Consider the following 230,686-nt stretch of genomic DNA (forward strand, 5'->3'; position numbering starts at 1 on the left):
TCCGGCTTCAAGACTTGCGAGTGATACGCTCATATATAACCCTTCAGATCGCGATTCAACCGTTGTAATTGTATTTGCTCCTTCTACAACTTGTGCTTCATCTTGCCCTGTCGCAAGAAACATTGCAGCAACCACATTTGCAGCATGTGCGTTGAATCCCAGTGACCCAGCCTTTGCAGATCCAACTAAATTCTTTCGTGTATTTGCTTCCTCAATTGCGTCCGATGTCGTTCCAAGTTGTTCTTGCACTTGGTCTTCAGGAATAAGTACTTCTGCAATTACTGTTTTCCCTCGTCCTTCAATTGCGTTGATCGCTGCTGGTTTTTTGTCGCTACAGAGATTCCCGGAAATAGCGACAAGTCGTGCTGGTGTTTCTTCTTCAATAAGCTCGCTTGCCTTTCTGGTTGCAATTGTCGCCATGTTCATCCCCATCGCATCCTTTGTATCATAAATAAATCGGGGGTAAATTGAATCGCCAACAACATATGGATCAATATCAAGCAGTTCACCGTGACTTGTTGTTGATTCAGCTGTCTCCTGTAGTTGATCCATATTTGTCTTGATCCAGTTGACGACTGTTTCTGCTTCTGCGACGCTTTCTACTTGAAATACTGGCGCCCTTGTCATCCCTGATTGCATGACGCGCGTTGTCGCTCCGCCAGCCTTGTCAATCACAGAACACCCTCGGTTAACTGATGCAACAAGTGCTCCCTCTGTTGTTGCGAGCGGTAGATAGTACTCTCCACTTGCATAATTCCCGCTTATCGAAACGGCTCCAGCCACACCAATCGGAATCTCCGTTCCTCCAATTGCATTCTCGATATTTGGCTCAATCTCTTCTTCAGAAAAGCCATACCTATCAATTGCGTTTACACTTGTGCCAGTTTGCTCTTTGATCACTTCCTGCCGGACTGCAATCGCCGTTTCACGATCTGTGTAATCCTCTAACTCGTGTAACCGGAGGTCCCCATTAAGCACTCGATCTCTGAGAGCCTCTGTGTCTTCCATGTTCAGGCCTTGACGAGAACACGCTTGAGACTTCCTTTCCATCTTCATGTTCTCTGAATTGAAGAACAGGCAACATTTACATAATTTTTCCCCGAAGCATGTTTTTGAAGAGAAAATCTTTTCATAGTACCGCTCTATGATAGCATAAGCCATAATGTCTGACCTTGAGACAGCCGAGACTGAATCCGAACTAAGTCTCTTCAAATATGATCATCTTGCACAGCTTCCTGAAGAGTATCAATCTTTGTCACAAGAAGAACGCCACAACCGTATCCAATCAGCATTAGACGGATTAGGTGATGACGTAGTCGTTCTTGGTCATAATTATCAACGCCAAGAAATCGTTGAACACGCTGATTTTGTTGGCGACTCCTATGAACTATCGAAGAAGGCAGCCTCAGCTGATGCCCCATATGTTGTGTTTTGTGGCGTTACTTTCATGGCTGAATCAGCAGATATTATCACTGATGACAGTCAGAATGTTCTGTTACCATCCATTGAAGCTTCCTGTCCAATGGCTGGGATGGCTGAAGCAATACAGGTTGATGCTGCTTGGGAACAACTTGCCGCCGCTGCTCCGGAACGGAATATCATTCCAATCACTTACATGAATTCCTATGCTGATCTAAAAGCATTTACAGCCGAAAACGGCGGTGCTGTGTGTACCTCATCAAACGCGAAAAATGTCTTTGAATGGGCTCTCTCAAAAGGGGATGCAGTTCTGTTTATGCCAGATAAACACCTCGGACGTAATACAGCCTATCAGTTAGGACTAGAAGAGGAAATTACTGTCTTCGACCCATGGAACCCGGAAGCGACAGATATGTCCGAACTGGCATCCGCCAAAATTATTCTCTGGGACGGTTATTGCCAAGTCCATGACCGATTTCAAGCCAAACACATAGCTGAAGTCCGTGAGAAACACCCTAATGCACAGGTTGTTGTTCATCCTGAATGTCGTCGTGAGGTTGTTGAAGCAGCCGACGTTGTTGGGTCGACTAGCACTATTCGGAATACTGTTAGCACTGCAGATCCGGGCGAAACGTGGGCTATCGGAACAGAGGTTCATCTCGCTAAGCATCTAGATCGATGGCATTCAGACGTTAATGTCGTGCCACTTTGTGGCGATGCCTGCATGGATTGTAATGCTATGCGCCAGATCGATCCCAACTATCTGACGTGGATTCTTGAGGAATTACAGCAAGACACTGTACACAATGTCATTGATGTTCCAAAAGATACCTCAAACGAAGCGGAATTGGCGCTTGACCGGATGCTTGAACTAACTGGGTAAGCTAAACATGAGCACAACTGAATCAACGAACGTCCTTGTTATAGGTAGCGGAATCGCTGGTTGCGCAGCCGCACTTAGTGCGGCGCGTAACGGAGATAATGTGGCTCTTGTAACTAAGGCTACTCACGCTGATGAAACTTCGACCGGCTGGGCGCAAGGCGGAATTGCGACCACCCGACATGATGCAGATCAATTTAAGCAAGATATCATCGATGCCAGTGACAACACTGCCGATCCAAATGCTGTCGACATCTTGGTTAATGAAGCTCCGAGCGTGATCGAAGATGTCTTGATCGAAACTCTTGATGTGCCGTTCGATAAGGAGAACGACGAGTTTGCATATGGACAGGAAGCAGCCCACTCTACTCGACGCATCCTGCACGTTGGAGCCTCCACCGGAAAACACATTCTTCGTCCATTTTTTGAATATCTTCAAAACCACCAATCCGTGCGCATCTACGACGATAGTACAGCACTAGAGTTGATCACTGAACATGACACTGTACATGGGGCAATAGTTGAGGACTCAAACACATCCCGAGTCATATTTGCAGGTAATACGATTCTTGCAACCGGTGGGATCGGGACTCTTTATCCGTACTCCACAAACCCTTCAGCTGCTACTGGCGATGGTATTGGTATGGCTTCGCTTGTCGGTGCTCAAACTGCGGATATGGCTTTTGTCCAGTTTCACCCTACCGCCTATGCAGCTGATGATCCTGACGAGTTATTTTTGATCAGTGAAGCTGTCCGCGGTGAAGGTGCTGTTCTACGAAATGGAAACGATGTACGATTTATGCCTGATTATCATGTAGATGCTGAACTTGCTCCTCGTGATGTCGTTGCCCGAGCTGTTTCAAGCGAACGTTCACAGACTGGAACAGTTTACCTTGATGTCTCGTCTTTTGATTTTGAGTCGACGTTTCCTGACTTAGCAGCAAAGTGTGAGCAACACGATGTTGATATTGATGCTGGTATTCCTGTTGCTCCCGCCCAACACTTCCTCTGCGGAGGTGTTGTAGTTGACACCCATGGACGAACAACTGTTGATGGACTATACGCTGTTGGTGAATGTGCCCGTACCGGAGTACATGGCGCTAACCGCCTTGCCTCTACTGGGTTACTTGAAGGTCTTGTTTGGGGCGTTCGAGCAGGCAATGATGCTGCCGGTAAATCAGCTACTGCCGTTGAAACACCTGACGTAACGACCATTGACCCCCAACTACCAGATCAGTTTACTGATGCCAAGTTTAAGCGTATTCAGCAGATAGTGGGTAGGTCTGCCGGGATCACGCGTACACGTGATGATCTACAGAACGCCCAGGCAGAGCTTCGTCGAATCAAAGGAGAAATTGATGCTTACGCACGCACACGGACCTCTCGATCACTGTATGAACTTCGAAATGCCGCCGTGACAGCTCTACTTATCACGCAGGCAGCCAGTGAAACTGATTCGGTTGGCTGTCATCAACTTGTTGAATCTGCAGATCCTGCGCCTCAAATGTGACTGATATGCTGATCACTGATACGCAGATTGAACGGTGGTTACGTGAAGATCTCGGGATGAACGACGTAAATAACAAGATTTCCGGCTCTACAACCGGACAGGTCGTTGTAAAGGAATCTGGAACCATTGCTGGAGTCGACGTAGCAACCGCTGTGTTTGAATACCTTGATGCAGATGTCACCCAACATGTTTCTGATGGTGACGTTGTTGATGAGGGTGATGTCGTTGTGACTGTTGAAGGGGTCATATCAGCCCTGCTTCGTGCTGAACGGGTTGCACTTAATCTCCTCGGTCACGCTTCTGGGATTGCCACAAAAACCAGCAAAGCTGTCTGTCGTGCTCGCGAACATAACCCGGATATCACAATTGCAGCAACCCGCAAAACGACGCCTGGACTGCGTGAAATTGAGAAGCATGCTGTTGTGGCTGGAGGAGGCGACACACACCGACTTAATCTCTCACATATGGTCATGGTCAAAGAAAACCATATCTCCGAAATGGGACTGGAACACGCTGTCGAACACTTCCAGGAGCGCACTTCATTTACAACGAAGATCGAAGTCGAGACAGAAACATATGAAGAGGCTCTGATCGCAGCTGATACTAGTGCTGATATAATTCTTCTTGATAACTTTTCTCCAAATGAAATTGAACGTGTTGTCGAGGACACTGACCCGTCTGTTATTCTTGAAGCAAGTGGAGGAATAACGGTTGAAACTGTCGATGAATATGCAAATACCGGCGTAGATGTTATCTCAATGGGGTCCCTTACACATAGTGTCAATTCACTTGATGTCTCTTTTTACACCGGTGATATCCCCGCGGAATTATAGTCGTTGATGTCATGACCATTTTATATGGACTTAGGTATTGAAAATAATGCAGCACTCGTTACTGCAAGTACCAGTGGCCTTGGCTTGGCAAGTGCTAAATCTTTGGTTCGTGAGGGTGCAAATGTTACTATCTGTGGTCGAACAGAGGATCGTCTGGCAACGGCAGAAGAGGAACTTCTGGCAATTGACGGTGGAGATGTCCTCGCCGTACAAGCAGATATCACACAAGATGAAGAAATCGCTGCTTTAGTTGAGGAAACTGTCGACACCTTTGGTAGTCTCGACCATGTTGTTACGTCTGCTGGCGGCGTTCCAAGTGGACCATTCCTTGAGATGAATGATGATAACTGGTACTCTGCATATGACTTATTGGTCATGAGTCACGTCCGTGCGGTTCGAGAAGCCTATCCCTATCTTGCAGAGAGTAACTCAGGATCAATAACTGCAATCACCTCAACAAGCGTTAAGGAGGCAATTGATGGACTTATCCTTTCTAATGCTGTGCGCCGTGCTGTCATTGGAGTTATCAAGACTGTCTCTCGAGAACTTTCACCGGAAGTTCGTGCAAACGCTGTACTGCCCGCTGCACATGAGACACCCCGTATTGAGGATCTTATTACTCAAGCCCTTGACCGTGGAGAGTATGACAATTATGGAGAAGGTCTTGATGATTGGTCAAGTGATATCCCAATGAATAGAATTGGTGATCCAGCTGAACTTGGTGATGTCGTAGCATTCCTTTCTAGTCCTCGAGCTAGCTTTGTGAATGGGGCCTCCATACCAGTTGACGGTGGACGAATGCGTTCCTGACTGTAGCCTCATTTGTCACGCTGATTTACTAATACTATTTGCTTATCTCCAATAACAGCACTTGTAGACTCTCTATGTCATAATCTGAATTAACTACCAAATACTCTTATACGAGAATGCCGTAGTTATATGCACCTCCCACTTGACACACACGCGGAGGCAGGAGACAGCTATGACTAATTTGCAAGAGCACGCGGAGCAAGTCCGCGATCGACTAGATGATCATGTAGATCTCTCGATTGAAGAGGTCCACAACCGATTGCAAACCTTAACTGATGAATACAAGGTACCCATCGAAGAAGCACGCCGTAGCCTCATTGCACGGTATGTCGAAGAGGCGGGAATAGACCGGGCAGAATTAGATGAACAGGACTCTGTCGTTGACATCGGATCCATTGACTCTGCTGAAGAGTGGATTACTGTCGAGGCCAAAGTCATCGATCTCTGGGAACCACAGAGTGATGCCATTGGTCAGGTCGGCCTATTAGGTGATGAAACAGGAACAGTTAAATTCACTAAATGGTCAAAATCCGACCTACCCACACTGGATGAAGATCAAGTTTATCGCCTTTCTAATGTTGTGACTGACGAGTATCAGGGGCAGTATTCAGTGAAACTCAACCGAACAACAACCATCGAAACATTAGACAAAGACATTACTGTTGGTGATGGTACACAGGAAATCGAAGGTGCACTTGTTGACATCCAGTCCGGATCCGGACTTATCAAGCGATGTCCCAAAGATGACTGCACACGTGTCCTGCAAAACGGACGATGCTCAGAGCACGGTGACGTAGACGGCGAATTTGACCTCCGTGTCAAGGCTGTCATCGATGATGGTTCTACTGCACATGAGGTCATCCTCGACAAGGAGACGACCGAAGAAATTACAGGCATCACGCTAGAGGAAGCAAAAGATATGGCAATGGATGCGCTTGACACTACGGTCGTTGTCGAAGAAATATCACAGAAAATCCTTGGCCGATACTATCGAGTTTCAGGCCCCGTCATTGGTCGGTACCTCTTAGCTGATAATCTTGAAGCGCTTGGAAAACCAGAAACAACAGAAGATCTGCTTATTAAAGCGAGGTCGATATAAATATGAGTCAGACACCTACCCGAGAAGTTGCGCGCCGCGTATTTGCGGATGAGTTCAATAATGCAACATATACGTTCAAAGAGTCAGATGATGAACGCGCACCACTTTATGCACTCCTGCCAACCGGAGCCCGCGCAAATCGTGTCTTCATTGTTGGTACATTAACCGAAAAAGAGGATGTTGGTGATGAAAGCGAATACTGGCGAGGGCGAATTGTTGATCCGACAGGCGCATTCTATGTCTACGCCGGTCAGTATCAGCCTGATGCTGCATCGATGCTCCGAAACTTAGAGCCACCTGAGTATATTGCCGTCTCTGGTAAACCCCGTACGTATGAGACTGACGAGGGGCAAGTCAATGTTTCTGTCCGACCAGAGTCAATTACCGTTGTTTCAGAATCTGTTCGTGATCGATGGATTGCCGAAACAGCGGAACAAACACTCGATCGAATCACATCATTCGATCCTGATGTCGATGAGTATGCGAAACTCGCAGTAGATCACTACGGTAACGACCTCAGTGCGCACAAAGATACAGTTATCACGGCGCTTGAGGATCTTGAATCCGCACAAGAACAAGTGCAACCCTCTGAGTGACCTGCTCCTGGATCAGGTCACGAGAAACTCGGATTCCTATCTCTGTAGAGCGTTTCATGCAATGACTCATCAAAGAGTATACCATCTATTACGAAGCTCCGATGTATCGGCGGGCAGAATATGCCTCCCAAGTTTTGATCCCACAGAATGGTAAAGTGATCGTAGGCATCATATCGACATAATTCTCTACCGGTTCTTTTAGGTATCTTTGTGACTGTTGTACACACGCTTTATGGTCCCTCATCGACCGGATATCTCGGACCCAGACCTCCTTCAGCAAGCGATTGATGAGTTATCGAGCATATTCTATATCATCAAGCCGGATGGTAGCTTGTACTGGTGGAATGACCATCTCGCTGATGTGACTGGATACTCTGAGGCGGAGTTGGCAGACATGAAAGCAATGGAGTTTGTTCCGGAATCTGAGCGTGAACTTCTCAGGGATGCAATTGAACAAACACTTGAATCCGGTCAGATTCGTATTGAAACATATCTTGAAACAGCTACCGGAGCACAATACCCGTATGAACTGACTGGAAAACGTCTTTCATCTAGCGAACGTGATTTTATTGGTCTGGTTGGTACTGGACGCGATATCTCTAACCGGCATTATGAGAAATCAGTACAAGATATTCAAACGCCAATACAGTCAGCAACCAAAGCAGGAGCCATTAGCACATGGAACTGGTATGTTCCTATCGATCGGTTTATTGCAGATGCAGAATTTGCGCGGCTGTTTGGGATTGATCCAGAAAAAGCTCGCCATGGGATTCCACTTGATGACGTTACTGCTCGTATACATGAGGATGATATAGAAGATATCAGAGAAGCAATCAACACAGCTATAAATAATTGCGGTAGCTATGAAGAAGAATACAGAGTGTATGCTCAGAACGATGATGTCCGGTGGGTCATGGCCCGTGGAGAAGTTAGATGTAATGATGACGGCGATCCTGTGCAATTTTCTGGTGCACTTACTGACATTACTACTCAAAAACAATACGAGCAACAACTTGAAGCACAACGTGATGATCTTCAACTGCTGAACCAAGTCCTTCGACACGACATCCGAAATGAACTTCAACTTGTCTCTGCATATGCGGACTTCTTAGCTGACAATCTTCCTGAGGAAGACGAAAATCACAAATACGCTGAAATTAGTGAACTACCCCTGCCTACTTACTCACCGCTGACGCGGGTCGTTCCTCGAGGCAGGGGCTTCCTGGTTCAACGACGCGCTTTGGAGACACCTTATCGGATGGGTCCTCAGTCTCCCCAGCGAGCGCAGTCTCCGCAGGCGCTGATTCGGCCATGTCCTGACCTACTGTCTGCATAGGTGCTTCCACTCCAAGTTGCTCCAACCCCAGACGTTTGATTTCGAGTGCTGAATTATAATCCCGATCAACTTCAAAATTACACGCCGGACAAGAATGTTCACGTACCCATAATGGCTTGTCCGTCTCACAGCCACATTGTGAACAGCGTTTCGTCGTGCCTTCCGGTGGCACTTCAATCACGTGACACCCGTTTTTCTTCCCATGGCGTTTGAATGCTTGAATCGTTTGCCGCCATGACATCGATGCAATGTTCCGACTGGTCCCATCATCTTCTGCCATCGCTTTCACGTCTAAATCTTCGAGAAAGACTGCATCATACTCCATCGTGTATTCGTGAGCAAGTTTCTCTCGGTAGTCTTCACGCCGGTTGTGCAACCGGTCGTACGCTTGAGCGAGTTGCTGTCGGGCTTGCTCCCAGTTGTTTGAGCCGTGCTCTTTGCGGGAGAGATTCCAATGGCGACGTTCAATACGGTCACAGTCACGCTGTTCGTTAAGTGATTCGAACGACCGACCGTCTGAGTCGTGAATGAACGTTGTGATGCCGAGATCAATCCCAACTGTCTCTTCTGGTTCAATACCTTCGACAGGCGGTTTCTCCGGATATTCTGGGTCGTACTCGACAACGATGCTGACGGACCAGTCACCGGTTTTTTCTTTTTTCAGGATGATTTGTGTAATCTCGCCGTCGTCGGGGAGTGGGCGGTGGTAGGTGAGATGAAAGTCACCAACTTTGGAGAAGTTCACGATTGCGTGGTCAGTCCGGTCCGTGTTATGATCCACGTCGAAACCGGACTGGTTGTACACAATGCTGCGGAACTCTTGCGGGGCTTTCCATTTCAACCGGCCAACCTCATACCCTCGGTCTTGGAGTGATTCAAGCACGCTTTCGCTTTGCTTGATACGGCGGATCGCCATTTGCAGGCACTTGGAATACACGTTTTGCCACTCTGGCCAGCGTTGTTTCCATCCATTGGGGCCGGTGAGGTTGTTCTGCAGTTCTGTATAGGATGGTTTGTTGTAGTCTGGACGGGGCCGATATTCTTGTGTGAGCGCGTGATTGTATACTTCTCGACATGTCTGAATATCGGCCCATGCAGCAGTAGCTGTCTCGGCGTCTGCCGGCGTTGCAGCGTACTTGAACGTCTCCTCAACCACTACTGACTTATTGGGTTGACTGTCACTTGAACGTTCGGAAAATCACGGAGTGTACGGCTGTATCCCCGCCCTACTCACTCCCGTTGGTCGCTCCTTGAGGACGGGGATATAGTCTGTAAGAGTTAAAAATAGTGCCATCCGCGCCGTTGGTCTTACAGAAACGGCACGAGATGTGGCTGATACAATGCTTTCAACAACGGAGGAACCAACTGAACTCCACCTTCCTTCTGTCCTTGACCAGGTTATCGATAATCTTCGAACTGCCTACTCGAATGCTGTTATCCAAACAGATGGTGGTGTCCCCGATATACACGTCAAATCTAGCGATATGCTCGATTCTGTGTTCCGAAATCTCATTTCCAATGCGGTAGAGCATAATGACAAAGAAATACCTCGTGTCAGCATTTCCACAGAATATAGTGATAGCACTGTTTTGGTTAAGATCGTCGATAATGGCCCTGGTATCCCCGATGATTGCAAAGAAACGATCTTTGAACGTGGTGAAAAAGGACTTGAAAGCTCTGGGACTGGACTTGGGTTGTATCTTGTAAAGACGCTTATAGACTCACACAATGGCAAAGTGTGGGTTGAAGATAACGAACCAGACGGGGCTGTCTTTGTTGTACAACTTCCATGTGCCTGATGCTTTACAGCGGTAGCGAGGCAAACGCCCACAGCTGAAGCCGTGGGCGGATGTCAAGTATAGTGCGAAGCACATACTCACTCCGCTATTGATGGGAAAGAATCAACCTCTACGCTATGGCATTTTTTCTGTTTTCGACGTGCATCAGCAACTTAGCTGCTGATCGCTCTGGCCAAAGGAATAAAGAAATTGTGCTCCAATGTAACTTACATGAGTAATAAAAACAAGACTGTCTCGTTCCGAGTCAACCAAGACTCATTTGAGAAACTCCGTTCCATCGCGGAAGAACGAGATCTTTCACTGTCTGCGCTTTTTCGTGATTATGTCGACATGCTCATCGCTCACGATGGCAAAGTTGAAGTCGTTCCTGAGCACGAGACAACTGTTTCTGACCGATCTGGTTCTGACGAATTTCCTCCGACAGTTGAAGTACCGACCAGCTTTGTACGTGAACATGAGCGTCTGGAACTTGAGGCAAAACATCTCAGAGAACAACTAGATGAGTACAAAGAATACGTGACACATCTGCAAGACCGTATCGACAACGAAGAACAGAAAGATGTTATCCAATTGGAGGACCTTGACCGCGATCTCCACACGGCTGATGACGATAATGAACTTCGGCCAGACCGCTCTGACTATCGATAGTCCCCTTTCATTACGTTATCGTGCCAGTTCTTTTGCCGCCTGTCGTGCCTTTTGTTCTATTTCGTCATTGTGCTCAACGCTTGCTAGGTCTCCGGTCGCTTCAAGCGTTCGTACAGCGTCATCAAGAAATGATAAAATGTCTCCCGGATACGCATATAGCATATAATCTGATGTCATGACATCGACAATTTCCTCAGCATTCAATCCCTGCGCTCGAAGCTCAAGCAGGTACCGGATAAATTTCCGCTCTGGACACCCACAATACGGATTATTATCACAACTACAGTCAAGGAAATCTTCGGCAAAATCTAAAATCCGATCTCTTGTTGTGTCGTCGAGCTTCTGTAGATTTTTCCCCCTATAAAGCAGGTCCATCGTTGCACCTTTGAACGCCCCTTTAGGGATGTCAGCATCAAGTTGCGCTCCAATCTGTCGATGGTTCTTAACGTATATTTTATCCGTGATTGCCACTGTAAGTTTGTTTTGTACTTTGTCGCTTAAAAATCAGCTCCTTTTTTTGCCATGATCTCCCCAAGTCGTAACGTATTTTAACGCCACTGTTGTATTTTACAGTGCGTGTCCGGGCTGGGGTAGTGGTATCCTACGGCCCTGTGGCGGCCGTGAGGTGGGTTCAATTCCCACGCCCGGACCTCGACTAAAGGTTTACATCCCACTCTTTTATACTACTTATCTACCCCTCAGTTTCATCTGGAAACCTTTCTCTGTCCCCTGCGCGTTACTCTTGCACCCACGCTATTTACTCTTGCCTCCCGAGCAGGGGGTGATGCTGCATGACCTCGCAGTGTCAACACTGCGGGGCACAGGTCACCGAACAATACGCCCGCGTCTTCGGTGATGAAGACAATGTTGTTCATCGGTGCTTAGCCTGTGATTGTAAGAACCGGCTGCAGAAAGGCTCGGCAGCTGGGAAAGAACTGACACAACCAGATCCAGCAGAACACCCTAACCGCAACCGGGGGCACCTTGCTGATGACTCAATCGACTACGGGAAAGGTCCAGTCCCTGATGGTGGCCATAAGGTTGTTCCAGTCACGCAAGCAATGCAGGATGCCCTAGTCACTGGGCGTGCCAAGGTTGTTCTAACAGAAGATACAGACTTTTTCAATCCATTTGCTGACTGGCTATTGATCCGCGGACCAGATGGCATCTTTGCGAAAGGGAGATACGCTGGCCAAGTCCTCGAATGCACTGCAGAAAGCGTTCGACAGCGATTCTTAGACCGTCGCATCGATCACATTGCAGACTTCAAGTCACTTGCACTCGAGGATCCACTGCCAGAACTCGACTCGTTTGAAACACTCCAGGAATACGTCCCTGTCGAGTCGAAATACGAGGAATTCAGTTGCTACGTGCTGCAGGGCATCGGGCCAGCTCCTGAGGACGTTGCCAGTGAGTCAGTCGCAACTGACGGCGGCAACAGAGGTGGGGCAGCTGATGAGTGAGTATCGCCATCAGACAGACCTCCAAAAGACAACCCTAATTGTTGGGTGTCCGAACGCTGATGGATCTGGCGAGCACCTGGCAATAACAGCCGAATTTACGGAATCACAAAAGGGAGCAAACGACGAGGCAGTTGAGACACTACTCGACAAATTTCCATGCTGCCACTGTGGGCGTGATCTGCAGTGGATCCGACAGGACGAGCCAAAAGAAGTAATTGGAGGTGGGGCTGCCGATGACTGAGTTCCGCTCGCCGACAGAGCGAGAATACGAAGCAGGCAACTGCGAAAAACCAGAGTGGCGTCGTCGGCTGTATGAAGAAATCGGCGAGGATCCAATCGAGCTCCTTGACAAACCTGCTGTCGCAACTGACGGAGAAGATAATCTCGCGCATGCCCGAGCTCGTATTCGCGGGATTGCATACTTAGATGTACTACGAGCCTGGAAGGCTGCAGAGCGTCGACACGATCAGGGCCCTCGCGAACAGGTCATGGGCTGGCTCGAAGAGCGTGAAGCCTTCCTGGAAGAACACGGAGATCGCAACGAACGATACACGGCAGAAGATCCTGAGGAACTCCGAAAACGAGCCGATGAAAAAGCAGACCAAGAAAATGAAAGCAAGACAGCCTATCAGTGCTGTGAATGTGGGACACTTGTCCGAGAAACTGGACAGGCGTACTTCTGTCCAATCTGTGAGCATACCACCCGAAACGTTGAGAAAGCGGAGGGGATGCCGGCGTGACACAAAACGAGGAGTTCTGGGATCAATACGACGCTGCTATCGAAGACAAACGCGAGGAATACGAAGAAAAACAACAGGAAAAACTCGATGAAGAGGAACTGGACATCGACTATGCAGATCTCCGCGAGCAGTCGATGGAAAAACACCTCGAAGATCGCGAACTGACAGGGACACAAACCCACGAATTCCGAGCGCATCTCCTGTTTGCAGATCCGAACGATAAATTAAGTCCATACCATGGTCTTCGTCGGCAGTTTAATGATGAGTACTTCGAGTACTGGTACGACGAGGAGGACCACGTCTGGATAGAGGATGTTTGCGGTGACGACTGGATTATCAACGATTCGAAGAAAGCCTACTGGAACGGTGGCATTGCAGCAGAAGACGAAGGATACGATACATACGACGAGTATCAGATAGCCATCTACGCCGATGATGATATGGCCGAAGAGAAAACACGGAAGGCGACGCTTCAGTTCCGACCTTCTGTGCCTGATGCCACAAAACCAGATGGCTCTCGAATCCAGAGTATGCCCGAAGATCTGCCATATGGCATTCGTGTGCAAGTGAACTCATCGAATGTTGCACTCGAAGAGATTGTTCCACTCATTCAGGCTGTCGCCGATCGGCTTGGATTACAGCAGCATTACTTCGCTTCTGGAAAGATTCACGAGTGGAGCCGCGTCTATTCGTTCGCAGTCTACGTTCGGTTGCTTCGTGAGATTAGTGAAGAGAAGATTGTCGGTGCTGGAAAACTCCTTGATCGATTGACGGCATTCGGACGCTCAAGAAAGGGGTCCCGAGGTATGCTCAAGTGGGACAATGAAGAGATTATGGGACACTACACTGCAGTGACGCTCTGCCAGAGCTCCTGGAGCAAACTCATTCCTGGAAGAATGGCCGGGATGCGTTTGAAGTCATATCATATGAAAAATCCAGAGAAGGCAACGCGAGAAGCGACTAGCCACCCAAAGTTGGAACTGCAATATACGACCGATAACGAGTACACAGATGAGTATGTCAGTTGGGAGGACGTCGACCAGCTGAAGAAACAACTCGAGGAAACGCTTCTTAATTGTCTGCAGTGGGCTGACGTGAACTTGGATCCAGCAAACGAGTCGTTCGTCGAGGATGCTTACTTCGACCCACAAGAGAATGATCGCGACGAAGATCTTGACCTCTTGGCTGATCCAATGGAGCAAGTCCAAGAGCACGAGGAAAACATCGCAACACTCCAGCTGGCCCAAGCTGATCTAAGCGACGGTGAAGAGGAAGTTGTCAAAGCAATGTCTGATGGTGGCCAGATGCATTATGAAAAGCTAGCAGAGATAGCAGATGTATCGAAGTCGACGGTTTACCGAGCTATTGAGAAAATTGATACCATTATTGAGCAAGTCGACGGGAAGATCGGGCTTGCTGATGAGTATATCAAAGACCGTATTCAGGACTTTTACACAGCAATTGCAAACTGGTCTGACAAGGTCGGTCAAACTGCTGAAGATATTGTTAATAATGCCATTCACGCTCCAGAAGGCTCGCCATTCGCTAAGTGGATTAAAACCTACGTTGGGTCGATGCGTGATCTAACGCCACGCGAGTCTCCTGGTGTCGGCTCGATGCAGCATGCTGAGGGCTGGACGGAGTTGGTTCTGAACGTCCAAGGAACAAAAGACGAGATTACGCGGATCTTACGAGCCGGAGGGCTGGCAGCACTGGAGACTGATAACGGTATTCTCCAGGAGCTGCGAAAGACGGTCGTCAAGTTCACCGATCGGCGTGGCAAGGAACAGGAGATCGTCGCAGGTGCCAAGCACGGTGACGCCATCAAAGTTGGTGGCTTCCAGATCTGGTAGCGGGTGACTGGCCAGAGGCATCACTATCATTCGCTCTATTTTCCTGAAATTATTACCGCTAATTGGACAGATTTCTGCCTAATTTTGTTGTATTAGTGGCAACATTACAATCTGTTTAGTAGATATTGTGACTGTCTCCAGACAGTATTTTCAGGATCTGGGAAAGCACCCCTTAGGGAGTGTTTCTAAGGAAACAACTAAACAAATACAGGAGTCTGCTTCGCAGACTCCACATGATCCACATGAAACGGAGGTAAATACAAGAGCAAAGGGTAATCAAGTGCAGTCGACAGCCATGACTTCTCAGCTGCTAGTATCTTGAATACAAGGTGTTCGACAACTCGCTGGAGATCCTACTGAAGTGCGTCAGGAAGTGATTTACCAGATGTGTTTCTCTCAGGATCAATATCAGCCGCTTTAAGCTCTCCCTCAGTTGGTTTGTGACCAGCAGTGCCTTTGTAAGCGGCTACGGCCTCATCCAGATGTTCTAAAGCTGCCTCTCGGGACTTGCCTTGACTTGTTACGCCGGTTTTGGTATCTTTGGCCATCCACCACTCACCCTCGTTAGTAAGTGTAATCGTAGGCTCAGCTGTTGGACTCATAATGTAAATGGATACGCCAACAAAGAATAAAGATATTCCTTACCACTGTGTAGTCGTTTTAGAGTAGTTATTCAAGTGTATCTTATAGATCACTTCACGGGATAGTTGGTTTCTATGACATCTCGCGTGAATTATTCTCCGGATGAGTCTGTGCATCGGTCGGAAAAAGCTACCAGAAAGAACTGATATTTGAGTTGGTATGTAAGACTTAGCGCATGAGTTCAGCAGTTGGCTACCTCTGGTCTCACGTATTCGGGGGTGAATAAACAGTCAGTGGCGATGTGTATAGACCGCTAATTACCGATCTAGAAGATCATCCAAGTCACCGGAAGTTAGCGAATTATTGGCCTCAAGATACGCTTCAATATCTTCAACAGATTCAAGATCTGTAACGTTTTCCAATTTCTGTTGAGCTTGTTGGCTAAATCTCCCTAACTTCCCATCGTCATATTCGTGATCCTCGTCGACGTAGAGAACATAAATAATGTGATACTTCGGATTTATCTCAGGTACAAAAGTGACTACTTTTGAGTAAATCCGCCCGTCTTTAGAGAACTTGAATATGTCTAAGTTCCCGATTTTCTCATAAGTATATGCATCCGGTGACGCATCTTTATTTGCGATATTACTGAGTTTTGTCAGCAGATCTCGCTGTTCGGAAGCATTCAGAGTATCAAGATGACCCGGGATGTTACCCTCAAATATAATATGGGTCTCCTTTGAACCATCCAAAGGTATACGTTTCACACGTACTCAAAGCAGCGCCGGTTTTAAAAATTTAAAACTTGAGAACACTTTTAATTTCTTCCTTGCTAGCGGTGTTACCATCCGCAAGGTTATCAATCGCTTTGAGCACTTCCTCCGGAACGCGTGGCTCGTCGTCCACATGGTGTTGGGAGGATTCTCGGACAGATTCAGTCGGCATACACACTATTTGATGAGCCATCGGTATAAATCTGACTGACAAAAATAGGGACTAAGACAGAAAGCGTGTGTACGGAGTGTTCTGCACTAGGTAGCCGCACCAATCTCAATCAACCCAATCTCTCGTGCAAGACTTGCGCCCTGCATCTTGCATAGCATTTCTGATGCATATCTGAGAAGGGATACACATCACCAGTCACTACTTGCCTTTGGTGTTGAACGATTGTAGGGATTGATGGAGGTGTATTGTATATTAACCGTTTTATGAAAACTCTCTATTTAAGTTTAGCAGCTACAACCAGCGTACCTTATTGCGTTCTCTTTTTCTGGCTTCTGGTGAGTATTTGCCTTGATAGTGATCAAGAAACGTCTGGAGGTCATCCCACCCGCCCCACTCAATTGCAACCATTGGATCAACGTCAGCAGACGCCAGTAGTGTCGCCCATGTTCGACGGAGATCGTGAAATGAGAGAAATTCCCAGCGGTTGTTCTCCGTTTGTTCGGCCAACTCATTGGCAGCAGTGTTGATCCAGCGTCGGAGCGTTCGCGTGCTTTCGGTCCCCACCACAGTCGTATCTTCACCTTCGTACTGGCCGATGGTCCGGATCTGTCCAGCTAATCCATCGGGGATTGGTGTTTCCCGATACTTGTCACCCTTGCCTGCCGGCACTTCAAGCACTTTACCGATTTGGGTATCTCGAACATGTGCTGGTTTGACGTTAACTACTTCTGCACTTCGGAGTCCACAGTACCCTCCGAGCTTCAGTGCGAGTTGCCGTTGTACGTCATCGGGACAGTCGACCAGTTGCTTCAACTCGTCTGTAGACAACCAGACCATCATGGCACTGCTATTCTTGTGTTCCTGTAAATTCATCGTGACCGGAAACTGGTCAACCGGACAAAAACGTGTCGATTAGGCAGGGTTCAGCCCTCGATCAGCACTGAAATCGGGCTGATTTTGACCGACTTCCCAATGCTTCCCGGACACTCAAATAAACACAGAAAAATATCAGATACATGTCAGAAAACAGGAATACACATACCCCTACACCCCCGTACCACACGCGCGCGCGTGACTTCGTATCTCATTGTTGAAACTAATCGAGTTCTGCTTTTATTTTATGAACCCGTTTTGGATTGATCGAAACAACGCGCGTACCTCGTCCCTTAATTGGATCGTAACCCACAGAACGAACGGAGATTATATCAATAGCGTTTGCTCAGGCATCTTGATATCGCGGGTCAATCTCACCAGCCCATTGTTCACGATGCCACTGGCAGTATCCCGACTTGTGATCAGTCATGGCATTACAGTCTGAGCCGTCGCTTTTATTCCCGCGACACTTAACTGGATCTCGCGTATTCTGGTTTTCATCCTGGTATTCTCGCCAATTCTCAATGAGTTGGCCTTTGTGAATCTGTTTCTTTGGCCGGTCGAGGTCGATATCAAACGTGGCAAAATAATTTGTTGAGGCAGCCCACTGACTCTCCTCTGGTACATCCAAAAGCCCACGAACTCGAAACCACTGATCATCTTGCTGGTAGTCTTCCCAGCCGCGATAGACAGTTGCTTGGTCAATCTTGCCCTCTTTTTTCTTCCCGTCGGCCTGCACCACAACGTCAGATTGTGTTCGCAGAATCTTCGCAATATCACTATCATGCTCGTGGCCAATTACGAGCAGCCGTGTTGAACCCCCCTGACCCTTCCGCAACGCATTGATAAACTGAGCGAAGGTTTCTCGCACGGATCCATCAGCATACGAATGACTGTTTACCTCTGTCGACCACTCGTCTCCAATCACAAGCTTTTCCCCTGACGTGTCTCTGACCCATTCAAGCATTCCAGATAGACTATCGGCATAGTCAACTGCAGGATGCCTGATTGGCTCATCTTCCGATCGCCGAATATTCGTCAGGACACGAAGCTCACCATCGAACTCGCGATACAAGTTCCTCGCAATATCTAAAGCTTTGGTTGTTTTGCCACTGCCTTTCGGGCCTTTGATCAGCATCTGCTGCGCCGCTGGCTTGATTGCATCCATAAGTAAATCGTATCCAGTTGCCTCAACAGATGACTCACTGAGCCCAACGGTGGCATTCATCGTTGTGAGATCCGATCTTTTGCGGGCTCTGCGCAGCGTATCAGTTGAGGTTTGTCGTGACAACATGCGATATAGTGGGCTCTCATCAGAATCTAGTTCAGCTCGCTCAGCAGCCATCAACACGTCTCCAATCCGTTGGTCATCAGACAGTACTGCCTCAACATGCGCATCAACTTCTCCGTCTCGAAGGTCATCGCCAAGTTTTGCAGGTGTATATCCATCAGTCATTGTTCTTTTGCGATCGTGATATCTGCTATTGCCAGACCGTGTTTACTGATAAACGGTATCAGGACCATTGCTACCGGCGCTGCTAACAACTCTCCACCAGTATACCACCACACTACAGGATACAAAACCCACGTGCCTGCCGTGATCCAATACAGCAACTCAAGATCTTCAGAGATGAGCTCTCGTAGTGAAAGGAGAACATATACAAGCAATCCACACGACAACAAGAACATCATAGCCATCCCGTCACCAGCATCAACCGCAAGGTATCCGGTCGTGATCACGCCACCCTGAGCAACTGCTGCCTTCCAGGCGCGTTCGGAAATCTCTCCCGTTGCGGTAACTGCCAGTGCCAAAACCAGCATTGGCGTTGTCAAGATCCAATCAGCATAGTACGTGAGTTCAACTACATACCATTCAGTTTCAAAGTTGAGATACATCAGACCAGACCAACCAAGGATCAGTGCATGCAGCGTCTGGATCCGTTCATCAACTCCCCAATCATACAGATACAGTGCTGCAGCTCCGAGTAGTGACACGAGTGCATACAATTGCTTTGGATCAGTTAGAAGCTCCATAGTTTCCTCCGTCAGTTGCTGCTGTCTGTTGGTTCGGTTGATCTATTCCATCAAAATCGAGATCGTCCTTTGATGGCTCCTGCTCGTAATGCTCTTCGTATCGGGTTCCCTGTGCAATCTCAGTCAATACCTCGTCCATTGTTGAGGCATCAACAGTCATCTGATCGCGGAGGACTTTATCGACATCTCGCACTGCTGCAGTCTCTGAGGCAATTTCTATTGCACTCATGGCAGTTAGGAGATCTCTGCCTATCATTGCCTCATCTTTCAGAATCTCCCTATTTGCGTCAATTTTTCCTTTCTCAATAGCCAGCTCTCGATCATTGGCAAGTCCTGGCCATGTGCCATTTGCAGTGTTTGATTGTGGATCAAAATCTCGCACTAAATGCGCTCTCCCTCCAGGAGTCATAAGTGACACAATACCTCCATCAACCTCCAACTCCTCAATGCGCTCTGGAGGCCCACTGTATGCTGCAATTGATCCAGTACCATTTTGAGCTGCATCAATAACCTCTGAGGCATCCAGATCAATGATCCACTCTCGATGTGGATCATACACTCGATTAACCAGAATATACACGGGGATAAGTGCCAACACTGTTGCAGCAATTGATCCTGCAACTAACAATCTCTGGAGGTCTGAAAGAGCACTCCACATCTCTGGAGGAGTTGGAGCATATCCAACAAGCGTAGCCAGCACATACAACGATGCAACAAACCACACGAATACCTTAGATCTGCTGTCAGCAGCTGATTTTGCTCCTCTGATAACTCTCTCTCGAACTCCCTCAACAGGATCAGATTCAATCTCGATTTTCTTCTCACTAAATAGCTCTGTCCAATTATTGTGATGCTTCCGTCGCAGATTACCAACAACCAATCCTAATGCTAAGATAGATCCAAGGATGCCAGAGGCAGCTGCAAGTTGCACCAATTGCGTTGTTGGCTGCTCAGTCAAAATTGTAATGCCAGTATCTCCTTCATACGTGTAGGCATCTCCCTCAGAGGCAACGAAAATTTGTTCTTCAGAAATTGGTATCTCAACAGTTAGCTGCTCTCCAGGAGATACTCGAACGGACTCAAATCCAAATGATCCAGTATCATCTGCCAGCTCTCCAACGGAGGCAGATTCTGGCTCATCTGCCTGCAGCGTGATCTCTGCAGTGCTATCATCAAACTCAACAGCAACCAATTCAAGAGTTGAATCATCAAACTGGTAGATAATTTCCTGCGTATCTCCAGCAGGATCATCATCAGCTGCAGCTGTGCCAACTCCTGATAAGCAAACTACTACAATCATCAAAACAGTTGCTGCTCGATGCATGACTAATCACTCAGTAATGCATATGCAAGTGCTCCTCCAGGGACAAGCCACGCCCACCGTGGAATGTCTGGTATAAGATCATCTGATCCTGGCACACCAGGGAGATCTGGAGGTGACCAATATTGATCCTGTTGCAGTGACTCTTGATATTCTTCGCTATCTTCCAGATATTCGAGGAACTCATCAACATTGTACTGGTCATATTCAGGGTCGTCCCAACCTTCGGACTCTTCGATTTCTTCCCCGTCTGTATCTGTCATTTTCTCAATTGAAATAGAACCTAATGTCATGTTAACTTCCTCAGACTCCAGAGCATCGTAAAATGTTGAGAATCGGGGAATAATTTGATCGTATTGATCTGGATATACCAGTGGTTCAAAACCCTCATTATCGATAGATACATCACTTGATAACTTGTTTCCTTCAAAATCATAAACTCCACCCACATCGCTTAGAGGGCTATCTATTCGGATTTCCTCATTTATCAAGTCCATCTCAGTATGTACTGTTTCATTCTGGAAACTCTCATCAACAATTGTCTCAACAGTATTGTATAGCTCCCCGTTCGGTTGAATCCACCCAGTTGTTATGCAACAGGTGTGTGATATTCCCGCACCTCCAGATGACCAACCATGATCAATTGCGTATGTGAATCGTCCAATAGAACCAGTCTCGAATTCTATCTGAGAATCATCATTCTCACTGACTCCTAAACTATCAACTATCCCCGAATTGTCGAACGTTGTCAAATGAGCCTCGAAATTATGAGTAGCACCGTCATCTGCATAGACAGTTGCGATGGGCACTGCGTGTTGATCTGTCAGGTATCCTATCTCCACATCGGCATACTCAGGTTCAGGGACATCGTGAGAGTATTGCTTCTCACCCTCAATATTCCAAACAGTCAAATCATTATCAACTATCCCAAAGCCATTATGATTTATTGTGGTATCTTCAATATTGCTATATCCGTGTTCTGCTAGCTCGTTAATAGATTCTCCATCAAATTCGAACAAACTAGTGCTGCTTATCCACAGCAGTCGGTCTTGGGTCGAATGAGAATCTATCACATCACCGACATAATCAAATTCTTCAATTTCGTCTCCGTCTAAATCAATCTGATATGATTGTCCATCTCCAAGATAATACAGAGTTCCATCCAGAAACTCAACAGCATCAAATTCATCAATGTCTGGATCATATGGCTCTCTATCCTCATCTAAACTATGCTGGATTTGCCCGGCGGTATCATGGTAAAGCTCTCCAACTAAAATGCGTTGACCAACCTCTATATTGTCGATCTCTCGTGCGAATAGCAAGCCGTCCATAGGGCGATTGTCCACATGATCTTGCGGATATTGAGCAACAATATTGCCGCTGTCGTCGGGCTCTCTAAACCAATCCGTGAATCCCGAGTATTCAACAGTCATCGAAGCTATTTCCTCTAAATCTGGTTGATCCATGTTGAGCTGCTGATATAAGGCTAACTGATAAGAGTCGGACGCAACGTCAGCATCCCCCGACAAAAACCGGGCCTGACCGTCGACACCCCGAAGCTCATTCGGAGAAATGTTTCCAGCATCAAGAGCTTGGTAAATGTCTTCCACGAAACTCTCATCATAGTTCCCGATAACGGAAGATGCTTGTGAAGATATTTCTTCTTCTCTAATATACTCTAAATGTCTGTCAAATCTCAATACTGTGTATCCAGATAAGCCTGCCTCCGGAATATTCGGGATAATGATACTCCCGCTCCATGTTGCGGTATATCCCTCATCCGTCTCAAATTCGAAGACATCGAAGCCAGTTCCTCCTTGATAGTCCATATCTGCAATTGTTCCCTTCCATTCATCGTTTTCCCATTCAAAGAGTAATTCAGGTAAAGTGGTTGTTAGAGTCTCTCCGTTTACCAATTCAAACTCAGCTTCAACACGCGAATCGGTTAGTTCGATCCATTCAAGATCATAATCTTCGGGATGACTGGGCGACGCGACGAAATTCCACAGAGCCATGTCTGTGTCGTCTAGATTACGATCACCATCTATGATATGATCTAATGCTCTTTGACTGAGATAACTATGTTGTATTGCGGATTTGGCGATTGTCTGAATATGGTTGCGCTCAACCCTCTCAGCATAATAATCATTGATTGCTGAGAGTGCATCTGTATAGGCATCTCCAACATCTTTACCATCTTCCCATGCACGCGCAATGGCTTCTCTCGCCTCCAGATTTGCCATAGTGTTGGTATCTGTGAGTGTGTTATCCAGATTGACTAGATGAGCGTCCAAACTCTCCAGCTCACTTCTCGCTTCAGCATGCAAAATAGCAAGGTCTTCTGCATTAGAATCACTTACCCAATCTAACACGCTTCCTATGCCTTTTGCTGCTGCTAAACCAACTCGATTAGGAGCAGTTGGAGCATAGACAAAACTCCCTGTATCTGCCTTAACTGAGTCTGCAGATGCTGCTGCTCCAGCTCCTCCAGCAGCTGCAGCAACTGATCCTGCTGCTCCAACTCGCAATGCATCTCTCCTCGATAATCCTATACTGTTGTCTTTGTTGTCCTGATTTTCACTCATTGTGTTAATATTGGAACGGAGATTCAGCTATCTTCTCGAAGCAATGCAGCAATCCCGATAAGCACAACTAAGCCAACAATTACTCCAAGTACGGAACCATCGTCAGTTAGTCCAATGCCAGTTGGCTCCTCAACAGAGATCTCTGTTTGATTGATGAGATCTGCTGTTGACTCATCAACCTCAACATCAACTGTTAGTGTCTCGTTGGCATCCAGATCAGCATTAAGATCAACTCTCTCAAACTCTGTTGTTGTCCAATTGCCAGCATCAGCATCAACAACAGACTCATTTAGCTGCTCATCTGCCTCATTCTCGAACACAGTAATTGTTGCTGACTCAGTTTCCTCGATCTCCTCAGCAAACTCAATATCAACAACCAGTGTCTCATCCTCATCGAGATCTTTCGTTTCTTCTGCTACTGCTGCAGCTGCAGCAGGAGCTGCAAACAGGAGCATCAATGCAACTGCAAGTGCCGTAAGTGTGGATTTCCGTATCATTGGTCTATAATTGTCGTGTAGTCAGTGATGCCGAACGTTTCCAGAATATCAATCACTCCAAGCAGGCCGATAACCCCACCAATCACAGTATACCACTGAGCGGATAAGCCAAGCCAGGCCGTCCAGATGTTGAGATCAAACACTGCAAACATGCCGGTGTTAACTGCTCCAATGGCTACCAAAAACCAGATCAACACAATGCCAGGATGATATTCCTCCCACTTGCCGGCATCAATCATTGTTATAGCATCCACCCCACAACGAGTTGTGCCGTTGTAATCAATGCGACAAAGATCAATCCAAAGAAGTCCTGACCTCCAATTGCTGCAGCTAAACCAGGGATCAAAATCCAGCCAACTAAGAGAGCAGCAGTGCCAATTACCGCTCCTGCATAATACTGTGGCAAGTTTTCAATATCTCCTCGCAGCTCACTCAACTCTGTATTGTCATTTGTAATGACTGTGCCAACTAACGAGATCACTGCAACCAGCCAGGCCATTGACGGATCAACCGGCAGTGCGCTTACATGAAACACTGGATCAGCAAAGTCAAACCCGAAAATCTCCAGCGTACCAAGGCCAGCCATTACGATAGTCATAAGGACGGTAGCAACCAGCAACCCAACGTCAAGCGGATTAAACGACAACTCGGTATCGCCCGCGACGAACGTATTTGTCGCCATATATCGACCCAACTACTCAAACGCGCATAGAAGGACGGAAAAGAGTGATTCTACCCAACATCATGAGAATACAAAGACTTTAGAGAATCAGACCAGTGACACCGCACATGGAAATCCGCAAACTCTCATCAACTGGTGAAGGCTCCTATGGCGTCACGCTCCCAAAAGACGATCTCCGCGAACGTGGGCTGATCGATGACACAGAAGACTCGCTTGAACAAGATCAGTTTCTAAAAATCAAAACCGATGAAGACGGTTGGCTGATTGAGCTAGTCTGAATTTAGCGTTCTTCTCCTAATTTGTACACCAGTATGCGGAGCTATAAGCAAGCACTGGGAGTACGCAGTTGATCGTCTGTCTTTTCTGTCGTGTATAATTGTTCTCGCCATCGGATATTGTTCTCTTCAAAAATCTGGTCAAGAAGGCCATCATCTCGCTTGGCTACATATGGAGTTCCTTCAATGTGCTTCTCGGTCACAGTCACAATGTATTTTTCATAAACTTCCAGATCAAGTGTATCAGACTCAGCACTCCATCCTTGTCGGGGGACTTTGCCTTGAAAAACTAAATGAAACCCAGTTTCAGAAGGGGAAAGCTCTGCGTACGTGTTGGCCTGTTCGAGATACTTACGAGCTGGCTCATCAATTCGCTTTGTATCTGGATCAATGCAGTCGTCAAAATCAACGATTACAAACGGATCTTTGGCGTCGTTTATCACCACTTGCTTGCCTTCAATTTGGTCGTATGTCGTGACCAGTTTCTTTGCTTCTTGATACGTATACCAGTGACCAGGCTCTTTGTAAGTAACTCTGTATACGCTTTCGCTATTGGGATTAACATCAACTGGAACTTTTTTTATCCGATCTCCATCTCTCTCCTTACGCCAACAAAGCCACCGGTCCATGCGTTTCAGTCGCGGAAGTAGATTATGTGATTTATTATTCGAAGGGTACACCCGCCGCATTGGTAGTCAATGCCATTTGCAACTCTTATTAACATTACGGAGATGACTCACTTAGCCTATGCTCCACAACCGATTCAGGCAGACTCCGCGAAAGTTGTTCTTTAATCACTGATATTTGCTCTTCATGTTCTTTCGGGCGAAGTGGCGTTTGTTCAATCGTGTAGCCTGAACTCGAAGCAGTTGTTGGTGTTGTTCTCTCGCCTACGTACAGGATCGTTGCGGTGGCCTTACCGTGCGCTGGCATTAAATCGACAGTATAGCTCAAGAGTCGCTGGTAATCTTCTAATCCGATGTTGTCTGCTAAACTGTATTTTGCATCACCGATCCAAACAATATCATTTCCAACGCTGATCGCGTAATCGGGGCGTCCGGGGTTAGAATTAAATCTTGGCGAAAGGATTCGACTGTACTCTTCAAGCGAACGATTGTAGTGCAGTGTTATTTTCGGTGTAAACTCAAACGTTCGTAGCTCATCACCGGGACGGGTTGGTTCGAGCCCAGTCAAGTCTTTGAGACAGTCTAAGATAATCGTAAGCCCCCACAATTCGTATAGTTTTTCTACTGGTTTGATCCCAATAGTTAGTTGTTGCTCAATACTCACGCCGAGCGCTTGTTCAGCCTGATATGCCTCCCAGAGATCAATTATTTCCGCAAGTTGCGTCGGGGACTCACGCTGTGCTTGCGCTATCAACGATGGATCTGAGAAATCGAGTTGCAGCGCTTTGTCAACAAGTTCCGGGGAGAACCGCGATTCAACAAATTGCTGATGATATTCTTTGTTTTTTCGTACTGCTGATTCTGTTAGTACACTATCGTCGATGAGCTGATCCAACTCTTGACTGAGTTCAATATGAAACCGGAGAAGAAGAAGGTTCAGTGGGTGGTTAAATGAGAACTGGAGGTCATAATAGGCAATCGATCGTGAACCAGTCGCCCGCTCCTGTACCGTTCGATTGATATCAAGCGTTCCACCGGGATTCGAATCTACACGTCGTTCTCGATTAATCGCAACTGGTGGACGGTTGGCTACAGCTTCTTCAGAAAATTCTATTAATGCATTACTGTAGCCAAGCAAAATTCGACGGCGTTCAAGCGCTTTGCTTTGAACTAAAGGCAACACGTTCATAGCCGTTGGGAGGTCCCATAATTCTATCCACCCTGCAAGTTCAGAAAGTAAAAACTCGTACTCATAACGATTAAGCTTGTCAGGGCGTGGGCGCACGGTAATTCCACCAGGGTATCGTCCAGCCCAACCGCCGGGAGAGAATCTGGTAACCTTTGATGAATCGTTATCGACAAAATGCGGCGGCGAAGACTCGATCGGCTCATTCTCAGTTTCCTGCTGAATAATCGGTTGGATCTCTTCGACAAACTGTCTAAGATCCTTCCACTCATCGACTGTTAGTCCAACCTTTTCCCGTGACAGTGTTTCGTAGGTGATCATCAGCCGATGATCTCGTGTGTATTCAATGCCTGCTCAAGTTTTTTCTTTGTGTTCACGAACCCGACCTTCTCAGCATATTCAATCACTCGTTTAAATTGGTCCTCCGCTTCTGACTCTGCGGCGACAGTTCCGGAACGGCGGAGTTCAGACATATATGGCTCAATCTGCGGGAGAATATATGCAACAACTGCTTGGTCAACTGTGGACCAATCAGCATCGTCAGGAAACAGCATGTGGTACACTATAATGTATTTATATGCATCAATAACGATTCCTTGGCCGATGGCAGCAACATTTTCTTTATCAAGTTTTTGAACAAACCCGTGGATGGCTCGGTCAAAGCTGAGGTCACTTCCCACTGGTGAAATATTCTGTCGTGCCTGCTGGAATTCCTTGTCGGTTACTTCGGAAACATTCTTATCAACTTCAAATACGTCCTCGAGGTATGGAATTGCGAGTGAGCTATCAGCGTCGAATGGTGAACTGTGATCAAAGTCGTTGATTGCCGCACGTTCTACAATGTAAGTGGACTTTTCATAGTCTGGATCGAGATTAACATTATCAATATCGGCCTCAGGCTGATTTGATTCCGGGCGTTGGTACACAGGTGGCACTTCTACAAACGCAAACCGCCTTCGAAATGCATACCCTAACGCAAACAACTGTGATTGATCCTCGCTATTCATGGTCCCAAGGATCCGAAACGCAAGTGGTACCGCTTGCTTTTCTCCATCTGCGTACTCTAGTTCTGAATTTTCACGATGAGAGAGGTCAAGCAGGGTAAACACTTCGCCAAAGGCTTCATCAAGATTAGCCCGGTTGAGTTCGTCAATCAGTAGCCACTGTGGGTGAGGTGGATCAGTGGACGTGAGTGAGTCAACACACGATGCTGCAGCCTTTGTTAGGATCCCAGGCGTTGGTGTAAATCCGTTGTTTTCTGGACGGTAACCGCCGACAACATCTTGATTTGTCCACTCAGCGTTAGCCGTCTCAACGTGAAGATCAGAACATAACGCCTCGCTCAGCCGCTCTGCAATCCGAGTTTTACCACTTCCGGGAGGCCCATAGAAGATAACATTCTTTCCAGCAACCAAGTGTACGAGTGCTTTATCATATATTTCTGGTCGAGGCTCTCCCCCTTTGACTGCTGGTCTTATCATTGCAGCACCCGGGTTGGGATCCTGTCTAATGACTTCCTTGTGTGGAAGCGGATCGGCTATCTCCCGGAGTTCCACAATATCCCTAATTCCTTCGGGTTCATCCTTTTCATCTGGGGAATTAGGTTCATTCTCGTTGTTGTCTTCTTCGTCACGATCTTCTTCATCATCGTCGACTTCCTCAATTGACTCGACATTTCCATTCTGTGTGACCTGAACTTTTGTTCCTCTCTCGGTGAGAGTATCTATCAGGTCTTGAGCGTCTTCTTCTTCGAGTACGGAGTTCCCCCACGGCCTCACTGGCGCCTCATCTGCAGATAATCGGTAGAGTTGGTCCCAAGACACCTGAACCTGATTAGGGAACTCGCCATCCCAAGCCTCTGGCACAATCTCTTCCTCAACTTCACTTTCAGCATAAAACGGTCCATATATGAATTTATCATCTGTCCCTGAGATATTCTTGTTACCGTAATCGTAGAGAACAAGAATATCTCCCGGTTGTGTATCTCGATCATCCGAATTTTCGGGATAGCCAAACAACTCTCGCGTGAAGCACTCTTGACACGTGCTTTGATTTTCCCCTTCACCTTGGCCGCAAACGTATATCTCAACCGAATCTATGTCGCTCATGTCATTCGAATTTAGATTTTGTTGCGTACTTTCTTCGTTTTCTGGATATCGATGCTTCACCGATACTGTTAATTCATTTGTCTGGTCTTCAGGGTCAACATCCGATACGGGATCTCGATCGTCTTTAATCTTATATATCTCTGTCTTGGACTCTAACCATTGGTATAATCTTTCTTCAGCAACTGATTCAGAATTATACTCTCCCAAAAGACGGATAAAACGCACCTCGTCGTCTGTGTTAATCTGTTCTTTAATCTCTCCAAGTGAGACATCAGCAGGACAGTGCATATAATAAATCGCAAACGGATCGCGGTCAATTTCCAGTTCTCTGCGGTCTGACCCCGATATCAAGCCCACTGTGCAGGGATAATTCAGCTCTTTGCTCTTACGCCACATAGCTTCGGTTGGCCCAGCAACGTACACGTCTGGGCCATTGGAAGGAGTATACTCCTCGGAAGTCTGTGCAGGTGTGGTATCTAGTAGCAGTGTATCAATTTCTACGTCCGTCGCTTCACGAACCTCGTCTATATTGAAATCAGGTCTAGTTGTCACTGGTGGCCGTACACTAAATGGACCAGCAACGACTCTGTTATCGGCATCGACATCATTGAGTACTTTTAGATTATCAAAAATTTGTATAGAGTCTCCTGGAGGGACTGTCATAATAGCTGTCGAACCAACAATGGCTGGGTTGTTGAGTGGCCGTTTAATAAGACCATCCCGTTCTAACTTATCCGGAATATCCATATCCATATCCATATCTCGCTCAGATCCAGCGTGAATAAACTGAATCCCTGACTTTTGTAACTCCTCAAGCTTGGATCGCAGTGTCTTGATGTCTTCAGAACTTGGACGGCGCGTAGCCCACAACTTACCTGTTTGTACGACAGCGTCAACATTTCTATCGAGAGCCTTATCTATCGCTTTACGAAATGCATTGCGAAACTCTGGTCTTCTTTTTGAGGATACGTTTGATGAAGAAAGATAGGTAGGACCGATATGAAGTATTGTTATATCGTGCTCTGTAGTCTCCAGCGAGGTATCAGCTTGATCTACCATTTCCTTCAGTTATCATGAACGATACAGTTGATTGTTATTTTATCGATTACAACACCCAGCTGATATTTGTACAGGCCGTCATAGAACGGTTAGCATACCAGCGAGGGCGACAATCTTACTGAAATCTTCCAAGAACGGCGTGGAAGATATAGAGGATCTATTCATCAGTTTCGACATTGGTAATTTCGAACCGTGCCCCACCGGCAGAGCTATCGGTCACACGGATCGTCCAGCCGTGTGCGTTAGCTATTTGTTTGACGATATTCAGTCCAAAGCCGAACCCGTCTTCCCCCGTCGAATATCCGATGTCGAATATCTCCTCCCGTTCGTCTTCAGGGATGCCGATCCCATCGTCCTCTACATAGAACCCGTTAGCCAGTTCCCCGACCGTGATTGTCACGTCGTTACCGCCGTGTTTGATCGCGTTACGGATCAGGTTCTCAAGGAGTTGCTGGAGGCGATCCTGATCGGCTTGGACCGTTTGATCAATCTCGATGCGAATCGCCGCATCGGCTGTTTCGATGTTCTGCCAGCATCGTTCGGACAATTCCGCAAGCTCAACCGCTTCTAACTCGATTCCATCATCCCCCTCGCGGGCCAGCGTGAGCAAACTCTGAATGAGATTGTTCATCCGCGTGAGCGCAGATTCAATCGAGACGAGATGCTCGCTGTCGCATTCATCTTTGGCGAGTTCCAACCGTCCTTGTGCAAGGGTCAACGGGTTTCGTAAGTCATGCGAAACCACACTGGCAAACGCATCAAGACGTTCGTTTTGGCGCTGCAGCCGCTGTTCCCGTTGCTTTCGGTCGGTGATTTCGATCCCGATGCCGACCATACGCGTCTCGTCGTCAACGACCTGACCGCGGACATCTAACCAGCGGTACTCACCGTCTTCGGCCTTGATTCGATGTTCGACTCTGTACGGTTCACCGGCCTCGATTGCCTCTTCCATTGCCGTCTTGACCCGTTCGCTATCATCCGGATGCAATCGCTCTTCGAAGGCATCAGTGCAGCCGTCGAATGTCTCCGGGGTGAGCCCCAACAGTTCCAGCAATTCGTCACTCCAATAAAGGTCATCAGTTTCGAGATTCCATTCCCAAACGCCACCATCGGCTTGCTGGAGTGCTAAATCCAATCGGCGCTTCGCCGTTTGCAGTTCCTGTTCCTGATACTTTTGTTCTGTGATATCCTGAATTGCCCCTCGAACAGCGGTTATTTCGCCGGATTCTCGTACTGGTTCACCGCGTGTTCGAACCCAACGATCTTGCCCTTCAGCGGTGACGAAGCGTGACTCTTCCACATAGGGGATCCCGTCAGAAATGCATTGCTCGACAGCTTGTCGGATGGTTTCTTGATCGTCGGGATGATAAAATTCGATTCCATCGTCAATAGTCGGATCGAAGTCTCCATCCGGATCGAGATCGTGGATTCGATATGTTCCGTCAGTCCAACGCTGCTGGCCGGTTTTTGCATCTGCTTCCCACCCTCCAATTTGTGCGAGTTCTTCTACATGGTTATAGCTCGCGGTTTCGCCTGAGTTCCAGTTCCTGCTGTTTTTTATCCGTAATTTCTTTGGAGATGATTGTGAGTCCCTTCTCGGAGGGATAAATATACTCTCGATACCATTTGTCCCACGGTTCAAATGGTTCTTCGATGGTTCGGGGGTCCCCCTCAGCAAGTGCTTCATGATAGTGTTCGTAAAGCGGCGTTTCCTTGGCTTCAGGAAACGCTTCCCAGATATTGCTGTTAAGCAAATCCTTTCGATCTGCTCCGAATAGGTCTTCTGTAGCCTGATTAAGATAGGTAAATTGCCAATCTTCGTCGAGAGCAAATAATGCATCAGACAGACGGTCGATTAGCCTCAGCGGATCGTGCTGCATATCCCGCCGAGATACTCGCAATCGACTTTCGGTGACGGCGCGATCGATCCGATTTGCTAACAGAGTGTATTTTTCCGTCCCTCCTTTTTGTAGATAGTCGGTAACACCAGCAGAGATGGCTTCACTTGCGATGTCTTCGCTTCCTTTGCCGGTAAAAAGAAGAAACGGGAGATCCGGATAGGTTTCGCGAACAGTTTTGAGAAACGCGATCCCGTCCTGCCCGGGCATATCGTAGTCTGAAACGACACAATCGAATTCCTGCTCGGCAAGGCAGGTCAGTCCGTCGTTCGCACTTGTCGCCGTCTCGATGTCAAACCGCTTGTCTTCTCGTTCGAGGAAGGTAGCAGCCATCTCTGCGAAATCCGGCTCATCATCAACATGAAGCACACGGATAGTCTCTTCTTTTGTTTGCATCCTTTGCCACTCCCCATAAATTTCTCATTCAAGCATTATAAACTCGTACCTGATCAACACAACTCGGTCCATCTGTGATGACCGATACGCGCTGTGCATCTTGTATAACAGCAAAAATACTATTTTCATCTGGTGGTTTCCCATTCGTTCTAGTTTAGGCAGCGAACCAGCAGACGTGGCTACGGAAATCGCTGAAGCTACATGAGTAAGGAACCCGGTAGGAGATATGACCTACTCTCCACCGGATTCGGTAGTAGTTGAGCGAATCAAAAGAGCGTTTCCCTCCGATGAATTGCGCGACCGCGGTCGCGCAATGACAGAACGTGACCGGAAATTCGACTTCGTCGCACTGTTCTACACACTCTCGTTTGGATTTGCTGCTGGGTCAGATCGGTCTCTTCAGGCGTTTCTTGAACGCTACGTGGAGATGGCTGACTGTGATTCTCTCTCATATCCCTCCTTCTACGAGTGGTTCTCACCAGCGTTCGTTGCACTCCTTCGAGAGATCCTCGATGACGCTATCGAGGATCTCGACCCCGGCAGAAACGACTTGAGAGGGCGTCTCGAACACTTTCGAGACGTTCTCATCGTTGACGCAACATTCATCTCACTCTACCAAGACGCTAAAGATGTCTACAGAGCAACTGGTGATGACCAAGCTGGGCTGAAGTTACACTTGACCGAGTCGCTTTCGACCGGCCTTCCAACCCGGTTTCGAACCACCGATGGAGCGACCCATGAACGGAGTCAGCTACCCACCGGCGAGTGGGTAGCTGACGCCCTCATCCTGTTCGATCTCGGGTTCTACGATTTCTGGCTGTTCGACCGTATAGACGCCAATGACGGGTGGTTTGTCTCCCGCGTCAAGTCCAATGCTAACCCGAAGGTCGTCGAAGAGTTACGAACATGGCGGGGCAACAGTATCACGCTGGAAGGGAAGTCGCTGAAGGGCGTCCTCGACGACCTTCAGCGACAGGAGATCGACGTTCTCGTGGAATTGGAGTTCGACCGCAAACGTGGTTCTTCAGCCACTGCACACGTCAGTTCAGATTGGTTGGGCTGCTCAACGAAGACGAAGACGAGTACCATCTCTACTTCACGAATCTACCGCGTAACGAGTACTCCGCGCCCGATATCGCGCAACTCTATCGGGCGCGGTGGGAAGTAGAGCTACTGTTCAAAGAGCTGAAATCGCGGTTTGGACTCGATGAGATCAACACGACTAAACCTTACATCATCGAGGCATTGGTGATCATGGCGGCGATTTCGCTGATGATCAGCCGCGAGATTGTCGATGAACTCCACAAGCTGGACGCGAAACGACGTGAGGCCGCGGACGCCGACGAGTCGGCGTCGCGGCTTCCTCCTCGTCGTGGTTCACTGGCGGTTGAGCGACATTCCCATCTGATTCAGTTGTACTTGATGCTTGAGCTGGGCTACGAACTGCCAGATCTGGACGAATTATTGTTGTGGGCGTCGCAGAATCCAAATCCACACAGGGAACGGTTACGCAGAGAGGTTGAATCGGGTGAGTTCGCCTTTGACCGCGACTAAACTAGAACGAATGGGTGGTTTCCTCACCGGTTAATACGCAAGCTCAACAGAACGGCTCTTGCACACTCACCTCACCGAAAACAAGTCATTGTGAACAGTTCTATGACACCCTCGATATTTATATACCCCGCATTTCCAGATAAAGTGATAATCAAGTGTAACAATATTTGTTTGTCCATCTGAATCGTTCATAATATGGCAGGCATCTCAGAAGAACATCTCGAAAAAATTGTGGAGGAACGTGCCTCTGATCTGCGTTGGACGAAGACCGGTTATTTTAAAATGGAAGAATATATGAAACGTATCTCTTCATTGATAAGTCTTATTACGATCGCGACGGCAGGAGGATTGGGTGTTTCTATAGCACAAGGGTTGTTTGAAGGTGTAGGCCAGATCATCATTGCTACTATCGCTGCAAGCACCGGACTGGTTAATCTCGCTTTTAATCCAGGACTCAAATCATATAAATACTACAGCAGCGGAGAGAAGTATAATTCGCTGCTAAAAGAGTATGAAGAGTATTATTATCAGACTCTATTGGACGATTCACAACCCTTCGAAAAAAGACAGGAAAAGTTAAAACAACTAAACGAACGAAAACGCGACATAGACAAGATGACTCCGCCTATACCCGATTTTGTAATGAACCGCATAGGTGAAGACGATCTTGGAGGAACAATGGATTTTACCAAAATTAGAAGTAAGTCAGAATGATGACTAAGGGAAGGTGTTTCGATCTCTGGGGGTTTCCTCACTAGTATTCGTGTAGTGATATCTGATACTGGTCCTCTGTCCAAGTTGTGATTGCCGTTTTATCCTCATTCTGTTGATTGACAGTCTTTTTCAGCTGATCGACCGTCGCCTCCGGTAGACTCTCCGCTGCCTGTTTACTGTCTGCCATTTTGAACAACGTAATATGAGGGGTAACCGGCTGATATACAATATGTCCGCCAGCAGCACGTATGGTTCTGATCAGCGTCTCACGCAGATTCTGAAGATTAACAGACACCTCTAAGCTGATAACAAACGGATCATCTTCAGGATACAAGCCTAACTGGTCAACACAGATTTTTTGACCCGGCAATTCAGCGTTTTCAACCTTCTCTTCGAGCGTATCATACTCTTCACCCGGGATTTCTGCACCCGGTAAGACCGAAATATGTGGATCAGTCTCTTCATCAAATTGCGAAGGAATCCTGTCGACGAGATCTTCTCGAAGGCACCGTATCTTACTCTCAGATTCAGATGAGAGGCGCAGTGCAACCCAAATATTCATTATCTAATATTATTGCAATCGTATGGTTCAACCTTTGCATCGCAGGACCGAATTCGATCGCACTTCTGGAAGAAAAATCATCAACGATGTCTTTCCAACTCGATGATAGGAAACTGCGTAATCACCGTACTGTTCTGGAATATTATAATCGCAAAACAACATAATATGGTTAACCATTATCACATCACTTGGCATCGTTAGGTGTGTTAGTCCCCAATACGTCGGATATCGTCTGACAGTTGTTCGAGTTCTTTTGATAGTGCCTTAGCACGGTCAGCAACCTCTTCAACACGTAGAGGTGCAATAGCAAGTAACGTTTCCGTAAGCTGTTTGTAGATCGTTCTGTGAATTTCTTCAGTGTTACCTTCGTGTGCCTGTTCTCCAAGAGTGACAGCAACAAATCCACTCGCCTCGAGGGCCTTTTTAGCGTCTTTGTTGAGACTTCCAACAACAAGGATGCGTAACTGTGGAACTTTTCGTAGGTTCGTTCATCTGTAGAACCCAGTACTTGCGTCAATAGCCGATTCTGTTTGGAATAATGAGAACCTCTCGCTCATAGAATCACAAAGTGGATTCGCCGAGTATTCGCTTCTACAGATGAGCGTAAAAAGATACGTCGGACGATGCTGTTCATCGGATTCCACCAGACTGCTGAACTTGCCACAACTCCCGCGACAGGTCAGAAACTACACCGTGAAGCACCGGTCTGGTGAACACCACGATTTTTGTGGTCGGTCAACTACACACTCGTATGCCATTCACGACGACATGGCACAACCTCCTTGACAATATCGACGAACTTCCCCCTGACGCCACACTGGTTACGCCACTCTCGAACAAGGCGTTTCAGATCACCGACAACCAGGAACATCGCGTCCTGATACAATACCGCGACGACGATGAAACGATCCCACTCCAGAAAGACCAGTTTGAGACACTGTACCAGCGGATTCAAGATACCCACGGCGAGTTCGAGCTTGATCGGCTCCCGCGGGGTGCAGAACCATATGCGACAGTTCTCTCCCTGCATCCTCGCTTCGAGATCGACGACCGCGAAGCCACGATTACCGAGAGCGAGCAGTCCACAGGCTCGCCACTGGTCAAAGCCCAAGAGACAACCGACGACGCCGACCAGGAACGCGAAGAACCCGACGTGGACGTGTACACTGACGCACTCCTGCTCATCGACGCCCTCGAACGACACGATCTCGCTGCCCTCGAAGACACCGAAACACCCGCACTCGTTAATCTCTACACGCTGCTGTCGGACGTGCAGCGCAATGCCAACGAACTACGCAAAGAGATTCGGAGCCTCCTGCTCGACCGTCTCCATCACGATCAGCCCGTCAGCGGGCAGTTCGGCTCCGTCCAGCGCACCACCCGCCGCAATCGCTCGCTCAAAGACGATGAGCTGGTGCTGGATGCTTTCGAGTCGGCTGGCATCGAGCGCGAACGCCTCACCACCGTCGATGCCGACAAAGTTGATGACGCCCTCGACGTGACCCAACTCTCCGAAACCGACGTGTACGAAATCGACGAACGTGAGTACGTTCGCAAAGCCGACGTTAACGAAGACGAGAAAGAAACCCGCCTCCAGGGACTCAAAGACCAACTCGCCGCCACAGAGGGCGAGGAAGCCGACCAACTCCGCGACGAAATCGACGAACTCGAAGACCAGATCGCAGAACTCACAGAATTCCGTTCCGGGCGCTCATTCCGCGATTCAGAAGCCAGTGGATGAAACGATGCTGACGGTGCTCAGACAATGGCTTACCGGTCAGTACAGGACAAGTAGTGACCGGTGAGGTGTGCTTCTTACCAGATGTTCATCAGAAGTGCCGTCCAAGATGCACAGCGCGAATGTGTCACCAATCTCGGGCAGAGATGAGGCATAGAAAGGCAGTAACAGGTATGAAACCCGCTGAGTGACACCCTTGCCAAATGGGATTACCAGACCTCTCTAAAGGCATGTGCACCTGCGCTGTAGGAATATATGCTCGCCTTATGTTACAAGACGGCCACTCACGTCCATTATGATACATAAGGCTACTATCTTCGGATCTATGAACAGAGCTAAGCGACACATTGGGGAGAAAACTCAACAACGCTCATCTGTAGAAGTCAGTACTTAGGATTTTCTCGAACCAACGGTCTGTGTTGAGTGTGAGGCTGAAGAAGTTCAGATAGCCCTGTAAATGGTGTTTTGAGACGCCTCGGAACCTTCGCAACCAGTTGCGAAGGAAGCTGTGGCGATTCTCACAGCTGTTTGTATGAGCATCACCAACGACGTAGTGTTCGTCGTGATTGATGGCGAGATGGCCATCAATCTCGTCGTACTCGTCGATTCCGTTGTAGATGCTGTACTGATCTGTGCAGAGGATCGCCGGATCGTCTTCATCGCCGTATTCAACGATGTCCTCGTCTACGTCTTCGAGATTCTCACGAACGAGGAACCGAACTCGTCCGTCGGAGCGACGGACGAGTGTCACGACTGGCGGTTTGTCTGACTCGAAGGTTCCGCGTCCCTTTTTTTGAGCCCACGATCACGCGGTTCATCTTGATCGAGACCTTTCTCACCAGCCACGACGTAGACCTCATCAGCTTCGCAAACACCGGTGAGATCAAACTCTGGATCGTCGTCGAGAGCGTCTTGGACTTCATGTAATGACTAAGATAACTTTTGAAAGTCAAGGAACTTCTCACACCACTTCTTTGCGAAGCTGACACGGTTCGTTATTTTCTCGAACGTTCTCTGAACAAGGGTTTTGAATTCACTTTCGTTGTCAACGACAATCGGTGCCATCGTCCACTTGAGATGTTTCCAGACCTGTTCGATTGGGTTGAGGTGCGGTGAGCCTGATGGAATGAAAATCAGGTCGATTCCGAGTTCATGCGCACGCTTGCGCGTGTATTTACATCTATGAGCTCCGTGCTTATCCAAAACGAGCAGAATCCGCTTGCCGGGATTCTGCTCGCGAACCATTTCTAATACACCACAGATTCGTTCCTTCTTTTCGTCTTCAGTGAACTCAACCAAGCTCTCGCCGTTGAGCGCGTAGAATCCAACCGCAGAATCGTGTGTCTTGACTAACTCCCGCTCAATGTGTGGATCGTCTACGTACCAGACACGTCGTGAATTATCGTACGGTTGTGGCTTCGATGCGTCAAAAAATCCGAGGACTGTACCACCATCGGTGCAGATATCATCGTCAACAGTCCATCCTTTCTCGTCTTCTCCCTCACGTTTGTTGTGTGGCTGGTTGCCCTCGTCGAGCGCGTCATCGACGCGCTCTTCGAGGATTTCATCAGGATTCTCTGGTCGATGTGGACGTTTTGGCCGTGGTTTCGCGTATGAGAGACCGAGTTCCCGAAGGAAGGTACCAAGGTAATTTGGACTGTAGGAAACGCCGAATTCCTCCTGGAGAAGATGCTGAATCTCCTGTGATTTCCACGGTTGGCCGTCACGAAGCATCTCGACCAGCTCTTCTTGCTCATCCTCGTCGAGTTTCGGGGGCCGGCCGCCCCCGAAACTCGGCATCAGTCCATCTAAGCCGTCCTCGTTCCAAGCGTCGGCCCAGCGACCACCGGTGGTGGCCGACCGACCTTCTCGGTCGGCGGCCTCCGGGATCGAGTCGCCTTGGTAGAGATTTTTCAAAAATCCAAGCCTGCGGAGGTGGTGATCGTCTTCGGTCTCACGCAGTAATTTATCGATTTCTTCCTCAGTCAAGTGACGCTTAATTTCTTTTCGACGTGAGCGCTCCATTACTCTTCTATCGAGCTTAGCTCACAAAAGTTTTCATACTCATTAGACGAAGTCCAAGACCGTCTTGTATGTTCGGTCAAGTTCTCGAGTTATCTCTGCTGTCTTGTCTTCTTCCATTCCGCGAATGATATGGAACATCTCCGGGAGTGAAAGCCTGTGCTCGGAAAATATAGTCTCGGTAAGATCGTTGAAAATGCTGTCACAGTTGTGACAGCGATAGCGTTGAGCGCCCTTTCTCGTCGTCCCCTTCTTGATCGTGTCCGCACTCTCGCAGTGCGGACACGTCACCTCATCTGGCCATCGTTGCTCACGGAGATACTCCAGACAATCCTCCTTGTCAGGCAGAAAAACCTCGTCCACGCTCTCTCTGCTGACCATCTTGGAGCCAGTTACGAACTCCACTCACAAAGTATTCACTGCTACAGATGAGCGTCGTAGGTTAATCACCCGACCAACTTCCTCATCTACCGTTGGTCGTCCCACTTCAGAATTCCAGTTTTTACAGGATACATAGATTGAAAAGTTTTCCTGTGGATTCTCAGCCCAGACATCAACCTCTGCTTTTGGTCCTTCTCTTGTTGTTCGATAGTCATTCGTTGTTGTCGTGTAGCCGAGCGAATCTAGTACATTCGCCGTGATACTTTCCAATAACTCTCTGGAAGGTTCCCCCGTATAATCAGTACCTATCGACGGTTCTGTCGTTGATCTGTCTGCTTCTGAAGGCTCCGACCCCGACTGTTGAGCTGCAGAGAATGTTTTAACATCGGTGCCATTGCTCGTGATTTTTCGGACATCAAAGACAGCACTGTCGACGTGTTTTGGAAGGCTCTTCCGAAGATACATAGGGATATCTTCAAGTTTTATATACCGATCTGATACGCTTTTTACTTCTAAAGACAGCGGCTCGTCAACGTGTTTCGTTTCATCGTCTTTTGAAACCTGAACAAGGTTAAATTCAATTCTGTATCCCTCAAATGCCTCTCTGCTTATCTCCCTTCCGAGTGGGGTTCTGGCTGAGATCCGTGGTTCCCATCCAGAAAAACTGCCTTTAGCTTGTGCCATAGTTGAACAAGTAACTGTTCATTCAATAAATCTCTACGATTTATTACTTCATATTCGACTTTTCAGCTATTATCAAGACGTAGATTTGTTATGACAGAACAGCTTAGCGATGAACTGAGATATTGATCTGCGCTATAGTGGTGACTGCGCTGAGAAAATCCATCGAGTGGATCCATCACTTTTGATTTACAGGCTGTCGAGGCGAATGCCACGGGGCTTGACCCCGAGGCGGTTCACCATACCTTTGGAACACAAAGTCAACTATGATCATACTTCTGCCAAAAGGTCATCAACGATCTCTTCTGCACTCGATTTGATAGATCCCACATAATCATCGTACCGCTCTGAAATACTATCTGTCTCTTGCACATCTAATGACCTGACGAGTAACGGTCCACGTCGGGCAGCACTTTCTGTATAATCGTATGCTCGTGTCTCTGTCTCAGTCCCATCAGGATAAACAAAAACACCAGGCGTCTCCTCCTGTGCTTGATATACAGCAAGCTGATAGAAGTCGCCCCGGGAAGGACTATCATCTGTCTTCCACTTTGCATCACCAACGGCGACAACGCAATCGTCTGTCGTCCGATCACGGAGCACCAAGTCGGGTTCAAGTGAGCGAGTTTCATCCCCTGATCGTGATTCCGCTAAATCCCCGAGGTCATTTTCAGTAATACGGTATGTCTCTTGATCGATGGTAGACCGAATCGCTCTGACAGTAATCGACTCAAACACATTTGGCATGTTAAATACTAAGGAAGGGAGAGGCTGATCCGGTCGATCAAGGCCTCCAATTAGTTGCTCTTTAAGAATAAGCTCGGCCAGAGCAACGATTCGTCGATAGTGTCGGTCAAGGCGTGTAAGTGTGAGGTCATCAAGAACAGATTCTGAAATTGGTTGCTCAGATACCTGTCGTCGAAGTCGTCCTCGGTGCTGAAGAAGCTTGGATCGAAGATTTGATGGCTGTAACCATGAGCACAAGCAGGATGTCGCCGCCAGAATAACCCGATTAAGTGGTGTATCATGAGTAAGCTCAGCGTATCTACACTCAAATGCAGTTGGCGCTACTCCCTGTCGTTCAAGTTGCTGCTGGATGCGTAACTGTCCACGTAACTGCTTTTCAGTGCGCTCGTGCTGTTGATATTCCTGCTGGAGCCCTCGTTGAAGCACGCGCTCAAGCTCAGTCAAAAACAGTTGAGCCAGAATCTGCTCAAGATCGTCGCCTGGTTCGAACCCTGCATCCTCAGCGTCATAGACAAGATCTTCATCAATGTGGCCAGAATACGCCAACAGATATAATAAATTACAGTCTATTTTCGGCTTGATTGAGAGCGAGTCACCGCTCGGAAGCCCGATAATTCCAACGTAATTTTTGACTTTTACGCGCGCCGTCTGTCCATCGTTGGATATATCGACTTCATCCCACTCCGATCGCAAATACTCGATATCCTCTCGTTCAAGAGAACACGTTGTGGTTTCCGACTCTCGAACATGATGCGTTTCTCCTGGAGTGATGTCCCTACTACTGTCGACCGCAGTAGCTGCTTCTGGTTGCTCGGGGGGATTAGCATGTTGACTCATGAGAACTCGTGATTATCGACAAACGTTGAAAGAGCCTGTTCAAGATCATCTGCATCGACTCGTGCAATCTCATGATTATCCTGATCGAACAGCCGAGAATCAACTTCTGTCTCAGCAGTCATGTCAACTTCAAACACTTCTTTCCGAAGGCGATTGAAGTCACCAAAGTAATACTCCTCAAGCAGTGGAAGGATATCGTGTTGCCAAGCAGCCACCAGTTCCTTCTCAGACTCGATTCCGAGCAGGTATGAATGACCAATCCGCTTGCCCTTGGTTAAGTCACTCTTATCAATGATGTTTTCATTAATTGCCCGCAGTGCTCGAATTGAAAGTGCCAGTAATGGGTAGTAACTCGGTTTATTCGGAGGTACAGCTTGTTCTCGGTCACCGGAAATAACATCTTCAGCGAGATCTTCAATCTCTTGTGCTGAATCGAAGTCATATACCCGAGGGAATACACCGTAGTCGGGAGGAAATGAGAGGAAGCCAAAGCGACGACGTAGAGCTGCATCAATAAGAGCAATCGACCGATCAGCAGTGTTCATGGTGCCAATAATGTAAAGATTCGGTGGGAGAGCTATCGAATCGCCAGAGTGTGCCCACTGCACCGTCACAGCATCATCTTGTCCAAGCCGTTTGTCCATCTCAAGTTGAGTAATCGCTTCGCCAAATATCTGGGAGAGATTCCCCCGATTAATTTCGTCGATGAGAAGAACATATCGTGGCACATCGTCAGGATTGTTCGCCTTCAGATAAGCCGATCGCGCTTCTTGAACAATCTCCTTGAACGTCCCGTCCTTGTAGTTGTACTCAACCTGTCCTTCATCTGTAGCCTCTGCAGTAAGTCCTTCCATGAAATCTTCATACGAAAATGAAGGGTGGAAAGTGACTGTCCGGAATCGAGTTGTCTTTGGTCGATCGGTCTGTTCATGGATCCACCAGTGTGCAAATCGAGTAGCGGTGAACGTTTTTCCGGTCCCCGGTGGTCCAAACAAAACAACCTGACCTGTACGTTCGAGTTCAGTCTCAAGTTCGCGACGGTCCTCGCTTGGAAGTGATTTCGGGGCAGGCAACATAGCGGGCAAATCGTCTGTCCGTGTCACTTCCTGTAGGTTCGGAACCAACTCTTGGAACAAGGGTTGCATAAGATTAGACACATCATGCTGGCTATCAGTCAAACTGGTGTAATCATCAGCGCCTGGTGAAAGCGTAGTGTTGAGTTGGATCTGTTCGACTCCAGGAACGTTCGACCATGAAATACTGTTCTGCATTAGTGCATCGATCTCGTCAACAAGATCGCTGTGTTCCATTGCAAAGAGTGGTTCTTCAAAGTTAATCTGGCTAAGATCACCAGTGGCATGCAATTCATCAAGGGTAATCAAATATGGATACCGAAGCGCCTCGTGCTCGTCATACCACCACCGATCTGACTTCTGATCGTGATCCTTCACAACCGCAACTCCAACAATGCCGCCATTCGAATCAATATCAATTGACTCAAAATTTCGTTCTTCGGAGTCAGCCTGTAAGATGACGACGTCTCCTTGCTTGGTATTGATCCACTCGTCCCGTTGATCAGTTGTCCCATCGGTTCCATCTGGAAGAGGAAGACTACCGCGCCGAAGCACTGTAAGCAGCGTGCTTGGGCTCGCTGTGAACTGCCAAACAGCACAATCTTCCTGCTCTCTGTACTGGTTAATCACTGGGTTGTCTAGTGGCTCTTTTACACCCCCTTCTTCAAGCAGATACTCTCCTGCATCCTCAGAGAGATTGAAAAGATATCCCTGGTTAATACCAGCTTCATTGACCGGATAGTAATGCTCCAAAGCCACATCAGATCGTGCCAGCCGCCTGAATACATCAGCAAACGCAATTGGAGGATTAAATTTTGTCAGTGAAACCTCAACTCGACATGCAGGCCCATCACCAGTAGCAGTAAGCGTCGCAGATTCGGTTACTTCCGAATAGCCAATGATTTCCCCTCCCGCAAAATGGAATACAGTATCGCCTTCCTCAAGTCGGCTGAGATCATGCCCTGGAGCATTGTCTGGCGTTGCCTCAAGATACCCCTGTTCTATCTCGTCAGGGCTGTTTGTCTGATTTACCCAGTAGTATGGTGCAGATGGAACCTCATTGGAACAGGCGTCTGAAGGAGGGAGCTCGAACTGGTGGTCTCCGAAATGCTTTGCAAAGAGATAGTCGGCAGTATCAAACTTGGTCGCCCAGTCTGGAATCGGCTTATCAGAGACTTCTGCAGCTAGTTCAGGCAAGTCGAATAACTCAATTGCCTCCTGAACATACTCAACAAACTCTTGATACGATTCATCTGATTCCGTCTCCGAAACCGGGTAGCCCAGAGCCTTCATTCCAACTTTGGAGCGTTCTGTGAACATGGCGTGTGTGTCTGGCTGATACAGACGGAGTAGTTCGCTCGCCTTCGTCACCCCGACTCCATGTATCTGATCAAGAGTTTCTGGGGACTGATTCTCTGCTGCCGTCTGGATGGCTTCAGCGATCTCCTCAGGGCTGTGACGCTGGAGCATGCCCGCAATAGTTTGCTTAACATTGAGTGGAAGTTGTGTGGACAAGAGCTCATTATCAATAAGGCTCCTGAGCGTCTCCTCACTGGGATTCTGAACAAAATCAGCCATCCTCTCACGCCCGAGCTTCAAGTTGTCCCAATAGTCGGAGGTTGCTGGAGTATCGTCGGAACCTTCAGACTTTTCTGCGGTTTGAACATCAAGAGAGCTCCGAATGATCGCATAATCATCAGCTTCGATCGATGTGATAGGATCCTGAGCTGGACGGATTATGCCAGAACCATCAGCGGCACTCATGAAGCTGATATCCAGTTCTGATCCAACATGGTCTATTTGACCCGTTGCTTCGTGCCAATCGATGATGTTAGCTAGCTTGTAGTTGCCGTCATCTCGCCGCTCACCCTCAAAATTACCGAGCCGACCATACCCGAGAATAGTCCCGTTTTCGTGGATAACTACGTTCCCATCGTTCTCAGCGTCTTCTACCTGTTGCCAGTTGTCTACCTCGGTCTGTTTCATCACAAAGAACTGGTCATCTGTAAACTCAGTTCCCTCATCGCCAGCATTGAGAAGAAAATGATTCTCCGTGTTCGGTTCGCGGAGTTGGCCGTCAAATTCGTTGATAAGCCGTTTTAGGAAGGACTTCTGACCGCCCAGTTCCATCAACACATCGTCGTCAATACGGGTAAAATTCTTTCCCTGACTCGGAAACCAGTCTTCAATTTCGAATCCCTCAATTGCTTCACTAACAATCTCCTCAAACTCTTCTTGTGGGCAATGCAAATCGGCTATCTTACTTTCTGAAAACCAGATATACTCATAATCAGAACTGGTCCAAATCCGATCAGACAGCTCTTTTCGCAAATCAAGAGGCACCTCTTCACCGAGAAGTAAGTCTACTTCCTGAATGTAACGGACCTCACTCGGTTGCCCAGTCCGCATTATGAACCGATCGCCGACCTTCATCTGTTCGAAGAGTTCCACATCCTCTGTTTTGTCTTTCGTTCCCCACGCTGTCACCGTATCTGAATCGAGAAGCTCAAAAATCTCATCCGTATCAAATGAGAGTTCCTGCTGTTCTTGATACTGATCAATCATCTGCTTGAGCTCAGAGCGTTTTGATTCAGAGAAGTAATTTGCTAAACTGCGGGCTACGTGCCGATGGAATGGGTCGTCTTTGTAGCCCCGGGCCATGAACACGGAGGGTGACTGATTAGTGGAGTCATCACTTCTGCTGGATTCTGATGGATCCAGCCGTTTAAAATCGCCACCGTCCGGAATCATAATATCCCCAACAGGGGCGAGTGAGAAACGAATTGCGTCTCGTTCATCACCGTGTGTATCTGGAAGTCGTACCCACTCATGAGAGACATACTCAAATTGGCCCAAATACCTGACCATTCCTTCTCCTTCCTGCCAGAAGAGGTGAAGTTCATCGTCATTGGCCTGGTGATTACGAATCGCTCGATTTCCTCGAATAAACTCCATATCACCTTCCTGTCCTTCACCGGTGTATTTGAACGTCCCATCAGAAAGAAACTCGTCTTCGTATCCGTGATACTCCCCGCTTGAGCCTGCAAAAAGGAAGATCACCGGATAATCGGCAACTGGAGCAATACCGGATTGTCGATTACCGCCGTACTCGTCATGCAGGTCACTCCGAGCATATTGCTTATTCAGCTCAAACGAAACCTTTGCGTCTTCGCTACCCTGTTCTGACGATTTAGTTTCTTGATAGATATCTTCACCCTGTTCGGTGAGCGTGTATTCATTCCCTTCATTAGACTCCTCAATGATACCAAGCATCTGTAACCACTCACGATGCTGAACAGCGACACCAACATTTTCGTCAAAATCACTATTTTCGGCCAAGATTTCATGACACCGTTCATTCGTAAGTGGCCCTCTAGTTGCTGCCTTGATAAGGTTGTCAAATCCAGTAATATTGATCCGGAGTCTCTCAAAGATAATAGTAGAATCACCAGTTTCCAGAAATTCTTGACTGTGTTCTGTTAGTCGGTAGCTGCTGTCAGACTGTTCCAGCAGTTGTATCGATTTGAGAAATCGAAGCCGTCTGTTCACTGCATCCTCAGTTTGTGCATTTGTTGTTTCCAACACCCACTCGACAAGTGACTCCTCAGTTGGGTTGTTCGCGTCGACATGTTCAAATGTTCTCCGCAAGTGATCAAGTCGATCGTCAATTTTTCCAAACCATCGGTCAGCCGTGAGACGTTTGTCATTTTGCATATTAGGTAGTCCTCAGAGGAAATATGAGTATATCTGAACGTTTCAATTTAGAATAATAAAGCCAGAGAGTCTGTTTATAAATTGTGGTTGATATTTGGGCCAACGGAGAATCTGAATTCAGTAAGACGACTTCTCTCGTTTCAGCTCTAGCACGCTGAATCAATTATTTACTGACCATGTCTAATTTGTGGCCTTTGACACCAGATTCAACTTTTGCAGGCGATAAGCCCCCGTCTTCAAGGATCCAGCGAAGGCGGCGAGTAGGCAGGGGTAGTTCACTATCCGATTTTACCCAATCTGGCGAAACACCTATCGGCTGTATTATATTGTCACGGAATGCCGCGCAAGGTATGACACGCGAGTGTTGCACGAAGCGAGAATCAATCTACGAAGGCCGCTAATTTCTCAGTGCAGAAACTTCGTTAAATATCAGCATAGAATAGCTTGGAATGAAAAAAGATGTTAAGATCGAAACCCGCGTATAAATCCATCAACACTACCATACTTTTTCCTAAGTTTTTGTTGTCGAAAAGTTGCAACTCTCGAAAACCCTGGAAAATCGTAATTCGAACTATATCCAAGCTCTTCACGAAGCTTGCCTGCAGTTAGATCTAGAGATTTGCGTTCGGAAAGATGGATTAAGTAATCCCAGGGTTCGGTCGGATGGTCGCTACCAGTTGGATGAAGATAATCGTCCCAAAGAGCCTGTGACAGGTCTGGGTTGTGTTCTGTGGCGGATACCTTAGCAGCACACTCAATTTGATTATCGCTTACGTAGAAAAGAATCCAGTCATTAGGCTGAATTTTGTTCCAATGGTCAATTTTCCCGGAGGTAACACCCCAAAGTCGCGACGCTGCTTTATCACCCAGTTTCGTGTGGTTCTTTACTATATTTTTATCAACCTGGCTATTAACTGTCATCTGAAGATGTTGATAAGGTGTCTCGGTACCCTTACTTGCTGGAGCGATGAACAACTGAGTCATGCTTCCATATGTGAGCGGGATAATGTTAAAGATTGAGGAGACCACCATTGGATACACAGATTTGCTGACGTCTGATCCGGCACCAACCGCTCAGATCAAACAACCTTGTTTTGCTGCACTCATACTCTGTATTTTGCATTGACCAACTTATTAGTTTCCAGACATATACTGCTGTTTTACTGCGTTCAGCAAGAACCTTAATTGCCTAATACTGTCATAGAGTGAGGTAGTCCACGGTACGTCTCTTGTTGAACGGCAAACCTGAATCGCCCACCGCTCGGGGTTTCTCCAGCTTTCGAGTCCGTAAAGATGTCAATACTTATTGATAGAGCACTGTTGGATTCGACAATGGATGAGCTAAACGAAGAAGTCCGAGAGTTCTGTGAAGCACGTAACTGGAAACAGTACCACACGCCAAAAGAACTCGCCATTGGACTGAGTACTGAATCAAATGAATTACTGGAACTGTTCCGTTTCAAGGACCAAGATGATCAAGATGCACTTTTAGCGGACCCGGACACACGCGAGGACGTTGAAGAAGAAATTGCAGATGTGCTGTTTTTCATTCTTCGATTTGCTGACCTATATGATGTCGACCTTGAGAATGCACTCGAATCCAAACTTGAAAAGAACCGGGAGCGGTACCCGAAAGATGAATATCACGGCAGTAACAGAAAATACAATGAATAGCGACAATGCTGATCTATGAGAATACTGTCGAAGGCCTGCTAGATGATATTGATGCCGACCAACTGGTAGAAGAAATCGATGCTGCATTTGCCGAACAGGAGATCGGTGGCGTCAGCCCCGGCGAACGCCAAGCATGGCGAAACTCATTCCAGTTTATTTACCGCACTCTTCTGCGAAGTGATGTCCCAAATGATGTCGGAGTAGCTATCGAATTTAAGATCCCACTCACATCCAATCGCGTTGATCTCATGCTATCCGGGCGTGATGAAGAAGGAAACGAGAACGTTGTCGTAATGGAGTTGAAACAGTGGGACGGCGAGACGACCCAGCGAGTAGAAGGAAATGATGGCATCGTGGAAACATACCTTGGCGGTGATATCCGAAAAACAACGCATCCAAGCTATCAGGCCTGGTCGTACGCAAACTTTCTCCATGACTTCAATGTAGAGATTCAAGAACGTCCGATTGACCTCCATCCAGTTGCGTATCTCCACAACTACGAGCCAGAATATCGGGATGAACTGGAAAATCCAATCTATGCAGAGTATACCGAAGAAGCTCCAGTGTTTCTTAAAGGTGAAGTTCCTGAGCTGCGTGCGTATTTAGAGGACCGACTTGCACACGGCGATGAGGGCGAACTTCTCCGCACTATTGCCGAGAGTGAACTTCGTCCGAGCAAGTCGCTGCAGGATGTTATTCTCAGTATGATCGAAGGAAACGAAGAGTTCACACTACTGGGCTCGCAGAAGGTTGTTTTCGAAGAAGCCATCGAACTGGCTCGGCAGGCAAACGAAAACGACGAGAAACACGTTCTCATTGTTGAGGGAGAGCCCGGAACTGGGAAGACGGTCGTTGCAGTCAACATTCTCGTTGAGTTGCTTCAGCACGATCTCACTGCTCAGTATGTCTCAAAGAACCAGGCCCCTCGAGAGGTGTACGAGCAGAAGCTTCGACAAGGAGATCTTCTTGTCAAAGAGATCAACCACCTGTTTACTGGGGCTGGAAGTTTCGTTGATGCTGAGCCAAATGAGGTGAATGCACTGATCGCAGATGAAGCACATCGACTTAACGAAGAGTCGAATTTCTTCGGACGTGGCGAAAACCAGATTATGGAAATCATCAACGCATCTCAGTTTAGCGTCTTCTTCATTGACGAAAGCCAGCGTGTGCACATCAAGGATATCGGATCACGAGAGGAGATTCACAGACATGCAAATGATCTCGGAGCGGAGATCACTGAAATGACACTGGACTCCCAGCTCCGGTGTACTGGCTCCGCAGACTACATTACGTGGGTCGATGATCTACTGGAGATTGAACCAGCACCCTCTGTTCGTGACGGACAAATAGACTATGACATCCAGTTGTTTGATGATCCACAGACACTTCATCAGGCTATCGAGAGAAAAAACGAACAGGAAGGACTCTCACGCGTTGTTGCAGGGTATTGCTGGGATTGGAACACAGACCATCAAGATGACCCAGAGTACGTTGACATTGAGATCGGAGACTACGGACGAAGCTGGAACCTTCAGGTCGACGATCCATGGGCGATTGATGAAGGATCAATCGATGAAGTCGGGTGTATTCACACCTGTCAGGGATTGGAGTTCGAGTATGTTGGGGTAATCATTGGTCCAGATCTTCGCATGGAAGATGGCGAACTTGTCACTGACTTCCGAGAACGAGCTGGACAGGACTCATCAGTACATGGCATGAAGAAGATGTCCAGAGAGCAGCCAGAAAAAGCGCAAGAGCTTGCTGATGAGCTAATCAAGAATACATATCGGACACTACTGACTCGAGGAATGCAAGGCTGTTACATCTACTGCTGTGACGATGACCTACAGGAATACGTTCGAAGACGAATCTCGCGGCTGCACAAACAAGCAAAAAGCAGACTACAATCTCAACAGTAACAAGTCGATGTGTGCGCCTCTGTGATTTTATTAAGAACAAGCACAATAATGGTTACAACTATATTCGGTAAGATTTCTAATCCATCAAGATGCGTCAGGAACGCCTGAGTCACGACGATGTTTCAATTTCTGTTGAATTTACTTTGTACTGAGACGCGAAGACTCAGTTACCGTCGATCTGGAGGAGGGAGAATCGTTTCAATTTCTGTTGAATTTACTTTGTACTGAGACTCTGTGGTTGTGTTTGGACCTGCGACGAAGCCAATCCGACGTTTCAATTTCTGTTGAATTTACTTTGTACTGAGACTGTGGCTTCACCCACGAGGACAACCGCCCGTCGCAGGTTTCAATTTCTGTTGAATTTACTTTGTACTGAGACTGACGGCTTTGGTGGGTAGGTGTCCATATCAGTACGTTTCAATTTCTGTTGAATTTACTTTGTACTGAGACACGCAAAGCATATCGCAGCAACTGGGCATTAGCGAGTTTCAATTTCTGTTGAATTTACTTTGTACTGAGACCGTCTGCCAGGTGTTCCGCCGTTATCTCTCTGTCCCGAGTTTCAATTTCTGTTGAATTTACTTTGTACTGAGACACTATTGGTGTGTCCGTACCGCTAAGAAAACCTGTTTCAATTTCTGTTGAATTTACTTTGTACTGAGACAAGAGCCTCCCGAGCATTTCAGGCAAGTCTTCAAGCAGTTTCAATTTCTGTTGAATTTACTTTGTACTGAGACATTCCGGCGTACAGACGACGAGGGCGTGTTCCGAGGAAAGGTTCAGGATTCACACCCTGATTCGTAGGAACCAACATCCTTTCGCTACCTGAGAGGGTAACAGATATTATGAGTACAGAACACGAGTACCGACTACCGGAAGATCGGCATGTTGAACAGCCTGAGATGATAACCAAGCCACTCGATGTCAGAGACAACGGAAAGTCAAAGTACGTTGTCCTTCCAATGCCTTTCGTCAGGGATCTTGAGTTGATGGATACGTTGGTTGACTGCTCAGTTGTGTTGAAAGATGGCACTATAATCGAGATGCGGGATAGACCAATCTCCACACAACAGTTCGTTATCCCGTATCACCGAACAGTTCACTATGGCATCGAGGAAGGTGACGAGGTTCGAGTAGCTATTGAGGGTATTGTCACCCGTGATCGAGATGACTGAGATCGAACCGCCGGAATGGACGGACATCTTCGAGCATCCAAGTGTGCTGCTGATCCTCGGTTCCAGAGGTTCAGGAAAGACCGCACTTGGACATCGGCTGCTTGAGGTGTTCGCCCACGGGAACGACGACATAGATGCGTACATCATGGGCTTTCCAGCAGAAGAGGCTGACCGCCTTCCTGACTGGATTGATCCGCTACCCTCGGCAATTTCGATGGATGACTGGCCGGAAGACTCTGTAGTGTTGCTACACGAGGCTCACCAGATCATGCACGCTCGACGGTCGATGGACGTGGAGAACTTAGAGATTGACCAATTGCTCACTGTCTCCCGACACCGTAACACCACGGTTATCACCGAGACACAGCAATCACAACGGCTGGATCGGAACGCTGTTACTGCGGTTGACGGCGTTATTGTTCGAGAGCCAGCCCTTCTCCAGTCCGAGTTCGAGCGCAAGCAGGTTCGGAAGATCATCAAGCGGGCTGATGACGTGTTCGATCAGTATGTAGACACAATCGAGACAGAACAGTACACATGGAGAGAGAAATCCGAGGCTGCTCAGAAGACAGCGTTCATCCACTCAGAGCGGTTTGTCGGAGAGTACCCACACGACATTCAGTTGGCCGACCACTGGTCAGAGAGTATCAGCACAGTCTTCTCTGACGCTGCTGCGGTAGATGAAGAGGAGTCTGGTAGTGGTCAAGACCTAAACGACGGTGATAGAGAGACGCTTGAGACAATGGCCGAGAAGTTGGCTGATATGGCTCCGTTACAGGACTATGAAGGGATCGAACACGATGATATTCCACGACAGTATGCGTGGAACAACCTGACTTCATTATCTCAAGAAGGATTAGCTGAGAAGACACTGGATACAAACTCAGTTACGCTATATGTGTTGACAGACGAAGGGTGGGCGAAGAGTTCCGTCGAAAAACCCGACAATCTCTACGAAGAATAGTATCCGACGTTACAGCGTGCCGTAAGCACGCTTGAGATCACGACTGACATCTTCTGCCTGAGCAACGACCTTGAGACACTGTTGGTACGTGTCGATTGAGTCGAACTCAAAGATGTCGAAGTTGGCATTAATCTCGCCTTCTACGTGATCGAACTGGTGATTAGCACATGCAGTATTCAGTTCACTGATTTTTCCATAATCGACAACAGACCTAATCTCGTCTGCAACATTTTTATCCTGAGCGAGCTTCCGGCCAGTCTGTCGAAGGCTGGCGATAAGGTCTGGATTTCGACGGACAATACGGCGGAGTGCCTCGCTCTTGTTAACACCGTTTCAATTTCTGTTGAATTTACTTTGTACTGAGACCCTCAAGCGACCACTGACTCTCGCCAAAGTCGTCCTCCCGTTTCAATTTCTGTTGAATTTACTTTGTACTGAGACAAATTGAGTTACGAGATACACTGCCGTCAGACCCCGCTGTTTCAATTTCTGTTGAATTTACTTTGTACTGAGACCCGACGACGGCCAGCCGCTCAATCGGTGGGTGGCCGAGGTTTCAATTTCTGTTGAATTTACTTTGTACTGAGACTATTGGACTGAGGTCGACGACGGCAACACAACCAGCGCGGTTTCAATTTCTGTTGAATTTACTTTGTACTGAGACTATTGGACTGAGGTCGACGACGGCAACACAACCAGCGCGGTTTCAATTTCTGTTGAATTTACTTTGTACTGAGACCTAGCACTACCCGACGGATTGCTGGATGAGACTGATGTGTTTCAATTTCTGTTGAATTTACTTTGTACTGAGACAACTAACCATGGACTTAGACCACACACTCTTGGACGACATCGTGTTTCAATTTCTGTTGAATTTACTTTGTACTGAGACAGCGGGGACCAGTCACGAACTCCCCGGCTGGATATTGTTTCAATTTCTGTTGAATTTACTTTGTACTGAGACTTCGAGCATCCCGTCCTCAACAGGATCGTTTGTGTCGTTTCAATTTCTGTTGAATTTACTTTGTACTGAGACGGTCACTTGGCAGAGTCAAGGACTATATCACGGATCATGTTTCAATTTCTGTTGAATTTACTTTGTACTGAGACGCTTCGTTCCAATCGGGAAGCGTCGCCAGCGTGACGTTTCAATTTCTGTTGAATTTACTTTGTACTGAGACGCTTCGTTCCAATCGGGAAGCGTCGCCAGCGTGACGTTTCAATTTCTGTTGAATTTACTTTGTACTGAGACCACCGCGATCACCGTATCGTCCCGCGAACCCGAATAGTTTCAATTTCTGTTGAATTTACTTTGTACTGAGACCACAAAGCGATTCTGAGCCCGAGAAACACCGCTCACGTTTCAATTTCTGTTGAATTTACTTTGTACTGAGACCCCCCCAACACCAGCGGCGCCGCGGCCGCCGCCCCGGTGTTGTTTCAATTTCTGTTGAATTTACTTTGTACTGAGACACGCCCGCTATAATATGGTATGGAGAAATGCCCTCCAACAGGTTTCAATTTCTGTTGAATTTACTTTGTACTGAGACGCTCAAACACAACCACAGACGGATGCAGTCGGGCAGTTTCAATTTCTGTTGAATTTACTTTGTACTGAGACGGCGTAACCGACCACTGAGCTGCGCGTTTCGTCAGCATCGTTTCAATTTCTGTTGAATTTACTTTGTACTGAGACTGTCGCGCTCGTACTGGATGCCGAATGGGACGAACAGGTTTCAATTTCTGTTGAATTTACTTTGTACTGAGACAACTCTGTCATTGTCACATCAAGCGTCCCGGCAACGCCGTCGTTTCAATTTCTGTTGAATTTACTTTGTACTGAGACCCGTCAACAGAACACCAGGTAAGTCAATTGAACGTGGCAGTTTCAATTTCTGTTGAATTTACTTTGTACTGAGACGAGCCAGTGGTATAGCACCAATCCGTCCGGATGCGGGTTTCAATTTCTGTTGAATTTACTTTGTACTGAGACGGTATGTGCAAATTGCTGTAGCAACGTTATAAAGTTTTTTCAGGTAGTCTAAGCATCTCAGTTTGTCGTGACCGGGGGCTGTCAACTTCATTTATAAACCTCCACTATCTTTAGACAATATTTGCTGGCTTCAGCCAGCTGCTCTGAATATAGTCCGTTTCATGGTGCAGCTCAAGAGTTCCGAATCAGAAGCTTTCCGGTTGGCGTTGGTGCCACCACCTTTCGTTTACTTGCCTGTTCAGATCTGACTAATCCGCTTTCTTCTAGCATCTGTACGTGTCGACTGGCAGTACTCTCAGAAATCGAAGCTTCCGTAGCGATATCTGATATGGATAGTGGTGCTTTTTGAGTGCCAAGAATTTGGAATGTGTCCTGTGCACGAGGTGGGACGGCGGCTGTCAGTTGTGGAAGGTCAACCGGTTCTGCTGCGTTTTGTGTATCTCGAAAGAGTAATACATCATTTAATTTGTCAGCATGTGCTGACACTGCAATAATAAACGGGACATGGATGTCCGTCGCCCCACCCCCAATACAGGCAACTGGTGGTTCTCCAGTGGTAAGGATCTCGCTACATTGTTCGACAGTATGTGAAAACCCGTCAGTCATAAGAGTACGATGTGTCACTTCAATATTTGATGCCACTCCGCGAAGAGTTGATTTAACATCACTAACTGCACTTTCTGCGCGATGTTGTGCTGTTGAATCGGGTTGTTCTGGTTGAAGCAGTACCAACTGGTCTCCCTGCGAGAAGCCATGTGCGATAACTGGCTGAGTTACTCGATGGCTACTGAATCCCAGTGGTGCTACGAACCGTGTCATGTTCTACAAAAAGATAATTCTTCTATAATAAATATTTTAGCCATGTAGTGACAGCCAGAACAATCTAAAAATGTAATATCCCTGCAAATCAGACGGATATACACGGTTAGTTTGCATCGCAGTGCAACTCAATGGAAAATATACCGATTTCATAGTAGAGTTTATTGCTTATTTGTCCCTAATTGCAATAGTATTAGATATCCATAATTTTTATTTGACAAGAAGAAAGTATGTACACATGAGGTCATGTTGATATGCACAGACTGACCCTGACACTTCGTCCGAAGAATGGAACGTTTCCCGTTCCATTCTCAACTGGGCCACAGGTTTATTCTGGACTATTATCGGTGTTAGATGCGGTTGACGAGGAGTTAGCACAAACCATTCATGATGATCCTTTTTCATCGCTTGTAAACAGTGGCCTGCAAGGACACTTTGATCCACATGGTGTGGAACATGATTATCACCAGTTGTTATTGGATAAACCATACCGGCTGCACTTGGGGATCACCCATCCGAGTGACGATGAGTTGTTCGAGGCGCTCGTCCGAGCTTTTGTGATTGAAGATCGTTGTCTTCCGCTTGCTCACGGTGAATTGTCTGTAGAAAGCGTACAGTCAGACTCTACAACGCCAAATGAGCTTCTTAACCATGCGAGTGAACTCGTTGACGGAGGAGCAGCCGGGGTTCGATTTCAGTTTATCTCACCAACCTGTTACCAGCGATACGGTAATGTCTGGGATGTATATCCCGACCGGACAGAATTGTTCCCCCATCTTGCAGATCGCTGGAATGCTATGGTGACATCAGAAGATCTTGAAATAACACCGACAGCTGAAGCAGTTGGACGGGAATTGTACACAGACGTTGACACTGGTGCATACGATATTCACAGTGTCGTTGTTCATCGATGGAAACGTAATTCAGCGGAGTCTGAAGGCCAAACCGCCGCTACAGACGGTGGGGAACCCAGTAATGCCAAACAGTGTCAGGGGTTTGTTGGATCGTGGTCGTATCGATTCAAACAGGCCTCCACCGCGACAAAACACGCAGTTGTTTTGCTTGGCTTATTTGCTGAATATGCTGGGGTCGGCCGACACAATGCTCGTGGTGCTGGAACAGTGCAAACTGATATTATAGGGGTCGATGGATCATGAGTGAGCAACAATCAACGCTGTCTGTCGAGAGTCATAATGCAGATGCACTTCAGAAGGCTGCTAATACCACTGAACGGGCTCATCGGCTAATTGTTGGGGTTGACGATGACACTGGATCAGGAATTGCCGGACGGTTGATCAAGCATACAGGCTCACATCCAGGAAAATATAATCCGCCTGTTGCGCTCTCGACGCACATCATCAATGCAATGATTGCTGGTTCGACGACGTACATCTATGATCGGATTGTGCGAGACGGTGAGTCAATTGATATTGAAAAGCTCAGGCTACTCATTGGAGCTCTTGCGCTACACGATGCGAATAAGATTGTTCAGGCGTTATATGATCCCCCGTTTGACACAGACCAGAATACAGAGGATGTTATTGACTATTACTTCGACCAAGGCGATGTGCTAGGTGTACAGCAGATCCTTCCTGGTGAGAAACAGTCTGAGCAAAAGCGGGATCGGATGGATCTTAAATGGTTGATCCAGCGAACAGAGACAAATGATCAACGGAGAGGGACCCGGATGGAATCAACCCCACGGGCTCGCTCACTGGAGAGGTATTGTCGGATAGGTGATGGACTTGTCTCAAAAGTGGGAGTTGATGGAATCGGGTCCGGAGCAGACTGGCTAAGTAAGTTTTTCAGCGATGAGAAAGGTCACGTCCATCTGTTAGAGTTCACTGAGATCGAGCAGCCGATCCTGAACGATCACCTGATAGCCACGGTCAAACAGGTCATCGAAAAAGGAGTGTCTGCCGGGCAGCAGGATATTCCTACCCAGGGTGTCGTTTTAGGAAGCAGTCCAAGTGGCGTTCTGTATCTTGGATCTCCAATTGATCGCGATGCGCTGAAACATGTTGTTGAAGACCACGTGATGAAGCGGATCACAGATATGCATGATTTCAGTGCCAAAACAAACTGGAATGCATTTGAGTACGATATTTTGTCAGAAATCGACATTCCGTTCGATGACAAGCGAGAAACTATAGCAGAAGGATATGCTGAGACGCTTAGACAGGGCAGCGGAACAGATCACGAATTTGAAAATATTCCTGATAACTTTAAGTCCACGTTGCCAGAACTTGCTAAACTAGTATTCCGTGATCAAAATTACGAGGACGCATTTGCTGACTATCCTGCCATGGAGAATCTCTGGCAGCAGATCATTGAAGGCGACGAGTATAATGCATTCAGCCGAAAGATCGGATTTATTGCAGAGTTGCTCCGACACTGGGAAGGAAGTGTTCAAGACGCGGCTGATGCTGATACAGTCCGTGATGAACTAACAGATTTTGCAGAAGATCACCGTGAAGGACTTAAAGAAGATCTCACGCCTGATTCCGAAGCCGGTTCAGTAATCGTTAGCCGGTTCTTTGGAGAACTTGAGACAGACATATCGACCCCAAGCGGGGGTGAGATGTGCTTCCTCTGTGGCAGAGCTGCGTCACGAGAGTTTAAGAAGGGTAACAATGCATTCTACAAAACGAACAGTTTTTCAAAGCGAGTGGCTCCAGAGGAAGCATATAAGCGGATCTGCCCCGTGTGCAATCTTGAACATGCATTACTACGAGATGCTGTCGAGGATCATGACTACTCTGTTGGACCGGATATCGAGATTGCATTCGTATATTACGATGAATTTATCGGAAACTTGTCTGTCGGAACTGGTGGAACCCCGAACCGGCTTGTTCGGTCTTTACTATCACCAGATGATAGTGAAGAAGGGACAGACAGGCTCACGAATCCTGACCTGGTAGCCTCTTCGTTTGAGGCTCAGTATCATTTACAGCCGTTGTACATCGATAGTGAAAATACTCGCCTTCGATCAGTCCGCGAACTGCTCGAAGAGGTTGTTTCAGCGGGATTCAAAGTGGTGCTTGGAAAGCCATTTACTCGGTTTAAACCACAGGATGCACTATTCGTTGATTTTAATTCAACTCGAAGACAGACAGCCTTTGGAGCAGACCGTGTTGAGTCGTATCAGGAATTGCAGCGGGTCTGTCGGCTTTTTGATATCCTTCGAACTGTTGCTGAAAGCAGTGATTACAGTGGGGGCAGAGAGCTAATCAGCATTCCAGAGGACAGTTTTGTCCCGATTGCTGATCTGGTCGCCAGAGAAAGCGCAGCCCCAATGTCGGTCAGAGAACAGGCACACAAACATTTCCTTGAAAATCCACATCACGATCAATATATGCAAATGCGAAATGTCGCCCAGGAAGGGATTGACCTGTACGGGCACGAGTACGATAGCAGACACAAGAAAACCAAGATTTTCAGACTAGCAGTTGACGCAACACTCGACGGCCTAAACCGTGGGATGGAAGTTGATGAATTACAGGAACATGTTGCTGGACAGATATACAAAACAGCACAGGAAGACGCTGGATTTGCGAAGACAGAGCAGGCAACCGCATTTACTGAAGCATTATTCGAGTATCTAAAGGTTAATGACTCCTTCGACAAGGCATCGCTGAGTCAACGTCGGAACACATTAGCAAATACATACTTGTTTGCATATGATCGGCTGTTATCCGAATACCACGCAGATGACGAAGGAAAAGATGAATCGAATAAAGAACCAGCATAAATTCCAACACTCAATAACATATCCATGACTATAAACACAGTCTCAGATCTTGAAATTCCGGAGAAAGGCTTCATCGACCAGTACGACTTCTACATGCGGCGACGCCCATCGGTGACGTTAGCTGTTGAACGAAAAGTTGTTGATCCACTGCTGATTCGTAATACCGAACAGGACCGTGCAGAGACGCAGGTTATCGCAGGCAAGACTCGTGCACAGTCAAATCCTGAAAAGTTTACCACCAAAGAACGATTGACAGGACTTGATCTTCTTCGGCGCATTGACGAGGATGACGACTTGATACATGAAGAGTATACATATAACGAGCCACCAGCTCTGGATCATGCAATCAACATGGATGCTCTCACATACGGGATCACCGGAACTGGTGACCAAGACTATGGGATGAAATCGCGTCTGTTTACGGGCTATACGTATACAATCGGTGAGTATGATATTATGAATGAGGAAGTCCGGAACAAAGCATACGAGTCTGGCACGATGACCGATGAGGACGGAGAGCATTCACAGGGCTTATTCAGTCAGGTTCGAGTTCAGCCGGGGAACTCGTTTATGCACTTTTTAACGATTGAGGCAGGCACACCTGCGATGTTAGCCTACGTGCTTCACAATGTACTCAATACGCACGGATACGGCGCTCGAGAGACTCGAAGTGGTAAGACCGTCGAGAATCACATTCGAGCAGTTATACTCTCAGATCATCCAGCACTACTTTCAGTTGGCGAGTTCATCGATCAGTTTGATCCGGATCCAGAAAGCGAAGATATCGGTCGACACCTCGGAAACTATTTACGTGCAAATGAGAGGGCCGACTGGGAAATCTACGGCGACGGCGTGGTCCGTGACACTGATCCGTTCCCAGACTGGTTTAAGCAATTAAAGGCAATCGCTGGCCGAAATCGCGCAGACTCTACCGAGATTTTAGCTGAGTCACTTGCCGAGGAGACTAGCGCAGCAAAAGAGAACATTCCAGAGGCATAAGACGGATTTCAGAATCCATGTCAGCAGCGATTAACGCGTATACGTACGACGCTACTCTCTATGCACCCCTGTTTTACGCCAGTAAAGAGGGGAGTGTGATAGAAACAGATCCCACCATTGCGGCGACAGCACTGATGCATGCCATTGGGTATGACTACTACGATCTCGAGAAACGATATGCTCTCGTCGGGGATGATGCAACATCGCCTGCCTACGAGCGATTACAGTCTCTTCCCTTCCTCGTCAGCGAAATGGTTCCAACTGAAGAAGTACAGGCAGAGGAGCGAACATTTCGAACGGTCTCGTACGCTACTGAACGAACGGTTGTCTCACAGGATGGCAGTGTTGGTGAGTTCATTAGAGGAACAAAAAAACCAGTTCCACGAAGAATTGAAGGAAGTAACTCAGGGTGGCATAAAGTTCGGAAATACATCGGATTACCTCCGGGAACCTCATTTGAATTTACTGTTTGGGCATCTCCAGATAATGCACCACCCGAGCGGTTGGGCTTCCGAACTGGGATTAAACGAACGGGTGAGTTTAGAGCCGAACGTCGTAATGAGCCAGCAGATACGGTAACACTGAATCAATACCTGCTTCAGTCGGTGTATGACATTGATAATGACTTAATATACGGTTTGATGGAGCGATCTGATGAATACCAGCGGGGTAACGATGTTCGAACAAATCGTTTTATCGATGTGGACAGACCGTGGGCTGAGCAAAAAATAGTCAAAAGTATTATATCATAAGAACAAATGTCTGATCCTCCAGCATCGACGTATCTCATCGGCGGGGCCGCTATGCCGACAGTGTCAACACCGGCGTTCAAGTATAATCCGGCTCGAAAGTTTCAACATAAAGCGCTTGAGTGGATCCATGACGACGATCGAGAGCCTGTTTCGGTCCTGACCGCACCGACTGGCGGGGGAAAAACAGCAGTGATTGCAGCATTAGCCGATGCCTCTGAACAGACTCTGTGTGTTTACCCGACGAACGCACTGGTCAACGCCCAAACGGCCGCACTTGAACAAGAGGGGCTTGAGGTTATCCGGGTGACTTCGGAAACACTCGAAGGCACAGGTGATGAGCGAGCACAACACCTTTTATCAATTGCCCAACGCGGCCAGCGCGGGAACCATGATGTGATGGTTACAAACCCAGATATTCTACAAGCAATCATTCAAGACATGTACTTTTCACCAGGTGACCGCATTCTTCAATTTTACAGTCTGTTTGATGCAGCTGTGTTTGACGAGTTTCATTACTACGATGAGTTATCAGCTAGCGGACTGTTGATGCAAATTAAAGTTCTCTCTGAGCGCGGCAGCTACATCGATCCGGGTGATCTTGGCAAGCGCAAGTTTCCGCAGATTCTCCTTTCCTCGGCAACGCCAGACAATTCGTTTATTGAACACATCACGGATGATCTTAATCTGACTGTTCGACATGTGACTGGTACGGTACAAGCATGTGATCTCCAGACGAGTAGTGATGCTCCATCTGCTAAATCAGACCTTCTGTACAATTCCAGTGAAAAAACACCAAACAAGATAGACATAGATGGTATCGATCCAGCAAGCACCGCTTTGGATGAAGTCAAAAAAACAGTTGACCCATCACAGCGCTTCCGGTTCCCAATGCGGGTTAATCGCTGGGATCAATATATCATGGATGATCTTAATGCCGTCGTTCAACGGCTACGGGAAACGGTAGAGGATGCATACGAAGGCGGAGAACCAGTGGCAGCAATTATCTTTAACAGTGCAGCGCGAAGTAATGAATTCCAGCAATATCTATACGAGACAGATCAATGGTTGTATGAGCAGACAGCAAAAGACAATGGCTATGACACTGGTGCAGACCGAAGCTTACCGGATGAGTTTGCAGTGCTAAATACTACGAGTAAGGGTGAAGTCGGGCTCGACTTCGACATTAAGCGTCTTGTGATGGTTCGTCCGTTCACTGGTACAGCATTTATCCAGCGCATCGGACGAGCAGGACGGCAATCGCCGGCAACTGTTGACGTATATGGACTGGACGATCCAAATTGGCCACCAGTACAATCATACCCAGACTTTCTTCGACGAGTGCTTGACGTACATTCAGATTCAGCGCTTAACAGAGAACGGCTTCGCGAGGTTATCGGATTGCGAGCAGCACGAGCACTCAGATCTCGATTTGAGGGTGATCGATACGCAAATGATGATATCTGGGACGATTTTGGAGACCTTCCACGTCAGTCGCACTGGCGGTCATTTTTGGATGCTGTTGAAGATGCAATCGATCACATGAACGAGTCAGTACTACCGCCATTTGACCGAGCTGGTAAGCGAACACTGCACGCTATACAGGAAGCGGTCAAAGGGCTTGATTCGCTTCGAGGCCGGACCATTTCGCACCCTGTCACGTATCCGTTAGGAGATGGTTCTGATCAGACTGAATATGACCTACTCCGTGCACTTCAACACTATACAATCGATACCATAAGTCACGACCAGCGACTTCATCTTAAAGACACAGACGAAACTGGCTCACTCAGAGGGATATACTGTGGATTCCCTCAGGATGGAGATGGTATCGATCTCACTCGCACAGAGTGGCAAATAGAAAAACAGCTTCAAGAAGGATACCTTCAGCAAGCGTCTGGCGCAGATCTTTCCGAAGCAGATGTTAGTAGTGGGATGCTCCAACGGTTTTTTGATGTGTTACCATTATCTGCTGCTCTGGTGCCAGAGAAGATCCAAACTTCACAGTATCTGATCACCTGTAACACTGAGTACGGTGGGGTGAAGGCAATCGATGACCAACATAGCACATAATAACAGCGATCTGATCCATGTCAGCGCCCTGAATCAGTATCTGTACTGTCCAAGACGACTTTGGTACTATCGATTTTACAATCCTAATGATCGGTCTTCTGATCTAGTCAAAGGACAAGCCAAACATAGAAGCCAAGCCCGGCGAGAACAGCAGTTTCGAGAGCAATACTTTGCGGCACCAGTGATTAGCCTTCACGGGCGAGTTGATCTCCTTGAGACTGATTCCGAGCAGGATTCTCAGACCCTGACACCAGTCGAGCGAAAAAGAGCATCAAGTGGTCAATATTATTGGAACGATGAAGTACAGCTTGCTGGATACTGCATGCTAATCGAGCATGCGACACCAGATGTAGAGAACATCGACTCTGGGATCATCTACCTGTATTCAACTGACCAGCGGCATGAAGTACGTATTACCGAAAAACACCGAAATGCTGTTTCAAGCACAATCGAATCAATCAGAGATTTAGCCCCTGGCTCACCACCTGATATCGTTGATAATTCAAACAAATGCCAAGGATGTTCTATTCGCCATCGATGCTTGCCAACAACCGTTTCAAAGTTCGAATCAGCGACTAACAAAGCCAGTGAAGGGATTACTCATGACTAATGCAACACCAAGTCCAGACCCTCGTCCGCCTCTTGATGATGTGTTACTCTATCTCACAACACAAGGCACGCAATTAGGGACTCGAGAGGGACAGTATGTTGTTCGCGACCGTCGTGATATGGCTGATAACGACTCGAGGCAATCTGCACAATTAGCTAGTTTTCCTGTCGAGCAAATTGAGACGATTAATATATTTGGCAGAGGAATTGATGTTACGTCTCCTGCGCGAAATAAAGCTAATAGCACTGGAACGGTTATCAACTATTTTACAACGAACGGCGAATTTCAAGGACGGTTTATTCCAAGTAGCTCGTCAGTCGCAATACTACATCAACAGCAACATACACTCACAACTACTGAAAAGCTCACAATTGCTCAAGAACTTGTTACTGGAAAAATAAAAAATGCCATCCGATACCTCAAGCGGAAGGACGCTCTACTAGCAGATAACGATGAGTTCTCACAAGCCATCGCACGGGCTAAAGATACTCAGACACTGAATGAGCTTCGCGGAATTGAAGGTAACGCTGCCAAAGCGTTCTATCAGCAGTACTCAGAGACACTCAAAGATGGATGGACGATCAGCAACCGGTCCCGACGACCTCCTGAAGATCATGTTAATAGCCTTCTCTCGCTCACATACACATTTCTGGAACGTGAGACAGAAACTGCGCTTCGGCAGGTTAATTTGGATCCATATGTAGGTATTTTCCACACAAACCGACACGGGCGTCCAGCTCTGGCACTTGACCTTCTGGAGGAGTTTAGACGAGCCTTTGGGGATCCACTCGTTTCCCGACTAATCAATCAAAATCACTTCTCGCATGCTGACTTCACTGCCGAGCACAAACTTACAGATGACGGTTTTGATCAGTATATCGAACAGTATGACATGTACATGGACGAAAAGTTAACACACAATACTACTGATCGAAATTTAACGCGTCGGGAAGTAATTCGACTACAAGCCCACCTCCTTCGAAAGCGAATTACATCCGATATTGACCAATACCGTTCATTCGTGATTACACAATGACCAGCCGATACGCGATCGCGTATGATGTAACCGAAGATCGCCTCCGAAGACAGATTCGTCAAGCCTGTAAGCGGTACGGAGCGCATCAGCAATACAGCCTCTTTGAGGTGAAGCTTACCCCGACCGAACGCGCGAAACTTGTAGACAAGCTTGAATGCTTTGTAAGAGAAGCACAGGAACCAGCACACATCCGAATATATTCTGTGGGCCCTCGATCAAACGATATCGATATCCCAGAGATTGATGACAGTGATGAACCAGCAAATATTGTCTAAAGATAGTGGAGGTTTATAAATGAAGTTGACAGCCCATGGTCACGACAAACTAAGATGCTTAGACTACCTGAAAAAGCTTTATAACGTTGCTACAGCAATTTGCACATACCGTCCCAGCACAAAGTAAATTCAACAGAAATTGAAACTTCATCCAAGTTTACGGGGGTAGAGACATAGGCAGAGAGTCCCAGCACAAAGTAAATTCAACAGAAATTGAAACAGCTTGATCGAGAGATGCCGACTTACCACTACCCATACAGTCCCAGCACAAAGTAAATTCAACAGAAATTGAAACTCGCTTATCCCAAGTTGTTCTGAAATGCTCATTTTGGGTCCCAGCACAAAGTAAATTCAACAGAAATTGAAACGACGTGGATCTCTTGCCCCTGATTCCAGACGCGATCAGCGGGTCCCAGCACAAAGTAAATTCAACAGAAATTGAAACTGATGTGAGTGCGTCCGTGAGTGAAAACTCACAGAGGCGTGTCCCAGCACAAAGTAAATTCAACAGAAATTGAAACTCAATATATGGCGTCGTGACACTCCGATCATTCAGATCGTCCCAGCACAAAGTAAATTCAACAGAAATTGAAACATGGCCGGTGACGCTGATCCCAGTACGACCGCTGGGTCCCAGCACAAAGTAAATTCAACAGAAATTGAAACGTGCGCCAGACTGCAGTGCCAGGTATGCGTGTTTGATGAAGTCCCAGCACAAAGTAAATTCAACAGAAATTGAAACCGAGAAGCTGAAACACATCCGCAAACGCATCTCGAACGGTCCCAGCACAAAGTAAATTCAACAGAAATTGAAACCGATATGGAAAGACTGTTCCCCGGTTCAAGGAACAGCGTCCCAGCACAAAGTAAATTCAACAGAAATTGAAACGAAGTTCAAGCGCGTGCGGTTAAGCGCCCTTGTCCGAAGGTGTCTCAGCACAAAGTAAATTCAACAGAAATTGAGACCAAACGTCATACCTGACACTGGATTATGTCCGGAAATGAGCACCCATTTTATAAGATCATCTCACATCAGCACAACATACAATGCTGACAACGCCGCGTGTCTTCGACGATGATCACCTTCCCCGCACATATCCGCACCGTGATGCCGAGCTACGCGAGTGTTTCCGTTGTTTTGACCCGGTGCTCGAAGGAAAAGAAGCTGAAAGTCTTCTGCTCTCGGGATCAAGCGGTGTCGGAAAGACATCGCTGGCTCGATATGCACTTACTGAACTGCAATCACAGGCCCCAGTCAATACAGCGCATATCCGTTGTCTTGGCAAAACACCCGTCGGAATTTTACGAGCCATGCTCGAAGAGGTAACCAGAACATCGATCCCCGAGAATGTCCCCAGCACTGAACTCAAGACTCGACTTGAGCAAGTTGATGGTCCGACAATAGTGATTCTTGACGAGGCTGATGACATCGCCGAATCAGATATTGTATCGACACTGCTCAAAATCAACGGTATCTCAGTAATTTCTATCGTTCATAATCCAGTCAACTGGCTTTCTCATCTCACCCCCACGACGGCAACACGTCTGCGTGGCGATAACCACCTCTCGCTTGATCGATACACTGTCGATGAACTTGCCGACATTCTTGAAGATCGAGCGAACCGTGGCCTTCCTCCCGGTGTTGTTGCCCGTCGACAACTTGAACAGATTGCTGATGAAGTAGCTGGCGTTGCCCGACGAGGAATCCAAGCACTCCGAGCAGCTGCAACAATCGCAAAAGAACGTGAACACCAAACGATTCAGGAATCAGATATTGCAGATTCATTTGCCCGAGCACGTCAACGAATCCGACGCATGAATCTCCGCTCACTGCCGCTTCATCACCAGATTCTATACGCGATTATCCAGTCACATGGAACAATTACAGCTGAGCAACTCCACCAGCAATACGAAACAATCGCTACAGATGCATATCAGGACACCCCCCTGACGCCGATCGGGAAACGATCACGTCGAAACAAACTCCAAAAACTCGAAGCATATGATCTGATCGAGTGCGAAGGAGCAGGATACGGACGACAGTACTCGGCAATGGATACTGCAGTGTCCCCACAGATTTCTTTGCCCTCATTGCTCCCAACTTAGAAACAGGTGGCTTTTACTTCAATAAATATGTTCGAAATATAAACGCCACGCTGGATATAGACCATATATTGATCAGTATAACCCACGGCGGGCGTGCAGAAGGTTTCTCATATCTCAACGATTGGACTAGCGATGTCACCTCCTTGTTCGTGGTTAGCGATGATGACTGCCAAACGGAGACAAAGAGCAACAAAGACGTGAGTTTTTGCCCGTTCTCGGCCTCGGACTTTTGGAGTCCCGAGGCCGAGATCCTTGCACACACCGATTGCTGTTTCGACTTGTGACCGGTTATCGTAGGTATCATCAAGTTGCTTTTGCCAGACTCGGACAGTGTCGCTGTGTTCTTTGATTCGTTCCTGGATACGATACTCGATATCCGGTGGATCATTCGTGTTCCGTGGATTGTACGGAACCACTGGCACGACGCCTGCTTCAATCAGGTCGTCGTGCCAATCCAACATGTCGAACTCTGCATCACCGACAAACGTGACTGGCTTCTTGACGGCGAGCGCATCCTGTGTGATGCGCCTCGCCGTCTCCTTGTCCACGGATTTCTCATCCGTGAACTCCGCTGCAATCGGGATGTTGTTGTCAGTCGTCACCAGACAGCAACCGTAGCCGTAGTAGGTCTCTTCGGCGGTACTATCATAGTCCCATGAGGCATCCTCGTCCGGGCGAGGTGCCCGGACATCGGTGCCATCAATCCGGAAGCAGGTACCCAGCTCAACACGGACCAGTACTTGCTGAAGAATTCGTGAGAAGACTTCCTCGACGACACCGGAAAGATCGTCGATAAAGCGACCAAGCGTCCGCCGTGACGGCGGTCGCTTGAACTCACAAACACGCCACACATCATCGTTGGCGAGTTCTTGGGCCATTGCTTCTGGTTCGTAGATATCGTTGTAGAAGCAGTGCAGCAACCCCCGAAACAGTTCAGGTGGGAAGAATTCGCGTGGTCGTCCCCGTGGATCGGGGGCGAACACGGGGAACTCATAGAGGAATTGGAGATCTAGATGTTTGAACAGTACTGTTGTCTCTGTCTCCAGTGATTTCAAGACCTCTGCGATTGTATCTTGATGTGGCAGGGTTGTTGTAGACACATTTCACTATCCCTGCCTCAACTCCGAGAAGATTTCTGAGTTCTTCGCAATTTCCCAAATCTGCCGGTACAGCCGTGTTAACTATTCTGCACGCCCGCCTATTACTAGTATAGACAACATATCACAATCAGGATGGATGTAGCACTAACAGTACGCTCACCGGTCCACATCGGGGGTGGGAAGAATATCAGTCCCAAGAGTACGTATTTGATCGTGGCAGAGCGTATAAACCAAATCTTGACGCATACTTTCGTGAACATCCAGAACAGATAGACCCATTCATTGAAGACATAGAGCAGGGACGTTCTGTTGACAAATTCATCGAAAGCATTCATGCTTCAATCCCATAAGGGTTCTTCTGAAACAAGACGGCGAGGAGTTGTTTGTCTGGTCGTTCGAGTGCTTCAATCCCACAAGGGTTCTTCTGAAACTTCGTCGGCGTTTTCGTAGTTCGCCGCCGTCAGGCCGCTTCAATCCCACAAGGGTTCTTCTGAAACAATACTAAGTGGTTCGTCTGCCTCTGCGACACAATTGCTTCAATCCCACAAGGGTTCTTCTGAAACTTATATTATGAGACATGAATTGTATTGTGTTGTTTTGCTTCAATCCCACAAGGGTTCTTCTGAAACGCTGTGTGTAGCCGTCCTCCTTGATCGACTTGTGGAGCTTCAATCCCACAAGGGTTCTTCTGAAACCCTTGTCGGTGGAGGTGGTGACTAATGGGAATTATCAGCTTCAATCCCACAAGGGTTCTTCTGAAACATGGGGTTCGAGCCCTGTAGCGTGTCATAGAAGGCTTCGGATACCAGTAGATCGGTGGCCTCGGCACTCACGAATCACAATCTATCCATAGTCAATGTGTATAGCGGCTCTTTCGAGCTCGCTCAGTCCGTAATTACTCTAACAACCTGTCTGTACTATTCATCACAACTGCCTCTGACACGAGTAGGTGTTATTCCACAATTTCACGGAACCTGTCCAAGGAGATATCCAACTTATGTGCTTGTTTGAAACCTCCCAGGTATGCGTTCTTCTCTGGATTCCCACCCTGTTCGGGTGAGAGGTTTTGTTGTAACTCGTCCGTGAGGTAGTGATGCCCTCCTCCGCTGTGTTGGCTAATTCGAAACGCTTTGTCCAGAAGCCCGCCCGGTTCCTTCCCGTCAACAATAACTAATCCGTCATTGTCTGCAATTGCACCAGACGCTTCGAATCGTTTAGCATGGGCGTTCTCGCTATACTGCTCGATGAGATTATGCTGTTCGTCGGTAGGTAAGTCGCTGAACTTGACCTTCTCACCATCCCGCTTCAAATTCTGGAAGTCAATAATATCATCGACGGTGAAGTAGCCAATTATGTAGCGATGGGTGTAACTCGTGTTCTCTCCGCTTAGACCCGTATAGAACGCCACTACGTCGTCCTCACTGAGACTGCGAATGACTTGTGTGTACGAACCCCTACTTGTACTCTCACCATAGGTAAGAGCCTCGAAATTGGGGTCGTAATGTAGCGGCCATTTTGCCAATCGATCGCCTGTGAATTTCTCGCTGTCGTCCTCTGTCGGCTTGATATAGTCCAGATAGTCCGCCATTGAAGCGTCTTGATTGCGGAGTTCCGAATTTCCAAACGTACGCTTCTCAGTGGTTCCTTCTGGCCCCTTCGACTCAGGAATTGGAATATACTCGAATCTGTTGTCGGAGTAGACCGGTGGCGTTGGTGAACTGTTCGTCGAATCTGCCCCTACGCCCAGTAATGCTATTGTCATTTGTATCTAGAGTAATCAGCACCCACTCGACTCGTCGTGAAGCGGGTCATCGGTTTCTGGTGGTACGCCGCCTTCTTCCCACAACCGCGGCCGCCCAACTCTCTTCTCAAGTCTTTCAACCTCCTCAACACATTCGTGGTAGATGTTCTCGGCATCATCTAAGTAGGATAGAATCTTCTCTGTCTTCTCCTCATTCAGCCTCTTCTGATTTCGCGTATCTGGCGAACCGACCAGTGAAAGTGGGCATGCGTCCTCGAACGATACGAGTTTGATTGGGCCCTGGATGGCGGTTCGGCCATTTATATCCAGTTTCCGACGCTTATCGATGTATCCGACATAGAACTGCTCCCCATTGGCTTGTAGCTCGCTGTTTCGAACTCGCGTGAATAGGAGCAAATAGCGTTCACTGTCGTCGTCTGCGAACGAAGAGATATTCTCGGGGATACATTTTGTGCAGTAGTTTTCAGCTTTGCGTTCAATACATGGCTCAACCTTGTCACCGTGTCCTTGAGTGCCCGTTACGTCCCGAACTGGTAAGTCATTACCTCGGTGGTGGAAAAAGAATTGAGCCCTTCCCCGAGCGCCCAACTCATCGGGCTGGAACTCTTGGACGATTTCTACCCCTTGGTCAATGTCAGAATCAGTCAAAGGTATTGGGTCGTTCATTGGATTGATATATTTATGGGATACACTAATAATTAATCCAGATCTCGCAGAGTGTAAACAACAGGGTGCTATTGTAATGTTATCTCAATCTGAATCTTCTAATTCAGTCGTATACTCGGGGTTCTCTCGGAGTTTCGAGAACGAGACGTATCGATGCCCCTGGACAAATGCAACTGTTCGGTCAGAATCACTCGCTGTCTTATCGTTCTTCACCGGACGGTCAAGTTCGATACCATCCTGTAGGAAGATGACCTTCTCCGTCTCACCGTGCCGTTCGGACTCTTTTTTGCGAAACTGTGTGACTGCGTCGAACAGTTTCTTACGCTGTGATTGTGAGAGGTCGGGATGATTTCGTACCGTTTCCTCTGTGAGCTCGATGCTCTCGATGGAATCTGTTACTGACGGGACTGCGGTTTTGATTTTGCCATCGGTGTAGAACGCAAGGTGGTCGACAGGTTTGAACGACCGATTCGCTTGGCAGAAGTATAGGCCGTGTTCCTGATACTCGGGCCATGCCTTGCGAGCCGCAACGACCAACACACGGTCTTCCTTGCCGCTCACGAGGTCTTCGTCGTAGAGGAATCGACTCAGTTCGCGCAACAGGAATGCCTCGCGTTCTGTTGGGACGGACATACTCGCTTCGGCGTCCCCTACGTCTCGTTCGAGCACCGTCTCGATGGTGTCAATGAGTGAGTCAAAGTTCGCCCACACAATACGCTCGTCGTCGATCGTTGCCACCTCGTCGGGAATTTGAGCGTCAGGAGTCAGAACGATGAGGCGCTGTAGCTCCGCTTCGTCCTCGTCGAGTGCATGAAGATGGTTTTTGAGTTGTTCCTTGTCCACGGCATCCCGACGTGTCTTCGTCTCGAACCAGAGCGCGGTTGAACTCTTGATTACAGCATCCGGTACTGAGCCAACGCCTGTCACCTGATTATCGAATGAGACGAGCGATAGGTCTGATTCGTCGGTCAGTGCTTCCAGAATATCCTCTGCTAACTGATTGTTGACGTGCTCAAGGACGGCGATGACGGTCGACGTAACACGGTTTTCGCCTTGGGTGTACGTTGAGAAGAGAGGGTTTGGCATGGAAGAAGATACAAATACCTGACTCAAAAACTCTCGGCTTACCAGTTGTCTACTGGCTCAAGGATGTCGGCAAGCGATTCAGCTAATTGATTCATAATCTCGCAATAGGATTCGCGGTAATCGCCTATACTTGGTGGCATTCCGAACGACCGCATTCCTCAGTCCTAATCACTCGTTGCGCTACGATGGTCCTCGACCACTCTCAAATCATAAACTCCACTTATTGGGTCAAATTGACAGCGGAGACTGACGGTCTCTGCGATCCCTCGCTCGTTTCGATGTTATCCCTTAGGCCGTATCGCTGTCCCCGCTTCACGCCCGTATCTCTTCGGTCTACCACGAGTATTCGGGCGAGAGTCGAGGCACTCATATGGCTCCTCATTACCCATAGTGCTGAATGTGCGCCTTGCACAGCAGCGAGTTCACTTATTGTAGCTGATAGAATGTTCTGTGGCAAGTACGTATCTCTACTGATCGTTGTGAACGATTCTATGACGCGCTCATTGGATGGGCTCTCTGAATCAAACGTCAGTGTATTAGAGCAAATTCATGATCTTCCATGAAGTGTGAAGATCGGAAATAGACGCCCGCTTTAATATCCAGTCTCTCATAGGTCAACTTGCATCGGTCGTGCACTGATCTTCAGTGTACCAGTACTGCAGACACTCATCAGTAGCTGCAACGCATGCAACCAAACAAAGAGGTGCTTGGGGATGATAGCGGAATTGTTTATTCTCTCGGAATTGATGCTGAGCTTTATGTTACTGTTCGTTCTTATCGCCAGACACAATGCTGACTGCGCCGCATGTCTTCGATGACACACATCTCCCCGCTCGATACCCTCATCGTGACGCTGAACTTGAACAGTGTTATCGGCTACTTGAGCCAGCCTTGCACAATCGGAGGGCAGACAACCTGCTGTTATCCGGACCAAGTGGCGTTGGCAAAACCTCATTAGCACGGTACGTCACGAGAACGCTCCAGGAACGGACCCAGCTGCATACCGTTCACGTGCGCTGTATCGGATCCACCACGGGACAGATCCTTCGAACCATTCAGCGAGGCATTACTGAAGAGCGGGTCCCAGAAAATCAGCCGGTCACAACGACCACGCAACAGCTCAAAACAACAATTGACCAGCCGGCTGTTATCATCCTCGATGAAGCCGATGAACTCCCAGAAACAGATGTCCTCCAGGAACTACAGACTCTGCCTCAACTCTCCGTGATTGTCATTATTCACGATCCCACGCACTGGCTGTCACAGATTACGACCGATATGGCTCACAATCTGGATGGAGATAATCACATTGGGCTTGATCGATACACTGTTGATGAGCTCGCAGACATTCTTGAAGATCGGGCTAATCGAGGACTTCCTCCAAATGCAGTAACACGCACGCAATTGGAGCGAATTGCTGACGAGGCTGCTGGCGTTGCCCGTCGAGGGATTCAGGCGTTATATGCAGCCGCACAAATTGCTGCTGAGCGGAATCATACCCAGATACAGAGCACTGACATTGATGATTGCTTCCCTCGCGCACGTCGGCAAATCCGGAAATCAAACCTCCGGTCGTTGCCCTTCCACCATCAGGTCCTGTACGCAATTCTGCATCAGGCTGACGAGCTCACCAGTCGCGAACTTCACCAGCGATACGAACAGCTTGCTGATGAGGTTTATGCGACTGCGGCAGTGACGCCGATCGGCAAGCGAGCCCGGCGGGATAAGCTACGAAAACTCCAATCATATGATCTTGTTGAGCAGCATGGTGAAAACCGCTGGCGACGATATACTGTTCGCGACCAGACGGTTACGCCGACAGTGACACTACCAGAGACAACAGATACGATCGTTTCATGATTATACGGATAACATAAAGATGAAATTGTCACCATCGGACCGTCCAGTGTTTAAATTTGCTTAGAAGTGACCTGTCACCCATCAGTGAAAAGTACGACTTGGTTCTTCGCCCTCTTTTTCTTCGGGTTCCTCAGGAATTTCATCTTCACTAGAAAAATAAGACTGTATCTGCTGTATAAACTGCGCGGCCGTAGTATAATGTGAGACTTGTATTGTGTCTATATATACGAGTTCTTGCTCACCATCCGACTCTATCGGCTCAAGAACATCTACATAGTCTCGATTCCCATCCGCATACGTGATGGCTAAACCGTATATCCCAATCGTTTGATCTGTTGCACACTGTCCAATCATAAGACTTCGTGCTCGCTTTCGCCAGATTTCATGTTTCTGCTGTTCTGTCGCTGATCTCTCTCTTTCTCCATCACTACTCATACATACAGGTTAACCATTTTTCATTTTAATACCAACTTAACCGAAGTGAAAGTGGTACCCTCAAATCTTATCGGTCCTCTTTCACGACATCGGTCTCTCTCGGAATTGATGCTGAGCTATCATTCGTTCTAGTTTAGGCAGCGAACCAGCAGACGTGGCTACGGAAATCGCTGAAGCTACATGAGTAAGGAACCCGGTAGGAGATATGACCTACTCTCCACCGGATTCGGTAGTAGTTGAGCGAATCAAAAGAGCGTTTCCCTCCGATGAATTGCGCGACCGCGGTCGCGCAATGACAGAACGTGACCGGAAATTCGACTTTGTCGCACTGTTCTACACGCTCTCGTTTGGATTTGCTGCTGGGTCAGATCGGTCTCTTCAGGCGTTTCTTGAACGCTACGTGGAGATGGCTGACTGTGATTCTCTCTCATATCCCTCCTTCTACGAGTGGTTCTCACCAGCGTTCGTTGCACTCCTTCGAGAGATCCTCGATGACGCTATCGAGGATCTCGACCCCGGCAGAAACGACTTGAGAGGGCGTCTCGAACACTTTCGAGACGTTCTCATCGTTGACGCAACATTCATCTCACTCTACCAAGACGCTAAAGATGTCTACAGAGCAACTGGTGATGACCAAGCTGGGCTGAAGTTACACTTGACCGAGTCGCTTTCGACCGGCCTTCCAACCCGGTTTCGAACCACCGATGGAGCGACCCATGAACGGAGTCAGCTACCCACCGGCGAGTGGGTAGCTGACGCCCTCATCCTGTTCGATCTCGGGTTCTACGGTTTCTGGCTGTTCGACCGTATAATCGCCAAAGACGGGTGGTTTGTCTCCGCGTCAAGTCCAATCCTAACCCGAAGGTCGTCGAAGAGTTACGAACATGGCGGGGCAACAGTATCACGCTGGAAGGGAAGTCGCTGAAGGGCGTCCTCGACGACCTTCAGCGACAGGAGATCGACGTTCTCGTGGAATTGGAGTTCGACCGCAAACGTGGTTCTTCAGCCACTGCAACACGTCAGTTCAGATTGGTTGGGCTGCTCAACGAAGACGAAGACGAGTACCATCTCTACTTCACGAATCTACCGCGTAACGAGTACTCCGCGCCCGATATCGCGCAACTCTATCGGGCGCGGTGGGAAGTAGAGCTACTGTTCAAAGAGCTGAAATCGCGGTTTGGACTCGATGAGATCAACACGACTAAACCTTACATCATCGAGGCATTGGTGATCATGGCGGCGATTTCGCTGATGATCAGCCGCGAGATTGTCGATGAACTCCACAAGCTGGACGCGAAACGACGTGAGGCCGCGGACGCCGACGAGTCGGCGTCGCGGCTTCCTCCTCGTCGTGGTTCACTGGCGGTTGAGCGACATTCCCATCTGATTCAGTTGTACTTGATGCTTGAGCTGGGCTACGAACTGCCAGATCTGGACGAATTACTGTTGTGGGCGTCGCAGAATCCAAATCCACACAGGGAACGGTTACGCAGAGAGGTTGAATCGGGTGAGTTCGCCTTTGACCGCGACTAAACTAGAACGAATGGCTGAGCTATTTATGAGTTCCACCAGTCATCCGGACTGCATTATGCCCGACGCAGTCTTCCCCTATCCAGGGGGTAAATCGCAACTTGCATCGTGGATTCTTGAACACCTGCCTGAGCATACGTGCTACGTTGAGGTGTTTGGTGGGGCAGCAAATGTGCTCGTAAACAAGGATCCAGACCGTTCTGAAGTCGAAGTGTACAACGATCGAGACGGTGACCTTGTCCATTTCTTTGAGACTCTTCGCGACCAGCCAGACGAGCTCACTGAGTGGCTCGATGATGTGCCCCTTTCTCGAGAGTTGCATCAGCGCTGGGTGGACCTGTACTATAACGGTTATCGACCAAGCGACCCGATCGAACGCGCTGGACAGTTCTTTTTCCTACGGTATGCTCAGTTTGGTGCGGGATATAGTGGTCCAAACGGCTTTGCGACTGGAAAAACCAAAAATCAGGCTAAAGGCTATGCAAACAAGATCGACCGACTCCAGAAATTTGCTTATCGCTTCGACCGGGTCGTAATTGAAAATCTTGATTGGAAAGATGTGATCAACAAGTACGATGGACCGGAAACGGTGTTTTACTGTGACCCGCCGTACGTTGACCAGGAAGCCGCGTATCCTGTCAACGATATCGATCACGCTGAGTTTGTTGACGTGTTAGACGAGACCGAAGGCAGTTGGTTGGTTTCCTATGAGGACATCCCCGACGGCTTAGAGGAATATGAGGTGATCGAGCGCGGTCATACCCGCGGGATCAACAGCGGAAAGTCAGGGTCAGCAAAGCGGGTCAAAGGGCGGCTTATTGTGAATACCGATAGCTGAGTACCGCTATTTAATCTCCCAGTCTGAATAGAACCCATCTGGAATTACTCGTCGCGAAGGGTCGAAATGGCTGCCTCTGCCTGATGTCCTGGGATATAATATCCGCCTAATTCCTCATCATGCAAAATAAAACTACGGTTACTTACCGTGGATGAAGCGATGGTACTGTCTGATCGGTCGTCAAACCATTCTCTTTGGACTCCTATTTGATCGACATAATCGAGGGTATAGGCTACGAGCCGACCTAACCCAAGTGCCGCCACTCTCTGTTTGGATCCCAATTCTGCAAACTCTGGCGCGCGTTCAACCTCTCCATTTTCAAGCACCACAATATATCCTTCAATCGCATTAGCAACTTTCTGACGGTCAAAGTCTGTCCTTGATCGGACTACTGAGTGCAGTGGATTTTCTTCAACGGGTTCTGCAAGATCCTCTAGAATATCAGTTATTCGGTCGATATCATCGCCCTCAGACGCAAATTCTCGCACGAGTTCAACTATCATCGCTGAACAGAGTGAAATTCCCAACTGCGCATCTGCCTTCCTCACAGGCTTATCAAAATTGAGGTGGGCCGCATTCCGGTCGCTACGAATTGACCACGCAGTATGCAGCATATTTGGGATGTGTTTACGAATCCCTTCGGATACATCAGCATCCACCCCGTCGTCAAGATATCGTTGTGCAAAATCACGAATTGTCTCATCACGAAGCGTTTCTTCAATCTCCCGCTGCAACAATTTCTTTATACCTTCACTGAACTTCCCAACGTGAATTCCGACTTGCTCGTACTCGCCGGTTTGAAAGCTGGCCTGCATTGTATAGTATTCCTCTACGAGGAACTCGACCTCTCGCTCTGGGAGTCCAATATCCAAGAGGACTGCTGTAAGTTGGTCCTCCTCCATATCTGCAAGTAAAAATACCAAAGTCCATAATGGTTTCACTTCTGTGATGGATTGTATTTACAATTCTTCTGTCCTAAACACGAGCTGGCTACTGTACTCTTCAAGCCACGACGCGTGGCTCTGGTATTCTGGATTGTACTCGTCCACCAGTACCCAGAATGAACTGGAGTGATCAGATGCTTTCAGATAGGTTGACTCGTGTAATTTACGGTCAATGGTGGGAGCATCAGTTGCACCTTCTGAGTCGATATACTCAGAAAATATCGTACAAGTATTATATGAAAGGCGGTAGTGAATTGAGTACAGGTACTGATCAAGTAGTAAATATATTGAAGAAATGTAGGAATCAACCGTTGTAATACTATATTAGCGGTATTTGGTAATCAGATTGCGTATGTCGTCTGAGTCGACATAGAATCCTTGGAGTCGCACTGTTTCTTTTGAGTTTTTAAACAGCATGTCGCCGTTTCCGCCAAGTTCTTCTGCTCCCCCTTCGTCAATGAGAATTCGTGAGTCAGCTTGCTTCGGCAACCGGAAGGCTACTCTGGTATTGAGGTTGGCACGGAGATCCGTGTCAATCGCTTCGTGGGAGGGCCGCTGAGTTGAGATGACGAGGTGAATCCCTTGTGCTCTAGCAATCTGCGCGATTCGCCGGACATTATTTTCTGTTTCTCCGGCATCAGCGCCCAGTTGCTGCAAGAAATCGCTGTACTCGTCAATAACAATAACTATTGGACTCATCTGGTCGTTCGGGTTCTGTTCGTTATACTCACCTATGTCTCTGCAGACGTTTTTCCTCAACAACTCTTTCCGTCGTGGTATTTCCTCGTCAACTAGCCACTCGAACAGGTCCGCTGCATCATTAGGATCGGTTATTACATCATCAGTCACGAGATTTGGCAACGCGTCGAAGAAAATGAAATCTGTCTCTTTGGGATCTATCAGGGCAAATTCAATATTTTTCTCTCCCTTCTGCTCAATGAAGTTCATAATCAGTGAGTACAGGAACACTGTTTTACCACTACCAGTGGCTCCACCAACCAGCATATGTGGAGCTTTGGAAAGATCAGAATGGTGTATCTCACCGTCAGGAGTAACTCCCGCCAAGAAAGGTAACGATTCCGTGCTAATTTCATCAGCCGTTCTATAATGTGTTTTATACTCTCGGAGGGGAACCACAACGCTGTCTTCTCGAGGAACATCAAGGGCAACGTACTCCGTACCGCGAAGACGTTGGACCATTGGCTCCTTATCGAATGCCATCTCCCGGGCGATATCTTCAGTTCGATTTTCTAGTGAATTTTGTTTTTCTCCAGGAGCGAGTCGGATTTTAAACCGTACTACATTTGGCCCTACTTCGACATTATCCGGATCGATCTCTCGGATGTCGATTCTGAAGTCATTAAGAACTCGTTTCAATGTTTCTACCGTATCGGCGTGCAGTTGTGGATCCCCAAAGTCGTTGGAAGTGAAGCTAGAACCACCAGTCTCCTCGCTTGTCTCTTCAGCCACATTCCGTTCGTTTTCCGCACTCTCATCCGTTGTCTCTTTCTCTGGTGTCAATTGTTTCTTTTCGTCCTGACCTTTTCGATCTTCAATACCACTGATAATTAGCCGCTTTATTGACTCTCTGGGGAGTTTATCGACACGGACTGATTGTGCGTTTGGAGTTACCCCGTCGATTCGCTCATCAGACGTGGCTTCGCTTGTGACTTCAACCGATATGATTCTTGGGTTGATTTTGATCTGGGCTTCACCACTAAATACCTCATTAATTCGAACCGCCCATTCCTGCATATCACCTATTTCTTCTGCTGAGATCAGTTTGTAGTACAATTGCTCTCGAAGCGCTTCTTTCCTAGGAGACGTCGTGAGATTACTCTCACCACTGAATAACCCTCGGATTGTCTCTGCTGTTTTGAACACTTGATCAACAGCACTACCTTCGATGATTTTGGCACCATTGTCGTCTGTAATCGTGTAAGCATTACTGGCCTCTTCAACCGTTTTGATTTCAATGATATCCAGAATGAGCCCATCATCATCATCGAACTGAACTGTGAGAATGTCAGCTCGGCTTTGACTGTCCCCAAGGTTCAGCCATTCCCTGGTCCGAGGATTGTCGATTGAGAAAATAAGTTTTGGATCAGCGAGAGTCTGTTGGAGCCACTGTACTGCGATAATCGATCCTAATAATCCTTTGTTGTTCTTCGATTTTCCACCTCCAAGTGTCTCTTTAGTAACTAAGCGCAGGAGACCTGACTGTTGTATGTCTGCTATCCTTTCTGCAATCTCTTCAAGATCGGTGTCATCTGGAGCCAAACGGTAGTCATTAATGATCCGACGAAGAACTCGTCTGAAATAACCGATATCTGCAGAGTATGTGGCAAAGTCACGGTCTCCGCGTCGTTCTCGGGAAATCAGATTATCCCTCCAGAACGGATCCCTATTCATTGGAGGCGATGAAATAGATACCCAGAGAGAAGACTGGAGAAACCTTTCTACAGTCTCTTTCTCAATGTTTAGATCATTGACTTCGGCGTTGTGGATTGATTGACGTTGGTTGTAAAGCTGATTGGTTAGATCTTGGTATTCGGAGAATAGCATACCTTCCTTTGACGGAGATATGTTTATCTTATCTTCTAGAAGATCGTATTCGAATTCTTTGGGAACATACAGCGGATGGATTGCAGTGTCAGTGTCTCGCTCGAACGTCTGTATATTGAAATCACTCTGATCGTTGAGTAAGACAAAATGCTTTGGATTTTCGTCTAGATTATCAGCGTAACTGCTGTAACTGGGATATTCTCTGGTTAGTATCTCAAAGTTACCAGAATCATTGTCTGGTCCAAACAGATTGATTATGTCCTCAGATACGTTACCTGAGTTCGAGTTGCTGAAAATCGACGTCTCCTCGTTTTTAATGAATGCGAACTCTACAGTGGCTCCCTGAATTTGGTCTTCCTCGGCAAGGTCTGTAATGTCGGAAAGTAGGTTTTCTGGCTCAAGAGGATCAATTACGCTAATTTTAATATGACGTTGAGATGGTGGGTATGCCGAGACAAACTTGTTAATAATATAGTCGTAGAATTGAGAGTTCGTTCCTTCTGAAGCATTCTCAATCTGTGTGTAAACCGGAAGGCGATCAATTTCTGTTGACTGAACGAGATATGTTTTTTCCGATAGACGGTAATTCCCGCCGACATGGATGCTCCGAAGAACATGAGGCTGTTCATCAACACTATCAATGAGGAAACGCTGTTCTTCTTGTGACAGAGATTCCTTTTCCTCTTTCATATTCCGTGCCAACTCGGTATATTTCCAGAGATGAAGAGGATGGAGCGGAGATAACATGAGTTCCCTTTCATCTTCGTACTCGAAGATGATCGTATCAAACAAAAGGAAATCAGATAGAAGTTTTGACGCCCCTTCTGAGCTCACTTTCTGTATTTCTCGGTATTTCTTGTCTAATCTATTCTGGACCTCTCGATATGCCTCAATATAGTTTTCTGACTCACTAAGTAACTCCTCATCACCCAGCAACCGGATAAGAGGTGCTGAAAGCAATCCCGGTAAGGCGTCGACGAGTTTTTTTCGAGTTGTGACATAACGGTCAATCGCTTCAACCAAGTCCTCAAACTTACCGGTACTCTCGGCTGCTCGACGTAGCTTCTTGAAGCTACTATCTCCGCCATATGGCTGGAATTTCACCGTTTGAAGGGCTTGGAAATTCTTAATGGCGTTTGATTGATCCTCCGGACTGTGAATTATCCCACCAAATGACTCCTCCGTAACAAAATGACTGACAAAATAATGGAGATCGTCATTTACGTTGAATGCTAATTGTTCATCGTGGGTGAAGTCTATCTCAACGCTGTTCTCTTCTTTATTAATAGCTTCTCGATACTCGTCATCGAATTCCTCCGAAATACGTTTCAACTCATCCGTCTCGTCATCGAAGACAGCCTCAACACCTACTGATTCAACATCCCGACGGGTGGTAGTGGTGTTTGTGGACCGCCTTCGAGAAGGTTGTGTTGACGTTGAGAAAATATCGTCTACTTCTTTGTATGTCAATTCTCCCAGAATTTTCGCATCACCAGTCCGCTCGAACCGACGAAGCTTAGCAACGGCTTGTTCTCGTTCTTCGCGCTCTCCGTCATCAACCTTATTAATACTATTGGTGAGGCGGCGGCGATCTCGTCTGGACATGTGAGAAACTCGAAGCACGAGATCTAGATTATCTGCCAACCGGTTTGGAATTTCATCCGGGTCATTAAGTCCAGGATCAGCGAATAGGCGAAGCCTATACAGTTGGGTTCCCAAAGCGTCGAGTGAACCTTGCTTACTATCCCGGAGGGTAGCCGTAGCGTAATCGGCCACCGCAGAAATTTCAAACCGGTCGTAGAGATTTGACCCTATTGTTTCCCAGACCGCCTCGGCTGGAGGACTACCCGCGAACGGATCCTGGTGTTTCATTTGATTAGTTATCTCTCTCGTAACTTCTGCCAGCGGAAGGTCAATCATCCCCTCAAAATCTTTCATCGAGTTCAGGCGAGCATGATCTCCTCGAACTAGGATTACTAGCTTTTCGGGTTCTATACGGCCATCCCACTTGAACTCTGTTTCAGTTCCGTTCCTCCAATTAACAGCTACGCTCACTCTGTCGGTAATCTGGACAGACGAGTCCCTAGCCTGCGCCTGAAGGGTATTTATATCAGCTTCACTGATGCTAACCATCGCTAACCCAACATCATACTCTGTACTACTGCACAGTGTATCGACAAAGGCCTCTGCGTCAAACCGCGGCGGTGATTCGATGATAACACCAATATTTTCTTCAGTTAACCGGTCAACAGTCTGTTGTCCGATTGCTCTTCCGATTAACTCTTTACTGTTCTTGAAAGAGTCGCGTTGTATTTTATTAGTCTTACTCATGCTTCCCCCTCGGGAGTAGAAATAATTGTTACACCATCTGCATATTCATCAGCGTACCCTAAGTCGGATACAGTTCGCCTGAATCCGTCGTAGTTCTGATTATTCAGCGGATCACTCTCAGCTGCGCTAGCTCCGAGTCGCACATCCCATTGAGCCAAATGAGCCCGATCTTGCTCTGTTCCCCCAACAATGATACCATAGCGCTCGCGCAATTCATTGGAAAGCTCTTGTAGCGAGATCTCTTGGCCTGGTCCGACCACCGACAGTATGATTGGCTCCAACATCTCAGGATCCGGCCGAAATCTGCGCTTGTTTGCGCGATTTCCACGTGGCTTAAGAAGGCCAGCACGCCAAGCAAGAGTCTGTGCCGTTGATTGAGGTGTGTACGTATCGAATCTATTGGAAAAGTCATGGATCACATTGCTGACAGCATCGACCAGTCGGTGAAACGTACTATCTTTTTCCGGGTCACGTGAAGCCCGAAATACCTGTTCAAACTTCTCATGATCCTGTCTGATTTTCTCAGTTCTCCGTCGATTCAACTCAAGGAAGTTGTTATTCTCTATTTCGCGGAGAATCTCGTCTTTACTGTAGTCTCTGTATCCTTTTCTATCGAGAACATGTCTAACACCGAGTCTTGTAGCAAGTTGAATTTCAGATCCAACAATACGAAATGATTCAAGACTGACGTCAGCAACTGGATTATCGCTATTGCCAGTATAATTTAATACCAGCGGGACAGGTTCGTCCTTACTTTTGTCTTCCCTGATCTCATTATGTCGGTTCGCCATGTAGACATAAATCATAAATCCAGCAAATTTGATAGTGCGACGAAGATCCCGAGCAAAGTTTAGGTCATGCTCACCATTCGAGTCTTTCAGATGTTTCGACAGCGTTCCGAACCCATCTACGAACTCATTGGTAATCTTCTGATCCTCAAATGCGTCTCCGAGAGCAGGCTCTTTCCATGGTGATACAGTTATATTATCTCGTTCTCCATCAATAACCAGAGGCCGGAAAAGCAGAGAGACAGCATCATGGTGGTCTCGCAACTGATCAGTGAGTTTTTGACCGATGTCGCTACTTGAATTTTTGATAACAGTATGTATGAATCTTGAGGGAGTCCTTCCGACAGTGCGGTTATGGATAAACCAGTCGCTCATCCCTGTCATCGCGGTATATGTCGGGGTACTTGCGTACAGGGCATTATCATTGTCGAGTACTTTTCGCATTTTGAGTCTGAGGTTATCCATTTGCTCGTCGCTGAGATTACGGGAAGACTCAAAAAGGTCGTGGTATTTTTCAGCAAGTTCGCTAGAAGGTGCATTACCCGGTTTCTCAACGAAATTAAACAAATCATCGGCTTCGTATGTAGACTCAAGAACATTGCTAAAGACAACCTGAGCTAGATGTACAGGCTTCAGCGAAGATGACGTTGCTTTGAATCCGAACGCAGCTTCTGACGCCTCTGAATTAATATCGTTAAGTTTCATTGGCATTGGAATTTACCTCCGTTCTACCTGATATCGATCGTCGTTTACAGTGAGTATCTCCAACTCACCAGTCTCTACATCCATAATATGAACCGTGCCATAATCCTGATCGTGGCTCTCACGATATTCAATTTCTTCCATGAATTCCAGTAACTGCTGCTCCTCTTCTCTGTCTCGAAGAATATACGGTATGTTTCCTTCAAGTGCTCCTAACGTTTCAGATAACTCTGAGTCAATTCGTAACCTGACATCAGATTCTCGTCCTTCATATTCAAGGACGTGATGATCGTGATTGTAATCCATGGCGTTGCTAATTGCTGGATGGAGTTGCGGCACACGCCGCTTTAGTTCACGTTTTGGAATTTCAGTCCGGGAAATAAGGGTTGTCGAAGGCTTGGATCTGTAATTATGTGAGAGCCATATCTTGAGATCTGATCCTTTCGAGGAATCAGGCATAAAGTAACTGTTAATCATCTCAATAATATCTTCTTTCACACTCTCATCTGGACGGTCTCTACTTCGTTGATTGTGGAAGGAATAGTTGACCTCATGATAGAGGTCGCGAGCGGTATAGTCCTCGATGGTTGTATCTTCAAAGTAAAATTGGCGTTTTTTCTGGATATACAATTGATCAACTTCTTCTCTGATTACTTTGTCGGTGGTCTTGGAAGTCTCTTCCTCAGCATCTGCCCACAGTTTACTATCAATGAATGGGTGGGTGAGGTCTCGAGGATGGAAATGCTCGTTGAGCAGACTAAATATCGTTCCACTGCCGCTGAATGCCAGATTGTAGTATTTTAATTCCTCACCAAAATCAACGACACTCTCCTCTTTGGCTCCCGTGATGCAGTATGCGAGAAAGTTCAGAAGATCGCGAACAGTGACGTGAGCATCAAGCTGGCCGACAGACTGAAGAAGTCGAATAATATTGTCTCTAACTCGATTATTTCGCATTTTGTCTATATTGTACGCAATATGTCCATCAATTTCACTACCATCTGGCTTCTTCAAAAATTTACTCGAAGCTAGGTTTTCGATTGCTTGGCCTATCACCTTACGCGTTAGAATATTTCTGTTGTTGAGATCAATAACGACGATAGAATCAAACTCGACTTCATCGGCTTGATCTCTGCTGTAAATAATCTGATTCTGAAATTGGTCGTGTACCGTGTTCAAAAAGGAGTACTCATCAAAATACTCTCTAGTCATATCATACAATGGACCATCATTGATTGCAAGGATGCCCGGACGGCCGTCCTCCAAGGCTTCTTGCCACTCATCGAGTAGAACAGTATAGTCGTCATATTCAGAGGCGTCAGAGAGATAGAAGTATTCTGGTTCCGGATATTTTGATTTCATCTGGAGGATGTACTGCGTTTTTCCATCTCCTGGATTCCCAGTTAAAACGACCTGCTTACCATCTTCAAGGGCCTCTTGAAGAAACCCCTCTCCGTCTAATCGCGTCTTAATGTGAATCTCTCGACGTTGCTCATCAGTAAGTTGTTCTGCAAATCCTCCTCGTGCCAGTTGTGATAGAAATCGCAGATCGATAGTTGATGATTCAATCCCCATGTTTCACCTGATGTTGATTGCGAGTACATTTGACATATTAACTGTTCCTTATAATAAATTCGCTGAGACTGGATTGTCGGTTGTCAAAATCAATCTCGTTACTCAATTTAAACTCGTGTTTATCAAACTCTCGTATCTCTTCGAGAATCTCCTGTTTTTGAACCCTCATGCTCGCCCAACGATCTATCCAGTGCTGGTAGATTGATTCTTGTTCCTTTTTTGGGTTCTCAAACTCCCAGTAGTATTCCGGATTATCATCCACTCCGAAAAGGTACTCTTGGGTGTTTCTTGCGAGCTCAATACCGTAGACAATTCGCCTCGACTCATGCTTCAGTACATCCGTTTCTAATCCGCAGTTTCTCAGTCCTCGACGAATCTTCCGGATACGAGGAGAAATTCCCTCCCCAAACCGACCTTTGACAACTTTTCGACCTTCTTCCATCTGTGTGACTTGGCTAAGTCGCTTTCGTGTCTCGGGACCGAACTGTACCGACCCATATCCTTCCGTGTAACCAACTTCTTCGTATTCAATGCGCCCATTTTCTGTAGGAACACGGATGCGATCATACTGTGCACTTCCAACTTCGAAGAGTCCAGTAGTGTCTAAGAAAACAAGCTCGTTTGGCTTAGTTACGGGTTCGCCCTTCATTGAGCTAGCGATCTTACTCTGATAGTCCCCATATTTGTCTTGATACATATTGATGACTTCAGGACCGGTCAAGGCCATTGCCACCAACTTTCCTCCAAGAATATGATTATACGGTGGGATTGCGCCACAAACCATGATGTTCATCATGTTGGCTCCAACACGTTCTTTCTTAGTCTCTTTCAGTGCTGTTTTGATTGCTTTTCGTCCTGAACTACTACTCAACCCTTCCCGGATGAATTTTTCATCGTCTTTGTCACTGTGTTCGTGGAAGTACTTCCTGTCTCGGAGTAACTTTTGCAGAGCGCTTGATCGCTTCTTGCGGAACAAGGCTGTCTCGCTTCTTTTTTCCCAAGAGTCTTTCTTCTCAGGATTTTCTCCGTTTCCGTTTTCAATTGTTTTCTCAGCCTGTTGTTCAATCTCCTTAAGAATTTCAATCAGTGTATCATCTGGGTTGTTAAACCGGTCTTCTGAAAGTTCGGAGTATTCATCGATGAAGTCGTCGTATCGAATATTCGAGATTGCGTTCTCAATCGATTTTTCCAAAGCTGCACGAAGGTCAGAGCAAAATTCACTGACTCTTTTATGGTATTCCTCCTCTGATTCTAACCACTCTGTTTGAGTTACTGTACGAGTCTTTTTATCTGCTGTCCGCTTTTCCTTTGGTAGTTGTTCCTTGTATTCGTGTACACGCTTTTTCCGTTGCAAATTTTGCTCGACAGCGTCGATTGTCCAGCCAATGAAATCATCTCTTACTGATAGGTTCATCATCGGACTTGCCAGAGAGGCAATCCCCATGACAGGATGGTTTGGCTTGGCTTTATTTCTAATAAGAAAATTGATATTTCTTCCAGGCACTGTATTGTACGGGGTCAACCAAGTGTACCGGAAATATCTCCATATGTCCATCAAATCCAATCCAGTATGCGGACACTTTTTTCCTGTTTCTACTTTCTGGATATATGGGTGGACAACGTCCTCAAGATCTTCAGCAATTTCCTCGCGATCTTGGTTCAGAAACGGCACTAGATCCTGATAAAGGTCTTTTCCGTCAGAGATTAAATCAAGAATGCTTCGCTCACCGGTTGCATTTCGACGAGTATCATTCTCCATCTCTCGGACAAACTCTCGAACACTTTCTTCTTTGAATTGTGCCCGGCGCTCTTTTTGGAGAATGGCTCTTTCCTGTTTTTTGAATTTCTTAGGATCGTCCTTATATTGGTCAGGATCAGGACGGACAACGCAGAACTCTGTGTCTTTGCGGATATCGTAGTTGATCTCTATCAGATCTAATAGTACGTTTAACGAAGCCAAGTATTTGACACGGTCTTCCGAAATCTCTTTATCCATTTTGTCTTCGATAGTTCGAACCTCGTCCTTTATAGCGACCTCTCGATCAAGCGACTCTTGAAATTCAATCAATTCATCTGTCAAAGCGTCAAACCTCTTCTGGTACTCTTCGGAGAGGTCAGGCGAAAAGTCTATTTCTCGTTCAGATGTCCCACCCATGTTTATTTGGTCGACGTAGAAAATAGTTCTCTGCTGGAACTCAAAAGACTACCGACTCAAGCCTATTTCGGGACTTGTTAATAGATCATGTACTGTAGCCTGACAATCTGACCGTGTCTTGCAATTGCGCCGGGATAAATTCAAGTAAATTGGATTTGATAAATCGCTGGACTACGTTCGATTCACTGAGTCATTATCGTACAGGTGAAACAGGAAATATTCGATATCAAGCGTCGGCGGCTATTTGCTTCGTTTAATTTGACGGTCTATCCTACTGTATTAAATAGGTTCCATCAGAATCAAAATTACATAATCGTTGAGAGGAGGAAAGTATCCGAACTCCTGTATCAATATCCGACAAATACCTCGGTCTCTTGGTTATGCCGGGGAATTCCAGTCGATCAACTGTTTTACGCTTGGCCCGGTGGAAGAAATTAACCGCGAGTCTAGTGACGCACTCGTGGTAGCGTTGCAGATGGATGTTAGGATATAAATTAGGTACACGGATTACTCTGTAACCCTTCGTCACTTTGTCAGATTACAGCATTACCCTCTATTTTATGATACAATATCTTATTGCTGATCGAAACTGGGGTTAAATTTATTATAATTGAATAACATTTTTTGTTCATGAACAGAGGTCCTTTAGAATCCTCCTGGCTACAACTATCTGCCGATCGTTGTGGTCGGGATCTTGTTCCGAAGAGAAACCGCTGTGAACGCCCAGCAATTCGTAAGGTAGACATTTTCTATGAGTGAGCCCTCGATTCCTACAGCGCTAGATCCTCACGGGAATCACGTTCCAATCGAGGAAGCAATGGACAAGTTGGATTATTACCGATGTCCACAGTGTAAAGAGTTTGTTGATCCTCGTCAGGGACCTAAGAGGCAGTATTTTGCTCACAAGCGGGGAGTCATTGATGATGATAAGTCGTGCGCTCTTTCGAGCCAAGCTGATGTGGACGAGATGGTTGACGAACTCAGAACCTCAGATATAGAAAAAGACGAAGCTCAGCGCTCAATTCGTGTGTATTTAGGCGAACACTATGAGAGAGAGATTACGTGTTTTGGGATTATTCCTTCATTAGAGTGGGAGCAGGTCCCGGATGGAGTCGACGTGAATAGGCTTTTGAGCCAACTTGAGATTTCCACAAAAGGAGTCACAAATCCTCCAGTACCGAAGAACTTTCACCCGAGTGAACCGGAAGCGATGATTCCACTTGACCCAGACGCGGAGGAATTCAAAGTTGACATCGCAGGACCTGAGAAGCTTGATGCTATTATTGGTCTGTGGACAGCTGAGGGACTTTCTACAGGCAATCTATTTGCCGGTGATCAGCGTCGTGCGCGACGTCATAAAAGTAATCGTCAGATCAAGGAGGGAGAATGGGTTTACGTTCTCACCCCTATTACGTCTCCACATTTATCAGATTTTGTGACGACCTACAAAATCGGTTCGTACAATGCACTGGCGTTTCCTGCCAGAGAGGAAACAAAAAATTTGCTTGAAGAGTACGGTGACGGGCTTAAGACTGACACATATGGATTTGATGTCGATGTGATTTTGCCTGCGGATGCCCACCCGACGATAGAGGCCCCGGTCTACGGTGCTCCTCACGAAGAGGTGTTGATCGGTATCACGCCTCCTGAAGAGATAGATCCCATGTTTGAAGTTGTGACTATCCCCAAGCGTACTGGAGATGTCGTTAATATAAGACAAACCGGTCCGGGGAACCCGCGGTACTATCCAACCACCATTCCACAAGATGGTTCTCAACGCGTTAGTATCCATCAGCGGAACTCGGATCGACATCGATTAGTTCATCTTCACCCTGCAGATTCCGATAAGCGGACGTCTGATATTGAGGGGGATTCGAGAGTGATCGGCGTCAAACTCCATATTGGAGACGAAGCCATTTTCCTTTCCCCATTCAAGGAAAAACAGACCCACAAATTCGATCATGAATTCAATCCACATACGCTGCCAGTAATCTTGGACTATGTTGGGCCGAAAGGATTGGAACTCGAAGTAACCGGATCGTTTATCGATGACGCTACACTGGGTCCTGTAATCTCCCGTTTTACAACCGAAATCGAAGACTTGGCTGAAGAACTAATCACTTGGATAACAAAGGGCTGCGAGTCCATTCAGATCGAGCTTGGTGGTCTGGGAACGGTTGAATTAGCATTTTCTCAGCCAGCATTGACTACTGCCTTTGATTTGCCTGATAACAAATCGGAACCCATTGAGTAATCATGAGTTTAGAACCAAACGAGCAGTTCACTGCTAAAATCACAACAATCACTCAGAACGGAAAAGCTACAGTTCGGCGTGGAAATAAAACGGTAAATATCGGCCCTGTTTCGTGTGAGAAGGGAGAACGAGTCCGGTTGAAATACCTTGGTGAGAAAGAAGAATTTGGTAACGATGTCGGATTTGCTATTTGTTTGAATGAGGAGATGCTTGCAGATAATTACGATGAGTGGGTGCACAACATGATAGACCACCTGATCATGGATCAACCTCCAGATCAAGGTGAAGTAACTTATTCTGAGATCGATGAAATAAGAGATCGAAATCTTGGGAGGACAACCCTCGGCGGAAAACGCATTCAACTAGGGCCAGTAGAAGGTGATGTTGGGGATCTAGTTCGCATCGTTGGAGCGGAGGAAAACTATGCCAAAGTTTTGACGCCTTATCTTCAAGGAAAAAACTATGAGGTTCGATTTAAAATTCTCTCAGGACAGTTCGATGAACTCCCCATCTCCATTGGTGATAAGATTACAACAACGATCTCAGATATTGAAAACAATACGTTAGTCGGCTATGTCGGAGATATTCCTATCTGGTTTCCGGATGCTGACGCTGAAATAGCACAGAAAGTTGATGGTCAAATCACCGGCTGTGACGCCGATCACTTTATTGGGGAGATAGTCAATACATATGACGAACCTGGACGAATTGAACACTCTTCACACTGGGCACGAATGCAATGGTTGCGACAAAGTGGGTTCGCTGACGACCCACTGCATAACTTTACACAGAAATTCATCCATCACGACCAAATAAATCTACCAGATGCAACTGATCGTCTTCGCGATGCACTTGTCGCTGAGGCAATTCGACTTGCAATTGCTGATAAGGTGGAGGAATCAGATGGAGCGTATCCTCGTGTACATATCTCGGGAATCCAACACTGGGTAACGCATAAACTCGCCGCTATTCTTGGGAATCCAAAAGAAGAAGACTCCGAAGACTGGTTCAACATGATTCTTAAAGACCGCTCTGGACCGACAATTACGTTTCTCGGTGACATTCTTAATCTATCTGAGGGCTATTATGCACCATCTCCGACCCACGCGGTTATGACGAACTCCTCTAATGCAGTGCTTATTTCCGGACAACCAACAATGGCATTTTCAGACCGTGATCTTGAGATACAAGTCCGGGGGATAACTCGGATCATCACTGGTACTAGCGAGGGAGAACTCTTGGCAAACGATATTCCAGTTCAATCTCGGTCAGAATATGTTGGTTTGGATAGCGGAAGATTGTTTACAGAGAGCGATCTTATCAACTTTATCACGGATCAGCCGAAGGAGAATTGGACGCCAGAACAGAGCTGGGAACCATACACAGGCCAACAATGGGGTTTCCAACAAGATGGTGATCCCTTAGAGGTGAAGTTAGATGATGATTCCACCGTGAGCTTCTGGCGTGTTCCGGTCGAATACGGAAGAGACGTCTATCGGTTGAAACTCCAGCGCTCGGCGAGTGAATCAACAGATATGGTTGCTGTTCCCAGCCGATACCGAAAACACGTATCGCTCATCATCGACGCGGTGAGCGGTATCTCCCAACGGGTAGAATTCAAGAAAATCAAAGATGGAGTATTAGTGAGTTGTGACTTTGTGCCCCCCCGACATCAAATGAGATGGCTCCATGCAATTGGCGCAGAATGGTTAGAAACCTCGAAGAACCAACTACAGTGGAGAATTCAGAACGAGGAAACTGAATCAGTCGTCGACATCTTCGAATCTCTACCCATTACTATCACCAACAAAACAAAGGTTGATTACTAATGCAATCTATCAAAGAAGTATCCGACAGACTGGATGACGATCTGCAAAGGTACATCGAATCAACATATCACCTTCGCCATCCCAGGTTGTTAAAAGAACGAAGAGCACTGATGAACGAAGGGGCGACCTCGACCGAACCTTGGGTCGAAGCCACACCCTCTTACATTTCTGGGAAAAAACTCAGAAATCTTGGCCTCCCCGATTCTGTTGTTGAGATTCTGAAAGATCTTGAAGATGATGATCTTGACATCTTCGATCCGCCTTACAAGCACCAGGCAGACGCGTTGCAGTCTTTTTTCAACGACGAAGACGACCTAATTGTCTCGACAGGAACTGGATCAGGGAAAACCGAGATTTTCCTGTATTCAATCTTGGGACAATTGGCACAGGAGGCGGAGCGCGGAACTACCTCGGAACAACGGGGCATTCGAACCCTAATTCTCTATCCAATGAATGCACTTGTTGCAGACCAGTTGTCCCGGATGCGACTGCTGTTCGGCGACAAATCTGGTGCAGATACGATTGAGAACTACATGGGGCGTCGTGTGCAGTTCGGGATGTACACCAGCCGGACCCCGTATCACGGAGAATATAACGTGGACAAAAATGACCGGATGGTCAAGCCAGTGATCAAACGGTACGTGGAACTCCAAGAGGAGAATCCCGAACTCTATCAGGAGCTAAAACGTAAGGGACGAATTCCCGCCAAAGACCTCAAAGGGTTCCGAAATTTCAATCCATCAAGTAAGCGTGAGAAATTCTGGACCCAGCCTAGTGATCGAGAGTTATTCACTCGCCAAGAGATGCATTCACCGAACGAACACGGTGGCACACCGGACATCCTAATCACGAACTACTCGATGCTTGAATATATGCTGCTCCGGCCGATCGAGCAGCCGCTCTTTCAAGACACCCGTGAGTGGCTTCAGGCCGACGATAAGAACGAACTAAACATTGTTCTCGACGAAGCCCACCTTTATCGTGGAGCTCAAGGTGCAGAGGTGGCACTCCTTCTGAACCGGCTCCTGCAGAATCTCCAGGTATCCCGTGACCGCATCCGATTTATATTAACGAGTGCGACAATGGGGGAAAACGTAGAGGAGGCGGCGCCTGAGTTCGCAGCTCAACTCACAGCTGGCCACTCTGAGGAATTTGCGGTGATCGAGGGAACACAGAGAGAATACGATGGTGGTTCAACAAGTAACGCCCGGGTTGCTGAACTACTCAAACGGATCGGATACCAACTTGAAGACCGGTCCAAAATCCGGAACTTGGCAAGCGAACGGGGTTGGGATCAACTGACAGTAGACTCAATTGAAGAGACAAGAGCATATTTAGCCGAACAGTTGGAAACGGACCCCTTATTCCGGGAAGCGCATAGCTATCTCCGTGAGGATCCGCTGCCGCTCTCGGATTTGGCAGAAGAACTGTTTCCCGACGTAGAATCTGACCTTGCGCGTGAGGCAACAGGCAATCTCCTGTATCTTTGTACCGAAGCGCGTGAAGGTGCAGAACAAGCCCTGCTTCCTACCCGCCTTCATATGTTCTTGAAAGGGTTGCCAGCGCAGTATGCCTGTGTCAATCCTGAATGTTCTGGTCGTCGTGTGACTGAAGGGGAGAATCTCTTGGGCCGTATATATGAGAATCCTCACACGACCTGCCCAGAATGTGGAAGCAGGGTCTTCGAATTGATCAGTCACCGGACCTGTGGTGCAGCGTATCTCCGTGCTTATCGTCGATCGGATGACACGGGGAAACACACGTTCCTATGGACGAACCCCAAGAACAGCTCAAACTTGGATGAACTTCACCTCCTTGTCGAAGAGCCGCGGACAGATCCTGACCCGAAACACGAGCATAACCGCTCTCTGGCAGAGACGACACAATCAAAGCCTCTGGATATATCTTCCGGGCATTTGATGGACTGGCAGGACATCAATGAAGCCGATGAGGACTCACATATTGAGGTATACATTCCAACTGAGGAGCCGCCAGATGAAGATGCAGCGTGGAGTTGGACGCGGTGTCCTGCCTGCGGGATCGAAGAACGAAGACAGAACGGCGAGACAAAAATCGAAGATTTGGTCACAAAGGGTGAAGAGCCGTTTGCGAACATTGTCCGATCAATGTTCGGTATCCAGCCCAAAGACCCGTTCAAGGATGATTTCCCTAACGAAGGGCGGAAAGTACTGTGCTTCTCCGACGGTCGTCAGAAGGCAGCCCGGTTAGCCCGGGATCTACAATCTAATGTAGAACTCGACTCATTCAGGGAAGTCATTACCGACATCATTGCAAACACAGACGAGGAAATCACTATGGATCGTCTGTTCGCTGAATTTGCTGTCTATTGCCACAAGAACAACATTGTGTTCTTCGATGACAGCGACGAGCGGACAGATCAGGAGGGTGTGCAGTATGAAGGATCCCGTTCGCGTTTTGAGCGGATCCAGCGACGGCTCGAGGAGATTACGGACGAATTCTTCCTTGAGTCGATCGACGACATCCCGAAACGGGAGAACGCTTGTCAGGCGATCTCTGATCTTGATCGGCCAAGGCAGTATGATGAGGCACTCCTTCGATCACTCGGTGATGAATACTACTCCATTCCAGCTGCCTTGATTGGATACCTTGCGCCCACGGAGTCTCTGATGGAAAAGCTCAATGAACAAGTTCCTACCATCGATACCGATCTGCTTCAGAGCATCTTGATTGAATCGCTGCGAAATGCCTGTGAACAACGAGCATTCGACCTTGATATTGACACGATCCGCCGCTCAAAGTCATATACATACAACAACTGGATGGAACCAGACGAAGCAGGGGCTGACGAAGTTATTCCGAAGTATGTCCGCGAATCTGTTGGTGACGAAGTTTTAGAAGACGAATGGAACGAACTACAACGAGCGCTGATGACGAACCAGCCGGCGCTATTTAAAATCGATGCTCATGGGAACTACTTCGTCAATCCCGAGGCAACTCGTATCGAACTCCGGCTTGATAAGAACTGGTATCGCTGTCAGGGATGCTACCGGTTTTCTATCGTCTCGCTGAACGGTGAGTGTCCTCACGAGGGGTGTACTGGCACACTGACCGAAGTCGGCGATGACGACATCCATCTCGAAGCACGGAAGGGCCTTCTCCGTAACCCACCGCAACAAGTCAAACGCGGTCAGAAGGATCCGTTGACGATCCGATCAGAAGAACACTCTGCACAGTTGAGCGCTAAAGATAATTCCGAGGCGTTCTCTCGGTCTGAAGAGTACGAACTCCTTTTCCAAGATATCCTAGTCGGTGATTCAGAAGCTGACCAACCGATCGATGTGCTGAGTTGCACAACGACAATGGAGGTCGGTATTGACATCGGCAGCTTGACTGGGGTTGCCATGCGGACAGTACCGCCTGGACCGGAAAACTATGAACAGCGTGCAGGTCGTGCAGGGCGCCGAGGAGCAGGATTATCCACGATCATCACATTTGCCGATAACTCCCCACACGAATCTTACTACTTCAATAACCCCGAGGAAATGATCACAAGCGAAGGCAACGAACCAATTATCTACGCAGGAAACAAGAAAATCGCTCGGCGGCATATTAACGCATCTCTCCTGGCTAGATATTTTGATCCCTCTAACATCGAAACCAGTGCTGACGTATTCCGTTCATTAAGCACTACCCAAGAATTCTTTGAGGGAGATGGAGATCAAACGTTAGACGACTTTGAAGACTGGATAAGCGACCAGGTGTTACAGCAGTCGTCGCCGGTGGTCGCTCGTCTCGGTGGTCTTCTGCCCGATGCATTAGGCGAAGACTTCCCAGATAACTGGCGGGAACCGTTTATTCGTGAAACAGCTCAGGAATTCCTCGACGAGTTGCGAGAGCTTCAATCACGAGCTAACTGGGAAGAAAAGTCAGGCACAGACGAAGATCTCCTCTCAGTACTCCTTGACGCAGCTTTACTTCCGACATTCTCTTTCCCAACAGATGTCTGTGACTTCACAGTCCGTGCGAACGAACGCGGCGCAAACAGACCGAAGACAAAATACGAAACCTCACGTGACCTGAAACAAGCGCTCTCAACTTATGTCCCCGGCAGAGAGATTGTTATTGACAAGAAGACTTACGAGTCATATGGACTCTACTTCAAATTCGCAGACAACCCGGTGAACCGGGCTGACGGTGTCGACTGGGATGATCTAGATCACCTCAATTGGTGTCCTAACTGCGAGACGGTTTACGATGAACAAGAGGTGAGTCTGGAAGAACAAGAGATTACCTGTCCAGTCTGCGCCGAAGCTAAAATCACCTCGCTTCAGATGCACACCCCTTCCGCCTTTGCTCCCGAAGTGGACCACAGAACTGACACCCCTGAGGAAGGCTCTCGTTATACTGAGGACCGCGTCTATGCTACACAACCGAAGTACCCCCTGACTCCAACATCACAGGATGCCAGAGGAGCAACGGAGATGGCCAATCAGAAACAATTCGGGCCGTCTACTGTCGGTCGGCTCAATGATGAGGAACTTCTCATTGCGAACTTTGGTCCTGACGACGAGGGATTCGAAGTGTGTGTGAAGTGTGGCGCTGTAAGCCGAGACGGTGAATTAGAAAATCCGCATAATCGTCCGTACCCGAAAGATCCGCGATTCCTCGGAGAGTACGAATGGGACGACCAATGTTCTGGATCTTCTGTCACAACGAGTTTCAGCCATACATTCAACAGCGACCTCACGGTGTTCCAGATCCCGCTTAACGAAAAGATGGAGTTCGTCCCTAACGCTGAATGGTTTGAGACGGCTGGCCAGTCGCTCGCTGAGGCATTAGTAATGGGTGCATCGCGAGCGCTTGGTATCGAAGACGAGGAACTGGAAGGCGGGTTCCGAAGTCGGTCCGCCGAATACGTGGATCAAGATGATGTGCGTGGCGTTATCGAGATTTTCCTCTTTGATACTACCTCGGGAGGTGCTGGGTTCTCTACAAAAGTCTGGGACGAGTTCAATACGGTCTTAGCTGAAACACGGTCTATTTTGGAAGGCTGTAGCTGCGATTCTGCATGTCATAACTGTCTGCAGCGATACGAAAACAGACATCTTCACGACTCGCTCGATCGGCATCAAGGGTTGGCCCTGTTGGACTACGCCGAAACAGGGGATCCCCCAACGCTGTCTACGGACAAGATCGAAAGCCTTGTTCAGCAATTCGAACGGTCATTGCGTCTCAAAGAAAGTAACATTGATATTGTCCAGTCTGGTAGTGAGGCAGATGTCTGGTCTGCAAGTTTGAATGGAGAGTCGATTACATTTGGTATACGTTCGAGCCTGCGCCGAGACCGATCAACTACGTCACCAACAATAGATGAGGACTTTTCGGATTACGATCTTTCAAAGCGTCTTCCGAATGTTGTCTATTCGGTGGTTAATCGGATCCAATGATAGATGACAGATGGTGAATAACTCTCCAGCCTCTCACGTCGACTGGTCGTACTCCACCGCGAGACTATATCACAAATGTCCGCGCCAGTTCTATTATCAACACCGCCAACGGGAGGAAAAAGACACTGGCTATGAAACCCAGTCGTCAACAGCAGTCCAGCCCCCAGGTGCACGAATTGGATCTGTTGTCCATGATTGTATTGCCGAAAAAATAGAACATTGGCGAAACAGTTCAAAGAGAACGCTGCAGGATAGTCAGGAAGCCGCAGCTGCGAGCCTTCAGCAGTACGTAGCGGAGAACAGTGACGAGATTAGAGACAGTCACTTTACGGACGAAGACGAGTTTGACCCGGATGAATTTGCCCAGTCACTGATACAGACTGCTCAAAGCCATATTAAAACATTCTTCCAAGTGATATGGCCTCAATTCAATTCACACCGATATATCACACATGAGATAACTCGTTCGTTCAGTGTTGATGAACATACTGTTTGGGTACGTCCTGATTTCTGCACCCGGAGTCAAGAGGGTGATCTCGTTATCACGGACTGGAAAACGGGTGCAGTTGATCGGTTCAGCGAACCAACTCTTCAAGTCTTGACGTATGCTTTGTGGGCCCACAGAGAGTATGAGCCCGATTTAGACCGCATTCTTGTACAACTCGTTCACACAAAACACGGAGAGTTCGACCGAACACGACCAGACCGAGTTGACCTCGACTCTATTAAAAACCAGATACGTACTGATAGAGAGGACTGGACAACGTTCCAGTCCATGAACGATTATCAGCCCGATCCCGAGACAGAGAAGTGCAAATATTGTACGTTCCTCGACCGCTGTGACGCCGGGCAAATGTGCATTGACAAAGGACCAGATTAAACACCTCTCCCTGCACGGGATCAACCGCTGTGCCCCCCGTATTGACCGATCGCTGCGCTCACAATGAGCCAATCCTGTGTGGTCCAGTCGATCGGTTGCGTTGGGTCCGACATTACACACAAGATTAGCTGCAAACTGTATTATAAGTCTGAGGGTAAGGAAAAAGACAGTATAACTAACTGCTCTCTCGGAATTGATGCTGAGTTTTAATATCCTATCACCGAAATAACGGAGTGCGGAGATTGGCTGATTGCGGCCGAACGCGATCCGTACAAGGCGTAGTATCGACACATAGCAACTGCTATCGAAGTAAGCCAAAGGAAAAGTGCCCCAGCGTAGAAATCTGATGGCCCTCCGACACGATCAGTAAACAGGATTCCAGCGCGGGGCACGGCTCCTGATTAGCACAAACACAGACTGGATGCCCAGAAGCCATGACTATCTTGATCGAACATAAATTTCAAGCTAACGAATTTGAATTAAAAGTAAAGTGCTCCGGTACGGGTAGGGGGTGTAAACAGGGGGACCGGAGCACGGCTCCTGTTGTTCAAAAATGTACAACAGAAGCTACGTGTACGTCAATAAGACACACGAATCAAGTTTACGGAATCGGACAATACCCGATGGTACAATTAGGAATCTTCGGGAAGAACGAGATCATCGTATTCGAGTTCTCCCTCAAGATAAGCAATTCCTTTGTCGGTAATTCGGTAATAGCGTCTTTTTTCGTCAGTAATCTCAAGCAGTCCCATTTCGTTGAGCTTCTTCATTCGACGCGAGACCGTGTTTCTTGCTTTATCAAGCATCCCGAGCTCTTGGGTTATATTCACCCAGACGGCCGTGGGCGGAAGTGCAATCCTAAATCCTGCCTGCTCAAGTTCTTGATAAAACTCAAGAATGGCGTCATCAGTTTCATTCATCCACGGTACCCGCGGTCGCATGAACTCAGATACATTATAACATATCATTATTCTACCGACATGACTCCTTTTTGGACTTTATTTGTAATAAATAGACGGTATCACATTAACTTTATAAATATGGACGATATTTACTACTGTAACGAGCGTTCATTTCGGACCCGTTGCTATTCGGCGGGTCCATTGGAGAAATCCCGGACCCCGCTGCGGGCACAGCGGGCCCGGATGGGCGCTCGTGGATCAGGCACGAACGCCATGTCAAGAAACGACTCATCGGGACAAAAAAGTCCCGACACGGAAGTTGTATCGCTTAATAACTGTTCGGTGTGTCACTTTACCGATGGAAGCTCTGGAGAAGGTCAAGACAAACATAATTCAAAACCTCGCGAGCATACAGCCAACTCCTCCAGCAGTATTCTTCCGGATGGTGGCACCGGATACACAGATCTCAGTGGTTTTCAGCGTGATATCTTGTTGACGACACTGGTCATAGCTAGAGACTCAACAACTGATACTTCCGGTACAAACATTCAGGACTATCTTGAAGCTCGTTACGGTGAAGAAATCAACCACAGTCGCTTGTATAAGAACATACATAGACTGACCGATCTCGGGCTACTCAGCAAGTCCACAATCGACGGACGAACTAATTGCTACGAGTTGACAACTGAAGGCACGAGACTACTTTCCCAACAGCTTAACGAGCTTGTTTGCGCCCTCAGTTCTGGCGAAGCAGATACTCACCAGATAGGAATCAACGATAGACAGCTGAGTGTTTCACAGGAATTGGAATTCCACTGCTTAATTGAGGGGAAAGAAGATGAATGACGCTCCCCACCAGTCTACATGTCCATACCCGGCAACTGTCCGAATTCCGGACAAATGGAATACCGGAGATCTCGATAATCCTGAAATAACCGAAATTGACGGTCAGAAAGTGACTGTTCACGGCTATGACCATGTGGATGAAGTGGTAATTATTGGTGGAGAACCAGTTGAGGAGCTTGACGTATCCACCTTTCATGACCGAATGTGGGTTAGTAGCACTCTTGTAGATCCATTGTTGTTACCTGACGGTGGCCGAAAGCGCGAGCGGTTTACTGTGTATTCTGATCGACCGTTTGCTTCGATTACTTACGGACCATCCACCAGTGAGTCGGCTGAGTATGCGCTTTTGGTTACAACCCGAGAACATGGCCAAATCGAGTTACTGCTTGATAAAGAGTCAATGTATCAACTCTGGACAGAAACGCACACAACTCCCTGTCCAGAGCCACCAATCGAGGACGACAAAGGACAGCTCGTCCAGCAGCTATTGCACTTAGCCGACGGAGCAAGCGAAGAAAGAATTGAGACTGCTATTCGAGCACTGCGAGGGAACAGTCATGAGTGAGTCGGCTGTCGGACACTGCGTAGAGCCATCGTTTTCCATTCATCGCAACAGCAACGCTGAGGTCACTATGATCGAAGTGGCCACGCCCGGCTGCACCGTCCGATATCAGATGATCGGCTCCACGGCTGTGCAATCGGGACCAGTGACTGGCAACCTGCATGATATTGATTTATTCCATGACGCTGTTGCTCGGTTGCCGTTTGTGCAGGCAGTTGCATCGGCAGACAACCAAGATTCAGTTTCTTCTTTAGAACAATGATTGACAACACGATTGATATTACCGAGAATCCAGACAAATGGGTTCGAGAAAACCGAGATACGTTGCGCCGTATTATCAAACACGCTGATGACCAGTTCGTTCGCGCGCTCGCGATTAATGTATTAGTCAAATATGGCGACACGCCAGCTGTCGAGCAGGTCAAAAAAGAACTGGATTATGCTGAGGAGGTGCTTGGCTAATGTCAGCCACTGCTCAGAGCGTCCAGGAACCGATCAGCCTCGTCGAGGACAGTCGGGTCTTCCTCAACGAGATTAAGGACTCGTTCAGCATTTTCGAGGTCCTCCAGAATCGACGGGTCTTCACGAGCGAGTTTGAGCAACTCGGCTCTGGCTTGTTGCTTTTCTCGGTTGATCTTTTTGACAGCATCCTGATCAAGTGCTTGCGAGCACCAGACACAGAAGTCTTTCTCACGAGGCGTTTCTTGTCCACATCGCGGGCAGGTCATCGGGGCGATCGGGTCCGGCTCGTCCTCACTCACGTCGACACCGTGGGCTCTGGCCAGCTCCCGGTCGCTTTCCTCGGCAAAGACCTTGACATATCGAGAGGCAACGTCACTTCCTCGAACCCAGCCGTGATGGTCCTCAATGTGGGCTTGATTGAGTCCCTGCGAGGCCAGATAGGACGCCGAAGACTTGCGGAAGTTGGTCAGCGTCACCGGCTTATTAACGCCAGCGTCCTGAGCACTGCCACGAAAGATTTTGCGGAACATCTGGTAGGAGATCTCGGAGCCATCGGACAGCGAACACCACAGCGGCGCAGTACTGTCGTCGCTCCGTGGATGGTCTTCGAGCCAGCGGGTCAGGTACGGCGTACTGGGAATCAACAGCACAGACCGCTGACCAGTCTTTCCGTCGACGGTCACCTTTGTTCCGTGTTTGTGGTCGCTGACGTCACCAACGCGAATCGACCGAAACTCACCAGACCGAGCACCGAGATCCCATGCGACGGCGATCATCGCTCGGTCCCGGGAGTTGTCGCAGGCCTCAATCATTGGCTGGATGTCGTCGTCCCACTTGAGCATCTTTGCTGGATCCGGTTCGGGCTTGTAGGATTTGGATGTCCCCGAGGACACCCAGTCAATTGTCGCCGGTGGATCACTCCCATTCTCATCGGTCGCCCGACGACCAAAGACCCGGAGTGCGACCCGGTAGTCCCGGTTGGTTTCCTCGTTGTCGTAGTTTTTGTTGATCCAGTGGACGATGTTCTTTGTGGCAGATTTGTCGGACAGGGCCTCGGCAAGGCCGCCGGCCTCCTCGGCCATAATCGTACAGTGTCGAAGCAATTTGATGTGGCGGGGAGTACTGTATTGACTCGAACGGAGTGCAAGTTCCTGATCGAAGGTCTGCAGCGCATCCCGATCAGCTTCAGACAATTCTTCAGACTCGGCAATTCGTTCCTGAAGCCGTTCCAACTTCTGGCGTTTGCGACTACCCATATTCTACTTTTTATAAAGACAGATGTAAACCTTTGGTGTGAAGCTCACGCCCGGACCTACTTTTACCTCTGACTGCTTAGGCAGCTGCGGCTCTGCCATACAGCGCTTCTGACTTTGTTAATCGCAGCGGAGTACCTGTCCAGAGATAGTCCGTGGTATTTTAGTCGTTATCTCCTGTTTAGGTTTAATATGACACAGACAGACGGTATTGTTGGTGAATACTTCGAACTACGCGAAGAAGCTGATGCAGATTTATTGGCCATGCAGATGGGGGATTTCTATGAGTTTTTTGCTGACGATGCCGAAATTGTTGGTGAGGAACTTGATTTAAAAACTTCTCATCGATCGTCTGGTGGTGAATCGTATCTCATGGCTGGTGTTCCTGTGGACGATCTCACACCTCATCTTACCGCACTTGTAGAGCGTGGATACCGTGTTGCTGTCGCTGATCAGCACGAAACGGATGATGGTCATACCCGTGAAATCTCTCGTATTGTTTCTCCGGGTACACTTATCGAATCAACTGATGCTTCTGCTCGCTATCTTGCAACTGTCGTTGAAGAAGAACAGTACGGCGTTGCTCTTGCAGATGTTACAACCGGGAAATTTTTCATCTCACACGTTGAGGACGATCGCTCTGAGTTACTCTCTGAACTTTACCGATTCTCTCCTGTTGAGGTTCTCCCAGGTCCAGAAATCCGCAACGATGATGTAATGATTTCTAAGTTTCGTGAAGAATTAGATACGACCATTAATATCTATGAAACTGCCGCATTCGCTTCTGGATCAGCCACACACGCTGTACATAACCACTTTGGCGACGGAGCACTAGAAAGTGTGAACGTTGATGCGTCTTCACCAGCTGTTAGGGCTGCTGGAGCTGCACTTGAATATATCAATGAAACTGGCCCTGGCGTCCTTGCGTCTTTTACACGACTACAGCGACTTCGTGACTCAGAGAGTGTTGCTCTGGACGCGACAACTCAGCGCAATCTTGAACTTACCGAGACACTCCGCGGTGACCAGTCTGGGTCACTTCTTGATACGATTGATCACACCGTCACCAGTGCCGGCCGTCGTAAACTCAGAGAGTGGCTTGTTCGCCCAACTCGCAATGTTGATGAGTTGAATAGTCGACTGAACAGCATCACCGCTCTTAGCCAAGCTGCATTAGCCCGCGATCAGTTAACTGATGAGCTAGACGCATGTTATGACCTAGCTCGGATATCGAGTAAAGCGACACACGGCAGTGCAGCTCCTACGGATCTCGTTCGAATTCGTGAGACTCTTTCACTGCTTCCTTCAATTATCTCGATTATTACTGATACTGAGAGATTAGCTACGTCACCCGTCTCTACGTTGTTTATTGATATCGATGACTCTCAGATTAACAGCCTGTATGACAAGCTTGACTCAGCACTCACTGATGATCCGCCCAAATCCATCTCTGATGGTGGCATCATTGCCCGTGGCTATCATGAAGAACTCGATACACTCTTATCTGAATACGAGTCACACCAGCGCTGGATTGAGAACCTCGACGATCAGGTCAAGCGTAACTACGGACTTACTCATGTAACCGTTGATCGAAACAAGACGGACGGATATTATATTCAAATTGGAAAATCAGAAGCCGATGAAGCTCCAGACCATTTTGATGAGATTAAAACGCTTAAAAATTCCAAACGATTTATCACCGAAGAACTACAAGAGCGTGAACGATCAATTCTTCGTCTTGAAGAACAACGATCAGAAATTGAACGAGAATTGTTTGAAAATCTTAAGACGACCATTGCAAATCACGCTGACCTTCTACAGACTATCGGAGAAAAACTAGCAAGACTTGATGCCCTCTCTAGTCTCACCACCCACGCTGTCCAATACCGGTGGGCAAGGCCTGAGATTGAACCTCCAGGCGAAGAGATTCACATCGACCAAGGGCGACATCCTGTAGTAGAAACAACGACTGAATTTGTCCCAAACGATACTCGCCTTAATTCTGATAACCAGTTTTTGATTGTTACTGGCCCCAATATGAGCGGAAAGTCTACCTACATGCGTCAGACAGCACTTATTGTTTTACTTGCACAGATTGGTAGCTTTGTTCCTGCAAATGACGCTCGTATTGGCCTTGTCGATGGTATTTATACCCGTGTTGGTGCGCTTGATGAGCTTGCACAGGGACGATCAACATTCATGGTCGAGATGCAGGAGCTATCAAATATCTTGCATTCAGCAAGCGAGGATTCACTCATTATTCTTGATGAAGTCGGACGGGGGACAGCAACATATGATGGTATTTCAATTGCATGGAGCACCACAGAATACCTCCATAATCAAATCGAAGCAAAGACTCTTTTTGCCACTCATTATCACGAGTTAACATCGCTTGCTGATCACCTTGACCGAGTTAGTAACGTCCATGTAGCGGCAGAGGAGACAAACGGCGATGTAACTTTTCTGCGAACAATCCGCGATGGTCCAACTAATCGTTCATATGGTATTCACGTCGCAGATCTAGCAGGCGTTCCTGATCCCGTTGTTAGCCGCGCTCGAACTGTTCTTGACCGCCTCCGAAATGAGAAAGCTATACAAGCAAAAGGAAGCCCCGACTCATCCACACAAGTCGTATTTGATCTTGAAACTGGCAGCTTAAAGGGCACACAGGGCTCTTCCTCAGAAGACAACGGACAACTAAGTGAACAGTTTGGTGATGATGCTGAATCTGTTCTTACGGAATTATCTGATCTTGATATTGCTCAGACGTCGCCCGTCGAACTTATGTCTATTATTCAATCATGGCAGGAAATGCTTGATTGAGATTTCTTAACATCCCCTTCGTTTCAACTGGAGATTTCCGGTAGGTATTTTATTTTTACTCAGTAACTCTTCAACGTGTCATCCCCAGACGAAATCCACCAGCTTGATCAGCAAACAGTTGCCCAGATTGCAGCAGGAGAAGTTGTTGAACGTCCAGCGTCAGTTGTCAAAGAACTCATCGAAAATAGCCTTGATGCTGGTGCGACTCAGATAGATGTTGAGGTTGACAACGGTGGAATCGACCGTATTGCTGTTCGTGATGATGGACACGGAATGACCCAATCAGCGGCCAAAGTCGCCGTAAAAGAACACACAACGAGCAAGATTAAATCCGCTGACGAGATTGATTCTGTTGATACACTCGGATTTCGAGGCGAAGCATTACACACAATCGGGGCTGTGTCCCGCATGGAGATAACTACTAAAGCAAAAGGAGAAACCGGAACTCGTATTCAATATACTGGTGGAGAGATTAACACGGTTGAACCTGCTGGCCGTCCTGTTGGAACTACTGTTGAAGTGAGTGATCTATTTTATAATACACCTGCCCGTCGTAAGTATTTATCCAAAGAACGTACCGAGTTTTCTCACATTTCACGAGTTACTGGTCGGTATGCACTTGCCAATCCCGACGTTGCGATTTCTCTTAGTCACGATGGCTCGGATGTTTTTGCCACCTCCGGACAAGGTGATCACAAATCTGCAATTATGTCTGTATACGGACGCGAAGTTGCCGAATCGATGATAGAAGTTGGTGCGGACCCCTCTGGATCCATCAACCATATCAATGGGTTTGTCAGCGATCCGGAGACAACACGTTCCACTCGGGACTACCTTGCCACATATATCAATGACCGCTATGTTGAATCCGATACGCTTCAGTCAGCAATTGTTGACGCATATAATGGACAGTTAGCTGCAAGCCGCTACCCTTTTGCTATTCTCTTTGTTGATCTCCCTTCTAATGAAGTTGACATCAATGTCCACCCTCGAAAATTAGCTGTTCGATATGAGCATGAGTCGGAAGTACGCGACACAGTAAAGCGGGTAGTTCGTGACGCTCTTCTCTCTGAGGGGCACATACGAACTTCTGCTCCCCGCGGAACCTCTGCTCCTGATGAGACCAGCATTGCTACTGACAATCCAGACCTTACTTCATCCGCAAATATAACTGAATCAAATATATCTCCAGAGGAAACAAAGGGGGTATCTGATCTCTCTTCCCCAGAATCCCGAGTTCATCAACAAACCTCTACGGAGGACCCGAAACAATCCTCATCCCATTCAGTGAACATCGAAGCATCATCTAGCGAGTGTGAAGATAATAATCAGGACACCCCAACAACTTCACCCGAACCCAGTGACTCTAGTCACTCCTCAGATAAGGAGCCCTCCCAAGGGTCTGATTCATTATCTGATACTGATTCGTCGGGGTCTTCCAGCAGGTTCGATTTAACTACTCAGCAAGCTCTCACTGGAGATGACGTAACTGACAGTACCTTCTCTCGGTTGCCTTCACTTTCTGTTCTTGGCCAATTCGATGATTCGTACATTGTCTGTGAGGACCAAGAAGGTCTCATCCTTATTGATCAGCACGCTGCTGATGAACGTATTCACTACGAACGATTGCGTGAAGCAACAAAGGATGAAACCGTAACCCAGTCTCTCGCTACCCCAGTTGAACTCACCTTGACTCCCGATGAAGCTGCTATTTTCGATGCAGTCTCTTCTGCTCTTGCTCAACTTGGTTTTCATACGGAACAAGATGGAACAACAATTCAAGTTCGAAGTGTTCCGGCTATTCAGGATCATACGCTTTCCCCTGATGTTATCCGTGAACTCTTTGATGCTATCCTTGATGATGCGGTTGATGAATCTGCGACATTACAGGCCATGGTTGACGAGATTCTTGCCGATATGGCCTGCTCTCCAGCTATCACTGCTAATACTTCTTTACATGATGGATCTGTTCGGTCACTACTAAGCGAGCTTGATCGTTGTGAGAACCCCTACGAATGTCCTCATGGGCGACCGACTCTTATACGCGTCCCAACCAAAGAGATTGAAGATCGGTTTGAACGTGATTATCCAGGCCACTCCTCTCGCTCTGAATAGTCTTAGTGCTAATATGGTCATGTTGAATTATACAGACTATGCTATTCTTGAACCTCTCTCGGCTGAATCCGGAGGGGGTTTGCCTCGTTATCGAAGTAAACTACTTTACTTTCTCTCCTACCACATCCATGACTTGGTCTTTGGACAGGCACTTTCCTAAAAGAGTGATCCTGCCATCGTTGGTGTGGTAATAGGCACCTAACTACACAACGTGTCGAATTACTGAAGTAGACTAACCTCTTATGTATTGTCGTGTCAAAGCAGGTTCCTGATGTTGAAACGCTTTTTCTCCACGAAACAAACCGTGGATACTCCGTTGTTCCCCGACGCAACGATACTCGTCTTTTCCGAGGAGTCCTTGAAATAAAAGAGACCAACGCAGGACCTCGCCCGGGAAAATTCTTAATTAAAGATGGGTCTGAAGAAACCCCGCGTAATCCACAGGAGTTTGTTGATATAGCGCGAATGGCTGATCGAATCCGCGTTTCTGAACAAACCTCTGCGCGCGGGCGGCGGCAAATTAAACACCTTCTTGATGCGTACCAGCTCAATGCAAAAGTTGTCCGAACATGTCGATACTGCTCTAACGCTGGTCGTTATTCGCCAATCACTTCAGAAACTGCAATTACATCTGGTGAAGACCAGATATGCCGTTCATGCGCTCGTAAAGAGCTTGATAGAGAACTATCATACCAAGGAGAAATTACTGCCGACGCAAGAGACCGTCTTGAAGAGCTGCTTTTTGAAGTCCGAGACCTTGATCGTATTACTGATCTACTGAAAGGCCATCTCGATCCTGAACTGACAAAATTCGATACGATTTCTGCAACTGTCGATGATATTGATCTAGTTCCTGTTCCTGATCTTGACCTCCATCCGAAGCTATCTAATATTATTACAACCAGATTTGATGAATTGCTCCCTGTTCAGAGTCTCTCTGTCAATAATGGTCTCCTCGATGGTAATGACCAACTGGTTGTTAGTGCAACAGCAACTGGAAAAACTCTGGTCGGAGAGCTGGCCGGTATTGATCATGTCCTTCGTAATGGGGGAAAAATGCTTTTTCTTGTCCCTCTCGTTGCGCTTGCAAATCAAAAATACGAAGATTTCCAAGAAGACTATGGTGATATCGTTGATGTGACACTTCGTGTTGGTGGAAGTCGAATTCGGGACGGCGGCGTAAGCTTTGACCCTGACGCTGATGTTATTGTCGGAACATACGAAGGAATTGATCACGCGCTTCGCGTTGGTCATGATCTTGGTGACATTGGTACAGTCGTTATTGATGAGGTTCACACTCTTAAAGAGGAAGAACGCGGCCATCGACTTGATGGCCTAATCTCACGACTCAAATACTACTGTACGAATAATGACTCTAATGATTACTCCACTCAGTGGATTTATCTTTCAGCAACTGTCGGTAACCCTGAAGAGCTTGCTGCTGATCTCCAAGCTGACCTGATTGAGTTTGAGGAGCGCCCTGTTCCAATTGAACGCCATGTTACCTTTGCTGACGGTCCAGAAAAAGTGGATATTGAGAACAAACTAGTCAAAAGGGAATTTGATACAGAGTCATCAAAAGGCTATCGGGGGCAGACGATTATTTTCACAAACTCCCGACGACGCTGCCATGAGATCTCCCGACGGCTTGAATATAGTTCTGCTCCGTATCATGCTGGCCTTGATTACAAGCGACGGAAACGTGTAGAAGAACAGTTTGCCGATCAAGATATTTCCGCTGTTGTCACTACTGCCGCCCTTGCGGCTGGTGTTGACTTCCCAGCCTCGCAAGTGATCTTTGACACGCTTGCCATGGGCATTGAATGGTTATCTGTTCAGGAGTTTGAGCAAATGCTTGGTCGAGCTGGCCGTCCTGATTACCATGATCAAGGAACTGTCTATGTACTTGTTGAACCGGACTGTCGCTACCACGCAAGTATGGACATGACTGAGGATGAGGTCGCATTCAAATTGCTCAAAGGTGAGATGGATCCAGTTCGTCCGGTTTACAGCGATGACGCTGCCATCGAAGAAACCTTAGCTAATATCACTGTTGGCGGATCAGCAGCGAAGTATCTCAATGACCAGATGGTGGGTGAAATCCCGACAAAATTCGCTCTTGGCAAACTTCTTGAATATGACTTTATCGACGGTCTGGAAACTACTAAACTTGGCCGAGCTGTTACCGAACACTTCCTTTCACCAAAAGAGGCGTTCATTATGCTCGAAGGCATTCGTAGCAAGAATCATCCATATGATATTGTTGCTGATATTGAACTTCAAGACGAGAATCTCTGATCCTGCTGTTTCGGAACAGTTATTCACGTTATTATCCCAGTTTGATTTATGTCTGATAACGTCATAGACGAGCTATTCGCCATTATCGAGGATCGCAAGGAAAATCTTCCGGAGGACTCATATACAGCGTCACTTTTCGAACATGATCGCGGCCAGAACGCCGCTTTAGAAAAACTGGGAGAAGAAACAACTGAGCTTATTCTTGCTGCCAAAGACAAGGATGAAGATGAAATCGCGCACGAAGCAGCCGACATCGTCTACCATCTACTTGTTATATTAGCGTACCATGATATGACGCTTGACGACTTACGTGCTGAACTTGAAGAACGCCGATAACATCTTACCTCTTTTCAGTGCTATCTCCCCGCAATCCATTTATCTACCCACTATCTAATTACAATTACTAGTGCATGAGCCGGGAGGAACGGAAGCTGCTGGACACCTCGGGAAAATTTTTACAGGTGGTCAAAAATGGCCGTCGCCGCGAACAGGCGGCTTGGCTTCCCGGTAGAATCCTTATCTCTACCCAGAGAATTGTCCTTGTCTCAAATGAAGGCAAGCGTACTATTCCACTTTCCTCAATCTCTGACATTGGCGGTAGATACGATGTCAACCAAACTATTGCACGTGTTTCTGATTACACAGCAATCAAGTTCGGTGAGCGGGGTAAACAGGTTGTGTTAGTCAATGTCCCCGACGACGAAGTTGATATAGAGACTTCGCTACACAGTGCTTTACTCAACCATCGGCAAATGCTCGTACAACACCCAGCTGTTGAGGGGGGAGTTGTACAGAGTGTTGAGTGGGTTGTTGGCCATCTTAAAGTAGAACCAGATACTGTCAATATTGCTCTCAAGGACGGAACGTTCATTGAAATTGATCTAGACGACATCTCTGAATTTTCCACTACAGAACAAACTGTTCGAGATGAATCCCGACCTGTTCTCAAAGTCAGTCATACAAACCAAGATGGTACCTCTGTTGAAACCCATATATCTGGGGACGAACGTAGGTGTTCTTTCCTTACTTCTATCTTCCGGGAAGGGGATGAACGAAGTCAAATCGGCGTAGACTTAGAATACTCAGAACAGAAGGTGCTCATGGCTTTACATTCTGGTGTCTCCCCGTTTGAAATACCTGAGTTTGTTGACATGGATGCTGACAGAGTGGAAGAGATATATGAACGTCTCATTGAGTTGGGTGTGCTTGAGGAGATTCGCAAACGACGTGAGGTTAAGCTGACGGCCCGTGGCCGCAAGGTCGCTTCTGGTGCTATTGAGTCAGAATGATCATTATCGTCTCCTGTGTGCTCCTAAATGTTAATATCGTCAATTCTGTCGGCAACGATCAATTGTCCCCATGACGTGAGCTTTGGATTATCTGTGCCTGAAAGTAGACCTTTTTCTTCCATCTGAGCAAGCAACTCTTCGACTTGTTGGTCGTTTATGTCGAGTAATTCTTGAAGTTGATCAAGTTTGCCACCCGAATATAATGCTATCAGCACTTCTGTTTCTTGATTATCAACATCAATCCGCTCAAGCTCATTTTCAAGCTGAAAATAGCGTAGCCGTAGATATCTAGCTAAGATATTTAGCTTTCTTACCGAAGTGTGTGATATTTCTGTCGTAACTGATTGATTGTCTGACATATGCTGCACAGAGAGGACAGGCTGAGAATCTCCTTCGATTTCTCGGTCAATATATGAGATATCGACGATTGCAGATAGGTTAATTGTAAAGTCTATATTTTGTCCACTGAACCTAACCGAATCCTCATACAGTTGTATTTCAGCGTCTCGATACTGTTCATCAGTAAGCCGACCTCCCACGCGAGCCGGGTGTTTTACTGTTGCTGTTCGTCCCTGTAATGTTGCTTTGTACAGGAACATTGCAAATTGATCGATTCGCTCATGATCACCTTTTATCAGCACTGTCCTTCGGTTTTGGTTGCTGATATAACCGACCAATACTGTCTGACTGAAAAACTCAGAGAGATCTGGTGGGATTTTACTCACAATAACTTCAAAAACGTCACCTAACGGGATTTGCCGCCGTTGTTCGTCCGAGACGACGACTAGTCGCTTCTGGCTCAGAATTACCCGACATGGCTCCGGATCCATCCGATATGTATCGGCATAGATAGCTTCTGCACGAAAGTCAGCAATTACAGACTCGGACATCTACGTGACTGATAATAATCGGCCGATTTACAAATCAGTTCTGGCGTAGCGATGAGATTGGCATAATCTTCAAGTATTTCTCGTGCGGAGTTACATGTACTGTGCCCAACGATGCCCTCCTACTTGCTGCCGCTGAGGTGGTTCTCAACAATTGGGAACTGGCTCCCCTTCTTGCAATTCCGTCTTTCGTAGCCTTGGGTGTGCTTGACGGCATTTTCAACAGCGACACTGAATCTGACACCGAAGGAACTGACGCTGATGATCTCTTCGATGAGACACCTGATGACACAGAAGATGATCTTAATGATGACTTGTTTGACGGCGAAGGCTTTGATGATCAAGAATTTGAGGAAGGTGCGGGCGAATCTGAACTGGAAGCTCGAGTTGATCAACTTGAGGAAGAACTGTCTAGCCTCTCCTCGACTGTATCGACTGTTCGTACTGAAAACGAGCAGATAAGTGAAAGTGTTGATGAAATCGAAGAAAATGTTCGGAAATTGCTTGATATCTATAAGATGGTCACTAAGGGGGTCAATCCCTTTGTTGACGAACAGGGCGGCAGTATATCCGCAGAAATCGATGATGAATCGCTTGGTATCTTCGGCGACGATGATACCGATGCTGAGACCGAAGAACTAGATGAAGACGTAATGGAAGCTGAGGCAGAGGAATTCTTTGCTGATGACTTTGAAGAGAGCGACTTTGATGATGGAGACGGTGTTGATGATTCTGACATAGAATCTGATGACTCGAATCCCCCTGAAGATGATGTTGAGTTTGAAGCTCTTGACGAGTCGGCAGATCCAATGGACAGCAACGAGTCAGATGATGCACAGAGCTTTGACGATCTCAAAGAAGAATATGAGTCTGATGACCCGGAATTCGAAGAGCTTGATGAAACTGACGAGTCTGACTTACACTCTGAACCAACAGATGATCATCAACTAACTGAATCAACTTCATCAGACGGTGAAGCAATGATGGAGTTGGACTCCGAGATGGACACATCAGACCAACCATCTTCAATGGCTGCTTCCCCTTCAGATCAGATTGAAAACCAAAGCACACAAAAATCCACCATCAAAGCAGAAAAGCCGTACCTTGATGAACTTCCAGCTGGATATACAGAGGACCTGATTGTGCTTGAATGGATTGAGTTCTTAATCGAAGAGAGTAGTCCAGCGGCTGCACAAAATGCTCTTACGTACTACGAACGTATCGGATGGATTGGACCTCGAGCTGCTGATCAACTTCGATCATTCCTCGATGGTCATCCAGATGTTGATGGATCTATTGACGCAAATACGGCGCCAGAAACGCTTTCGACGGATCACCACTCTCGGAGCCTACAATATATTGCCCGGCTTGATGGTACGATACTAGATTCGTGGAGTGAAAGAAGCCGTAAACGATGGCTTCATCGATAATTGAATCACGCAGCCCGACGCTCTTTTTCGCTGTGAAGTACCTTGGGCCAAGCTCCGATACAGTCGCGTTATACCGCTTGTGCAGGCAGAAGCATTTATTCATCAGTCGATGTAACAGTCTCGTATGGTTGATGTCCTGATTGTGGACGATTCTGATTTCATGCGGAATCTCCTCCGTGAAATTCTTGAAGAAAAGCATAATGTCCTTGATGAAGCAGAAAACGGAGTTGAAGCAGTTGAGAAATTCAAAGAACATGATCCAGATATTGTAATGATGGACATTGCAATGCCAATTCAAGATGGAATTGAGGCAACAGAAGAGATCAAAAATCTGGACCCTGCGTCTAACATAATTATGTGCACCTCCGTTGAGCAAGAAGAAATGATGAAAGAGGCGATCAAGGCTGGTGCTGATGGCTATATTACAAAACCATTCCAGAAACCTAACGTCCTCGAAGCAATCTCTGACACGGTCTAAGTATGCGTCTTGACATTCAGACTCTCGGCACAGTCAATCAACTTGCTCACGATGGTGCACAAGCCGCTGCTAATTCCCTTATCCAACTTACTGGGACTGAAACTGATGTCGAGGTAACGCGCGTTGACCTTGTTCCGCTACCTGACTTGGCTGAGGAATTTACCGGCGAAGAATTTGTTGGTGTTGAAATTGAAACGAGTGGAAGTCTCACCGGTACGGTTGTACTTGTCTTTGACCGTGATAGCACTATGTTGCTTCTTGACTCCATTATGCCTGAATCTTGGGGTGATGTCAGCTCTGATATGGACAAAAGCGGAGTCAGTGAAGTTGCAAACATCATGATTGGAGGCTTTGTTGATGCTTGGGCAGATCACTTCTCAACAAAAATCACGTTAAGCCCGCCAAAGTACGTCGCTGGTGAATGGCCAAGCATCCTGCCAGAAGACGTTCCGCTTTGGAATGAACGGGAAACTGCAATGACTTTCACAAGTCAACTTACAACTGAATCTGAGGTTATTGACTTCCACATCTACTTGTTCCCAGAACGTGACTCGTTCCAATCACTTCTTGCTGATACATTTCCACAGGATCGTCTGCCTATCTCGATGGATAAACTATCTGTATTTAATGAGATGACAAAAGCAGGTGCTGGACGTGCCGCAGAAAAAGTCACGCAAATGACTAACATTGAGACGGACGTTGAAATTAGTCGATTTACATTTGTTCCATTTGAGGACATTGACGGGTATCTCACTGACGACGAACGGATTATTGCAATAACAAATCTCCAAGCTCCGCCAGGTGGATATATCGTCGTTTTATTTGATATGGAATCTGCCCGTGTTATCGCCGACGCCTTGCTTCCAATTGAAACAGAGGGCAACGAGTTTACTGACCAACACCAAGCAGCGATTGAAGAAATCGGAAATATAATGACCAGTGGATTTATCGATGGATGGGCTAACACGCTTAATCGGAAAATCCAGCATGTACCGCCTGATGTCGTCAACGGCCCCGGTGCAACGACTTTGCGATCACTAATCGGTGATTTTGAAGAACGACAAGATTACCTCTTCCTATTTGACTCCACGATACAGACTCCTGAGCAAGCCATTGGACTCAACATCTTCGCAATACCTGATCAAGACCAGCTTCAAACCGTACTTGACGAACTGTCAGTTGATGAAGCCACATCTGCAATTGATGATCCAGAGAGCTTTGAACCCAGCTCTTACGATGATCTAAAGTGAACTGCTTCGCGGGCTCAAGCCCCAATACGTCTAGTCTGTTTTTCTCTATAAATATATAATATTCCGATACTTTAGTATACTATTTTCTGCTGGCAGTTGCTACCTGCATTGCGTCTGCACAGTGCGCGAACCCACATTCTCCTGTTTCGTCTGCTACAATTATCCCTGCAAATGACTTGGTGTCTTTTTCAAATCTACCAATCGCCTGTTTTGCAGCTTCCCGTGGTGTCATCCCTTCCTCGAGATTTCGTACCGCTTCTCTGGAAAGCGTCGTCTTGGCGATGTCTTCTCCTGCGCCCGTTGCACTCGCCCCCCCAGCCGATGCTGAGTAAAACCCGGATCCAATCTGCGGTACATCCCCTACTCGTCCAGCTAACGCTGCCCATCGTCCGCCAGTAGACGTTCCAGCAACAATCTTTCCGTCTACATCGACAGCAACTGCCCCGACAGTGTCATGGTCAGATCCCGCTGATGGTGACGTTGATCCAAACTCGTCCTGTATATATTTGAGTTGTTCATCAAGCGACCGTCCATCGTATTCCATTTGTTGATATCGTTGGGTTGTTTTTTCACTCCAGAGATCTACCGCCGTCTCTATCCCAGCATGTTCTGCTAGACGAACAGCGTGATCCCCTGCAATCATCACATGTGGTGTGCTTTCAAGCACGTATCTTGCAACTCGGATTGCACCTGCTACTCCTGTCATGTTACAAGCTGCCCCAGCTTTCGATGTACTTGTCATAATTCCAGCATCGGTCCGGGGTATTCCATCCGCTTGCACACAACTTCCAACACCTGCGTTAAACATTGGACTATCCTCAAGAATTCGAATAGCTGACTCGACAGCAGTCATTGGACTCTCAGCAGCAGCACCGGTCTGTGCCGCTTCGTCCAAAACTTTTTGCCGCGACTTGGGATTCTCCGGCTCCGACCCGGCTCCCCCATGTACAATTACCCGCATAGCTCCAAATTGTATACCGAGCGAAAAGACACAATTGATCTATCTTTAATTATTAAGTGTTTATTTTAGTCTTATTCTCAGTCAATTGTTTCTCTTAGCAGAGAAATCTCTTCCAAGATGGTAGTGTTTTTGACGCTGGTCTCTATGAGTGTATGTTATGAGCTACGATCACATCGATGTCCCTTCCGATGGGGCTCCAATAGAGGTCGAAAATGGTGCTCTATCGGTTCCGGAAGATCCAATTGTACCCATCCTATACGGAGACGGTATCGGTAAAGAGGTTGCACCGGTAGCAGAATCAGTTATCGGCAAAGCTGCAGAGGCCACTGGTCGTGACATTCGCTGGATGCGTGTATATGCTGGTGAGTCTGCCCGAGAAATTTACGATGCAAACCTTCCGGATGAGACCCTTGATGCGTTTCGTGAATTTCGTATCGGAATAAAGGGCCCACTCACGACCCCAGTTGGGGCTGGATTCCGTTCATTAAATGTTGCCATCCGACAGTCTCTTGATTTGTACGCCAACGTGCGTCCGACATACTATATTAATGGTGTGCCCTCTCCTGTTAAGCGTCCTGAACAGATGGACATGGTTGTCTTTCGGGAGAATACTGAGGATGTTTACTCTGGTATTGAATGGGAACCTGGATCAGAAGGATCCGAACAGGTTCGTGACTTCATTGAAGAAGAGATGGGCTACGACGATATTCTCCATGAAGGCGACATTGGTATCGGCATTAAGCCAATGTCTGAATTTGCGTCTAAGCGATTAGTTCGAGAAGCAATTGACTATGCGCTTGAAAAAGACCGTGATACTGTGACCCTCGTTCATAAAGGCAATATTATGAAATACACTGAAGGGGCCTTCCGAGACTGGGGTTATGAAGTTGCTAATGAAGAATATGGTGATGAGGTAATCACCGAAGATACTCTCTGGGAAGAACGCGACGGTGAACTTCCCGAAGACGCGGTTGTTGTTAACGATCGGATTGCTGATAATATGCTCCAGCAACTGCTTATCAATACTGAACATTACGACGTTCTTGCAATGCCAAACCTCAATGGAGATTATCTCTCCGATTCAAGTGGTGCACAAATTGGTGGCCTTGGCATTGCTCCGGGTGCGAACTTCGGAGATAATCGCTGTATTGCCGAACCAGTACATGGTTCTGCACCAAAATATGCCGGACAAGATAAAGTCAATCCCACGGCAATTATTCTCTCTGGACGGCTGATGCTTGAGTATATGGGCTGGGATGACGCTGCTGATCTCGTTTATCAAGCAGTGGAGAAAACTATCGAAGAAGGTCAGGTTACCTTTGACCTCTACCGACAAATCGAGGGCGGTGAAAAACTCTCGACAAGTGAATTTGGTGAAGCAGTCGTTGACAACATTGAGGCTGTCAACGAGTAATTTCCCTCGCTAATCTCCGGGACACCAATAATTAGGTTAATTCCGGCCGTGTAATTGGCTGTGAGCTCCAGCAACGATGATCCCTCTGACAGCGACTCAATGTATGGATGGCGCATCAAAAGCGTAAAATCCGCTCTGCAGAGTCGTGGCCTTGATACCGGAGATCTCTCTGTTGATGATCTTACATCTCTCGGTCATCTTGACCAATATCACTATTATGGCACTGCGGCGTGTGATGAGGCGATTGACGTTCTTGGATTAAATTCTGATCGTCGTGTTTTGGATATCGGTAGTGGTATCGGCGGTCCTGCTCGCTACCTTGCCGACAAAACTGGCTGTACTGTACATGGTGTTGAGATGAAAGATGACCTTGTTGCAATGTCACGTAAACTTACGGACCGTGTTGGACTTGATGATCATGTTACATTCACCAACGATGATGCCGCTAATATTGAGTTTTCGACAGACAGGTACGATCACGCTGTTATGTGGCTTGTATTAATCCATATTGACAATCCTCAGGCCTTACTGGAGTCACTAACAACTGCACTTCATCAGCAGGGAACTATACTCATTGAGGCTATTGCCAATAACGGCTTATCTTCTACACAGCAAGATATTCTTCGTCAGACTATTGATGCATCAGATGTACTCACTGAGTCTGAACTTGTCGAGTACTGCTCCGAAGCCGGCTTTGTTGACATCAAAACGTGTGATCTTACAGACGCTTGGACAAACTGGACTCAACATCGATATACCCTTTTTACGGAGAATCAAGAACCGTTTGTTGATCTACATGGTGAACAGATATATCAACAACGTCGTGAAGTTTATCGCACCATGGCTGACCTTTTCTCAGATAATGCTCTTCGTGGTGTTCGGTTAACAGCACGTGTCTCGGACGATACATCACTAGAGCTTTCATCTCGACAACAAACATCACTACAAAAGTATAGCGCCGATCTGCTCTTAGAAATGTGAACTGCTCCGGGGTCAAGCCCCGAGGCACTCTGCCTGCTTTCTCTGTAGAATTATCCCCGCCTACTCGCCGCCTTCGGCGGCCCCTTGAGGATGGAGGCGTAGCCTGTGAGAGTTACATCCCTGTTCAAATTGTGGTTAAAGATGGTTGATAGTCATTGACCACATAAACCGAGAAACTTCGGTACAGATATTAATCCCTCAAATATCTATCGTGTTACTACTTCACAACCGTCATCAGTGACGATTACTGTGTGCTCTTTCTGGCTCACAAATTTTCCTTCTTTCTCTTTAAGAACAGGGTACCCATGAACAATATCATTTGCTTTTAACCGACGCAGTGCCATCTTTGGTCGCCGAACATCTAACCATCGGGCAGCAAATGGTAGTGTTTTAAACTCTTCAGCAATCTGCTCAAGGGCTTGTCTCGCATCGCGATTCCGAACTGACCCCTCTTGCTCAAGCATAAATATTTCTTCATTACTTCCTTCTGTTACTTTTCCTGTGCCGTCAGTTACGAACGGCTCAACTGCAACGACATCCCCGGCCTCAAGCGTTACTCCCTGTGAGACCTCTCGGTTCGGAATCGATGGTTCAGTATGTTGATCATATCGACCCAGTCCATGGCCTGTTAGATTGACAACTGGGTTGTATCCTCGGGCATCGATTGCTTGTTCAATTGCTGCCCCAACAGTTCCAGTATCCACACCATCCTCAATCGTCTCAATTGCTGCGTCTAATGCATCTTCACTTGCCTTGACAAGATCGCTATGCTCTCCGGTCAAATCAACAGTAATTGCTGAGTCAGCGATCCAGCCGTCAATATGTACACCAATATCTATGTTTACAAGATCTTCACCAAATGTTGTTCTTTCGTCTGCTGCTGGTGTCCGATGGGCCGCTTCCTCATCGATACTGATGTTTAGTGGAAATGCAACTTCACCACCGAGTTCCCGTATTCGGTTTTCAGCAAATTCTGCAATTTCAAGATGGCTTGCTCCCACCTCAATCCTGTCTACGGTTTCCGAACGCACCTGTGTGAGAATCTCGCCTGCCTCTCGATGTTTTTCATACTGCTCAGCGTCAAGGTCCACAGCCATATCTCAGATATCGGGGAAACAGTCAAATGCGTTTCGTTCCTTTCTAACCGTCACTTGAGTCAACTCCTGTCTGATGTGTATCCTCTTAGAGAGTAACATTTGTATCCTCAATTGCATAGTCCACTGTATGGATCAAATCTTTGCCCCGTGGCGAATTAAATGGGTCAAACAAGGAAGTGAAAATGAAGAAATTAATGGATGTGTTTTCTGTGAACTTCCTAAGCAGAATGATGATCGGGACAATTTGATTGTGGCACGTAGTGAGCATACATTTGTTCTGTTAAACAACTACCCATACAACCCTGGGCATCTTATGGTAATCCCTCATTCCCACGTGGCCACCTTTGATGAGCTATCAGATGTAGAATTACTCGATCATGCTCGAATGAAAGCCCGAACAATCGAAGCACTAGACACTGCTGTTAATCCAGCAGGGTTTAATGTAGGAGTCAACTTAGGAGGAAAAGCCGCTGGTGGATCCATTGATGACCATCTACATACCCACGTAGTTCCGCGATGGACAGGTGATGCTAACTTTATGCCGGTAATCTCTGACACCAAAGTTATTGTTGAAGCACTTGAGGATACTTATGAATGGGTGCATGAAGCTTTTTCCGAACAGGCAGAGACAAATTCAACTGGCCTGGACACAGCAGTCACAATTGTTGACCCATAAATACCTGTGATTAGACATGGATGGAGACCCAGTTGAACTTGGAGTGGAATTGCTAGCAGCTATTGATGAAAATGAACTTTCAATAGCTGATGCAATAGATCGCATTGAGACAATTACAACTGATCCGACCCTTACGCGCAATATTCTTCGAGAGGCGGAATCTCGCGGCATTATCGAACGAAAAGATGCAACGATTCAATCACACAGTACTATACCCATTGATTTCACGCAGGATGTTGTTCAGAAAGAAGGCAAGTTTACGTGCCGACGCTGTGGAACTGATATTTCAACTGGACACTTTGTCAAGCTAGATGCTGGTAAACTGGGACCGTTCGGCTCCTCCTGTATTCGAAAAGTCACTGGGCGTGACGAATAGAGATGAGAAGTATTAAAAAATCCCGCCAACCAAGTATATACTGAGCCCGGGTGGCTTAGCTGGACATAGCGCCGCACTCATAGGGTTTCGAGCTTCGGTGCGGCATTTCAGTCCATGTCTCTCACTTCGAGGCCCGCCGAGCCTCGTACCTGGGACATGCGGAGATCGAGGGTTCGAACCCCTCCCCGGGCATTCTCTTTTGTTTCCAGCGGTAGTAAAGCGAATGCATCCAACTTCAGTCGTTGGAGGAGATAAAACTTTTCTACAGAGAAAGCAGGCAGAGCGACTCAGAGCTTGACCCCGAGCAGTTCACAGTAATTGCTATCCGGGTTCACTCTTAAAACCCATTTTTTGTCTCGGAAGCTAAAATTTCAAATTTTGAACAGGATGGACTCAGCTCTGAATGCTTATAACCGATCAGCACCACCGCTCATACTGATAACATCGTGCTGGATTATGTGGTTGTGGTTCTCGCTCGGTATCATCATATGCTGCCCGGTGTTCTTCGTAGTCAATGAATAACTCTCCTTCAGGATCAAAATCCCGGCTCAGAGCACTTTCTGCCTGTTTCTTGTTCCATGACTCAAGATGGTTTACTGCTGTCTCAGTGTCAATCTCTGTTAATTCTAAGTGTTTTTTACAGTCACGGAGTATTTCCCCTCCGACATCACTTCGCGCAATCAATGTTGAGTGACCGCTCTGGCTTCCGATTGTTCCAGCACTGATATCCGCGGCTTTTCCGACAAAGTCTGCACACTCATCACATCCAGGCATTGTCGGAGCGTCATTACCCGACACCTCTATCGTAATTGTCTCACTGGATTTTGTTTGAATCCGCAGTCCATCTCCCACCAGCGATAGAGATGAAACTTCTGATGGACGTACACCGGCGTCAATTAGTGTTGACCGGAGGTGTTCGTATTCAAAGCTCTGTGTACACATTAATGCGATTGTTAACGTGATATGCTGTAGATGTGAATCACGCCCAAATTCTTGTAACGATCTTGCTCCCGTGATAACACAGGGTGTTCCAACCAGTGCTATGTCGGGGTCAGTAAGATCGGACTTAGCAACTAACTCCTCGACCCGACCTAACTGCATCATTTGTGTAAATACGCTTCCAGCTGTCTCTGCTAGCTCTTCTTTTGTTGTTACTAACCGAGACTGCCCTTTCAATGGCTTATCCGGGTCTTCTTGGGCAACGACTGCTCCGTCTATTACTCCCGTCTCAAGTAGTCTTGCTAGTAATCCTGTAACTGCACCCCCATTCTGGCCACGGGTTTGTAATATCTCATTTGCTGCTCTTGCAGCATATGTCACTTGAGCTCTACCACCTGAACGATCTTGGATGATATCATTTGCCCGTTCATATCGCATTCCACTCCGTGGGCAAAAGTCCCAACAAAGCGAACATCCTGTGCACATTTTGACCAGTGTTGGTCGTCCATCAAGTTCGTCAACACCAATCGAACCGGAAGGACAGGCCGCTTCACAGGTTCCACACTGAATACATCGGTCTGCCTCAATTACTGCTTCATCGAGGTCGCGAAACCAAATTTTTCCGCGTGGATCGGCTATCTCTTTTGCATCTCGTGGATCATCTCCGATCGTTGGGATTCGTGGCTGTCGGTCCGTGTCTGTCGTGGTGTTATGTGAATTCTTTTGTGACATCTCTTAATTACCTCCTTTCGTTTTTCCCATTGTAGGGGCCGGTTGATCGTCTCCGGACACTAATTGCTGCAGTTGCTGATATGAGGTTTCTTCAACCCACTCTGAAAATGATTGGCCAGTACTCACTTTCCCATATTCGGTGAGCATTCGCTTGATTATCTCTGGAACATCTGCTGTTGGTACACTTCCAGCGACCCAGTCTACAAACTGATTGCGGCCGAGATCACCTCCCAATCCCAAGTCGACGGCTGGCTTGGACCCATTGACCGTTGGGATTTCTTCTCCTCGCATTCCAAAGTCAGCAAGTTGCGGGTGTGCACATGACGCTGAACACCCACTCAAGTGCGCTCGAACAGCGTCTAGGTTTACTTCTCCTTCATATTCTTCTTCATACCACTCATCAAGCTCACGAGCCCATCTTGCCGCCCTATTTTTTGTGTTAATTATTCCATATGTACAATATTCTTTTCCTGTACAAGCAATTACCCCTCGTTCAAATGGTCCTGGATCTGGGCTATACTTTTTGATCACTGGCTCTTGGCGAACTTCATCAACCTTCTCTGGTTCTACGCCTGGAATTATCAGATTTTGTGCCGGTGATAACCGAATTTCTCCATTTCCGTATTTCGCAGCGATATCTGCAATCTCAGTAAGGTCAGTGCCAGACATTCTGCCGACGGGCACGTTTAGTCCAATATACTGATTTCCATCCTCTTGCTCGTGAATACCAACGTGATCACCCCGATATTGCTCTGTTAATCCGTCACCAGATGAATTTATTTCAAAGTCACATCTTGCTACAATTTCACTTCGTACTTCGTCGATTCCCCATTCGTCAACCAGAACCCCGAGCCGGTTGACAGCCGTGTCAAGATAACTTCCATGGTCAATAAACATATCTGCCGTTGCCTCAACGACATCCCGGATCTGTTCTTCCTGAACGAACAAATCAAGGTTTCGTGCTTTCATCGGTCCATCAGATAATCGCCCTCCGATATGTACATTGAAACCAAACTTAGCACCTTTCTCCGCAGGAAGGAACGTAAGATCGTGTATCTGTCCTCTAGCACAATTCTCATGACATCCTGTAATTGAGACCTTGAGCTTTCGCGGCAAATTTGCATATCGCTCATCTCCAAGGAAGTAATCTGAAATATCCGTCGCGGTTGGGTGGACGTCAACAGACTCCTCTGATGTGAGTCCTGACACCGGACAAGTGACAACATTTCGAACCGAGTTTCCACCCGATTGTAGTGTTGTTAGTCCCACATCGTCATACCGGTCCCAGATCTCCGGCACGTCTTTCATCTGGACCCAGTGCATCTGAATACCCTGACGTGTTGTGATATCAAGATAGCCGTCACCAAATTCTGGATTTTGGGCTTTACCTCCGTGTTCTTCTGGTGCCCGGGCATACTTATCTGCGACCTCACCAATTACCTTGGCCTGTTCGGCGGTCAGCTTTCCCCCCGGAACTTTTGTCCTGAACATGAAGTATCCCCGATGCTTCTGATGATACATCCCAACTAATTTCAACCGCCCAATTGCATCTTCTCCTAGGTCATCAACAAAACCGGTAAAGCTACGGTGAGACTGTACCTCCTCTTTAAGTCCCAGTGGACTCCACCCCCGATCCTGTTCTCGAATCCAGTCGGTCAGACTCCCCTCATATACTGATATATCTGTGTATCCAAGCTCAGCTAACACACTATATGTATGACTCAATCGTCGGGCTGTGTTACAATACAGGGTAATCTTTTTATCTTTTGTTATGCCTCTGTCAGCTAACAGAGAAAAAATCTCTGATCTCTCACATAATTGTCCATCTTGGATAAAGTCTTCCCAGCTTACCTGCACTGCTCCTGGGATTGAAGCTGATTCGTATTCGGCGCGTGACCGTGTGTCTACAAGTATCTGATCGTCATCATCAACTGCGTTTTCGACAGCATTCCGGTCAACAATTGGATCTCCAGGTTCTGATGCGGTATAATCACTCCTTGCTGCTGTCTGCTCGCCTGACTCAAGATCGTATTTTTCGCTCCAAGCCTCAAACCCTCCATCTAAGACATATAACTCTCCGTCGTGTCCGAATGCTTGTGCAGTTAACAGTACTCGAGCAGCATATACCCCCGGTGCGTCATCATACGCGACGACCGTATCGTCAGGACTAATTCCCGATTCACTGAATATTGTCTCAAACGTGTCCTTGTCCGGTAAGTGTCCGGCTAGTGATCCTGAAGGATTTCTGACCTCTTCGTATGGGATGTTTACCGCAGTTGGTATGTGACCAATTCGCCGAAACGGACCTGTGTCGCGAACATCAATAATTACCGCGTCTTCTTGATGCTCTGCAAGCCAATCAATATCTACAAAACCACTAATCATAACATCACCTGCCAGATGGAATTCAACTCTGATGTGTCTCTCATATTCTTCCTCTTTACACTGTATCAACCAACTATTTATGTCGCATGCAACACCTGCTTTAACTCCGTGATACCAGCAATAATCTCTGCCTAAATGACTAAATGTAATGGTTAAAATATTATCAATATTCGGTAATAATGCCTTAGTCCCATGAATATTATTTGTGTGTAAACAGACTGAACAGCAGATTTCGATGTAAATACAAGCAATTTTTTCCTATATTAATTACGATAGGTTCATGTATCTGTATAAACATGATCATCCTGTGATTAAACATCATGACAGACGATGACACAAATGAAGAACACTTAGAAGATGTTCAGGATGGAGCAGGATGTGCAGAAATCTGGGAGAAAATGAGCGAAAAAAGAAACAACGATTCATGAGTTGCCCTGCCTTCATACTTCCTCACTGTGTGACTGATCTATAGCCGTGTCGTATTGTGCTCCAAACTAATTCATCTCGATAGAATAACACATGTCTCGACAATTTCCTGAATATGTTTCCGTCGATTATGACGATGGCACAGATACGAGCCCAGATGACATTCCCGGGCTCCAGAACAAAATCGAGAAAGCAATTGATGTTGTTTATGAAGGACTGACTCAGTACCAACGACCAGCTGTCATGTGGACTGGTGGCAAAGATTCCACATTGACATTGTATTTCATCGCTGAAGTTGTTGAACGATATGACTTGGATGCCCCTCCAGCAGTTTTTATTGATCACTTCCAGCACTTTGATGAAATACACTCATTCGTAGAAACATGGGCTGAGCGATGGGGGGTAGATCTCATATACGCTCGCAATGAAAATGTTGGTGAATACGTCAATACTCATGACCTTGAACCAGGTGATGAAATTCCTGTTGATGCTTTAGATGAACACAACCAGCATCATATTCGTAATATCCTCGAGTACGAGGAGGAGACGTTTCCTTTCCTTCTTGACACCTATGTCGGTAACCACCTATTGAAGACTGTTGCGCTTAATGATACGCTCGAAGAATACAACTTTGACAGTGTCATTAGTGGAGTTCGATGGGATGAACAAGAAGCACGTGCAAGTGAGACATTTTTCTCCCCTCGTCATGATCCTGACACGTATCCTCCTCATGACCGGGTCCATCCGATCCTGCAATTTACCGAACGGGATGTCTGGGATACCTTTTGGCACTATGTTGTCCCTGATGTTGTCGATGAGTACCCGGAAGAGGGATACACTCCTGAGTCGAGTGCTGACCTTCCAGATGGAGTTTCTAAAGAAGATTTACCGATCTCTCCAAAATACTTCGAAGGATTTCGATCACTCGGGAGTGAGATATCAACAGACAAAACATCAACTCACCCGGCATGGTTACAGGATCTTGAATCTACAACTGAACGTGCTGGTCGAGCGCAGGACAAAGAAGACCTCATGGAACGGCTTCGCGATCTCGGATATATGTAGGAGGGACCTCATTCATATCCTCCAGAGGGAGAGGTCAAGTCTCTCAAGCCTTGAATCCTCCTCTGGCTGAAGTCGTGGGACTCTTCTGTAGGGGATCCAGCCAGCTGATTCTCTCAGCTGTGAACTTGCGGGTTCACTGATGCACCTTCGGCCCTCAAATGAGTGTGCGGCGTATTGAGTATCTGTTCGGTGTCGCCCTCTCTGGAGGGAGTGGCACTCACGGGCGTCCAGCACCGTGAGCAGCGGGCCGGGCCATCGGCCCAACGTTCCATCCCCGGCCAAAGCCGATAACCATTCGCTTTGCTACCGCTGTAACTTCAAAACAGCTCATTTTATGTCGATGATCTCTCGTGCGATTTCGAGCCCTTTGTCTTGGTTATTCGGAAGTTGCTCCCAGACTCGTTCAGAATCCATCACCTTCCACAGGAGCTGTTTTCGCTGCTGCTGATCTGAGATTTCTTTCTTTAGTGCCTCCCGTAACTCCATCTGAATTTCTGCCATAGCATCAGCCTCCTCTATTACTGGCGTCAACTCCAGTCGCAAATGCTTTGTTGTCGCCGGACTCGCTCCTCCCGTTGCGATTGCAACTGATACGTGGTCACCATCGATATGGCTCGGAACAACTATATCGTTTGGTTGGTCTACTCGATTTACAAGTATATCTCGTTGATTTGCTGCAGTAACAATGTTTTCGTTAACCTCCTCGCTATCTGTCGCAGCAATAACAAGATATGCATCAGTAATAATTTCGTGAATATTTAATTCAGTTACTCTCTTCGTGATGCATGTACACGGAACCTCATCAAATCCTTCTGCAAAAGACTCGGCAACCACCGTTACCGATGCTTCCTGTACGAACCGCTTAGCTTTCCGAAGTGCAACTGAGCCTCCTCCAATAATAACAACTTCCTTATCTTTAAAATCATGGAATAATGGGATCATTATGTGTTCTTTTCACTTAATAAGATAGTCAGACACAGAATCTCGTATGTTCACAACGCTACCAACGATTGTGACTGCCGGTGGCTCAATGTTTTGTTTATCTCTTTTGCTAACAATTGTTTCGAGTGTACCTGTAATGACTTGTTCGCTGTCCCACGTTGCCTTCTCAACCATTCCTGCTGGTGTCTCCTTTGAAACTCCATAATCCTGAAGTGCTTGAACAATCTCTGGCAATTTAGCAACACCCATTAAAATAATAACTGTTCCCCCGGCGATTACTGTATCAGCAACTGCTTCCCAGTCGACTGTGCTTCCACGCTTTTCTGATGCTTGGTGGCCAGTTACTATCATGAGGTTTGATGAATAGTCGCGGTGTGTCAGCGGGATACCACTCTCTGTTGCCGCTGCGAGGACACTGGAAATACCTGCAACTGTCTCAAATTCAATCTCATGTTCTGCAAGATGTTCTGTTTCTTCTCCCCCTCGGCCAAACACCGTTGGGTCTCCAGACTTCAATCGAACTACATGTTCTCCTTTTTCTGCTTTGTTCTTCATCAGTTCATTAATCTGTTCTTGTGTCATCGGGTCTGGCTGACGCTTTCCGACATCAACTTTTTCCGTGTTCTCAGGAATTTCATCAATTAAATCGTTTGTTGTCAGAGAGTCATATAGAACAACATCTGCTGTCTGTAATCGCTTCCATGCCCGACGTGTCAATAAGTCTGGATCACCTGGTCCTGCCCCGACGAGAGAAACTTTTCCCTCGCTTGTTTCTTCCGATGATGCTCCCGACTGGGAGCTATCTTTATCTGCTTTCTCTTTAATCATATCCTGTTTCTCTCGCTGTTTTTCCCACTTCTGTTTCTCTATACACCGGTAATTGTCGTCTATCTGTCGAAAATGGACTAATATTAGCTTTCTTCATCATATCTTTTTGCCCGGTCAACAAGGACGTCAATTAATTGATCATCAATTCTGGCCCCGACCACATCTGTTGTGATGACTCGGCACGTATCATTCCCTTTTCTGAACTCTCTTGCCTTGCTTCGTATCCTGTTAGCGATTATCCCGTCACCAACTGTATACGGGACAACAATTGTACTACGCGTTTCGTCTGTTGTTGTCGTGTCTAATACCGACTCCAACGATGGACTTCCCATAGTGAGAAATGCTGGTTTGACTTGGCCCCAATCTATCTTCTGCTGTAACTGCTTGCTAATTTCTTTAGCTGTTTTATTCGCATCCTTGTCGCTTGTTCCTTTCGGACAAAAAATAACCGTTGTCTCGGATGAATCCTGCTCTGAGAGTAACTCTGATCTTGCATCCTCAACGCGCTGTCTAACAATCTCAACCATTTTTGGATGTGATCCCAGATGCTTCCCTCGTTTAATTGTAATATTTGGATTATCTCGCTTTATTTGTTGTATTGCTTCTGGGATATCCTGTTTAATGTGTGTTGCTGCAAACAATAAAAGCGGTAAAATGGTAATACTTTGACAGTTCTCAATCAGTGACTTGACTCCTGATTGCACATCTGGGTCAGATTTTTCAATAAATCCTACCTGTACCGGTTTCCCAATTCGGGACTCTAGCCTCCTGCCAACACGGCGTACTAACTCATTTGACTCTTCAACTGATGATCCATGTCCAACAAGCACAATTCCATCGGGCACGCCCTGTTGTTCTCTTGTACTCATAATTACATAGTGTCTGTTTTCGCTCAATCCGTGTATTTCGTTGTTCCTGATTTTATCGAGTGTATTCAAAGAGTGTGCTGTCGCTGTCAAGATCGGCCACTTTCTATGACAATCTCTGGACTATCTAGAATCCAAACTCTTTCGTACGCTTCTGCCGTTATTCACTCACAGACGATAGATAGAAGATAGTGTCCTTCCACATCGATCTCCTGTGTTTTCCTAACTACAATTGAACATGACCCGGTTCCCACTCCCTGCCCCTGCTGGCCCCCACTTACAGACAGTTCTTGACCATTTCCCTACCGCTGTAATTATACTTAATACTGACTTCGAGTGCACCTATTTGAATAAGCAAGCAGCTCAATTTACTGATACAGCACAAGCCAGTGGTAAAACTCTCTGGGAATTGCTCCCGAAGATGTCTAACTCATCACTGGAGGATCTAGTCAAAGAAGCTACCATCCAACAAGAACCTTTGACTGTTGATGAGTACTTTCCCTCACATGACCGTTGGTACCAGCTTCAAGTTCTTCCTTTTACCGATGGTATCACTCTACTGATGCATGACTATTCGGGTGATCTTTCCCAATTAGACCAGTCGCAAAACAATCTCAAATTCTTTCGCAAAGCGGTTGAACAGGCAGGTCATGCACTATATATCACTGATACTAACGGTGTCATTCAGTATGTCAATGGGGCTGCCGAGGAGATCACCCAGTATACTGAAGAAGAATTGTTGGGCCGTACTCCTAAAATGTTCAATTCTGGTGTTCACGATGATACTTTTTATACTGATCTTTGGAATACGATACTCTCTGGCGATGTCTGGCAAAGTGAAATAATCAACGAACGGAAAAATGGAGAACGTTATATTGTCGATCAGACAATTGCGCCAATCACAGATGCCGATGGAGCTCCCGTAAAGTTCATTGCAATTAACCGTGAGATCACTGAGAAAAAACGTCGAGAACAACGACTGAGTGTTCTTAATCGTGTCCTCCGTCACAATCTCCGTAACAGTGCAACTGTGTTGTACGGACACGCTGAGGAACTTGCACAGAAAACATCTGGCGACGTTTCTGAGTTAGCACTGACACTTCGTGACGAGACTCGAGACTTGATGCGAAAAGGTGAGATTGTTCGTGAGTTTGATCAACTCCTCCGTGAGTCCAATGTTATGGAAAATGTTGACTTGTCTGCCGTACTTCACCGAAGAATTAAGAATATTCAGCCGCAAGCGGATCAAACCGATCTCCACATTGATATCCAACCAGGCCTACATGTCCGAGCCAATAGCGATCTCATCGCTGTCATCTTTGATGAACTGCTTGAAAATGCAATTAAGCACAATTCGTCTTCTGACCTTACACTGACAGTCACAGTTCAGGACGAAGCAGAACACGTTCGTGTCATTATCAGTGATGATGGGTCTGGCATCCCACAAAACGAGTTGCAGGCAGTCATTGAAGGCGAGGAGACTGAACTCACGCATACAAGTGGACTTGGTCTCTGGCTCACCAAGTGGGGAACTAGACATCTTGGGGGAACGCTTAACATCAGCTCAACACCTGTATCTGGGACGAAAGTAGTTATTGAGTTTCCACAGGCATAATACACACGGACCTTCACTTCTTCAGCAGCGGAGCATAACCATACAGATGGAAGTCGGTCCAAGTTAGGACCAAGCCTTGAGATACTCTTTCCCAACCATCAGCTAATCTTCTGTATCCATTGAAGCTTCTACTTCGACCGTTATTGACTCTGTTGTAGACCGGTATACTGTCATTTCTCTTCCCTTTTCAGAGTACGCCACTCCAGTCTCCTCTACCAGTTCCACTTCTTCAAGTCGTCTCAGATGATACATTACATTTTGTAGCGAGCTTGATGTGTGTTCTGTGAGTTTTGTTGCTGTCGTTGGTTGGCTTGCAAGCACGCAGAGGATTTGTCGTGCTGTCTCTGATCCAAGTGCTTCAATAACCCCTGCGTCGTCTAGCAGATCAACTGTGTCGATTGGATCTTCCGTTGGTTCATGAATTTGTTTTGGGATTAGATTGTGCGTTGCCATTTTTGATCACTTTTTGTTTTACAGCCGGTCCTCTCTTGATCCGACAATCTCTTCTCAACCTATAGTATGCGCTATCAGTAATTCAGTTCTGCTACAATACTAACTATACTACAAATAGTATTGATACAATAAATACTATCAATACAAAATATACAAGTCAGGACAGTCGTCCGTTAATTATATGCCCACTACCCGCTCTCTTGAGCGAATTTCAGAAGTGCATATTGCCCCTCTCGGGTATGAATATGATCGGATTCTAGAGCCGGTTCTCAAATATGACGCAGATATCCTATATTTGCTTTATGGAACAGACACTTCAACTCCTGAATATCACGAAGCATTACAGCAAGAGCTCCTGAATGAGGGAATCGATATTCGAACCAGAGATATTAATCTTCATGATATTTATGATGTGCTTGGCACAGTAACAACTGTTACCGACCAGCATCGTGAGGATATAGTTCGTGTAAATGTGTCTAGTGGTCCAAAACTAGCCACTGTCGGTGTCGCTCTTGCTTGCATGGCGACTGATGCTGCTGGATACCATGTACATCCAGAGACACATAACCATGCAGCTGCTTCTTCTCCTCGTACTGAGGGAATGGTTGCTGCTGAGCAACTCCCATCGTATCCTCTTGAAACACCATCTGAAGACCAAGTTCGTGTGCTTAATTTTATTGACGAACGCAGTACCTCCACATACACTCCAAAAAAGAGTGATCTCATAACGTTTGCAGAAGATGCTGAACTTAATTTTATCCGAAAAAGACAACCTGGAAATGAGAAAGCGAAATTTGCTCTGCTGAATAATCAAATAATCGAGCCACTAGTTGATAATGGCTACCTTCAGGTTGAGTCAGTCGGCCGGACCAAACAAATATCTTTGACCGACACTGGAAAAAACGCACTTCGAGCCTTCCGACATAAACTTCCAGAAAAACCTGACAGATAGATTTTAATCGAAGTGTGTGAAATATTGTTTCTTTTTGTGCATGTGGCTAGTTGATAGTGTTAGGTGATTGAATATGTTTAGGCAAGCCAAAATATTTCTTTTTTTATTGAAAACTCTTATTCGTATACTCACAAATAATAAGCATATGGTTGAGGCCTCCAGCGCATCGATGCAGACGGAATCGGACATTGGGTCTGATAGCTCTCTTTCTCAGGGCTATCTCCGATTGCAGGTTATTTCTGTTGTCTTGACCTTTCTTGGCACTTTTGCTGGATTATTGATTGGCTGGTTTGATGGCCCAACGACATTGTATTGGACCAGCTATGCTATTGCATACATCTCAGGTGGCTGGTATGGTGTTAAAGAGGCCATTGAGAGCCTTCAAGAACCAGCCATCGAGATTGACCTTCTCATGATCATTGCCGCCGCTGCCGCGCTTGTTATTGGAGCACCATTCGAAGGCGCATTACTATTGTTTTTATTCTCGCTTTCGAATGTTCTTGAAGAATATGCCTTTGGGCGGTCAAAGGCGGCAATTTCCTCCCTTGCAGAGATGCGTCCGGACACCGCACAGGTTTTTGTAAATGGTGAAGAGGAACAACAGCCGATTGAGAATGTTGAGATTGACGATGTTATTATTGTCCGGCCAGGCGAGCGATTACCACTTGATGGTGAAGTAATTGATGGACAAAGTTCCATTGACGAGTCTTCAATTACCGGTGAGTCAGAGCCTGTTACCAAAACACCCGGTGATGAAGTCTACAGCGGCACGATTAACAAAACTGGCAGTCTTGAAGTCCGGGTTACTCGAGAAGCTGCTGAGTCTACTCTTTCACGACTCATCGACATGGTTCAGGAAGCTCAACGTAAGCAAGCCCCCACCCAACGGCTTGTTGATCGGCTTGAGCAGCCATATGTCCTTGGCGTATTTCTGATGACAATTCTTGCAGTTGTAATTCCTTACTGGCTGCTTAGTCATCCTCTTGATAGTACTATTTACCGAGCAGTGACACTCATGGTTGCTGCCTCGCCGTGTGCAGTGATCATTTCCACTCCAGCAGCTGTCCTCTCCGCAATCACCGCCGGTGCCCGACAGGGTGTGCTGTTCAAAGGCGGCGACCATGTTGAAATTGCTGCGAATGTAGATGCCATTGCTTTTGATAAAACCGGAACGTTAACTGAAGGAAATACTGTCCTAAATGAATATACTGCTAGAGATGGTGCTAAACTAGGCAGTATGCCTGTGAACGATCAGCAACTGTTGCGTCTTGCAGCTGCTGTACAGAGTCGCTCTGAACATCATCTTGGAGAAGCAACTGTTGAAGCAGCCAACAATCAGTCAATTTCAACTCCTGATATCACCAATTTCAACGCAGTAGTTGGGAAAGGTGTTAATGCTCAAGTTGATGGCACGCCGATTCATATCGGCAATCAGCGATATTTTGAGTCTGAAATTAACAGCAAAGTTGAGCATATAGAACAGGGAATCGAGGCTATTCGTCGTCAAGAAAAAAACGGAAAAACCAGTGTCATTGTTGCAGCAGAATCAGAAGATAAATTCACTGTTCTTGGATGGCTTGCTTTTACCGATACCATTCGCCCAGAAGCTGCTCAGACAGTTCAGCAACTCCGTGAAAGTGGCATTCGCGAAATAATTATGCTTACCGGCGATAACGATCGAGTGGCACAAGCAATTGCCGATGAGCTCAACATCGATACCGTCTATTCGGAACTACTTCCCGAAGAAAAAGTCGCTCAGATTGAAGCACTACAGAAACGCCATAACGCCGTCGCGATGGTTGGAGACGGCGTCAACGATGCACCAGCACTTGCAACTGCCGATATTAGTGTTGGAATGGGCGGTGCCGGAACTGATGTTGCCTTGGAGACGGCAGACGTTGTGTTAATGTCTGATGACCTTAGTAGGCTCCCGTATATTCTTTCTTTGAGCAAAAAGACTAAACGAACACTGTGGATCAACTTTACAATAGCTTTCGGCGCTATCGGGCTGATGATCGCTGCTATCTTAGCTGTTGATCTTCCGCTACCGTTGGCTGTTGTCGGCCATGAGGGATCAACCGTTCTGGTGGCTCTTATTGGTCTTCGATTACTTGGTTATTCGCCAGGTGACCTGTAGCTCCTTTGGCTGATAACATACACTTTCCCTATTCGAAAATAACTTACTGGTTTGGCTTCCTCCGCATGTGATGATGGCCTCAAGAATGATGAAGCTGCTTCTAATCTTAATTCTGCTCTACGGGCGGTTCTGAATGTCCTTGTTCAGGACCTCCACCTTGTCCCGGGCCATCTGGAGGTCCGGGGATCTCCTCAGGAGGACCACCACCCGGCCCCCCAATCTGCGGACCAGCAATCCCTTGTGCAATCTCGGCTACTTCTCCACCACGCAAGTTACTTGCGTTGTTTCGTAACTCTTCGATATGATCAATGCTAATGCCCTGGTCTTCACGTACCTCTTGTGATATATTAGCAGATGTAGCAGCGTTTTGTGACTGATTTGCAGCCTGTTCCACTGAGGCAGATTCAGCTGCTATCTTAGCAATCTCTACTCGATACTGTCCTGGAGATATCTCCCCCTCATCGAGTGCATCACTGAGTTGGGCCTTACGATCTTTGAGGTCTTTCGTCTGGTTTTCAATCTCATCTACCTGTTCTGCGATGATCTGGGTTTTTTCCTTGTCATTTGCTGCAGCAGCTATTTGTATTCCAAATGCTCGTTGCTCGATGTTGGCTTCAAGCTCCGCTTCTCCAACACCAATCACTCCGGTTAATTGCTCACTTGATGTTGCGTTTGGTAGCCCAGTGGGATCCTGCTGGTCATCTTTTTCTGGTACCGGGGTATCTTCTCCCGTGGCTAACCCTATAGCTGAAAGGGTAATTATACCTACGGCAGCCAATATCAAGATGACAAATAATGATCGATGTTTCATTAATGCTGTGTATGTCCTGTTTAACTATAACTTCTGAACATTCTTACGTTGATTTAACGCCATTTTCCTTGTTTTTCAACGGTGAAAATTTGTTATTCGGCGATGTAAGGGCGCTACTCCCAGCGAAATGTGATGGAACGTTGACAATCGTCTGTTCCAGACAAATTAACTTTTACAGGCTACGTCCCTCTCCGTAAGGAGCCACCAACGGCAGCGAGCATCCAAGGGTAGTTCACCAATAAATACCAGTTTACTGGTTTGATGGAACCAGATGGAACATTTATTGAGGTAAATCGGACTGCAACAGATTTCAGTGGACTTGATCGAAGTCGTGTTAACAGAAAATATGGAAAACCCCTTGATTTCAACTGGAGGATTTGCCAACACGACTCAAGAAAGCAGCAAGTGGCGAGTTCGTTCGTATGGGAATACCAGCACAAGGACAACATCGGAGAGCTATGCTAGACTTTTCAATCCGGTTAGTACTGGATGATCAAAATCTGTTGAATTGTTGGTCCCTGGAAGGTGGGAATATAACCGAAATCAAGTGTCGTGAAAAGCACCTAGATACGCTTCAGCGTGTATTACGGCGTAATTTACGAAATGAGTTAACAGCCACAAAAGGATACGCTGAGATATTAGCTAATTCCATTGATGACCCAACACTGTTAGAACATGCAAATAAAACCATCAAAGGAGCAGAAGATCTTCTTAATTTCAGTGAGAGTGCTCGACAACTAAGCCAAACGGTCCAATCTGATGATCCAGCCCTACCGTTGTAAGGCTTAAACCTCTGATTGACTCTATTATGACTGCCATAGCTCAAAAACACCCAGACAGTGATATTTCTGAACCAACAGCGTTTCCAGCTTGATCTATCTGCTGAGTTGGCTTCTCAGTTCTACTGTGGGCGGGATCATTAGCCGCCCAGTTGGAGGGGTGTCAGTTAATACGCTCTGCAGCCAAGAGCGGGGGTGTTGAGGTAGCCAGACACACTGGATCCTCTACAGAGATAGCAGGCCGAGTGCCTCAGACTTGATTCCGAGGTACTTCTCTGTCGGAGTAGCGCTCAAGTTTACTGATAAGTCCCACACAACCGTGTATCGGTCGTTGACATTAGCACATATTTTATTATCTATGATACTTTGTTGTCTTTATCAATGGTACCATCAGAAGGTGATACCCGCACCGTTGCGCGGACGTTTACAGCCGACGACGTATCTCGGTTCGCTGAGTTTTCTGGTGACGATCAGCCTAGACATACCGAACCAAGAGAAAACGGTGAGCTAATGGTCCAAGGTTTACTTACTGCAACACTTCCCACTGAAGTTGGAAGCGATGATCGCGTATTAGCGCACACCATGGAAGTTGAGTTCTCCAAGCCAGTATACACAAATGAACAAATCGAGTGCCATGTCCTCTATGAGAGCGTCACCGAGAAGGATAACCGATATGACGTGACTATGGATATAACATGCAGTAATCCGGAAAATGATATAGTGCTGACCGGTAACATCAACGGGATTATCTGGAAAAAATAGTTCTAGCTCTGTAAGTGAAGAGATCTTTCTGATTCAGTGAATATGTGGATTATCACCTACGCATATAGTATACTATTTGTTAAAAATAAAGGAAAAAATACACCAATACGTATATTAAAATAAAAATATAATTTGAGTTGAGATCTAATATCGGGCGTATATCAAATAAATAAGGAATATATCTACACAATATTAAATATATTAAAAATTTACCCATAAAAGTTATGATTATTGCATTAAAAATATAGTACAAATTACTAAAATTTTTCTATTATTTTTATATATTATATGAAGAAATATGACATAAAGGGTGTTTATACTGTTCCTAAAAATCAGTACGGCTTCTGGAAATACGGTTCCTCAAATAATGTCAGTGTTTGTCCGAGACCCATCTTCTTAGCGTTTTGGTATACCTCGTTTGTCCATGTCACATCCTCCATCGGTAGCCCCAGTGGATAGAAAATGGACTTTCCGTCAGTTGGCTCACTGTCCTTTCCGGTTATAATATCATGAATTGCTCGAAGGTCTTCCTCGTCAATCTTAAGTCCTTTATTATAATCCACAGCAGCTCCCAGTGCATTCGTAATGTCCCAGTCCAGATGTTCTGCGAACTCAAGATCATTCTTCGGAATATCACAAAACACGAGTTCTTCCTCAAACGCCTCCAGTGGAACACGCAGATCGCCAAGCGGAATAACAACTGTGTCGTCTTTTAGCCATGACTCTTTGATACGTGGTGGCGGTGAACCAGCTGCTGCAACCGATACAACATCGCCTTTACTAATTGCGTCTTCCGGGGAATCATTTGGCACAATCTCAGTGTCGATATCGTCTTCCATATACTCTTTAAATGCCTCTGCCTTCCGCAGTTCAGGATGGTGTATTTGAATTTCTTTTAACGAGTCAAGAGCAACATCCATTGCGAGGGCAGATGTTTGCCCGATCACCCCTGGCCCAATTATTGTTGCGACTTCTGCCCGATCACCTTGGATATACTTTGCTCCTACCCCCGACACTGCGCCTGTTCGCATTGCGCTTTCAACTTGTCCATCCATCAAAAATAACGGTTCACCGCTGTCTGGATCGTTAAGTGTGATCGTATGTAGAGAGCGTGGAATTCCTCGCTCTGTCGGATTATTCACATTCGACCCATACCATTTCACTCCCATCTTATGCACGTCTCCTCCGACGTATGCTGGCATTGCACCAAACCTACGGTCTGGGCCGGATTCGGGAACTTCTGGATACTCCGGTTCATCCGGGAACGTTGTCATATGCCCGTGAATTGTTTGACCAGATGTTGTTCCTCCACCCATAATTACACGACCTTGGTTATACAATTCAAACACATACTCCATCTTCTCGACGCAACCTTCCATGTCTGTTAAACCTGCTTCTATTGCTTCCTCTTGCTGGAGAAACATAATCTCCAGTGGCTGTCTTTCAGTAGACATCCTATTGGTAACAATAAACAAACCAATACATAAAATTTGGTTTTGATGTATATATTGGATTAGTCTTATACTTTACCACCGCCTGATAAGGGATCAGCGTTATAATATCTAATATATTAGTTGTAATCTGGATATATATCCAGTTAAAGTATTTTTGGAATAATGGTTCCTTGAAGTCTTTATACAAGCGAAGCAGTTTATTTACAAGGGGGATAAGGCAATTTCTCCGAGCTTGCTCCCAAGACGAGCTCATCTCGAAAACCCCACCTCGGCGCTGTTCATAATTACGAGGCAGTATCTGATTCTGTCTCCTGTCGGGGATCAACAACTCCATGTCCTTGCTTGTTTTTCTCAAATCGATCTAGAGAGAAATAGTCTACGTCAGTGATACTTGAATCACCTTTGGTCACAAGATCTGATAGTATCTTGCCGATTGCTGGCCCCTGTTTAAACCCATGTCCGGAAAACCCGCACCCAACAACGCAGCCGTCAGGGCCTACCTCGTCAAGAATAAAGTCAAAATCTGGTGTGTTTGAGTAAATTCCACAGTACTCTCCTTGTAACCCAGCGTCTTCGAGATCCGGACAGAAACTGACTAAGTTATCTATTAGTTCTAACTTTACGTCCTCATCAACACTATCTTTATACGTATCAGGGTCAACTTTTCCTTCTGACTCGTGTGTATGTGTTGCGATAAGTATCCCATCAACAAAGTCATCTCTAGCATACCATTCTTCCCCAGGGGCCCCACTAGTTGGTAGACCTTCTGAATATTTTCTACTGAATCCCTCTGATTCCAGTAGTAAAATTTGCTCACGTGATAATTCAATCGGCACATCGACTTCGATTGTCTCCATGATCTCTGTAGTCCATGGTCCGGCTGTTACAACGACGTTTCCCGTCTCAATAGTTTTTTCTGGTGTCTTCACCCCAACTACTTTCCCTCTTTCTGTTTTAATCTCCGTGACTTTTGTCCCCGTATCAACGATTGCCCCGGCTTCACGGGCAGCATTTACAAATCCAATACATGCATCGGTTCCACTGGAGTATGCTGCTGTTTCATCATTTACAACAAAGTCTGTCTCTGGACTTGATATCATTGGGTATTCCTCTGTAAAATCTTCGCGTTCAAGTCTTGATACTGGAATATTCAACTCTTCTAATACTTTGTGGCCATTCATTGCATATGCTCCAGATTCGTCTCCCTCAATCCCGAGTCGAAGTAGAGGATTTGGCTTATATGCGAGTGGCTGTCCTGTCCGCTCCTCAAACTCACGATAAAATTTATGACTCCATTTTGCCATCTCTGCATAAATTTTCGAGGCTCCATAGTGATGTCTAATAATTGCAGAAGAATCCCCCGTTGCTCCGCTTGCAATGTTGTCTTTTTCGAGTAACAGCACTGACTGATCTGTTTCCGTTGCGTGGAAATAACAGGTGCTTGTGCCGGCGATTCCTCCACCAATAATTACAGTGTCCACTGTGTCTGGTAGGTCTTTCTGCATATATCTTTGGTCTAATTTCTGTATGTATATATCTTTGTTACAAGGTAATTTATCGCATGATCTCTGGTCTGTGATCTGCTTTAGAAATAAAAAATCAAAGCGTAGCCCCCCGTGATCTACAGAGATAACAGGCAGAGTGCCTCGGGGCTTGACCCCGGAGCAGTTCACTGACTGAAATCTTGCTGTATCTTTTATGTCCACTTCTCAATAGGAAACTTAGGATACCACCTATCTACAGATCAAAAAGAACGAATTTCGCTGATGTTGATTCTGATACGTTTCACCTGTAGAGCCGTGCGTCTCTCTGGTTAGTGTCTTATACGTTCTCTTTGACTGACTTTGTTAGTTGAGGAACGACATCAAAAAGGTCGTCAACGATGCCGTAATCTGCAATATCAAAGATCGGCGCCTCAGGGTCTTCATTTATCGCAATGATTGTGTTTGCATCTTGTATCCCTGCGACGTGCTGTACTGCTCCTGAGACTCCCACAGCGAGATAAACATTCGGTGATACAGTTTTCCCTGACTGACCAACCTGCCGACTTGGTGGTAACCATCCATTGTCGACAATCGGCCGAGACGCTGCAAGTGTTGCACCAGCTGATTCAGCAAACTCTCTAATTAACTCAATATTTTCTTTACTTTCGATCCCACGACCAACTGAAACAACAAAATCAGCATCAGTGATGTCTATGTCCCCATTTGACGTGGATCTCAATCCTGTCACGGCACTGTATATTTCATCGTCTGGAGGGGAGATGTCCATTGATGTCACCGTTGGATTACCACCTCTACTTGCTTTTTCCCATTCAGAACTCCGAATTGTCAGGACGCTTTGATCACTTTTGATACGCATCTTCGTCTGGATTTTTGCCCCGTGTGTCTCTCGAGTTACTGCTAGCTTTCCATCATACGCAAAATTGATGACGTCCGTCAATATCGGCATATTCAGTTTTTTAGCAACTGCCGGCGCAAAGTCGAGCCCGTTGACCGAATTTGGTGTCAAAATATACTTTGGGTCACATTGCTTTCCTATCTCACGGATCGCATGCACATATGTATCGTGATTGAAGTGCCTACCATCAGTAACTGCATAAATTGTATCAATCCCTGCGCACTGAAATTCTTTAGATAGTTTCACCGCCTCTCCATTGATAACTGCTGCGTGAAGCTCTCCTCCTGTTTCTGCTGCTAGTTGTTGTCCAGCAGTAGCAAGTCGGAGTGAAGATTCACGAAATGACCCCTGACGATGATCTGGGATGATCAACACGTCACTCATGTGCTTACAACCTCATTTTCTACGAGATAGTCAGATAACTGTTCAGCAGTCTCTTCTGGATCCCCACTCCAAAGTGTTGCCTTCTCATCTACTTCTGGTATGTATACATCTTTAATCTCAATACACGAACCAAGTTCTTTACCATTTATTCCGAGGTCGTCCAGTGACTTCAGGTCAAGCGTCTTTCGCTGTGCTGCCCGAATCCCGCGAATGCTTGCGTATCGTGGTTCGTTTATGCCTGTTTGTATCGTTAACACAGCCGGTAAGTCGATATCTGTCTTTTCGATCATGCCACCTTCTAACTCTCGGTGTACCCGTATTTGATCTTCATCAAGCAGTGTTTGATTCACAATCGCTGCCCATCCATAATTAAGTCGTGTCGCTAAGTGCACCCCAACTGCACCCAACTCTTCGTCACCTGTTTGTGCACCTGTTAGAATGAGGTCGGGGTCCTCTGCTGCCAGCCCTGCAGAAAGTATCTTTGTCCGGGCGTCGACATCAATGAAGTCCATCTCTGCGAGCGTCTCGTCCCAAATTCGTATACCTCTGTCCGCCCCTTTAGCAAGACACGTTCGGATTATCTCCTCTGTCCGCTCGGGGCCTATTGTTATAACCACAACTTCTGTACCTTCCTGCTGCTCACTAATCTGCACAGCTTCCTCGACTGCGTAGTTGTCCCATTCATTCAGTTCGTGCTCTACATACTTTTCTTCAATCTTATTTCCAGTAATTTCGAATTTATCTGGAACGACACTTACCTCTCTAACAATTACTGCTATCTTCATGCATAGCATACATATTCATATGATTATATCAACGTTCTGTATCATGGCATGTACTGCCGAAGAATTTGACTGCGTTTACCAGACGTAAATTCTCTTGAAAAAACTGTGTGCTTAGTGATCCCTGTATTCCGTTAAGTGGACCACCAATACATGTTACAATCACTGTCCTAGTCTCTATAAGCGAAGCGAACTGATTATTTCAGGCTTTGACTCTCTACCAACTACAATGTTTTAGACTACAATACACATCATTCTGGCTAACTTGGTGATGATATCCTCTGTGATGGCGGTTGTAACAATTGAAACTGGTATTCTTACATGCTTGACCTTCCCTTATTTCGCTGCTGTGTGTGGATATTATGAATACGGTATAACCGTTTTTTGTTACATGACAGTCAGGCTTTTGGGAGTATAAAGTAGCTGGCTAAACTGAATGTAAGGAATAAAACAAATTCTGTTTAATATGCGTAAACAAAAGAGTCCTGAGCTGACAAAACTTCTTTAATCCCTCATAACATGCTGCGCATATGAAAGATAACACTGGTCGAAAGCTCAGCACGGTTTCAACTGCTGTTCATGTTCTTGAGGCCCTACGAGATTTGGAGGGTGCTGGTGTCACAGAACTTGCCAATCACTTGGAACTATCAAAAGCAGCTGTACACGGCCATCTTTCTACCCTCCGTGACGAACAGCTGGTTGTCAAACGTGGCGATGATTATCATCTGAGCTATCACTTTGTGACACTTGGTGAATATGTAAAAAACCAAAGCGACCTCTATACTGCTGGTAAAGAACGTGTTAACGGACTCGCGGAAGATACCGGTGAGTTTGCTCATTTGATGACCGAACAGTTTGGATATGGAGTTCATCTATTCAAATCACAGGGAGATCAAGCAGTTGGAGAACCCTATCATATCCGAAATCTCCAGCGCCGTGATTATTTACATTATTCAGCAGCTGGTAAGGCGATTCTCTCACGACTTCCTACCGAACGAATCCGATCGATAATTGCAGAACGCGGCTTACCTCAGCGAACAGAAAACACAATCACCTCTGAAAGTGAACTTCTCGATCAACTTGAGACAATCCGCGAACGAGGATACGCGTTCAATGATGAAGAAGAAATTGATGGGCTACGGGCTGTTGCTGCTCCAATTGACACTGACTCTTTGGATACAGTCGGTGCAATCAGTCTCTCTGCACCCATAAGCCGATTTAGTGGTCAGTATTATCGAGATGAAATCCCCGAAATGATCATGCATGCGGCCAACCTTATTGAACTAGATATTGAAACCACAAACAAATAATAGTCAAGTTTTGATCCCGTCACCTCCAATTGAAACGTAGTAATACTGTTTCACAATATCTATTGTGAGGACTTGACAGCGGAAGCAGTGACTGTTTTCCAGTTGTCTGGAGTAATAATGTTTCCAGAGAATTCTCCGGCTTCAGGATATGCAGTTGTAATAACTACGTCTGCTGCTGTGGTGAGATATTCTGTAAGATGTTTAATGTGCTCTGCGGCAAGCTGCCCAATTCCATCAAGTGCAATGATAGGAATTCGATCATTAACACTGAATGTCCGGTAACCAGCCAGCGCAGTCACAATCCCAATTAGCTCTACTTCTCCCTCACTCAGTCGATCTAACGATGTTTCCCGGCCGTTACGGGCAACGATAATTTCAAATTGATTTGTGTTGCCTTGTGTGTCTACTTTTCGATTCAGCCGAGCGTTATCAAATCCCGGAACAAACCGTTCAATAATCTCTCCCATTGCTTTATCGAACTGTTCTTTCAATTCTGTTTCTTTTGCCTCTTTTTTCCCCCGTAATTCAGATAACTGGCTGGCTATATTACTTCGCTTTTTCTGTAATTCTTCTAGTTCCCTCTTTTGTTTTCTTAGGCCCTCAAGCCGGTCTTGTTTCTCTGTCAGAGTTCGCTCTTGGGAACCAATTTTTCGTTGCACACGTGTTAATTCCTGCTGAATTTCATCCTGCTCTTTCTCATATTCCGCTTTTAATTCCTCTATCTCTAATTTGAGGTTTTCAATTTCTGACTGGAGGGTGTCTTTGTGCTGCTGTTGTTCTCTCCGCTCAAACTCTAATTCCTCTATTTCCTGTTCAAGTTGCTGCTGCTTTCTCATCACACGTTCTCTCTGCTGCTTTGCTTTTTCAATCTCTTCAATTTCTTCTGTAACTTCAACCTTCTTTGCCTTTATTTCATCTATCTTCTGCTGAATCTGTTCTAACCGTCCATCTACATTGTTTTCTGTTGTTTCCGACCCACAGATCCAGCATTCAAACCTATCTTCTGTAATTGACCGGTCTATTTCCGACAGTAAGTGGACCTGCCCTTCATCAATGATCTCTCGGTTTGATCGATATAACTCCTCTAAAAGTGATATCTGTAGTTCAAGTTCGTCAATCTGATCCTGATATTCTTGAACCTGTTCTTTACTCACTTCTTCTTCGGTAGGTACCTCTATCTTATTCAACTCCTGTTGTTTTGACTTAATCTGCTCTGTATATGTTGAAATCTTTCTATTTATTCGACTAAGGCGTCGCTGTTTCGAGTCAAGTCTTGATTCTTTGCTAGTAATCTTTTCGCGTAGCTCTTCCTGTGCATGGTCTTCCTCAACCTGTTGTGTAAGCTGCTGCTCTTTATTGGTTAATTCACTTAGATCACTTTCAATCTCAGCGATCTCCTTTTGCAACTCAGGAATTGCATCAACGGATCCTTCTAGCCGTCGAATTTTCGTATCAACTGCCTGCCGCTCATCCTGTAGCTGTTCAATCCTCTCATCAATATCGGCGACATCCAGTGGCTTAATCAATAGCTCTGTCAACCGATCATTGTCCTTTGATCGAACAGCGCTTCTAATCGGGTTGTTCTCACCAAGGAACCCAAACAATTGTGCGCAGATTTTATCTTGTTCACTGGACAATACAGGGTGCCCCGACAGCGTCACTGTCTCTGTTTCATCACGTCCAAGAGAAATCGTATATTCTTTGCTTCCTGTAGATAGTGTTACTTTCCCCTCTTGCTTGCTTTCTGTTAGCGGGTGTGATTCATCAGATAGCGTCGTAATACCTGTAACTGTTCGCAGTGCCATCAATAAACTAGACTTTCCCTGGAAATTTGACGCCTGAATAACATTGACTCCGGGAGAAATTTCCACAACACCCTGTTGTATCCCAGCGATATTTTCAATGTCAACTAACCACATATCCAATATTTTCTCACGCGCACAAAATAATATTACTGTCTGCGTTGATTACTGCTGGTTGTTCTTGCTACTTTCCGTTAATATAGCATGTTCTGAGCAGATCTCCTTATCACGAAGGACTTTTTCTATTCGAGACTGTGTTCCGCATACAGGACACTCTACAATTATTTGCGTCTTAATCGGTATATCATCAGCTTTATAGAGTGAATCCCCAGAACCAAGCGATGAAATGATCTCTTGCATATTCTCTTCAACGATATCCTCCACATATTCTACTCGCTCTTTTTGCCAGTTTGACCTTTTTGCCTCATCTCGCTCTTTATTTCCTTCCAAACAATTCGTTAGGTGTCGGTATAATGTTGATGTTGATATTAGATTACTTATTAGTTCCTCGCTGTCTATCCCCTTTGCTTCAAGTTCATCGAGTAAGCCTTGTCGCTCAAGCTCTTCTCCGCTATCTAGTGTTTGGTAATCTGACTTAAGCCGAGAATCTACAATGCTTACCTCGTGTTCCTCATAGGTCGTTTCAATTATCTTTTTGTTGAACCAATCTCGAAGTGGTCGTAGGCCTGTCTCTGGGTAATCTTCTGTTCCGTTCCATCGTCTGAGTAGATATTCATCAACACTGTCTGCCTGCACCGCATCCTGTAAGTTGTATTCTTCAATCACCCGACCAACTTTACAACAAGAATTCATATACTGAATGTTGCAAGGGAAACAACATAGTGTTTCGGTCGAATTATGACGGTACTTTTACCGTCTTAAAAAATTAATAATACTACTAAAAAATAATAGGAAATATGATATAACCGCAGGGGTAGTATGAATATAAAACAAAAATTAATTTTTAAGTTGTAGATTAATCAAAAAATATCCAGAAAATGGGGGAAAATAACTTTTCACCGACAAAAACACAAAATAAATATGCAAAAAATTAATAAGAATATTACATTTATATAGTAGATAATATTATATTATAGAGAATATTGACAGAGGCTGGTATTGGAAAACTACTTGCGAAGCTATTTGTTCGCGTATTATTTTAACCGTTATAGGCTACATCTCCATTTTCAAGGAGCACTGCAGGGGTGAGAATCGCAGGGAGGTATAGATACAGCCGTCCGCTCAGCCTAATCAGCACGGCTAATTTACATGCCAGTTGACACCAAGCTGTAATAGATGTTATTCACGAGCCTAGTTTATACTGGACCGTCCCTGCGGTTAGACTACATCATCCTGTCACTATATTGGAGGTCAGGAACTGACTGAATTAGTGCCTGAAGGGGTCTACTTCACAAAGAAGCTGAGGAACCCCCCGATGAGGTGTCTTCAGAGTGGCTTATGCGACCAGAAAGCTTCTGACTCAACGAGTCGGCGAAGACGGCGAGTAGCCAGGGGCAGTTCACCATACTGTCGTTACGGCGCATTTATCAAAACTACTTTGATGCCGTAAACTATTTTGGCTATTATGGTTGACAAAACTGGAAATCAGACAATTGATGACGCTGTCGAGCGTGTCTTATCCGGGATCAAGCTAGATCGAGCTGACGGGTTATCACTGATTTCACAGCCGGTTGAAAAACTAATGAGAGCAGCGGACATTGTCCAGTCACGATACGGAGATAATACTGTTAACTCATGTAGTATTGTCAATGCTAAATCCGGCGGATGCGCCGAAGACTGTCAGTTTTGTGCGCAGTCTGCATCTTTTGACACGGATATTGAGACCCATGACCTGCTTGATCCTGACCGCATTCTTACGGCAGCAAAGAATGCAGAGCGCGATGGTATCTCTCGGTTTGGGATCGTCATCGCTGGTAGAGGAGTAAATAAGCTACAGCGCCCAGAAGAGTGGTCCCATATTATTGATGCCATCCGGCGTGTCCGCCGTGAAACTGATCTTGCCGTTGATGCAAGTCTTGGAACACTAACCAAAGACGAAGCCGAAACACTCGCTGATGAAGGGGTTGAGCACTACAATCATAACCTTGAGACATCACGACGGTACTTCTCTGAGGTTGTTTCTACTCACACATTTGACGACCGACTGAATACACTTGAGAACGCCAAAGAGGCTGGTATGCAGCTATGCTCTGGTGTTATTCTGGGGATGGGTGAATCCCCAGCTGACCGCATTGATGCGGCTCTGAGCCTCCGTAATTTAGGCGTTTCATCTTTGCCAATTAACCTTCTTAATCCAATCCCCGGAACTCCAATAGGCGATCAGATGCAGGATACAGCAGCGATCTCCCGATCACAACTACTCAAGACAATTGCCGTATATCGTCTTCTTCATCCGACTGCTAATGTACGTATTGCTGGTGGCCGTGAAGCTAATATCACGTATGATAAGCAACATCAACTGTTTGAAGCAGGAGCAGATGGACTGGTCACCGGTGATTATCTCACAACTGAGGGCCAGTCGCCTGAGAAAGATGCGACAATTATCCGCCGTTCTGGCATGGAGCCTGACATGAATATCAATCCTACTACTAATCGCTAACGGAACAATCAGCTTACAGCGGTAGCAAGGCGAACGCCCACGACTTCAGTCCTGTGAAGGAAATCAATAGCAGTGAACACTATTCTATTATCTGGAGATTGTTTATCACCCGTATTTTATATTCGGAGATCTCGGTCTATTTGGATGCTGGCAAGACACAACCTATTGTTATACATCTGCTCCCAGAAGAAATCGAGCATGGTAAAATCCAAGTCTTGCTGTGTGCATATATTGTACACAAAAATAGCACGACACGAATGCTTATTACGAACCTGGTAAATAATAATACTCACAATGGTGATTGACACTGTCCTTCATGCAGGAACCGAACATCCAAATCTCTGGTGGGTGTTTATCCCAAGTCTGTTGTCGTTTATTTTTGGAGTTGGTGTTGGACTGTACTCCGACCAGTTACGCCGGTTGACCCAGTCCGATTCAGATATTTCAACTGAGTAATTAGTAGGCTTCCCCAACTGACGGGGATCTACTTATAGGTATCAACTATTCCTCACTATTGTTATCATCATCATCTTCATCATCCTCATCATTTTCATTCTCTTCAATTTCTTCGTAAGTAACTTCAATCCCAGTGGCCACCGGACGAATTATATACCTCGTGGTCCGTGGCGGCCCTGTCCGTATTGGGGCCATGTCAGCTGTAAATCTCGTTCGATATGAACTCCGAATCTCGAAGTGTTTGTTGAACGTAACCGGGGCATTTCCTGGAATTCTGACATCTGGATCGTCAGATTCTTGTGTTCCGGTCGGATTTTCTGGAGATGACCCTGTATCCCGGTTTTCTGCTAATGTTGCATTTTCTACTTCTGCGTTGAGTTTGAGATAATTATATCGCCCAACTGGAATTTCTCGATCATCATCTATAAGTTGTGTTTCGCCTTCTCCAGCTAATTCCGTTAAATCAACAATTTGCTCCTCGTCAAATTCATACTTTGTTCGCCCCTCTTCCTCTTCTGGGCCCTCAAGCTCCTCAACAACAGAAAGTGTTGCTGTTTCCTCAACTTCCTCAATCATTGCGGTTATTTCGTACTCTCCGGTTTCACTGAATCCATCCTCGTACTCATCATCGGTAGGCACGTTCTCGAACGTGACTGTTTCCTCTGTCGTAGTGCTTATATTATCTTCTGACTTCGTTTCGCTGACTCCATTCCAATCAATCTGTAATTCGATATCTACTTGTTCATCTGTATTAGCCCGCAAATCAATCAATCCTACATCAATATCAGCATAATCTTCTTCTTCTATTTCCACATCATCAACCCGAGTTATGACCACCCGATCCTCTTCTTCACTATCTAATACTTCTAATGTTGCTTCCCCAGTTGCATCTCCATTGGCGTCTATCTCCATCTCGTAAGTCCCCGAGGAAATATCATCTGCTTCAATTGAGAATGTGATTTCCTCTTGCGTATTTGAGTCAATTGTTCTGGTTTCTACCGCTTCGATATCCTCATCAGATATTGTGAGCGTGAACTCTGCATCTTCGATCGTATTCGTAGTATAATTGTCAATAGTAACTGTAACCTCTATACTCTCTGCTGTGTCCGACACGAACACATCATTAAATGATGTGATCACTAACTCTGCGATGTCTTCTATTGACCGCCGAGGTGAAAGATAAATACTATCTATCGCTATTTCCAGTGACTCAAAATCACCAATATCGGTTGGTTGATCCGTGACGCTAGTCGCTAGTAATCCAGTTTCTTCATCTTCATTTCCATCATCTCCATTCCCGTTATCCGAACTATCCATCTCAATACATCCGGCAACTCCGGCAGATCCTATTGCGGCTGCTGTTCCCGCTGCTAAGAACTGCCGTCTTCGTGAGCTTACTTCAACTTCTGAACAGTCTGACGATTCTGTAGGTGTCGATCCCATTGTACTTTCACGTTAGACCTTATTTTCCTTATATATGCCAAATAGCTAGCTTGGTTTAAGCTGAGTTAACGCTATTTAATCATAATTCTGCACTGCGATTATGGGAAATTCCAAAATAATTATCAAATAATGTAATAAATATTATTATTCGAGACGTCACTTGTGATCAACAGGCCCTAATTCGATGAGCCACAGACGAGTTAACCCGTGAGATACCGCAGAGTCAAGCCCCGAGGCATTCGACGTGGGTTCTCTGTAGAAATGTCCATCTCCCCTGCATCCGCACAAGTTTCAGTAAAATATGCCTTCTGTTACTATTTATTCAAGGCAATCGCTCAGCGTACAATAAATGTAAAACTAAATTCTCCACAGTGTGGAGAATGTACAGTTATTTCCGGACGACGTTCGTCGCTCGGGGGCCTTTCTCAGCCTGTTCAATTTCGAACTCCAGCTCCTGACCCTCTTCAAGATCAGGACCTCCGATATCTTCCATGTGGAAGAATACGTCTTCGTCTGCTTCGTCAGTTTCGATAAATCCATAGCCGCCAGAATCGTTGAAGAAATCAACCGTTCCGTTTGCCATTGTAAACAAATGTATGGTGCATACATGTATAACACTTCCGAGAGTCATGATACCATGGAGACAGAACATTTATCGTAAAATTTCTCTAAATCAACTTCTCAAAGGACTTACCGTGAAATACTGCTGAATATCGCCTATTGACCGTCAAGATACAGACATGGAAATGGATCGAATAGATCTTGGATCGACCCAGACTAAATTTAGGAGACCTTGAGACTGTATCGTAATTGGCTTGATGTAGGCTTTTATTGTATGCTTCCCTCATTCATATTATGGGCTCTTCAACGGTGGTTGTGATTGGCCGTGATGTTTCTGATGCTACTGTCGCCGCCTTTTCGGAATACGACTTATCCATTGAATGCGTTGACGATGCTGAATCTGTGACTGGAATTCTTGAGGACAAGCATGGTGCTGTTCTCTGTTCTGTCAATCCAGATACTTCAGTGCCACTCGAAGCTTTCTCCTTCATTCAAACTGCAAATCTAAACGTTCCCGTCTATCTTGGCATCGACCAATCACAGCAACAATTTGCGGCTGATGCTCTTGAGGCTGGGGCAACGGACTATGTTTACTGGTCTGAGCTACAGTCAAATCCTGATCTCCTTGCCCGAAAAATCAGCCTACAAATTGAAGCACATCCCGACTCATCAATCATTTCGGATTTTAATCGGGAGCTGGTTCAGTCTATCAGGCTTTTCCACGATCTTCAGTCGATATTCGCCAATAGTGATCTCACGACTAATGAACGCCTTGACCGTGCCGTTGAGACCGCTGCCGAGCGACTAGACTACCCGATTGCATTCGTTTCACGAATTGAGGATGATCAACAAGAGATTATCTCGGCAGCGGGTGACCATGAGTTACTGCAGCCCGGAAAAACAGATATGCTAACCCGGGCCTATTGCCGTGAGACAATTAAATTGGATGAAGGCCTTGTCATCAAAGACGCCACAAACGAAGGGTGGAATGATGATCCAGCTTTTGAGCGATATAACTTGCATTGCTATGTTGGCGCCAAGATTACAGTTGATGACACTGTTTATGGCACTTTTTGTTTTGCAGATACCACTCCTCGCCCTGAGCTAATCGTGCAGATACAACAGACAATCGTTGAAACTCTCGCTGAACGAATTAGCATTGAACTCGCTCAGCCGATTGGCCGGTTCAAAACCGTATTTCAGGGAGCTCCAGATCCGATTATCATTCATACTCCTGACGGAGATATTGTTGAAGTTAACCAACGAGCAACTGAGCAACTGGGATACTCATACGATCAACTTTGCTCGATGAATGTACGAGACATCGAGGTTAATCTCTCTGAAGATGAATTACTAAATATCTGGGATGAATCTGTAGATGGCCGACAGATTCTTCGCGGAGAACACAAACGTGCAGACGAATCAACGTATCCTGTCGAAGTTTGGGTCACTTCTGTTGACATTGGGGGTGAAGTGCAATACATTGCGATTGCCCGAGATATTAGTAAACAAGAAACATACGCTAAACGATTAGAGGAGCAACGTAATAATCTTGAGTTGCTTAATCAAGTAATGCGGCACGATATTCGAAATGATTTACAGCTAATTGATGCATATACTTCTGAACTTACCGATCACGTTGATCCGGAGGGAGAAACGTTCCGTAGTATTATTGCAGATGCTGCCTCCGACTCCATCGCACTTACAAACACTGCACGTGACTTGGCAGCGATGATGCTTGAGTCTGATCCAGAGTTACAGACTATTTCCTTACCTACTATCATCGAACAGGAGTGTGATGCCGTATCATCAACGTATCCAAATGCAGAAATAACTATTGAGCATCCTATCCCTGGTCAGGATGTCATTGGCTCTGAGATGATTGATACCGTCTTTCGTAATATTCTGAGAAATGCGGTCCAACATAATGACAAATCCACCCCTAAGGTTACTGTTACTGGCACTGTAACCATGGGAAAATATGACGATGACGTTGTTGAAATTCGCATTCTCGATAATGGTCCTGGAGTCCCCGATTCAAGAAAAGAAGAGATATTCGGTCACGGGGCCCATGGACTCGATAGTTCCGGAACTGGAATTGGACTTTACTTTGCTGATACTATTATTGAAGACTCACATGGACACGTCTGGGTTGAAGATAGTGGCCAAGAAGGGGCCGTTTTTGTCGTCCAACTTCCAGTTGCAGATTAATAATCTGATTATTATTCCACCTTTTTTTAGCTGGCTTCGCAACGGAATGGAGAAGGTCGCCCAAGAACGTGACGGCACTGCGTGTCATCTTGGCGAGTCCAATGCGAACTTAGTATATTATTACTGGAGTTTTATGACATAATGACTGTAAAATATCGGATGTATTTTGTTTATATGTCTTCTAAATACCACGTAGGTCATACTAGTTGGGTTTGAATGTCTATCCTAAGTCACTCCATGTCGATAGCTGATGTCTGGGCTATCCTTTTGTTCTTATTAGCAATTACTGGTGGTTTCATCTTCTGGGGATTCAGTCGTGCTTCAGAACAACCGGATAGTTCTCGGAGCTGGCTCGTTGCAACTACAGGAGCAGTTGCGATGGTTTTTACATTTGGCACACCCTTCTCGTATGGTGTTTTCCGTGAACCACTTAGTCAAGAGTTTGGCATCCCAGCAATAGACCTCTCTGCTGTATTTTCCCTGATGCTATTTGGACTTTTTATTGGTTCAGGTATTGTTGGTATTCTCTCGACAAGAGTACGAATCCGCCCATTAATATTAGCCGCTGCTGCTGTGACTGCTATCCTTGCTCCAGGATTGTTTTTCATCGATTCATATGCTGGCATTGCTTTGGTATTTGGACTTCTTGGATGGACGCTTGGCACGGTATTTGTGCTTCTTGTATCAATTGTGCCACGATGGTTCGACATCCACTCTGGCACGGCGATTGGTATTATATTTGTAGGTAATGGCACTGGAATGGCTATCCTACCATGGATATGGCAATTCTCATTTAGCACCTTCGGAGTTGCTGAAGGATTCTTTCTCCTTATTTCTATCACTGCAGCAACCTTTGCCCTTGCTGGACTTGTGTGCCGCCGTCCGTCATGGACTGAACAGTCGATCACAAGCATTTCTCCAATACAATGGGTTAAAAATGTAGCGCGGACTCGTACCTTCCAATTGCTCTTTATTGGGATCGGACTTTCATTTGGATGGTATCAAATCTTCGCCGGATATGCTGTCGACCTATTTGAGGCGGAAGGACTTACCAGATCGGCTGCATCTTTGGCGTTTGGATCAATCGCAGGAGTGAGTATTGTTTCCAGATTAGGAAGTGGCGTTGCCGCTGACAGAATTGGGTCTCGTCGCGCGTTTGTTTTTTCACTTCTTAGTGCTGCTGCTGGTGCTATGTTGCTACTTATTTCACATCCTCTTTCGTTTGCTCTTGCAGTAATCTTAATGGGTATTGGATTAGGTGGAACTGCAACATTGTATGTTCCACTGCTTATGAGCATCTATGACCCCGAAAACGACACCGCCATTGTCGGTATATTTAATATTCCTGCTGGCATCGCTGCATTGGCAATGCCTCCACTTGGAACAGCAATGATCGCGAGTTTTGAAAGTTATACCGGCGCTATCATTCTGACTGCCGGAACAATTATTGCTGGACTGGGTTTGATTGTTCGCGGAACTACGATCAATTGATCTGTCAGTCCCCGATTCCATAGCAAGACAGTAGATGTATATTTGCTTATCTATTGTATAACGTAGCTAAATAGGTAATGAACCTATAGAAATGACCTGAGATAGACTTAATTCATTTTGGAATATGGATAAATTATCTTATCTTTATACTTTTCAGATGCTGAAAATCCGAGGAGGACATAAGTAATATTCTTATCTACATCTGGCCAGATGTCTGATACTGACCGTCAAAGTAGCACGGCAAAGCTCAGCCGTCGTGATGCTCTCAAGATAAGTGGTGTTACTGGTTTAGCTGGAGTCATTGGCGGAAGGGCACTCGTCGAATCTCGTTCGGCAGAAGACACTGGCGAGCAAAATGGTGAACTTGTCAAAACCATCTGTAATCACTGCGCGGTTGGATGTGGACTAAAAGTCGAAGTAGCGGATGGACAGATTGTTGGTCAAGAATCGTGGGATAATCACCCAATTAATGAGGGGGGGCTCTGTGCGAAAGGCTCAGCAACAGCACAGAGTGCGCAATCTCCTAACCGACTCAAAGAACCACTGTATCTGGAAGATGGGAACTGGATGCAATATGATGACTGGGGAGACGCTATTTCAGAAGTTGCACAGGAGCTTGACCGAATCCGTGATGAGTACGGCCCAGACAGCACTATGTGGATGGGGTCAGCAAAAGTAAATAACGAGGAGGCCTATCTTTTCCGAAAGCTTGCTGCTTTCTATGGAACAAATAATGTTGACCATCAAGCTCGTATTTGTCACTCAACAACCGTCGCAGGCCTCGCGAATACATGGGGATTCGGAGCCCAGACACAGACCGTGCCCGATGTGAAAAATGCCGACGCCAATCTTATTATCGGACATAATCCAGCGGAGTCTCACCCTGTGGCGATGCGATATATTCAAGAAACTCGTCAGAACGGTGGCGAAGTAATCGTTGCAGAACCTCGTCGAACAAAGACTGCTGCACACGCTGATGAGTATGTGCGTTTTCGTCCGGGGACCGATATTGCATTTATAAATGGATTACTTCACCACATCGTTTTCAATCTTAATGCGCATGACGAGGAATTTCTCTCAGAACGCGTCTATGACTGGGAAACAGCAAAATCGAACATTGAAGACTACGACCTTGAGACTGTCAGCGACATAACTGGAACATCCGTTTCGGATCTTGAAGCGACTGCCGAAGCGCTTGCAGATGCTGAAACAAGCACAATTGAATGGTCAATGGGGTCCACTCAACATAGTAACGGCACCCAAAACATACGTTCCTATGCTATTCTTAATCTTGCATTGGGACACAGTGCCCAATCTGGCGGCGGACTCAATCCATTTCGGGGACATAGTAATGTCCAAGGTGCGACCGACCTATGTATTCTGTCACACTCATTACCAGGCTATTATGGGCTTGATGAGGATGCATGGCGTCATTGGACCAATGTCTGGAATGAAACTCCCAGCACTAGTGGTTCAATCACCTACTCTGAAATGCGCGAACGCTTCTACAATGAGGAATTCATGCATAAGGAAGGCCTGACAGTTAGCCGATGGTATGAGGGCGCTTTGGATGATGACACTCGGAAAAGTGATTTACACCAGCCAGAGCAGGTTCGGGCTGTTGTTGTGTGGGGACATTCAATGGAGTCTCTTAGTGAACTCAAGCGAGTAAAGCAAGCCCTTGAAAATGTCGAGCTAGTTGTTGTTGTCGACCCGTTCCCTGCTTCGGCCGGTGTCCTTGGGGAGCGTGAAGATGGAGTCATAATGCTCCCTGCTTCAACACAAGTGGAGACCCCTGGTAGTGTGACGAACACTAATCGCTCAGTTCAGTGGCGTTTTGAGACGGTTCCGGAACCCGCTCATAATGCTCGACACGATTGGCAAATCATGGTTGATCTGGCCGATGAACTTGGCTTTGGAGAACACTTTGATTATGAAGAAATTGAGGATGTTACACGAGAATACAACTTGGGAATGAGAACAATTGGCCAGATTGGTCAAACTCCAGCACGCCTCAAGAGACAAGCAGAACAAAGTGAAGTCTTCAGTTCCGAGGACCTGCAAGCTGACGTTCCTGATGATCACGAACTTGCTGGAGAATACTGGGGGCTTCCCTGGCCGTGTTGGCATGAGGACCATCCTGGAACCCCAATTCTATATGATGATAGCAAGCATCCGAAAGATGGTGGTCTCGACTTTCGTGCTCGATGGGGTGTTGAAGATGGCGATGGAACAACTCTGCTACGTGATTCATATGAACCTTCATGGTGGAATGAGGAGATATTTGGTGTTCCGCAGTACCCAAACTGGCATACAGTTCTTCCTGACGGTGACAATCCAGCAGCAAAGACAATCCCAATCGAATACGCAGAGAGCGAACAGCATTCACCATATGAAACGGCTGTCGAGTTGGCAGAACAGGGCTACGACGTTGATCCAGGTGAGTATGAGGAATATGACCATTCACAGCCTGATCCTCCGACCGGCCGAGGCAGAGCCAGAGCAACGACGCCAAACCTCCATGATGAAGTCCCAGTCTACCGTGAGCCCATCGAAACACCTCGTCCTGATCTTGCCGAAGAGTATCCAAGTCAGGATGAGATCACTGATCACTTTCGACTTGATCTTGACAATCGTGGGAACCAGCAGCAATTCATTGAAGAAGAGATAGACGAATCGTACCCGTTGGCTTTAACAACTGGCCGTCAAGTTGAGCATCAAGGCGGCGGCGCAACGACTCGATCCACACTTGGAACGGCATCCAGAGCTCCGATGATGTATGCCGAGGTTAATCCAACTGTTGCAAACGACCTTGGGGTTGATACTGGTGACTGGGTCTGGGTACGTACCGATCCTGGAAGCATGTTGGTACAGGTGAAAGTCACAGAGCGGGTTGGCGAAGGAACTGTCTTTATGCCATTTCACTGGAGTGGGCTCTTCGAAGGCAAAAACATTACTGATAGATATCCTGATGACGCTCAACCACGTGTAGTTGGTGATTCTGCAAATATCGGCACCTCAGTTGGATACGACGTAGAGACGTGTATGCAGGCAACAAAAGCCACCCTCTGTTCAGTCGATGTTGCTGATGACGACGAAGTTCCAGATCTCCCAGAGGAGCAACAACAGTATCAGGAATACCGGTATCCGCGTAATGAACGGTGATTAGAATGAGTGAAACACAACGTGTAATCCCAAATATCGAAGCGTGTATTGACTGTGGAGCGTGTGAAGTCGCCTGTCAGCGTACTTGGGGACTTCCTGCAGGAAGCGAACGAATCCGTGTCGTTCGAACGAATGAGGCTGAAGATGGCCCCCCACGTGGTGGTGGTGAAGCTCATGTGCCGATGAGTTGTTTTCACTGTGCTGAAGCTCCCTGCATCAGTGCTTGTCCAACGGGAGCGATGACACGGAGTGACAACGGCCAGGTTCGAATCGATAAAGATCAGTGCATTGGTTGTGCTTACTGTGTTATGTCTTGTCCATTCGGGGCTCCACAGATTGCTGACGATGATGCACAGGAAGAAACTGACGATAGATTTGGCTCTCCAGAGGCTGGGTTAGCTGATAAGTGCACTCTCTGTGAACCACGACTTGAAAATGGGGATGAACCAGCCTGTGTAAGTGAGTGTCCTACTGATGCTCTCCTGTTTGGTACGCCAACTGAGTTGTCATCCAAACTTCGCGAAGACACTGTTGAAAACGCGCTCTCTGATGATCAACTTTCGATTATCTTCGGTGGAGATCAGTGACCTTCGAGGTGCATACAATGGCAATTGAAATACCACTTTCATCACCATCTGAGGAATGGGGGATAACGATTGCTACTTATCTGTTCATGGGAGCACTCGCTGGTGGAGCCTACCTAACCGGATATATCTCGAAGGTATGGAGTGAACACGATCCCAAGCAGAATAATTTCCACCGTGTTACCACACAGTTTGGCTTTCTCATCGGTCTTATTGGTACGCTTCTCAGCGGTTTGCTTATAATCTCTCATTTGGGTGCTCCTCTTCGAGCCATCCTATTCCCGATCACGTTCTCTAATATCACGTGGACAACTATTGGAGCATGGGTCTTTGGTCTCTTTGGCTTGCTTATTAGTATACAACTAATCTGGAATGTCTTTGGTCAGGACTATAGTTCGACTTCGGTAAGCAAGAAGGTGCGCTGGATGACGACACAGCTTAAGCTTACATCCCTACTTGACCGTGTGTCGACTGCGACACGCCCAAGTAGAAAATACCAATTAGCTATTGGCGCCGTTGGTGCACTCTTTGCTCTTGCAGTAATGGGCTATACTGGTATGGCTATAGCCTCAATCGATACTGTGCCTCTTTGGGACCGAACACTTATTCCAATTCTATTTGTCGCCAGTGGCATTTCAATTGGTATCGGAATCGTACTTTCATTCACTGTTGCCGTTACTGAACTTAATCAAACTCCTCTTCACGCGTATGGTGCGCTAAACAGCATAGCAATCATCTCCCAAATAGGGGTTATTACATGGCTTTGGTTGCGAATTAGTGATGTTCCGGGCGGTAGAGAGTCTATTGAGCTTTTAACAACTGACTACCAACTCCTGTTTTTTGGAGGGGTTCTCGGGGTCGGATTGCTGGTCCCTCTCTTCGGATACGTCGGATTGGTTGCCGTTGCTAAACGAAATATCTTTGACCGGGTCACTTCGATTCATATCAGATACGGATATATCACCCTCTTTGGATTTGTAGTCGTTGGAGGACTAGCTCTTCGAATTACGATGATTTTAGCTGGCGTTCATGAACCACTGGTATTAGCATGACTGGACACAATTTTCTTTCACAACAGGACCGAGCTCATCTCTGGGAATTCCTTGCTGTAGCTCTTGACTCCCCACCAGATGCTGAAACCGTGACGTCGCTTCAACAGTGGGATATCACAGATATTCTCGTTGAACATCTTGATGGAGCTGATCAAATACAAAGGTGGCAGCAATCCGTCCAAGATCCAACTTCCGCTGCAAAAGAACTTCGTCGTGAATTTACTCGATTATTCTCAGGCCCACGTCCCCAACTTCAGATCCATGAATCATACTACGCTGGAGATTTTTTGGGCCAGCCAGTAATTGATGTTAAATCCACGTACAGAGACTTCGATATCTGGCCAGCTGCTGATACCTCAAAGGAAGCTGACCACGCAGCTGTTGAACTTTCAGCATTATCTCTGCTGCTTACACAAGACGGTGATGTTGCCACGTTTCTTAACCAACATGGTTGGTGGATACCGTCGCTTGGAGAAGACATCCAACAAGAGACAGAAAATGCCTTTTACTCGGCTGTTGGTACGCTTATTTCTGAGCTAATTGCTATTGAAATGGATGCTTGGAACGTTGAACTATCTGACTGACGCTCTCTGGAACTGTTATTTCATGAATATTTATATCGATGTTCAGCTGAGAGAAAACTCGGTTGAGAATCTTCGATTCTCGTGATCACGAACTTCTGCAGTTTTTGGACGAGACCAAGGCACTCGGCCTGCTTTCTCTGTAAAAAATCTATCACTTGGTCTTTTCACGTTTTTTTGTCCTTTTTGATTGAATATCTGCATCTTCAGGCTCATTCATCACTTCATCAAGCCGTCTTTCAAACTCCTGCTCAGTAATCTTCCCTGTCGCGTATTCCTCCTTTACCTTGGCAACAGGATCTGAGGGTTTTTTGCACGATTGCTGACGCTGCCGCCTTCGATTCCACCACCGATAACCAACATATCCAACGACGATTCCATGAACGAGAATCCCTATCCCAAGTGTTATTGACCATGAAACATGCCCAACGACAGAAAGCGCTGAAGACAGTATAATTAAATCAATCCCAAGCGCAAAATATAGGCCCCACACCTCTCCAGGCACGAGCTTCTCGTCCATTTTACATCATATAGTTTGCATCTGCGGTATTAATCATTTTGCAGAATCTAAACGATAATCAAGCTGTATCTTCTGAATCATCATATCTTTCGCTTCGAAAATATGACAAAAATATTGATGGTTGCTGTTAGCTTGTTCCTTCAACCCAGCACTCTCGAGATTAGTGGAGGTCTTAGAACGAACCGCAGACGCCTGACACTGTTCTTTTGTACTGCCAGCGTGTGGGTAACAATGATGTCTGACCTAGACACAGCAGTTTCAGATATTAAGAAAGGAAATTTAGTAGTGTACCCCACTGAAACTGTATATGGACTTGGCGCAGACGCCTTGTCTTCCTCCGCTATCGAACGCGTATACGAGGCTAAAGGTCGATCGAAGTCAAAGCCAATATCTCTCGCAGTTGAAAGCACGGCCGCTGCTCAGGATTATATCAATCCCACTTCTTTGGAAAGAAGATTTATGGAGACATTTCTTCCTGGTCCGATCACCGTCGTATGTAAACGCAAAGAGAATGTCCCCGACATCCTAACTGCCGGAAAAGAAAAAGTCGGTGTTCGGGTACCTGATCATGATATTGCTAGAGAGTTAGCAAAACAAGCGGGACCAATTACAGCAACCAGTGCAAATCGAAGCGGCCAAGCGAGTGTCACGAGTATCCCTGAACTTGGTGACCGGATCCGGGATCACGTTTCTACAATTCTTGACGCAGGACCCACACCGGGTATGGGCAGCACGGTTGTGGATATTGAGAGCCAGACTATCCATCGCCGTGGACACAATGTTGAACAGATCGAAAAGTGGCTCGACGAACACTTATCCTAATCTCCTACAGCAGTAATCTTGGTCCTTGATGTGTATTCGTGGCAACTCTGGGAGCACTCTTCACATCCTGGTGTTTTCTGAAGCATCGACCGTTTACTATCTGATTTTATCAGTGCATCCCGAGTTCGAAGATATGATGTTTCGTTTGCCTTGGTCCTGTGTACTGGTCTAATGACTCCGTATGCCGGATACTCGATATATGCTGCGTTTACTGATTTGTTATACTGCTCTGACAGTGCATCCATCGTAGCCACCGCCATAACGGCGTGTGTATTCCAGACTCCAGATTCTGGTGGAGCACCAGAAGCAATTAGTGAACACGAAAGAGGTGACTCAAATCGTTTCGATATCACATCTTGTAGAAAATCTCCGACCACAACTGCATGCGTCTCTGCTGGACTGGTAAACTGAGCCCACCGGTCCCAGTTGGATTCGTACCAGCGCAGGCGTTGTTTATACGTTTCGGGAGCCACACCAATCGGAAGTTCAGCTAATAGTCTCTTGTCCGCGGACAGCAGCTGTGGATATCTGAATGCTAATGACTGACGTTCTTTTACAGAGTATTTACTTTCTCTTTGATTATCACCAGCAGATCGAATCTGCTCTACACAGCAAGCAGCAGTCTGAAATTCATCGAGCGTAAATGTGCTTGTACTCACATCCGACTTTGGTTCTGTTATTACACAAAAAAGCTCGTATCATTTTTAGATGTCATCCTGAGTGAAATTCACCACCCAACCGTGGAGTGGGAGATCGCGCTCTTTTCCCCCAGCTAACTTCGCACTTTCTGATTACTATCGTCGTTAAAACACGTTTACTAGTAGTGCGAGGCAAACGCCTACGGCTAAAGTCGTGGGAGAAAGTAAAACATTGCACTGTATATGAGTTATTCAAAAGAAGTTTTCCAGCTGTCCTGAACAACTGATTCAGACAGCTGGTTGGGTGGACTACTCTTGTCTATTCGCCCCCTTTGGTCGCTCCTCGATGACAGGGGACGTAGCCTGTAGAAGTTAATATGACTTTGTTATGTGTTTGTGCTGAATGATTTGTTGTAGCTATTGACTATTCGACTTCAAGCTCGAACTGATCGTTCTCTGCAACCGTGTTTAATACCACGCTTGTATTTGACTCAATAATATCTGGATCAGTTAAGATTGTCTTAATGTGATCATTCATATCATCTGTATCCTTGAACTTTCCAATTGCTATAATGTCGTGGTCGCCTGTGACTTCATAGACGCTAACCATCCGGTCCTCCTCTTCAAGACGTTTTGTAATTTCCGGGATAGCTTCACCCTCTACCTTAAGCTGTAATATAGCAGTTGCATCATAACCGATTCGATCATAGTTGACAATTGGCGTATATCCTTGAATTATCCCTTGCTCTTCAAGATCGCCCAAATGGTTTGAGACCGTCGTTACCGATACATCTAGTTCTTCAGCTAGACTACGGAGACTTGCGCGACCATTCTTAAGGAGTTCATTTACCAACTTTGCATCCAAATTTTCGTATGTCATCATATTTATCGAGGCTGTCACCCCACTATAAGTTTACGAACATCCAATTTCATGCCTAATGTAATATACTCCGACGAATCAGCACCCCTAAATGCCCTCAAATCGACCAATAGAAACAGCTAATACAATGACATCCGACGAACTTGACAGCCAGGAACGTGAGGTTCTAAAAACAATCCAAGATAAAAATGTTGACTTCCTTCGTCTTCAGTTCACAGATATTCTTGGTACTGTAAAGAACGTGTCAATCCCTGCTGAACAGGCCGAAAAAGCATTTACAGAGGGGATTTATTTTGACGGATCTTCAATTGAAGGATTTGTTAGAATCCAAGAATCTGATATGCGACTAGTCCCCGATCCGGACAGTTTTGCTATTCTACCATGGGACAAAACTGAGAACGGTAAATCAGCCCGACTTCTATGTGACGTGTATGAGACAAACACCGGCCAGCCGTTTGATGGAGACCCTCGAACGGTCCTGAAATCTGTGCTTGAAGAAGCGCACGATATGGGATATACAGTAAACGCGGGACCTGAGCCTGAGTTTTTTGTTTTCCAGACTGATGAGGAAGGGAATGCCACAACGAAGACACACGACAGTGGGGGGTACTTTGACTTAGGGCCCAAAGATTTGGATTATGACCTCCGTAGAGAGATTATTGGGTATCTTAGTAAGATGGGATTCGAGGTGGAATCATCCCACCACGAGGTAGCAGAGGGTCAACATGAAATTGCATTTAAATATGCTGATGGAATCCAGACAGCAGACAACATTGCCACGTTTCGAGCAGTTGTCCGCGCTACTGCAGCAATGAACGACCTTCACGCGACATTCATGCCTAAGCCAATCGCTGGTGTAAATGGCTCTGGCATGCATATGCATCTATCACTGTTTGAAAATGGTGAAAACGCATTCTACGATGCGAATGATGAGTTTAATCTCTCAGAAACAGCAAAACACTTCACTGCCGGAATACTTGCACATGCCCCTGCACTTACCGCTGTCTGTAATCCAACTGTAAACTCATACAAACGGCTCGTTCCTGGATACGAAGCGCCAGTGTATATTGCGTGGTCAGATGTCAATCGGTCTGCACTTATCCGCAAGCCGGCAACTCGATCACCAGAATCCAGCCGTATTGAAGTACGGTCCCCTGATCCCTCGTCAAACCCGTACCTCGCACTTGCAGCGCTAATTAAAGCCGGACTAGATGGAATTGAACGCGAACTTGAGTGCCCCGCCCCAGTTCGTGAAAATATCTATGAATTTGACGAGCAGAAACGTGATGAGTATGGCATTGAAACTCTTCCAGCTAACCTCGGTGCTGCTGTCGATGCTCTGGAAGACGATCCAGTTATCAAAGATGCTCTCGGATCACATGTCGCTGAGAAATTCATTGAAGCAAAAAGAGAAGAATTCAAAGAATACTCAGCGGAAGTCACCGCGTGGGAGCATGACCGGTACCTAGGGAAATTCTAGACTGTACAGGTTATCACGGATAGCGACCAATAGCACTATACCATCTGTCGAATTTGCATTAAGTATGGTGCTAGAAACGATTGCTATCGCACTCTGGGCTATGCTTCCCGCATATATCCCGAATAACGCGGCCGTAATATTCGGGGGTGGACGGCCAATTGACGGTGGCCGAACGCTTGGTGGTTCGCGTCTTCTCGGTGACGGAAAGACTTGGCGTGGTGCTGTTGCTGGCATTGCTGCTGGCGCAGTTTTGGCGGTGTTTCTAAATCGTATTGTTGATTCTGTTAGTAATGCTATTACTGTCTCTTTACCAGAGTTCAGTATATTCGCGATTCTCTTGCTACCAGCAGGCGCAATCCTCGGTGACATTGGTGCGTCCTTCCTCAAACGTCGGACTGGGCGAGAACGTGGAGCGCCTTTCCCGGGCGTTGATCAACTGGACTTTGTCGTTGGAGCCCTGTTATTAGTTGCTATTCCAGCGGTTCTAGGTATCCATGATTGGTTCTTCGATGTGTTTGGGCTTGGAGAGTTATTAGCCGTATTTATTATCACTCCCGTTCTACACGTAGTGACAAATGCTATTGCATACTGGATTGGATTTAAAGACGAACCGTGGTGACCGATAAACCGACGTCAATCTAACGGATACGTAACATTGCTTCCATATTCTTTATGAGTTACTCGGCTGTACTGTAGTATATGACAGATGATCTTATTGCAGCATTAATTGAAGCCGATGCGGTCAAGTTCGGTGAATTTGAACTATCGCACGGAGGCACAAGTGAGTATTACATTGATAAATATCTCTTCGAGACAGATCCACATTGCTTAGATCTTATCTCTTCGGCATTTGCAGACCGTGTCCCTGATACAAAATTAGCAGGTGTTGCACTTGGTGCTGTTCCGCTTGTCGCAGCGACTAGTTTGAAGACACAGAGTGAATACGTTATTGCCAGAAAAAAGCAGAAAGAGTATGGTACAAGCAACCTCATTGAAGGCAATCTTGACGATGATGAAAAAGTAGTCGTACTTGAGGATATTGCGACGACAGGACAAAGTGCAATCGACGCAGTTCAGGCACTTCGAGACGCTGGTGCGATTGTCGATACTGTATTTGTTGTCGTTGACCGACAGGAGGGTGCCACAGAAAATCTTGCTGAACACGATATTCAGCTGAAATCGCTCGTCACAGCAGATGAACTTCTTGCTGAGCATGACGAATAGCAGTTATTGAAAATACAGACATGTTCTTCACTACTCGATACGTAGTTGCATACAGAACGGGATTGTTACGCGTTCCGAACTGAATAATAAAATTGTATTACCAAAACTGATAGTCTGATTCACCTATACATAAAAGTAATCACAATCCTTTTAAGCGAATCAATTGAATATAACACTACTATGGCAGGTGTCTACTTTACAGGCCGGTCTACGGCCAAATAACAACACCCGACACCTGTGGTTTTTCTCGCTGGGGCAACTTAACCAGCGGTGGTTCCAATCATGTCAGAATCAGAGTCACACGAACAGATAGCAGTCGTATTGCCGGACGGATCAGAACTCTCAGTTACAGCTGGAGCTAGCGTTGAAGATATTGCCTATGAAATCGGTTCAGGGCTTGGTAATGATACAATCGGCGGGCGAATAAACGGAGAGCTAGTTGGTAAAGAAGTTCCCGTCTATGAGGATAAAGCAGAAATAGAAATTATCACTACCGATGCCGATGAGGCCGTTCAAGTTCATCGGCATACTGCCGCACACTGTCTTGCTCAAGCAGTTCAGCGCCTATATGACGACGTTCAACTTGCAATAGGTCCACCAACTGATGATGGCTTCTACTATGATTTTGATAATCTCGATATATCTGAAGATGATCTTGACGAGATCATGGACGAGATGCATAAGATCATCGAGGCGGACTATACTATCGAGTACGAGCAAGTATCAATCGAAGAAGCACGCGCAAGACTGGCAGATCAACCATACAAGCTTGAGTTGCTCGAAGAGCTGGCACAAGAAGGTGAGACTGTCTCGTTCTACAAACAAGGAGACTGGGAAGATCTATGCAAAGGACCACATCTTGACTCTACTGGCGATATCGAGGCCTTTGATCTTCTGGAGATCGCTGGTGCATATTGGAAGGGTGATGAAAAAAATCCAATGCAGACCCGTATTTACGGTACTGCCTTTACATCAGAAAAAGATCTTAAGGAATTCAAAGAGCGCCGCCGGGAAGCCGAGAAACGTGACCACCGCCGAATTGGATCGGAGATGAATCTATTCTCAATACAGGATGTGACTGGTCCTGGACTTCCACTTTATCATCCTCCTGGTAAAACTGTTCTAAAAGAACTTCAGGACTTTGTCGAACAAATTAATCGAGATGCTGGCTACGAATACGTTGAAACTCCTCACGTGTTTAAGACAGAACTCTGGAAGCAATCAGGCCACTACGAGAATTATGCGGACGATATGTTTCTGTTCGAAGTCGGCAGTGATGAATTTGGTCTTAAACCAATGAACTGTCCAGGCCACGCAGCTATCTTCCAAGATCATTCATGGAGCTACCGTGATCTTCCGATTCGATATGCAGAGGACGGAAAGGTATACCGAAAAGAGCAGCGTGGTGAGTTATCTGGTCTCTCTCGTGTCTGGGCATTTACGATTGATGACGGACATCTGTTTGTCAAGCCTGGGGACATCGAAAGTGAAGTTGAGCAAATCATCGAAATGATTGATACAGTATTGAATACATTTAGCTTGGACTATGAAATTGCGCTGGCGACCCGACCAGAAAAATCGGTGGGATCAGATGAAATCTGGGAGCGGGCCGAAACACAGCTTCAATCTGTTCTGGAGCGTAGAGAACTTGACTTTGAAGTCGAGGAAGGGGATGGGGCGTTCTACGGACCAAAAATTGATTTCGCATTTGAGGACGCCATTGGCCGTAAATGGGATGGGCCAACGGTTCAACTCGACTTCAACATGCCAGATAGATTCAATCTTAGTTATGTTGGTGAAGACAACGAAGAACACCAGCCTGTGATGATCCATCGAGCACTCTATGGTAGCTACGAACGGTTCTTTATGATGCTCATTGAGCATTTTGAAGGGAAGTTCCCAACGTGGTTGGCCCCAGAACAGGTTCGGGTCCTCCCAATCAGTGACTCAAATAACGACTATGCTCAACGGATCGCATCTGAACTTGAAAATCAAGACGTTCGGGTTGAAGTCAATGACCGCGACGATACAATTGAACGAAAAATCCGCGGCGCCCATGAAGATCGGGTTCCATATCAGGTAATCGTTGGCGACAACGAGAAAGAGGCGGGTGAGCTATCAATTCGTGACCGACAGGAACGACAGCAGTATAACGTTGATCCTGATAATTTCTATCAACACCTACAGAAAGAAATACAACAACGCCGTACGAAGCCAGATTTCCTAGAGTGAACCACCCCTGCCTACTTGCTGCCGTTGGCGACTCCTTGAGGCAGGGGGCTTAGCGCCTGCAATCAGCTAAATATTGAACGACACTCATCACAGGTGTGCGCTGAACGCAGAGAACCTGTGTAGTAGCCTTCCGGAAGTGTAAGATCCACAAAGGATGTAGCAGTTCTTCTCATTGCAAATCAGAAAGACAAGTACTACACAAGACGATGGCCTCAGGAGGGGTTCACTGTTCGTAGGATCTTAGATTAATAGTTACCATTCAAATTATGTCGTCAATCTGTGAATATATAAGTAAACATGAAAAGTTCAGAATAATATGGGATCGCCCGGATTTGAACCGGGGTAACGGCGTCCCAAACGCCGAAGGATACCAAGCTACCCCACGATCCCGTACTCATGAATTCACGTGGCAGCATGTAAAACGTTTCGTTGCAAGATGATACAAAAAGGCTATGCTATCAGATATCGAGATCATCAATCTCGCGGATATCCTGTAGGTTACTGAATGTTCCAGGGTCTCGTCTATTTTCTTCGAACACTGCTCTATCAATCGTAATATCGGCATTGGTTCGTGCTGCAAGTGCGAGTGAATCGCTTGGTCTGGCATCGATTGTCTTCTTGCCTCGTGGTGTCTTGATACGCAGATTGGCTATGAACGTGCCATCTTCGGTAAGATCACAGATTTCGACTCCGATCATCCGCCCGCCCAATTCCTCTATGGTGTCAAGAAACAGATCGTGCGTCATTGGTCGCCCGATATCAAGTGCATCAATCCCGTGTGCAATGCTTCGGGCTTCATCAAAGCCAATAAAAATTGGAAGCACATCTCTGTGTTCTTCGACATTCAAAATAACTACCGGTACCGGCCCCTGTGGCGTTCCAGCAACCCGAACCGCATCAATGTCTGCATCCATATCGTATACAGGCTATCAGACAAGAAAAGCCTCTTGTCTATTTATCTGTGCCAAAGAACGCCAAATTGTGAATCCGTGAGTCGTCTGTCAGCTCCGGATGGAATGAAGTTGCAATGACCGGTCCATCCTGAACTGCAACTGGCGTATCGTTAACCTGGGCAAGGACATCAATCCCGTCTCCTACATTTGCAACGACTGGAGCTCGAATAAAGACGGCATGGAATGGTTCATCCAGCCCGTCAATATCTAACGCCGCTTCAAAACTGTCTTTCTGTCGACCAAATGCATTCCTCTCGACGGATACATCAACAAGCCCAAGCGAGTCAACTCGCTCATCATTTGGATCTGCTGCAAGTACAATGAGTCCAGCACACGTTGCAAGCACTGGCTTTCCATCAGCAACGTGTTGTTTAATCTCTTCGGCTAGTCCCTCCCGATGAATCAACCGCGAAATTGTGGTCGATTCACCACCTGGAATAAGCAGCAGATCACACTCAGGGATTATTCCGGACGTACGAATTGTCTCGACAGTAATGGTGTGCCCGTTTTGCTTAGCTGCTTGTTTTACCGCTTCGGCATGTTCACTTACGTTGCCCTGAACGGCAACAACACCAGCTTGTAATTCCATACTCAATTGACTTCGTCAGTATACAATTGCTAGCATCTGGACGAAGATTCCCAGAAGTAGTCCGAACGCAACGACTGTCTTTGGATCCACCTGTACTGCGTTCTGATCTTCGGCATCAAAGTACCGGACGAGTCCGGCACTTGACATCAGGCCACCAGAGTTCTGTCCACTGCTCATACACGTATTAACGAGATTCATCACTAAATGCTTTCCTAAATAATATATGAGCTGAACTTGATTTCTCTATTCAAAGGTCGGAACGACCGTCACAGCTATTCTACTGGCAATTGCCTTCGCATAGAGTAACATAGATAAAGAGTTTATAAAAACGATAAGGTGAAAATCTTCAGATTCATCCGTGGCTAGATCAATCTTGTCACATTTAATTCAAGTCTCCTAGCCTTTTAATTGGTCTTGTTCCTCGGATTATATTCACCATCATTGTTCAGACAATTACTTGGAAACGCTTATTGAATATGCGAGTGGATATTTTTGTCGTGGATGTCTGTAACGATTAAAGACTTCTATGCGGACTGGTGTGGACCGTGTGAAACGCAAGATCCGATTCTTGAGGAAATCTCTGAGGAGTGGGGCGACCAGTGTGATATCGAGAAGATCGATGTTGACGAACAACAGGATGTCGCAAACGAATATCATGTCCGATCGCTCCCAACGCTGGTCATTGAACAAGATGGTGAAATTGTAGATCGATTTGTCGGTGTAACTCCCCGTGACGACATAGAAGATAGCCTCCAAGATGCTGGATTGCAGTAATCATCGTAACTCCGTAAATAACCAACGTTTTGACTGTTGACACGCAACTGCCTATATGCTCAAGTGGCTCTTTGCGCTATTCCTGCTGGTTCCACTTGTTGATGCTGCTGTTCTTGTCTATGTTGGCACACAAATCGGTTGGGCCCTGACGATATTGCTGGTTGTTCTAACAGCTCTAGTTGGGTCCTTACTGGTTCGAGCTGAAGGTCGTCGGACAATCACATCAATTCAACAGAAACTTGTTCGCGGTGACCCCCCGGCAAATAATCTCATTGACGGTGGACTTTTGATCGCTGCTGGCGCACTATTAGTGACTCCTGGGCTCGTTACTGATCTCCTTGGATTTCTGTTTGCGATCCCACTGACACGCCGTCCTATTCGGTCTGCTCTCAAGCGCTGGGTTATCATCCCTAAACTTGACAAGAAAACGGGCGGATTTGCTACTGGAACTGTCTATACGTATGGATTTCCAGATCAGGATAACTCTGATACCGTGACAATCAACTCGACACCTAATGAATCAACAGACAGCGATGACCCTTCCCGAGAAAGAAACTCTTAAAACGTCCAAGCCTCCTACTCATTAATGCGCTCACCTGGGCCAATAGCTCAATCAGGTTGAGCGCTCGGCTGATAACCGGGAGGTTCGCGGTTCAAATCCGCGTTGGCCCATATCCGGCCATTGACCGGATGTCTGGGGCCGCTTACTCCCCAGCCATCAAACTTCTCTCATGATGTTATTTCTGATAGTATTGCCTCTGTATTCTATAAGAGAACCATTGCAATTGGCACGGTAGTTAGCTATGACGGACATATTGGTGGGCCACATACAAACCAACAGCATAGAGTCCAAACGAAAAGATTCCAATCGAGAAAATCCCAATTGCGAAAATCCCTACAGAAAATATCCCGGCGGAAAACACACCAACGGAAAACATCCCAGCAGAGAGTACTCCTATACTAAAATTTCCAGCAGCTAAATATCCCGCAGCTGATTGTCCAGATGCTAGTACATCAAATCCAGCAATCGTTTCAACGCCAGCCACGGTAAGTATTCCAGCAATGATCAACAATGCAATTGCTATTAAGCCGCTTATGTCTTGCCAGTCGTTAATCATACCCATTGTTGTCAATAGACAATAATAAGTGTTACATAATTTACCATCAACTGTTGTTCTTCTCAGCAAAACTATCTCTGACTCCTGATTGCCACGTAGCGAGCGGAAGCCCATGGTCAGCGTGGTCGTGATGCTCGCACTCACGGCAGTTGAACCGCTTCTTGCGTCGGTTCGCACGTTCTGTGTGTCAACAAATAGGGCATTCTGGCTGGTGTACTCTGGGGCAACCTCGTCTGAGGGAATCCCTTGTCACGTGGCTTTGTAGCTGATGAAATCTCGAAGTTTGGCGAACGGTAGCGAGTGCAGACGCCGGTTCATTCGAGTCCCGTATTCAATGTCCTCTCGCATGTCTTCGAAGGCAATCACAGGACTGTCAAACCGGTGACTCCACGCGCTGTGACACCGTGTATAGTTGGTCGTGAACGAACTGTTGCTCCTTGTCGCGGACACACGTTGTTGAACGCAGTTTGTCCGGCTTCTTACATCCGTTTCCCCACCGTGAAATACCGGTGTCGTTCTTCCTTGATATCCGGGTAGTCAATGACGACGGAATCCTCAGGTCCGCTTTCAGTCAGCGCTGCCAAGGCAACACAGTCTTCGTTGACATCGACACCGATAACCGTTTCTGCCGCCGCCTTCGTACTAACTTTGGCTGCCCCGTTTGTGATGGTAACGTTCAATTCTTCGCGTCCGTTTTGGACGAGTGCTTCGGCAGTGCCAACGTGCCAGTCATCAGCTTCGATTGCTTGCTTGAGCAGGTCGAACTGGTCTTGCGTGCCGCGAAGATCGCCTTTGACGTGGTTGTACGGTTTCGCTGAAATACGGAACCGTACCGTTTCGTCTTCGAGAAAGTGGTTGTAGCCTTCGCCGTAGTTCATCCGCAGTGGGAACGGCTCATGTTTATACCACAGTCTGCCCCAGTCGTCGTTATCATAGTAGTTGTCGAGTGCGTCGAAGGCTTTGCCGATGATGCACTGTGCAGTATTTTGCACGAGTTCGGCGTTCTGTTCGACAACATCCTCAATCTTGTCCCAATCCCACCCGTCATAATTGAGTCTAATACTTCGTTGAACACGCGGCGACACTTCAAGCGGGTGTCGTGAAGCAGGCTCTCGTTGCCACTCTGTACGTCAAGCGGAAAGATGTGCGTCTTGGTGAGAGCCTGTGTCTATGTCATTCTTGATTGTTTAACCAGTCTTGGATGATCTCACACGCGACTTCTGATTTCGGACGTTCAGCGTCGATGCATTTCTTCGGAACTCCTTGTACAAATCGTCCTCGAAGTCTGCGGTGAGGCGTTTGGTCATGTTTACAGTATATGCTTATACACAATTACACTTATTTCTTTGACATAATTTGAGCCAGTATGTGTGGACCACGGTTAAAGCACACAGCGTACAACATTAACTACCATTTCGTGTGGTGTCCAAAGTCCCGTCACTCAGTGCTTGATGAGATAGAACAGTCGTTAGAAACATCGTCCAGGGATGTTTGCGGCGAGTACAATTATGAAATGCCCTCATTGCATATCTCACCAGACCACGTTCACTTGTTTATTTCAGCACATCCGAAACACTCCCCGAGCGGAATTACACGAAAAATCAAACGTATCACAGACAGAGCGATGTGGCAGCAACACGAATCGTTCTTGGAAAATTACTTCTGGGGTGGTGGTTTCTGGGACGAATCGTACTACGTCGGAACGGCAGGTGAAGTATCAAGCCAGACGATTGAACAGTATATTAGGCGAACAGAACACGTTTAGCGGAGCTTACGGCATTCACCTTCGGGGGGAGGTTGTTTGAGAATCGGAGATTCTCGTGATCACAAACCGAAGGGTTTCCGACACTCCGAGACACTCTGCCTGCTTTCTCTGCAGAATATCCAGTCAGAGCTACGAGTGCGAATCAATTCACAGTTGTCGGCTGTATCCATCCCCTGTGAACGGGTGGGTGTTCGCCTCGAACCAGTATAACATAGAGTCAATTCTTGACACAGACAGCAATTACGGTTCCATTAATGACATGAAGTTCCTGATGAGCTCTTCACCGCCGGTCTCTGCAAACTGATGTTGCGTCTTTGTCCATCCCATTGTGCGTTTCATGTCAGGTAGATGTTGTTCTCGAAGTTCTGGATGGCCTTGGATTGTCCAGATTGGTGCTGTCTGATGACGTGTTGCAAAAATTGGGCAGTAGTCCGCTGTAGCAATTATATCAACCTCAGGGCTTTCTTTGATTACATAGTCACCGTGTAATGCGACGATTTTTGGGGGGACTCCGTCAAATAGTGGATCTTCTTTATATTCATACTCAACAATTTGGTGCATTGCTTCTCCTTTTTCTACTGTCCCCCCAAGTGCTTGATTGATCAGTTGATGCCCAAAACACACACCAAGTGTTGGAATACCTTTGTCTCTGAGATTTCGAATGAATCCCTCTGCTGATTCAATCCAGCCATGTTCGTCTTTTTGATATACCCCAACTGAGCTTCCTGTAACCACAATACCCTGCAACTCGTCTATTGCAGGCAATCCGTCTTCTATGATATTATATCGCTTGCCGGATGGGAAAGATTCAGCGAGCGCTGTTGAGTGAAACATTGAGTCTGGCTGAACCTCCATATCAACAATTCCAATCATTGTTCACCTGTGCGCGCGTGCGCGTCATTATGTACGACGTGCACGTAACGCGATACTCTCCCTTTACGATTAGATGCACAAAAGCATGTCTTCACTGGCAGTTGTTCATATGATTCAGTCCGATCCAGTGGACCTTTCTCATTGAACATAGTTACTGGGTGTTACCGTCGATGTTCCGGCGGTTGCACTGGCGTGCTTGTTAGCTGTTCCTGCTGTTGTGTTTCGTCTTTTCGGTACTGCTGAAGCACTTCTTCAAGAATAAGCGCGTGTCGATCCGCGGCGGAGTAGTGGTGGTCAATGAAATCCTCTGCGTCAGCGTAATTCCCTCGCATTGCATACTGTCGCACAATTACAAGTGACTCAAAAAAAGGTATTTTTTCATCATTCTCTTGCTGCGTAAGATCATGTTCATCAAGCACTTCTTCTTTAATCTCCTCAAAATCAATTGTTTCAGGTGTGTATCCATCAACAATGCGTTCAAGCATGTAATCAGCAGCAAATCGGTAGAATTCTGATTTGCTCTCGAAGTGTCCCTCATTGACAAGAGTCTCAATCTCGTCGACAACCGTCTCGGGGAATCGGATTGTACTCTTAACCATTGTTATGTATGTATTAGGTAATCCATTATATCAACGTTTGTACGACATGTATAAGATAATTTATTAAATACGAGTAACTAGTCATGAATCTCAACCGATATATTTCGATAAAATCGGGTTTCTGCCTTTGATTTGGGGGTTATCTTTATACTGATTGGTGTGTTCTTTTTACATGGAGGGAAATTATGGTACGAGAAGACGGTAAGCGAAACTTCGCACTACGGGAAGAGAATGGTGAGGAAACTAGTGTCTTCGCAGGGAATACACCTCGGCAGGCAGCTCTGAAAGCGGCTCGTCGGCTTGAACCGGCACCGTCAGAAGATGATGCTGATCCCGAAGAGCTTCGTCTCCGTGAAAAAGGTACTGACAAAGTCCACATCTATGACGGCTGGGCATGGGAAGAAGAAGCGCCAGACGACAAGCCGGACTGGATGCCTGATGAGATCACGGAAGCAAACGTCTCGAAGAAGGGCATCGAGCATCTTGACGAGTAACGCCGGTGGGTATGCTGACTCGGAAGCAGGTCGACGCCCACATTAACTTTTCGCCGTGTTTCATCCAGTGGATATTGTCACAATTATTAACCATGCTACCACTGGATATCAGCAGGAATGTATCAGGATATTCTTCTTCCCACTGACGGCAGTGATAGTGTCTCTAGTGCCGTTAAACGTGGGATAGAACTTGCTCGTGATTACGATGCAACCGTCCATGCATTGACTGTGAAAGAATCTACTGGTGCCGTCAAACGCGATCAAATTCGCCATGATCCCGATGAAGCAGCGGAGCAGGCACTTACTGCAGTCCAAAAAGAAGCTGAAGCTCATTCCGTGTCAACTGAATCATATGTTGAATCAGGCGTTCCGCATGCAGTGATTACAGATTATATTGACACGCACGATATTGATCTAATCGTGATGGGTACACATGGCCGGACAGGATTACAGCGCATGCTTGTTGGAAGTGTTGCCGAGCGAGTTATCCGAAAATCCGATGTTCCAGTACTGGTTATCAGCCCAGATGATGTTTCAGAATAACTTTCTTGTCCGTTGATTAGTCATCCCGTTGCGCCGGTATATCTACGCTCATCGACCCACCATACAGTGAATAAAGCACAAATCCGATTCCTATCGCCGTGATACTCGTCTGGATAGCACTTGCTTGGTGTAAGGAAAATATCCCCAGTTCATAGAGCATACCTTCCACAAGAGCTGCAACACTTACAAGCGAAAATCCAACAGCAACGTATAGCATTGCTGTCCCCCCCATCCGGCGGTAACTCCGATATGCATGCACGGCAATAACCCCACTCAGCAGCATCACAACAGTCTTCGCTATTGTCAGCTCAGGGTGCACACTCGGCATTCATAGTTGGAATTATTTGTACCCGTTGGTCCAATGATATATTGCCCTCTCCATAGTCCATACAATTGCTTGACAAAGAGATTACCGGTCAATCGTTTCGCATCTGTCCCCACATCTGTCCAAACCGATCAGCAACATCGTCCTGTGTCTCGACTGTTACTGTCACCGATCCATCCTCCACATTGATTGACAGTCCCTCGAGTGTCGCTTTGTAGAGTTTCCGATGATGTCCGTTCCGATCAATCTCAAGACGTTCTTTAATCAGCCCATGCGACTTGAGCCGTTCAATACGACGATACACGGTCGTCTCAGAGGCGTCACACGTTTCTGTTAGATCTTTTGCAGACTTTGCCTCTTGTTCCGTCTCAGTCAGTATATTGAGTGCGTACTCATCAGCAATCACATCCAACACTTCAGTAGTTGTGGGCTGTGCCATGTATGTCTGTCAATATCAACCATTGCATATAAATGGTTGGCATATTTTCACCCCAAATGTTCGTATTAACAATAATGTTCATAAATGTGTAGTCAAACGTCTATTCTCTGTCGACTACGGACCACCAGACCACCAATTAAGGTCACCTCCCGTTTCTGGGTTTTCCGGCGTACTGTGATCTCTGTGTTTTATTTTTATATTCTGGAGATATATGAGTAGAATTAACACGTTCGGTATCGGTACTTTATTTGTATGGACACACTCTGGATAGCATATATCCTCTCTGCTGGATTTCTCGCAGCAGCCGGTCTTGCAATGGTCGGTGCCGCAGTTCGAGCATACTTTGAGACTGAGCGAGAGGAAATGATCTACCTCTCTATTGGATTTTCGGTTGTAGTCGCGTCGGTTCTTGCAACAACAATTGTTGGGATCACACGCGAGTTCCAGAGCCCCCGGTTTTTATTCACTGTCCAGTATGCAGTGATGACGGTTGGGTTCCTGTTTATCCTCTACAGCATCTGGGGAGAGTAAGTTACCTTGACTACCGTTCTCTGCTCTGACGCTTCAATAACTCTCTTATTTACCGCCATTCTTTTAGAATCTGATGACATAACTGTTGTATGCTACGCTGGGGATGTTCCCCTGATACACGATGAGTCTTGATCCAATTCACGACCGTGACCTTCTTGATCCTCGCTCTCGGCATAATATTCACGTTACTTCTCGCAGTGACCTTCGAGATATACACGAATGGTCCCAAGATACGCTTTACCAGGCTGTTAGCGCAGCCGATACAGAAGACAATATTGTCGTGCTAGACTACGGCCGAACAAATATCTATCTCGTTGATGAAGAGGAGCTCGAATACCAGCCCCCCGAGATACTTGGCGTTCGAACGCCGCCTGCACTACGAATCTCCAGTTCTCGACAGTTTGACCCAGAAGGGCCAAAGATCGTCCCTAATCAGTCGGTTGTTGTTTCTCCCGAGTTCGATATCCTTGTTCCAGCATTTGACTGGGATGGCCTCGACGAAGAAGATATATTGCCTCCTACTGACCGTACACCGTCTAGCACATCAACCGGGGCCGGAACAGGAACGCTTGGATGATCTCCATACCGATAAGGTAACTTATTGGCATTTGTAGCTCTCTAACAACTTTACTGTCGTTCTCTTTGTCGCTTCTAGTTTTCCGGTGCCACCCTTGTCTTGGCTAAACATAAATCCGCTAACTTCCTCACATCTGACATTCACAATCAAAAACTCAGCACATCGAAGCTTATCCGAGCAAGATTAGCTAACAAACGTTATGATGATTCTAATGTCGATCGTTCATATGACCGTCCTGATGTGGCTCGGGTGCCTTGTCTAACCGGATCATGTCAGGAATCGGGCCACGCCATGTCTGAGACCCCTCTTTGGGCCGTAGGCTGTAAACCCCGACAAACACGGTACCGCTGAATCCCATGCCGGGACCCCACTAGATGTTTGACCATGTTGATGAGACTGTAACCCTGGACCTCCCACCCAAGCAATGAGCTACCGTGAGAGGAAGTCAACAAGCCTGCCGTCACCAGTGCTCTTTCACATGTGTACCTGCAGCTCCACAGCAATAGCAGGCAGAGTATCTCAGATTTCCCCCGAGGTACTTCATCACACCAACATCGTAGCAAAAATCAAGTATAGACGTGTACATACGCGTGCGCGGATTCCCACTCGGTCCGACATCGTGTACACGCGAAGGATGACAGGCCGGTCTCCCTCCGCGTCTTATCTTGTTCTTTTGATGGTGTTGTTCTGTGGAGGCATTCTCTGTGTTCGAGTATGCAAAGTTAGCTACATTCTTCAGGAATATCAATGATTTATTAATGAATCATGTCGACAGTCAACATGAAAAATCGCCACATGGTACAGAGTTTCGTAGAGATTCCAGTTCGACGGCCTTATATACCAACCGTCCATTGTGATATAATGTGAGCGAGGTGGTGCACGTCACCGCCAAGGTGAGTCCCGGTCTGCTTTGACCGGACGACCTTGGTTCGTTGCCCTTAAGTGTATAAGGGCATTCCAAACATAATGTGCACCCGGAAGCCCTCACGGGCTTCCGACCCCGGGCCGCACAGCTTTCGAAGGGTTTATGACCCATCGAAGGCAATATTCAGGTCCGGAAGAGAGAATGAGGATTCCACCCCTGCGGTCCGCCGTATAGATGGAATCTGATGTCAGCCTTGATAGTTCGGTGAAATCCGGTCGGATGACTGGTGATCACCGAGCTCGGACCTTTTGGTGATTTCCGCCAACCGCCCCCTTCTTGGGGGCAACATTCTGGTTGATCCTGCCAGAGGCCATTGCTATCGGGGTCCGATTTAGCCATGCTAGTCGCACGGGTTTAGACCCGTGGCGTAAAGCTCAGTAACACGTGGCCAAACTACCCTATGGATCAGAACAACCTCGGGAAACTGAGGCTAATTCTGAATAGGGCTTGCATCTTGGAGTAGAGCAAGTCCGAAATGCTTCGGCGCCATAGGATGTGGCTGCGGCCGATTAGGTTGACGGTGGGGTAACGGCCCACCGTGCCAATAATCGGTACGGGTTGTGAGAGCAAGAGCCCGGAGACGGTATCTGAGACAAGATACCGGGCCCTACGGGGCGCAGCAGGCGCGAAACCTTTACACTGCGCGACAGCGCGATAAGGGGACCCCGAGTGCGAGGGCATATAGTCCTCGCTTTTCTGGACCGTAAGGTGGTTCAGGAATAAGGGCTGGGCAAGACCGGTGCCAGCCGCCGCGGTAATACCGGCAGCCCGAGTGATGGCCGATTTTATTGGGCCTAAAGCGTTCGTAGCCTGCCAGACAGGTCCGTCGGGAAATCTGCACGCCCAACGTGCAGGCGTCCGGCGGAAACCAGCTGGCTTGGGGCCGGAAGACCCAGGGGGTACGTCCGGGGTAGGAGTGAAATCCTGTAATCCCGGACGGACCGCCGGTGGCGAAAGCGCCCTGGGAGGACGGACCCGACGGTGAGGGACGAAAGCTAGGGTCACGAACCGGATTAGATACCCGGGTAGTCCTAGCCGTAAACGATGCCCGCTAGGTGTGGCGCAGGCTACGAGCCTGCGCTGTGCCACAGCGAAGGCGCTAAGCGGGCCGCCTGGGAAGTACGTCTGCAAGGATGAAACTTAAAGGAATTGGCGGGGGAGCACTACAACCGGAGGAGCCTGCGGTTTAATTGGACTCAACGCCGGACATCTCACCGGCACCGACAGCAGTAATGACGGTCAGGTTGATGACCTTACTCGAGCTGCTGAGAGGAGGTGCATGGCCGCCGTCAGCTCGTACCGTGAGGCGTCCTGTTAAGTCAGGCAACGAGCGAGATCCGCATCCCTAATTGCCAGCAGCACGTTCTGCGTGGCTGGGTACATTAGGGAGACTGCCGCCGCTAAGGCGGAGGAGGGAACGGGCAACGGTAGGTCAGTATGCCCCGAATGTGCCGGGCAACACGCGGGCTACAATGGCCGAGACAATGGGATGCGACCCCGAGAGGGGAAGCTAATCTCCTAAACTCGGTCGTAGTTCGGATTGAGGACTGAAATTCGTCCTCATGAAGCTGGATTCGGTAGTAATCGTGCCTCAGTAGGGCGCGGTGAATACGTCCCTGCTCCTTGCACACACCGCCCGTCAAACCACCCGAGTGGGGTCCGGATGAGGCCCGGTTCCCGGGTCAAATCTGGGCTCTGCAAGGGGGGTTAAGTCGTAACAAGGTAGCCGTAGGGGAATCTGCGGCTGGATCACCTCCTATTGACCGGGACCAGACGGAATGTCTGGCCCACTTTTCATGAGCTCGACGATCTCGTTTTCCGACCGGACACTTAGGAACTATCAAGGCTGATATCCGCAGGGGAGGGCCCATAGCTCAGTGGGAGAGCGCCGCCTTTGCAAGGCGGAGGCCCTGGGTTCAAATCCCAGTGGGTCCATGTCTGAATCGGATCTGATTCGTTCCCCTTAAGTGGGGGAAACGACAAATCCGATTCACGCAAGACCGATGCACCATCCCGTGAAAGCGCGGGTGGGAAGGGTCGAACACGCTCCGCAACCAACGGACGTGTGATGAGACTGCATGTGAGTGCGATCCAGGCGTCCACTGGGCCCGTTCAACCGGGTCTACGTGGCACATATGACCGACTGCGTGGCTACTACGCCGGCCGGTGAATGGCTCGGCTCGGAAGCCGATGAAGGACGTGCCAAGCTGCGATAAGCCTGAGGGACCCGCACGGAGGGGAAGAACTCAGGATTTCCTAATGGGAATCCCCATCGCAATTGCTGTGCGCAATGGGGAACGCCGGGAACTGAAACATCTTAGTACCGGTAGGAACAGAAAGCAATCGCGATGTCGTCAGTAACCGCGGGTGAAATCGACATAGCCCAAACCGAAGCCTTCTGGGCAATGTGGTGTTCGGGCTGGCTTTCATCACCAGAACGTTCATGTGAAGTCCCTTGGAATAGGGCGCGAGACAGGGTGAAAGCCCCGTATCATGGACAAGTACGGTGTGCGCCAGTACCAGAGTAGCAGGGGTTGGATATCCCTTGTGAACAAAGCAGGCATCGACTGCTAAGGCTAAATACTACCCGAGACCGATAGTGAACAAGTAACGTGAGTGAACGCTGAAAAGCACCCCAAGAAGGGAGGTGCAATAGGGCCTGAAATCGGTCGGTTATAGAGCGTCGGGGCACAAAAGGCTCCATGGAAAACGATCTGGGGGCGACCCCACAGTAGGATCTGTGGAGAGCCGGTGTCCCGTCGTACGTTTTGAAAAACGGACCAGGGAGTGTGTTGACTTGGCGAGTCTAACCGGGTTATCCGGGAAGGCATAGGGAAACCGACATGGCCGCAGCCTTATGGCGAGGGCCGCCGTGCTCAAGCGCGGGGAGTCAAGTCGACACGACCCGAATCCGGACGATCTATGCGTGGGCAGGGTGAAGCATGGCGAAAGCTATGTGGAGGCCCGCTAGGGTTGGTGTCTTACAATACCCTCCCGTGACTCGCGCATAGGGGTGAAAGGCCCATCGAGTCCGGCAACAGCTGGTTCCAGTCGAAACATGTCGAAGCATGACCTCCGTCGAGGTAGTCTGTGGGGTAGAGCTACTGATTAGCGGCCCTGACTCCGAGAGGAGTCAGACCGCTTGTCAAACTCCGAACCCACAGACGCTGTTGACGCGGGGAATCCGGTGTGCGGGGTAAGCCTGTGCACCAGGAGGGGGACAACCCAGAGTTGGGTTAAGGTCCCAAAGTGCGAGCTAAGTGTGATCTTAAAGGTGGTCCCGAGCCCTAGACAGCCGGGAGGTGAGCTTAGAAGCAGCTACCCTCTAAGAAAAGCGTAACAGCTTACCGGCCGAGGTTCGGGGCGCCCAAAATGATCGGGGCTCAAGCTCGCCACCGATACCCAACCGCGCCCGTGAAACGGCGATTGAGTAGACTGGCGCTCCGGTCGGATGGAAGCTCGGGCGAGAGCTCGCGTGGACCGACCGGAAACGAAAATCCTGGTCATAGTAGCAGCGTTAGTCGGGTTGAAATCTCGACGGCCGTAAGGGCAAGGGTTCCTCGGCAATGTTTATCAGCCGAGGGTTAGCCGGTCCTAAGTCCTCTCGTAACTCGCGGGGGACAATGGGAAACAGGTTAATATTCCTGTGCCTCCGTCCACTCAAAGCCGACGTCCTGGGGTATGCCAAGCCGGGCAATCGCCCGGTCGAAGCGTCCAACGTCGTGGAAGCCGTAATGGCACGAAGCGACCGAATGACGTGATCGGGCAACTTGGCGCAACCCAGGACCCGTGAAAAGGCGAGGACGGTGACCGTACCCAGAACCGACACAGGTGCCCTGGCGGAGAAAGCCAAGGCCTGTCGGGAGCAACCAACGTTAGGGAATTCGGCAAGTTGGTCCCGTAAGTTCGCGATAAGGGATGCCTGCCCCGCAACGGGGCAGGTCGCAGTGACTAGGACGCTCCGACTGTCTAATAAAAACATAGGTGGTCGCAAATCCGCAAGGACTTGTACGGCCACTGAATCCTGCCCAGTGCGGGTATCTGAACACCCATTACAATGGGGCGAAGGACCCGTTAACGGCGGGGGTAACTATGACCCTCTTAAGGTAGCGTAGTACCTTGCCGCTTCAGTAGCGGCTTGCATGAATGGATTAACGAGAGCGTCACTGTCCCAACGTTGGGCCCGGTGAACTGTACGTTCCAGTGCGGAGTCTGGAGACCCCCAGGGGGAAGCGAAGACCCTATGGAGCTTTACTGCAGGCTGTCGCTGGGACACGGTCGCTAGTGTGCAGAATAGGTAGGAGCCATTACACAGGTGCGTGCGCCAGCACGTCGCCGAGGCAACCTTGAAATACTACCCGCTAGTGACTGTGACCCTAACTCCGGGAGGAGGACACCGGTAGCCGGGCAGTTTGGCTGGGGCGGCACGCGCTTGAAAAGATATCGAGCGCGCCCCAAGATCACCTCAGCCGGGACAGAGATCCGGCGAAGAGTGCAAGAGCAAAAGGTGGTCTGACAGTGTCCTACACAGCGAGGGACGCTGACGCGAAAGCGTGGTCTAGCGAACCAATGAGGCTCCTCAATGGGGCCCATTGATGACAGAAAAGCTACCCTAGGGATAACAGAGTCGTCACCCGCAAGAGCTCATATCGACCGGGTGGCTTGCTACCTCGATGTCGGTTCCCTCCATCCTGCCCGTGCAGAAGCGGGCAAGGGTGAGGTTGTTCGCCTATTAAAGGAGGTCGTGAGCTGGGTTTAGACCGTCGTGAGACAGGTCGGCTGCTATCTACTGGGGGTGTCATGGTACCTGACGGGAACGATCGTATAGTACGAGAGGAACTACGATCGGCTGCCACTGGTGTACCGGTCGTCCGACAGGGCGAGTGCCGGGCAGCTACGCAGCATGGGGTAAAGGCTGAAAGCATCTAAGCCTGAAACCCTCCTGGAAAAGAGGTACCGCTAAGACCACCCGTATAAGACGGGTTCGATAGACTCGGGGTGTGCGCGCCAAGGTAACGAGGCGTTCAGCCCGCGAGCACTAACAGGTCAAAGTCACCTTATTCATTTCCGCATGGTCATACGTGTCCGTTCCCGATTGAACGGGCCCAGGCGCTAACTGGATCGCACTCATATGTGTTCATTACCGATTGTGGTTGTATCGCGGTTCGACTCCGCGAGTCGGCATTAAGGCGGCCACAGCGGTGGGGAAACACCCGTACCCATCCCGAACACGGAAGTTAAGCCCGCCAGCGTTCCGGCAAGTACTCGAGTGCGCGAGCCTCTGGGAACACCGGTTCGCCGCCTACTATTCATTATTACATCTCACCCCCGTACGGTTTCCGTGCGGGGGTTTTTCTCATTATGGACCGCTACGTTTAAGCCGTACATGCATGTATATAGTAATGTGCCAAGGTGGCAGAGTCTGGCCTAACGCGTCCGCCTGCAGAGCGGATCATCGCCGGTTCAAATCCGGCCCTTGGCTCTCGACTAACTACGTCTTATTTTTATATACTAGAGGGCTTTGGATGTCTTAGGCACGGCCCTTGACGATATCACTCGTATAGACGATGAGAGTATTGTCCAAATAACTTTTGTCACCAGCAATGGCAATTCATCAAATAACGCCTTCTCGCTTCGCAACGGGTGGATGTGGCATCTTGTTGCCTTTTCTGAAGGTTTTCGCCCCCCCAAATCAGCGTGATCAGGACGATAACCACGAACCATAGTGTGATGTGGAACACCTCTGCGCGACCGGTCAGGGTGAACGTCTGAGCGGTGAAGTTGATCACTGCATGTAGTACGATGGCCCCGATAATACTCCGGCGGGTGTTGTTATACACCCAGGTAAATACCACGGACAACCACACGATCCCAATATGGAACATCCAGAACTCTAGCGTGAGGAATCCAATATTTTCGTGGTGATGCCACCCTTCGACAAAGAACATTGGGAAGTGCCAGAGAGACCAGACGACGCCTAGTATCAGGCTTGCGATCAGCGCAGAATGTCTGAACTGGAGCCGATCTAATGCATACCCTCGCCACCCAGTCTCTTCGAGCAGCGGCACAAGCGTTGCCATGAACAGTGTCGGTAGAATCGCTAGCAAGAGGTTGTCGGCACCGGTCACCCAATCCGCGAGCGAGGCGCTCGTGCCGCCCAGTGCGATCTCTATGATCGCTGCGCTGGGGATCACAATCAACGGTAACAACAATATGACCAAGAACCAGTGTGCAGGGATACGGCGAACATTTGTAATTCGATCCCAGAAATCTTTCTGGCCAGGATCATCGTAGACGAAATATACGAATGCGATCCCGGCGATCCCAGGACCAGTAAGTCCTAAGAACAGCAATAGGATTCCGACAGGAGTGTCTGCACTGAGACCCAGAAGAATGGTTAGTACCCAGAACCCCAACGTGATAGCGAAGGCCACGCCGAAGAATATCCAGGGGTTCCCAACAGAGACAGACGTATTGCCAATGGTTTTTGATTCATCCCCTTCCATATTCTCTTCACATACATTCAACCATGTTAGCGGTATAATTGAGACGGTGAGAAGGACCGTTCTCTAACCCCGAGGATCACTCTCTAACTCTATAGCTTGGAACGATCTCCCGGTCTAGAAATGATATTATATCATTTGACACCATGTGAGACAGATAATGGGTACTGACTACATCTATGGTGGAGTGAACAGCTACATCATCATAGACTACTGGCAACCCCCAGAGGAATACCGAAATGTCGCACTCGAACCAATATCATCCAAACAGACGGTTGCTACTCGGAGCCGCTTAGAGCATCGTTTTTTCCGGCACGGTTTCCCACTTATTGTCGCACGCGAAGTGGTTAGCATGGATCCTCTGTGGATCTAGTGGATACAACTTACGACAACTGGACTGTTATTCTTCGCAACAATCATTGATATCTGGTTCTGCAGGCTCCAGATTTTTGCCGGGGTTCTCTTGATCGCTCAGCCGTCAGTCGGGCGCTGGACGTTTCAGCCTCGTCCGGGTTCTGAACGTCGGCTGCAAATTGAACACTGTCGTTTGGATTCGATGTCTTTGATCAAGTCCGAGTCGTGGGCAAACCGCGAACCGAAGAGGTAGGTGTCCGCAGTCTTATCACCTCTTCCTCGAGTTCCGTGACCATTACCTGAAAGAGATTATACTTTGTTTCGTCCTTGTCGTCTTGGTCTTCGTCGTCGGTTTTCTCGCACTGGCGAAACACGAGCGGGTAGGATGTTTTGTCATCGGTGTAGAACGAGTAAACGAGGTCCTGCCTCAGCCGGGTTCGCCTTTGGTGTGATCGTAGGACTCTCCAGCACCGGGAAATCCCTTCCCAGGTCGCTGGAACACTGAACCGTCAATAATTGATGAAGCCATCCTGAGGTACCATTTCCCCTGTTTTTGCAGTTCCTCTACCTGATCGTGGTTGAGCTGGTCTTTCTCAGTCGTACTCAGTGAGAAACCTTTTGAGTGCCCGCTCACCTTAGGCGGGAAGGACTTCTTGTGTAATTCCTGGTCACAATCTTGCTGCTGGCCGCAGAAAGCCCTGCCACGTACGCTTTGACGTGATGAGTCTGGTAATACGACAGCGAGTTGAACTCATCCAGCATGTCAGTACACGAAGAAAGTCTGTTATCGGCAGCATCAACCGTCACTACCCTCTATATCGTCTCAACTTAAACTGCAGAGCTGGGTATACTACATATTTACCCCACAGTTTCATCTGGATATCTTTTCTTGTTAATTATACCTACTCCTATGTACTCGCTACTCGATCTTATTTCCCGAGCAGGGGAGATGATCAATGACATTACGATTTCAACAATGTGGGGCACAGGTTACTGAGCAATATCCACGTGTCTCTGGCGACGAGAACAATGCCGCCCATCGTTGCTTAGCCTATGACCGTAGGGATCAAATGTAAAGTGGATCGGCAGCCAGCAAGGATGTCAACCAGCAAACCCCAGCTGAGTATCCTACCCAAAATTAGAGACACCTCGTTGATGATTCACTAGATCACAACAGCAGTTGTTGTTAATATGACTTCTCTACTCAGTTCAGAACGCATAACAAGCTCGTTCCATGTGCAACTACATACCGAATAGTGAATAACATGTTTGTATTCTCAATAATTGATAGGGCACAGCTTCTAGTGATGGCCGCAAAGTTGTCCCGGTCACTGTAGCAATACAGGACGCACTGGTTGTACACAGTGCAAAAGACATGCCTCCCGAAGGCGCAGCATTCTTTTACCCAACGAATGACTGGTTGATTGCGACCGAACGCGGTCCATACAGAGCGTTGTATTGATACACAGCAACTGCTATCGAAGTAACACAAAACAAAAGTGCTCCGGCATAATAACCTAATATCCCTCCAATTCTATCAGTGAGCTGGTTTCCAGCGCGAAGCACGGCTTCCGTTCTCCAGCAAATTCCTACGGAAGCTATATTCACGCCAATGAGACATGCGTTTCAAGCTGACGGGCTTGGACAATATCTAACAGTACAATCTCAGCCGGAATAATACGGGGACAGTGTATCGGTGCTGAGAAAAAGCAGTTAAAGATTGTAAACTGATTTGGAGGTGATGATATGTATCCGATCTGTTTTCCCTGTAGAATACCAACGTCTTGAACAACTTGACCTGAGCCTTAGATAGCAATGACAGTGGCCGTCAGCGCGAGCCAAAATAGACCAAACGTCAAGAAAATCCATAACGAGAGCTCTTCTGTCCATTCGTCGGTTATCTTATCTGGCTCTGTGAGTTTTCTTTCTATCATGATCTTCCACTATGTTTCCTAGAATATTGCTATGAAAGATGATTAAGGTATTGTGATGGCGCAATACTTGCCTTAATATATCGATCAGGATCTGTCGTGTGATCCATCTCAGAATTAATTGTCGACACCTCAGCTTGTTCCGTCAGAACGGCAGACGTTCGGCAGTTAACTTCAAAATAATTCCGTATTGGTTACGTAACCAATCGATTATTGTTTATTTGTCTATTCAGATGCTCTGTCAGGTTTATTTCGCGGTGTATATATGCGCTTTACGGAAGCTTCGAGGCGAAAGCCTCGCCGTTCACGGCGGGGATGAAGCCGACAACTCGGAGTCAAACCACGCTCGTAGCTCCGACTGGATATTCTAGGTCAAGATACCGAAGAATTATGTAAGTGAAAATACTATGCTTACATATGTCGAATCAGGTGGTCACTCGGACACTCAAAGCGAGTATCAGTAACCACTCGCAAGTCAGTGACGACCTCGATTCGCATGGCTTTGCCGCGTCGAAATTGTGGAACGTCGGGCGATGGACAATTTCGCGTGTCTGGGACGCTATCGGCCACATACCTGATGCCGATGAACTCTGTTCATACCTCAAAACGCACGAACGCTATGCAGACCTACACAGCCAATCTAGTCAGCGAGTTCTTCAAGAACTCGGTGAGGCGTTCGTCTCATGGTACGAACAGGACGACCCAGATGCGAACGCACCGGGCTACCGCAAACACGGCGACGACCACCCGCGCTCGACAGTGACATGGAAAAATCAGGGCTTCAAACTCGATACGGAGTACAACCGTGTGCGTCTCTCGAAAGGCACGAACATGAAAGAGTCGCGCTACGCCGCCGACTACATCCTCTGTGAGTACACGCTCCAGACAGCCGACAAGACGCTCGACGCTATTGAGAGTGTCCAGACGGTGCGTGCTGTCTGGACTGGTGAGACGTGGGAACTCCACTTTGTCTGCAAGATGCGGATTGAGACAGCCGATGCTCCCGGTGAAGAGACAGCAGGCGTTGACCTTGGCATCTGTAACACGGCGGCTGTCTCTGTCGGTGACGAGACACTGTTGTATCCGGGGAATGCCCTGAAAGAAGATGCTCACTACTTCCGACAACAGGAATACGAGACAGAAGGTGAGAATGGCCCGAGCGAGCACGCAGACTGGGCGAGACAGAAGAAATCCCGGCGACAAGAGCATTTCCTGCACGCAGTGTCGAGAGATATTGTTGAGCAATGTGCTGACCGAGGTGTTGGAAAGATAGCAGTCGGCCACCCGAAGAACATCCGTGACGATGGAGACTGGGGGAGACACGGGAATAAACGCCTGCACGACTGGGCATTTGAAGCACTGCTCAGCCACATCGAGTACAAAGCTCAAGAGCGTGGCATCGAGGTTGAGCGAGTAGATGAGTACGAGTTGGCCACGTCGATAACGTGCTGTGAGTGTGGCACGAAAGCCGATTCAAACCGGGTTGAGCGTGGCCTGTACGTCTGTGAGAACTGCGAACTGGTGGCAAATAGCGACTTGAACGCGGCAGAGAATATGCGAGCGACGGTAACTCCGAATCCTGAAGAGGATAGGAGTAACGGCTGCTTGGCACAGCCATCGGTACGCCTGTTCGACAAATCCACGGGCAGAGTACGCCCACAAGAACAGGTTGTCCCGTAAACCGTAATATCCCAACGTGGGAATCCTCGCGCTTCAGCGCGGGGAGGATGTCAACTTCAGCCTAGAGACTACTGACCGGTCGATCGATGCAACCAGTCTAGCTGTTGCATTCCCAGACAATGACTCGGAAAGAGCCGGTGTTTCGGTTGACGGTGATGTTGCTGCTGCCAGCACTGATTCCCTTGGTGCAGGCGATTCAGTAATCGTGACGATTGCTGATGATGTTGATGAGGAATTAGAGGGCGATCGTGTTCGGCTCGTTTGGGAAGGTGAAGATACCTCCTCAATCCTGACGACACATACAATTCAGTAACTGTCTTCATTTTTCTTGTATCCCTACCGCATCCAGATACGCCTGTAGCTGTGGATGCATCTGTGTGTTTTTCATTACCTCATTTACGGATTTTCTTGACGATAGAATGAAGCTTGGGAGAGTTTCAATCTCTACTACACTGTAACATATTCAGACAATGTTGCCTGCATACTAGCTTGTCCCGTTCATCAGAATGGGAACAGTGACTCAGCTTCTGGATCTCGCTTGAGCAGCTCTATTTCATGGCCGCTTGGATCCTTGGTAAACGCATAGAGATTATCGCAGTCTTCCGGTGGCCGATATTCTGGAGCCTCTCGTTTCATCAGTAGGTCCCAGTCGGATGCAAGCTCATCAATTCTAACGCAAAGGTGCCCCCATGCATTGCCAAAGTCATAGGTCCTTCCGTCATAATTATACGTCAACTCCAGAGACATTGCCTCAGCCGGTGCACCTTCCGGCTCTAGGAAGTAGTTGGCAAAGGTATCGGCTTCCCAACGTCCGGTTTCTTCATACTCAAATTTTCGTGTCCAGTATCCAATCGCTTGATCAGCATCCTCAACCCGGATCATTGTGTGGTCAATACTCCACATCTCTCCTTGATCGCGTTGAACCAACTCAATTTCGTGTCCGTCCGGATCCCGAATAAATGCGTATCGGCCACCACAGGATTCTGGGTCTCGGTAATCTTCAACGCCCTCCTCCATGAGTTGTTGATATGCTGCTTCTAGTTCTCCTTCCGGAACACGAACCGCAATATGACCCCATGCATCACCCATCTCTGTCGTCTCACCTTCGTTGTGTGTTAACTCAAGCATCGCGCCATCCTCATGCATGTTTTCTGGGCCAAGGTAAACAATTGTGAAGCCGTCTCCTTCATATCGGTCTTTTTCTTCATAATCCAGGTGCGTCTGGTACCAGTCGAGAGATTCCTCTAGGTCATTAACCCGGACCATTACGTGATCAAGAATTCCATTCATGTTTAGTAGTGACCATTCAGCAGTAAAAAGCGTGCTGACAGTGACGCCGGCTTGGAAAAATGCGTCACTCTTCGAGTGTTAACGTTGCTGCTAAACGGCGTGCCTTGACAACTTTGATAATCACTTAACCTAATCGGTTAGTGAACCCATAGATTGGATCTCGTGGACTGGTATGTTTAGGCCATTGCAAGTCATTTGTCGCATTAATCCTCAGAGTCAAACCATATTGCACTAGTTTCGCGTCATATCCGCGGTTAGAAACAATAACATATGCACTATTTCCGACGGTTTTGCCCCTCACATCAAACACTTCTTCGCAACTGATCTCTAAACACATGTGTCATACAATTAGTTTGATTTTTTGATGACAAATATCTCATGTCCATATGTATGTTCTTGACTCTCACATATTTCGGGACAAATGAACAGTAATTAAACGCAGGACATCATTGATAGTCAGTATAGATGTCAATATCGGAGCGAGTGGCAGAGTACTTCGATTTCGAGGAGTATGAAACGACTTACCGTACCGAACTTATCGCAGGTCTGACTACGTTTCTTGCGATGTCGTACATCATCGCAGTTAATCCACAAATCTTAGCTGATGCAATTTTGGCAGACGAGGCGATGGCTGATGCGTATTCACGCACACAAATTGTTGAGATGCTCGCCGTCGTCACCATCCTCGCTTCAGTTATTGCGACGGTTGTAATGGCTTTCTACGCTAAGCGGCCATTTGGCTTGGCTCCGGGGATGGGACTTAATGCCTTTTTCACCTATACCGTTGTGGTTGGTCTTGGAATTCCATGGCAGACAGCATTGGCTGCCGTGTTTGTGGAAGGTATTATTTTTATTCTGCTTACTGCTGTTGGGGCACGCCGATACCTCATTGAATTATTCCCAGAACCAGTCAAGCGTGGTGTTGGAGCTGGTATCGGTGCATTCTTACTCTTCCTTGGGTTGCAGGAAATGAATGTTGTTGTCTCGTATCCAGATGGAACCCTTGTTCAAATGGGTAATATTGCTAGCGATCCAGTTGCTATTGTCGCAGTGGTCGGACTCTTCCTTACCTTCATTTTATGGGCCAGAGACATCCGTGGATCAATCGTCATCGGAATTTTAACAACTGCTTTGGCTGGTTGGGCGCTTGCCCTCTCTGGTGTTAGCTCTCGGCTTGCACCGGAGGCTCAGCAAGACGCTATTGAGTCAGATGGTCTTACTGGTCTACTGGGGGCGGAATATGACTTTTCTCCTTTATTTGGCGCCTTCTATGAAGGATTACAAGATATTGATCCCGTAGTATTTGCGTTAGTTGTATTTACCTTCTTCTTCGTTGACTTTTTCGACACTGCTGGTACGCTAATCGGTGTTTCACAGATTGGTGGATTCCTTGATTCAGATGGTAATCTCCCAGAAATGGAAAAGCCGCTGATGGCGGATGCTGTCGGAACAACTGCTGGTTCAATCTTAGGTACATCAACAATTACAACATTTATCGAATCTTCAACCGGTCTTGAAGAAGGTGGTCGAACAGGATTCACCGCTCTCGCTGTAAGTGGGTTCTTCCTCTTATCGCTGCTTGCTGTACCGCTTATTTCGGCAATCCCGGCATATGCTTCCTACCTTGCGTTAGTTGTTGTTGGTGTAATTATGCTCCAGGGTGTTGTCGATATCGACTGGCAGGACCCAGCTTGGGCTATTTCTGGTGGTCTAACCATCCTTGTCATGCCAATGACGACATCTATTGCAGACGGTATTGCTGCTGGTATCATTGCATACCCGATTATTAAAACAGCAATGGGTCAAATAGATGAAACCCGGCCTGGCCAATGGATCCTTGCATTCCTGTTTATTATCTATTACTACGTCACCACAAGTGGGCTGTTGGAATCAATGACGACTATTTTGCTCTTCCACTGACCCCCTTGAGGTCTTCCTGAGACTGAGGCGCGAGGATTTCTTCCCGATTTTCCGTAATCACCATCGAATTCATACTAATTGAGTACTAACTGTATGTATGTCAGATCATAACCTGATTCTTTACGAGTTGTCCGCCTGTCCGTACTGCCAGAAAGTGCGTAGTAAGTTGTCCGAGCTGGGGCTCGATTATGAGTCACGGAAAGTCCCTCGGGACCATGCTGATCGTGATACTGTCAAAGAAATCAGCGGTCAAACTGGCGTACCTGTCTTGGTTGATAAATCAAACGGAATTGAGGGAATGCCGGAAAGCGACGATATTGTTGAGTACTTAGAGCAAACATACGGAACCTCGAACACCTAATCGGATTCTATCTTCATACAGCGAGAGAATCCCGCCCTTCTCGTGAGCGACGAGTGTTCCGACCTGTCGGAACCGAGGACCGAACAGGGCGGGAGTGACTCGATGGAAACGCTGCTACTCCCCGAGAGCGTGAAACAAGATGTGGGGCGCAAGAGACCGAACGCGATTCCGTGCCTCAGAGCACGTGGGAGTGACTGGTCCGTGTGCGAAAGAAGCCGAGTCATGGGCGTTACAGCCCGGATGCCGCGCGGCGCGGCATCCGGGAAAGCCCGAATAGGTGAATCTCTGCTTCACGCACTGGCGTCCCAGGTGAACAAACCATGTACCTCGGAATCGACGTCCACAAACGGTACGCACAGGTGGCAGTAATGGATGAGTCTGGAGAAATCGTCGAAGAGGTTCGCGTCGAGAACGCGAACCTCGATGACCTTGCACAGCGGTACGCTGGCGCACAAGCCGCGATAGAGGCGACCAGCAATTACTACCACATCCACGATACGCTGTCGGAGCATTTGGATGTGACTGTTGCTCACCCGAAGGAACTGAACCAGATCGCTGATACTGATAAGAAAACTGATCGTGTTGACGCCAAAGAACTCGCGCGGATGGTTCGGTTGAACTCCGTGCCTGAGAGTTATGTTCCGACCGACGAAATAAGGAAACCCCGCCCCCTCGTGCGCGGGCGACAGTCGTTAGTCGAACACAGGACAGAGTATGCCAACAAGGTTCACGGCCTCCTCTCTGATCACGGCATCAGCGAAGATGTGAAGCCGTTGACCCAAGAGGGACGAGAGTTCCTGCGGGAACTCTCGCTCCCGACGCCATGGAAATCGGTGTTGGAGTCATACCTCGAAGTGATTGAGACGCTCACTGATGAGATACAGAATCTCGAAGAGACAATCGAAGAACGCGTGGGTCTCTGGAGGAGAGCCGGGTGGTGATGACGATTCCTGGTGTGAGTTACTATACGGCGTTGACGATCTACGCTGAATTAGGCGAGATTGATCGGTTTGACGGTGACAAAGAAGTCATCAGCTACGTCGGGTTGAACCCGGTGATCCGCGAGTCCGGCGACTCGCGGATCGAAGGTGAACTCTCGAAACGTGGTTCAGGGAGAGTCCGGTGGCTGCTCGTTCAGGCCGCTCATACTGCTGTCCACACCTGTAACGACGAGTATCTGAGTCGGTTCTACGAGCGGTTAGCTAGTCGGAAGAACTCACAGAAAGCAATCGTGGCAACAGCTCGAAAGATGCTGGTGTCGATGTACCACATGCTTGACCGAGGCGAAGTGTACGACCCACCTGGTGTAAGCGCGTAGACGAGGGATCTGAGGGCCGCCGGTCGGGCGGCCCTCAGTGGCTGGTCGAGGCCCTTCGTGAGCGACTGCTATCGCCAGACAGCGACCGCACCGCATCACGATTGGGACCGCATATCGACTGGGAGAGCAGCAGCCTCCGAGACGGCGTAACTATTTTATCGAAAACGGTGGTTTGTGTAGGTAGCAGCGTTTCCATAGGTGAATCGCGTCAACCCCGGTGGAATACCGATACTGGTTCTGCTGGCCGGATATTCCACACCGAGTTCCAGCTATTAAGTCACTGTACTAACATAGACTGTGTATGGTGAATCTGGTCACAACACGCACCATTACGGCGGCACTCACCAACGACCGTGAGGGTGTTGTCCGTGACCTGGATTCACTCGGTCGTTCTGGGAGTAAAATCTGGAACGTTGCCCGGTGGACCATCGGTCGTATCTGGGACCATACCGGAGAAATCACGGACGAAGGACCGCTCAAATCCTACATGAAAAATCAACGGTGCTGGAAAGATTTGAACTCGCAGTCAAGTCAGGCAATTGTTGAAGAATTGTCTGGCGCTTTCCAGTCATGGTTCGAGCAAGATGACCCAGACGCGAATCCACCGGGCTACCGCAAAGACGGCGATGAGCGACCACGTTCAACTGTCACGTTCAAAGAAGACGGCTTCAAACTCGATACAAAACACCAGCAGGTCCGCCTCTCCAAAGGCAAGAACCTCAAAGACGGGTGGGCCGACTTCGTTCTCTGCGAGTACGACACCGGCCCAGACGAAGACCTGACCGACGTAGAAGACGTACAACAGGTCCGCATCGTCTGGAACGGCGACTGCTGGGAACTGCACTTCGTCTGTAAAGTCAGCATTGACGCCGCTGACTCCTCTGGTGAGAAGACGGCAGGTGTTGATCTCGGCATCTGCAACACGGCGGCTGTCTCTGTCGGTGACGAAACACTGCTGTATCCCGGCAACACGCTGAAAGAAGACGCACACTACTTCCGCCAAGTTGAATACGACACGGAAGGTGAGAACGGCCCCAGTAGCCATGCAGAGTGGACTCGACAGAAAAAATCCCGGCGACAAGAGCATTTCCTGCACACAGTGTCAAAAGACATCGTTGAACAATGTGCTGACCGCGATGTTGGCACGATAGCAGTCGGCCATCCGAAGAATATCCGCGAGGATGAAGATTGGGGGCGGCACGGGAACAAATGCCTCCACGACTGGGCGTTTGAGACACTTCTCAGTCACATCGAGTACAAAGCCGAAGAACACGGTATCGACGTGGAGCGGGTCGATGAGTACGAGTTAGCCACGTCGATAACCTGGTGTGAGTGTGGCACGAAAGCCGAGTCAAACCGTGTTGAGCGTGGGTTGTACGTCTGCGATGAGTGTGGGTTGGTGGCGAATAGTGACTGTAATGCGGCTGAGAATATGCGAGCGACGGTAACTCCGAGTCCTGCACAGGATAGGAGTAACGGCTGTCTGGCCCAGCCATCGGTTCGCCTGTTCGACAAGCAAACGGGGAGAGTAGCCCCACAAGAACAGGTGCGACCGTAGACCGGCAAATATCCCAACGCTTGCGGTGCGGTTCGGGAAGCCCCGTCTTCACGACGGGGAGGAGGTCACCCCTCTTCAAAACTATAATGAGTATTTTTCTCCTTTGAAATCATTACAACACGAGATGGTGGTGAATCTTTGAGCACACCATACTCTGGAAGACGTTTTTGCATTTCTTGCGCAAATTCAATCACATCGTCGTGGTCCGGCATCGTTGACCGGTCAAGCCGATCGCGGGAGTGTCCTACGTGCATATATGCCTTCAATTCAACAAAGTCAGGATCAGCTCGTCGATACAGTTCAGCATATTCGTCAAAGTTCTTGTCGTTGTGTCCCCCCACAAGCGTCGTCCGAATTGTTGTTCGGGAGTCTGTCCTGCCCATTATATCAAGTGATTCCATCAGAGTGTCCCAAGCATTGTCGTCCATTGGCTTTACCACATCATTATAGACCTCTCTGGTTGGAGCATCTACTGATAAATAAAGTTGTGTCGGGTCACAACGTTTGATTATCTCAGGTCGCGTTCCATTCGATACAAGGAACGTCGTTATCCCCCGCTCGTGATACTCCTGAATTAACTCTGGCAGGTACGGGTACAGTGTTGGTTCCCCATCAAGTGAAATCGCCACGTGCTTTGGATCCATCGCCTCCTCAAACGTTGCTTCATCAACAGCATCGTTTCCTCCAAACCCTGAGAGAAGCTTTTTTTGTAACTCAATCGAGGCATCAACAACTGCTTCGGGATCATCCCATTCGACACCATCAAGCTCGTATGCGTGACCAGAATGCTCACGCCAGCAAAACACACATCGTTCATTACATCGGACGACAGGTGTCATCTGAATACAACGGTGCGAGTGAATACCATAGAATTTGCTTTTATAGCACGTTCCTTCGTTATTCAGTGCGTTTTTTGTCCAGCCACATGGCTGTACTGCCGTGTGATTGACATTGTGATACTCAGGGTTCGTCAACTGACCTGTACCGTCGCCCGTGCCCATAGCCCAGTGTTAATACTCAGCGAGTAAAAGTCGTCTGATCAGTTATTTCACGGTTTGACCTCCTCTCACGGCTTCAGCCGTGAGATACCTCCGTGGGTAATCCAACCAGATCGATTACCCCGGCTGTGAACGTGCGGGTTCGCTGACGCACCTTCGACCCTCAAGTGAGGGGCGTGGCGTGTTGAATCTGTATATCCGCTCGGTGTTGCCCTCCAATGACGGAGTGACACTCACGGGCGTCCAGCACCGTGAGCAGCGGGCTCCCCATTGCAGCCACACGTGGGGAGCGCTTGGGTGACATGCCAACCGCTGCTGGTTGGGCTGCGAAGGTGTGTGAGTGTAAGAGTTGAGACGCACTCGTGGCCATCTTGAGCATGAGCACGTTCCCCGCAGCAGCATGCCGCATGTCTACCATTTCGCAGTATCTCGCATAGAATAACTGTTGGGATTACAACGAGCCTATGTCACGTGATTCGTGGCATATTCCGTCGGCTTCATCCCACAGCTAAAGCCAGTGGGTGTTCGCCTTGCTACCGCTGTAATTTGGCTATCCCATCCTGACCATTCTGCTGGTATCTTATAGAAATTGCGAGGCGAAAACTCATCCCTTCACGGGTGGAAGGAGGTCAAGTTTGCACAGACACTTTCAATAAAAGCTTCGAGTGGCCTACTCTCCTCCAATCTTATTTCGGTTAATTTGCACGGTTTGTGGCGTAACGATGAGCTGGTCTTCGCCTTTTTGTACAATGTCCCCACCAACTTCCTCAACAGTATTTCGAAGCTCGTCCATGATATGTGATGATGAAAGTGCGCTTTTCTCCCCTTCAAGATAAACGACCAGAATATCCCCACCGTACAGTACATCTTTTGCATCTAGTAGATCTTGTTGGGTCCGAATTTCTGCAATATTGATCGCAATTCCATTCGGCCCGTTTAGATGCTCCGTATTTGGGGCATCTATTTCGGCATAGTCGTCTTCCGACATTCGATGCCGATTTGGATAGACATGCTTGAGCATCTTCATGCACGATACACGGAAGGCCTGTAAGTTTAATCTTTCCGGCTACCAATCCAGTCGATGAGCTTCCCGGGTGTTTCAAGAAGAGATAGTCCGATTCCAACAACTACCATAAATACATATAGACCGAGTGTTGAAAGCCAGATCACTAGCATTGCAAGAATTGCCCATCCACCAGAGAGAAAGTAAAACGCTCCAACTGTCATTGCGGTCCCGTACAAAAATACCAGATAAGGACCCCAACCTCTAGCATGTCCTCGTCGTTGTTGCTTTCGAACATATCTCTTTAATGATTGCTCTATCTCATCTCGGTGAAGTGTGCGACTGTCAATCCGATCTTCTAGTTCTTTGAGTTCTTTTCGCACCTCGTCAACACTTTCCTGATCGGCACTAGAATCGGACTGGGTAGTAGATTCGTCAACTGAATTTACTGTGTTGCTAGATTCGGACACTGTCGAGGAAGACTCAGACTCATCAGCATCAGATGTCATGCCACTTGCTTTATACTCTCATGTCCCTGATTGTTGTAGCTGCCGGTCCGCGATGACGACATTAAGAACTGCTCCATACATTATGACAAGTGAAGCTGCATAAAACAGTGCCAGCAACAGTAACACCCCACCGATTGGCCCATATAGTGTTACATCACCAGCGATGGTCACGTATATATTATACAATGAACTCAGAAGCACCCAGCCTAATGCCGCAATAGTTGCCCCTGGAAGAACACCTCGGATTGTCGTATCTCGCTGTGGATAAATATAGTACATTGGTAGCAACACGACGATCAATGCTAAAAATAGGAGTATCATACTTGCTAATCCAGCGAGCGGTCCTAATGGAAAATACTGAAGAAGAACGTGGACTGCGGCAACGACAACTACTCCAACAATGATCACAGCGATAACCGAGATTCCGTCTTTGAGCCCGGAAATAAATGGCTTTTCCCCAACTGCCCGATGAATTCTGGAAAATGCTTGGTCAATTGCACGAAATACTCGAAACGCACTCCAAACTAGTGCTACTGATCCCAGTGCTGTTGCTCCTACACGGCCGACACCTCCAACAAGCGCATCTGCCAGCACCTCTTGTGTTTCTGGTGTAAGAATCCCCGTTGTTTGATCAAGCATCTGCATCACAAATGGTTCGCCACCAATCATTACCCCCACAACTACGACAATCGCAAGGATCGGGACGACAGAAAATAACGCATAGTACGCAACGGCTGCGGCCAGAAATGGGATTTGTAACAAATTAGCTCTATATGTCGTATCTTTAAAAATAGAGATTAGCTCTCTTACTGAATATTGGTCCATGTCTTATGTCAACCCTTGCATGCACATGGAAGTACCGCAACTAATGATGTTACCAGACAGCGCTTCTAACTCATCGGTCAAAGAATCATCCTCGACGAACTCGAACTTCTCCGTCACTTGTCACTCCAACTAGAATATCAGTAACAACTTCGCGTCCAGTGACGGCGTCGCCCGCAGCGTCACTAATGAGCTTCATAAATTCTGGTGCTGAACGCGTTACCTTGACACCCTCCTCATCACATGCAGAATACACCTGATCAGGAACATCGTATAGATCGGTTCCTGATTCAATCGTTACCTGCACTGGTGCTTCTAATGCTTCTGCAAATGCAATTGTCTCCCGTGCTTTCTGAATATTCTCGCGGGCGCTATTTTCGATACTTGATACATTAGCTCTGGATGTTCCGAGACGGTCGGCAATTGAGGCCTGTGCAAGACCCTCATTTCGCAGGGCAAGAACAACCGCCTGCCTTCGAGTTAGGATACTTTCGTCCGGATTGAATCCGGTCCGATCTAAGATATCGTCGGCTGATGGCATGTTCCAGTTTCTTCGTACGATAGCTACTTGTAGCTTCCCGAAAGGTGTTATGCTTCCACAGAGAACGCACGCAGAATGCGGCTTGTCCTTGAATGAGTTCACAGATATGTATGGATTAATGCAATTTCTTCAATAATCTGAGCTAGTTTTTGCAGCTCTGCTGGTAGCTGTTATTGACTATTAAGCCAGAGAAGCAGTCCCTTCTGTGCATGTAGTCTATTTTCTGCTTGTTGCCATACAACTGCTTGATCTGACTCAATAACTGTTTCAGTGATTTCTTCTCCTCGATTAGCAGGCAGACAGTGCATGACAAATGCATCTTCCGTCAGTGAAAGAAGGTCCTCATCAACCTGAAATCCACTAAAGTCTCGCATTCTGACATCCCGCTCGTCTTCGTGCCCCATGCTAGTCCACACGTCTGTATACACAACATCAGCGTCCTGAACGGCGGACTGCGGATCAGTTGTCTGTACTGGTGCTGATCCAATCTTTTCAGTGCGGTCTATCACATCTTCGTCCACTTGGTATCCGTCAGGGGTTGCAAGTGTTAAGTCGATTCCAGTAAGTGCACACCCAAGTGCAAATGATTGAGCTACATTATTTCCATCTCCAACCCATGCTGCTGTCACATCGTCAAATGATCCACATACTTCTTTTATTGTCAGTAAGTCTGACAACGTTTGGCATGGGTGAGCGTCGTCGGTCAATCCATTAATCACTGGTACATCCGCATACCGAGCTAATTCTTCGACGTTAGCGTGTTTGAATACACGTGCCATCAAAAAGTCAACATACCGAGAGAGAGCCCTTGATGTATCTTTAAGTGGCTCTCCCCGGCCAAGCTGAATATCGTCTTCCCCGAGAAACACTGCATGCCCACCGAGCTGTGTCATCCCCGTTTCAAATGATACACGTGTTCGCGTCGATGGTTTCTGGAAAAGCATTCCAAGTGTATGTTGTTCAAGGTCTGTATGTCGTGTTCCGTCCTTGAGCTCTGCTTTGTAGTCTGAGGCAATGTCTAAAACATCTGTTATCTCGGTAGCCGTAAGATCATCAATATCGAGTAGATGACGAACTGTCATGCTGTTTCACCTCTGGTGAGACGACTTGCTGTTTTTTCAAGGACTGCAACTGATCGATCATACTCTGAGAGTGAAAGATGCTCATCTGGTGTATGATCTAAGTCCGAATCCCCAGGCCCGTATGTTGCCATTGGACAGTCCCATGTATCAGCATAGAGGTTCATATCACTTGTTCCGGTCTTACGGAGCAAACGCGGATCTCCTCCAACATTTCGAATTGCAGCTCGTAGTGCTCTGGCAACTGGCGTTCGTGGGCTTTCCATTACCGATGGAATTGGCTTACCCCAGTTAACCGTACCTGTGTTAAGTTCTCCGTCTGCCAATTCTCGAAGTGAGTCTGCGTCTGTTTGTGGTGGTATGCGAAGTTGGACATCCATAGTCACTTCAACAGATAATCCATCAGCACTTGTGCCTCCATCAATTGATATTGGCTTGGTTGTCACTTGTTCAAACACTGGATCATATTCATCCCCACCAAATTCGGCGACAACCGACTCTACTCCGTCCCACCACGACATAGCTTGCTCAATTGCATTCGGCTCTGGTCGTGATGTATGCCCTGACTCACTGGTGGCAACATATGTACCAAAGAGTATGCCCCGATAACCAAGGGTGATTCCGTCCCATCCACTTGGCTCACCATTGATCACTGCGCCAGGTTCATCTCGATTCTCTGCTAAATGTCTAGCACCTAGTGAGTCTGTCTCCTCCTGTATTACTCCAGCAAATGAGACTCCTGTATTAACCGCTGCTGCTGCCATTGCAGCGAGAGGCCCCGTTGCGTCAACACTTCCTCGACCCCATAGTATTTTGTCGTTTTCTGCTGACTCTACATGAACTGGAATATCTCCTGGTACTGTATCAATATGTGAGGTTAACAGGACTGAATCATCTGCTGGTGCACGAACATTTCCGACTTCATCTATCCACGCCTCTCGATCGTGGTTTTTGAAGAACTCGACTAGTCTTTCCGCAGCTTTTTCTTCTTCACCACTTGGTGATGGTATCTCAACAAGATCGATTAAGAGTTCTCTTGCGGTTGTTTCTGAGACTGCTGTCATTGATCTGCGCCTCCCATGACTGAGTCAATCGATTTTAAAAGCTGGTCTGCGTGCCCTTTGTCAATCGTGAGAGGCGGCAGTAGCCGAAGAACAGTCCGACCAGCAGGGAGTGCTAACACTTGCTCTTTGAGTGCGAGGTTCTTAACAAGACGATTTGACCCACGTTTCACCTCGATACCGAGCATCAGTCCCTTGCCCCGTACTCTCCGTGCATCAATTTCATCCGCTTCAATCTTCGCGCCTAACTCTTCTGCAAGATATTCACCAATTTCAGCGGCGTGGCTTGGCAAGTCTTCTTCAACAATCACATCGAGTGTTGCTGCTGCTGCTGCACTGATCACAGGTCCTCCTGAGAATGTTGATCCATGATTTCCATGGTTTTCGGCGACCCAGTCTTGTACAAGCGTCGCCCCCATCGGCAGGCCGCTGGCAATCCCTTTAGCCGACGTTAGAATATCAGGAACGATGCCTGCGTGCTCACAAGCCCACATCTTTCCAGTTCTACCGAGCCCTGTCTGAATTTCATCTGCAATTAGTGCCGCTCCTGCTTCTTCGGTTATTTCTCGAGCGGCTTTGACGTATTCTGCTGAAGCAGGATAGATCCCTCCTTCTCCCTGCACTGGCTCAACAATCATCGCTGCAGTATCCTCGTCGACAGCTTCTTCTAATTGTTCAACATCTCCATAATCGACAAACTCTACTCCGTCCATGAGCGGCTCATAATAGTGCTTGTATTTCTTCTTCCAAGTAGTCGCCAACGCACCCATAGTACGACCATGAAATCCTCGTTTTGTGGCAATAATTTTCTCTCGTCCTGTTGCAGCACGAGCGAATTTTAGTGCCGCTTCATTTGCTTCCGTACCAGAATTACAAAGCCAGACATTATCGATACTCCCAGGAGCGATTGCTGCTAGTCGATTATACAGTTTGTCCCGGGAATCAACCGGATATGACGCCTGTACATAAAACAAATCCTTTGCTTCTTCTGTTACAGCATCCACCACATCTGGGTGACAGTGTCCTACTGGTGTACAGGCATAGCTCGCTCCAACATCAAGATACTCTGTTCCGTCTTCGGTATATAGATACGGTCCTTCTCCACGTTCGATACGAATTGGTTTCTCTGAGTAGACAAATCCGCTCATTCCTTAGATCCCTCCGTTTGATCTGGTACCGCAGTGTTTTTGATATGTGTTCCAGCACCGTCCAATGCTGACTGTACCGGCATCTCTGTGTTCGCATCTCCAATTATAACCCGCGATGCACCACTCTCGATCGATTCTTTTGCTGCCATAATCTTTCGCTTCATGAATCCTTCAGCAGCCGATTCGATCTTCTCCAACTCTTCAGGAGTGTTGGCCTGCTCAATAATCGTCTCTGGATCGTCTGGGTCCTCAAGCACTCCTGGGACGTCTGTTAGAAGCACAAGATCTCCATCTACAGCCCCAGCAATAGCCGCTGCAGCCCGATCTGCATCCGCGTTAACAGGCAGCCACCTATCATCGTCTTTGCCCAACATTGGAACTGTTACAACTGGTGTGTAACCTCCCGATAAAAGCGTCGTAAGTAGATCATCATTTACCGACTTGATAATTCCGGAGTGATCTCCTCGTTTAATTTTTCGCTTTCCATCCTCAACAACTCGAACAGCAGACTTTCGTGGTCCGCTAAGCACCTTTCCGTCGACACCAGATAATCCAACTGCATCAACGTCGTTATTTTGCAAAGCGGCTACAATATCAGTATTTAACCGACCAGGAAGAACCATTTTAAAGACGTCAATTGTCTTTTCATCGGTAAACCTGCCAACTACCCCACTTGGTGTCTCCACATATGTCGGCTCTTCCCCAAGTTGTTCAAGTGTATCATCAACTGCTGTGGATCCACCATGAACAACAATCACTTCTTCACCGTCTTCTACAAGCGATGCAACATCTCCGATAGCACCCGCAGGATCAACCGCGCGTGCGCCGCCAATTTTGAGTACAACTGTCATTAAAATCACCTCTATACTATGGAGCCCCAATTGGATGAAAACCAGTTGATTCAAGCCCAGCTGTTTCATCAAGCCCCAACGCAATATTAGCAGCGTGCACTGCTTGTCCCGCTGACCCTTTCATCATGTTATCAATCGCACTAAACACGACTAAACGCTTGTTCCCTGGATCAACTTCAAATCCAACCTCTGCATAATTTGATCCAGCTACCACCTTTGGCTCTGGGTATCGATAGACTCCGCCTCCTCCCGATGCCATGCGAACGAATGGCTCATCTTCGTACACGTCACGATATGCACGCCATAGATCGCTGTTCGTCACTGGCTGTTCCGGAAAGATATGTGCTGTCGCCGACGCACCTCGAATCATATCAACTGCATGTGCTGTAAACGAGACTGATACTCCAAGATACTCTTCGATTTCGGCTTCGTGACGATGTCCTGTTGGTGCGTACGGGCGAACTATTCCCGAGCGCTCTGCGTGATTTGACGCTTGACTCTCCGCAGCACCTCCTTCAGACGACCCAACCTTGACATCAACGACAATCTGCTCGCTGCCTGTGATGACGTCTGATTTGACGAGTGGATAGAGCCCGATAATTGTGGCTGTTGCGTTACAACCTCCAGCAGCAATTAAATCTGCCTGTGGAAGATTCTCCCGATTAATTTCCGGTAAGGCATAGACCGCTTGATCAAGTCGATCCGGCGCACTGTGGCCATCATACCACTCGTTGTATTGTTCTTCTGTTGAAAGACGGAAGTCAGCTGACAAATCAACCACTGTGTCTGCAACATCCACATACTCGTCTATGTGCTTCATTGACACTCCGTGTGGTGTTGCAGTAAACAATATATCTACAGACGAGAGATCATCCGGGTCAATAAAGCGATCATCACGATGACGGAGGTTTGGATGTACATATCCGATGGACTTTCCGGTATACGAGCGACTCGTTGCTTGGTCGAGGGTCAAAACCGGATGTGAATCAATTATTCGCAATAGTTCTCCTCCAGTGAACCCAGAACCTCCAATAACACCAGCTGTTATTGTCTCGCTCATAGTTTAACTTCGATTTCTCCGTCTTCTGTTACTAAGCTTTCGAGCCAATTGACAACCTCTGCCGGCACATCTATATCGACTGTGTCATTCAGTGCCTTAAATTCGACTGTGTGATTAACTTCGTGTACGGTGTAACCTTTGCCGTCAGTCTCCATGAGGTCAACTCCAAGCAGTCCTCCTCCAACTGCATTACTGGCCTTCTGAACCAACTCTCTAGCCCGCTTATCAAGCGAGAATTCTCTTGTCTCGGCACCTTGTGCCGCGTTTGTCAACCAGTGATCGGACGATCGGACCATCCCTGCAATTGGTTCACCATCAGCAGCAAGCACGCGAATATCACGTCCTGGTTTGTCGATGAACTCCTGTACGTAGAATACTTTGTGCTCATAATGTCCAAGCGTTGCTTTGTGCTCAAGAATTGCTTCGGCTGCAGATCGTGAATCAATTTTAGCCATCAACCGGCCCCAAGAGCCGATCACTGGCTTAAGCACACACGGATATCCGAAGTCTTCGATAATCTCGAGTGCAGCATCTTTCGTGAATGCAACCTCTGTGTTTGGTGTCGGGACACCCTCCCGCTCGAGTGCAAGGCTGTTTTTCACTTTATCGGCACAAACTTCTGCAGTATACGGACTGTTAACTACCGGAATTCCGTATGCTTCACAAAACTGTGTTACGTACAGAGATCGACTTGTCGCTAAGCAACGATCTAGAATTAAGTCTGTATCTTCAAACGCCTCTGGCGGTTCGCGAATCGAAAACCGCTCATCACGAACATCAATCTTAACCACATCATGCCCCCGGTCGCGGAGCTCTTGTAGTAAGAGCTTTTCGTCTTTGCGAATCCGGGAGTAGAGTATTCCGACCTTCACCGTTACTCACCCCAGTCCTCTTCCAGCTCTGGTGCCTTCTCGAGGACCGGAGGCTCCGTCTCAACGACTTCGAGTTCTGCACCGCAGGTAGTACAGTCAACGATCTCTCCGACCTCCAGATATTCGTGAAGGGACACATCAGTCCCGCATTCTACGCATTCAGCCATGGTATCTACACATCATTTCCCACCACCCTTAAAACTATCGAAAGTATCAGAAAGAATCAACGACCAAAGATGCCGCTATCGGCGTAATCAAGCCCTTCAAAACCAGTATCTTAAATCCATATAATATATTTGATATTAATATGTCCCCACATGGGGACGCGGTCGTCGCGGTGGCTTCGGTTGAGACATCATCTGTTTATACATAGTTGTCCACCTCTGCTGTGAGCTGTTTAGATGCCTTCTTGACGGCTGTTTTACGATTATCGAGTGCATTGCGATCCTCATCAAGTCGGTTCTTTGCATCGGCTATTGCTCGTGTCAGCTCTTCCGGTGCTGGCCCTCCTCGTGAGTCTCGAGCAGCTACATTTGCTGTTGGATCAAGTGCCTTGAGCAGCTGCTGTATCTCCACACGATTTGTTACGGCCTCTCCAAATACTTCCTCTCCTGCCTCATCAAGCAACTCAACTGCTGTTTCTGTTTCATCTGCTTCTTCAACCGGTTCCGCAGCGGTTGCAACAATTTCATGTGCAATCCGGAATGGAATACCATTCTGTGCAAGTAGGTCTGCAACACCGGTTGCGGTTGAAAATCCTTCACCAGCAGCTGACTGTAATTTTGATGTATTCCACGTTGCCGTACTAATTGCTCCAGCCGTAACATCAACTGCGTCCTGCGCGGCGTCTACTGCGTCCCACATATACGTGGTTGCCCGCTGCAGGTCCCGGTTGTAAGCACGAGGCAATCCTTTGAGAGTCGTTGCTAACCCTGTGTAACACCCGATTACCTCACCTGCGGCAGCTCGAACAAGCTCAAGCGTATCGGGATTCTTCTTCTGCGGCATAATCGATGATGTCGATGCATAATCATCGTTCAGCTCAATGAATCCACGATTAGAGAAGATAATCCCATCTTCAGCAACGCTAGAGCATGTTAATCCAAGCGTCGCAACCGAATTTACCGACTCAACGAGCATGTCCCGAGTCGTCGATGCGTCCATCGCATTTTCAATCACTCCCTCAAATCCAAGCAGCTCCGCAGTTCGGCCTCTATCGATATCAAACGTCGTGCCAGCAAATGCAGCGGCTCCGAGTGGTGATTGATTTACTCGATCGTACGCATCCAATATTCTCTCTGTATCACGAGCTAACGCGTTTTCATATGAAGCAAGCCAGAAGCCGACCGTAACTGGCTGTGCTGGCTGAAGATGTGTGTAACCTGGCATAATTGTTTCCACGTGCTCAGCGGCTTCGGATAATAGCACCTCCCGTGCGTCAAGTAACGATTGAAGCACAGCCAGCAAATCCTCGCGGAGTCGATACCGAATACAGGTAGCGACTTCATCGTTTCGCGATCTAGCAGTGTGCATTCTCCCTCCTTCATCTCCAACGCGGTTGATTACGGCTGTTTCAATTGCAGCATGAACATCTTCACCTGCAGGAAGGTTTTGATGTCCTGCTGTTTCAATATCAGTGAGGGCAGAAAGAATTTCCCCAGCGGTATCAACTTCTAATATCTCCTGCTCCGCTAACATAATTACGTGCGCACGATCCACAGCGATATCTGCTGTAAAGATCCGCTCGTCTGCATCGAGTGATGAGAGGAACTCCCGAGCAGGACCGCTGCTAAATCGCTCTCTTCGTACAACGTCCCCCGTTTCGTCGTTTGTAAAGGAGTCCTCTTCTGTCATATTATTCCCAGTCCGTAATTCCTTCTGAGCTGCCTTTCACAGAATTTGCAAATCGTTCTTGGAATCCGTGGTATTTGGCGACACCAGTGGCATCCTCTTGTGCGATACCATCAATATCTTCGGTATTGAATGATGCCATCTCTTCTGAGTATACCGAATACTCACTATCTCGAGCGACTGCTCTACAGCTACCTCCACCAACTCGAACCGTTGCTGTTCCTGTTACAACATCTTGTGTTTCATCGATGAAGGCCTCCAGTGCGTCAACAACTGGAGCAAACACAATTCCTTCATATGCTTTTTCTGCCCATTCCTGCTCAATTGACCGTTTAAATGAACGCTCTTCTTTTGTCAGAACGAGGTCTTCAAGTGCTTGATGTGCAGTTAGCAATACGGTTGCTGCTGGATGTTCGTAGTTCTCACGAACTTTTAGACCGAGCATTCGGTCTTCCATAACGTCCGTGCGACCAACACCGTACTGTCCAGCAATTTCGTTTAGTGATTCGATGAGCTCAACAAGACTATCATCCTCGATAGAAGTATCTTGATCGTCAATTGTAGCTGAAACGGGGACACCATCTTCGAATGATACCTCAATAAGAGCCTTTTCTCCACTTGGCTCATCTGTCCACTCGTAAATATCCTCTGTCGGAACGTAATCTGGGTGTTCCAAATCTCCACCTTCAATGGCACGTGACCAAAGATTCTGGTCAATTGAAAGAACACCCCCATCTCCTGCTTCTACTGGAAGATCACGTTCTGCAGCATACTCTATCTCCCATTCTCGCGTTAAACCAAGTTCACGGACGGGTGCAATGACTTCCATGTCCGATCCACGCCAGACTGCTTCAAACCGGAGCTGATCATTTCCTTTGCCCGTGCAACCGTGTGCAAGTCCATCACAGTTACGCTCTTTGGCTACATCCATGATCGCCTCTGCGATTACAGGACGGGCTAGAGCAGTACCAAGTGGATACCCTTGATATGTTGCATTTGATTTAACAGCCGCTGCACATAGATCTGCAAACTCGTCTTTAGCGTCTACAACATGGTGCTCTAGATCCAATGCTTCAGCTGTTTCAGCGGCTTCTTCAAATTCCGACTCAGGTTGACCAACGTCAACGGTAACTCCAATAACTTCATCATATCCATATTCTTCCTCTAACAGTGGTACGCAGACAGTCGTATCAAGACCACCTGAAAATGCTAATGCTACGCGTGACATCCTTGATTGTGTAGCATCGGCCGTAGAGTATAAATCCTTCCATATTAATTACAAAAGATTTTGACATAAAAGCAGCTAACCGACAGACAACACAGGGAAACAGTACAGCAAACCGGGAAGATTATAGTTAATTTGGGCCTAGAAATCGGCCCGCCGCGGTCGCCGCTGTCGGCCGAAGAAGTAGCTATCGGCGTGGCAGTCCGGATAATGGCCATTTTGCGGCATCTTGTGCCTATATATTACTGCTCGTTACTAAATAGTTTCGAGTTGTTTCGGTTTTTTTGTCTCCTATATATTGAAAATTAAATAAAATTCTTAAATATCTATCACTAGAAATTCTCCGGTGCCAGATCTTTTCCTTGACTTTCCCCTGGCAGTATATCGCCGATTGCTCCGCCAAAGGCAGCAGCAGCCCAGATAATCGTAATTCGCCCAATCACCTCTATATTAGTTGGATCTCCATCAAATGCTCTCCCCCAAAGGAGTGTCATGCCCGTTGCGACCATGAACGATATACATAATATCCCAAACAATCGGCGGGGAATAAATCCAAGAATTGGCTTTGATACATCAACCCGTCGGAAGTCAGCCCAATATACTAATCCAACTGTCACGAGGACGATAAATAAAACATTTGCAATGAGAAATACCGGGACATTTAGCACTTGAGTTGTTGTGAAATGCTCAGCGATATCAAACACTCCGTCTTCGACGAGCAGTGGGAGAGAAAATATTATTCCCCCCACAAATGTTTCAGCAGCGTCTCGTGTTGTATACTTACCAATCCGACGACGAATCCTTTCTCTTCTCGGCAACTGTGTGACTAACGAAATAGTCTTATCCACTTGCTCACGCTGACGGTCGTCTTCAACAGAGTCACGAAGATCGGTTAACTCGTCGAGAACTTCATCAACATCAGGCTGGTCCTTTTCTGACCTATCCTCCATAGTTGTATGTGCTTCACGCAAGAAATATATTTACTGGCTACTGTTGTCCTGAATTTGAGATTTCTGTTGCGATGTCTTCTGCAAAATACGTCAAAATCAAATCTGCACCTGCTCGCTTAATTGACAATAGCGATTCATATGCTACTGCTTCAAGATCGAGCCACCCTTTTTCAGCTGCTGCGTGCAACATCGCATATTCGCCAGAAACATTGTATGCAGCGACTGGATGGGTTGTTTTCTCTCTTACCTCTCGAATAATATCTAAATAAGGCAACGCTGGCTTGACCATCAGAATGTCTGCCCCTTGCTTGATATCAGCTTCTACCTCCTTGATAGCTTCTTGCCGATTTGCTGGGTCCATCTGGTAATGTCGTCTGTTGCCAAATGCTGGCGCTCCGTCCGCTGCGTCGCGGAATGGACCGTAGAAATTGCTGTGATACTTTGCTGCATAGCTCATGATTGGTATATCCGTATAACCTGATGTATCAAGCCTGTCTCGAATTGCCTTCACCATACCGTCCATCATGCCACTCGGAGCAACCATGTCTGCTCCTGCTTCGGCGTGGGAAACTGCGATATCACCCAAATGTTCAAGAGTTTGATCATTTTTAACTGTCATCTCTGTATCAGTATCTGAGTTTACCACGCCACAGTGGCCATGTGTAGTATATTCACATAAGCAGACATCCGTGATGATGTATGCGTCCGTCTGCTCATCTATAACCCGCGTTGCCCGCTGCACAACCCCACTTTCATCCCACGCACGGGATCCCTGACTATCTTTCTCCTCTGGAATCCCGAACAAAATGATCGCTTCTATTCCTGTTTCAAGAATCTCATTAACTCGATCAACAACCTCACTAACTGGTACTCGTGAATGTCCCGGCATTGATGAAATCGATGTTCTTGAATCCGATGTTGCATCAACAAACACTGGTGCAATAAGATCATCTACCGACAACGTTGTTTCCTGCACCATCTGACGAATTCCATCTTTTCGAAGCCGCCGCGGGCGATCGCGGAGATCCATATACACTATATACATCGTCAAAACGCAATACAGTTGCTATTACAAACACATGGAGTATGAGTCTGGTAACGTCCAGTTGATCTCTTAGGTCAATTACGGAAAAATCGAATAGATTTTTCGCCGCAATCTTGACGCAATACCAAGCCCTTCGCCGTATACTGCATTTGGGACCCATGAGGGCTTGGCAAATGGTCCAATGTTTGATTTGGCAATTGTTTTTGCCTGCGTATACTGGTAGAGACCTTCTTTACCATGTCGATAGCCCATGCCAGACTCTCCAAATCCACCCATCGGTGCATCTGTGGCGGCCCAGCCAACGATGTACCCATCATTGATACAGACCGTTCCACAGTCGATTTGCCTTGCTACCTCTGCTCCACGATCTGTATCTGTTGTCCAAACACTTCCAATTAGTCCATATTTTGACTCGTTAGCTGCCTCAATTGCCTCTGATTCTCCACTTACTGACTCGACAAACACTACTGGTCCAAATGTTTCTTCGCTCATTAGCTCAGCACTCTCATCAACAGACGTGAGGATTGTTGGTTCATATATGAACGGCCCGATATCATCCCGGTGCTTTCCTCCTGTAAGGACAGTTGCTCCGTGTGACCGAGCATCTTCAACATGATCCTCTACCCGAGTTAGCTGACTGGGGCCAATCAGGGATCCAATGTCATATGAATAATCGTATCCTGTCCCGAGTGTGAGCTTTTCCGTTTGTTTCACAAACTCATCAACAAACTCATCAAAGCGTGACTCTACTACATAAAATCGCTCTGCACTGAGACATAATTGCCCAGCATTTGAGAATGCAGCAGCAACTGCCCCTCTTGCAGTCTTTTTGATGTCTGCGTCTTCAAGCACAACAAATGGATTTTTTCCACCAAGCTCAAGTAATGAATCTGTTAACTGCCGACCAGCCTGCTCCGCAACAATTTTCCCAGTCTCCGTTCCTCCCGTAAATACAAGATAATCTGATTTGTCAATCACAGCTGATCCGATTTCCGCCCCAGGTCCGGTTACTACCATACACAATCCGGACGGGACTCCGGCCCGTTCTAATAGTTCTGCCAGCTTTAATGCTGAGTATGGCGTCTTTTCATCTGGTTTCAATAGAATTCCATTTCCTGCCAGCAGTGCTGGAATTGCATCGATTATCGAAAGTATCAACGGGTAATTCCATGGTGAAATCACCCCGACTACTCCGTATGGGGAATAGGTAACGGTCGCTGTTGACAAGCCTGGAGCCATCGGCGTTCGCGATGAATCGGCAAGCAACTTAGGTCCCCGAGCTGCGTAGTATTCGCATGATTGTGTGATATCTGCAAATTCTTCTGCAGCGTGAATACGAGATTTTCCGGTCTCAAGCTGCACCAGATCAAGTAACTTGTGACGATTGTCTTCAAGAAGATCAGCGAATCGGCGGAGGACCGTTGCTCGATCTTCCACGGAGTATGATTCCCATTCCTGTTGCGCATTCCGAACTTGCTGAACTGCAGTCTCTACATCTTCAGGTGTACACTTTGGAATCTCTCCAATAGTGTCCATCGCCATTGGAGCGGTAACTCTAATAGGCTCATATTCTGAATTTGCTATCACCCGATTGCTAAGTCTATCAATTTCTTCCCGGGTAATCAATGTATTCTTATATGTGAATTTTGACATAGGTACCGTTACATTACACTCTGTGACGTACAGACTAAGTTGTTCTGTACAGGTGGTTGAGGGGACTGCCAGAGGATTAACCGGGGTTACGTAACTGTTACTGAATTTGCCGGTAAATTACTTTTATGCTAGACTATGACTGTGAGTACTAACAAGAAGGAAGCGGCAATAACCACATAGTCACGACAAGCGAATGTCAACTCTGGTAGTGTTGGATTCCAAGCAAAACAGCGGGCTTGTAATGCCCGTGACAGCTGATCTGAACGATCCATTGCGGCCTGCAATCCCCCCACTCCAAGTGTCTGTGCTCGCTTAATAATTGAACGCTCAGTTCCAAGACGTGCTGCCTCTGCTTTTCTCAGTGTCTGTATATCCCGTCGGATCGCTGGAAAGAGCCGAACAACAAGACCAAACCCGACGCCGATGAATGTACCAATTCGGCCGGGAATTAACCGCTGTATGGCTGCTCGCGATTCACGCAGTGGTGTGGTTCGGATATATGCTGCACTTACAAACAAAACAAAAATGACGCGGACACCTGCTTTGGCAGGCTCAAGCGCTGATTGTGGGTCAATTGCCAGTGGTCGAAAAGAAATCATTGCGAACAACGGAGCAAGTGACAAAATAAGAAGCGGGAACCAAAAACCCCTGAGAGTCGCTAGAACTGAACAGCGGGCAAGATATAGACAGACAACGGCTATCGCTCCAAACAGCAGCAGCCATCGTGGTTCTGATTGAACAAATACGGCCAGAGCAAATGCACTTTGAAATATAATTTTCCCTCGTGGATCAAGTCGGTGAACAATCGTATCTGATGGCTCGTAGCTTATCATTGTGGAAACCAGACATCTATTCCCTGAATTATTTCAGCCACTTCGTCTGGGGAGCCATCAGCAACTATCTCTCCATTAGCTAAGCCGATTACCCTGTCTACTCTATCGACAAGATGGCGTAGGTCGTGTGTTACGATAATCACTCCTGTTCCAGATACAACGAGCTCGTCCAAGCGGGAAAGAATAGAGTCTTTGGCTGCAAGATCTAACCCGACGAATGGTTCGTCTAAGACCAAATAATCTGGTCTCATTGCAAGCGCACCAGCGATTGCAACACGAGCCATTTCACCACCTGAGAGTTCTTCTACCCGACTTTCCTTTTGATCTAACATACCCACGGCATCAAGTGCTTGGTCAACTCGCTGATTGATCTCTTCCCTTGGGAGCCCCAGATTTTCTGGGCCAAAGGCAACATCAGCACCCACTGTTGAAGCTACAAACATATCTGCTGGGTTCTGAAACACCATACCGATACTTGTCCGAACAGCAACGAGGTCTTCTTCAACTGATGTTCCGTTTACGGTTACTGTACCAGAATCTGACGTTTGCAGCCCATTTAGGTGCTCAACCAGTGTAGTTTTTCCACTCCCATTTGGCCCAGTGATCAGCACCCACTCCCCGGTATCAACACTAAATGACACCGTATCTAGAACCATATTTTCCCCTCGCTTAGCGGTTAATTCATCGACGACGATCATACATTATCGTACTTGTAACCTAGTACTACCGGTGATAATGCCAAGTACGGCAATAATTTTGATGATGTCTCCCGGTAGGAAAACTGCCGCCCCCGTGATTATTGCCTCAGTCCACTCGAACCCTGCAGCAAATTTTAGCCATGGTACTCCAACTCCATATATGATCGCCAACGCAATGACAAGCGCGATTGCCTGTGTCCAAACCGATACCGACGAAAGTGGTTGTGTCTCCGTACCTCTGTGAACAATAAGCCCGATCGCTATCGCCGCAAAGAAATACGCGATGATGTAACCTCCAGTTGGTCCAAGAATAACTCCAAGACCTGCTGATGCATTTGAAAATATCGGTGCTCCCAGCGCTCCTGCGACAATATAGAGGAGTACCGATCCTGCTCCCCAGACCGGCCCAAGCAAAATACCTGCAAAGTATACAGGAATGACCTGAAACGATATTGGTGCTGGGGAAAGCGGAATCGGAATCGAGACTTGTGCTAACACGCCAGTCAATGCTGCTAATGCCGCTGCAAGCGTGAACCGCTTCACAACCTGATCAGAAACAAGAGCAACCTCCTCGTTGCTGTGACTCATATATTTGCGTTGTACTGTTAACTAATTTGTATTCTTTGGTTTACGAGATGCAAATACAGAAGTAAGACAGTAAGTTTATGTTTGTTGGGTGATCGAACTTGTTTACTAGTCTTATGGACAAAAAAACAGAGGAACTTCGTGATATTTTCATTGATGTTGCCGACTCAGACACGGTTACTGAGTCTCAGGAGGAATCTCGTGGCTCATTAGTCTCTGAGCCAGAAATCGAAGAGCGACTTGAGGAACTCATTTCGGAAATGCGCGACCGATATGGATTCAATACTGAGCTGACTGATGAAGAGTTGTGTTTCCTCCTTGAGGCCGTGTACGATGGATATACTGATGACGAAGTCGCAGACGAGCTTGACATCTCTGCTGACACAGTCCTTCGTGCCCGGCTTGATTTGCATCTCGTTCGAGAGTCAGATACTGAGACCGAGTTTAACGTTGAAGAATTCCGGCGTCGAGCAACCGCGGAAGATGTCTCAGATGAAGCATTAGCAATAGAATTTAATCTTACCTCTGACGAAGTCTCCCATTATCGACAAATTGTCGAAGCACAAGATGAGTCCCGGCGGGCAAACGATCGGTACCGAGATGAGTTTGCCTCACTCCTTGACGATGCTGATATTTCTGGCTCCTTGACCGGCCATGCAACAGAGGATGGACTCGATGATGCCACAGAAGGCATGGAAACTGATGTCTCGTTCTAGGGTCTATAGGTTCTTTACTGGTGAACAATAATTCTATCATAATGACAGTCGTTACACTTGGTCCAGAGGGGACTTACTCTCATCGTGCTGCTAGTGCTGTTTCAGATGATATTGTGTTCCGTGAATCTGTTACATCAATCGTTGAAGCAGTTGGTGAAGGAACCTATCCTCGTGGCGTTGTTCCAATCGAGAATAGCATTGAGGGCTCTGTAACAGAATCACTTGATGCAATGGGAGAACATGACGTCGCTGTCCTAAGAGAGATTATTACTCCTATTCGACATGCACTATTAGCTCAATCTGAGGAGTTTGATATGGTAGCGAGCCACTCACAGGCACTTGCTCAGTGTCGAACATATCTTGATGAAAATCATCCAGATGTTCAGTTGGAAGCAGTTGCTTCAACAGCACGGGGAGTAGAAGACGCTCGAAGCGACTCATCCATCGCAGCGATTGGCCATCCCGCGAATGCGGGTGAAAACTTGTCTGTTTTGGCTGAGGATATTCAGGACCGGACTTCAAATGCCACTCGATTTTTTGTTCTTGGTCCTGCAGCTGATCGGGAGCGAGCAGGTGGCAAGTCAACGTTGATTATTTATCCGAATACTGACTATCCTGGACTCCTCTTAGAGCTTCTAGAATCGTTTGCGACGCGAGATATCAACCTGACTCGCATAGAATCCCGACCAAGCGGCGAGCGGTTGGGTGATTATATTTTCCATGTAGACATTGCAGCTGGATTATACGAGGAGCGGACAAAGCAAGCGATTGAAGAAATCGAGGAAATTGCCAGTGCTGGTTGGGTCAAGCAACTTGGGTCCTATGATGTTGAACACGTAGTGTAATCAGTTATACCTCCAGTGGCTTTTTGTTGGAAGACAATGTATATTTGAACAAGAGCTGATACATATGTCAACGAACCCGTTCGATGAACTCGAAAACTTGCTAGAACAGCTGGAAGAAGGCTTTGATTTCCCATCCTTAGAGACACTTTCCGTCGATATGCTTGATCAAGGTGATAAGTACGTCGTCAAGGCAGACCTTCCCGGCTATGACCCAAGTGATATTGATATCACATACTCTGATGGTCAACTTACTATCACCGGCGAACGAGATGAAGAATCCATTGAAGAAGTCGATGGAACATATCTACGCCGAGAGCGTCGTCGTCAATCGGCTAGCCGAACTGTAACAGTTCCGGGTGAAATTGATGAAGACGGTATTGAAGCAAATCACTCCCGAGGCGTGCTTTCGGTAACGCTACCGAGAACAGAGGCGGAAGAAGAGCGACAAATCGAAATTGAGTAAGCAGCCTCGAAGAAAGGACACGGGAGTTTTCCCTGTCATCTCACTATCGTAGTTGGTAGTTCTTTTAGTCTTCCCGCATGAATACATGTCTATGAGCTACGAGCCCGCAAAAATTGAAGAGCGCTGGAGACAGCGATGGGCAGAAGATGGTAAGTATGAGGCTGACCCGGAAGACGGCGACGATGCCACCTTCATTACTGTTCCATATCCATATCCAAGTGGGGGGATGCATATCGGACATGCAAGAACATATACTGTTCCTGATGTATACGCTCGATACCGGCGATTACAGGGAGACAACGTTTTGTTTCCAATGGGATGGCACGTTACTGGCACTCCAATCATTGGAGCTGTCGACCGGCTAAAAAAAGGAGAAGAAGAGCAACTATCCGTTCTTCGTGACACGTACAATGTGCCTGAATCCGAGATCAAAGACCTTGAAACTCCGATGGGATATGCTCGATATTTCATCGAGAATCACTACAAGTCAGGCATGCAGCAACTCGGCATCTCTGTCGACTGGCGTCGGGAGTTCACAACAGAGGATGACCGATATGAAAAGTTCATCACGTGGCAGTATGAAACGCTGAAAGATCGAGGGCTGCTTGAGAAGGGGTTCCATCCGGTTAATTACTGTACGAATGAGGAACAACCAGTCACAACCCATGACCTGTTAGAGGGTGAAAATGCTGAGTTTCAGGAATACACACTCATTAAATTCAGTGATGAAGACGAGGTTTATCCGATGGCGACGCTCCGACCAGAAACAGTCCGCGGAGTAACTAATGCATACGTTGATCCTGACGCAACATACGTACGCGCAACAGTTGATGGAGAGACATGGATTGTTGCTGAACCAGCCGCTAAAAAGCTAAAACTACAGGAACGGAACGTTGAGGTTCAAGAGCAGATTGGAGGCAAAGACCTGGTCGGTCGGGAAGTGACAAACCCTGTAACCGGGGACTCGTTACTTATTCTTCCAGCAAATTTCGTTGACGTTGATGACGGAACTGGTGTTGTCATGTCAGTTCCAGCTCACTCCCCGGACGACTACATGGCACTTCAGGATGCAAAAGACCGAGCTGATTCGCTTTCTCAGTACGGTATTGATCCAGAAGAAGTGCGGGCCATTGAACCGATCCCAATCCTCACAATCGAAGGATACAGTGAGATTCCGGCTCGTGATGCCGTCGAAGAGCACGGCGTTGAAACACAAGATGATCCAGCGTTAGAAGAAGCGACAAAGGAACTGTATAACCGTGAATTCCACAAGGGAGTGCTTAACGAAGAATATGGCGAATTTGGTGGCGAGATTATTGAGGATGTTCGAGACAATATTAAAGCACACTACCAATCACGTGGGGAATTTGACTCCCTATACGATTTTGCTGAGGAAGTTATCTGCCGATGCGGAGGTGAAGTTGAAGTTGCTAAACAAGAAACATGGTTCCTCCGGTACAATGATGAAGCATGGGAACGCAAAGTCCGGAGAGTAATTGACCAACTTGACACTCTTCCTGAAAACACCCGCGACCAGTATTACCATACTGTTGATTGGCTTGAACAGTGGCCGTGCATTCGAAACTATGGCCTTGGAACCCCGCTCCCGTGGGATTCAGACTTCATCATTGAACCGTTGAGCGACTCGACAATCTACATGTCCTATTACACAATTGCTCATCGACTACAGGACATCCCTGTTGAAGAACTGGATCGTGATTTCTTTGACACCTTATTCTATGGTGCGGATGCAGTAGATGATCCACACCAAGATGCGCTTGAACTCCGCGATGAATGGGAACACTGGTACCCAGTCGACTATCGATGTTCTGGTGAAGATCTGATTAGTAACCACCTGACATTCTTCTTGTATCATCACGCAGAACTCTTTGATGAGTCAAAATGGCCGAATGGGATTACCATAATGGGTATGGGATTACTTGAGGGTAAAGCAATGTCTTCCTCAAGTGGTCATGTTGTGCTACCTGGTGAGGCAATTAATCGCTATGGAGCAGACACTGTCCGATTCTTCCTTTTGAATAGTTCCGAGCCGTGGCAGGACTTTGACTGGCGACATGATGCTGTCTCATCAACCCGACAGCAACTTGATCGATTCTGGAACCGCGCAGTTGAGATTATTGAACTCCCAGATGGCAGTGAAGACGATTTACAGGATATTGATCGATGGTTACTGACAAAACTCAATGAAACTGTACAAGCAACATCTGACGCTCTCGAGTCTTTCGAGACTCGAACAGCAAGTCAGGAAGCGTTCTATCGGTTTGAAGAATATCTTCGATGGTATCGCCGCCGTACAAATACCGATCGTTCTGGCGCTCGATATACACTGAAGAAAGTGCTTGAAACTCGGCTCCGTCTGTTAGTGCCATTTATCCCTTATATGGTAAATGAGCTACATGAGCGTCTCACTGGTACTCCTGCAGAAGATGCCATGTGGCCATCAATTCAGTATGATGCTGAACCAGAAATTATTACTGGCGAGTGGCTTATTGAGCGACTTGTTGATGACATCTCCGATATCCTCGACGTAACTGGAGAAGATCCCGATACAATACATATCTACACTGCTGCAGACTGGAAACACGATGTATTTGATCAGATTGTTGAGACTGGTCCAGATCAGGGGGCAGTGATGAGTCAAGTAATGCAGGACGAATCACTTCGAGAGCGCGGAAATGAAGTCAATAAGCTAGTCAATGAACTTATTGACTTTGTTCGTGGCCAAGAAGACAGCCGACTTACCACACTCACTGCGATCGACGAAACGAGCATCTACGATCAAGCGGTTGAGTTCTTCCAGACTGAGTTCGATGCAGACGTTGAGATTCACAAAGAGGATCAAGATCCAGTTGATCCAGAAAATAAAGCAACTCAAGCGGTACCTTGTCGGCCAGCGCTGTACGTCGAGTGATCTACGCTATCCTCTCCGCGTACTGAAGGACGCGGCTTGACGTATGTACCAGGCGGTCGAGGCGACTGCTACAGGGCTTGACCCCGGAGAAGTTCACCGCAATCGTTGGGATATTGCCGGTCTAGTGAACTTACCCCGCCCACTCGCTCTCGTTGGTCGCTCCTTGAAGACGGGGATGTAGCCTACAAAAGTTAAAGAAAAAATACGTTTTTTATACCTGTGTTCTCTCCGGATTAATCAACTCAAACTCCATTCCGGTATCTTGTTCTTCTGCTGCCTCATATACAACATGTGCGGCTGCGACATCTTGAATTGCCAAGCCCGTTGAATCAAATACCGTGATTGTGTCGTGCTCCTCTCGTCCAGTTTTTTCGCCTGTGACTATCTCTCCAATCTCAGCATCAATATCACTATCTGTCAACTCTCCTGTGTGCCATCCAGTATTAATCTCGCCAGAATGTGTACACTGTTCGTAGTCGTCTATTACTAGCTTAGCGTCTTTTAGTGTCGCAACCTCGTGTTCCTGTTTTCCTTCCGCATCTGCACCCATGGCATTGATGTGTGTATGTTCTCCAACCATCTCTCGTTTTACAATTGGATCTTCTACTGGTGTTACCGTAGACAAGACATCGCAGCTAGCTGCGTCTGCTGGCGATCCTTCCCGTACGGTAAACTCGTCTTGGTGTGCTTCAATAAATGCATTGACCCGTTCGTCATCGACATCAACAATGACTACTTCTTCAATTGGGCGAACCGAGGCAATCGCTGCAAGTTGTGAGTATGCCTGCACTCCAGCTCCGATTATACCTAACGTCCGAGCATCCTCAACTGCAAGATAGTCTGTTGCGACACCAGCGGCAGCACCAGTACGCATCAATGTCAACTCTGTTCCATCCATGAGCGCAAGAGGGAATGCTGTTTCAGGATCAGAATATATGACCGTTCCCATCACAGTTGGAAGATCAAATTTTTCTGGATTATCGGGATGGACATTTACCCACTTAATCGACGCTGCATCCCATGACTCGGCCTCAACGTATGCCGGCATTGATCGAAAATCCCCGTTGTACTGTGGCAAATCGATGTAACTTTTGGCAGGCATGAGCACATCATTGCGCTGATATGCCCCGAATGCATCTTCAACAGCACTGGTGATTTCTGCTATATCGGCTGCTTCAGCAACAGCATCACTATCAAGTATTCGAGTGTGCATACGCAATCATTATATGCGAACCGTCTTAGAATAGGCGATTTAATCGAGTGCAACAGCTAATCAATGGAATACAGTATTGAACGTCACACCGATCGTAATACCAATTGTCAGTACTATCCCTGCGTATATCGCAAGTAACCGACGGTCAAACAGTTTGTTCAGGAGAATTAAGTTTGGAATACTGACGCCAGCTCCTCCAATCACAAACGCCATCACTGTTCCAATTGGAATGCCTTGATCGAACAGTGAAGAAGCAATCGGTAACATCCCGCTCATTCCAATGTATACCGGTGCCCCAACAACCGCTGCAATTGGTGTTGCAAGTGGATTATCCGGTCCGGCGACCTGCTGTAAGATGTCCTGCGGAACCGCCCCATGTATGAGCGCTCCGATTCCCATTCCGACAATCAGATATGGAAGGGTGTCCCAGAAAAAAGAGAGTGCTCCTTTCCCAGCCTTTGTGATCCGTGTTTTATGTGTCTTGCTGCTATTCGTCTCTATTGTTGAGTTATTTGTTCCTCCGTCTGTCGTGATCTCTCTATCTTGCGTAGTTATCTTCACATCTTTCACGTACTTTTCCAAGTCCAGCCGTCCAATAATTATGCCACCAATGACAGCCGTCGTTAATGCAAGCATAATGTATGCAATTGTTATACTTGCTCCAAACAGCCCCAGTAGTAGCAAGATAGCAATCCAATTTACAATTGGAGAGGCAAGCAAAAAAGAAAATGACAGTCCGAGCGGTGCTCCGGCACCTAGTAAGCCTGCTAAAATTGGGACCGTCGAGCATGAGCAGAACGGTGTTACCGCTCCAAGCCCAGCGGCTGCAGCATTTCCTACCCCTCCATCATGTGCACGCAGGATGGATTCTACCCGCTCTGGAGGAAGGTACTCTTTTGCTAATCCAACAAGAAACGAAGCACCGATAAATAACGGAACGAGTACGATAGCAAGGTCAATGAAATAGCTGCCAGACTCTGCTATTATATTCCAGTGTCTTTCAGCAATCATTACTTTTCTTTTCCGAGCACAGCGGCAAGGTCAAGTAATTGTATGCTAGCTGTATCAGCAATTCGATAATATGTCCACTTTCCCTCTTGCCGGGTCCTTACGATCCCTGCATCTCGTAGTTCTGAGAGGTGCGAGGAGACTGTTGACTGCGGTGCGTCGAGTATCGTCTGTAGCTCACAGGCGCATAATTCCCCTTCCCTTAATGCCTCCACTATTCGAAGCCGATGACTATTGGATAGTGCCTTAAACACAGATAATTGTTCCTCTACGATGCTGTCGTCAGGTTTTCGCTCTGTAAGCAGCGATGTCTCTTCACAACAGTCCCCGTTAACTCGGCGTAAGGTTTTGCTGGCTGACTCTGATTGTGATGACTCAGTCATCGGTATCGGATTCATCAACTTCTTCTATGGACATTTCACAACAGCAGCCCTCTGATTCTTCTTTGTCTTCGCCTGTAACCTTATCAACAATCCGGCCGATAAATGAATCTGATGCCATATACATCGATAAATCTCGATATGAATATACTTGAATCTTTCCAAGGGTGACAATAGATAAGACATATTACGCATAAATATATTCTTAGACCTTCTTCGATAGATCTTTTAATTCGAATCTTTTCGATATGATCCTAAATTCAACTCACATCCTTCCTGCTACTTGATCTGTTACCGTTTCTCCTGTATTTGCTCCGGGTCTTGTCCACATTGACAGCAAATGATATACATTATCCTTAATAACATATCAGACGATGGCACACGGATATGACCACGGACGCGTTCGCGAGTATTGGCAGTACGCTTGGGAACGTGAGAATGTCTACGAACTTGATGAGGATGCCACTGATCCAACATATGTCTTGGGCATGTTTCCATACACTTCTGGTGCGTTACACATGGGGCATGTTCGAAATTACGCTATCACTGATGCATACGCTCGATATCGTCGAATGCAAGGAGACGACGTGCTTCATCCAATGGGTTGGGATGCGTTTGGTCTTCCAGCTGAGAACGCAGCATTTGAGCGCATGACTGATCCAGAGTCATGGACCCGAACGTGTATCGACCGGATGCGTGATGAAATGGAATCGATGGGACTTGGTTATGATTGGAATAAAGAAATCACTACCTGCGAGCCAGAATATTATCGATGGAACCAGTGGCTGTTCAAACGACTGTATGAAAACGATTTAGTTGAGTATCGAGCTGCAAACGTAAACTGGTGTCCGGACTGTGAAACAACGCTTGCTGACGCGCAAGTAGACACGGACGCCGATACCAACGTCTGCTGGCGTTGTGGAACTCCGGTTACTCAGCGTGAACTTGACCAATGGTTCTTTAAGATCACCGAGTATGCCGATGAATTAGCTGAAGGTTTGGACGATCTTGATGGCTGGCAGGAAGGTGTTAGGGAAAGTCAACGTAACTGGATTGGGAGACAAGAGGGAACCGCTATCACTTTTGATGTCCCTAACTTTGGTTCTATCGAGGTTTTCTCAACACGCGTTGATACGATCTATGGTGCCACATTTGTTGCTGTTTCTCCAATGCACGATCTCGCCGATAAAGTCGCAGCCGAGTCAGATACTATCTCGGAACAGCTTGAACAAATGCAGACCTCAAGCAGAACTGATGATGTTGATGCCATTGAAACTTCATACTATGCTCGACATCCTCTAACCGGTGAGGAACTCCCTGTCTATATTGCTTCATACGTCCTGGAAGATGTCGGTACTGGTGCTGTTATGGGCGTCCCAGCACACAATGAACGCGACCATCGTTTTGCTTTGGCACAAGACCTTCCGATCAAGCAAGTAATTGAGCCAGTCGATGGTAGTGAGACAAACTTACCACAGGAACCATACACGAAAGACGGGATGGTTACCAATAGTGAAGATTATACTGGACTTGCAAGTGAAGCGGCGAGAAATCGGATTCTCGACTATCACGACGAAGTCGAACCAACAACAACATATCGCCTCCGAGATTGGTTGATTTCTCGTCAGCGGTACTGGGGGACACCGATACCAATTGTTCATTGCCCAGATTGTGGCCATGTGCCAATCCCTGACGAGGATCTGCCTGTTGAGCTTCCTGAATTTATCCAAACGACTGGGAATCCTCTTGAGGAAAATGATTCATTTGTTGAAACGACATGTCCTGAATGTGGACAACAAGCTACCCGAGAGACGGATACGATGGATACGTTTGTCGATTCGTCGTGGTACTATCTTCGTTTCCTTTCTCCAGAATATGAGGATGGTCCGTTCGACTCAGACCGCGCCTCTGATTGGATGCCTATCGATGTGTATGTTGGCGGCGAAGAGCACGCGGTATTGCACTTATTGTATATCCGATTTATTACAAAAGCTCTTGCTGATATGGGACTTCTCTCTGTTCGCGAACCGACTGAGAAGCTGATCAGCGTTGGAACCGTACTATACAATGGTGAGAAAATGTCAGAAACTCAGGGGAACGTTATAGCTCCACATGAGTATGGACCTGAGACGACCCGTTTGTTTGTTTTGTCAGCTGCTCATCCGGAACAGAATTTTGAGTGGACAGCAAAAGATATCGGAGACGCATATGACTTCCAGCAGATGTTATATAATCTAGTTGTCAACTTCAGTGAACGTTCTGAATTTCGCGATAATCGGATGCCTCATGACGATTATCTTGACCGCGCTCTTGACCGAGCTATTATCTCTGTTAGCAGAAATTATGGTCAGTTCCGATTTCATCAAGTTTCGACTGAGCTACGTGAACTTGCGCAACTATTGAGACGTTATCGTGACTATATGACTCCAAATAAGGATGTATATGAACGTGGTTTACAAACAATTGCAAAACTTGTTGCCCCCATTGCTCCACACTTGGGAGAAGAACTCTGGAATCGCCTCCGTGGTGGCGGATTAGTTGTCAACTCTGATTGGCCTACTTCGGTTCGTAATATTGATCAATACGATGTAGAACGATCATTGATTCAGTCAACTCTCGCTGATGTCCGAGAAATCATTGATGTTGTTAATATCACAGATCTTGAGTCAATCGACATTGCCGTAGCAGAGGACTGGAAGTATGAAGCTCATGAATTGGCGCGAACTTCAGGTCGAGATGAAGCAATTGTCGGCACAATTCTTGATGCCGACACCATCACAGCGGATAGAGAACGCCTTGCTGAATATGCTTCAGAGCTAGAACAATCACATCCTGGATTAGACCGCGTTCTTCCACCAGATCGTGAAAAGAAAATTCTGTCACAGGCCGCTTGGTTGTTGGATGACGAATTTGATGTCGATATTTCTGTTGATCAAGCAACTAAGAACTCTGATCTTTCAGCCCGAGCAAATCCCGGAAAACCAGCTATCCGGATTAATTAGTCTTCCTCTTCGTTTACGACTTCGTATTTTCGCGTCTGCTGAACGTGAAGTCAGGCATTTATACGCTCATACAATAATGTGGTTCAAGAAACATCTCAAATCGCTGGTTTTGATACATATGACCAAAGATAAAACAAGTGATCGTCGGTTTTCACAACTCGCTGTCGCATTGCTTCTTTTGGGAGCAATCATTTTAATTGCCAGTATACTGCCGGCGATCGGCGGACCTGGTCTTCCGGATACAGAGAATCCATTTGACGGTCCACAGATGGGTGACAGCGAACTGCCGTTTAGTGACGGCTCTGGAACATCCCCTGTATTAGGTGCTGACCAGCAAACTTCTGCTGGAGCCGTAGACAATCCTTTCGAGGGGCTAAGTAGTGATGATGAGTGGACTGCATTCTACGCGGAATTAAGCGATCCTAACCCATACAAATCTAGTGTTGGTCCATATTGGCGTTCTGATGCTTATAATACATATGAAGACGGAGATTGGGTTCGTGAATCTGGCTCTGCCGACCCACCTCATCTTTCTTCAGAAGATCGTTTTACCCAAGAAATTAACTTAGAATATCCAACAACTGTTCTTCCGGCAGCTTACCATGCAGATATAAGCTCAATCGAATCGTCGGAGATATCTATCTCTGACTTAGAGTACAGTTCTGAGGGTGGCATTCACGTTGCTTCAACTCCTTCTGACGGATTCTCCTATGAGATAGACAGTGTTGCGCCGGCAGCCTCTACGGACGATCTTGAGGATGCCCCGTCAGATTTACCTACTGACATCGAAGAGCGATATACTGATGTCCCTAGCTCGGTTCCTGACCGTGTTGAGAATTTCATTGACAGAGAAGGCTTAGAAGGTGACTCACAGTATGAAACAGCCAAAAACGTAGAACAATGGATTCAGACTGAAAAGGAATACTCACTTGATGCTGCTCATGAACGTGGTTCTGATCCAGTTGACCAATTCCTATACGAAATGGATGAAGGCTACTGCCAGTACGCTGCATCTAGTATGGCTCTTGTCTTGCAGGCAGAAGATATCCCGACTCGGTACGTAACCGGATATGCGACTGGTGATTATGTTGGCAATGATCGATATGAAGTAACCAATCAGCATGCGCATGCGTGGGTTGAAGTGTACTTCCCTAACCATGGTTGGATTGCATTTGAACCAACTCCCCCTGAAGCTGTCGGCGGTGGTGAATCAGTTGATGATGAAGACGAGCGGGATGAACAAGACGGAGACAGTGACCAGGATGAAGAGGACGAGCAGGATGAGTCTGATGACAGTGATGAACAGGACGAATCTGACGAAGGAGACGAACAAGATGAGTCCGATGACAGTGATGAACAGGATGAGTCTGATGACGGTGATGAGCAGGATGAACAAGACGAATCTGACGAAGGAAATGAACAAGATGACTCTGATACAAGCAATAAGTATGATGTTATGTTTGACCCTGAAGACCCATCCGTTGGCGAAGACATAATCATCACAGTAAAGCAGAATAATGAGCCTGTTTCGAATACTGATGTGCAAATCGTCGATGGTGTTGATGATGACTGGTATGAAACCAATGAATCTGGTCAGATTGAGTATACTGTTCCTCCTACTGACAGTATTCAGGTTGTTGTCTCCGAAGAATCTGAATCATTCAACACATTTTCAGCGCAAACATACACAACTGAATCTGATCAGTCAACCTCTACGGAGACCTCTATTGGAGAACAGCCAGTTGATTCCCAGCTGAATATATCTGCACTTCGCGAGCCTCTTCTTGTCGGGGAACAGGCAAGTCTTGAATTTACGCTCGATGATGAGCCACTTGATACAGAACAATTAGAGGAATATAATTTCACAGTCATGGTTGAGGGAAGCTCACAGGATCTTGAGGTACCATCAGAAGGCATTGGCATTGTCGACATCCCCTCTGATGTCTCTGATTCAGCAGAGATAACAGCCAAATATGGTAATTTATCTTCGGAATCAATGTTTGATGCAGGCGAGCTTGAAGTGGATACATCGTATGAATATTACTTTGCGCTACCTGGACAAGGAGTGACAATGGATTTGTATGTGGATGATACGCAACTGGAGAACGTACCTGTAGAACATGATGGAAACCTACTAACCCCTGATAGCAATGGAACAATAGCAACGACCCTGCCTTTCTCAAGCAGTGTAAGCTATACTGTTGCTTACGGCCCAAACCAAATCACACATGAGGTCAACATTCTCCGCGACTCAGCGATATTCCTTGGGGTTGCTCTTACTGGACTCCTCGCAAGTGGAGTTTTATATCGACGATCTAACCTCAGTGTAGCTTCTATCTACTCTACGCTTCGGTCCGGCGTATTCCACGCGATTAATCAGATGATTTCTGTTACCGCTCACATTGCTGGCTTGCTTCGAGTAATCGGAGAGCACTTGACAGGAGGTATTCAATCGATTCTTGCACTTCCCAACGAGCTGTACCAGCGGTGGCGTCAATGGAGACCGGATTCAATTCCACATGCCATCTGGATTCGCATTATTGCCGTGGGGCTGCTCTTCCGAAATCTCTTTTGTCGGTCGTCTGTCTCTTCGGACTCATCTTCCTTCGCGAAATCCAACTCAGAGCCAGTTGATCAATCAATGCTAGATATTCGTGAGACTTGGGGTGCTTTTGTCCGGATGGTCCTTCCTCGTCGCTATCATACTAAATCCCCAGGTGAAGTCGCACGTAAAGCTGTCAGCATTGGGTTTCCAAAGACCCCGGTTCAAAAGCTGACATCAGTATTCCGTCAATCAGAATACGGTGGTGGGCCCGCTGAACAACACGTCACTGAAGCAAACCAAGCCTTTGACTCGATTCAACAATCACAAGAAGACGATCCTAGTACTACTGATAAATAATAATGAGGTGGAGAACGGTATTTGGTATAATCGCTGGTGGATCTCTTGTCGCTGTTGGTGGAATTCTTGCGCTCGCCCCCGAAATAGTTCCTTCAGATATCTGGCAGCAAGTTCTACTATATTCCTCTTGGATTGAAACCATCCCGATCTCCTACGTCGTTGGTGGATTAATTGCCCTTGCAGCTCTTCTATATCTTCGAACTCAGACCGCTGGATCAGAATATAACCACCAGCTGTATTCCACAGATCCAACACAGGTGCATCAACCCTCCCCCGAAATTGGAGATGCATTTGATCAGGCTGTCGAGATGGAGCATCTGCATCCTTACATACCAGAACAGCGGGAGACGCATACAGGAAATGAATCGGAGTACTCACGTTTCCAGCAAACTCATATACCAGAACATTGGGATACACACCAGTCAGCGAACGATCCTCAGCAGACGTCGTTTAACCAATACCGACCATCTGTTAATCCAGCGGATTCACTCCAAGAAACACTTGAAAACGTATTACGACAAACTCATGACCCAAATAATGTCGATGAAATCATTGAGCAGGGTGAGTGGACCTCAAATCAAGTCGCGGCAGCAGCAATGAGCACACATCAGGATTTTCCACTCTCTCATCGGATCCTCCGGTGGCTTCAACCTGACCTAGCCCGACAGCGTGAATTCGAGCAAACCTCCTCAGAAGTCTATCGTACAGTTGCTGAATATGCTCCTGATTATGATGCTGGTGATCAATAATGTTTGAACGAATCCCTCGATGGAGGGCTGTACTGGGCAGCGCGCTAGTTCTTGCTGGTGCTGGTGTCATGCTTTCAACCCCCGAATTAGTTATCGGTGCTATCATCCCGATTGGATACATTACGTTCAGTGCTATCACAAGCGCTCGTCCTGTCGAATCCGATCTTGACATAACTCGCACAATCTCCCCAAAACCGGCACCCCCTGGCCGCGAAGTAGAAGTAACTTTACAGATTACAAATACTAGCTCTCGACCAATTGTTGATCTCCGGGTAACCGACTGTGTTCCTCCAGAACTTCCCGTTACCAATGGCACTCCAAAAGCAGCGTTTGGTCTCCGAGGTGGAGGATCAACAACAATATCATACTCCGTTCGAGCACGGTATGGTACATATCCATTTGATGGTATAAATGTTCAAACACGAAGCATGAGTGGGGCTAGTTTGTATTCCTCTACCCTTGACGCAGAAGGCGATCAGACAATTGAAACATCCATCGTTGCTTCAAAGTGGCCTCGACAAGAACAAACAGTTGCATTCACTGGAATGCAACCAAGCGACTCTGGTGGGGAGGGTATTGAGTTTCATACAACTCGCCAGTATCGTCCCGGAGACCCAGTTAATCGTATTGATTGGAGACGATACGCAAAAGAGGGCGAACTAACCACCATAAACTATCGGAAGAACGAATCCGTTGAGGTGCTTGTTCTTTTAGACCTCCGACCTCCCAATGATGTGGCTGCATCCAATGACTCCGCTACTGGAAGTGAGCTAACGGTGTATACAGCTGCAGAGGCTGTTCACGGAATCTATGCCGCCAAACAGGGCGTTGGACTAGCTACGATTGGTGTTGACGACCCTTCATCGGCGGATCATCCATATATTATCTCTCCAAGTCACGGAACTGATGTCCTTCCTCGTCTCCACCATGCGCTTGAACATATCGCCGAATGTACCACACCTACTGCTGATTATACCCTTTCAAAGGGGTCTCAGCAAGACATCAAATCCATTCGTCGATCCCTTGATTCACAAACACAGGTGTTAATCATAACTCCTCTTCTTGATGACTTTCCTCTTTCCATTATCCGCGAACTTCGGGTTGCTGGACATTCAGTTAACGTCTTTAGCCCCGATGTTACTACCACCGACTCCCCCGGAAAGACAGTCGCTCGAAGTGACCGGGCATTACGATTAACCCAAGCGCGAGAACTAGCAAATACGGTTGTCAATTGGAATCCAAATAATTCACTGCGTGCTGAACTTGAGCGGGTGATGAAATGACCCGTAGAATAATTTCTCAGCTTCTTTGTAAAATCACGGCCGACGAGAAACCTGTCTCAACGTATAGTGGTATCTTTGGAGTTGTCATTGCGATCAGTATCCTGTCAGTATATACATTGCTGACAGGAACTGCTCCTTCGGTGTACATCGGCCTTGCATTGGGAGGAATCATTGCCTTTTCTCTTGCCCTGTCCGGCAGTACTTCACGTGTACTCTCTGTTGTTGGACTGCTTATGTTCTTGTTTGCTGCTCCGCTTGCTCTCAGTTACGTAGTCTACAATACTGTACTTGAGGATATCGTGTTTGGGTTACTGGTTCTTGCAGGCACTCTTGCTGGCTTTGGTATCCTGCGACTACGACTTGATACATTCAGTCGTACTGCCCTTCAAACCACTTTATTGCGTGTCTCCGGCGCTGTTATCATCTTAGGAATCGTTGCTGGTATATTGGTAGTACGACAAGACGGCGTAGGTCTGCTTTTAGACACTGATTATACTGCGGTTATCTCAGAGAGTATATTGTATGCGATCTCTCCACCACAAAATACAGGCACAGTCTTAGATGGTAGTCAACTATCTGCAATTACTCTCGTTCTCCTTGGGGCTTACGCGACAGCAGGGTCGTATCTTCTTATTATCGTCCTTCCAATTCTTGAGCTTGCTCCTCAATCTAAACAAGAATACTACAATCGCTATGTCCGCAGTGCGAAACTCCTTGCTGTATCGCTGCTTAGTGGAATTGCTTTTGTAGTCTCTGTCGGATATTTCTACGCGCAAACCGAATATCCAAATATTGGAACCTTCGAATCACTTGTAACAACCATAGTCACAGCTGGTACCTTCCATCGAATTTTCCTATGGGTCGGTACGATTGGATTTATCCTCGCACTTCTATTTTGGATTGGATCATACCTTGCTGCACTATATCTGTCTACTGATCACGTTCGTGGAATGGTCACAATCGTCAGTGCAACCATATTTGGACTAACTATTGCAGCTGCTGATAGGTTCTTGATCGATGAAATCTATGACCGTCTTCCAGTAGGACTGGAATCTGGATTTGAAAATATTATAACGAATATCGGTGTCACTCCTACAGCACTTTCAATTGTAACCGTACTACTTGCTGTTACTGCCATTGTTTTTGCTATTGTGTATCTTCTGGCAATGACCGGATTTCTTCGGACCCGAACCGCGAGTGCTCGACTCTTACTGTATAGCCTTCTTATCGCTGTTATCGTTGCTGCTTTTGATGACGTAGCTAGCCCGTACCTATTTTTGGGCATTTTTGGTCTGGTTGTAGTCTGGGATTTACTCGAATATGGTCTCGGCATCGGCGAGACACTCGGCAAAAATGCTCAGTCTCGTCACGGAGAGTTAATCCATGCAACTGGAAGTATATTCATCGGTGGTGCCCTTTTTATTGGAGTGCTTCTCACAGAAGATTATTTGCTCTCTGTTGAACCTGTCCCTGAGTTTTCCACGTACGCAATCCTTGTCACGGTTTTCGCAGCTATTGTCCTCACAATCTTTCTACGAGGATAGTGACTTACGGAAGATTCGAGGCGAACGCCTCGCGCTTCAATGCGAAGAGGATGTCAATGGTTACGACTTGTTTGTCAGTTGACTGCTATACAGCATCCATCGCAGGGACATTGACAGAATTAAGCACTGATTTGGTTACGTCTCGTTTGCTTATCCCTTCAACGGTAGCATCTGCTGTCAATACTAGCCGATGTGTAATCACTGGCGGTGCTATTGACTTTATGTCATCTGGAACTACATAATTGCGTCCAGAAATGACAGCTCGCGCCCGTGAAGCTTCTAGTAACCGTTGTATCCCTCGTGGGGATACGCCTGCCTTGACCGCTTGATGCTCTCTTGTCCTTCGTCCAAGATCAACAATATAATCCTTGAGCTTATCATCCACCTGAACATACTCTGGCACCTCTTGTAGCTCATTGAATGTCTCACTGTCAACGACCTGTGTTGCCTCCGGAGTTGCTGTACTCCTGCTTGTCCGACGATCCAATAACTCTCTTTCTCCTGCTGCATCCGGGTATCCAATTGATGTTTTGATAATAAACCGATCACGCTGTGCTTCTGGAAGCTCAAATGTGCCTTCCTGTTCAACCGGATTCTGTGTCGCAATCACAAAAAACGGCTCTGGAAGCGACTTTGTTTCTCCTCCGATACTGACCTGTTTCTCTCCCATGGCTTCAAGTAATGCTGCCTGTGTCTTTGGAGGTGCTCTGTTTATCTCGTCTGCAAGTACCACATGTGCAAAAATCGGACCTGGGTTGAATTCAAATTCTCCTGTCTGTTCATTAAATACATGCGACCCAGTGATGTCCGATGGTAGTAGATCAGGTGTAAACTGGATTCTATTAAACTCCAATCCAAGTGCTCTGGCTAATGACCGCGCAGTCAGTGTCTTCCCGGTTCCCGGTACATCTTCAAGTAGCACGTGACCTTTTGCAAGTGATCCTGTCAGAACCGTTTCTAAAAAATCCCGATCGGCGATGACTGCTCGTTCAATCGTTTCAAGTACCTCCGAGCATGTCGTTGATGCTGCTTCAACTTCCATTGGCGACGGTGTCATGCTAACTATATACTTGCTTCAAGCCTTTATCAATTTTCTATCCCTTGCTTCTTGATCCATGTTGGCCTGATCGCACAAGTATATACCGATGATATGTCTCAGAAATTGGATAGTCTTGTTCCGAAATAAAGGATCGCAAACGTTTAACGCGCTGGCAGTATAGAAATTGCCATGGCTGATTGTCCTCTTTCGGATGACTGCCCAAGCTTTTCAGAGCGTATTGAGGGGATGGGATGCCAACACTATGGCGACCGCGGTGGGAAAGAGTGGTGTAACCACTATAACCAGCCGATTGATGACCTCAAAACACAGCCTGTAAAACCAGACGAGGAAATTGTAGTTGATATTGTTGACATCCACGAGAGTGGTGCCGGTGTTGGCCGCACTGAGGAGGGATTTGTCATTCTCGTTGATGGAGTACTTCCCGATGCTCGTTCCCGCGTTAGAGTAACAAACGTACACTCGAACCACGCAAGAGGTGAAGAACTGGAACGGCTCCCAATGGACGATGATACAAGTGAAGATACATCTGACGACGACGATGATACTGCCGATGAGACTGATAGTCGCAATCCTCGGCTTGGTAGTCGCGAAGACTTTTGGGGGTCATAGCGACGAATTCCATTCCGACAAAAACAACCATCCCGTATTCCAATACACATAATCACTGATAATGGCCGGAGAGGACACCGAACTAATTGACTCGTTTGAATCATTCTACCGAGATTATTATCATAAAGAAATCGGTCAACTTGCCCGGAAGTATCCCAACGACAAGAAATCGTTGTATCTTAACTGGAGTGACCTCTATCAGTTTGATCCAGAACTTGCTGACAATTATCTTAGCAAGCCGGAACAATATCGACAATATGCTGAAGAGGCTCTCCGATTGTATGATCTCCCTGTCGACGTGAAACTAGGCGGAGCCCATGTTCGCATTCGGAACATACGAGAAGCGACTGACATTCGCGATATACGGGCGACTGATGTTAATCGACTAGTTTCTGTACAAGGCATCGTCCGCAAGGCGACTGATGTTCGACCAAAGATACAGAAAGCTGCGTTCAAATGCCAGCGATGTGAGACCCTTACCCATGTTGATCAGAGTGGTGGATCATTTCAGGAGCCACACGAGTGTCGTGCCTGTGAACGCCAGGGCCCATTTATTCTAAATGAAGACCAATCTGAATTTGTTGACTCACAACAACTCCGAGTTCAGGAAAGTCCTGAAGGTCTCCGCGGCGGTGAGACACCGCAGAGTATTGATGTTGATATTGAAGACGACATCACTGGACAAGTATCGCCTGGTGATCGTGTCCGTGTGACTGGTATCCTTCGTCTCGATCAGGACGGAGGGAATGATTCTCCGATTTTTGATGTCTACATAGAGGGCCGGACTGTCGAAATTGAAGAAGAAGAGTTTGAAGATATGGATATTACCGATGAAGACAAGCAGGCTATTGTCGAGTTATCAAATGATCCTGATATTTACGAGAAGATGGTTGACTCCATTGCTCCCTCTATCCATGGATATCGAACGGAAAAATTAGCGATGA

The 230,686-nt window shown here is 47.2% G+C and carries 189 protein-coding genes, 6 tRNA genes, 3 rRNA genes, 7 pseudogenes and 4 CRISPR repeat arrays (2 of these 209 cut by a window edge); of the genes and pseudogenes, 105 read left to right on the plus strand and 100 right to left on the minus strand.

Features of this window, described 5'->3' with window-relative positions:
• Positions 1–1,008, minus strand: partial view of a hydroxymethylglutaryl-CoA reductase (NADPH) gene (hmgA, locus tag K0C01_RS04905; protein ID WP_221170916.1) — the 5' portion only. Its footprint begins 204 nt before the window's first position; the window shows 1,008 of its 1,212 coding nt (coding positions 1–1,008); the start codon lies at positions 1,006–1,008; its stop codon lies beyond the left edge, outside the window.
• A 154-nt stretch (positions 1,009–1,162) separates the two neighbouring features.
• Here hmgA and nadA point away from each other — a divergent pair, with 154 nt between their 5' ends.
• From nadA to K0C01_RS04940, 7 genes and pseudogenes are all read left to right on the plus strand, one after another.
• On the plus strand, positions 1,163–2,302 hold the full coding sequence (nadA, locus tag K0C01_RS04910; protein WP_221170917.1) for a quinolinate synthase NadA: 1,140 nt from the start codon (positions 1,163–1,165) through the stop codon (positions 2,300–2,302).
• 7 nt (positions 2,303–2,309) lie between these two features.
• Positions 2,310–3,809, plus strand: coding sequence for an L-aspartate oxidase (locus K0C01_RS04915; RefSeq protein WP_221170918.1), 1,500 nt, complete (start codon positions 2,310–2,312; stop codon positions 3,807–3,809).
• Between the two features lie 8 nt (positions 3,810–3,817).
• Positions 3,818–4,642, plus strand: a complete 825-nt coding sequence (gene nadC / locus K0C01_RS04920; RefSeq protein ID WP_221171201.1) for a carboxylating nicotinate-nucleotide diphosphorylase — start codon at positions 3,818–3,820, stop codon at positions 4,640–4,642.
• Positions 4,643–4,666: 24 nt separating this feature from the next.
• Positions 4,667–5,452 (plus strand): SDR family oxidoreductase, encoded by a 786-nt coding sequence (locus K0C01_RS04925; RefSeq protein WP_221170919.1) that lies wholly within the window; start codon positions 4,667–4,669, stop codon positions 5,450–5,452.
• A gap of 172 nt (positions 5,453–5,624) precedes the next feature.
• The gene (locus K0C01_RS04930; RefSeq protein ID WP_221170920.1) at positions 5,625–6,551 is read left to right on the plus strand and encodes a replication factor A; all 927 of its coding nucleotides are present in this window, start codon (positions 5,625–5,627) and stop codon (positions 6,549–6,551) included.
• 2 nt (positions 6,552–6,553) lie between these two features.
• Positions 6,554–7,147, plus strand: a complete 594-nt coding sequence (locus K0C01_RS04935) for an RPA family protein (protein ID WP_221170921.1) — start codon at positions 6,554–6,556, stop codon at positions 7,145–7,147.
• A gap of 232 nt (positions 7,148–7,379) precedes the next feature.
• Positions 7,380–8,150: pseudogene (locus tag K0C01_RS04940) on the plus strand (PAS domain-containing protein); the annotation flags it as partial.
• 172 nt (positions 8,151–8,322) lie between these two features.
• On the opposite strand, the gene K0C01_RS12735 reads toward K0C01_RS04940, so the two are convergent.
• The gene (locus tag K0C01_RS12735) at positions 8,323–9,639 is read right to left on the minus strand and encodes an RNA-guided endonuclease InsQ/TnpB family protein (protein ID WP_255568403.1); all 1,317 of its coding nucleotides are present in this window, start codon (positions 9,637–9,639) and stop codon (positions 8,323–8,325) included.
• Positions 9,640–9,823: 184 nt separating this feature from the next.
• On the opposite strand from K0C01_RS12735, the gene K0C01_RS04945 reads away from it, so the two are divergent.
• Complete coding sequence (locus K0C01_RS04945; RefSeq protein WP_221170923.1) at positions 9,824–10,282, plus strand: sensor histidine kinase; 459 nt, start codon at positions 9,824–9,826, stop codon at positions 10,280–10,282.
• A 210-nt stretch (positions 10,283–10,492) separates the two neighbouring features.
• Positions 10,493–10,930: a DUF8146 domain-containing protein gene (locus tag K0C01_RS04950; RefSeq protein ID WP_221170924.1), complete on the plus strand. Its 438-nt coding sequence runs from the start codon at positions 10,493–10,495 to the stop codon at positions 10,928–10,930.
• Between the two features lie 15 nt (positions 10,931–10,945).
• On the opposite strand, the gene K0C01_RS04955 is transcribed toward K0C01_RS04950, so the two are convergent.
• Positions 10,946–11,401 (minus strand): DUF5814 domain-containing protein, encoded by a 456-nt coding sequence (locus K0C01_RS04955; protein ID WP_221170925.1) that lies wholly within the window; start codon positions 11,399–11,401, stop codon positions 10,946–10,948.
• A gap of 108 nt (positions 11,402–11,509) precedes the next feature.
• Here K0C01_RS04955 and K0C01_RS04960 point away from each other — a divergent pair.
• The 5 genes from K0C01_RS04960 to K0C01_RS04980 all read left to right on the plus strand — a co-directional run bounded on the left by K0C01_RS04960 (position 11,510) and on the right by K0C01_RS04980 (position 14,986).
• A tRNA-His gene (locus K0C01_RS04960) sits at positions 11,510–11,580 on the plus strand.
• 141 nt (positions 11,581–11,721) lie between these two features.
• Positions 11,722–12,393 carry a DUF7563 family protein gene (locus K0C01_RS04965; RefSeq protein WP_221171279.1) on the plus strand — a complete coding sequence of 224 codons (672 nt, stop codon included), beginning with the start codon at positions 11,722–11,724 and terminating at the stop codon, positions 12,391–12,393.
• Positions 12,386–12,634, plus strand: coding sequence for a hypothetical protein (locus tag K0C01_RS04970; RefSeq protein WP_221170926.1), 249 nt, complete (start codon positions 12,386–12,388; stop codon positions 12,632–12,634). Before K0C01_RS04965 ends, K0C01_RS04970 begins: the two co-directional genes overlap by 8 nt.
• Complete coding sequence (locus K0C01_RS04975; RefSeq protein WP_221170927.1) at positions 12,627–13,133, plus strand: DUF8129 domain-containing protein; 507 nt, start codon at positions 12,627–12,629, stop codon at positions 13,131–13,133. The genes K0C01_RS04970 and K0C01_RS04975 overlap by 8 nt, the downstream gene beginning before the upstream one ends.
• A complete protein-coding gene (locus K0C01_RS04980; protein WP_221170928.1) occupies positions 13,130–14,986 on the plus strand; it encodes a DUF7845 domain-containing protein in 1,857 nt (618 codons plus the stop codon). The genes K0C01_RS04975 and K0C01_RS04980 overlap by 4 nt, the downstream gene beginning before the upstream one ends.
• Before the next feature lie 353 nt (positions 14,987–15,339).
• On the opposite strand, the gene K0C01_RS04985 is transcribed toward K0C01_RS04980, so the two are convergent.
• The 11 genes from K0C01_RS04985 to K0C01_RS05035 all read right to left on the minus strand — a co-directional run bounded on the left by K0C01_RS04985 (position 15,340) and on the right by K0C01_RS05035 (position 24,505).
• The gene (locus K0C01_RS04985; protein WP_221170929.1) at positions 15,340–15,588 is read right to left on the minus strand and encodes a type II toxin-antitoxin system HicB family antitoxin; all 249 of its coding nucleotides are present in this window, start codon (positions 15,586–15,588) and stop codon (positions 15,340–15,342) included.
• A 297-nt stretch (positions 15,589–15,885) separates the two neighbouring features.
• Positions 15,886–16,335 (minus strand): hypothetical protein, encoded by a 450-nt coding sequence (locus K0C01_RS04990; RefSeq protein ID WP_221170930.1) that lies wholly within the window; start codon positions 16,333–16,335, stop codon positions 15,886–15,888.
• Between the two features lie 31 nt (positions 16,336–16,366).
• Positions 16,367–16,513 (minus strand): hypothetical protein, encoded by a 147-nt coding sequence (locus tag K0C01_RS04995; RefSeq protein ID WP_221170931.1) that lies wholly within the window; start codon positions 16,511–16,513, stop codon positions 16,367–16,369.
• 291 nt (positions 16,514–16,804) lie between these two features.
• Positions 16,805–17,386 (minus strand): tyrosine-type recombinase/integrase, encoded by a 582-nt coding sequence (locus K0C01_RS05000; protein WP_221170932.1) that lies wholly within the window; start codon positions 17,384–17,386, stop codon positions 16,805–16,807.
• A 346-nt stretch (positions 17,387–17,732) separates the two neighbouring features.
• Positions 17,733–18,842 (minus strand): ATP-binding cassette domain-containing protein, encoded by a 1,110-nt coding sequence (locus K0C01_RS05005; protein ID WP_221170933.1) that lies wholly within the window; start codon positions 18,840–18,842, stop codon positions 17,733–17,735.
• The gene (locus K0C01_RS05010; protein WP_221170934.1) at positions 18,839–19,420 is read right to left on the minus strand and encodes a bacteriorhodopsin; all 582 of its coding nucleotides are present in this window, start codon (positions 19,418–19,420) and stop codon (positions 18,839–18,841) included. The genes K0C01_RS05005 and K0C01_RS05010 overlap by 4 nt, the downstream gene beginning before the upstream one ends.
• Positions 19,404–20,744: a DUF8063 family protein gene (locus K0C01_RS05015; RefSeq protein WP_221170935.1), complete on the minus strand. Its 1,341-nt coding sequence runs from the start codon at positions 20,742–20,744 to the stop codon at positions 19,404–19,406. Before K0C01_RS05015 ends, K0C01_RS05010 begins: the two co-directional genes overlap by 17 nt.
• 2 nt (positions 20,745–20,746) lie before the next feature.
• Positions 20,747–23,326 (minus strand): Env/VP5 family phage fusion protein, encoded by a 2,580-nt coding sequence (locus tag K0C01_RS05020; RefSeq protein ID WP_221170936.1) that lies wholly within the window; start codon positions 23,324–23,326, stop codon positions 20,747–20,749.
• Between the two features lie 23 nt (positions 23,327–23,349).
• Positions 23,350–23,823 carry a hypothetical protein gene (locus tag K0C01_RS05025; protein ID WP_221170937.1) on the minus strand — a complete coding sequence of 158 codons (474 nt, stop codon included), beginning with the start codon at positions 23,821–23,823 and terminating at the stop codon, positions 23,350–23,352.
• The gene (locus tag K0C01_RS05030; RefSeq protein ID WP_221170938.1) at positions 23,820–24,062 is read right to left on the minus strand and encodes a hypothetical protein; all 243 of its coding nucleotides are present in this window, start codon (positions 24,060–24,062) and stop codon (positions 23,820–23,822) included. Before K0C01_RS05030 ends, K0C01_RS05025 begins: the two co-directional genes overlap by 4 nt.
• A 2-nt stretch (positions 24,063–24,064) precedes the next feature.
• The gene (locus K0C01_RS05035) at positions 24,065–24,505 is read right to left on the minus strand and encodes a DUF8023 family protein (protein WP_221170939.1); all 441 of its coding nucleotides are present in this window, start codon (positions 24,503–24,505) and stop codon (positions 24,065–24,067) included.
• A gap of 107 nt (positions 24,506–24,612) precedes the next feature.
• Between K0C01_RS05035 and K0C01_RS05040 the strand changes: the two genes are divergently transcribed.
• Positions 24,613–24,783 (plus strand): DUF8053 family protein, encoded by a 171-nt coding sequence (locus tag K0C01_RS05040; RefSeq protein ID WP_221170940.1) that lies wholly within the window; start codon positions 24,613–24,615, stop codon positions 24,781–24,783.
• 41 nt (positions 24,784–24,824) lie between these two features.
• Here K0C01_RS05040 and K0C01_RS05045 read toward each other — a convergent pair whose 3' ends face one another.
• From K0C01_RS05045 to K0C01_RS05070, 5 genes are all read right to left on the minus strand, one after another.
• Entirely contained in the window at positions 24,825–25,409 is a 585-nt protein-coding gene (locus tag K0C01_RS05045) for a hypothetical protein (RefSeq protein ID WP_221170941.1), read from the minus strand.
• 94 nt (positions 25,410–25,503) lie between these two features.
• Positions 25,504–26,913: a hypothetical protein gene (locus K0C01_RS05050; protein WP_221170942.1), complete on the minus strand. Its 1,410-nt coding sequence runs from the start codon at positions 26,911–26,913 to the stop codon at positions 25,504–25,506.
• Positions 26,913–29,759: an AAA family ATPase gene (locus K0C01_RS05055; RefSeq protein WP_221170943.1), complete on the minus strand. Its 2,847-nt coding sequence runs from the start codon at positions 29,757–29,759 to the stop codon at positions 26,913–26,915. The genes K0C01_RS05050 and K0C01_RS05055 overlap by 1 nt, the downstream gene beginning before the upstream one ends.
• A 157-nt stretch (positions 29,760–29,916) precedes the next feature.
• Positions 29,917–31,380, minus strand: coding sequence for a PAS domain-containing sensor histidine kinase (locus K0C01_RS12740; RefSeq protein ID WP_255568435.1), 1,464 nt, complete (start codon positions 31,378–31,380; stop codon positions 29,917–29,919).
• A complete protein-coding gene (locus tag K0C01_RS05070; protein WP_221170944.1) occupies positions 31,274–32,053 on the minus strand; it encodes a response regulator in 780 nt (259 codons plus the stop codon). The genes K0C01_RS12740 and K0C01_RS05070 overlap by 107 nt, the downstream gene beginning before the upstream one ends.
• A 226-nt stretch (positions 32,054–32,279) precedes the next feature.
• Between K0C01_RS05070 and K0C01_RS05075 the strand changes: the two are divergent.
• Positions 32,280–33,607, plus strand: a pseudogene (locus K0C01_RS05075) (IS4 family transposase).
• A 195-nt stretch (positions 33,608–33,802) separates the two neighbouring features.
• Positions 33,803–34,321, plus strand: a complete 519-nt coding sequence (locus tag K0C01_RS05080; RefSeq protein WP_221170945.1) for a hypothetical protein — start codon at positions 33,803–33,805, stop codon at positions 34,319–34,321.
• A 40-nt stretch (positions 34,322–34,361) separates the two neighbouring features.
• Here the strand turns inward: K0C01_RS05080 and K0C01_RS05085 are convergent, their stop codons facing one another.
• Positions 34,362–34,883, minus strand: a complete 522-nt coding sequence (locus K0C01_RS05085) for a 2'-5' RNA ligase family protein (protein ID WP_221170946.1) — start codon at positions 34,881–34,883, stop codon at positions 34,362–34,364.
• A gap of 751 nt (positions 34,884–35,634) precedes the next feature.
• On the opposite strand from K0C01_RS05085, the gene K0C01_RS05090 reads away from it, so the two are divergent.
• Positions 35,635–36,624: a DUF7983 family protein gene (locus K0C01_RS05090; protein ID WP_221170947.1), complete on the plus strand. Its 990-nt coding sequence runs from the start codon at positions 35,635–35,637 to the stop codon at positions 36,622–36,624.
• Positions 36,625–36,991: 367 nt separating this feature from the next.
• Here the strand turns inward: K0C01_RS05090 and K0C01_RS05095 are convergent.
• The 7 genes and pseudogenes from K0C01_RS05095 to K0C01_RS05125 form a co-directional block, all read right to left on the minus strand.
• A pseudogene (locus K0C01_RS05095) lies at positions 36,992–37,548 on the minus strand (IS1595 family transposase); the annotation flags it as partial.
• Between the two features lie 3 nt (positions 37,549–37,551).
• The gene (locus K0C01_RS05100; protein ID WP_221170741.1) at positions 37,552–38,646 is read right to left on the minus strand and encodes an IS630 family transposase; all 1,095 of its coding nucleotides are present in this window, start codon (positions 38,644–38,646) and stop codon (positions 37,552–37,554) included.
• Positions 38,647–38,691: 45 nt separating this feature from the next.
• Positions 38,692–39,024: pseudogene (locus tag K0C01_RS05105) on the minus strand (transposase); the annotation flags it as partial.
• A 24-nt stretch (positions 39,025–39,048) separates the two neighbouring features.
• A complete protein-coding gene (locus K0C01_RS05110; RefSeq protein WP_221170948.1) occupies positions 39,049–39,708 on the minus strand; it encodes a restriction endonuclease in 660 nt (219 codons plus the stop codon).
• Positions 39,709–39,975: 267 nt separating this feature from the next.
• Entirely contained in the window at positions 39,976–41,289 is a 1,314-nt protein-coding gene (locus tag K0C01_RS05115; protein ID WP_221170949.1) for an McrC family protein, read from the minus strand.
• Positions 41,286–46,076 (minus strand): SRA domain-containing endonuclease, encoded by a 4,791-nt coding sequence (locus K0C01_RS05120; RefSeq protein ID WP_221170950.1) that lies wholly within the window; start codon positions 46,074–46,076, stop codon positions 41,286–41,288. The genes K0C01_RS05115 and K0C01_RS05120 overlap by 4 nt, the downstream gene beginning before the upstream one ends.
• Positions 46,077–46,538: 462 nt before the next feature.
• The gene (locus K0C01_RS05125) at positions 46,539–47,060 is read right to left on the minus strand and encodes a hypothetical protein (RefSeq protein ID WP_221170951.1); all 522 of its coding nucleotides are present in this window, start codon (positions 47,058–47,060) and stop codon (positions 46,539–46,541) included.
• 348 nt (positions 47,061–47,408) lie between these two features.
• Between K0C01_RS05125 and K0C01_RS05130 the strand changes: the two genes are divergently transcribed.
• The 4 genes from K0C01_RS05130 to K0C01_RS05145 all read left to right on the plus strand — a co-directional run bounded on the left by K0C01_RS05130 (position 47,409) and on the right by K0C01_RS05145 (position 51,808).
• Positions 47,409–47,750, plus strand: a complete 342-nt coding sequence (locus K0C01_RS05130; RefSeq protein ID WP_221170952.1) for a nucleotide pyrophosphohydrolase — start codon at positions 47,409–47,411, stop codon at positions 47,748–47,750.
• Between the two features lie 5 nt (positions 47,751–47,755).
• Positions 47,756–49,669 (plus strand): DUF2075 domain-containing protein, encoded by a 1,914-nt coding sequence (locus K0C01_RS05135; protein ID WP_221170953.1) that lies wholly within the window; start codon positions 47,756–47,758, stop codon positions 49,667–49,669.
• A gap of 119 nt (positions 49,670–49,788) precedes the next feature.
• A CRISPR array of direct repeats spans positions 49,789–50,406; the repeat unit is 36 nt; unit sequence GTTTCAATTTCTGTTGAATTTACTTTGTACTGAGAC.
• Positions 50,407–50,514: 108 nt separating this feature from the next.
• The gene (locus tag K0C01_RS05140; protein ID WP_221170954.1) at positions 50,515–50,844 is read left to right on the plus strand and encodes a hypothetical protein; all 330 of its coding nucleotides are present in this window, start codon (positions 50,515–50,517) and stop codon (positions 50,842–50,844) included.
• Complete coding sequence (locus K0C01_RS05145) at positions 50,837–51,808, plus strand: hypothetical protein (RefSeq protein WP_221170955.1); 972 nt, start codon at positions 50,837–50,839, stop codon at positions 51,806–51,808. Before K0C01_RS05140 ends, K0C01_RS05145 begins: the two co-directional genes overlap by 8 nt.
• A 330-nt stretch (positions 51,809–52,138) precedes the next feature.
• A CRISPR array of direct repeats spans positions 52,139–53,801; the repeat unit is 36 nt; unit sequence GTTTCAATTTCTGTTGAATTTACTTTGTACTGAGAC.
• Between the two features lie 171 nt (positions 53,802–53,972).
• Here the strand turns inward: K0C01_RS05145 and K0C01_RS05150 are convergent.
• Positions 53,973–54,620 (minus strand): helix-turn-helix domain-containing protein, encoded by a 648-nt coding sequence (locus tag K0C01_RS05150; RefSeq protein ID WP_221170956.1) that lies wholly within the window; start codon positions 54,618–54,620, stop codon positions 53,973–53,975.
• 254 nt (positions 54,621–54,874) lie between these two features.
• On the opposite strand from K0C01_RS05150, the gene cas6 reads away from it, so the two are divergent.
• From cas6 to K0C01_RS05195, 9 genes are all read left to right on the plus strand, one after another.
• Positions 54,875–55,777: a CRISPR system precrRNA processing endoribonuclease RAMP protein Cas6 gene (gene cas6 / locus K0C01_RS05155; protein ID WP_221170957.1), complete on the plus strand. Its 903-nt coding sequence runs from the start codon at positions 54,875–54,877 to the stop codon at positions 55,775–55,777.
• Positions 55,774–58,371, plus strand: coding sequence for a type I phosphoribosyltransferase (locus K0C01_RS05160; RefSeq protein WP_221170958.1), 2,598 nt, complete (start codon positions 55,774–55,776; stop codon positions 58,369–58,371). Before cas6 ends, K0C01_RS05160 begins: the two co-directional genes overlap by 4 nt.
• A 24-nt stretch (positions 58,372–58,395) precedes the next feature.
• Positions 58,396–59,370, plus strand: coding sequence for a type I-D CRISPR-associated protein Cas7/Csc2 (gene cas7d, locus K0C01_RS05165; protein WP_221170959.1), 975 nt, complete (start codon positions 58,396–58,398; stop codon positions 59,368–59,370).
• A 17-nt stretch (positions 59,371–59,387) separates the two neighbouring features.
• A complete protein-coding gene (locus K0C01_RS05170; protein ID WP_221170960.1) occupies positions 59,388–60,122 on the plus strand; it encodes a hypothetical protein in 735 nt (244 codons plus the stop codon).
• A 6-nt stretch (positions 60,123–60,128) separates the two neighbouring features.
• Positions 60,129–62,192 (plus strand): type I-D CRISPR-associated helicase Cas3', encoded by a 2,064-nt coding sequence (gene cas3 / locus K0C01_RS05175; RefSeq protein ID WP_221170961.1) that lies wholly within the window; start codon positions 60,129–60,131, stop codon positions 62,190–62,192.
• Positions 62,173–62,802 carry a CRISPR-associated protein Cas4 gene (gene cas4 / locus K0C01_RS05180; RefSeq protein ID WP_221170962.1) on the plus strand — a complete coding sequence of 210 codons (630 nt, stop codon included), beginning with the start codon at positions 62,173–62,175 and terminating at the stop codon, positions 62,800–62,802. Before cas3 ends, cas4 begins: the two co-directional genes overlap by 20 nt.
• The gene (cas1, locus tag K0C01_RS05185; RefSeq protein WP_221170963.1) at positions 62,795–63,838 is read left to right on the plus strand and encodes a CRISPR-associated endonuclease Cas1; all 1,044 of its coding nucleotides are present in this window, start codon (positions 62,795–62,797) and stop codon (positions 63,836–63,838) included. The genes cas4 and cas1 overlap by 8 nt, the downstream gene beginning before the upstream one ends.
• Entirely contained in the window at positions 63,835–64,113 is a 279-nt protein-coding gene (gene cas2, locus K0C01_RS05190) for a CRISPR-associated endonuclease Cas2 (RefSeq protein WP_221170964.1), read from the plus strand. The genes cas1 and cas2 overlap by 4 nt, the downstream gene beginning before the upstream one ends.
• 110 nt (positions 64,114–64,223) lie before the next feature.
• Positions 64,224–65,079: direct repeats of the CRISPR family, unit length 36 nt; unit sequence GTCCCAGCACAAAGTAAATTCAACAGAAATTGAAAC.
• An 81-nt stretch (positions 65,080–65,160) separates the two neighbouring features.
• A complete protein-coding gene (locus K0C01_RS05195) occupies positions 65,161–66,219 on the plus strand; it encodes a Cdc6/Cdc18 family protein (protein ID WP_221170965.1) in 1,059 nt (352 codons plus the stop codon).
• Between the two features lie 107 nt (positions 66,220–66,326).
• On the opposite strand, the gene K0C01_RS05200 is transcribed toward K0C01_RS05195, so the two are convergent.
• The 4 genes from K0C01_RS05200 to K0C01_RS05215 all read right to left on the minus strand — a co-directional run bounded on the left by K0C01_RS05200 (position 66,327) and on the right by K0C01_RS05215 (position 70,833).
• The gene (locus K0C01_RS05200; protein ID WP_221170966.1) at positions 66,327–67,319 is read right to left on the minus strand and encodes a transposase; all 993 of its coding nucleotides are present in this window, start codon (positions 67,317–67,319) and stop codon (positions 66,327–66,329) included.
• Positions 67,320–67,654: 335 nt separating this feature from the next.
• A CRISPR array of direct repeats spans positions 67,655–68,081; the repeat unit is 30 nt; unit sequence GCTTCAATCCCACAAGGGTTCTTCTGAAAC.
• 190 nt (positions 68,082–68,271) lie between these two features.
• On the minus strand, positions 68,272–69,081 hold the full coding sequence (locus K0C01_RS05205) for an Nmad3 family putative nucleotide modification protein (protein WP_221170967.1): 810 nt from the start codon (positions 69,079–69,081) through the stop codon (positions 68,272–68,274).
• Positions 69,082–69,096: 15 nt separating this feature from the next.
• On the minus strand, positions 69,097–69,729 hold the full coding sequence (locus K0C01_RS05210) for a hypothetical protein (protein WP_221170968.1): 633 nt from the start codon (positions 69,727–69,729) through the stop codon (positions 69,097–69,099).
• Between the two features lie 102 nt (positions 69,730–69,831).
• Complete coding sequence (locus K0C01_RS05215) at positions 69,832–70,833, minus strand: hypothetical protein (protein WP_221170969.1); 1,002 nt, start codon at positions 70,831–70,833, stop codon at positions 69,832–69,834.
• 789 nt (positions 70,834–71,622) lie between these two features.
• On the opposite strand from K0C01_RS05215, the gene K0C01_RS05220 reads away from it, so the two are divergent.
• Positions 71,623–72,693: a Cdc6/Cdc18 family protein gene (locus K0C01_RS05220; RefSeq protein ID WP_221170970.1), complete on the plus strand. Its 1,071-nt coding sequence runs from the start codon at positions 71,623–71,625 to the stop codon at positions 72,691–72,693.
• A gap of 81 nt (positions 72,694–72,774) precedes the next feature.
• On the opposite strand, the gene K0C01_RS05225 is transcribed toward K0C01_RS05220, so the two are convergent.
• A complete protein-coding gene (locus tag K0C01_RS05225) occupies positions 72,775–73,128 on the minus strand; it encodes a hypothetical protein (protein ID WP_221170971.1) in 354 nt (117 codons plus the stop codon).
• A gap of 205 nt (positions 73,129–73,333) precedes the next feature.
• Between K0C01_RS05225 and K0C01_RS05230 the strand changes: the two are divergent.
• Together K0C01_RS05230 and K0C01_RS05235 are read left to right on the plus strand one after the other, a co-directional pair.
• Positions 73,334–74,661 (plus strand): annotated as a pseudogene (locus tag K0C01_RS05230) (IS4 family transposase).
• A gap of 25 nt (positions 74,662–74,686) precedes the next feature.
• Positions 74,687–75,496, plus strand: coding sequence for a DNA adenine methylase (locus K0C01_RS05235; protein ID WP_221170972.1), 810 nt, complete (start codon positions 74,687–74,689; stop codon positions 75,494–75,496).
• 44 nt (positions 75,497–75,540) lie between these two features.
• Here K0C01_RS05235 and K0C01_RS05240 read toward each other — a convergent pair whose 3' ends face one another.
• From K0C01_RS05240 to K0C01_RS05265, 6 genes are read right to left on the minus strand one after another with little or no spacing between them, the layout of a single operon-like run.
• Positions 75,541–76,398 carry a hypothetical protein gene (locus K0C01_RS05240; protein ID WP_221170973.1) on the minus strand — a complete coding sequence of 286 codons (858 nt, stop codon included), beginning with the start codon at positions 76,396–76,398 and terminating at the stop codon, positions 75,541–75,543.
• 57 nt (positions 76,399–76,455) lie between these two features.
• Positions 76,456–76,758, minus strand: a complete 303-nt coding sequence (locus K0C01_RS13065) for a YgjP-like metallopeptidase domain-containing protein (RefSeq protein WP_221171203.1) — start codon at positions 76,756–76,758, stop codon at positions 76,456–76,458.
• Between the two features lie 6 nt (positions 76,759–76,764).
• The gene (locus K0C01_RS05250) at positions 76,765–81,336 is read right to left on the minus strand and encodes a DNA translocase FtsK (protein ID WP_221170974.1); all 4,572 of its coding nucleotides are present in this window, start codon (positions 81,334–81,336) and stop codon (positions 76,765–76,767) included.
• Complete coding sequence (locus K0C01_RS05255; protein ID WP_221170975.1) at positions 81,333–82,829, minus strand: hypothetical protein; 1,497 nt, start codon at positions 82,827–82,829, stop codon at positions 81,333–81,335. Before K0C01_RS05255 ends, K0C01_RS05250 begins: the two co-directional genes overlap by 4 nt.
• 12 nt (positions 82,830–82,841) lie before the next feature.
• Complete coding sequence (locus K0C01_RS05260) at positions 82,842–84,401, minus strand: hypothetical protein (protein WP_221170976.1); 1,560 nt, start codon at positions 84,399–84,401, stop codon at positions 82,842–82,844.
• Positions 84,402–84,438: 37 nt separating this feature from the next.
• Positions 84,439–86,556: a Druantia anti-phage system protein DruA gene (locus K0C01_RS05265; protein WP_221170977.1), complete on the minus strand. Its 2,118-nt coding sequence runs from the start codon at positions 86,554–86,556 to the stop codon at positions 84,439–84,441.
• Positions 86,557–87,307: 751 nt separating this feature from the next.
• Between K0C01_RS05265 and K0C01_RS05270 the strand changes: the two genes are divergently transcribed.
• From K0C01_RS05270 to K0C01_RS05285, 4 genes are read left to right on the plus strand one after another with little or no spacing between them, the layout of a single operon-like run.
• Positions 87,308–88,810, plus strand: a complete 1,503-nt coding sequence (locus K0C01_RS05270; protein ID WP_221170978.1) for a competence protein CoiA family protein — start codon at positions 87,308–87,310, stop codon at positions 88,808–88,810.
• A gap of 2 nt (positions 88,811–88,812) precedes the next feature.
• On the plus strand, positions 88,813–90,639 hold the full coding sequence (locus K0C01_RS05275) for a Druantia-type antiviral defence protein DruD (protein WP_221170979.1): 1,827 nt from the start codon (positions 88,813–88,815) through the stop codon (positions 90,637–90,639).
• Positions 90,639–96,068 carry a DEAD/DEAH box helicase gene (locus K0C01_RS05280; RefSeq protein WP_221170980.1) on the plus strand — a complete coding sequence of 1,810 codons (5,430 nt, stop codon included), beginning with the start codon at positions 90,639–90,641 and terminating at the stop codon, positions 96,066–96,068. Before K0C01_RS05275 ends, K0C01_RS05280 begins: the two co-directional genes overlap by 1 nt.
• 10 nt (positions 96,069–96,078) lie before the next feature.
• A complete protein-coding gene (locus K0C01_RS05285) occupies positions 96,079–96,948 on the plus strand; it encodes a PD-(D/E)XK nuclease family protein (protein ID WP_221170981.1) in 870 nt (289 codons plus the stop codon).
• Positions 96,949–97,580: 632 nt separating this feature from the next.
• Here the strand turns inward: K0C01_RS05285 and K0C01_RS05290 are convergent.
• Complete coding sequence (locus K0C01_RS05290) at positions 97,581–97,889, minus strand: helix-turn-helix domain-containing protein (protein ID WP_221170982.1); 309 nt, start codon at positions 97,887–97,889, stop codon at positions 97,581–97,583.
• A gap of 234 nt (positions 97,890–98,123) precedes the next feature.
• Here K0C01_RS05290 and K0C01_RS05295 point away from each other — a divergent pair, with 234 nt between their 5' ends.
• From K0C01_RS05295 to K0C01_RS05310, 4 genes are read left to right on the plus strand one after another with little or no spacing between them, the layout of a single operon-like run.
• Positions 98,124–98,696, plus strand: a complete 573-nt coding sequence (locus K0C01_RS05295) for a PadR family transcriptional regulator (RefSeq protein WP_221170983.1) — start codon at positions 98,124–98,126, stop codon at positions 98,694–98,696.
• Positions 98,689–99,261 (plus strand): hypothetical protein, encoded by a 573-nt coding sequence (locus K0C01_RS05300; protein ID WP_221170984.1) that lies wholly within the window; start codon positions 98,689–98,691, stop codon positions 99,259–99,261. The genes K0C01_RS05295 and K0C01_RS05300 overlap by 8 nt, the downstream gene beginning before the upstream one ends.
• Positions 99,254–99,520, plus strand: coding sequence for a hypothetical protein (locus K0C01_RS05305; protein WP_221170985.1), 267 nt, complete (start codon positions 99,254–99,256; stop codon positions 99,518–99,520). The genes K0C01_RS05300 and K0C01_RS05305 overlap by 8 nt, the downstream gene beginning before the upstream one ends.
• Positions 99,517–99,720 carry a hypothetical protein gene (locus K0C01_RS05310; protein ID WP_221170986.1) on the plus strand — a complete coding sequence of 68 codons (204 nt, stop codon included), beginning with the start codon at positions 99,517–99,519 and terminating at the stop codon, positions 99,718–99,720. The genes K0C01_RS05305 and K0C01_RS05310 overlap by 4 nt, the downstream gene beginning before the upstream one ends.
• 2 nt (positions 99,721–99,722) lie before the next feature.
• Here K0C01_RS05310 and K0C01_RS05315 read toward each other — a convergent pair whose 3' ends face one another.
• Positions 99,723–100,976: a tyrosine-type recombinase/integrase gene (locus tag K0C01_RS05315; RefSeq protein ID WP_221170987.1), complete on the minus strand. Its 1,254-nt coding sequence runs from the start codon at positions 100,974–100,976 to the stop codon at positions 99,723–99,725.
• A gap of 189 nt (positions 100,977–101,165) precedes the next feature.
• On the opposite strand from K0C01_RS05315, the gene mutS reads away from it, so the two are divergent.
• From mutS to K0C01_RS05340, 5 genes are all read left to right on the plus strand, one after another.
• Positions 101,166–103,796 (plus strand): DNA mismatch repair protein MutS, encoded by a 2,631-nt coding sequence (mutS, locus tag K0C01_RS05320; protein WP_221170988.1) that lies wholly within the window; start codon positions 101,166–101,168, stop codon positions 103,794–103,796.
• 75 nt (positions 103,797–103,871) lie between these two features.
• A complete protein-coding gene (mutL, locus tag K0C01_RS05325) occupies positions 103,872–105,911 on the plus strand; it encodes a DNA mismatch repair endonuclease MutL (RefSeq protein WP_221170989.1) in 2,040 nt (679 codons plus the stop codon).
• Between the two features lie 252 nt (positions 105,912–106,163).
• On the plus strand, positions 106,164–108,209 hold the full coding sequence (locus tag K0C01_RS05330; RefSeq protein WP_221170990.1) for a DEAD/DEAH box helicase: 2,046 nt from the start codon (positions 106,164–106,166) through the stop codon (positions 108,207–108,209).
• A gap of 48 nt (positions 108,210–108,257) precedes the next feature.
• A complete protein-coding gene (hisE, locus tag K0C01_RS05335; protein WP_221170991.1) occupies positions 108,258–108,545 on the plus strand; it encodes a phosphoribosyl-ATP diphosphatase in 288 nt (95 codons plus the stop codon).
• A 74-nt stretch (positions 108,546–108,619) separates the two neighbouring features.
• Positions 108,620–109,498, plus strand: coding sequence for a CheF family chemotaxis protein (locus K0C01_RS05340; RefSeq protein WP_221170992.1), 879 nt, complete (start codon positions 108,620–108,622; stop codon positions 109,496–109,498).
• A 23-nt stretch (positions 109,499–109,521) separates the two neighbouring features.
• Here K0C01_RS05340 and K0C01_RS05345 read toward each other — a convergent pair whose 3' ends face one another.
• Positions 109,522–110,388 carry a CheF family chemotaxis protein gene (locus K0C01_RS05345; RefSeq protein WP_221170993.1) on the minus strand — a complete coding sequence of 289 codons (867 nt, stop codon included), beginning with the start codon at positions 110,386–110,388 and terminating at the stop codon, positions 109,522–109,524.
• A 101-nt stretch (positions 110,389–110,489) separates the two neighbouring features.
• Between K0C01_RS05345 and K0C01_RS05350 the strand changes: the two genes are divergently transcribed.
• The 3 genes from K0C01_RS05350 (at position 110,490) to K0C01_RS05360 (ending at position 113,543) form a co-directional block, all read left to right on the plus strand.
• Positions 110,490–111,815, plus strand: a complete 1,326-nt coding sequence (locus K0C01_RS05350; RefSeq protein WP_221170994.1) for a FlaD/FlaE family flagellar protein — start codon at positions 110,490–110,492, stop codon at positions 111,813–111,815.
• 124 nt (positions 111,816–111,939) lie between these two features.
• Positions 111,940–112,293: a chemotaxis protein CheY gene (gene cheY / locus K0C01_RS05355; RefSeq protein ID WP_221170996.1), complete on the plus strand. Its 354-nt coding sequence runs from the start codon at positions 111,940–111,942 to the stop codon at positions 112,291–112,293.
• 2 nt (positions 112,294–112,295) lie between these two features.
• Positions 112,296–113,543 carry a chemotaxis protein CheC gene (locus K0C01_RS05360; RefSeq protein WP_221170997.1) on the plus strand — a complete coding sequence of 416 codons (1,248 nt, stop codon included), beginning with the start codon at positions 112,296–112,298 and terminating at the stop codon, positions 113,541–113,543.
• Between the two features lie 79 nt (positions 113,544–113,622).
• On the opposite strand, the gene K0C01_RS05365 is transcribed toward K0C01_RS05360, so the two are convergent.
• Positions 113,623–114,504, minus strand: a complete 882-nt coding sequence (locus tag K0C01_RS05365; RefSeq protein ID WP_221170998.1) for an isoaspartyl peptidase/L-asparaginase — start codon at positions 114,502–114,504, stop codon at positions 113,623–113,625.
• A gap of 157 nt (positions 114,505–114,661) precedes the next feature.
• Here K0C01_RS05365 and icd point away from each other — a divergent pair, with 157 nt between their 5' ends.
• Entirely contained in the window at positions 114,662–115,918 is a 1,257-nt protein-coding gene (gene icd, locus K0C01_RS05370; protein ID WP_221170999.1) for an isocitrate dehydrogenase (NADP(+)), read from the plus strand.
• Between the two features lie 60 nt (positions 115,919–115,978).
• The gene (locus tag K0C01_RS05375; RefSeq protein ID WP_221171000.1) at positions 115,979–116,899 is read left to right on the plus strand and encodes a class I SAM-dependent methyltransferase; all 921 of its coding nucleotides are present in this window, start codon (positions 115,979–115,981) and stop codon (positions 116,897–116,899) included.
• A 206-nt stretch (positions 116,900–117,105) separates the two neighbouring features.
• Here the strand turns inward: K0C01_RS05375 and map are convergent, their stop codons facing one another.
• Entirely contained in the window at positions 117,106–117,996 is an 891-nt protein-coding gene (map, locus tag K0C01_RS05380) for a type II methionyl aminopeptidase (RefSeq protein ID WP_221171001.1), read from the minus strand.
• A 127-nt stretch (positions 117,997–118,123) separates the two neighbouring features.
• On the opposite strand from map, the gene K0C01_RS05385 reads away from it, so the two are divergent.
• The 3 genes from K0C01_RS05385 (at position 118,124) to K0C01_RS05395 (ending at position 119,240) form a co-directional block, all read left to right on the plus strand.
• Positions 118,124–118,672, plus strand: a complete 549-nt coding sequence (locus K0C01_RS05385; RefSeq protein ID WP_221171002.1) for an HIT family protein — start codon at positions 118,124–118,126, stop codon at positions 118,670–118,672.
• 16 nt (positions 118,673–118,688) lie between these two features.
• Positions 118,689–119,048 (plus strand): DUF5830 family protein, encoded by a 360-nt coding sequence (locus tag K0C01_RS05390; RefSeq protein WP_221171003.1) that lies wholly within the window; start codon positions 118,689–118,691, stop codon positions 119,046–119,048.
• A gap of 44 nt (positions 119,049–119,092) precedes the next feature.
• Positions 119,093–119,240 (plus strand) — tRNA-Met (locus K0C01_RS05395).
• A 225-nt stretch (positions 119,241–119,465) separates the two neighbouring features.
• Here the strand turns inward: K0C01_RS05395 and K0C01_RS05400 are convergent.
• Both K0C01_RS05400 and K0C01_RS05405 read right to left on the minus strand, forming a co-directional pair.
• The gene (locus tag K0C01_RS05400; RefSeq protein WP_221171004.1) at positions 119,466–120,719 is read right to left on the minus strand and encodes a Coenzyme F420 hydrogenase/dehydrogenase, beta subunit C-terminal domain; all 1,254 of its coding nucleotides are present in this window, start codon (positions 120,717–120,719) and stop codon (positions 119,466–119,468) included.
• Between the two features lie 3 nt (positions 120,720–120,722).
• Positions 120,723–123,104, minus strand: a complete 2,382-nt coding sequence (locus tag K0C01_RS05405) for a ferredoxin-like domain-containing protein (RefSeq protein WP_221171005.1) — start codon at positions 123,102–123,104, stop codon at positions 120,723–120,725.
• A 519-nt stretch (positions 123,105–123,623) separates the two neighbouring features.
• Here K0C01_RS05405 and K0C01_RS05410 point away from each other — a divergent pair.
• Entirely contained in the window at positions 123,624–124,595 is a 972-nt protein-coding gene (locus K0C01_RS05410) for a phosphoadenosine phosphosulfate reductase family protein (RefSeq protein ID WP_221171006.1), read from the plus strand.
• A 327-nt stretch (positions 124,596–124,922) separates the two neighbouring features.
• On the opposite strand, the gene K0C01_RS05415 is transcribed toward K0C01_RS05410, so the two are convergent.
• From K0C01_RS05415 to K0C01_RS05425, 3 genes are all read right to left on the minus strand, one after another.
• A complete protein-coding gene (locus K0C01_RS05415) occupies positions 124,923–125,537 on the minus strand; it encodes a precorrin-2 dehydrogenase/sirohydrochlorin ferrochelatase family protein (protein WP_221171007.1) in 615 nt (204 codons plus the stop codon).
• Between the two features lie 12 nt (positions 125,538–125,549).
• Complete coding sequence (cobA, locus tag K0C01_RS05420; RefSeq protein ID WP_221171008.1) at positions 125,550–126,365, minus strand: uroporphyrinogen-III C-methyltransferase; 816 nt, start codon at positions 126,363–126,365, stop codon at positions 125,550–125,552.
• Positions 126,366–126,448: 83 nt separating this feature from the next.
• A complete protein-coding gene (locus K0C01_RS05425; protein ID WP_221171010.1) occupies positions 126,449–127,234 on the minus strand; it encodes a sirohydrochlorin chelatase in 786 nt (261 codons plus the stop codon).
• A 235-nt stretch (positions 127,235–127,469) separates the two neighbouring features.
• On the opposite strand from K0C01_RS05425, the gene K0C01_RS05430 reads away from it, so the two are divergent.
• A complete protein-coding gene (locus tag K0C01_RS05430; RefSeq protein WP_221171011.1) occupies positions 127,470–128,846 on the plus strand; it encodes a PAS domain-containing protein in 1,377 nt (458 codons plus the stop codon).
• Positions 128,847–128,948: 102 nt separating this feature from the next.
• Here the strand turns inward: K0C01_RS05430 and K0C01_RS05435 are convergent, their stop codons facing one another.
• A complete protein-coding gene (locus tag K0C01_RS05435; RefSeq protein ID WP_221171012.1) occupies positions 128,949–129,299 on the minus strand; it encodes an ArsR/SmtB family transcription factor in 351 nt (116 codons plus the stop codon).
• 181 nt (positions 129,300–129,480) lie between these two features.
• Between K0C01_RS05435 and K0C01_RS05440 the strand changes: the two genes are divergently transcribed.
• Together K0C01_RS05440 and K0C01_RS05445 are read left to right on the plus strand one after the other, a co-directional pair.
• Entirely contained in the window at positions 129,481–130,251 is a 771-nt protein-coding gene (locus tag K0C01_RS05440) for an HFX_2341 family transcriptional regulator domain-containing protein (RefSeq protein ID WP_221171013.1), read from the plus strand.
• A 169-nt stretch (positions 130,252–130,420) separates the two neighbouring features.
• Entirely contained in the window at positions 130,421–132,388 is a 1,968-nt protein-coding gene (locus K0C01_RS05445) for a heavy metal translocating P-type ATPase (RefSeq protein WP_221171204.1), read from the plus strand.
• A 106-nt stretch (positions 132,389–132,494) separates the two neighbouring features.
• On the opposite strand, the gene K0C01_RS05450 is transcribed toward K0C01_RS05445, so the two are convergent.
• Positions 132,495–133,199, minus strand: coding sequence for a DUF7096 domain-containing protein (locus K0C01_RS05450; protein ID WP_221171014.1), 705 nt, complete (start codon positions 133,197–133,199; stop codon positions 132,495–132,497).
• Positions 133,200–133,576: 377 nt separating this feature from the next.
• On the opposite strand from K0C01_RS05450, the gene K0C01_RS05455 reads away from it, so the two are divergent.
• The gene (locus K0C01_RS05455) at positions 133,577–133,981 is read left to right on the plus strand and encodes a hypothetical protein (RefSeq protein WP_221171015.1); all 405 of its coding nucleotides are present in this window, start codon (positions 133,577–133,579) and stop codon (positions 133,979–133,981) included.
• A 378-nt stretch (positions 133,982–134,359) separates the two neighbouring features.
• Entirely contained in the window at positions 134,360–134,740 is a 381-nt protein-coding gene (locus tag K0C01_RS05460; RefSeq protein WP_221171016.1) for a hotdog family protein, read from the plus strand.
• Between the two features lie 332 nt (positions 134,741–135,072).
• Here K0C01_RS05460 and K0C01_RS05465 read toward each other — a convergent pair whose 3' ends face one another.
• From K0C01_RS05465 to K0C01_RS05480, 4 genes are all read right to left on the minus strand, one after another.
• Positions 135,073–136,194, minus strand: a complete 1,122-nt coding sequence (locus K0C01_RS05465) for a Rossmann-fold NAD(P)-binding domain-containing protein (RefSeq protein ID WP_221171017.1) — start codon at positions 136,192–136,194, stop codon at positions 135,073–135,075.
• Positions 136,195–136,478: 284 nt separating this feature from the next.
• Positions 136,479–137,699, minus strand: a complete 1,221-nt coding sequence (locus K0C01_RS05470; RefSeq protein WP_221171018.1) for an NAD(P)/FAD-dependent oxidoreductase — start codon at positions 137,697–137,699, stop codon at positions 136,479–136,481.
• Between the two features lie 316 nt (positions 137,700–138,015).
• Positions 138,016–138,978, minus strand: coding sequence for an electron transfer flavoprotein subunit alpha/FixB family protein (locus K0C01_RS05475; RefSeq protein WP_221171019.1), 963 nt, complete (start codon positions 138,976–138,978; stop codon positions 138,016–138,018).
• Positions 138,975–139,763, minus strand: coding sequence for an electron transfer flavoprotein subunit beta/FixA family protein (locus K0C01_RS05480; RefSeq protein ID WP_221171020.1), 789 nt, complete (start codon positions 139,761–139,763; stop codon positions 138,975–138,977). The genes K0C01_RS05475 and K0C01_RS05480 overlap by 4 nt, the downstream gene beginning before the upstream one ends.
• A 527-nt stretch (positions 139,764–140,290) precedes the next feature.
• Here K0C01_RS05480 and K0C01_RS05485 point away from each other — a divergent pair.
• Entirely contained in the window at positions 140,291–141,070 is a 780-nt protein-coding gene (locus K0C01_RS05485) for an IclR family transcriptional regulator (protein WP_221171021.1), read from the plus strand.
• A gap of 59 nt (positions 141,071–141,129) precedes the next feature.
• On the opposite strand, the gene K0C01_RS05490 is transcribed toward K0C01_RS05485, so the two are convergent.
• Together K0C01_RS05490 and rdfA are read right to left on the minus strand one after the other, a co-directional pair.
• On the minus strand, positions 141,130–142,989 hold the full coding sequence (locus tag K0C01_RS05490) for an archaea-specific SMC-related protein (protein ID WP_221171022.1): 1,860 nt from the start codon (positions 142,987–142,989) through the stop codon (positions 141,130–141,132).
• A gap of 48 nt (positions 142,990–143,037) precedes the next feature.
• Positions 143,038–143,685 (minus strand): rod-determining factor RdfA, encoded by a 648-nt coding sequence (rdfA, locus tag K0C01_RS05495; RefSeq protein ID WP_221171023.1) that lies wholly within the window; start codon positions 143,683–143,685, stop codon positions 143,038–143,040.
• A gap of 772 nt (positions 143,686–144,457) precedes the next feature.
• Between rdfA and bioB the strand changes: the two genes are divergently transcribed.
• Both bioB and K0C01_RS05505 read left to right on the plus strand, forming a co-directional pair.
• Positions 144,458–145,492 (plus strand): biotin synthase BioB, encoded by a 1,035-nt coding sequence (bioB, locus tag K0C01_RS05500; RefSeq protein ID WP_221171024.1) that lies wholly within the window; start codon positions 144,458–144,460, stop codon positions 145,490–145,492.
• Between the two features lie 294 nt (positions 145,493–145,786).
• The gene (locus tag K0C01_RS05505) at positions 145,787–145,948 is read left to right on the plus strand and encodes a hypothetical protein (protein WP_221171280.1); all 162 of its coding nucleotides are present in this window, start codon (positions 145,787–145,789) and stop codon (positions 145,946–145,948) included.
• Positions 145,949–145,993: 45 nt separating this feature from the next.
• Here the strand turns inward: K0C01_RS05505 and K0C01_RS05510 are convergent, their stop codons facing one another.
• Both K0C01_RS05510 and K0C01_RS05515 read right to left on the minus strand, forming a co-directional pair.
• Positions 145,994–147,391, minus strand: a complete 1,398-nt coding sequence (locus K0C01_RS05510) for a hypothetical protein (protein ID WP_221171025.1) — start codon at positions 147,389–147,391, stop codon at positions 145,994–145,996.
• A gap of 388 nt (positions 147,392–147,779) precedes the next feature.
• Positions 147,780–147,974, minus strand: a complete 195-nt coding sequence (locus tag K0C01_RS05515; protein ID WP_221171026.1) for a cold-shock protein — start codon at positions 147,972–147,974, stop codon at positions 147,780–147,782.
• A gap of 272 nt (positions 147,975–148,246) precedes the next feature.
• Between K0C01_RS05515 and K0C01_RS05520 the strand changes: the two genes are divergently transcribed.
• From K0C01_RS05520 to K0C01_RS05545, 6 genes are all read left to right on the plus strand, one after another.
• The gene (locus K0C01_RS05520; RefSeq protein ID WP_221171027.1) at positions 148,247–150,163 is read left to right on the plus strand and encodes an ATP-binding protein; all 1,917 of its coding nucleotides are present in this window, start codon (positions 148,247–148,249) and stop codon (positions 150,161–150,163) included.
• 237 nt (positions 150,164–150,400) lie between these two features.
• The gene (locus tag K0C01_RS05525; RefSeq protein WP_255568411.1) at positions 150,401–151,654 is read left to right on the plus strand and encodes an MFS transporter; all 1,254 of its coding nucleotides are present in this window, start codon (positions 150,401–150,403) and stop codon (positions 151,652–151,654) included.
• A 210-nt stretch (positions 151,655–151,864) separates the two neighbouring features.
• Positions 151,865–154,819, plus strand: a complete 2,955-nt coding sequence (locus tag K0C01_RS05530) for a molybdopterin oxidoreductase family protein (protein ID WP_221171028.1) — start codon at positions 151,865–151,867, stop codon at positions 154,817–154,819.
• A 5-nt stretch (positions 154,820–154,824) separates the two neighbouring features.
• Entirely contained in the window at positions 154,825–155,406 is a 582-nt protein-coding gene (locus K0C01_RS05535; protein ID WP_221171029.1) for a 4Fe-4S dicluster domain-containing protein, read from the plus strand.
• Positions 155,403–156,455, plus strand: coding sequence for an NrfD/PsrC family molybdoenzyme membrane anchor subunit (gene nrfD, locus K0C01_RS05540; RefSeq protein ID WP_221171030.1), 1,053 nt, complete (start codon positions 155,403–155,405; stop codon positions 156,453–156,455). Before K0C01_RS05535 ends, nrfD begins: the two co-directional genes overlap by 4 nt.
• Positions 156,452–157,039 carry a TorD/DmsD family molecular chaperone gene (locus tag K0C01_RS05545; protein ID WP_221171031.1) on the plus strand — a complete coding sequence of 196 codons (588 nt, stop codon included), beginning with the start codon at positions 156,452–156,454 and terminating at the stop codon, positions 157,037–157,039. The genes nrfD and K0C01_RS05545 overlap by 4 nt, the downstream gene beginning before the upstream one ends.
• A gap of 151 nt (positions 157,040–157,190) precedes the next feature.
• Here the strand turns inward: K0C01_RS05545 and K0C01_RS05550 are convergent, their stop codons facing one another.
• Positions 157,191–157,556, minus strand: coding sequence for an SHOCT domain-containing protein (locus tag K0C01_RS05550; RefSeq protein ID WP_221171032.1), 366 nt, complete (start codon positions 157,554–157,556; stop codon positions 157,191–157,193).
• Between the two features lie 234 nt (positions 157,557–157,790).
• Between K0C01_RS05550 and K0C01_RS05555 the strand changes: the two genes are divergently transcribed.
• Positions 157,791–158,378, plus strand: coding sequence for an L-threonylcarbamoyladenylate synthase (locus K0C01_RS05555; RefSeq protein WP_221171206.1), 588 nt, complete (start codon positions 157,791–157,793; stop codon positions 158,376–158,378).
• Here K0C01_RS05555 and K0C01_RS05560 read toward each other — a convergent pair.
• Positions 158,375–159,037 carry a hypothetical protein gene (locus K0C01_RS05560; RefSeq protein ID WP_221171033.1) on the minus strand — a complete coding sequence of 221 codons (663 nt, stop codon included), beginning with the start codon at positions 159,035–159,037 and terminating at the stop codon, positions 158,375–158,377. The genes K0C01_RS05555 and K0C01_RS05560 overlap by 4 nt on opposite strands.
• A 403-nt stretch (positions 159,038–159,440) precedes the next feature.
• Positions 159,441–159,896 carry an HTH-type transcriptional regulator Lrp gene (gene lrp, locus K0C01_RS05565; protein ID WP_221171207.1) on the minus strand — a complete coding sequence of 152 codons (456 nt, stop codon included), beginning with the start codon at positions 159,894–159,896 and terminating at the stop codon, positions 159,441–159,443.
• 127 nt (positions 159,897–160,023) lie between these two features.
• Here lrp and glnA point away from each other — a divergent pair, with 127 nt between their 5' ends.
• From glnA to thrS, 4 genes are all read left to right on the plus strand, one after another.
• On the plus strand, positions 160,024–161,376 hold the full coding sequence (gene glnA / locus K0C01_RS05570; RefSeq protein ID WP_221171034.1) for a type I glutamate--ammonia ligase: 1,353 nt from the start codon (positions 160,024–160,026) through the stop codon (positions 161,374–161,376).
• A gap of 64 nt (positions 161,377–161,440) precedes the next feature.
• Positions 161,441–161,995: a CDP-2,3-bis-(O-geranylgeranyl)-sn-glycerol synthase gene (locus K0C01_RS05575; RefSeq protein ID WP_221171035.1), complete on the plus strand. Its 555-nt coding sequence runs from the start codon at positions 161,441–161,443 to the stop codon at positions 161,993–161,995.
• 80 nt (positions 161,996–162,075) lie between these two features.
• Positions 162,076–162,600 carry an orotate phosphoribosyltransferase gene (gene pyrE, locus K0C01_RS05580; RefSeq protein ID WP_221171036.1) on the plus strand — a complete coding sequence of 175 codons (525 nt, stop codon included), beginning with the start codon at positions 162,076–162,078 and terminating at the stop codon, positions 162,598–162,600.
• 282 nt (positions 162,601–162,882) lie between these two features.
• Positions 162,883–164,832 carry a threonine--tRNA ligase gene (gene thrS / locus K0C01_RS05585; protein WP_221171037.1) on the plus strand — a complete coding sequence of 650 codons (1,950 nt, stop codon included), beginning with the start codon at positions 162,883–162,885 and terminating at the stop codon, positions 164,830–164,832.
• Between the two features lie 317 nt (positions 164,833–165,149).
• Here thrS and K0C01_RS05590 read toward each other — a convergent pair.
• The 4 genes from K0C01_RS05590 to K0C01_RS05605 form a co-directional block, all read right to left on the minus strand.
• A tRNA-Pro gene (locus K0C01_RS05590) sits at positions 165,150–165,222 on the minus strand.
• A 68-nt stretch (positions 165,223–165,290) separates the two neighbouring features.
• The gene (locus tag K0C01_RS05595; protein WP_221171038.1) at positions 165,291–165,746 is read right to left on the minus strand and encodes a bifunctional nuclease family protein; all 456 of its coding nucleotides are present in this window, start codon (positions 165,744–165,746) and stop codon (positions 165,291–165,293) included.
• A gap of 37 nt (positions 165,747–165,783) precedes the next feature.
• On the minus strand, positions 165,784–166,374 hold the full coding sequence (pdxT, locus tag K0C01_RS05600; protein WP_221171039.1) for a pyridoxal 5'-phosphate synthase glutaminase subunit PdxT: 591 nt from the start codon (positions 166,372–166,374) through the stop codon (positions 165,784–165,786).
• Positions 166,375–166,389: 15 nt separating this feature from the next.
• Positions 166,390–166,551, minus strand: coding sequence for a preprotein translocase subunit Sec61beta (locus K0C01_RS05605; RefSeq protein WP_221171040.1), 162 nt, complete (start codon positions 166,549–166,551; stop codon positions 166,390–166,392).
• Positions 166,552–166,875: 324 nt separating this feature from the next.
• On the opposite strand from K0C01_RS05605, the gene trxA reads away from it, so the two are divergent.
• From trxA to K0C01_RS05620, 3 genes are all read left to right on the plus strand, one after another.
• Positions 166,876–167,148 (plus strand): thioredoxin, encoded by a 273-nt coding sequence (trxA, locus tag K0C01_RS05610; RefSeq protein ID WP_221171041.1) that lies wholly within the window; start codon positions 166,876–166,878, stop codon positions 167,146–167,148.
• 55 nt (positions 167,149–167,203) lie between these two features.
• Positions 167,204–167,710 (plus strand): FxsA family protein, encoded by a 507-nt coding sequence (locus K0C01_RS05615; protein ID WP_221171042.1) that lies wholly within the window; start codon positions 167,204–167,206, stop codon positions 167,708–167,710.
• A 36-nt stretch (positions 167,711–167,746) separates the two neighbouring features.
• Positions 167,747–167,820, plus strand: a tRNA-Ile gene (locus tag K0C01_RS05620).
• A 125-nt stretch (positions 167,821–167,945) separates the two neighbouring features.
• Here K0C01_RS05620 and K0C01_RS05625 read toward each other — a convergent pair.
• Positions 167,946–168,266 (minus strand): hypothetical protein, encoded by a 321-nt coding sequence (locus K0C01_RS05625; RefSeq protein ID WP_221171043.1) that lies wholly within the window; start codon positions 168,264–168,266, stop codon positions 167,946–167,948.
• A 479-nt stretch (positions 168,267–168,745) separates the two neighbouring features.
• Positions 168,746–169,351: a hypothetical protein gene (locus tag K0C01_RS05630; RefSeq protein WP_221171044.1), complete on the minus strand. Its 606-nt coding sequence runs from the start codon at positions 169,349–169,351 to the stop codon at positions 168,746–168,748.
• Positions 169,352–169,632: 281 nt separating this feature from the next.
• On the opposite strand from K0C01_RS05630, the gene tnpA reads away from it, so the two are divergent.
• Entirely contained in the window at positions 169,633–170,031 is a 399-nt protein-coding gene (tnpA, locus tag K0C01_RS05635; RefSeq protein WP_221171045.1) for an IS200/IS605 family transposase, read from the plus strand.
• Positions 170,032–170,271: 240 nt separating this feature from the next.
• Here tnpA and K0C01_RS05640 read toward each other — a convergent pair whose 3' ends face one another.
• The gene (locus K0C01_RS05640) at positions 170,272–170,904 is read right to left on the minus strand and encodes a type 1 glutamine amidotransferase (RefSeq protein WP_221171046.1); all 633 of its coding nucleotides are present in this window, start codon (positions 170,902–170,904) and stop codon (positions 170,272–170,274) included.
• A 161-nt stretch (positions 170,905–171,065) separates the two neighbouring features.
• Positions 171,066–171,503: a ribbon-helix-helix domain-containing protein gene (locus K0C01_RS05645; protein ID WP_221171047.1), complete on the minus strand. Its 438-nt coding sequence runs from the start codon at positions 171,501–171,503 to the stop codon at positions 171,066–171,068.
• Between the two features lie 185 nt (positions 171,504–171,688).
• Here K0C01_RS05645 and K0C01_RS05650 point away from each other — a divergent pair, with 185 nt between their 5' ends.
• Positions 171,689–171,997 (plus strand): non-histone chromosomal MC1 family protein, encoded by a 309-nt coding sequence (locus K0C01_RS05650; protein ID WP_221171048.1) that lies wholly within the window; start codon positions 171,689–171,691, stop codon positions 171,995–171,997.
• Between the two features lie 117 nt (positions 171,998–172,114).
• On the plus strand, positions 172,115–172,540 hold the full coding sequence (locus K0C01_RS05655) for a universal stress protein (protein ID WP_221171049.1): 426 nt from the start codon (positions 172,115–172,117) through the stop codon (positions 172,538–172,540).
• Positions 172,541–172,556: 16 nt separating this feature from the next.
• On the opposite strand, the gene K0C01_RS05660 is transcribed toward K0C01_RS05655, so the two are convergent.
• The gene (locus K0C01_RS05660; protein WP_397541149.1) at positions 172,557–172,868 is read right to left on the minus strand and encodes a DUF7521 family protein; all 312 of its coding nucleotides are present in this window, start codon (positions 172,866–172,868) and stop codon (positions 172,557–172,559) included.
• Between the two features lie 88 nt (positions 172,869–172,956).
• Positions 172,957–173,304: an ArsR/SmtB family transcription factor gene (locus K0C01_RS05665; RefSeq protein ID WP_221171051.1), complete on the minus strand. Its 348-nt coding sequence runs from the start codon at positions 173,302–173,304 to the stop codon at positions 172,957–172,959.
• 252 nt (positions 173,305–173,556) lie between these two features.
• Between K0C01_RS05665 and K0C01_RS05670 the strand changes: the two genes are divergently transcribed.
• The 7 genes from K0C01_RS05670 (at position 173,557) to K0C01_RS05700 (ending at position 180,819) form a co-directional block, all read left to right on the plus strand.
• Complete coding sequence (locus K0C01_RS05670; protein ID WP_221171052.1) at positions 173,557–173,835, plus strand: DUF7521 family protein; 279 nt, start codon at positions 173,557–173,559, stop codon at positions 173,833–173,835.
• Positions 173,836–173,956: 121 nt separating this feature from the next.
• Positions 173,957–174,412 (plus strand): hypothetical protein, encoded by a 456-nt coding sequence (locus K0C01_RS05675; protein WP_221171053.1) that lies wholly within the window; start codon positions 173,957–173,959, stop codon positions 174,410–174,412.
• A gap of 1,212 nt (positions 174,413–175,624) precedes the next feature.
• A 16S ribosomal RNA gene (locus tag K0C01_RS05680) occupies positions 175,625–177,095 on the plus strand.
• Positions 177,096–177,200: 105 nt separating this feature from the next.
• A tRNA-Ala gene (locus K0C01_RS05685) sits at positions 177,201–177,272 on the plus strand.
• A 207-nt stretch (positions 177,273–177,479) separates the two neighbouring features.
• Positions 177,480–180,398 (plus strand): 23S ribosomal RNA (locus K0C01_RS05690).
• A 124-nt stretch (positions 180,399–180,522) separates the two neighbouring features.
• Positions 180,523–180,644 (plus strand): 5S ribosomal RNA (gene rrf, locus K0C01_RS05695).
• Together the 16S, 23S and 5S rRNA genes with 2 tRNA genes alongside form the textbook arrangement of a ribosomal RNA operon.
• Positions 180,645–180,743: 99 nt before the next feature.
• A tRNA-Cys gene (locus tag K0C01_RS05700) sits at positions 180,744–180,819 on the plus strand.
• 112 nt (positions 180,820–180,931) lie between these two features.
• Here K0C01_RS05700 and K0C01_RS05705 read toward each other — a convergent pair.
• Both K0C01_RS05705 and K0C01_RS12745 read right to left on the minus strand, forming a co-directional pair.
• A complete protein-coding gene (locus K0C01_RS05705) occupies positions 180,932–181,843 on the minus strand; it encodes a type II CAAX endopeptidase family protein (RefSeq protein WP_221171054.1) in 912 nt (303 codons plus the stop codon).
• A gap of 546 nt (positions 181,844–182,389) precedes the next feature.
• Positions 182,390–182,991, minus strand: a pseudogene (locus K0C01_RS12745) (transposase); the annotation flags it as partial.
• A 1,551-nt stretch (positions 182,992–184,542) separates the two neighbouring features.
• On the opposite strand from K0C01_RS12745, the gene K0C01_RS05710 reads away from it, so the two are divergent.
• Both K0C01_RS05710 and K0C01_RS05715 read left to right on the plus strand, forming a co-directional pair.
• Positions 184,543–185,805, plus strand: coding sequence for an RNA-guided endonuclease InsQ/TnpB family protein (locus K0C01_RS05710; protein ID WP_221171055.1), 1,263 nt, complete (start codon positions 184,543–184,545; stop codon positions 185,803–185,805).
• A 16-nt stretch (positions 185,806–185,821) separates the two neighbouring features.
• Positions 185,822–186,118 carry a hypothetical protein gene (locus K0C01_RS05715; protein WP_221171056.1) on the plus strand — a complete coding sequence of 99 codons (297 nt, stop codon included), beginning with the start codon at positions 185,822–185,824 and terminating at the stop codon, positions 186,116–186,118.
• Positions 186,119–186,306: 188 nt separating this feature from the next.
• Here the strand turns inward: K0C01_RS05715 and K0C01_RS05720 are convergent, their stop codons facing one another.
• A complete protein-coding gene (locus tag K0C01_RS05720; protein ID WP_221171057.1) occupies positions 186,307–187,095 on the minus strand; it encodes a VOC family protein in 789 nt (262 codons plus the stop codon).
• Between the two features lie 465 nt (positions 187,096–187,560).
• Between K0C01_RS05720 and K0C01_RS05725 the strand changes: the two genes are divergently transcribed.
• From K0C01_RS05725 to K0C01_RS05740, 4 genes and pseudogenes are all read left to right on the plus strand, one after another.
• Complete coding sequence (locus K0C01_RS05725) at positions 187,561–189,015, plus strand: NCS2 family permease (RefSeq protein ID WP_221171058.1); 1,455 nt, start codon at positions 187,561–187,563, stop codon at positions 189,013–189,015.
• A 97-nt stretch (positions 189,016–189,112) separates the two neighbouring features.
• A complete protein-coding gene (locus K0C01_RS05730; RefSeq protein ID WP_221171059.1) occupies positions 189,113–189,376 on the plus strand; it encodes a glutathione S-transferase N-terminal domain-containing protein in 264 nt (87 codons plus the stop codon).
• 320 nt (positions 189,377–189,696) lie between these two features.
• A pseudogene (locus K0C01_RS05735) lies at positions 189,697–190,694 on the plus strand (IS110 family transposase).
• A 301-nt stretch (positions 190,695–190,995) separates the two neighbouring features.
• Positions 190,996–192,252, plus strand: a complete 1,257-nt coding sequence (locus tag K0C01_RS05740; RefSeq protein ID WP_221171060.1) for an RNA-guided endonuclease InsQ/TnpB family protein — start codon at positions 190,996–190,998, stop codon at positions 192,250–192,252.
• Positions 192,253–192,317: 65 nt separating this feature from the next.
• Here the strand turns inward: K0C01_RS05740 and twy1 are convergent, their stop codons facing one another.
• From twy1 to K0C01_RS05840, 20 genes are all read right to left on the minus strand, one after another.
• Complete coding sequence (twy1, locus tag K0C01_RS05745; protein WP_221171061.1) at positions 192,318–193,253, minus strand: 4-demethylwyosine synthase TYW1; 936 nt, start codon at positions 193,251–193,253, stop codon at positions 192,318–192,320.
• Between the two features lie 667 nt (positions 193,254–193,920).
• A complete protein-coding gene (gene sepF, locus K0C01_RS05750; RefSeq protein WP_221171062.1) occupies positions 193,921–194,277 on the minus strand; it encodes a cell division protein SepF in 357 nt (118 codons plus the stop codon).
• Between the two features lie 26 nt (positions 194,278–194,303).
• A complete protein-coding gene (locus tag K0C01_RS05755) occupies positions 194,304–194,762 on the minus strand; it encodes a hypothetical protein (protein ID WP_221171063.1) in 459 nt (152 codons plus the stop codon).
• A gap of 18 nt (positions 194,763–194,780) precedes the next feature.
• Positions 194,781–195,587 (minus strand): YihY/virulence factor BrkB family protein, encoded by an 807-nt coding sequence (locus tag K0C01_RS05760; protein WP_221171064.1) that lies wholly within the window; start codon positions 195,585–195,587, stop codon positions 194,781–194,783.
• 85 nt (positions 195,588–195,672) lie between these two features.
• Entirely contained in the window at positions 195,673–196,125 is a 453-nt protein-coding gene (locus K0C01_RS05765; RefSeq protein WP_221171065.1) for a Tfx family DNA-binding protein, read from the minus strand.
• Positions 196,126–196,295: 170 nt separating this feature from the next.
• Positions 196,296–197,207, minus strand: coding sequence for an ornithine carbamoyltransferase (gene argF, locus K0C01_RS05770; RefSeq protein ID WP_221171066.1), 912 nt, complete (start codon positions 197,205–197,207; stop codon positions 196,296–196,298).
• Positions 197,204–198,268 (minus strand): [LysW]-lysine hydrolase, encoded by a 1,065-nt coding sequence (locus K0C01_RS05775; RefSeq protein ID WP_221171067.1) that lies wholly within the window; start codon positions 198,266–198,268, stop codon positions 197,204–197,206. Before K0C01_RS05775 ends, argF begins: the two co-directional genes overlap by 4 nt.
• On the minus strand, positions 198,265–199,413 hold the full coding sequence (locus K0C01_RS05780; RefSeq protein WP_221171068.1) for an aspartate aminotransferase family protein: 1,149 nt from the start codon (positions 199,411–199,413) through the stop codon (positions 198,265–198,267). Before K0C01_RS05780 ends, K0C01_RS05775 begins: the two co-directional genes overlap by 4 nt.
• A complete protein-coding gene (locus K0C01_RS05785; RefSeq protein WP_221171069.1) occupies positions 199,410–200,264 on the minus strand; it encodes an acetylglutamate/acetylaminoadipate kinase in 855 nt (284 codons plus the stop codon). The genes K0C01_RS05780 and K0C01_RS05785 overlap by 4 nt, the downstream gene beginning before the upstream one ends.
• Before the next feature lie 16 nt (positions 200,265–200,280).
• The gene (argC, locus tag K0C01_RS05790; protein ID WP_221171070.1) at positions 200,281–201,324 is read right to left on the minus strand and encodes an N-acetyl-gamma-glutamyl-phosphate reductase; all 1,044 of its coding nucleotides are present in this window, start codon (positions 201,322–201,324) and stop codon (positions 200,281–200,283) included.
• The gene (gene lysX, locus K0C01_RS05795) at positions 201,321–202,196 is read right to left on the minus strand and encodes a lysine biosynthesis protein LysX (protein WP_221171071.1); all 876 of its coding nucleotides are present in this window, start codon (positions 202,194–202,196) and stop codon (positions 201,321–201,323) included. The genes argC and lysX overlap by 4 nt, the downstream gene beginning before the upstream one ends.
• A 2-nt stretch (positions 202,197–202,198) precedes the next feature.
• Positions 202,199–202,363, minus strand: coding sequence for a lysine biosynthesis protein LysW (lysW, locus tag K0C01_RS05800; protein WP_221171072.1), 165 nt, complete (start codon positions 202,361–202,363; stop codon positions 202,199–202,201).
• 196 nt (positions 202,364–202,559) lie between these two features.
• Positions 202,560–204,050: an argininosuccinate lyase gene (gene argH, locus K0C01_RS05805; RefSeq protein WP_221171073.1), complete on the minus strand. Its 1,491-nt coding sequence runs from the start codon at positions 204,048–204,050 to the stop codon at positions 202,560–202,562.
• A 1-nt stretch (position 204,051) separates the two neighbouring features.
• A complete protein-coding gene (locus K0C01_RS05810; protein WP_221171074.1) occupies positions 204,052–205,275 on the minus strand; it encodes an argininosuccinate synthase in 1,224 nt (407 codons plus the stop codon).
• 329 nt (positions 205,276–205,604) lie between these two features.
• Entirely contained in the window at positions 205,605–206,222 is a 618-nt protein-coding gene (locus K0C01_RS05815) for a DUF2391 domain-containing protein (RefSeq protein WP_221171075.1), read from the minus strand.
• A 37-nt stretch (positions 206,223–206,259) separates the two neighbouring features.
• A complete protein-coding gene (hemB, locus tag K0C01_RS05820) occupies positions 206,260–207,252 on the minus strand; it encodes a porphobilinogen synthase (protein ID WP_221171076.1) in 993 nt (330 codons plus the stop codon).
• A 93-nt stretch (positions 207,253–207,345) separates the two neighbouring features.
• Positions 207,346–208,920: a succinic semialdehyde dehydrogenase gene (locus tag K0C01_RS05825; protein WP_221171077.1), complete on the minus strand. Its 1,575-nt coding sequence runs from the start codon at positions 208,918–208,920 to the stop codon at positions 207,346–207,348.
• A gap of 128 nt (positions 208,921–209,048) precedes the next feature.
• A complete protein-coding gene (locus tag K0C01_RS05830) occupies positions 209,049–209,753 on the minus strand; it encodes an energy-coupling factor transporter transmembrane component T family protein (protein ID WP_221171078.1) in 705 nt (234 codons plus the stop codon).
• Positions 209,750–210,451 carry an energy-coupling factor ABC transporter ATP-binding protein gene (locus K0C01_RS05835; protein WP_221171079.1) on the minus strand — a complete coding sequence of 234 codons (702 nt, stop codon included), beginning with the start codon at positions 210,449–210,451 and terminating at the stop codon, positions 209,750–209,752. The genes K0C01_RS05830 and K0C01_RS05835 overlap by 4 nt, the downstream gene beginning before the upstream one ends.
• Positions 210,452–210,454: 3 nt before the next feature.
• Entirely contained in the window at positions 210,455–211,039 is a 585-nt protein-coding gene (locus tag K0C01_RS05840) for a biotin transporter BioY (RefSeq protein ID WP_221171080.1), read from the minus strand.
• Positions 211,040–211,152: 113 nt separating this feature from the next.
• Between K0C01_RS05840 and K0C01_RS05845 the strand changes: the two genes are divergently transcribed.
• The 4 genes from K0C01_RS05845 (at position 211,153) to leuS (K0C01_RS05860) (ending at position 215,992) form a co-directional block, all read left to right on the plus strand.
• Positions 211,153–211,752, plus strand: a complete 600-nt coding sequence (locus K0C01_RS05845; RefSeq protein ID WP_221171208.1) for a conditioned medium-induced protein 4 — start codon at positions 211,153–211,155, stop codon at positions 211,750–211,752.
• A 41-nt stretch (positions 211,753–211,793) separates the two neighbouring features.
• A complete protein-coding gene (pheA, locus tag K0C01_RS05850; RefSeq protein WP_221171081.1) occupies positions 211,794–212,597 on the plus strand; it encodes a prephenate dehydratase in 804 nt (267 codons plus the stop codon).
• Positions 212,598–212,661: 64 nt separating this feature from the next.
• The gene (locus K0C01_RS05855; RefSeq protein WP_221171082.1) at positions 212,662–213,060 is read left to right on the plus strand and encodes an Hsp20/alpha crystallin family protein; all 399 of its coding nucleotides are present in this window, start codon (positions 212,662–212,664) and stop codon (positions 213,058–213,060) included.
• Between the two features lie 91 nt (positions 213,061–213,151).
• Complete coding sequence (gene leuS / locus K0C01_RS05860) at positions 213,152–215,992, plus strand: leucine--tRNA ligase (protein WP_221171083.1); 2,841 nt, start codon at positions 213,152–213,154, stop codon at positions 215,990–215,992.
• A gap of 211 nt (positions 215,993–216,203) precedes the next feature.
• Here leuS (K0C01_RS05860) and K0C01_RS05865 read toward each other — a convergent pair whose 3' ends face one another.
• From K0C01_RS05865 to K0C01_RS12750, 4 genes are read right to left on the minus strand one after another with little or no spacing between them, the layout of a single operon-like run.
• A complete protein-coding gene (locus K0C01_RS05865; protein ID WP_221171084.1) occupies positions 216,204–217,205 on the minus strand; it encodes an ornithine cyclodeaminase family protein in 1,002 nt (333 codons plus the stop codon).
• Positions 217,206–217,265: 60 nt separating this feature from the next.
• A complete protein-coding gene (locus K0C01_RS05870) occupies positions 217,266–218,216 on the minus strand; it encodes a permease (RefSeq protein ID WP_221171085.1) in 951 nt (316 codons plus the stop codon).
• Positions 218,216–218,596: an ArsR/SmtB family transcription factor gene (locus K0C01_RS05875; RefSeq protein ID WP_255568413.1), complete on the minus strand. Its 381-nt coding sequence runs from the start codon at positions 218,594–218,596 to the stop codon at positions 218,216–218,218. The genes K0C01_RS05870 and K0C01_RS05875 overlap by 1 nt, the downstream gene beginning before the upstream one ends.
• Positions 218,589–218,714 carry a hypothetical protein gene (locus tag K0C01_RS12750; protein WP_255568414.1) on the minus strand — a complete coding sequence of 42 codons (126 nt, stop codon included), beginning with the start codon at positions 218,712–218,714 and terminating at the stop codon, positions 218,589–218,591. Before K0C01_RS12750 ends, K0C01_RS05875 begins: the two co-directional genes overlap by 8 nt.
• 253 nt (positions 218,715–218,967) lie before the next feature.
• Between K0C01_RS12750 and leuS (K0C01_RS05880) the strand changes: the two genes are divergently transcribed.
• The 5 genes from leuS (K0C01_RS05880) (at position 218,968) to K0C01_RS05900 (ending at position 228,073) form a co-directional block, all read left to right on the plus strand.
• A complete protein-coding gene (leuS, locus tag K0C01_RS05880) occupies positions 218,968–221,595 on the plus strand; it encodes a leucine--tRNA ligase (protein WP_221171087.1) in 2,628 nt (875 codons plus the stop codon).
• Positions 221,596–221,713: 118 nt separating this feature from the next.
• Positions 221,714–224,497 (plus strand): transglutaminase-like domain-containing protein, encoded by a 2,784-nt coding sequence (locus K0C01_RS05885; protein ID WP_221171088.1) that lies wholly within the window; start codon positions 221,714–221,716, stop codon positions 224,495–224,497.
• A gap of 2 nt (positions 224,498–224,499) precedes the next feature.
• Positions 224,500–225,246 (plus strand): DUF7269 family protein, encoded by a 747-nt coding sequence (locus K0C01_RS05890; RefSeq protein WP_221171089.1) that lies wholly within the window; start codon positions 224,500–224,502, stop codon positions 225,244–225,246.
• Positions 225,246–226,529 (plus strand): DUF58 domain-containing protein, encoded by a 1,284-nt coding sequence (locus K0C01_RS05895; protein ID WP_221171090.1) that lies wholly within the window; start codon positions 225,246–225,248, stop codon positions 226,527–226,529. The genes K0C01_RS05890 and K0C01_RS05895 overlap by 1 nt, the downstream gene beginning before the upstream one ends.
• Positions 226,526–228,073: a DUF7519 family protein gene (locus K0C01_RS05900; RefSeq protein ID WP_221171091.1), complete on the plus strand. Its 1,548-nt coding sequence runs from the start codon at positions 226,526–226,528 to the stop codon at positions 228,071–228,073. Before K0C01_RS05895 ends, K0C01_RS05900 begins: the two co-directional genes overlap by 4 nt.
• Positions 228,074–228,158: 85 nt before the next feature.
• Here the strand turns inward: K0C01_RS05900 and K0C01_RS05905 are convergent, their stop codons facing one another.
• The gene (locus K0C01_RS05905) at positions 228,159–229,115 is read right to left on the minus strand and encodes an AAA family ATPase (protein WP_221171209.1); all 957 of its coding nucleotides are present in this window, start codon (positions 229,113–229,115) and stop codon (positions 228,159–228,161) included.
• Positions 229,116–229,301: 186 nt separating this feature from the next.
• On the opposite strand from K0C01_RS05905, the gene K0C01_RS05910 reads away from it, so the two are divergent.
• Both K0C01_RS05910 and K0C01_RS05915 read left to right on the plus strand, forming a co-directional pair.
• Positions 229,302–229,742, plus strand: coding sequence for a TRAM domain-containing protein (locus K0C01_RS05910; RefSeq protein WP_221171092.1), 441 nt, complete (start codon positions 229,302–229,304; stop codon positions 229,740–229,742).
• A gap of 61 nt (positions 229,743–229,803) precedes the next feature.
• Positions 229,804–230,686 carry the 5' end (the start) of an LAGLIDADG family homing endonuclease gene (locus K0C01_RS05915; RefSeq protein WP_397541150.1) on the plus strand. Its footprint extends 3,104 nt past the window's final position, so 883 of the gene's 3,987 nt are visible here — the first part of the coding sequence; its start codon is at positions 229,804–229,806; its stop codon lies off the right edge, out of view.

Origin of the sequence: Salinarchaeum sp. IM2453, from assembly GCF_019693215.1 — an archaeon.
Classification (GTDB): Archaea; Halobacteriota; Halobacteria; order Halobacteriales; family Salinarchaeaceae; genus IM2453.

Bases quoted from the DNA above. Each gene is read 5' to 3' on its own strand.
- K0C01_RS05010 (WP_221170934.1), bottom strand. From the start codon at position 19,420: ATGGAGCTTCTAACTGATCCAAAGCAATTGTATGCACTCGTGTCACTA.
- K0C01_RS05400 (WP_221171004.1), bottom strand. From the start codon at position 120,719: ATGTCACAAAAGAATTCACATAACACCACGACAGACACGGACCGACAG.
- K0C01_RS05090 (WP_221170947.1), top strand. From the start codon at position 35,635: ATGCCATTCACGACGACATGGCACAACCTCCTTGACAATATCGACGAA.
- K0C01_RS05675 (WP_221171053.1), top strand. From the start codon at position 173,957: ATGAGTCTTGATCCAATTCACGACCGTGACCTTCTTGATCCTCGCTCT.
- K0C01_RS05755 (WP_221171063.1), bottom strand. From the start codon at position 194,762: ATGACATCTGATGCTGATGAGTCTGAGTCTTCCTCGACAGTGTCCGAA.
- K0C01_RS04995 (WP_221170931.1), bottom strand. From the start codon at position 16,513: ATGCCGACTGAATCTGTCCGAGAATCCTCCCAACACCATGTGGACGAC.
- K0C01_RS05730 (WP_221171059.1), top strand. From the start codon at position 189,113: ATGTCAGATCATAACCTGATTCTTTACGAGTTGTCCGCCTGTCCGTAC.
- K0C01_RS05290 (WP_221170982.1), bottom strand. From the start codon at position 97,889: ATGCGACCGCGGGTACCGTGGATGAATGAAACTGATGACGCCATTCTT.
- K0C01_RS05300 (WP_221170984.1), top strand. From the start codon at position 98,689: ATGAATGACGCTCCCCACCAGTCTACATGTCCATACCCGGCAACTGTC.
- K0C01_RS05740 (WP_221171060.1), top strand. From the start codon at position 190,996: ATGGTGAATCTGGTCACAACACGCACCATTACGGCGGCACTCACCAAC.
- argC (WP_221171070.1), bottom strand. From the start codon at position 201,324: ATGAGCGAGACAATAACAGCTGGTGTTATTGGAGGTTCTGGGTTCACT.
- K0C01_RS05055 (WP_221170943.1), bottom strand. From the start codon at position 29,759: ATGGTAGATCAAGCTGATACCTCGCTGGAGACTACAGAGCACGATATA.
- K0C01_RS05815 (WP_221171075.1), bottom strand. From the start codon at position 206,222: ATGGAGGATAGGTCAGAAAAGGACCAGCCTGATGTTGATGAAGTTCTC.
- K0C01_RS04970 (WP_221170926.1), top strand. From the start codon at position 12,386: ATGAGTGAGTATCGCCATCAGACAGACCTCCAAAAGACAACCCTAATT.
- argH (WP_221171073.1), bottom strand. From the start codon at position 204,050: ATGACAGAAGAGGACTCCTTTACAAACGACGAAACGGGGGACGTTGTA.
- trxA (WP_221171041.1), top strand. From the start codon at position 166,876: ATGTCTGTAACGATTAAAGACTTCTATGCGGACTGGTGTGGACCGTGT.
- K0C01_RS04945 (WP_221170923.1), top strand. From the start codon at position 9,824: ATGCTTTCAACAACGGAGGAACCAACTGAACTCCACCTTCCTTCTGTC.
- K0C01_RS05025 (WP_221170937.1), bottom strand. From the start codon at position 23,823: ATGATACGGAAATCCACACTTACGGCACTTGCAGTTGCATTGATGCTC.
- K0C01_RS05150 (WP_221170956.1), bottom strand. From the start codon at position 54,620: ATGACACGGTTCGTAGCACCACTGGGATTCAGTAGCCATCGAGTAACT.
- K0C01_RS04985 (WP_221170929.1), bottom strand. From the start codon at position 15,588: ATGAGTCCAACAGCTGAGCCTACGATTACACTTACTAACGAGGGTGAG.
- thrS (WP_221171037.1), top strand. From the start codon at position 162,883: ATGTCAGAATCAGAGTCACACGAACAGATAGCAGTCGTATTGCCGGAC.
- K0C01_RS05435 (WP_221171012.1), bottom strand. From the start codon at position 129,299: ATGGCAACGCACAATCTAATCCCAAAACAAATTCATGAACCAACGGAA.
- K0C01_RS05135 (WP_221170953.1), top strand. From the start codon at position 47,756: ATGCTGATCTATGAGAATACTGTCGAAGGCCTGCTAGATGATATTGAT.
- sepF (WP_221171062.1), bottom strand. From the start codon at position 194,277: ATGAAGATGCTCAAGCATGTCTATCCAAATCGGCATCGAATGTCGGAA.
- K0C01_RS05640 (WP_221171046.1), bottom strand. From the start codon at position 170,904: ATGATTGGAATTGTTGATATGGAGGTTCAGCCAGACTCAATGTTTCAC.
- K0C01_RS05525 (WP_255568411.1), top strand. From the start codon at position 150,401: ATGTCGATAGCTGATGTCTGGGCTATCCTTTTGTTCTTATTAGCAATT.
- map (WP_221171001.1), bottom strand. From the start codon at position 117,996: ATGGCTGTGGACCTTGACGCTGAGCAGTATGAAAAACATCGAGAGGCA.
- K0C01_RS05505 (WP_221171280.1), top strand. From the start codon at position 145,787: ATGGTGATTGACACTGTCCTTCATGCAGGAACCGAACATCCAAATCTC.
- K0C01_RS05340 (WP_221170992.1), top strand. From the start codon at position 108,620: ATGAGCCGGGAGGAACGGAAGCTGCTGGACACCTCGGGAAAATTTTTA.
- cobA (WP_221171008.1), bottom strand. From the start codon at position 126,365: ATGATTAAAGAGAAAGCAGATAAAGATAGCTCCCAGTCGGGAGCATCA.
- cas6 (WP_221170957.1), top strand. From the start codon at position 54,875: ATGCACAGACTGACCCTGACACTTCGTCCGAAGAATGGAACGTTTCCC.
- K0C01_RS05195 (WP_221170965.1), top strand. From the start codon at position 65,161: ATGCTGACAACGCCGCGTGTCTTCGACGATGATCACCTTCCCCGCACA.
- cas2 (WP_221170964.1), top strand. From the start codon at position 63,835: ATGACCAGCCGATACGCGATCGCGTATGATGTAACCGAAGATCGCCTC.
- leuS (WP_221171087.1), top strand. From the start codon at position 218,968: ATGGCACACGGATATGACCACGGACGCGTTCGCGAGTATTGGCAGTAC.
- cas4 (WP_221170962.1), top strand. From the start codon at position 62,173: ATGACCAACATAGCACATAATAACAGCGATCTGATCCATGTCAGCGCC.
- K0C01_RS05270 (WP_221170978.1), top strand. From the start codon at position 87,308: ATGAGTGAGCCCTCGATTCCTACAGCGCTAGATCCTCACGGGAATCAC.
- K0C01_RS05530 (WP_221171028.1), top strand. From the start codon at position 151,865: ATGTCTGATACTGACCGTCAAAGTAGCACGGCAAAGCTCAGCCGTCGT.
- cas1 (WP_221170963.1), top strand. From the start codon at position 62,795: ATGACTAATGCAACACCAAGTCCAGACCCTCGTCCGCCTCTTGATGAT.
- K0C01_RS05430 (WP_221171011.1), top strand. From the start codon at position 127,470: ATGACCCGGTTCCCACTCCCTGCCCCTGCTGGCCCCCACTTACAGACA.
- K0C01_RS05020 (WP_221170936.1), bottom strand. From the start codon at position 23,326: ATGAGTGAAAATCAGGACAACAAAGACAACAGTATAGGATTATCGAGG.
- K0C01_RS05470 (WP_221171018.1), bottom strand. From the start codon at position 137,699: ATGCAGAAAGACCTACCAGACACAGTGGACACTGTAATTATTGGTGGA.
- K0C01_RS05875 (WP_255568413.1), bottom strand. From the start codon at position 218,596: ATGACTGAGTCATCACAATCAGAGTCAGCCAGCAAAACCTTACGCCGA.
- K0C01_RS05775 (WP_221171067.1), bottom strand. From the start codon at position 198,268: ATGACAGCAGTCTCAGAAACAACCGCAAGAGAACTCTTAATCGATCTT.
- K0C01_RS04925 (WP_221170919.1), top strand. From the start codon at position 4,667: ATGGACTTAGGTATTGAAAATAATGCAGCACTCGTTACTGCAAGTACC.
- mutS (WP_221170988.1), top strand. From the start codon at position 101,166: ATGACACAGACAGACGGTATTGTTGGTGAATACTTCGAACTACGCGAA.
- K0C01_RS05545 (WP_221171031.1), top strand. From the start codon at position 156,452: ATGACTGGACACAATTTTCTTTCACAACAGGACCGAGCTCATCTCTGG.
- K0C01_RS05415 (WP_221171007.1), bottom strand. From the start codon at position 125,537: ATGATCCCATTATTCCATGATTTTAAAGATAAGGAAGTTGTTATTATT.
- K0C01_RS05780 (WP_221171068.1), bottom strand. From the start codon at position 199,413: ATGAGCGGATTTGTCTACTCAGAGAAACCAATTCGTATCGAACGTGGA.
- K0C01_RS05485 (WP_221171021.1), top strand. From the start codon at position 140,291: ATGAAAGATAACACTGGTCGAAAGCTCAGCACGGTTTCAACTGCTGTT.
- tnpA (WP_221171045.1), top strand. From the start codon at position 169,633: ATGTGTGGACCACGGTTAAAGCACACAGCGTACAACATTAACTACCAT.
- K0C01_RS05120 (WP_221170950.1), bottom strand. From the start codon at position 46,076: ATGCAAAATGACAAACGTCTCACGGCTGACCGATGGTTTGGAAAAATT.
- K0C01_RS05440 (WP_221171013.1), top strand. From the start codon at position 129,481: ATGCCCACTACCCGCTCTCTTGAGCGAATTTCAGAAGTGCATATTGCC.
- K0C01_RS05665 (WP_221171051.1), bottom strand. From the start codon at position 173,304: ATGGCACAGCCCACAACTACTGAAGTGTTGGATGTGATTGCTGATGAG.
- K0C01_RS05115 (WP_221170949.1), bottom strand. From the start codon at position 41,289: ATGAGTCAACATGCTAATCCCCCCGAGCAACCAGAAGCAGCTACTGCG.
- bioB (WP_221171024.1), top strand. From the start codon at position 144,458: ATGGTTGACAAAACTGGAAATCAGACAATTGATGACGCTGTCGAGCGT.
- K0C01_RS05070 (WP_221170944.1), bottom strand. From the start codon at position 32,053: ATGCAAACAAAAGAAGAGACTATCCGTGTGCTTCATGTTGATGATGAG.
- K0C01_RS05520 (WP_221171027.1), top strand. From the start codon at position 148,247: ATGGGCTCTTCAACGGTGGTTGTGATTGGCCGTGATGTTTCTGATGCT.
- K0C01_RS05885 (WP_221171088.1), top strand. From the start codon at position 221,714: ATGACCAAAGATAAAACAAGTGATCGTCGGTTTTCACAACTCGCTGTC.
- K0C01_RS05825 (WP_221171077.1), bottom strand. From the start codon at position 208,920: ATGTCAAAATTCACATATAAGAATACATTGATTACCCGGGAAGAAATT.
- K0C01_RS05160 (WP_221170958.1), top strand. From the start codon at position 55,774: ATGAGTGAGCAACAATCAACGCTGTCTGTCGAGAGTCATAATGCAGAT.
- K0C01_RS05835 (WP_221171079.1), bottom strand. From the start codon at position 210,451: ATGATCGTCGTCGATGAATTAACCGCTAAGCGAGGGGAAAATATGGTT.
- K0C01_RS05315 (WP_221170987.1), bottom strand. From the start codon at position 100,976: ATGGGTAGTCGCAAACGCCAGAAGTTGGAACGGCTTCAGGAACGAATT.
- K0C01_RS05475 (WP_221171019.1), bottom strand. From the start codon at position 138,978: ATGAGTGACGTGTTGATCATCCCAGATCATCGTCAGGGGTCATTTCGT.
- K0C01_RS05110 (WP_221170948.1), bottom strand. From the start codon at position 39,708: ATGGCACAAGCTAAAGGCAGTTTTTCTGGATGGGAACCACGGATCTCA.
- K0C01_RS05605 (WP_221171040.1), bottom strand. From the start codon at position 166,551: ATGAGCAGTGGACAGAACTCTGGTGGCCTGATGTCAAGTGCCGGACTC.
- K0C01_RS05015 (WP_221170935.1), bottom strand. From the start codon at position 20,744: ATGCATCGAGCAGCAACTGTTTTGATGATTGTAGTAGTTTGCTTATCA.
- K0C01_RS05225 (WP_221170971.1), bottom strand. From the start codon at position 73,128: ATGAGTAGTGATGGAGAAAGAGAGAGATCAGCGACAGAACAGCAGAAA.
- K0C01_RS05725 (WP_221171058.1), top strand. From the start codon at position 187,561: ATGTCAATATCGGAGCGAGTGGCAGAGTACTTCGATTTCGAGGAGTAT.
- K0C01_RS05130 (WP_221170952.1), top strand. From the start codon at position 47,409: ATGGATGAGCTAAACGAAGAAGTCCGAGAGTTCTGTGAAGCACGTAAC.
- K0C01_RS05405 (WP_221171005.1), bottom strand. From the start codon at position 123,104: ATGATTAGTGGTTTTGTAGATATTGATTGGCTTGCAGAGCATCAAGAA.
- K0C01_RS05265 (WP_221170977.1), bottom strand. From the start codon at position 86,556: ATGGGTGGGACATCTGAACGAGAAATAGACTTTTCGCCTGACCTCTCC.
- argF (WP_221171066.1), bottom strand. From the start codon at position 197,207: ATGACAGTTCGTCATCTACTCGATATTGATGATCTTACGGCTACCGAG.
- K0C01_RS05810 (WP_221171074.1), bottom strand. From the start codon at position 205,275: ATGTCACGCGTAGCATTAGCATTTTCAGGTGGTCTTGATACGACTGTC.
- K0C01_RS05870 (WP_221171085.1), bottom strand. From the start codon at position 218,216: ATGATTGCTGAAAGACACTGGAATATAATAGCAGAGTCTGGCAGCTAT.
- K0C01_RS05250 (WP_221170974.1), bottom strand. From the start codon at position 81,336: ATGAGTAAGACTAATAAAATACAACGCGACTCTTTCAAGAACAGTAAA.
- K0C01_RS05840 (WP_221171080.1), bottom strand. From the start codon at position 211,039: ATGAGTCACAGCAACGAGGAGGTTGCTCTTGTTTCTGATCAGGTTGTG.
- K0C01_RS05905 (WP_221171209.1), bottom strand. From the start codon at position 229,115: ATGGAAGTTGAAGCAGCATCAACGACATGCTCGGAGGTACTTGAAACG.
- K0C01_RS05765 (WP_221171065.1), bottom strand. From the start codon at position 196,125: ATGCCATCAGCCGACGATATCTTAGATCGGACCGGATTCAATCCGGAC.
- glnA (WP_221171034.1), top strand. From the start codon at position 160,024: ATGACATCCGACGAACTTGACAGCCAGGAACGTGAGGTTCTAAAAACA.
- K0C01_RS05515 (WP_221171026.1), bottom strand. From the start codon at position 147,974: ATGGCAAACGGAACGGTTGATTTCTTCAACGATTCTGGCGGCTATGGA.
- lrp (WP_221171207.1), bottom strand. From the start codon at position 159,896: ATGACATACGAAAATTTGGATGCAAAGTTGGTAAATGAACTCCTTAAG.
- K0C01_RS05900 (WP_221171091.1), top strand. From the start codon at position 226,526: ATGACCCGTAGAATAATTTCTCAGCTTCTTTGTAAAATCACGGCCGAC.
- K0C01_RS05100 (WP_221170741.1), bottom strand. From the start codon at position 38,646: ATGGAGCGCTCACGTCGAAAAGAAATTAAGCGTCACTTGACTGAGGAA.
- K0C01_RS05615 (WP_221171042.1), top strand. From the start codon at position 167,204: ATGCTCAAGTGGCTCTTTGCGCTATTCCTGCTGGTTCCACTTGTTGAT.
- K0C01_RS05645 (WP_221171047.1), bottom strand. From the start codon at position 171,503: ATGGTTAAGAGTACAATCCGATTCCCCGAGACGGTTGTCGACGAGATT.
- K0C01_RS05280 (WP_221170980.1), top strand. From the start codon at position 90,639: ATGCAATCTATCAAAGAAGTATCCGACAGACTGGATGACGATCTGCAA.
- K0C01_RS05490 (WP_221171022.1), bottom strand. From the start codon at position 142,989: ATGTGGTTAGTTGACATTGAAAATATCGCTGGGATACAACAGGGTGTT.
- K0C01_RS05125 (WP_221170951.1), bottom strand. From the start codon at position 47,060: ATGACTCAGTTGTTCATCGCTCCAGCAAGTAAGGGTACCGAGACACCT.
- K0C01_RS05390 (WP_221171003.1), top strand. From the start codon at position 118,689: ATGGATGGAGACCCAGTTGAACTTGGAGTGGAATTGCTAGCAGCTATT.
- K0C01_RS05480 (WP_221171020.1), bottom strand. From the start codon at position 139,763: ATGAAGATAGCAGTAATTGTTAGAGAGGTAAGTGTCGTTCCAGATAAA.
- K0C01_RS05085 (WP_221170946.1), bottom strand. From the start codon at position 34,883: ATGAATATTTGGGTTGCACTGCGCCTCTCATCTGAATCTGAGAGTAAG.
- icd (WP_221170999.1), top strand. From the start codon at position 114,662: ATGAGCTACGATCACATCGATGTCCCTTCCGATGGGGCTCCAATAGAG.
- nadA (WP_221170917.1), top strand. From the start codon at position 1,163: ATGTCTGACCTTGAGACAGCCGAGACTGAATCCGAACTAAGTCTCTTC.
- K0C01_RS05550 (WP_221171032.1), bottom strand. From the start codon at position 157,556: ATGGACGAGAAGCTCGTGCCTGGAGAGGTGTGGGGCCTATATTTTGCG.
- K0C01_RS05385 (WP_221171002.1), top strand. From the start codon at position 118,124: ATGGATCAAATCTTTGCCCCGTGGCGAATTAAATGGGTCAAACAAGGA.
- K0C01_RS04935 (WP_221170921.1), top strand. From the start codon at position 6,554: ATGAGTCAGACACCTACCCGAGAAGTTGCGCGCCGCGTATTTGCGGAT.
- K0C01_RS05895 (WP_221171090.1), top strand. From the start codon at position 225,246: ATGTTTGAACGAATCCCTCGATGGAGGGCTGTACTGGGCAGCGCGCTA.
- K0C01_RS05275 (WP_221170979.1), top strand. From the start codon at position 88,813: ATGAGTTTAGAACCAAACGAGCAGTTCACTGCTAAAATCACAACAATC.
- K0C01_RS05720 (WP_221171057.1), bottom strand. From the start codon at position 187,095: ATGAATGGAATTCTTGATCACGTAATGGTCCGGGTTAATGACCTAGAG.
- rdfA (WP_221171023.1), bottom strand. From the start codon at position 143,685: ATGAATTCTTGTTGTAAAGTTGGTCGGGTGATTGAAGAATACAACTTA.
- K0C01_RS05005 (WP_221170933.1), bottom strand. From the start codon at position 18,842: ATGACTGATGGATATACACCTGCAAAACTTGGCGATGACCTTCGAGAC.
- leuS (WP_221171083.1), top strand. From the start codon at position 213,152: ATGAGCTACGAGCCCGCAAAAATTGAAGAGCGCTGGAGACAGCGATGG.
- K0C01_RS05030 (WP_221170938.1), bottom strand. From the start codon at position 24,062: ATGATTGATGCCGGCAAGTGGGAGGAATATCATCCTGGCATTGTGTTG.
- K0C01_RS05000 (WP_221170932.1), bottom strand. From the start codon at position 17,386: ATGAATTTACAGGAACACAAGAATAGCAGTGCCATGATGGTCTGGTTG.
- K0C01_RS05205 (WP_221170967.1), bottom strand. From the start codon at position 69,081: ATGACAATAGCATTACTGGGCGTAGGGGCAGATTCGACGAACAGTTCA.
- K0C01_RS05510 (WP_221171025.1), bottom strand. From the start codon at position 147,391: ATGGGATCGACACCTACAGAATCGTCAGACTGTTCAGAAGTTGAAGTA.
- K0C01_RS04915 (WP_221170918.1), top strand. From the start codon at position 2,310: ATGAGCACAACTGAATCAACGAACGTCCTTGTTATAGGTAGCGGAATC.
- K0C01_RS05575 (WP_221171035.1), top strand. From the start codon at position 161,441: ATGGTGCTAGAAACGATTGCTATCGCACTCTGGGCTATGCTTCCCGCA.
- K0C01_RS05050 (WP_221170942.1), bottom strand. From the start codon at position 26,913: ATGATCACCTACGAAACACTGTCACGGGAAAAGGTTGGACTAACAGTC.
- K0C01_RS05220 (WP_221170970.1), top strand. From the start codon at position 71,623: ATGCTGACTGCGCCGCATGTCTTCGATGACACACATCTCCCCGCTCGA.
- K0C01_RS05670 (WP_221171052.1), top strand. From the start codon at position 173,557: ATGGACACACTCTGGATAGCATATATCCTCTCTGCTGGATTTCTCGCA.
- hisE (WP_221170991.1), top strand. From the start codon at position 108,258: ATGTCTGATAACGTCATAGACGAGCTATTCGCCATTATCGAGGATCGC.
- K0C01_RS04950 (WP_221170924.1), top strand. From the start codon at position 10,493: ATGAGTAATAAAAACAAGACTGTCTCGTTCCGAGTCAACCAAGACTCA.
- K0C01_RS05035 (WP_221170939.1), bottom strand. From the start codon at position 24,505: ATGGCGACAAATACGTTCGTCGCGGGCGATACCGAGTTGTCGTTTAAT.
- cas7d (WP_221170959.1), top strand. From the start codon at position 58,396: ATGACTATAAACACAGTCTCAGATCTTGAAATTCCGGAGAAAGGCTTC.
- K0C01_RS05845 (WP_221171208.1), top strand. From the start codon at position 211,153: ATGGACAAAAAAACAGAGGAACTTCGTGATATTTTCATTGATGTTGCC.
- K0C01_RS05910 (WP_221171092.1), top strand. From the start codon at position 229,302: ATGGCTGATTGTCCTCTTTCGGATGACTGCCCAAGCTTTTCAGAGCGT.
- lysW (WP_221171072.1), bottom strand. From the start codon at position 202,363: ATGGCTGAATGCGTAGAATGCGGGACTGATGTGTCCCTTCACGAATAT.
- K0C01_RS05145 (WP_221170955.1), top strand. From the start codon at position 50,837: ATGACTGAGATCGAACCGCCGGAATGGACGGACATCTTCGAGCATCCA.
- K0C01_RS05080 (WP_221170945.1), top strand. From the start codon at position 33,803: ATGGCAGGCATCTCAGAAGAACATCTCGAAAAAATTGTGGAGGAACGT.
- K0C01_RS05650 (WP_221171048.1), top strand. From the start codon at position 171,689: ATGGTACGAGAAGACGGTAAGCGAAACTTCGCACTACGGGAAGAGAAT.
- K0C01_RS05595 (WP_221171038.1), bottom strand. From the start codon at position 165,746: ATGGATGCAGACATTGATGCGGTTCGGGTTGCTGGAACGCCACAGGGG.
- K0C01_RS05705 (WP_221171054.1), bottom strand. From the start codon at position 181,843: ATGGAAGGGGATGAATCAAAAACCATTGGCAATACGTCTGTCTCTGTT.
- K0C01_RS05450 (WP_221171014.1), bottom strand. From the start codon at position 133,199: ATGAAACATCGATCATTATTTGTCATCTTGATATTGGCTGCCGTAGGT.
- cas3 (WP_221170961.1), top strand. From the start codon at position 60,129: ATGTCTGATCCTCCAGCATCGACGTATCTCATCGGCGGGGCCGCTATG.
- K0C01_RS05445 (WP_221171204.1), top strand. From the start codon at position 130,421: ATGCAGACGGAATCGGACATTGGGTCTGATAGCTCTCTTTCTCAGGGC.
- pdxT (WP_221171039.1), bottom strand. From the start codon at position 166,374: ATGGAATTACAAGCTGGTGTTGTTGCCGTTCAGGGCAACGTAAGTGAA.
- K0C01_RS05140 (WP_221170954.1), top strand. From the start codon at position 50,515: ATGAGTACAGAACACGAGTACCGACTACCGGAAGATCGGCATGTTGAA.
- K0C01_RS04975 (WP_221170927.1), top strand. From the start codon at position 12,627: ATGACTGAGTTCCGCTCGCCGACAGAGCGAGAATACGAAGCAGGCAAC.
- cheY (WP_221170996.1), top strand. From the start codon at position 111,940: ATGGTTGATGTCCTGATTGTGGACGATTCTGATTTCATGCGGAATCTC.
- pyrE (WP_221171036.1), top strand. From the start codon at position 162,076: ATGACAGATGATCTTATTGCAGCATTAATTGAAGCCGATGCGGTCAAG.
- K0C01_RS05215 (WP_221170969.1), bottom strand. From the start codon at position 70,833: ATGCCAAACCCTCTCTTCTCAACGTACACCCAAGGCGAAAACCGTGTT.
- K0C01_RS05285 (WP_221170981.1), top strand. From the start codon at position 96,079: ATGGTGAATAACTCTCCAGCCTCTCACGTCGACTGGTCGTACTCCACC.
- K0C01_RS05655 (WP_221171049.1), top strand. From the start codon at position 172,115: ATGTATCAGGATATTCTTCTTCCCACTGACGGCAGTGATAGTGTCTCT.
- pheA (WP_221171081.1), top strand. From the start codon at position 211,794: ATGACAGTCGTTACACTTGGTCCAGAGGGGACTTACTCTCATCGTGCT.
- K0C01_RS05360 (WP_221170997.1), top strand. From the start codon at position 112,296: ATGCGTCTTGACATTCAGACTCTCGGCACAGTCAATCAACTTGCTCAC.
- K0C01_RS05410 (WP_221171006.1), top strand. From the start codon at position 123,624: ATGTCTCGACAATTTCCTGAATATGTTTCCGTCGATTATGACGATGGC.
- K0C01_RS05365 (WP_221170998.1), bottom strand. From the start codon at position 114,504: ATGCGGGTAATTGTACATGGGGGAGCCGGGTCGGAGCCGGAGAATCCC.
- K0C01_RS05660 (WP_397541149.1), bottom strand. From the start codon at position 172,868: ATGCCGAGTGTGCACCCTGAGCTGACAATAGCGAAGACTGTTGTGATG.
- K0C01_RS05260 (WP_221170976.1), bottom strand. From the start codon at position 84,401: ATGGGGATTGAATCATCAACTATCGATCTGCGATTTCTATCACAACTG.
- K0C01_RS05235 (WP_221170972.1), top strand. From the start codon at position 74,687: ATGAGTTCCACCAGTCATCCGGACTGCATTATGCCCGACGCAGTCTTC.
- K0C01_RS05465 (WP_221171017.1), bottom strand. From the start codon at position 136,194: ATGTCTACTGAAAGACAGCCACTGGAGATTATGTTTCTCCAGCAAGAG.
- K0C01_RS12750 (WP_255568414.1), bottom strand. From the start codon at position 218,714: ATGGCATCAGATTCATTTATCGGCCGGATTGTTGATAAGGTTACAGGC.
- K0C01_RS05295 (WP_221170983.1), top strand. From the start codon at position 98,124: ATGTCAAGAAACGACTCATCGGGACAAAAAAGTCCCGACACGGAAGTT.
- K0C01_RS05865 (WP_221171084.1), bottom strand. From the start codon at position 217,205: ATGCACACTCGAATACTTGATAGTGATGCTGTTGCTGAAGCAGCCGAT.
- K0C01_RS05460 (WP_221171016.1), top strand. From the start codon at position 134,360: ATGGTACCATCAGAAGGTGATACCCGCACCGTTGCGCGGACGTTTACA.
- K0C01_RS05535 (WP_221171029.1), top strand. From the start codon at position 154,825: ATGAGTGAAACACAACGTGTAATCCCAAATATCGAAGCGTGTATTGAC.
- K0C01_RS05045 (WP_221170941.1), bottom strand. From the start codon at position 25,409: ATGGACCGGTGGCTTTGTTGGCGTAAGGAGAGAGATGGAGATCGGATA.
- K0C01_RS04965 (WP_221171279.1), top strand. From the start codon at position 11,722: ATGACCTCGCAGTGTCAACACTGCGGGGCACAGGTCACCGAACAATAC.
- K0C01_RS05170 (WP_221170960.1), top strand. From the start codon at position 59,388: ATGTCAGCAGCGATTAACGCGTATACGTACGACGCTACTCTCTATGCA.
- K0C01_RS05040 (WP_221170940.1), top strand. From the start codon at position 24,613: ATGGAAATCCGCAAACTCTCATCAACTGGTGAAGGCTCCTATGGCGTC.
- K0C01_RS04930 (WP_221170920.1), top strand. From the start codon at position 5,625: ATGACTAATTTGCAAGAGCACGCGGAGCAAGTCCGCGATCGACTAGAT.
- K0C01_RS05760 (WP_221171064.1), bottom strand. From the start codon at position 195,587: ATGGACCAATATTCAGTAAGAGAGCTAATCTCTATTTTTAAAGATACG.
- K0C01_RS05310 (WP_221170986.1), top strand. From the start codon at position 99,517: ATGATTGACAACACGATTGATATTACCGAGAATCCAGACAAATGGGTT.
- K0C01_RS05305 (WP_221170985.1), top strand. From the start codon at position 99,254: ATGAGTGAGTCGGCTGTCGGACACTGCGTAGAGCCATCGTTTTCCATT.
- K0C01_RS05625 (WP_221171043.1), bottom strand. From the start codon at position 168,266: ATGATTAACGACTGGCAAGACATAAGCGGCTTAATAGCAATTGCATTG.
- K0C01_RS05785 (WP_221171069.1), bottom strand. From the start codon at position 200,264: ATGACAGTTGTACTCAAAATTGGCGGCGCACGCGCGGTTGATCCTGCG.
- K0C01_RS05890 (WP_221171089.1), top strand. From the start codon at position 224,500: ATGAGGTGGAGAACGGTATTTGGTATAATCGCTGGTGGATCTCTTGTC.
- K0C01_RS05555 (WP_221171206.1), top strand. From the start codon at position 157,791: ATGTCTGACCTAGACACAGCAGTTTCAGATATTAAGAAAGGAAATTTA.
- K0C01_RS05830 (WP_221171078.1), bottom strand. From the start codon at position 209,753: ATGATAAGCTACGAGCCATCAGATACGATTGTTCACCGACTTGATCCA.
- K0C01_RS05710 (WP_221171055.1), top strand. From the start codon at position 184,543: ATGTCGAATCAGGTGGTCACTCGGACACTCAAAGCGAGTATCAGTAAC.
- K0C01_RS05345 (WP_221170993.1), bottom strand. From the start codon at position 110,388: ATGTCCGAGTCTGTAATTGCTGACTTTCGTGCAGAAGCTATCTATGCC.
- hemB (WP_221171076.1), bottom strand. From the start codon at position 207,252: ATGGATCTCCGCGATCGCCCGCGGCGGCTTCGAAAAGATGGAATTCGT.
- twy1 (WP_221171061.1), bottom strand. From the start codon at position 193,253: ATGGGCACGGGCGACGGTACAGGTCAGTTGACGAACCCTGAGTATCAC.
- K0C01_RS05240 (WP_221170973.1), bottom strand. From the start codon at position 76,398: ATGGAGGAGGACCAACTTACAGCAGTCCTCTTGGATATTGGACTCCCA.
- K0C01_RS05855 (WP_221171082.1), top strand. From the start codon at position 212,662: ATGTCAACGAACCCGTTCGATGAACTCGAAAACTTGCTAGAACAGCTG.
- K0C01_RS05425 (WP_221171010.1), bottom strand. From the start codon at position 127,234: ATGAGTACAAGAGAACAACAGGGCGTGCCCGATGGAATTGTGCTTGTT.
- K0C01_RS05255 (WP_221170975.1), bottom strand. From the start codon at position 82,829: ATGAAACTTAACGATATTAATTCAGAGGCGTCAGAAGCTGCGTTCGGA.